A 207,870-nucleotide genomic window follows, 5' to 3' on the forward strand; every position below is an offset into this window, starting at 1 on the left:
ACCAACTGCTTGATCAACGAACCCAGATCATCACTCGACCCACGCGAATCACGCTGCAACGTCGACAACGTCTGCGCACCCATGTCGAACTTCATGTCGAACCCGCCTCCCCCGGTGAGGTCTGTCTGTCATGTCCGTACGGTCATGTCCGCACGGTCACGTCCGTACTGTCGCGTCTGTGCGTGTCACGACTGTACGCATCTCCATCTGTAGCAAGTCCCCGATTGCCGATGCAATCGCGAAGCGGCTGTAGTTACAGGGGTGGCACAAACGGACGGCCAAGTCACCGTGCATACCGGGGTATTGGGGACGAAAGGTCAGTGGGCGAGGGCCGCTGCGGTCGCGGTCGGGCCTTCGCGGCAGATCAGCAGGAGGGCCCGGTCGTCGTTGACGTCCTTGGCCACCGCCTCGATCAGGTGCCAGGCGGCGCCCTGGAAACCGCCGGCGACATAGCGGTCGGCCTCGCCGGTGAGGCGGTCGATGCCCTCGACGATGTCGCGGTCGGAGGTCTCCACCAGGCCGTCGGTGAACAGCATCAGGACGTCACCGGGGCGCAGGGATCCCTTGACGGGGTCGAACTGGGCGCCCTCGTACACGCCGAGCAGCGGGCCCTCGGCGGCCTTCTCCTCCCAGCGGCCGCTGCCCGCGCTGAGCTGGAGGCCCGGCGGATGGCCCGCGGAGTAGAGCTCGTAGTCGCCGGAGTCGAGGTCGAGGACGAGGTGGATGGAGGTCGCGAAACCCTCGTCCCAGTCCTGGCGGAGGAGGTAGCCGTTCGCCGCCGGGAGGAAGGCGTGCGGGGGCAGGGACCCGAGGAGGCCGCCGAAGGCGCCGGAGAGCAGGAGCGCGCGCGAGCCCGCGTCCATGCCCTTGCCGGAGACGTCCGTGAGGACGACCTCCATGGTGCGGCCGCCGTTGGTGCGGGCCGCGACGACGAAGTCACCTGAGAAGGACTGGCCGCCCGCCGGGCGCAGGGCCATCTCGCGGTGCCAGCCCGGTGGCAGCTTCGGCAGCTTGCTCTGCACGCGGATGCGCTCGCGCAGGTCGAACAGCATGGTGCCGCCGCGTCTCCAGGGCACGCCGACCCGGCTGCGGAACTGGGCGATGAGCAGTCCGAAGAAACCGCATGCGGCGACGACCAGGACCACGCCCGGGGTGACCCGGGAGGGGCCCTGCGTGTAGGGGCCGAGCTGGACGGACTCCACGATCAGGGCGGTGGCCGCCGCCGCGTACAGGCCCAGCAGGCTGGACGGGCGCAGCAGCAGGCCGCCGGCGACGATCGGCAGGACCAGGGCGGCCGGGGAGCACCACACCGAGTTGGCGAGGGTGGTGGCGGCGATCAGCGGGACGGTGAGCAGCAGAAAGGCCAGCGCGATCCAGTCGGAGCCGTCGCCGCGGAAGTAGTCGACGGCGCTTCGGCGCAGGCCGGTGCGGACCCGGTGCAGGAGATGCTTCAACCGGGCCGTCAACGTCTCGGCTTCCGCGCGCCGCTGTCGTCCTTCTGCCATTAGTTCGGGACCCTATCCATCCAACCCACCGCTTGGCACGGGAGGTCCCACTTGTCCCCCGTCCGAGGTTCAACTTCACAGTGAACTTCACGGAAAGCGCTCACGTGGCCCGGAGGGAGAAATTCCCTGGCTCGTCCCGCATTGGCCTGCTAGGCATGGATCCATGACGACTGGGGCGACGACGACCGGGCCGACGGGCCGCGCGACCTCTTCCGCGGCCGCCGCGGCCGAGCTGCGGGTGCTGCGACAGGACGACTGGGACAGGTGGTACGACACCCTGCTGCGCGCCTTCGGCGGGGTCCCGGAGTCGGCCGAGGAGCGCGAGATGTGGTCGCGGCTCCTCCCGTACGAGCGCTCGGTGGGGGCGTGGGACGGGGAGGAGCTGGTGGGTACGGCGGGGGCGTTCGGCTTCCGGCTGACCGTGCCGGGCGGGGCCTCGGTTCCGGCGGCGGGCGTGACGATGGTGGGGGTGAGCGCCACGCACCGGCGGCGCGGGGTGCTGACGTCCATGATGCGGCGGCAGTTGGACGACGTACGGACCTGGGGCGAGCCGCTGGCCGTCCTGACCGCGTCGGAGCCGGTGATCTACGGCCGGTTCGGCTACGCGGCGGCGTCCTTCGGCCTGCACGCCGAGATCGACACCAGCCGGGTACGGCTGTCCGTCCCGGCCGGCACGGACGGCGTACGGCTGCGGTACGTCGATCCGCGCGCCGGGCTGGACGTGTGCGAGGCGGTGTACGCGCGGACGGTGGCCCGGCGGCCGGGGACCCTGGCCCGGCGGCCGGGCTGGGAGCGGCTGGGGGTGCTGGAGGCGGAGGCCGCGCAGGACGGGGCGTCGCCCTTGCAGTGCGTGCTCGCCGAGCGGGACGGGGAGGTGACCGGGTACGCCCGCTACCGGGTGCGGCCCGAGTACACGGACGCCGGGCACAACGGGCAGGTACTGCTGCAGGACCTGGCGGGGCTCGACCCGGTGTCGGAGGCGGCGCTGTGGCGGTTCCTGTTCGGGATCGATCTGACGACCTCGGTGAAGGTGCGGGGGCGGCCGCTGGACGAGGCGTGGCAGTACCAGGTGTCCGACATCCGGCGGTGCGGGCTGAAGGTGCGGGACTCGCTGTACGTGCGGCTGGTGGACGTGGGCGCGGCGCTGGAGGCGCGGACGTACCAGGCGCCGGTGGATGTGGTGCTGGAGGTGGAGGACGTCTTCTGCCCGTGGAACGCGGGGCGTTGGCGGCTGTCCGGCGGTCCGAAGGGCGCGGTGTGCGAGCGTACGGCGGACGCGGCCGACCTGGCACTGTCGGTACGGGAGTTGGGGGCGGCGTACCTGGGCGGGGTGAGCCTGGCGGCGCTCGGTGCGGCCGGCCGGGTGGACGAGCTGCGGCAGGGTGCGCTGGCGGAGGCGGCCGTGGGCTTCGGGTCACCGGTGGCGCCCTGGCTGCCGCACGGCTTCTAGATCGTGGGCAAGCGTCAGTTCTTCTGGCAGGTGGGGCACCAGAAGAGGTTGCGGGCGGCGAGGCCGGCGGTGCGGATCTCGTCGCCGCACAGGTGGCAGGGCTGCCGGGTGCGGCGGTAGACGTACACCTCGCCGCCGTGGTCGTCGACGCGCGGCGGGCGGCCCATCGCCTCGGGCGTGTGTTCGGGGCGGACGGTGTCGATGCGGTTGTTGCGGACGCCTTCGCGCATGAGGGCGACGAGGTCGGCCCAGATCGCGTCCCACTCGGTGGGGGTGATGTCCCGGCCCGGGCGGTACGGGTCGATGTGGTGCCGGAAGAGGACCTCGGCGCGGTAGACGTTGCCGACGCCGGCGATGACCTTCTGGTCCATGAGGAGGGCGGCGATCGTCGTACGGCTGCGGGAGACGCGGGCGTAGGCGGCCCGGGGGTCGGCGTCGGCGCGCAGGGGGTCGGGGCCGAGCCGGGCGTGTATCGCCTGCTTCTCGGTGTCCGTGATGAGGGCGCAGGTCGTCGGGCCGCGCAGGTCGACGTAGGCGGTGCTGTGGGCCAGGCGGAGGCGGACGGTGTCCGTGGGCGGGGGCGCGGGGGCGTCTCCGAAGGCGACCTTGCCGAAGAGGCCGAGGTGGATGTGGACCCACTCGCCGTCGCGGAAGCCCAGGAAGAGGTGCTTGCCGTGGGCCTCGGTGCGGGTGAGTCCGGCGCCGTCCAGGAGTGCGGCGGCGTCGGAGAACTTGCCCTGGGGACTGGTGACACGGGGCGCCGTGCCGGAGAAGCGGTCGGCGTAGTCCAGCGCCAGCCGGTGGATCGTGTGCCCCTCTGGCACGGCTCCTGTTCCTTTCCAGCCCCCGCCGTCGGCCCCCGGCCGCGGCGGGAAACGGTGCCTCAGTCCTGCTGCGGGTGGTGCGCCGGGATCGCGGGGAGGTCGCCGGTCGTCTCGTAGTCGGCCAGCATGTCGATCCGCCGGATGTGGCGCTCGTCACCCGAGAACGGGGTGTTCAGGAAGGTCTCGACGAACTTCGTCGCCTCTTCCGTGGAGTGCATGCGGGCGCCGACGGCGACGACGTTGGCGTCGTTGTGCTGGCGGCCGAGGGATGCGGTCTCCTCGCTCCAGGCCAGGGCCGCACGGACGCCCTTCACCTTGTTCGCGGCGATCTGCTCACCGTTGCCGGAGCCGCCGATGACGACGCCGAGGGCGTCCTTGTCGGCGGCCGTCCGCTCGGCGGCGCGGAGGCAGAAGGGCGGGTAGTCGTCCTGGGCGTCGTAGATGTGGGGGCCGCAGTCGACCGGGTCGTGGCCCGCCGCCCTGAGCCATTCGACGAGGTGGTTCTTGAGTTCGAAGCCGGCATGGTCCGAGCCGAGATACACGCGCATGGGATGAGTGTGACATGTGGGTTGCGGGGTAGCAGCGCCGGGTGCGAGCGCCGAAAACACCCGGCGACACCATGGAAGCTCAGGAAAACCTCAAGTAACGATCCGGAATCAGAGGTTCACGAATCCGTTCGCCTCCGTTTCACTGGTCCGGCCTGTTACATGGCACCCCCAGCGGCGCAAAGGAAATCCATCCCCATGACTTCGCAGCCGACCCTTCCGAAGGCCGACCGCGGCCCCGGAGGCCCCGGAGATCCCGGTTCCGGCCTTCAGGCAGGGCTCAAGAACCGGCATCTGTCGATGATCGCCATCGGCGGCGTCATCGGCGCCGGACTGTTCGTCGGATCCAGCTCCGGCATCGCCACCGCCGGGCCCGGCATCCTCCTCTCGTACGCCCTCGTCGGCACGCTCGTGGTGCTGGTGATGCGGATGCTCGGGGAGATGTCCGCGGCCAACCCGACCTCCGGCTCGTTCTCCGCCCACGCCGACCGGGCGCTCGGCCGCTGGGCCGGCTTCTCCATCGGCTGGCTGTACTGGTTCTTCTGGGTCGTGGTGCTGGCCGTCGAGGCCACCGCCGGCGCCAAGATCCTCGAAGGGTGGATCCCCGCCGTACCGCAGTGGGGGTGGGCGCTCATCGTGATGGTGGTGCTGACCGCCACCAACCTGGTCTCCGTCGGCTCCTACGGCGAGTTCGAGTTCTGGTTCGCCGGGATCAAGGTCGTGGCGATCGGCGCGTTCATCGTCGTCGGCGGTCTCGCCGTGTTCGGCGTGCTGCCGGGCGTCGACAGCGACAAGGCGGGACTGGACAACCTCACCGGGCACGGCGGCTTCCTGCCCAACGGCCCCGGCGCCATCCTCACCGGCGTGCTGCTCGTCGTGTTCTCCTTCATGGGCAGCGAGATCGCGACTCTCGCGGCCGGTGAGTCCGAGGACCCGCAGCGGGCCGTGACCAAGTCCACCAACAGCATCATCTGGCGGATCGGCGTCTTCTACCTCGGCTCGATCTTCGTCGTCGTCACGCTGCTGCCCTGGGACGACAAGGCCATCGCCGACAAGGGCTCCTACGTCGCCGCCCTCGACTCCCTCGGCATCGCGCACGCCGGTCAGATCATGAACTTCATCGTGCTGACCTCGGTGCTGTCCTGTCTCAACTCCGGCCTCTACACGGCCTCCCGCATGGCGTTCTCGCTCGGTGCGCGGGGCGACGCGCCGAAGTCGTTCGCGCGGGTCAACGGCCGGGGCGTGCCGCGGACGGCGATCCTCGCCTCGGTGGTGTTCGGCTTCGTCGCCGTCTTCTTCAACTACCTGTCCCCGGACACGATCTTCCTCTTCCTCGTCAACTCCAGCGGCGCGGTGGCCCTGTTCGTGTGGCTGGTCATCTGCTTCTCGCAGCTGCGCATGCGCCGGATCATCCAGCGCGAGGCGCCGGAGAAGCTGGTCGTGCGGATGTGGCTGTACCCGTACCTGACCTGGGCGACGGCCGCGCTGATCGTGTTCGTGCTCGGCTACATGCTGACCGACACCGAGGGCGAGAGCAGCGGTCGTACGACCGTGCTGCTGTCGGTGCTGGTGGCCGCGGCGGTCGTCGCCATCGCCTTCGTGAAGGAGAAGGTGGCGAAGGACCGGGCGAGGGACGGCGCGCAGGACGGCGCGCAGGACGGGTCCGAGGCGCTCACAGCACGGTAAAGCTCTCCTTCACCTCGTCGTACGTCCTCAGGGCATCCGCCTCCACTTCCGGCTGGTACCAGGTGTTGATCTGGTACGACTTCCCCGCTTGGTCGAAGCCGAGCAGCCGGGCGTGCCAGCGGATGCCCTGAAGACTGAAGGCGTACTCCCAGACGACCGCCGGGCGGCCCCGGAACGTCGTCCTCTCCAGGCGGATCTTGCGGTAGTCGCGGCCCTGGTGGGCGTTCTGCTCGGAGGTCCGCCAGGTGTCCATCAGGTCGCCGCGGGCCAGGGAGGACTTGGCGACGAGTTCCTGGGTGCCGTCGGGGGCGGTGTAGTGCACCTCCGCGCCCGTCTTCACGTCCCGGCGCCAGCCGGTGGGCGTCGCCCAGGCGAAGCCCCCGGCCTCCTGGTGCGCGCCCGGCGGCAGGCTGGGCGGGCGGGACGTCCCCTCGACGGTGGGCGAGGGGCTGCCGCTGGCGGACGGGACCGAGGACCGCGACGGGGACGGCGTCGGCTTCGGCTTCGGCGTCGGCGAGGAGCCGCCGGCCGCCCGGCCACCGTCCTCGCCCGAGCCGGGGGCCACGGCCAGCACGACCGCGACGACGATCCCGACGGCGGCGGCACCGACACCGGCCACGATCCGGCCCCTCCGGCCCACCCGGCGGCGGGAGGGGACCGCGGGGCCGGGAAGTCCACCGCCCGGGGGGACGGCCGCGGGACGGGGCTGGAAGAGGGGAACCGGAGCCGGCCCCCGCTCGGTCGGCACCTGCGCCGGACCGAAGGAACCGGCCCCGGACCGAGCAGGGGAGCCACCGGAGCCACCGCCGGAGGCACCCGCCCCGTCGGCGGAGAACCCCGGCCCGTCGGCGGAGACACCCGGCCTGACACCAAGCCCTGGCCCGCCACCGGCGGCATCAGGCCCGCCGCCGGAGACACCCGCCCCGGCACCAGACACACCCGGCCCGCCGACGTGGGCCCCTGGGCCGCCGGAGGACGCACCAGGCCAGCCACCAGGGACACCCGCCCCGTCGGCGGAGACACCTGGCCCGCCGCCCGAGGCACCCGTACCGCCGGAGGAGACGTCCGACCCGGCACCCGGCTCCTCGGATGAAGGGGCCGGGCGGGTGAGGGGGATGCCGGGGTGGGTGGGGGTTCGCAGGGGGCGCGTCGGGAAGGCCACGGGGTGGAGGGCGGACTCCAGGTCGGACAGGGAGGCCCGGACCGCAGGTTCCTTCGCCAGGAGGCTCTGCAGGATCCCGGTCAACGGGCCCGCTCCGGCGGGGAGTCGGGGTTCTTCGTAGAGGACGGCGTGCAGGGTGGCCAGAGTGGTGTCGCGGGAGAAGGGGGAGTGGCCGGCGAGGGCCGCGCAGAGGGTCGCGCCGAGGGACCAGACGTCGGACGGCGGCCCCTGCGGGCGGCCGGAGATGCGCTCGGGGGCCATGTAGTCGGGCGAACCGACCAGCATGCCGACCATGGTCAGCGCCTTGGCGTCCTGGATCGCGGCGATCCCGAAGTCCGTGAGGACGACCCGCCCGCCGCGCTCCACCAGCACGTTCCCCGGCTTGATGTCCCGGTGCAGGACGCCCCCCGCGTGCACCTGCCGCAGCGCCTCCACCAGCGCGAGGCCGATCCTGGCCGTCTCGCCCGGCCCCAGCGGGCCCTCCTCGGCCACGACCTGTTCCAGGGAGCGGCCGGGCACCAGCTCCATGACGATCCACAGGCGTTCGCCCTCGTCGACGACGTCGTAGACGCGCACCACGTTGGGGTGGTCGATGCGGGCGGTGGCCCTGGCCTCGCGCAGGGTGCGTTCGCGGCGGGTGCGGCCGTCCTCGGGGCCGAGGCCGTCGATGCGCATCTCCTTCACCGCGACCTGCCGGTCGAGTATGTCGTCGGTGGCCCGCCACACCCGCCCCATTCCTCCCTGGCCGATACTCTCGACCAGCCGGTAGCGCCCCGTCACCAGCAGACCCGGAACACCGCCGCTCACTGAATTCCCCGGCAATTCACTGCACCCCCTCCAATTCCCGGCCCTACCAATTCATGCCGTACCAGCATAGTGCGGAGAAATCTTGTGGTACCTCTTCAAGTACTGCGAATTCAGGCGCAGCAAAGGGGGGCGAACATGAGTTCTCGTCATGCGGCGGCCATCGCCGGATCACTGGTCGCGGCATCTTTCTCGGCGGTGCTGCTCCTTTCCCTCCCGGCCGGTGCGGACGACACCGGGCCGGGGAGCGCCGAGGGAGGAAAGGTGGTGGAAGAGGCGCCGGCCGGGGTGAAGCTCACCACGCTGCTGCCGGAGAGGATCTCGGTCGACAACGCGTCGGAGAAAACGGCGATCACCGCCACGGTGAAGAACGAGGGGACGGAGGACAGCGGAAAGATCAGGACCCTGGTCGTCGGATTCGACGGCCTGACGGTGAAAAACGTCGAGGGGTGCACCGCCCTCGCGAAGAAGGACCTTCCGGAAGGTTCGAACAGCGGTTTCTCCTGCCCCATCGGCAATCTCGCGGCGGGGGCGTCGAAGTCCTACGCCGTCGACGCGACATTCGATCTGAGCAAGACCGGGAAGATCTGTCTGCCCGTCCAGACCGGGGACGGGAAGAAGACGTTCTGGCAGCAGGGCCCGGTGCCGTTCGGTACGGCGAACCCGTCGCCGAACGCCCCGGCCACCCCGCTGCTCCTCGGCACCGACAACTCGCCCGCCGCGCCCAGCGGCGACGAGCTGCCCCGGACGGGCGTCGGGCGGGACCTGCTGCCGCTCGGCGCGACCGGGGTGTCCCTGCTCGTGGCGGGGACGGCCGGGCTGTGGTGGGCCCGGCGGCGGCCGGAGAGCTGACCGGCGCGGAGCGTGCGGCCCGCCGCCGTCGTCGCCGCCGACGTGTCCGGTGCCGTGCGGTACGCGGCCGCCCGGGGCTGCCCTTACGGGTCCAGGCCACCGGACACGGGCTGCCCGGTGCGCCGGGGCCGCGGGGGCGGCGGTACGTGCTGTCGGTGCGGGTGGCGTACACCGGGGACGACGGGGACGCGCCGGTCGCGCCGGTCGCGCCCCTGCGGCGGCTCGGGCCGGTGCTCGCCGACTCGTTGCGGGAGATGCCGTACGCCGAGAACCACACCATCCGCAGCGATCCGGACTTCCCGCACGTCTGCTACGGAGAGGCCGCCGTGCTGAGCGGGCTGGACGCCGGGCGGGGCGGCCGGCTGCTCGGGCTCACCGGGCCGGACGCCGGGGCGATGTGCGTCGTGCAGGTCGGTCGCCTGGGCGGGTCGCCGGGGAGAGCCTCCGAACGCGGTGCCGTACCGCGAAGGGCGTCTTCCGGTGCGGCTGTTGACCGTGGGCGGGCCGGAGAGGGCGCGGGCGCTGCTCGCCCCGGCCTTCGAGGTGCTCGCCCCGCACACCCTCGGGCGGTCCGCCGGCTTCGCCTTCGGGGCCGGTGACCTGGCCGACGGGCTCTTCGACCCGGAGACGCGGAAGAGGCTCGCCGAGGTCAGGTCGCGGTACGACCCGGCGAGCCTCTTCCGGCACGACCAGGAGCGGTTCTAGCGGTCGGCGAACTTCCATGCGGTCGGCAGCAGGCCCATCGCCAGGGCCGCCTTGATCGCGTCGCCGATCAGGAACGGGGTGAGACCGACCGCGATCGCGGTGGAGAAGGGGAGGTCGGCCGCGTAGGCCAGGTACGGGACGCCGACGGCGTAGATGATCGCCTCGCCGATCAGCATCGCGCCCGCGGTGCGCCACACGCTGCGGTCCGCGCCGCGGCGGGCCAGGGCGCCCACGGCGGCGGACGCGAGGATCATGCCGAGGATGTAGCCGAAGGAGACGGAGACGCCGGAGGAGCCGCCGGCGAACCACGGCAGCCCGGCGAGGCCGGCCAGGGCGTACACGACGAGCGCGGACACGCCGCGCCGGACACCGAGGGACGTGCCGACCAGGAGCGCGGCGAAGGTCTGGCCGGTCACCGGGACCGGGGAGCCGGGAACCGGCACCGCGATCTGGGCGGCGAGACCGGTGAGCGCGGCGCCGCCGAGCACCAGCGCGACATCACGGACGCGGGACGCGGGCAGGAGGTCGGCCAGGACCTCTCCGGGGCGGGCGCTGGCGGCGGCGGTGCTCATGGGGACTCCGCGGTGAGAAGGGCGGTTGGGGACACCGCGACGCTATCCCAGCGCCGGTGAGCCCCCCACCGTCAGCGCTCGACAAAGAGGGTGACGGAAGGTTGGTGGGCTCCACACAAAGGATGCCGGTTACACCGGCCGGGGCGTGACAACGATCACTGAGGTGAAGAGGTTTCACTCACCTGGCATCACCTCGGCGGATTGTGAACTCTCACCAAAGGAATCCTAGCGCTCTGGTCGGATTCACCTTCCCTGCCCTACTCTTCCAGCCATGGTTGCCCAGGCCCGGAACTTCACGTCGCGTCGCTATGTCGACCTGCGACGCCAGGGCACGGCCACCTGTCGCCGCCCGGTCTGAGGCGCGGCTGTGACGCGCCTCGGCTTCCGAGACGTGTCGGCCCCGTTCCCGAGGACGGTCAACCATGCCCCGTACCGCGGCACCCCCTGTTCGCAAGTCCCCCGTCCCCCGCGTCGCCGACAGCGACCGGCGGCGCACCAGCGCCAGCGTGATCCTGCGGTCCGTGCTGGAGCACGGACCGGTCGCGCGCTCCACCATCGCCCGGCTGACCGGGCTGTCCCCGGCCGCCGTCACCGACCACTGCACCCGGCTCACCGCCCTCGGTCTGATCCGGGAGGCGGCCGCGCCCCGGCGCAGCAACGGGGCCGGCCGGCCGCACGTCCCCGTCGACCTGGACGACTCCCGGTTCGTGGTCGGCGGGGTGCACGTGGCCGTGCCGTACACGACGGTCGCCCTGCTCGATCTGCGCGGACGGGTCCTGGCGCGCCGGGAGTCGAAGCACCGCGGCACCGCACCGGGCGAGGTGCTGGCCCGGGCGGCCGACGGGCTGGCGGCGCTGCTCGCCGAGGCGGCGGGCAGCCGGCCGCTGGGCGTCGGGTTCGCCGCCGGGGGCTGGGTGGACCGGGACTCCGGGACCGTCGTCGAGCATCCGCTCCTCGGCTGGCGTGAGGTGCCGGTGCGCGAACTCCTCGAGGGGCGCACCGGGCTGCCGGTCCATGTGGACGGGCACGCGCGGGCGCTGGTCAACGCGGAGCGCCTGTTCGGGCGGGTGCGCGGCAGCCGCAGCGTGCTGCACCTGTTCGTGGGGAACGTGGTCGACGCGGCGTTCGCCACCCACGGCGAGGTGCACCACGGCCCCCGGTCCCAGGCGGGGGCGGTCGCGCATCTGCCGCTGGCCGGCGGCACCGAGCCGTGCGCCTGCGGGCGGATCGGCTGCCTCCAGGCCGAGTTGAGCGAGCGGACGCTGTGCCGGCGGGCCCGCGAGGCGGGGCTCATTGACGGGACGAACCCGATGCACGTGGTCGCCGCGGCGGACGCCGGGCATCCGGTGGCCGTCCGGCTGCTGCGGGAACGGGCCCGGATGACGGGACGGGCGGCGGGGCTGCTGCTCGACATCCTCAACCCCGAATCCGTCGTCGTCACCGAGGTGGGCGTGCTCCACCGGGAGGACTGCCTCACCGCGCTGCGCGACGAGGTCGGGGCGGAGCGGGCGGGGTGCGTCGTGCCGACCGGGTTCGCGGACTCCGTGCTGGCCGTGGCGGGCGGGGCGGTGGCCCTGGACGTGCTCTACCGGGATCCGCTCACCGCGTCGCCCCAGCGGAATTAATTCAGAAACTCCGAATGTTGACAGGCCCCGCACGAGAACAGGACCATCGTTCCATGAGCTGTCGCACTCTCTGTTGCTGACGCCCCGGTGCGCCGGGAGCGCGCCCTTCTCTCCGTCTTTTCAGACGCGGTCTCTCCACGCGTGAATTCCCTTTGACGGGCCCTGCCGGGCCCGGGATTCCGCCTGCATTCGTCACTGCTTTCCCCTGAGGGGTTCTCCCATGCCTTCGACCCATGACCGTCGGACGTTTCTCGCCTCGCTGCTCGGTGCCGCCGCCGGTGTCGCCGGTCTGAGCGGCTGCGCCGAGAGCAGCGCCGCCGCCGGTGGCAGGGGCGCCTCCACGGCTCCGCTCGCCACCGAGGTGCCCGCCGGCACCAGCCTGAAGATCGCCTCGTACCAGAACACCCAGCAGTTGCAGTTCAAGCTGGCGAAGCTGCCCAAGTTGCCTTTCACGGTGTCGAGCTGGGTGAACATCGGGGCCGGCCCCGATGTCATCAACGCCTTCCGGGCGAAATCCCTGGACCTCGCGAACAACGCCGGCATTCCGCCGATCCAGGCGCATTACCAGGGTTACGACGCGAAGATCGTCGCGATCAACGTCACCCGCAAACCGAACTATCTCTTCGCCACCAAGCCCGGCAGCGACATCCGCACGGTCGAGGGCTTCAAGGGCAGGAAGCTCGCCTTCTCGCAGGGCCAGGCGCAGGGTGTCGTCCTGCTGCGGGCGCTGAAGCAGGCCGGCCTGACGTACGACGACGTGAAGCTCGTCCCGCTGACCAGCAACCAGTTCCTCACCGCCCTGCAGTCCGGCCAGGTCGACATCGCCCCGCTCGCCAACAGCCAGGCCCCCGCCTATCTGCAGCAGTACGGGTCCAGGGGCGCCCGCGTCATCACCACCGACGTCGTCGACCTGCTGAACCTGCTGTGGGCGCCGGCGACCGTGCTGAACGACAAGGCGAAGGCGGCCGCGGTCGCCGCGTACATCCCGCAGTGGGCCAGGGGCCAGGTGTGGCAGTACGAGCACCCCGACGTCTGGAACGAGGAGTTCTACGTCAAGACGCAGAACCTGACCCTCGCCCAGGCCCGCGCGGTCTCCGAGCTCGCCAACAAGCCGCTGTACCCGCCGAGCTGGGACGAGGCCGTCGCCTGGGAGCAGGAGACCGCGGACCTGCTCGCGGAGGGCGGTTTCGTGAAGGAGTTCGACGTCTCCTCCCTCTTCGACCACCGCTTCGAGGCCATCGCCGCGCAGTCCGTGCCCGCCGAGTACCGGAGTTGATCCCGTCATGACCACCACCGTGCCGGTCACGGCCGCCCCCGTGGCCGTGGCCGCCGAGCAGCCGCGCAGGCGCCGTCGCAGCCTCGCGCCCGGCAAACGCGTCCCCGCCGCCCGTCTGGCCGGCCCCCTCGTCCTGCTCTCCCTGTGGGCGGCCGCCTCCGCCGCCGGCCGGCTCGACCCCGGCGCGGTCCCGGCGCCGTGGACGGTGCTGAGGACCGGCGTCCGCCTGTGGTCCGACGGGACCCTGCCCACCGACGTCCTCACCTCCCTCGAACGCGCCGGGTACGGCTTCGCGATCGGCCTGACCGCCGGCGTGGTGCTCGCCCTCGCGTCCGGGCTCAGCCGGGCCGGGGAGGCGCTGATCGACGGAACCGTGCAGCTCAACCGGGCGATCCCGGTCCTCGGTCTGATTCCGCTGTTCATCCTGTGGCTGGGCATAGGCGAGACCTTCAAGATCGCGATCATCGCCATCGTCGTCTACATCCCGATCTACCTGAACACGCATGCCGCGCTGTCCGGCATCGACCACCGGTTCGTCGAACTCGCCGAGGTGCAGGGCCTGTCGAGGGTCCGGTTCATCCGCCAGATCGTGATCCCCGGCGCGCTGCCCGGATTCTTCGTGGGACTCCGGCTCGGCGTCACAGGGTCCTGGCTCGGCCTGGTCGTCCTGGAGCAGATCAACGCCACCAGCGGCCTCGGCTACATGATGTTCCAGGCCCAGAACTACGGCCAGTCGGACGTCATCCTCGTCGGCCTCCTGATCTACGGCGTGTTCGGCCTGGTCTCCGACAGCGTGGTCCGTCTCATCGAACGGAGGGTGCTGTCGTGGCGCCGCACACTGAGCAACTGACCCGGCCCGCCGTGCGATTGCGCGGTCTGACCCGGTCCTTCGACGGGCGTACCGTCCTCGACGGCATCGACCTCGACATCCCCGCCGGACAGTTCGTCGCCCTGCTCGGGCACAGCGGCTCCGGCAAGTCCACCCTGCTGCGGGCGGTGGCGGGCCTGGACCACGAGGTCGCCGGGAGCGGCCGGCTGACCGCCCCGGAGCGGGTGTCGGTCGTCTTCCAGGACTCGCGGCTGCTGCCCTGGCGCCGGGTGCTGGACAACGTGCTCCTCGGGCTCGACGGCAGGCAGGCCGGGCGGCAGGGCCGCGAGGCCCTCGCCGAGGTCGGCCTGAAGGGCCGCGAGCGGGCCTGGCCCAGCGAGTTGTCCGGCGGCGAGGCGCAGCGCGCCGCGCTGGCCCGCTCACTGGTCCGGGATCCCGAACTCCTCCTGGCCGACGAGCCGTTCGGGGCGCTCGACGCGCTCACCCGGATCCGGATGCACGCCCTGCTGCGCGAGTTGTGGGAGCGCCACCGGCCCTCTGTGCTGCTCGTCACCCATGACGTGGACGAGGCGATCGTGCTCGCCGACCGGGTGCTCGTCCTCGAACACGGCCGGATCGGCCTCGATCTGACCGTCGACCGTGACGCGCGGGCGCGCGGGGAGTACCGCTCGCGGCTGCTGGCGGCGCTCGGGGTGACGGAGGACATGAGGTGACCGACTGCCGGGGGCTGCCCCCGGCCCTGCGCTGAGGCCCTGAACGGGCCTCGTCCTCACCCGCCGGACGGGCTGCATGCACCGACCGGCGCGCGAAAGCCCCCGCTCCTGCCCCACGCGAAGGACATTCATGACCCGGCGACTCCACCTCAACGCGTTCCTGATGAACACCGGCCACCACGAGGCGTCCTGGCGGCTCCCCGAGAGCGATCCCCACGCGCACGTCGAGCTGGACCACTACGTCCGGCTCGCCCGCACCGCCGAACGCGGTACCTTCGACTCCCTCTTCCTCGCCGACGCGCCCCAGCTGTGGGGCTCCATCGCCCAGCGCCCCGCCGGGGCCCTGGAGCCGCTCACCCTGCTCACCGCGCTGGCGACGGCGACCGAGCACATCGGTCTGATCGCCACCGCCTCCACGTCCTACAACTCCCCCTACAACCTGGCCCGCAGGTTCGCCTCGCTGGACATCATCAGCGGCGGCCGGGCGGGCTGGAACATCGTCACCACGGCCGGCGCGGAGGCCGCCCGCAACTTCGGGCTCGACGCGGAGCCCGCACACGCCGAGCGGTACGCCCGGGCCGCCGAGTTCCTCGACGTGGCGCTGAAGCTCTGGGACAGCTGGGAGGACGACGCGATCCTCGCCGACAAGGCGGGCGGCGTCTGGGGCGACGACGACAGGATCCATCCGCCCCGGCACCGGGGGACGTACTTCGGCGTGGAGGGCGCCCTCAACGTCCCCCGCGGCCCGCAGGGTTACCCGCTGCTGGTGCAGGCCGGGTCGTCGCAGGACGGCAGGGCGTTCGCGGCGCGGTACGCGGAGGCGGTGTTCACCGCGCAGCAGACGCTCGCCGACGCGCAGGCCTTCTACGCCGACCTCAAGTCCCGTACGGCGGCGGCGGGCCGCGACCCGGAGCACATCAAGGTGCTGCCCGGCATCGTCCCGGTGCTCGGCTCGACGGAGGCCGAGGCGCGGGCGAACGAGCGGGTGCTGGAGGACCACATCGTGCACCGGCACGGGGTCGTCCAGCTGGAGCGGCTGCTGCACCTGCCGGCCGGATCCCTGGAGCTGGACGCCGGGCTGCCGGCCGACCTGCCCTCCGAGGACGCCATCGAGGGCGCCAAGAGCCGCTACACCCTGGTGGTGGAGCTGGCCCGGCGCGAGCGGCTCACCGTGCGGCAGCTGATCGGGCGGCTGGGCGGCGGGCGCGGGCACCTCACCTTCGCGGGCACGCCGGAGCAGGTCGCCGACACGATCGAGACCTGGTTCACCCGGGGCGCCGCCGACGGCTTCAACATCATGCCGGCCGTCCTGCCCTCGGGCCTGGACGCCTTCGTCGACCACGTCGTCCCGGTCCTGCGCGCCCGCGGCCTGCTCAGGGACGCGTACGGCCCCCGCCGGACCCTGCGGGAGCGCTACGGCCTCCCGCGCCCCGCCAACCAGTACGTCACCGCCGGACCGCACGCACCCGCCCTCGTCTGAAAGGACCCGGTCATGACCATCGACATCCGCAAGGTCACCGCGCACATCGGCGCCCACGTGTCAGGCGTCGGTCTCTCCGAGCCGCTCGGCGAGGAGACCCGCTCCGCCCTGCGCGAGGCGCTGAACGTGCACAAGGCGCTGGTCTTCGACGGGGTGGACCTCGACGACGCGGGCCAGCAGGCCTTCGTCCGCCACTTCGGCGACATCACCACCGCCCACCCCACCGTGCCCTCCGTGGACGGCACCCCGAACGTGCTGCCCGTCGACAGCGAGCGCGGCCGGGCCGCCAACCACTGGCACACCGACGTGACCTTCGTCCTCAACCCGCCCCAGGCCACCAGCCTGCGCAGCCTGACGATCCCGCCGTACGGCGGCGAGACCCTGATCGCGAACTCCGCGGCCGCCTACCGCGACCTGCCCGAGCCGCTGCGCCGGCTGGCCGACACACTGTGGGCGGAGCACACCAACGACTACGACTACGCCGTGCCGGAGGAGGCGGTGGACGAGGAACAGGCCGCCGCCCGCGCCCAGTTCACCTCCATCAAGTACCGCACGGTCCACCCGGTGGTCCGCGTCCACCCTCTGACCGGTGAACGCGGCCTGTTCATCGGCGGGTTCGCGCAGCGGATCGTGGGGCTGTCGGTCGGCGAGTCCCGCAAGATCCTCGATCTGCTCCAGTCGTACGTGACCCGCCCGGAGAACATCCTGCGGCACCGCTGGTCGGAGAACCAGCTCGTCCTGTTCGACAACCGCATCACCCAGCACTACGCGGTCGACAACTACGACCACCTGCCGCGCCGGCTGCACCGGGTCACCGTCGCGGGTGACGTGCCGGTCGGTGTCGAGGGCAAGGAGAGCTACTCGATCGAGGGCGACGCGGCGCACTACACCTCCGTAGCGGCGTAGGCACGGTCGGTACCGGGTCCGTCCGGATCGTGGTCAGCCCCTCCGCGGGAACGGAGGGGCTGACCAGACTGTGGGCGTTTTTGCCCGTCTCACGCATTGGACGCACCACGCCCATGCCCAGCACCACCGTCAGGACTCCACAAGAGTCGGACGCCCCGCTCTCCCACGGTCTCAAGCAGCGCCATCTGTCGATGATCGCCCTCGGCGGCGTCATCGGCGCGGGTCTCTTCGTCGGTTCGGGTGCGGGGATCGCCGCGGCCGGTCCGTCGATCGTCCTCGCCTACACCCTCTCCGGTCTTCTCGTGATGCTGGTGATGCGGATGCTGGGCGAGATGTCGGCCGCGTATCCGTCGTCGGGTTCGTTCTCGGCGCACGCCGAGCGGGCGTTCGGCCCCTGGGCGGGCTTCACCGTCGGCTGGGCCTTCTGGGTGCTGCTGTGCACGGCCGTCGGCCTGGAGGGCATCGGTGCCGCGAAGATCGTCGCGGGCTGGCTGCCGGGCACGCCCGAGTGGGCCTGGGTCGCGCTGTTCCTGCTGGTGTTCTGCGGGACGAACCTGGCCGCCGTGAAGAACTTCGGCGAGTTCGAGTTCTGGTTCGCGGCGCTGAAGGTCGGCGCCATCACCCTGTTCCTGGTCCTGGGCGTGCTGGCGATCGCCGGGCTGCTGCCCGGGACGGACGCCCCGGGGACGTCGAACCTCGGCGACCTCCTCCCGAACGGTGGCGAGGGCCTGGTGGTCGGCCTGCTCGCCTCCGTCTTCGCGTACGGCGGCCTGGAGACGGTGACCATCGCCGCGGCCGAGTCGCAGGACCCGGTCCGGGGCGTGGCGGGCGCGGTCCGTACGGCGATGTGGCGCATCGCGCTGTTCTACGTCGGCTCGATGGCGGTCGTCGTCACTCTCGTTCCCTGGGACTCCACGGCGGTCGTCGAGAAAGGCCCGTACGTCGCCGCCCTCGACCATCTCGGCATCCCGGGCGCCGGCCAGGTGATGAGCGTGGTGGTGCTGGCCGCGTTGCTGAGCGCGATGAACGCCAACATCTACGGCGCCTCGCGCATCGCCCACTCGCTGGTGGAACGCGGCCACGGCCCGAAGGCGCTGGGCCGGGCGCCCGGCGGTGTCCCGCGCCCCGCGGTCCTCGCCTCCGGTGTCTTCGGGCTGGTCTGCGTGGTGCTGAGCCACTGGCGGCCGGACGATGTGTTCCCCTGGCTGCTGAACATGATCGGCGCGGTGATCCTGGTCGTCTGGATCTTCGTGGCCGTCTCCCAGCTGCGGCTGCGCCGCCGTCTGGAGCGGGAGGAGCCGCAGCGGCTCGCCGTGCGGATGTGGGCGTTCCCGGTGCTGACCTGGTGCGCGCTGGCGGGCATGGCGGCGGTGTTCGTCCTGATGGCCCGGGAGCCGGGCACCCGGGTGCAGCTGTACTCGTCGGGCGGGATGACGGCGTTCCTGGCCGTGGCCGGGTACGCGTGGCAGCGGCGGCGCGCCGCGGGCTGACGAGGCCTCCGCGGGTCTCGGTGCGGGCCCTCCGGCCGCGTTCCACGCCTGTTCAGGGCTTGCGGCCCACGCCGCCGTGCTGGCCGACCGGCGTCGGTCGGGTGCCCGGCTCCGGGCGCCACAGCGGGACGGAGACGACGCCCGGCTCGACCAGTTCCAGGCCCTCGAAATAGCCCTCGATCTCGTCGACGGGGCGCAGGAAGTACGGGACCGCGCCGGTCTCGTTGTAGGCGTCCTGAGCCTCTTCGTAGGCGGGGTCGGTGCCGCGGGAGCCCTCGTTGAGGGAGAGGTGGCTGCCGGAGGGGAGGCCGGCCAGGAGCGCGCGGACGAGGCCGCGGGCGCGCTCGTAGCCGTCGACGTGCCCGAGGATGCCGCTGAGGATCAGGGCGGTGGGGCGGGTGAGGTCGAGGGTCCTGGCCGCGGCCTCCAGGATGCGATCCGGTTCGTAGAGGCTGAGGTCCTCGTAGGCGGTGGCGCCCTCGGGGGTGGAGGTGAGCAGGGCGCGGGCGTGGGCGAGGACCAGGGGGTCGTTGTCGACGTAGACGACCCTCGACTCGGGAGCGTGTCGCTGGGCGACCTCGTGGGTGTTGTCGACCGTGGGAAGTCCGGTGCCGACGTCGAGGAACTGGCGGACGCCCGCCTCCTGGACCAGGTACCGGATGCTGCGGCCGAGGAAGGCGCGGCTGCTGCGGGCGATGGTGACGATGCCGGGGAAGACGGCGGTGTAGGCGTCGCCGGCCGCCTCGTCCACCGGGTAGTTGTCCTTGCCGCCGAGCCAGTGGTTCCAGATGCGGGCCGAGTGGGGCACCGTGGTGTCGATCTCCGTCATGCAGGCCATGGTGCCCCCGCGAGGGCGGCTCGCGGGGGTGTTCCCGTACGGGAGTCGTCACAGGTTGCTGAAGTCCGGGCCCTTGGTGCGGGTGCGCTTGATCTCGTAGAAGCCGGGGACCGAGGCGACCGCGAGGGTGCCGTCCCACAGGCGGGCGGCCTCCTCGCCCTGCGGGGCGGGGGTGACGACCGGGCCGAAGAAGGCGATCTGCTCGCCGTCGGGGCCGGGGACGGCGATGACCGGGGTGCCGACGTCCTGGCCGACCTTCTCGATGCCCTCCTTGTGGGAGGCGCGCAGCTGGGCGTCGAACTCGAAGTCCATCTGCTCGGCGTACTCGATCAGGGAGGCGGGCAGACCGGCGTCCTTCAGCGCGCCCGCGATGGCCTCGACGGTCGCGCCCTCGCCGTTGTTGTGGAAGCGGGTGCCGAGGGCGGTGTAGAGCGGGCCGAGGACGTCGGCGCCGTGCAGCTGCCAGGCGGCGGTGACCACGCGCACCGGCTGCCAGGCCTTCACCGCGAGCATCTCGCGGTACTCCTCGGGCAGCTCGTCGAGCTTGTTCTCGTTGAGGACGGCGAGGCTCATGATGTGCCAGCGCACCTCGATGTCACGGACCTTCTCGACTTCCAGGACCCACCGGGAGGTCATCCAGGCCCAGGGGCACAGCGGGTCGAACCAGAAGTCGACGGGGGTCTTCTCGGACATGTGTCTCCTCAAGAGATCTTCAAGAGAAAAGGCCTTTCCCCCGTCAACACCGTCGTCCGTGCGGCACATTCCCTGCTGCTCCGGGTCAGGGGCGCATGGCAGGATCGCTCCTGTCCAAGAACGTCTGGCCACTGACGAGGGAGTACCGCCCGTGCCCGGTGAGAACCTGTCCCGCGACGAGGCCCGGGAGCGGGCCGCCCTGCTGTCCGTCGACGGGTACGACGTGTCCCTCGACGTGCGGTCGGCGGTGGGCGACCGGGACGACGAGGACGGGTCGGGTCCGCGCACCTTCCGCTCCGTCACCACGATCCGCTTCCGCTGCAACGAGCCGGGCGCGTCGAGCTTCGCGGACCTGGTCGCGCCCGGCGTGACCTCGGTCTCCCTCAACGGCCGCGACCTGGACCCGGGGGAGGTCTTCGACGGCACCCGGATCCTGCTGGAGGACCTGGCCGCGGAGAACGAGCTGGTCGTCGACGCCCGGTGCGCCTACTCCCGCACCGGCGAGGGCCTGCACCGGTTCGTCGACCCGGAGGACGGCGAGGTCTACCTCTACACGCAGTACGAGCCGGCCGACTCGCGCCGGGTCTTCGCGAACTTCGAGCAGCCCGACCTCAAGGCGCCGTTCCGCTTCGAGGTGCGGGCGCCCGAGGAGTGGACGGTGTGGAGCAACGGCGCCGGCGAACGCACGGACGGGGTCTGGCGGTTCGCGGAGACGAAACCGATCTCGACGTACATCACCTGTGTGGTGGCCGGCCCCTACCACTACGTCACGGACTCCTACACCCGTGACCTCGGGGACGGCACGACCCTGGAGATCCCCCTGGGCGCCCTGTGCCGCAAGGGTCTGGCGCCCCACTTCGACGCCGAGGACGTCTTCCTGATCACCAAGCAGGGCCTGGACTTCTTCCACGACCACTTCGACTACCCGTACCCCTTCGGGAAGTACGACCAGGCGTTCGTGCCGGAGTACAACCTGGGGGCGATGGAGAACCCGGGGCTGGTGACCTTCCGGGAGGAGTACATCTTCCGGGGGAAGGTGACGCGGCTGTCGTACGAGAGCCGGGCGAACGTCATCCTGCACGAGATGGCGCACATGTGGTTCGGCGACCTGGTCACCATGGAGTGGTGGGACGACCTGTGGCTGAAGGAGTCCTTCGCGGACTTCATGGGCTCCTTCTCCCTGGTCGGCGCCACCCGCTTCACCGAGGGCTGGATCACCTTCGCCAACCGCCGCAAGGCCTGGGCGTACCGCGCCGACCAGCTCCCCTCCACCCACCCGGTCACCGCCGACATCCGCGACCTGCAGGACGCCAAGCTCAACTTCGACGGCATCACCTACGCCAAGGGCGCCAGCGTGCTCAAGCAGCTGGTGGCGTACGTCGGCCGGGACGCGTTCCTGGAGGGCGCCCGCCGCTACTTCAAGCGGCACGCGTACGGCAACACCCGGCTCGGTGACCTGCTGTCTGTCCTCGCGGAGACCAGCGGCCGGGACATGGCGGCGTGGGCGCGCTCCTGGCTGCAGACGGCGGGCGTGAACGCGCTGACGCCGCAGGTGCTGCTGGACGCGCAGGGCCGGATCGCCGAGCTGGCGGTGGTCCAGGAGGCGCCGGAGTCCCACCCGGAGCTGCGGCCGCACCGGGTGGCGATCGGCCTGTACCGCCGGGAGGAGGGCCGTCTGGTGCGGTACGCGCGCACCGAGGCGGACGTCGACGGCCCGCGCACGGTCGTGGCGGACCTGGCGGGCCGGGAGGCACCGGAGCTGGTCCTGGTCAACGACGAGGACCTGACGTACTGCAAGATCCGCTTCGACGAGACCTCGCTGGACACGCTGCGCTCGCACCTGGGCGACATCGCCGACCCGCTGGCCCGCGCCCTGTGCTGGTCGGCGCTGTGGAACCTCACCCGGGACGCGATGCTGCCGGCGCGGGACTTCATCGCTCTGGTGCTGCGGTTCGCGGGGCGGGAGTCGGACATCGGGGTGCTGCAGATGCTCCACGCGTGGGCGGAGTCGGCGCTGGTGCACTACGTGGCGCCGCCGCTGCGCGCGACCGGTGCGCGGCTGCTGGCGGAGGGCGCCGAGCGCGAGCTGTACGCCGCCGAGCCGGGCAGTGAGCACCAGCTGGCGTGGGCGCGGTTCTTCGCGCAGACGGCCGAGGACCAGGCGGGCTTCGAACTGCTGCAGGGTCTGCTGGACGGCACGTCGGTCGTCGAGGGGCTGGAGGTGGACCAGGAGCTGCGGTGGACGTTCCTGGAGCCGCTGGTCGCGCACGGGTACGCCGACGAGAAGGCGCTGGAGGCCGAGCTGGCCCGGGACGACACCGCCTCCGGCAGGCGTCATCAGGTCCGCTGTCTGGCCGCCCGCCCCTCGGCGGCGGTCAAGGCGCAGGCGTGGGCGCAGCTGGTGGAGTCCGAGGACCTCTCCAACGCCCTGGTGGAGGCGACCATCGCCGGCTTCAACCAGCCCTCGCAGCGGGAGCTGCTGGCGCCGTACGCGCAGAAGTACTTCGCCTCGATCGGGCGCGTGTGGTCCGAGCGGTCCATCCAGATCGCGATGACCATCGTGAAGGGCCTGTTCCCCTCCCTCCAGGACTCCCCTCAGACGCTGGTGGAGACGGACGTCTGGCTGGCCGCCCACGACTCGGCGCCGCCGGCGCTGCGCCGGCTGGTCCTGGAGGCGTGGGACGACCTGGCGCGGGGACTGCGCGGACAGGCGTGTGACGCGAGGGCCGAAGAACACCACTAGCTCTGGCCATGGATTCCGCCGACGGTGATCGTTACGGAATCCGGGCAATCGCCCCCGTAACCCCTGGCCCCGTCCGTCGGGACCAGGGGTTTTCGATGCCTACTCGGCATCCGAACACCCGTCCTTTAGGGCGAGCTTGTCCAGGTTTGCCGACAGGCGTGTAACAGCGGTTAAGGGACGGATCGAGTGCGGAATGCCCGTTGCATGAACCACAACCCGCCGCTCCCCCCGGCCTCCTCCCGCCCGCTGCGCCACCTGTCCCGCACCGGCCGGCACCGTGTCCTGACGGCGGCCCAGCTCCGCTCGCACGGCGTCTCCCCGGCCGAGACCACCGAGCAGTGCCGCCCCGGCGGCCCCTGGCAGCAGATCCTGCCGGGCGTGTTCCTGCTCCACCCGGGACCGCCGACCAGCGAGGAGCGGCTGCACGCGGTACTGCTGTACGCGGCCCGCGAGGTGCCGCCGGCGACCGGGGTGCCGGTCCAGCCGGACCCCGCCGCCGGCGACCGCCCGCACGGACCGGCGTACCAGGCGGCGATGATCACGGGCCTGGCCGCGCTCACCCTGCACGGGTTCACGGCCGCTCCCCCGCTCCCGTCCCTGGAGCGGATCGACGTCCTGGTCCCGCGGCTGCGCCGGCTGCGCTCGGCCGGCTGCGCCCACGTCATCCGCACGGCCGGCCTGCCGGCCCCCGTGCAGGCCACGGGAGTTCCGGTGGCGCCCGTCCCGCGGGCCCTGGCCGACGCGGTGGCGGGGCTGACGGACGCGGGAGCGGTACGGCGTCTGCTGTCGGAGGCGGTACGCGCGGGACACTGCGAACCGGCGGCCGTGGTGCGGGAGCTGAACGACGCGAAGCTGCTGAGCCGCCCGCACGTGGTGGACGCGGTGGACTCGCTGCTGGCCGAGGGCCGCTCGATCGCGGAGGCCCGTCTCTACCGGATGGTGAGCGAGTACGGCCTCCCCGACCCGGTCTGGAACGTGGACCTCAGGCTGCCGGGCGGACCGCACCTCGGCGGCCTGGACGCCTACTGGCCCGAGCAGGCGGTGGCGATCGAGCTGGACACCCGCGCGCCCCGCCGGGGCCACCGGCAGGACGACGACGCGACGTGGTCGGAGTACGCCCGCAAGCGTGAGCACCTGGAGCGGCTGGGCATCACCGTCGTGTACATCTCACCGAAGAAGCTGAGGGACGCGGCGGAACAGCAGGCGGCCGTGGTCCGCACGGCCCTGATGGCCTCGGGGGACCGCGACCCGGCCGCGTATGTCGCGGTCCTGCCCCGATAGTCGCGGACCGGGTGACGACGTGCGGGTCACCGCTCCTTTCGGGGCTTCGGGAGCACCAGCTCGGTGTTGCGGTCCTTCGGCTCGCCGCCGAGCCGCGCGCCGTCGGAGCGGGCGTTCGCCGACAGCTCCCGGTAGAGGGCGGCCAGGCCGGTCTGGGAGAGGTCGGTGAAGTCGGTGCGGTGGGGGGCGGCCGACTCGACGAGCGTGGTGTGCAGGGAGAGGGTGCCGTCCTTGTTGTCGACCAGCTCGATCACCCTCGCCAGCTGCGGGAACTCCACGTGGGAGGCCGTGGAGACCTCCCAGAAGGGGCCGCCGCCCGCCGAGCCCCGGTGCGGGGTGATGTCGTTGCGGTGGATGTGGCCGTTCACCCAGGCGACGACGTTGCGGTGGCGGCCGAGGAGAGCCGTGAGCTCGGCGCCGGTGTGCCGCCGCTCCCCGGGGCGGGCCGGGTCGGGGCGGGTGTTGGACATGCTCTCGCCGGTGTGGTGGCTGAAGACGATCGCGTACGCGTCCCGGTGGGCGCGCAGGGTCGCGTCCAGCCACTTCAGCTGGGCGGTGCCGATCGAGCCGTTGTAGTGGCCGCCGGGGTCGGTGGTGTCGAGGCTGATGCCGAGGACGTTCTCGGCCACGCGGAAGGTGTAGTACTGGGTGCCCTCGGCCAGGTTGCCGGCCGTGTAGCCGTGGCCGACCGGGCCCGCACCCCGGTGGGCCGGGTCCAGGTGGGCCCTGAGGTGGTCGGCGGGGGTGTAGGGGGCGCGGCGCTCGTCCGGGGTGACCGTGCGCAGGGCGCGGGTCCTGGACTTCAGCAGGTCGCGGATGACCGTGCCCCGGGGGTCCCGGTCCTGGCTGATGCTCCGCTGGAGCCTCGCGGCCTCGGCGGCGGTCAGTTCCATGAGCTTGCGGCCGCCCACCGCGAACTCGGCGAGCCAGGAGTCGCCGTGCGCGTAGCAGCCGAGCGGCATCGCGTCGTGGTTGCCGACGGTGGAGTACCAGGGAAGGGTCAGGCCGGGGCTGTTGACCTCGCGGATCGCGGCGTCGAGGAAGCCGTCCAGGTGGGGGAAGCCGCGCTGCTTGTAGGAGTCGCGGGTGGCGGAGTCGGGCTGCCAGTACAGGGGGATGCCGCTGTTCTGGACGCCCTCGTAGTGGCGCGGGTCGCCGGAGTTGGGGGTGATGCGGCCGCCGCTCATCACCGTCAGGTACCAGTCCAGCTCGGTGTGGGCGTTGTTGTCGGTGTTGTCGCCGGTGGTGACGACGAAGTCCAGCGGGGCGCCGGTGACGGGGGCGGCCCGCAGCGAGTTGACCCGTTCGATCAGCGAGACGGCGCCCTGCACGGTCAGCGCCTCGTGCGGCCGCCAGGAGATCTCGCTCGCGGCCCGCAGGTACTCCAGGCGCAGCGGGTGCTGACTGTCGATCAGGTGCAGGTCCGTCATCTGCACGAAGGCGGCGAGTGTCGTACGGCGGCCCGCACGCCCGGACTTGGGGGCGGCGAGGTCGCCGCGGACGACGCGCTGCCAGCCGGCGGCGCTGCCGAGGCGGCGGTAGCCGGAGCCGGCGCGCGGGGCGGCGACGGAGGCGAGGGTGGTGCCCCTGGTGTAGGGGGCGAGCGGGGCGGCGGAGGGCCCGGCCGCGGCGGCGGCCTCCCGGACCGGGGCCGGGGGCCGGCCGGACGCGGCCTGGCTGTCGGTGGGCCGCAGGGCGTAGCCGACGCCCGCGGAGGCGGAGACGGCCGCGGTGGCGGCGAGGACGGTACGACGGTCGACCCCCAGCGCGGAGGACATGACAGAGCGTGTGCGCGACATGGCGCGATCTCCCCGAGTGCGAACGCGTCGGCAGTGGACGCGGGCCGGCCGCAGCCGCGGACGTCCCGCTCGTACCGGATGCTCGACACCGGGCATGGCCTGCGCGTGAACGCCTCGGCAACGCGAAACGCCGATCGCCGTACGTGGATCACGGGCGCCCCCGGCCGACCCCGGCCGCTCCTCGCACGGCCGGGAACCGGTCACTCCGTGTTCATCCGACGGGGTGACCGGAGAGGCGAGCCGGGGACCGGCTAGCTCTCCGTGGGGACGAACGCCCTTCCGTCCACGGGCCGTTCGCGCCACAGGCGGAGTGCCACGTCGACCAGCCGCACCCGGGTGAGGCCGGGCACCGCGTCGAGGTCGTGCCAGGCGGCCATGTCGGTGGAGCCGTTCACCTCGTTGCGGAGTTCACCGCCGACGACCCGGCCCTCGTAGACGATGCGGAGGCCGTGGTGGTCGACGGGGCCGTGCAGGCCCTCGCGGCCGAAGACATGGCGGGAGGAGTCCAGCCCGAGCAGGCCCGTCACCTCGACGCGGTAGCCGGTCTCCTCGTCGAGTTCCCGCACGACCGTGTCCAGCGGGTCCTCGCCGTGTTCCATGCCGCCGCCGGGCAGCACCCATTCGAAGCCGCCGCCGTCCGCCGGTGAGCGGGCGAGCAGCACCTGGCCGTCACGGACGCAGACGGCGTAGGCCGCCACCCTCAACCTCTTGCGCACACAGGCACGTTAGCCCGCGAATCGTCCACAGCGGACGAAAATTTCTGACACAGGGTTCTCGTAGAGGGTTTTCCCCATACATCCATATCGATTCGGTCAACACTCCCCAAACAACCGCCCCTTGCGTAAAGCTTTGCGGTCGTCCGGGATCGCATTCCGGACGTTCGCGATCAGGCATGACCAGCCCGGTCGCCTGTTCCTTTACCTACAAGGGATGCCGATGACTTTCACCCCCCAGCGCGAACCGATATCGGGCGCCAGACGCGCGGTCCGCATCGCCGTGGCCGCCGGTCTGGTGGCCGCGCTGTCCGCGGCCGGACCGATTCCGATGGCGTTCTCCGCCGACGCCGGCCAGGCCCCCGCCGCCGACCCGGGCGTGAAGTCCGCCCACGACAAGCTCGGCTCCGACGACGCCGGCCTGCTCGCCGAGGCGAAGGCCGACGGCGACCGGACCGTGACGATGATGGTCGCCACCGCGCCGGGCAAGACCGAGCAGGTCGCCGAGCAGCTGGACGCGGTGAGCGGCGGGATCGTCGGCCGGACCTTCGACAAGGTCGGCTACGTCCGCGCCACCGTTCCCACCGCCAAGGCGGACGCCGCGATCTCCGCCGCCGCCAAGCTGTCCTCCGTGCACGGCATCGACCTGCGGCAGGACATCGCGCTGGACGACCCGACGCCGAGCGCGGACACCGCCAAGGACGCCGCGTCCCCGGCCACGGCGAAGACCTACACCGGTCCGGGCAGGAAGACCCCCGCCAAGAACCCGTACAACCCGTCCTTCGAGACGGGCGCCGTCGACTTCGTGAAGAAGAACCCGAAGGCGGACGGCCGCGGGGTCACCATCGGCATCCTCGACTCCGGTGTGGACCTGGCGCACCCGGCGCTGCAGAAGACCACCACCGGCGAGCGCAAGATCGTCGACTGGGTGACGGCCACCGACCCGGTCGCCGACGGTGACGCCACCTGGCGCCGGATGCTCACCTCGGTGAGCGGTCCGCAGTTCTCCGCGACCCCGGCCAGTACGGGCGTCGCCGAGACGTTCAACGCTCCGGCCGGCTCGTACACGTTCAACTACTTCTACGAGTCCATCACCGCCGGCGGCGACGAGAAGGGCGACGTCAACCGCGACGGCGACACCACGGACGCCTTCGGTGTGCTGTACGACGCGGCCACGGGCGCGGTGCGCGTCGACGCGAACGACAACCTCGACTTCACCGACGACGCGCCGATGAAGCCGTACAAGGACGGCTACCAGGTCGGCTACTTCGGGACGGACAACCCGGCGACCGACGTCGCCGAGCGCATCCCGTTCGTCGTCGAGACCCGCAAGGACGTCGTCTACAACGCGGACGGCGCGAAGGCCGACTACGTCAACATCGGCATCATCGAGTCCGAGCACGGCACCCACGTCGCCGGCATCACCGCCGCGAACAGCCTGTTCGGCGGAAAGATGAACGGCGCCGCGCCCGGCGCGAAGCTCGTCTCGTCGCGGGCCTGCACCTGGACCGGCGGCTGCACCAACGTCGCGCTCACCGAGGGCATGATCGACCTGGTCGTCAACCGCGGTGTCGACATCGTCAACATGTCGATCGGCGGTCTGCCGGGCCTGAACGACGGCAACAACGCGCGCGCCGAGCTGTACACCCGCCTCATCGACACCTACGGCGTCCAGCTCGTGATCTCCGCGGGCAACGAGGGCCCGGGCGCCAACACCATCGGCGACCCCGGTCTGGCCGACAAGGTGATCTCGGTCGGCGCGGCCATCTCCAAGGAGACCTGGGCGGCCAACTACGGCTCGCGGGTGACCAAGAAGTACGCGCTGCTGCCCTTCTCCTCGCGCGGCCCGCGTGAGGACGGCGGCTTCACGCCGACGCTCGTCGCGCCCGGCGCCGCCATCAACACCACCCAGACCTGGCTGCCGGGCGCCCCGGTCGCCGAGTCGGGCTACACGCTGCCGGCCGGCTACTCGATGCTGCAGGGCACGTCGATGTCCTCCCCGCAGGCCGCCGGCGCCTCGGCGCTGCTGATCTCGGCCGCCAAGCAGAAGCACGTCGCCCTCACCCCGGCGACCCTGCGCACGGCCCTGACCTCGACCGCGGACCACATCAAGGGCCTTCAGGCCTACGAAGAGGGCGCGGGCGCGATCAACATCGTGGACGCCTGGAAGTCCATCAGGAAGGGCGCCACCGCCCACGAGTACACCGTCAAGGCCCCGGTCGACACCGCGCTCGACCAAGCGCTGAAGACGCCGGGCTTCGGCACCGGCGTGTACGACCGTGAGGGCGGCCTCAAGGCGGGCCAGAAGAAGACGTACAAGGTCACGATCACCCGTACGTCCGGCGCCGACAGGGCGGTCCGCCACACGCTGCGCCTGGCGAACAACGCGGCCGGCACCTTCCGGATCCTCGGCTCCGACAAGGTGAAGCTGCCGCTGAACAAGCCGGTGACGGTGAAGATCCAGGCCGCGCCGAAGTCCGCCGGGCTCAAGAGCGCGATCCTCGAAGTGAACGACCCGAAGACCGAGGGCACCGACAAGCAGATCCTCAACACGGTCGTCGTCTCCACCCCGGTGCACTACGCGTTCCACGCGTCGAACACCGTGCAGCGCAACAGCTCGCAGCACTACTTCCTGACCGTGCCCGAGGGCGCCAAGGCGCTGGAGGTCGCGATCCGCGGGCTGAAGGACAAGAGCCAGACCCGGTTCATCTCGATCCACCCGTACGGTGTCGCGGTCGAGGACAGCGCCACCATCTACTGCTACAACAACTACCTCGACGGCAACGGCTGCAAGCCGGACGTCCGCTCCTACGCCGACCCGCAGCCGGGCGTCTGGGAGATCGAGGTCGAGTCGCGCCGCACCTCGCCGCTGCTCGACAACCCCTACAAGCTGGACGTCACCGTCTACGGCGCCGCGTTCGACCCGGCGACCGTGACCGTGCCCGAGGCGAAGGTCGGCACCCCGGCCGCCGCCTCCTGGAAGGTGACGAACAACTTCGCCGCCATCGACGGCAAGCTCGTCGGCGGCCCGCTCGGCTCGTCCAAGACGACCCGCCCGACCATCAAGAACGGCGAGGACCAGACCACCACGGTCGACGTCCCCGAGGGCGCCAAGTCGCTCGACGTGGCGATCGGCGACGTCTCCGACGCCTCCGCCGACCTGGACCTGGTGGTCCTGGACTCGGCCGGCAAGCAGGTCGGGATCTCCGCCGACGGCGACTCCGAGGAGGCGGTCTCCATCCCGTCGCCCGCCGCCGGCACCTACACGATCGTGGTCTCGGGCTACTCGGTCCCGGCCGGGACGACGGAGTACGACTACTTCGACGTGTTCTACGCGTCGTCGCTCGGCACCATCGCCGTCGACGAGTCGGCGCCGGTGAAGCTGGCCACGGGCGCCTCGGCGCAGGTCTCCGCGACCGTCACCGCCGCGGCCGCCGCGCCGGAGGGCCGGGCCTTCTTCGGCCAGGTCCAGCTGGTGAACGCCCGCGGCACCGTCACGGGATTCGGCAACGTGGCGATCGAGAAGGTCACCCCGTAACAACGTATGAGACGGGCGAGGGGCGGGTGTCCGGGGGGACACCCGCCCCTTCGTCATTCGCAGGACACGCCCGCCGTGTCCGGCAGGGCGCGGGCCAGCGCGTCCCGCTCGGCGGCGATGCCGGCCTCGCCGACCGCCCACACGTCCGGGGAGGACGACCCCTTCGGGAGGGCGACCAGGACGTGGTCGCCCTCGGCCACCAGCGGGTCCATGTCCCGCGCCAGCACGAAGCGGACGTCCCGCTGCGTCCTCTCCGGCTTGTACGCGCGGGTCACGCGCAGGGTGACGCGCTCCTCGTCCGTGCCGGGCACCGGGTCCACGGCCGTGACGTCGCCCTCGACGACCAGGCGGACGCAGGCGAGGTAGCCGGGATCGCCGAGCGGGCTGCCGGCGTCCTCCGCGCCCGACGCGGCCTTCGCCCCGCTGTCGGAGCTCGACTCGATGCCCGCCGCCCCCTGCCCGACCTGGACCACCACCCAGCCGGCTCCGAACACCAGGGCTCCGGCGGCGGCGGCACCCACCGCACGCAGCGCCAGGGGGCGCAGCCGGCGCCGGGACGGCCGCGGCGGCCGGGCGCGTGCCGGTGCGGGCTCCTCGACGGGCCGTGTGAGCGCCTCCGCGACCAGGCCCAGCTGCTCCCTCAGCAGCGCCACGTCGGCCGTCGCCGAGCGGTGGGCGGCGAGGAGGGCGGGGTCGGCGCGCATCTCCTCGGGCAGCGGGTCGCCGGTGATCGCGGCCATGAGGGGATCCATGCCGTCGTACCCCTCGGGCTTCTCGTGCCGCTCTGCGGGCATGTCACACCACCTCGTCCTCGTGCAGGCGGGCGCGCAGCGCCCGGACCGCGGTGTGCAGGCGGCTCTTGACCGTGCCCTCCGGGACGCCGAGCTCCTGGGCGATCGAGCGCACCGGCAGGTCGGCGAAGAAACGCAGGACGACGACCTGGCGCTGCGCGTCGGGCAGGTCGTCCAGGCCCTGCGCGACGGCCAGGGAGAGCACGCTGGTCTCCTCGCCGGAGGGGTGCTCGTGCTGGCGCAGGGAGGCCAGCCGCTCGCCGAGGCGTTCCTGGCGGCGCTTGGCGCGGTGCCAGTCCATGGCGAGGTTGGAGGCGACGACCGCCGCCCACGCGGAGACGTCCCGCGGGGCCTCGTACCCCTTCGCGGCCCGCTCCAGCAGCCGCAGGCGGACCTGCTGCACCCCGTCCGGCAGGTCCGCCTGCGGCACCCCGCCGAGCGCGAGCACCGCCCGCACCCGGCGTTCCTGCGCCGCGTCCAGGGGATCACCGTGCACGGTGCCGTCCCCCTGGCCGCGGCGGCTCGTTCTGCGCAGCAACAGCCACCCCTCCCCCAGCCGCGTTTCTCCTACGACGCGTGCGGGCGCGGAAACGTTCGGCGCGGCGGTGGGGAATCCCGGGAGATCCCGCAGAGGCGTACGTCACATCGCGCGGCGGGGCAGCACAGCTTGCGGCGCGCGGCCCCGGCGGGGGGAATTTCTCCAGTTCGGAGGGGTGTGGGAGGAATTTCCGCAACCGTCGGTCATCCTCGGGCGTCCCAGTCCTCGGGCATGCCGGGCAAAGAATTGGACAGGCGGGCCGGGGTCGGCCGCATGATGGAAAAGCCACGGCCAGGCAATGCGTACGCAACGAGACAGAGGGAGTCGCCGTGAGGGTCGGAATCGTCGGAGCCACCGGTCAGGTCGGCACGGTCATGCGCAGGATCCTCAAGGAGCGGGCTGCCTCTTCCCCTCTGGGCCCGGTCACGGAGCTGCGCCTGTTCGCCTCGGCCCGCTCGGCGGGGACGGTCCTGGACGGGGTCACGGTGGAGGACGCGGCCACGGCCGACTACACCGGCCTGGACATCGTCCTGTTCTCCGCGGGCGGCGCGACCTCGAAGGCGCTGGCCGAGAAGGTGGCCTCGCAGGGCGCGGTCGTGATCGACAACTCGTCCGCCTGGCGCAAGGACCCGGAGGTGCCCCTGGTGGTCTCCGAGGTGAACCCGCACGCGATCGCGAACCGCCCCAAGGGCATCATCGCCAACCCGAACTGCACGACGATGGCCGCGATGCCGGTCCTGAAGCCGCTGCACGAGGAGGCGGGCCTGGAGGCGCTGGTCGTCGCCACCTACCAGGCCGTGTCCGGCTCCGGCCTCGCGGGCGTGGCGGAGCTGCACGGCCAGGCGCAGAAGGTCGTCGCCGACGCGGACCGGCTGACCCACGACGGCGAGGCGGTCGACTACCCCGAGCCGCAGGTCTACCAGCGCCCCATCGCCTTCAACGTGGTCCCGCTCGCCGGCTCGATCGTCGACGACGGCCTGAACGAGACCGACGAGGAGCAGAAGCTCCGCAACGAGTCCCGCAAGATCCTGGAGATCCCCGGGCTGAAGGTCTCCGGCACCTGTGTGCGCGTCCCGGTCTTCTCCGGCCACTCCCTCCAGGTCAACGCCCGCTTCGCGCGTCCGCTGTCGGTGGAGCGCGCCACCGAGCTGCTGTCCGGCGCCGAGGGCGTGGTGCTCACCGACATCCCGACGCCCCTCCAGGCGGCCGGCAAGGACCCGTCGTACGTGGGCCGCATCCGTCGTGACGAGACGGTGGACAACGGCCTCGCGCTGTTCGTCTCCAACGACAACCTGCGCAAGGGCGCGGCGCTGAACGCGGTGCAGATCGCGGAGCTGGTGGCGGCGGAACTCGCCGCGAAGTAGGACGTCCGGCTGTTCAGGGGGCGGTCACCCGGTGGTGGCCGCCCCTTTCGCGCGTCGGGAACGTCGTCGCCCCGCACGCCCCTCACGTGGAAGGATGGCGCAACCCACCCATGACGAGGAGATGACCGCGTGCCTGGCACAAACCTGACTCGCGAAGAGGCTCAGCAGCGGGCGAAGCTGCTCACCGTTGACTCGTACGAGATCGATCTCGACCTCTCCGGCGCGCAGGAGGGCGGCACCTACCGGTCCGTGACCACGGTGCGCTTCGACGTCGCGGAGAACGGCGCGGAGTCCTTCATCGACCTGGTGGCCCCGGCCGTCCACGAGGTCACGCTCAACGGCGACCCGCTGGACGCGGCCGAGGTCTTCAAGGACTCGAGGATCGCGCTGCCGGGGCTGCTGGAGGGCCGTAACGTCCTCCGTGTCGTCGCCGACTGCGCCTACACCAACACCGGTGAGGGCCTGCACCGCTTCGTCGACCCGGTCGACGAGCAGGCGTACCTGTACACGCAGTTCGAGGTGCCGGACGCCCGGCGCGTCTTCGCCTCCTTCGAGCAGCCGGACCTCAAGGCGACCTTCCAGTTCACGGTGAAGGCGCCGACGGGCTGGACCGTCATCTCCAACTCCCCGACGCCCGAACCCGAGGGCGACGTCTGGGTGTTCGAGCCGACGCCGCGGATCTCCACCTACATCACCGCGCTCATCGTCGGGCCGTACCACTCCGTCCACAGCGTGTACGAGAAGGACGGCCGGTCGGTCCCGCTCGGCATCTACTGCCGGCCCTCCCTCGCCGAGTTCCTCGACTCGGACGCGATCTTCGAGGTGACGCGGCAGGGCTTCGACTGGTTCCAGGAGAAGTTCGACTACGCGTACCCGTTCCAGAAGTACGACCAGCTGTTCGTGCCGGAGTTCAACGCGGGCGCGATGGAGAACGCGGGCGCGGTCACCATCCGCGACCAGTACGTCTTCCGGTCCAAGGTGACCGACGCGGCGTACGAGCTGCGCGCCGAGACCATCCTGCACGAGCTGGCGCACATGTGGTTCGGCGACCTCGTCACCATGGAGTGGTGGAACGACCTGTGGCTGAACGAGTCGTTCGCCACCTACACCTCCATCGCCTGCCAGGCGTACCACCCGCAGTCCCGGTGGCCGCACTCCTGGACCACCTTCGCCAACTCCATGAAGACGTGGGCCTACCGGCAGGACCAGCTGCCGTCCACCCACCCGATCATGGCCGAGATCCGCGACCTGGACGACGTCCTCGTCAACTTCGACGGCATCACCTACGCCAAGGGCGCGTCCGTCCTGAAGCAGCTCGTCGCCTACGTCGGCATGGACGAGTTCTTCAAGGGCGTGCAGGCGTACTTCAAGGCGCACGCCTTCGGCAACACGCGCCTCTCCGACCTGCTCGGCGCCCTGGAGAAGACCTCCGGCCGTGATCTGAAGGCCTGGTCGAAGGCCTGGCTGGAGACCGCCGGCATCAACGTCCTGCGTCCCGAGATCGAGACGGACGCCGACGGGGTCGTCACCTCCTTCGCGATCCGCCAGGAGGCCCCGGCGCTCCCGGCGGGCGCGAAGGGTGAGCCCACCCTCCGTCCGCACCGCATCGCCATCGGCCTGTACGACCTCGACGCCGGGTCCGGCAAGCTGGTGCGCGCCGAGCGCGTCGAGCTGGACGTCGACGGCGAGCTGACCGCCGTACCGCAGCTGACCGGCACGCGCCGGCCGGCCGTGGTCCTGCTCAACGACGACGACCTGTCGTACGCGAAGGTCCGCCTCGACGAGCAGTCCCTCGCCTTCGTCACCGAGCACCTCGGCGACTTCGAGTCCTCGCTGCCCCGCGCCCTGTGCTGGGCGTCGGCCTGGGACATGACCCGGGACGCCGAACTGCCCACCCGCGACTACCTGTCCCTGGTGCTGTCCGGCATCGGCAAGGAGTCCGACATCGGCGTGGTCCAGTCGCTGCACCGTCAGGTCAAGCTCGCCATCGACCTGTACGCCGACCCCACCGCCCGCGAGGCCCTGCTCACCCGCTGGACCGACGCCACCCTGGCCCACCTGCGGGCGGCCGCCGCCGGCAGCGACCACCAGCTGGCGTGGGCGCGCGCGTTCGCGGCCACGGCCCGTACGCCGGAGCAGCTGGACCTCCTGGAGTCGCTGCTGGACGGTTCGCAGACGATCGAGGGCCTGGCCGTCGACACCGAGCTGCGCTGGGCGTTCGTGCAGCGCCTCGCGGCGGTCGGCCGGTTCGACGAGGCGGAGATCTCCGGCGAGTACGAGCGGGACAGGACGGCCGCCGGTGAGCGGCACGCGGCGACGGCCCGGGCCGCCCGTCCGACGCCGGAGGCCAAGGCGGAGGCCTGGGCGTCGGTCGTCGAGTCCGACAAGCTGCCCAACGCCGTCCAGGAGGCGGTCATCGGCGGTTTCGTCCAGACCGACCAGCGCGAGCTGCTCGCCCCGTACACGGAGAAGTACTTCGAGGTCGTCAAGGACGTCTGGGACTCCCGTTCGCACGAGATCGCCCAGCAGATCGCGGTCGGCCTCTACCCGACCGTCCAGGTCTCCCGGGAGACCCTGGACAGGACGGACGCCTGGCTGGCCGCCGCCGAGCCGAACGCGGCCCTGCGCCGCCTCGTCTCGGAGTCCCGCTCGGGCGTCGAGCGCGCGCTGAAGGCCCAGGCGGCCGACGCGCGGTAGTCGTTCGTGCGGTTGTCCTCACGGTGGCGTGGGCGCCCGGTGTCGCACCGGGCGCCCTCGCTCATGTCCCGGTGAGGTGGCTGCGCGCGCACGCGCGGAAGGCGGTCACCAGGCGGCTGCGGTCGCCGGCCCGGATGGCGAGGGCGACCTGGCTGGGCTCGACGCCGTGCAGCGGGACCGTGGTGAGGTCCGGGCGCAGATGGTGGCCGCGGATCCCGGCCGTGATGACGATGGCCCGGCCGTCGGCGACGACCTCCAGCTTGTCCTCCAGGGCCTGCACGAACGGGCCGCCGGGCGCCGGGCTGCCGTCCGGGCGGGGGTCGATGCGCCAGAAGGCGCTCCACTCCGGATCGGCTCCGGTCACCTGGGGCAGCGGTTCGCCGGCGATGTCGTCGACGGTGACGGACTCCTTGCCGGCCAGCCGGTGGTCGACCGGGACGACCACGACCCTGGGTTCCTCGTAGAGGACGGTCATGTCCAACTGGTCGCCGGCGAAGGGCAGTCGGACGACCACCGCGTCCACCGTGCGGTCGAGCAGGGCCGCGCGTGCCTCGGTCCAGTCCAGGTGCATGGTCCGTACGTCCGCGTCCGGGTGCAGACGCCGCAGTTCGCGCACCGCCGGGGTGACGATCAGCCCGCTGGAGAACCCGACGGTGATCCGGCCGGGCTCGGCCGCCGACCGGACCTGCGCGGCGGCCCGAGCGGCGGAGCGCAGCAGCGCCCGGGCCCCGGGCAGGAACACCTCGCCCGCCTCGGTGAGCCGGGTGCCCCGCGGAGTGCGGTCCAGGAGGCGGGCGCCCAGTTGCCGTTCGAGCCGGCGGATCTGCCGGCTCAGTGAGGGCTGGGTGATGTGCAGGGTCTCGGCGGCACGGCCGAAGTGGCGGTGCTCGGCGACGGCGGCGAAGTACCGGACCAGTCGGAGATCGAGGTCGGCCATGCCTCCAGCCTATCCACCTGCCGTGATGCCCGAAGCGTATCGCGCCATACCCAAGAGGCTTTGGACGCGCGGGACCGCTCCCTCCGAGGATGGAGTCACCGCCGCTCGCCTCCTCTTCGAAGGGCTTCGCCATGCGTGTTTTCGTCACCGGTGCCACCGGTTTCATCGGTTCCGCCGTCGTCCGTGACCTCCTCGACGCGGGTCACCAGGTCACCGGGCTCGCCCGTTCGGACAGGGCCGCGGCGGCGTTGGCGGCCGCCGGGGCCGGGGTGCACCGCGGGGACCTCTCCGACCTCGACAGTCTGCGTGAGGGGGCGGTCGCGGCCGACGGCGTCGCCCACCTCGCCTTCATCCACGACTTCTCGGACTTCTCCGCGGCGTGCGCGACCGACCTGCGGGCCGTGAGGGCGATCGGGGCGGCGCTGGAGGGCTCGGGGAAGCCCTTCGTGATCTCCTCGGGGACGGCCGGCCTCGCCCAGGGAACGGTCGGCACGGAGGAGGACACCGTGGATCCCTCGTCGTTCGGCGCGCTCCGGGCCCGGGCGGAGACCGCGGTCGTGGAGATGGCCGGGCGAGGGGTGCGGACCGCGTCCATCCGCTTCGCGCCGGCCGTGCACGGCCGGGGCGACCACCTCGGTTTCGTCCCGCGGTTCATCTCCCTCGCCCAGGAGAAGGGCTTCGCCGCCCACATCGGTGACGGCGCCAACCGGTGGCCCGCCGTGCACGTCTCGGACGCGGCCCGGCTGGTCCGGCTCGCGCTGGAGTCGGCACCGGCGGGCAGCCGTCTGCACGCCGTCGGCGAGGAGGGCGTACCGCTGCGCGACATCGCCGCCGCCATCGGCCGCCACCTCGGTCTGCCGGTCGCCCCGGTCGCCCAAGAGGACGCACCGGCGCACTTCGGCTGGTTCGCCATCGCCACCGCCCTCGACGTCCCGGCGTCGAACGCGCTGACGAGGAAGTGGCTCGGCTGGGAGCCGACGGGTCCGGGTCTGCTCGCGGACCTCGAAGAGGGGCACTACTTCAGGGCTACGGCCGGGAACCCGTGAGGAGCGACAGGCTCACCCTGACGCCGTCGGCCTCGGGCATGCCGAGCCCGGAGTAGAGGGCCAGCGCCCGCTCGTAGCACCGAACAGCCCGGGCGGTGTCGTCGAGGGCCCGGTGGGCGTCGCCGAGTCCACTGTGGGCGCGGGCCTGCTGGCCCGGGTTGCCGATGTCCTCGGCGATGGTGAGCGCGTCGGTGTGATGGGTGAGGGCGTCGGTGTGGCGGCCGCCGATGAGGTAGCGGTACAGGATGAGGGACAGCCGGATGGCGTGGGTGGGCCGGCCGTGGGTGGCGGTGTGCGTGGAAACCGCCGTCAGACACGGCCGTTCGGTGTTCAGCCAGGCGCGCGCGGCGTCCGGGTCGGACAGGTCGGGGGCGGGGGTGGCGGGCTCGGGCACGACGGGCCGCAGGTGGGCCTCGGCCGGGTGGAGGCGGTTCCGCATCAGCGCCACGACGACGTCGACTCCCGGCTGCGGAAGGCCGCGGCGGACGAGGACGCCCTGCGCGCACTCGGCCGCGACGAGATCCGCACGGCCCGCGCCGACGCGGACTGCCAGGTCGCAACGGGGGCTCTCCGAAGCCGTCCGGAACGTGCAACGGGCCGTCGAGAAGCGCCTGCTGACGGCAAGTGACAGAAGGACCGTGGCGAGCTGCGCGGCGGACAGACGCACGGCACTCGCCGCCACGGAGACATGAGCGGCAGCGTGCCGTACAGGGGCGGCACGCTGCGCACCTCAGCCGACGTGGGCGGCCAGGGCCGCCTCGACCGCGCTCGCGTCGGCCGTGCCGCAGGCCCAGGCCACGTATCCGTCGGGCCGCACCAGCAGGGCTGTACGACGGTCGCTCGCCCAGCGCTCCACGGCGAGCCGGTCCTTGCGGGCGGCGCCCCGCTCGTCGTCGTACGCGTCCGGGGTGATCAGGACGAAGCGGCCGCCGCGCAACGCCTCGTGGAGGCGGCCCCCGCCGGCCAGGGCGACGTCCGGGACCCGGGTGCCGGTGAGGCGGTGGGCGCCGCGGGGGGCCGGGTAGCGGTAGCCGATCCCGGTGAGTCGGCCGACCGCCCTGCGGCGGGCCGGGGCGGCGGTGCCGAGGAAGGCGGTGAGGGCGGCACGCAGGGCCAGGGTCCAGGGGCGCCTGGCCATGGCCAGGCGGACGATGCCGCCGCTGCTGCGCAGGACGGACCGGCCGACCGGGTGCCGTTCGGCCTGGTAGGTGTCGAGCAGCTCCGGGCGCGCGTGGCCGTGGATCACCTGGGCGAGCTTCCAGCTCAGGTTGGCCGCGTCCTGCAGACCGGTGTTCATGCCCTGGCCGCCGGCCGGGGTGTGCACGTGCGCGGCGTCGCCGGCCAGGAAGACGCGGCCGACGCGGTAGGCGGGCGCCTGGCGTTCGTCGCTGTGGAAGCGGGACATCCAGCGGGCGTCGTGCATCCCGAAGTCACGGCCGAGGGCGCGGCGGGTGACCTCCCTGACCTCGTCGAGGTCGAGGGGCTCGCTGTCGGGGACGTCACGGGCGCGGTTCCAGCCGATCACCCGGTAGTAGCCGTCTCCGAAGGGCGCGAGGAAGGCGAAGGCGTCCCCGACGGCGTTGACGGTGAGCAGGGTCTCGGGCTCCTCGGCGAGCCGGACGTCCGCGAGGACGACGGAGCGGATGACGGAGCGGCCGGGGAAGTCCAGTCCGAGGGCGTTCCGTACGGCGCTGCGCATGCCGTCGGTGCCCACGACGTAATCGGCGCGCAGCTCCTCCGCCTCTCCTGCGGGGGTACGGACGGTGACGGTCACGCCGTCCGCGTCCTGCTCGACGCCGGTCACCTCGGTCTCGTACCGGAACTCGGCCCCGGCCTCGGCCGCGCGCCGCCGCAGTGCCTTCTCCACCTCGTACTGCGGGATGACGAGGAGGTGGTTGAAACGGGAGGGGAGGGTGTCGAGGGCGACGGTGAGACGTCCGAAGAGACGGAGGCGGTCGAGGGGGCGGCCGGCTTCCTCGACCTCGTCGGCGAGGCCGCGGGCGTCGAACTGCTCGAGGGTGCGGGCGTGCAGGACGAAGGCGCGGGAGAGGTTGCCGAGGTCGGCGGAGCGCTTTTCGAGGAGGGTCACCGGGACGCCGGCGGTGGCGAGGTCGCCGGCGAGGAGGAGGCCGGTGGGGCCGGAGCCGACGACGATCACGTTGGGGGTGGTGCCAGTGGTGCCAGTGGTGCCGTTCATACGGGCCTCCTGGGGTGCCAACGGTCGTTGGCCAACACCGACTTGTCAACGCTTGTTGGTCAACGCTTGTTGGCAAACATAGGACTGCCACCTGAGGGTGTCAACGGTTGTTGGCAAACACTTGTTGACCCACGCCCATTGACTGACCCACCCCGCCGACCCACCCCCGTTGACCTACACCTGTTGGCCTACGTTTGTTTGCCAACGCCCGTTGGCCTACGATCGTGGGCATGAACGGCAGCGACATCAGCAAAGCGGATTCCGCTTCGGGCCCCGCCCGCCGGCGCTCCGACGCCACCCGCACCGCGATCCTCGATGCCGCCCGCGAACGCTTCGCCGCCGACGGCTACGAGCGGACGACCATCCGGGCCATCGCCAAGGACGCCGGCATCGACCCCTCCATGGTCATGCGCTACTACGGCAACAAGGAGGGCCTGTTCGCGGCGGCCGTCTCCGTCGATCTGCGGCTGCCCGACCTCACCGCGCTCCCCCGTGCGGACGTCGGCCACGCCCTCGTCACCCACTTCCTCACCCTGTGGGAGGAGAACGAGCAGCTCACCGCCCTGCTGCGGGTCGGCGCCACCCATCAGGCCGGCGCCGAGCGGATGCGGGGCGTCTTCCGCGACCAGCTGCTCCCGGTGGCCTCGGCGGTGTGCCCGGACCCCGAGCAGGTACCGGCCCGCGCGGCGCTCTGCGCGACCCAGCTGCTCGGCCTCGCCCTCACCCGCTACGTGCTGCGCCTCCCGCCGACGGTGGCGCTGCACCGCGAGGAGATCACGGCCTGGCTGGCGCCGACGGTCCAGCGCTACCTGACGGCGCCGCATCCGTAGGTCCACACGGAAACGACCGGGTCACGCGGACACTTCACGCGGTCACCGGGGCCGCCCGGAAACGACCGAGGGCGCCGTACTCGGCGACGGCGCCCTCAGAGGTCGTGGGTGGTCCGGCGGATCAGGCCTTGGCCTTCCCCGGCTTCACCACGCGGTGCTCGGTCTTGGACTTGTCGAGCACCATCACCAGGCCGGTGATGAGCGCGAACAGCGCGATCGGGAGCACGACGTAAAGGCCCAGCGTCTCGGCGACGCTCAGGCCGGTGCCGGGGTCGTCGCCGTCGTCGCGGGTCAGCGCGAGCGCGGGGGACGACATGAGCAGCATCATCAGCGTCGTACCGGCGGCCAGGGCGCCGGCGCGCAGGGCGTTCTTCTTGTCCACAGAGCAAACGTAGCGAACGCCCTGAAGGGCCGCGCGCCCGGGGTGCCGTACGAGCACGCCCTACCCCTCGGGAACCGCCGGGACCTCCCGCGGCTCCGGGGCCTTCGGCGCCTCCCGCAGGACGTCGATCAGCGCGTGCAGTCTCGGTGACGCCGCCAGTTCCTCCAGGGTCACGGGCCGCCCCTCCCCGTCGGCGATCGGCAGCCGCCAGTTCGGGTACTGGTCCCAGGTGCCCGGGAGGTTCTGGGGACGGCGGTCGCCGACCCCGTCCGGGAGCCAGACGCCGATCATGCGGGCGGGGGTGCGCACCAGGAACCGGTGGACCGCCTGGACCTGCGCCTCCTCCGAGGAACGGTCACCGCCGCCGCCCGTCCCGGCCAGCAGCCCCAGCCGGGTGAGCAGGTCCAGCCACTCCCCCGCGTCGGCGGCGGCCTCGGCGCGCTCCTCCTCCAGGGGGCGGGTCAGCAGACCGAGCCGGTCGCGCAGTTCGACGTGCTCGCCGGTCAGGCGGGCGGCCGTGGACGGCAGGTCGTGGGTGGTGGCGGTGGCGAGGCAGTCGGCGCGCCAGCGGTCCGGGGGCAGGGGGCGCCCGTCGCCGTCCCAGTCCCGTTCGAACCACAGGACGGACGTCCCGAGCACCCCACGCTCCCGCAGCGCCTCGCGCACCCCCGGCTCCACGGTGCCGAGGTCCTCCCCGATCACCACGGCACCGGCCCGGGACGCCTCCAGCACCAGGACGGCGAGCATGGCCTCGGCGTCGTACCGGACGTAGGTCCCCTCCGTGGGCGCCTCTCCCTGCGGCACCCACCAGAGCCGGAACAGCCCCATGACGTGGTCGATGCGCAGGGCGCCCGCCGAGCGGAAGAGGGCTGCGAGCACGCGCCGGTAGGGGGCGTAGCCGGACGCGGCCAGCCGGTCGGGGCGCCATGGCGGCAGCCCCCAGTCCTGACCGCGCGCGTTGAAGGCGTCCGGCGGGGCGCCCACCGACATCCCGGCGGCGAAGAAGTCCTGCTGCGCCCAGGCGTCGGCGCCTTCCGGATGCACGCCGACCGCGAGATCGTGGACGATCCCCACGGCCATGCCGGCCTCGCGCGCGGCGCGCTGGGCGGCGGTGAGCTGGGTGTCGGTGAGCCAGGCGAGGCGGGAGTGGAAGTCGACGCGGTGCATCAGCTCGCGCCGGGCACGGGCGGTCTCGGCGGAACGGGGGTCCCTGAGCCCCTCGGGCCACCGGTGCCACCGCGCCCCGTGCACCTCGGCGAGCGCGCACCAGGTGGCGTGGTCCTCCAGGGCCTGGCCGTGTTCGGCGAGGAAGTCGCAGTAGGCGGCGCGCCGTCCGGGGCCGAGCGGCACTCCGGCGACCAGTTCCAGGGCCTGCCGCTTGGCCTCCCACACGGCGTCCCGGTCGATCAGCTCCCCCTTCTCCAGCACGGCTTCCCGCAGCCGCGCCGCCCGCTCGGCCGGGGCGCGCAGCCGGTCGTCGTCGACGTACGCGTACTCGGGCACGTCCTCGACGCGCAGATGCACCGGGTCGGGGAAGCGGCGCGAGGACGGCCGGTACGGGGACGGATCGGTCGGCGCCCCCGGTACGGCCGCGTGCAACGGGTTGACCTGCACGAACCCGGCCCCGAGCACCCGCCCGGCCCAGTCGGCCAGCTCCCGGAGGTCACCGAGGTCCCCCATGCCCCAGGAGCGGCGGGAGAGCAGGGAGTACAGCTGGACGAGAAGTCCGTACGAGCGTCCCGGCGGCGCGGGCAGCCGGGGCGGGGCCACGACGAGGTGGACGCGGGTGGTACGGCCGTCGGGGGCGGTGGCCGTCAGCCGGTGGACCCCGTGCGGCAGTCGCTCCGCGGTGTCCCGGATCTCGCCCTGCTCGGTCTCGACGCGCAGCCGGGTGCCCTCGGGGAGGGCGGCGAGCGCCTCGCAGGGGCTGCCGCTCCACTGGACCACCGTCGGCGGCAGCAGCCGCTCGGCCAGCTCGCGCTCCCGGGCGTCGAGCGCGTCCCGGACGGCCCGCGGGCTGCCCGCGTCGACACCGAGCGCGGCGAGCGCGCGTGTGACGGCAGCGGGCGAGGCCGTGACCGTACGGTCCGGTGCGGGCTGGTAGGACACGGCGACGCCGTGCAGACCGGCGAGCCGGGCGAGCTCCTCGCCGAGGGGTGCGGTCATCTACGGCCTCGTGGAGTCGGAGTCCGCGGCGGCGAGCGGCGGCTCGCTGGTGAGGGGCTCGGCGTCGGGCAGCGGGGGCTCGCTGGTCAGCGGGACCTCGGCACGGGCGCCTTCGGCGCTGAAAGCGCACAGGTGGGGCTCTTCGAGCGGGTCGGCGGAGGGTTCCGCCGGGCGTTTGGAGTGGGCCGGTGCGATCACGGGGGCCTCCTTGTGGGGTGCGGTGCCGGTATCGCAGGCCTACCCAGCGGACGCGAGGACAGACGTCCCCGCCCCGTCCCACGCTGCCACACGCCCCGCGGAAGATCCCGGCACGCGCGCGGGCCGTTGCCCCGGCGGCGTGAACCGTCGGCGCGGAGCCGGTCGATAGAGGGGGTGTGAGACTGTTCCGCCCCATGAGGGGCCACGGGGAGAGTGACACGGACGCGGCGCTGCTGCGGGCCGTGGCCGACGGGGACGCGGGGGCCCTGGGCGCGCTGTACGACCGGCATGCCGGGTGGTTGTACGCCCGGCTGGTCCGGCGGTGCGCGGATGCCGAGGTGGCGCGGGAGGTGGTGCAGGACACCTTCGTGACCGTGTGGCGGTCGGCGGCCGGGCACCGGGGCGGGGAGGCCGGCGGATGGCTGTGGACCATCGCCGCGCGGCGGCTCGTCGACGCGCGGCGGGTGCGGGAGCGGGCCGGGAGGATCGAGACGGCTCCCCTCGACACCGTCGCCGGCTCCGTCACCGCCGAGGCGCCCTCCGCCGAGGAACGCGTACTGGCCGGGCTGGAGTACGGCGACGTCGGCACCGCCCTCGACCGGATCTCGCCGGAGCTGCGGGAGGTGCTGCGCGCGACCGTCGTCGACGGGCTCACCACCCGGGAGGCGGCCCGGCTGCTCGGCATACCCGAGGGCACGGTCAAGACCCGCGCGATGCGGGCCCGCGCCGAACTCCGTTGTGCGCTGGCCCAGTTGAGTCCGACCCCGACAGCCGCTCCGGCGGGAGGCCAGGCATGAGCACCGACCACTGGCATGTGAGCCACGACCTCGCCGCCCGGTACGCCGACGGCACGCTCCCGGAGGCCGACGCCTGGTCCCTGGAGAAGCATCTGGAGCGGTGCGGGGGGTGCGCGCGGCGCGTCTCGGCGGCGGTCGGGCAGGTGCCCGCGGCCGCCCTGGTCCTGGCGGAGGTGCGGGAGGCCGTACTCGGCGGGGCCGCGCTGGAGGACGCCGTACGCGGCGAGGCCGTGGCCCGCGGCATCGCGCTGGACAGCGCGGGGCTGCGGAGGGCCACCACACCGGAAGGCGCCACATCGGAAGGCGCCACGCCCGCAGGCACTGCTCCGGCAGGCGCCACACCGGCAGGCGCCTGGCCGAAGGGCGCCACCCTCAAGGACACCCTCCCGCACCACCCCGGACGGCGCGAAGCCGCGGTGCCGGCGAACGCCGTACCGGACGACGACGGCGTACGGCAGCAGGAGACCGTCGCGCCCCGCCCGCCCGTCGCCGTGCCGCCCGCCCCCCGTGCCCGCCTCTGGTCCTCGTTCATCGCCCGGGCGCTGTGGGCCGCCGGGCCCGCCGTGCGCGGTGCCTGGCTGCCCGCGGTGCTGCTGGTGGCGCTCGGGGCGCTCGGCCTGGCGTACGGGGCGGACGTCGAGGCCGCCCGGCCGCTGCTCCTCGTCCTCGCGCCGGTCGTGCCGGTCGCCGGGGTCGCCCTGTCCTACGGGCCGTACGCCGATCCCCTGCACGAGATCGCGGCGGCCACGCCCTCCGGCGGGCTGCGGCTGGTGCTGACGCGGACGGCCGCCGTCCTCGGGGTCAGCCTGCCGCTGCTCACGCTCACCGGTCTGCTGCTGCCGGCCTCCGGCGCCCCGGGGGCGGCCGCCTGGCTGCTGCCGGGTCTCGCGCTGACCCTGGCCTCGCTGGTTCTCGCCGGTTTCGTCGGCTGCCGCGCCGCCACGGCGGTGATCGGCGGGGGCTGGCTGGGTGCCGTCCTCGTCCCGGCGCTGACCGCCTCCGGCGGCCCCGCGCTCGCCGGGCTGGCCGAGCAGCTCGGCCGCTGTCTCGACGGCCCCGTGGCCCAGGGCGGCTGGGCGGCCGCGGCCGTGCTGAGCGCCGCGCTGCTGGCCGCCCGCCGTTCCGCCTACGACCACCTGCCGGCCCGGTGAACCGGATTTCGCGGCCGGCCCCGCAGTCCCCGCACGCACCACCTGGAGCAGACGTGAGCACGATACGCGTGAGCGGACTGCGCGTCCGCCACCGCAGGACGGTCGCCCTCGACGCCGTGGATCTGGGCCTCGGCCCCGGCGTGCACGGCCTGCTCGGCCCCAACGGCGCCGGGAAGACCTCCCTGATCCGGGTGCTGGCCACCGCGGCGCGGCCGGACGCCGGCCGGGTGGAGATCCTGGGCGAGGATGTCGGCGATGCCCGGCGGCGCGGCGCGGTCCGCGCCCGGCTCGGCTATCTGCCGCAGGAGTTCGGGCACTACCCGGGCTTCACCGTGCGCGAGTTCGTCGCGTACGTGGCGTGGCTGAAGGAGATGCCGGCCGCCGGGACCGCGGCCGCCGTGGAGCGGGCAGTCGAGCGGGTCGGTCTCGGGGACCGGATCGACGCGAAGGTGCGGACGCTGTCCGGCGGCATGGTCCGCCGGGTCGGCATCGCGCAGGCCCTCGTCAACGAGCCGGACGTCCTGCTCCTCGACGAGCCCACCGCGGGCCTCGATCCCGAGCAGCGCGTCGAGTTCCGCGCGCTGCTGCGCGAACTGGGCGCCCGGTCCACGGTCGTGGTCTCCACGCATCTGGTGGAGGACGTGGCGGCCGCCTGCACCGAGGTCACGCTCCTGGACGCGGGCCGGGTCGCCCACCGGGGCACTCCCGCGTCCCTGACCGCGCTGGGCGAGGGCGCGGACGCCGTGGGCGACAACCCGATCGAACGCGGATACACGGCGGCCCTGCGCGCCCATCGCGCCGGCCGCGACGGTCTGGAGGCGGCGCGATGACCCTCGTGGCGGAGCGAGAGACCGGGCGGCGCGCGCCCGGGCACCCCCTGCGTGCCGAGGCCGTCCGCGGCTTCGCGCCCTGGGCCGCAGTCGCCGGCTTCCTCGTCACGGCCGTGCCGCTGGGCGCCGGGGCCGAACGCTGGCAGGGCGGCTGGGCCGAGACCCGTACCGAGCTGCACAGTGTGCTGCTGATCCTGCTGCCGCTCGCGGCGGCCGCGGGCTGCCGGCAGGGCGGCCGGGAGCGGCGGCGGGGCACCGAGGAGCTGTGGGGGACGGCCGTGCGCGGCCCGCTCGCCCGGTTCCTGGCGTCCGCGCTGCCGGTGGCGCTGTGGGTGACGGCGGGGTATCTGCTGGCCGCGGCCGGGGCGATGCTCGCGACCTGGCCGTACGCCACGGGTGACCGGCCGTACCTGGACCTGCTGCCGGCGGACGCGGTGGTGCTCACGGCCGCCGCGGTGGCCGGTCAGGTCGTGGGGCGGCTGGTTCCCTGGCGGGTGGCGGCGCCGCTGGTCGCGGCGGGCGGGTATGCCGGCCTGGGCCTGTCCGGGCGGTCGGGGACCGGCGCCGGCCGCCGGCTGGACCCGGCGTTCCCGGTCGCCGAGGGCCTGGCGCCGGTGGGATGGCAGCCGGCGGCGATGACGGTGTGGGCGGTGGGCCTGACGGCGGCCGCGGTGCTGGCGTACGCGGCCCGGCGGCGGTGGACGGCGCTGGTGCCGCTGGTGGCGGCCGTGGCGGCGGGCGCGCTGCTGGTGGGGAGCGGGGACGGGCTGTGGCGGGAGAACCCGGCCGCCGGCCGTCAGGTGTGCGACACCTCGACCACGCCCCAGGTGTGTGTGAACGCCCGCTACGGCGAGCTGCTGCCGCAGGTCACGGCCGCGCTGTCGGGGGTCACCCGGCGGCTGGAGGGCGTACGGAACCTGCCGGCGCGGTTCGAGGACCACCGGGGCGAGCCGCGCGACGGCGAGGTCCAGCTGCCGATGCTGACCCCGATCGGCTGGTCGGTGGTGCGGGGGCGGCTGACCGATCCGGAGCAGTACGCGTGGGAGGCGGTGATGATGCTGGAGGGCCGGGGGGACTGCCGCGAGCTGGACCCGGACCTGCGCCTGGCGGACGACGCCGTGCAGCACTATCTGGCGCCGAGCCCCGCCGAGCGGACGTTCGACGAGCTGGACGCGAAGGGCGATCAGGAGCGGCGGCGCGAGCTCGCCCGGCGCAAGGCGGCCCGTGCCGCGCTGGCCGCGATGGGCGACGACGAGCGCCGGAGGTGGCTGTCGGCGTACTTCGCGTCGGTGGGCGACTGCGGCGCGGGCGAGGTGCCGGCCCTGTGAGCGGTGTGCTGCTGTACGCCCGGTCCAGGGCCGTGCCCGGCGCGCTCGCCGCTCTCGCCGGGACCGCCGTTCTCGCCGGGCTCGCCGTGGGGGCCGCCCGGACGGGCGCCGGAGCGGACCCGGACCGGCTGTCGGCGGTGGTGGCGCTGGCCCCGCTGCCGGCCGTCTCGGTGCTGGGCCTGAGCCTGTACGCGGCCTCCGACGAGCTGGACCGTACGGCCGTGCGTCCGTGGTGGCCGCGCCGGCTGGCGCACCTGCTCGGTCTGACGGCGGTGGCGGCGGCCCTGCTGGCGCTCGTCGTGCTCGGGGACGGGCTCGGCTTCGGCCCGTCGGCGATGCTCCGCAACGTCCTGGGCTGCACGGGGGTGACCGCCGCCGCGGCGGCGGTGGTGGGCGCACGGATGAGCTGGCTGCCGGGGTGCGGTTACGTGGGCGCGGTCTGTCTGGCGTCCACCGGGGTGCACGGGCGGGCGGTCACGGTGTGGGCCTGGCCGGTGCAGCCGGGGCAGGTGACGGCGGCGTGGGGGGCGGCCGCGGTCGCGTTCCTGCTGGGCACGGCCCTGTACGCCGTACGGGGTGCCCGCCCCGAAGGGCCCCGTGGCTGAACCGGACCGGCGCCGGTGCCACGGGGCACGAAGAAGCCCGGATCGTCAGGCGGAGATGCCGTCGATCCGGGCCAAGGCGTCGTCCGCGCCGTAGGGCTGCAGATAGGGCAGCCAGCGCGGGTCCCTGTGGCCCGTGCCGATGATGCGCCAGGCGAGGCCGGAGGGAGGGGCGGGTTTGTGGCGCAGCCGCCAGCCGATCTCGACGAGGTGCCGGTCGGCCTTGACGTGGTTGCAGCGACGGCAGGACGCGACGACGTTGTCCCAGACGTGCTTGCCCCCGCGGCTGCGCGGGATGACGTGGTCGACGCTGGTTGCGACGCCACCGCAGTACATGCACCGGCCCCCGTCCCGCGCGAAGAGCGCACGACGGGTGAGAGGAACGGGCCCCCGATAGGGAACCCGGACGAATCGCTTGAGCCGGACCACGCTGGGCGCGGGGACTGTGACGGTCGCGCTGTGCAGGAAGGCGCCTGACTCTTCCAGGGAGACGGCCTTGTTCTCCAGGACGAGGACGAGCGCGCGGCGGAGCGGTACGACGCCGAGCGGCTCGTACGACGCGTTGAGGACCAGGACATGCGGCACGGATGCCTCCTTGGGCGTCGGCGGCGCGTGGCTCGCGCCGGGACGAACTGCAGTCAGTCTCTCCTCTGGCCTGGTGGACGCGCCACCATGTCCCGGTAACGGGCTGGGAGTGTTTTCGACCACACCCTGATGCATCCCCCGGATCATGGCCTGTTCAAGCGCAGGTGAGCACCGTCTCTCCTTGCCGCATCGGGCGGACCCACACACAATGCCCCGTTAGTGTGGTGGTTCTGCCTGTCCGGTGACCGTTCCGTGACCTTGACGACCTTGACCATCGCACCGGAGGCGGACCGCTGCACCTGGAGGTACCTGCCGTGTCCCTGCCCGCCGTCCTCATGGCCGCCGGCTCCTCGCCGACGCCGACTCCCTCGGAGTCGCCGACCGTGGCGGTCCCCTCGCTCCAGGACGCCCAGGAGAGCGCCACGAACGCGGCCAGCTGGGTCGAGCAGAACTGGTCGACGTGGCTCGCGATCGGGCTGAGGGTCCTGCTGATCCTGGTGATCGCGGCCGTGCTGAGAAAGTTCGTGCTGCGGGCGATCAGCAAGCTCATCGACCGGATGACCCGGTCGGTCGAGTCGACCGAGGGCTCCACGCTGGGCGGTCTGCTGGTCAACGCCGAGCGGCGCCGACAGCGGTCGCAGGCGATCGGCTCGGTGCTGCGCTCGGTGGCGAGCTTCCTGATCCTGGGCACGGCGGCCCTGATGGCCCTGTCCGCCTTCGAGATCAACCTCGCCCCGCTGCTGGCCTCCGCCGGTGTCGCGGGCGTGGCCATCGGTTTCGGCGCGCGCAACCTGGTCACGGACTTCCTCTCCGGCGTCTTCATGATCCTGGAGGACCAGTACGGCGTCGGCGACCAGATCGACGCGGGTGTGGCCACCGGCGAGGTCATCGAGGTCGGGCTGCGCGTGACCAAGCTGCGCGGCGACAACGGTGAGATCTGGTACGTGCGCAACGGCGAGGTCAAGCGGATCGGCAACCTCTCCCAGGGCTGGGCCACGGCCGGTGTCGACGTCACGGTGAAGGCGTCCGAGGACCTCGACCGGCTGAAGGCGACGCTGGACGAGGTCGCCGAGAAGATGAGCAAGGAGGAGCCCTGGAACGAGCTCCTGTGGAGCCCGATCGAGGTGCTGGGCCTGGACAGCGTGCTGCTCGACTCGATGGTGGTGAGGGTCTCGGCGAAGACGATGCCGGGCAAGTCCCTGACCGTCGAACGCGAGCTGCGCTGGCGCATCAAGCGCGCCTTCGACGCGGCGGACATCCGCATCGTCGGCGGCGCCACGGCGCCCGCCGAGGAGGACACGGCCGACCCGACGGCGACGGTCGCGGCCCCGTCGGCCTTCGCCAACGCGGACTCGCCCCAGGCGGTGGCGGCGTCCCCGCTCACTCCGCAGCGGGCGGCGGCACCCGCGCCGAAGTAGCCGGGGGGGCGGCTCGCCCTCCCCGGGCACCTGTGAACGGCCGCCCCACATCCCCATGATCTTCACAGGTGCCCCACCCTTCCCCCGCGTCACACCACCCCATATCGTCGCTCTGATACCGGGCCCTTGTTCTGGAGCTCAACGCCCAGGGGCCCGGCTCGAATGTGGGGATACATGAGAAGACTCGCCATAGGCACCGCTCTGTCCGGCGCCCTGGCCCTGGGGGTCCTGACCGCACCCGCCGCCTCCGCGGACTCGCCGGATCTGACGTTCACCGGCGTCAAGGTCAACAACGGCAAGGCGATCGTCGTGGGCACCACGGCCAAGGTGAAGGTGCCGGTGACGTACACGCTGGCCCGTCCCGCCGACCTGACGATCGACTACAAGACGACCTTCGCGGGCGTCATGCTCTACCGCGGCTCCCTGGCCGAGCAGGACAACTCGATCGAGCCGGACACGGCGCCGGCCTGCACCACGACGGCCACCAGCGACACCCGGGTGATCGAGTCGTGCACCGAGACGCTGGTCATCGACCCGTGGGACCACCTCTACGAGGCCGCGGACGCCGGCACCTGGAAGACTGCGGGCTTCTACGGCCACGGGGCCACCGACCTCGACGACTCCGACGGCCACATCAGCTTCGAGTTCGGCTACGACATGTGGGCCGGCCCGGCGACCGCGAAGATCAAGCGCGCCGCCAGGCTGACCGTCAACGCCACGCCCGAGCCCGTCGTCAAGGGGCGGACGCTCACCGTCAAGGGCAAGCTCACCCGCGCCAACTGGGAGAGCGGCACGTACAGCGGTTACACGAACCAGAAGGTCACCCTGCAGTTCAGGGCCAAGGGCGCGACCGCCTACACCACGGTGAAGACGGTCACCTCCGGCACCGGCGGCGCCCTCTCCACCACCGTGAAGGCGAGTAAGGACGGTTACTACCGCTTCACCTTCGCCGGCACCTCCACCACCGCGGCCAGGACGGCCGCCGGTGACTACGTCGACGTGAAGTAGCCCCGCCGGGCCGCCCGGGCCCACGGCCCTCGCGCACCCCCGCACCGCCCCCGAGGTAACGACTGCGTTGCCTCGGGGGCGGTTTCCGTTTTCCCGCCTTGACGCCCGCTTCGCGACGGGCTTACCGTCCCTTCCAGCCGATAGGAAAGTTTCCTAACAGTGGCTGGAAGTGGACTCATCTCCCACGTCACTGGGAAGCTGTGCAGTTCAGAGAGGCAGGTGTCGACCCATGGCAGGAACCGCCGGTACGCCGGGCACCCCGCGCGTCCTGCGCGCCATGAACGACCGCGCCGCCCTCGACCTCCTGCTGGCGCACGGCCCCCTGTCCCGCACCCGCATCGGCAAGCTCACCGGCCTGTCCAAGCCGACCGCCTCCCAGCTCCTCGCCCGGCTGGAGGCGGCGGGCCTGGTCCTCGCCACCGGCACCACCGAGGGACGACCCGGCCCCAACGCCCAGCTGTACGAGGTCAACCCGACCGCCGCCCACGCCGCCGGACTGGACGTCACCCCCGAACGCGTCCTCGCCGCCGTCGCCGACGTCACCGGCCGGACCGTGGGCACGTACGAGGTGCCCGCACCCGCCAGGAAGACCCCGGGGGCCGTCGTACGACAGGTCACCGAGGCCCTCGACGGCGCGGTGAAGGCCGCGGGCCTCACCCGGGACGACGTGCGCCGGCTCGTCGTCGCCACCCCCGGCGCCTTCGACCCCACCACCGGCCGGCTGCGCTACGCCTCCCACCTGCCCGGCTGGCACTCGCCCACGCTGCTCGACGAACTCGCCGCAGCCCTGCCGATGCCCGTCGAGTACGAGAACGACGTCAACCTCGTCGCCGTCGCCGAACAACGGCTCGGCGCGGCGCAGGGGCACGACGACTTCGTCCTGCTGTGGAACGAGGGCGGTCTCGGCGCCGCCCTCGTCCTCGGCGGCCGACTGCACCGCGGCTGGACCGGCGGCGCGGGAGAGGTGGGTTTCCTGCCCGTCCCGGGAGCACCGCTGGTCCGGCAGGTGACCAAGGCCAACAGCGGCGGCTACCAGGAGCTGGCCGGCTCCCAGGCCATCCCCCGGCTCGCCCGGGAACTCGGCATGACCGGCATCCCGGACGGGCCCTACGCCGAGGTCGCCGCCGCCCTCGTGGAGCGCGCCGCGGCCGAGGACACGGTCCTGCACCGACTGCTGCTCCAGACGTACGCGACCCGGCTCGCGACCGGTCTCGCCTCGCTCGTCTCCGTCCTCGACCCCGAACTCGTCGTCCTCAGCGGCGCCTCCCTGACCGCCGGCGGCGAGGTGCTGCGCGCCCTCGTCCAGGCCGAACTGGAGGAGCTGGCCGCGTCCCGGCCGAAGCTGGTCGTGGGCGACGTCACCGAACGGCCCGTGCTGCGCGGCGCGCTGGAGAGCGCGCTGGCGGCCACCCGCGACGAGGTCTTCGACACCTCGCGCTAGACGCACCCCCGCGCGCCCCTCACCTCACCCCGCACAGCCCTTCACCTCACCCCGCCCTGTCCCCAGGAGGCCTCGCCATGTCCACACGTGTACCCGAAGTCGCCCGAAAGGCGGCCTTTGCCCTGACCGCATCGACCGCCCTGCTGCTGAGCACCACCGCCTGTACCGGTCAGGCGTCGTCCTCCGGCGCGAGCGACGACGCCTCCAAGGAGCAGACCATCACCTTCTGGCACGCCTGGAGCGCGCCGAACGAGGTCAAGGGCGTCAAGGCGCTGGTCGCCGGCTTCGAGAAGGCCCACCCCAACATCCACGTCCGCGTCGTCGGCAACATGACCGACGACAAGATCAACCAGGCGCTGCGGGCGGGCGGCAGCAAGGCGCCCGACGTGATCTCGTCCTTCACCACCAACAACGTCGGCAAGTTCTGCTCCTCGGGCGCCCTGGTCGACCTCGACCCGTTCTTCGAGAAGTCGGGCATCGACCCGGGCACCACCTTCCCGAAGGCGATGAACGAGTACACCCAGTACGACCTCGACCGCTGCGCCGTGCCGCTGCTCGGCGACGCCTACGGCCTCTACTACAACAAGACCGCGTTCGAGAAGGCCGGCATCACCAGCCCGCCGAAGACCTGGTCGGAGTTCGCGACCGACGCCAAGAAGCTGACCATCACCCAGGGCGACACGTACAAGCAGCTCGGCTTCATGCCGAACTACCACGGCTGGGAGACGACGACCGAGCACTACATGGGCCAGTTCTCGCCGACCTACTTCAACAAGTCCGGCAAGTCGACGATCGCCACCGACCCGGCCGTCGCCGACGCCCTCACGCTCCAGAAGAGGCTCGTCGACGAACTCGGCGGCTTCAAGAAGCTGGAGAGGTTCCGGGCCGGCCTCGGCGACGAGTGGGGTCCCAAGCACCCCTTCCACACCGGCCAGGTGGCCATGCAGCTGGACGGCGAGTGGCGCCTCGGGATGGCCCTGGACGCCAAGCCCGGCTTCGAGATCGGCGTCGCCCCGCTGCCCGTGCCCGACGACCAGGCCGGCCAGTACGGCAAGGGCTACATCACCGGCACCATCGCCGGCATCGCCGCCACCAGCAAGAAGCAGAACGCGGCCTGGGAGTTCGTCAGGTACATCACCACGGACACCGACGCGGTGGTCGGCTTCTCCAACGCCATCCACAACGTGCCCTCCACGCTGGCCGCCCTCAAGTCCCCCGACCTGAAGTACGACCCGCGCTTCAAGACCTTCCTCGACATCGCCGCGAACCCGAACTCGACCACCTCCCCGGCCTCGGTCAACGGCGGCGTCTACCTCACCACCATCCAGCAGCTCGGCTACGACTACGAGAGCGGCAGGCTCACCGACCTGCAGGCCGGCCTGAAGAAGGCCGCCGCGCAGATCGACACGGACATCGCGCAGGCGAAGTAGCCATGAGCGCGGTCACCTTGCGGGCGAAGCGCCGGAAGTCGGCGCTTCGGACCCTCGCCTTCCTCTCGCCCTGGCTGATCGGCTTCGCGGTCTTCTTCGCGTACCCGATGATCTCGACCGTCTACTTCTCGTTCATGCACTACGACGGCTTCAGGCCGCCGGCCTGGAGCGGGGCGAAGAACTGGACGTACGTCTTCGAGTCCTACCCGTTCTTCTGGCCCGCCCTGCGCAACACCCTCTGGCTGGTCGTGATCATGGTGACCCTGCGGGTCCTGTTCGGACTCGGCGTCGGGATGCTGATCACGAAGATCAAGACGGGTACCGGTGTCTTCCGCACCCTCTTCTACCTGCCCTACCTCGCCCCGCCGGTGGCGGCCACCATGGCCTTCGCCTTCCTCCTCAACCCCGGTACGGGCCCGGTCAACTCGATCCTGGAGAGGATCGGCATCCCGGCCCCGGGCTGGTTCAACGACCCGGACTGGTCCAAGCCGGCGCTGACCCTGCTGGCCCTGTGGGGCGTCGGCGACCTGATGGTCATCTTCATGGCCGCGCTCCTCGACGTACCGAAGGAGCAGTACGAGGCGGCCGAACTGGACGGGGCGTCGCCGTGGCAGCGGTTCCGGTACGTCACCCTGCCGAACATCTCGCCGATCATCATGTTCGCCGTCGTCACCGGCGTGATCGGGGCCATGCAGTACTACACCCAGCCCCTGGTCGCCGGAAAGGTCGCCTCGGGGGTGATCCAGGGCGCGGGCACCCTGTTCGAGCCCGGCTACCCCGAGCACTCGACCCTCACCCTCCCCCAACTCGTCTACAACCTCGGCTTCCAGCGCTTCGACTACGGCTCCGCGTGTGTCGTCGCCCTGGTGCTGTTCGCCCTGTCGATGGCGTTCACCGCGCTTCTGATGCGGCGCCGGGGCGGTCTCATGCAGGCAGGTGACTGACATGACTCACGTACTGGACCGGCCGGTGGAGGCGCGGACCCCCGCCTCGCCCGCCGGGCGCACCGCGCGCCGCAGGGCGCTCCTGGAATGGATCGCGGTCCACTCCCTCGGGGTGGCCGCGGCCCTCTTCTTCACCCTTCCCTTCGTGTTCGTGTTCCTGACCTCGCTGATGAGCGACTCCCAGGCGCTCAGCCGGGACCTGGTCCCGCACACCTGGGAATGGGCCAACTACCGCAAGGTCTTCGACACCCCCGGCTTCCTCACCTGGTGGAAGAACACGCTGCTCTACGCCGGACTGGGAACGGTGTTGACCGTCGTGTCCTCCGTCCCCGTGGCGTACGCCCTGGCCAAGTTCCGCTTCCGGGGCCGCAGTCTCACCCTCATGCTGGTGATCTCGATGATGATGCTGCCCCCGCAGGTGGTCGTCATCCCGATGTACCTGTTCTGGGCGAAGCAGCTGGACCTGTCGGGAACGCTGTGGCCGATGATCGTCCCGCTGGCGTTCGGCGACGCGTTCTCGATCTTCCTGCTGCGCCAGTTCCTGATGACCATCCCGAACGAGTACGTGGACGCGGCGAAGGTGGACGGCTGCGGTGACCTGCGCACCCTGCTGAAGGTCATCCTCCCGATGGCCAGGCCGGGCATCGCCGCCGTGGCGCTCTTCCAGTTCTTCAACGCCTGGAACGACTATTTCGGCCCGCAGATCTACGCCTCGGAGAACCCGGGCGCCTGGACGCTCTCCTACGGCCTGGAGTCCTTCAAGGGCGCCCACCACACCGACTGGAACCTCACCATGGCGGCCACCGTGCTGGTCATGGCCCCCGTGATCCTCGTGTTCTTCTTCGCGCAGAAGGCGTTCGTCGAAGGTGTCACCCTCACCGGAGTAAAGGGTTAACAAGCCATGAAACTCACCGTGGTCGGCGGCGGCTCGACCTACACGCCCGAACTCGTCGACGGGTTCGCCCGGCTGCGCGGCACCCTCCCGCTGGAGGAGCTGGTCCTGGTCGACCCGGCGGCCGAACGCCTGGAACTGGTGGGCGGGTTGGCGAGGCGCATCTTCGCCCGCCAGGGTCACCCCGGGCGCATCGTCACCACCTCCGACCTGGACCGGGCCGTCGACGGCGCCGACGCCGTGCTGCTCCAGCTCCGCGTCGGCGGCCAGGCGGCCCGCGAACAGGACGAGACCTGGCCCCTGGAGTGCGGCTGCGTCGGCCAGGAGACCACCGGCGCCGGCGGCCTGGCCAAGGCGCTGCGGACGGTCCCGGTGGTCCTGGACATCGCCGAACGGGTCCGCCGCGCGAATCCGGACGCCTGGATCGTCGACTTCACCAACCCGGTCGGCATCGTCACCCGCGCCCTGCTGCGGGAGGGCCACCGGGCGGTCGGCCTGTGCAATGTGGCGATCGGCCTGCAGCGCAGGTTCGCGGCGCTGCTGAACGTCTCCCCGCCGGAGGTCCACCTCGACCACGTCGGCCTCAACCACCTCACCTGGGAGACCGGCGTACGCCTGGGCGGCCCGGAGGGCGAGGACGTCCTGCCGGGGCTGCTGGCCGGCCACGGCGACGCCATCGCCGCCGACCTGCGCCTGCCCCGGCCCCTCCTCGACGGCCTGGGCGTGGTCCCGTCCTACTACCTGCGCTACTACTACGCCCACGACGAGGTCGTACGAGAACTGCGGGCGAAGCCTTCCAGGGCGGCGGAAGTGGCCGCCCTGGAACGGGAGCTGCTGGAGCTGTACGCCGACCCGGCGCTGGCGGAGAAGCCCGGGCTGCTGGCCAAGCGCGGCGGCGCGTACTACTCGGAGGCCGCGGTGGACCTGGCGGCGTCGCTGCTCACCGGGACGGGCAGCCCGTACCAGGTGGTGAACACCCACAACAACGGCACGCTCCCCTTCCTCCCGGACGACGCGGTGATCGAGGTCCAGGCGGCGGTGGGCTCCAAAGGCCCCTCCCCGCTCCCGGTGGCCCCCGTGAACCCGCTCTACGCGGGCCTGATGGCGAACGTGACGGCGTACGAGGCCCTGGCCCTGGACGCGGCCCTGCGCGGCGGCCGCGACCGGGTCTTCCAGGCCCTCCTCGCCCACCCCCTGATCGCACAGTACGAGTACGCCGAAGCCCTGACCGACCGTCTGATCGCACACAACCGGGAGCACCTCGCGTGGGCCTGACCGCAAGCGTCCTCGCCATCGACGCGGGCAACAGCAAGACCGACGTGGCGGTGGTGGCGGCCGACGGGGAGGTGCTCGCCACCGCCCGCGGCGGCGGCTTCCGGCCGCCCGCGGTGGGCGTCACGGCGGCCGTGGACACGCTCGCCGGCACCGTCGCGCGCGCGTACGGCTCCGCCGGTGTCACCTCGGTGACCCATGTCTCCGCCTGCCTCGCCAACGCCGACCTGCCGGTGGAGGAGGAGCAGCTGGCGGCCGCGCTGCACGCCCGCGCGTGGGGCACGACCGTGGAGGTCCGCAACGACACCTTCGCCATCCTCCGCGCCGGCGTGCCCGACCCCCGGGGCGTGGCCGTCGTCTGCGGCGCCGGCATCAACTGCGTCGGCATGCGCCCCGACGGCCGCACCGCCCGCTTCCCCGCCCTGGGCCGCCTCTCCGGCGACTGGGGCGGCGGCTGGGGGCTGGCCGAGGAGGCGCTGTGGCACGCGGCCCGGGCCGAGGACGGCAGGGGCGGCGACACGGCCCTGGCCCGCACGCTGCCGGCCCACTTCGGCCTGCCCGGCATGTACGCCCTGATCGAGGCACTGCACCTGGCCCGCATTCCGGACGCCCGCCGGCACGAACTCACGCCGGTCCTCTTCGCGACGGCGGCGGAGGGCGACACGGTGGCCCGCGGGATCGTCGACCGCCTGGCGGAGGAGGTGGTGACGATGGCGGCGGTGGCCCTGACCCGGCTGGAGCTGCTGGAGGAGGAGACGCCGGTGCTGCTGGGGGGAGGTGTCCTGACGGCGGGTCACGGCCGGCTGGACGACGGGGTGCGGGAACGGCTGGCGGCACGGGCGCCGAAGGCGGTGGCGCGGGTGGTGCGCGCCCGCCCCGTGCTGGGGGCGGCGCTCCTCGGCCTGGACCGGCTGGAGGCGGGCGCCGCGGCACAGGAAAGGGTGCGCGCGCATTTCGACGCGGAGTAGGCGCCCCCCGGCCGCGGCCCCCACCCCCGGCGAAGGAACCGAACACACACCCGCAGCGTATTGATGAGCAGGGGTGACTGCGATCTGATCAAGATCCAGGGAAGCCGGTTCGCATTGTCACTCCCGCCAGCGATACTTGCGGCGAGGCATGACCATGGGGGAGGTCAACAACGTGGCAGAACCGGCAACACTCACTCCACCGCCGACCCGTCGTACGGCCTTCGCCGAGGGCGTCGACAAGGCGCGCGCCGCCGCGACCACGGAACCGGGCCGGCTGCGTGTCATCGGCGCCCTCCTCGCCCTCCTCGTGGTCGCCTTCGGGGCGGTCACCGCCTGGCAGACGGCCGACCGCGAGGCGGCGGCCGACGACGTGCTGCACAAGAGCCAGCCGCTCAGCGCCGCCGCGGCCGACATCTACCGCTCCCTCGCGGACGCCAACACGGCGGCGTCCAGCGGCTTCCTGGCGGGCGGGCAGGAGACGCCCGCCTCCCGGCAGCGCTACGAGGACGACATCGACAAGGCCGCCGCCAACCTCGTCACCGCCGCCAACAACTCCGACCCGGGCTCCCCCTCCGCCGCGGCGATCACCAAACTGAACAAGCTGCTCCCGGAGTACAAGGGCCTGGTCGAGCGCGCGCGCACCTACAACCGCCAGGGCTTCCCGGTCGGCGGCGCCTACCTGCGGTACGCGAACCAGAAGATGCAGGACGACATGCTCCCGGCGGCGGAGGACCTCTACCAGAAGGAGAACCAGCGCCTGGAGGACGACTACGCCGACGCCACCCCCTACCCCTGGGCGGCGATCGCGCTGGGCGTCCTCGCGCTGGCCGGTCTGGCCTGGGCCCAGCACCGCAACTACCGCCGGACGAACCGGGTCCTGAACCACGGTCTGGTCGCGGCCACGGCGACCGCCACCGTCGTGCTGCTGTGGCTCGTCATCGGCCACAGCGTGGCCCGCGCCGCCCTGAACGACTCCTACGACCACGGCGTGCGCTCGCTGAACGTGCTGCACGACGCGCGGATCGCCTCCCTCAAGGCGCGCGGCAACGAGAACCTCACGCTGGTGGCGCGCGGCGCGGAGACGGTGAAGGTCGGCAGCGGCACGGACGCGACGACCCTCGACAAGTACGACCACGACTTCACCGACGACATGGACGACCTCGGCAGCGGGCTCGCCCTGGCGGCCCGGTACGCCGACGACCAGGCCGGCGAGAAGCCGGTGACCTCCGCCGAGGGCAACATGGCGGTGTGGAAGAAGCGCCACACCGCGGCCCGCGCCGAGGACGACAACGGCAACTACGAGCAGGCGCTGGCCCTGGTGATCGGTGACAAGGGCGCGACCGCCGAATGCTTCGACAGCGTCGACAAGAACCTGGACCTCGCTCTCCAGCACGAACGGGCCGAGTTCCAGCAGGCGGCCGGCAACGGTCTGGACGCGATGACCGGGCTCTCGGTCGGCGCCGCCGTCCTCGCCGTACTGGGCGCGGCGGGCGCGGTCCTCGGCATCGGCCGCAGGCTGTCGGAGTACCGGTGAGAGGGGGCGTGACGATGCGTGCGCGACGTGTGCGGGACGGTCTGAAGGGCTGGGGCGGCGTCGGGGCGATGGCGGTCGTCTGCGCCCTCGCGCTGGCCTTCGTGCTGCTGCTGCCGCTGACCCAGCGCCAGGGCGACGGCTCCACGGGGCTGGGCGGCCCGCGGGTCGCCGCGGGCACCCAGGCGGCCGACGACGACTGCACGGACCCGGAGAAGCAGACGCTGTCGCCGTCGGGCGCGGACGGACCGGCCATCGCCGCGATCAAGGCCCGGCAGGGCGAGAAGCGCAAGCTGATCGTCGGCGTCGACCAGAACAGCTACCGCTGGGGCTACCGCGACCCCAACAACAGCAGCGCCCAGCTGGAGGGCTTCGACATCGACCTGGTCCACCGGATCGCCCAGGACATCCTCGGCGACCCGGAGGCGGTCCAGTTCAAGGCCATCCCGACCAACCAGCGCATCCCGGCCCTCCAGGAGGGCCGGGTGGACATGGTCGTGCGCACGATGACCATCACGTGCAGCCGTCTGAAGGAAGTCGCTTTCTCCGCGCCCTACTTCAAGACCGGCCAGCAGGTCCTCGCCCCCAAGTCGTCACCGGTCAAGGGCTACGACGACACCCTGGCGGACAAGAAGGTCTGCACGGCGGCCAGTTCCACGGCCAACGGGCAGCTGACCAAGGACCGCGACGCGGGCGTGATCCCCGGGAGCGTCGACCTCGGCACCGTCGTCCCCAACCAACTGGACTGCCTGGTACGGCTGCAGCTCGGCGAGGTCGACGCGGTGGTCACCGACGGCGCGCTCGCGGCGAGCCAGGCGGCCCAGGATCCGACCCTGGCGCTCAAGGGCGACCCGTTCACGACCGAGTACTACGGCGTGGCGATGAACGTGAAGGCGGACGACCTGGTACGCCGGGTCAATCAGATTCTCGTGGACTACCGCGCGAGCGGCTGGCAGACGTCGTACGACCGCTGGCTGTCGGCCACACTGGGGAGGGACGCGGCGACGTCGCGGCCGCCCTCGCCGCAGTACCTGCGCAAGAGCTGACGGGCCACCGGGGCGGGCAGCGAACGGACGAACGACACAGCAGCGGAGAGGTGATCGATGGGCGTCACGGGACCGCCCGGGCCGGTGATGGACCGGGACGAGGTCGACCGTGCGCTGGCGCGGCTCGGCGCGGAGCACGAGGCGATCGAGACCTCGCTCCTCGCCCTGCAGGACCACGCGGGCCGCCGGCTCCTCGAGGGCGCCGAGCTCACCGGCGTCACCAAGGAGCGCTGGGCGGCCGCGGAGGCGTCGATCACGCTGCTGTGGGCCTACTTCGACGCGTACACGGACGCGTTGCGCTCCGCGCGGGAGATCCGCTCGCGCCGCCGCTGGTCCAGCCGCGAGGACCTGGTGGAGCTGACGGAACTGCTGCGCGGCGAGTCCGTCACGGTCGCCGGCTCGGCCACCGCCACGGCGAACGCGCCCACGCTGCACGGCACGGGCAAGCTCAGCCAGAGCTTCTCCCTCGCCACCCTCGTCGACCGGATGAACGAGCTGTACGCCTCGTCGCTGGACATGGTCGTCGCCGCCGACGCGGTGTGGTCGGCGCTGCCCGCGCGGATCGATTTACTGGCCGCCGAGCTCCAGCGCACCCGCCGGCTCGCGCACTCCGTGGGCGTACGCCCGGGCGAGCACCCGGCGGGTGACGACCTGGAGCGCATCACGGGCACGCTGACCCGGCTGCGCGAGGAGGTGGTGTCGGACCCGCTGGCGTACTGGGTGCCCGCGCAGGGCAGTTCGGCGCCCGGCGGCGGCCGCCCGGACACCACGGTGTACGACCGCGAGGCCCGCGCGCTGGAGGACGTACGGCGGGAGATCGACGCCGTGCTGACGGTCCGTCAGGACGCCGAGCAGCGGCTGGTGAAGCTGCGGGACGTCCTCAGCCGCGCCGACCGCACGCTCGCCGAGGCGCGCACCGCGCGCGGTGAGGTGCTCGCCAAGATCGCCGCGACGGAGGTGCCGGTGGTCAGCGGCCCGCCGACCGTGCTGCAGGAGCAGCTGGCGACGGCCGCCGAGTACCGCAGACACGGGCAGTGGCACCGGCTGTCCCCGCTCCTGGAGTCCCTGGAGCGGAAGGCGGAGGACGAACTGCTGCGCGCCCGGGAGTCGTTGACCGCGGTCACCGCGCCGCTGGCGGTCCGCGCGGAGCTGCGCGGCCGGCTCGACGCGTACAAGGCGAAGGTCGCCCGGCACGGCCTCGCCGAGGACCCGTTCCTCATCGAGCGCTACGACGCGGCGCGCCGCATGCTGTGGAGCGCGCCCTGCGATCTGCGCGTCGCCGAACAGGCGGTGCTGCGCTACCAGCAGGCGGCCGCCGAACTGCTGTCCGCCCCGCGCGTGCCGGACCAGGGCGGGCCCGAGGACCACAGGGGGGAGCGGTAGCCATGAGTCAGGCAGGGCAGACATGTCAGCGGCCGGGCTGCGAGGGGTCGTACGAGGACGTGGGCGGCGGCGAGCTGTACTGCGACACGTGCGGCCTCGCCCCGGTCGTCTCCGCCGGAGGTCCCCCCGCCGGGGGAGGCCCGGTCGGCTCGTCCCCGACCGGGGTGACCCGCGGCAGCTCCAGCACCCCGGCCGGCTCGTCCCGTACGTCGTCGCAGTCGTCGAAGTCGCGCCGCTCGGTCTCGGGACGGCTCTCGCGCTCCCTGTCGGGCAGGTCGACGGGCCGTTCGGTGTCGGTGCGCAGCTCCGGCTCGTCGGCCGGTTCCTCCGGGCGGGCCCGGCTGGGCGTGGGCCTGGTGTCCGTGCCGCAGGTGCCGCGCCCCGACCCGCGCGCGATGGTGCTGGAGAACCCCGAGGTGCCCGAGCGCAAGCGGTTCTGCTCGCGCTCCGACTGCGGCGCGCCGGTGGGCCGCGCGCGCGGGGACCGGCCGGGGCGCACGGAGGGCTTCTGCACCAAGTGCGGCCACCCGTACTCCTTCGTCCCGAAGCTGAAGTCCGGCGACGTCGTGCACGGCCAGTACGAGGTCGCGGGCTGTCTGGCGCACGGCGGTCTGGGCTGGATCTACCTGGCGGTGGACCGCGCGGTCTCGGACCGCTGGGTGGTGCTGAAGGGCCTTCTCGACACCGGTGACCAGGACGCCATGGCCGCGGCCATCTCGGAGCGGCGCTTCCTCGCCGAGATCGAGCACGCCAACATCGTGCGGATCTACAACTTCGTCGAGCACCTCGACCAGCGGACCGGCTCGCTCGACGGCTACATCGTCATGGAGTACGTGGGCGGAAAGTCCCTCAAGGAGATCGCCAACGCCCGCCGCACCTCCGACGGCAAGCGGGACCCGCTCCCGGTGGAACAGGCCTGTGCCTACGGCATCGAGGCGCTCGAGGCGCTCGGCCACCTGCACAGCCGCAACCTGCTGTACTGCGACTTCAAGGTCGACAACGCGATCCAGACCGAGGACCAGCTCAAGCTGATCGACATGGGCGCGGTGCGCAGGATGGACGACGAGGAGTCGGCCATCTACGGCACGGTCGGCTACCAGGCGCCGGAGGTCGCGGAGACCGGCCCCTCGGTGGCGTCCGACCTGTACACGGTCGGCCGCACCCTGGCGGTCCTGACCTTCGACTTCCAGGGCTACACGACCGTCTTCGCCGACTCGCTCCCCGACCCGGACACCATCGACGTCTTCCGCCGGTACGAGTCCTTCTACCGGCTGCTGGTCCGTGCCACCGACCCCGACCCCGCCCGCCGGTTCGGCTCCGCCCAGGAGATGGCCGAGCAGCTCACGGGCGTGCTGCGGGAGGTCGTCTCGCTGCAGAGCGGCCGGGCCCGGCCCGCCCTGTCGACGCTGTTCGGACCCGAGGTGAAGGTCACCGACACCGAGCTGTTCCCGAAGCTGGACGGGGAGGTGTCACGGCTGGGCGCACGGGACGTCAGGACCCGTCGGGGGAAAGGGGTTTCCCCCGTCGCGGCGGCGTCCGGCGCCGCCACCGCGCAGGCCGCCACCGCCCGCGGTCTGGTGAGGACCGTCCCCGCGTCCCCCGCCGGCCTCGCGCTGCCCGTCCCGCACGTCGACCCCACCGACCCCAACGCGGGCTTCCTCGCCGGCCTGATGACCTCCGCGCCGTCCGAGCTGATCACGGCCCTCGCGGCCGCGCCGGCGCCGTCCGTGGAGACCCGGCTGCGGCAGGTCCGCGCGTGGCTGGAGAACGGCGACCACCAGGCCGCCCTGCAGTCCCTGGAGAAGCTGGAGGACGAACGGCCCGACGACTGGCGGGTCGTCTGGTACCGAGGCGTGGCCTCCCTGGTCACCGGCGACCACGAGGGCGCCGCGCTCGCCTTCGACGCGATCTACGACGCCTTCCCGGGCGAACCCGCGCCCAAGCTGGCGCTCGGCCTGTGCGCCGAGGTGCTGGGCCAGTTGGACAACGCGGCGGAGTACTACCGCCTCGTCTGGTCGACCGACCCGAGCTATGTGAGCGCCGCGTTCGGCCTCGCGCGCGTGCAGCTCGCGGCCGGGGACCGCCGCAGTGCCGTACGGACGCTGGAATCTGTGCCGGAGTCGTCCATCCACTACACGGCCGCCCGCGTGGCGGCGGTGCGGGCCCGGCTGCGGCAGCGGACCGCGGCCGCCGCCGACGTACCCTTCCAGGAGGACCTCACCGCGGCGGCGGCGCAGGTCGAGGCGCTGGACGCGTACGGGCTCGACCCCACGCGGCGGGAGCAGTTGTCCGCGGAAGTCCTCGGCTGCGCGCTGGACTGGATACTCTCCGGTGGCCAGGGTGCCGGCCCGGACGCCCGGCGGGCGCTGCTCGGCAGCCAACTCGACGAACGGGGGCTCCGGTTCGGCCTGGAGCGCTCGTACCGCACGCTGGCCCGGCTGGCGACCGGCGGTGAGGAGAGGATCGACCTGGTGGAACGTGCCAATCGTTACCGCCCCCGGACGTGGGTGTAGTTGATGTCCCAGATGCCCCGGCAGGCCGCCCTGCCGACGTGTCCGAGCTGCGCGGAGCCGCTCGACGCGGGTGACCGTTTCTGCGGCGCGTGCGGATACGACCTGTCGGTCGTACCGCCCCGCCCGCAGGACCACCCGACCCTCACGATGAACGGCGCGGCCGTGCCGGCTCCCCCGGAGGCGCTCGCCGGCTGGGCCACGCCCCCGGCCCCGCCCGCCGCCGGCGCCCCGGCCCCGCCTCAGGCCGCCGGTCCCGCCGGCTCCGTGCCCTCCCCCGGTTCTCCCGCCTCCCCCGCCTCCGGGGTGCGGTTCGACCGGCCCGCCGAGCCCGAGGAGTATCCGTTGCAGGCACCGGATCCGCGGGTCGCCGCCGAGGCCGTCACGGTGAGCGGGCCGGCCAAGGTCTGTGTGGCCTGCCGGGCCGGACGGGTCGACGACGACGGGTACTGCGAGAACTGCGGCCACGCCCAGCCGCGCGAACGCGACCACATGGAGCTGGAGTCGGGCCCCGTGGCCGCCGTCAGCGACCGCGGCCTGCGGCACCACCGCAACGAGGACGCCTTCGGCCTCGGCCACACCACGCTGCCCGACGGCTCTCCCGCGCTCGTCGCGGTCGTCTGCGACGGCGTCTCCTCGGCGACCCGCCCCGACGACGCCTCCATGGCCGCCTCCCGGGCGGCGAGCGAGTCGCTGCTGGCGGCCCTCCCCCAGGGCGCCCACCCGCAGCAGGCGATGCACGAGGCGATCGTCGCCGCCTCGCACGCGGTCAACGCGCTGGCCGACGAGCCCGCCACGGCCCGCGAGCACGCCCCGCACCAGAACTCCCCGGCCTGCACCCTCGTCGGCGCGGTGGTCACCTCGGGTCTGCTGGTCGTCGGCTGGGTCGGCGACAGCCGCGTCTACTGGGTGCCGGCCGACCGCGGCGCACCCCCGGCCCGGCTCACCGAGGACGACTCCTGGGCCGCCCAGATGGTGGCCGCCGGCCTGATGAGCGAGGCGGAGGCCTACGCCGACGAACGCGCCCACGCGATCACCGGCTGGCTCGGCGCGGACGCCTACGAACTGGAGCCGCACACCGCTTCCTTCAAGCCGGACCGTCCGGGTGTGGTGGTGGTGTGCACCGACGGCCTGTGGAACTACGCCGAGGCGGCCGAGGAGATGGCCGAGGTCGTCCCCCTCGACGCCGCCGTACGGCCCCTGCACTGCGCCCAGGTCCTCGTCGGTCATGCCCTGGACGGCGGGGGCCACGACAACGTAACAGTGGCCGTCGTACCGTTCCCCGCACCCCCGCAGGGGGCAGGAAACGCCTGAGGGCGCACACGGGGAAACCATGGGTGACACGCCCACGGGCCGGAGGGGACCGGTCCGTACCCAGCGAGGGGGATTCGATCAGGCATGGCCAATTTCTCGAAGTCGAACGTGCCGCAGTTCTCGGTGGACGTCTACCAGAACGAGTACCTGCCGGAGGACGGCCGCGAGGTCAACGCGATCGTCACGGTGACCGCGACCGGCGGCGGCACCGTCGGCGGCGCGGTCGCCGCACCGCACCTGTACGCGCCCGGCCGGAGCCCGTCCGCGGCCGTGGCGATCATGGTGGACTGCTCCGGTTCGATGGACTACCCGCCGGCCAAGATGCGCAACGCCCGTGACGCCACGGCCGCCGCCATCGACACCCTGCGCGACGGAGTGCACTTCGCGGTGATCGGCGGCACGCACGTGGCCAAGGAGGTCTACCCGGGCGGCGGACGCCTCGCGGTCGCCGACCCCACCACCCGGGAGCAGGCCAAGCAGGCCCTGCGCCGGCTGAGCGCGGGCGGCGGCACCGCGATCGGCACCTGGCTGCGGCTGGCCGACCGTCTGCTGTCCTCCGCCGAGGTCGCCATCCGGCACGGCATCCTGCTCACCGACGGCCGCAACGAGCACGAGTCGGCGACCGACCTCAAGGCCGCCCTCGACGACTGCGCGGGCCGTTTCACCTGTGACGCCCGCGGTGTGGGCACCGACTGGGAAGTGAAAGAAGTCACAGGGATCGCCACCGCCCTGCTCGGCACGGCCGACATCGTCGCCGACCCGTCCGGTCTCGCCGCCGACTTCACGCAGATGATGGAGACGGCGATGGGCAAGGAGGTCGCGGACGTCGCGCTGCGGATGTGGACGCCGGTGGGCACCACCATCAAGTTCGTCAAGCAGGTCGCGCCGACCGTCGTGGAACTGACCGACCGCCGCACCGAGGCGGGTCCGCGCGCGGGCGACTACCCCACCGGTTCCTGGGGCGACGAGTCCCGCGACTACCACGTGTGCGTCGAGGTCCCGGCCGCGCACGTGGGCCAGGAGATGCTGGCCGCACGGGTCTCCCTGGTCGTTCCGCAGCCGGACGGTACGGTCCACAACCTCGGCGCACAGGGTCTCGTACGGGCCGTGTGGACCGACGACATGGCCGCCTCGACGTCGATCAACCCGCAGGTCGCGCACTACACGGGACAGGCCGAACTGGCACAGGTCATCCAGCAGGGCCTGGACCTGCGCAAAGCGGGAGACATGGACGGAGCCACGGCCAAACTGGGCCGTGCCGTACAGCTCGCGAGCGTCTCGGGAAATGCCGATACTGCGAAACTGCTTGCGAAGGTGGTGGACGTGGTCGATGCCCCGACAGGTACTGTGCGACTGAAGGCGAAGGTCGCCGAGGCGGACGAGATGACCCTCGAGACCCGGTCCACAAAGACTGTTCGTGTAAAGAAGTGACGTAACCACTAGGTCACCGAAGGAGAGGGGGACGCGCCGACATGCCGACCTGCCCGAACGGACACCAGTCGGGTTCCGACGACTGGTGCGAGGTCTGCGGTCACCGCATGGCCGGTGCCGTACCCCCGCCCCCGCCGCCTCCGCCCACGGCCGGCGGCTACGGCTTCCCGCCCCCGCAGCCGACTCAGCCCGGCCCGCCCGGAGGTCAGCCCGCGGGCCAGCCGGGTGGCCGGCCCGGTGGGCGGACGCACCTGTCCGGTGCACCGGGCCACGAGCCGGAGCTCTGCCCGCAGTGCCGTACGCCCCGCGAGGGCGGCGCGCCCTTCTGCGAGGAGTGCCGGTGGAACTTCCTGACCAACACCGCGACCTCGTACACCCCGGCCGCCCCGCGCCCGCCGGCCCCCGGCCCGGGCGGACCCGGCGGCGCGGGCGGCCCGGGCGGTCCCGGGGCGCGCTTCCCGGCACCGCCCCCGTCGTTCGGCGGCGGTGACTCCTTCGAGTACCAGGGCTCCCGCCCGTCGCAGGTGAACCGTCCCGCCGAACCGATCCCGCCCGGCCCGCCCTTCGGCAGCGAGCCGCAGGGTCCCTCGGGACCGGGGGGTCCGGGCGCGTTCGGGCGCGAGCCCGGCGGTCAGGGCGGCCCCGGCGGCCCGGGTTCTTTCGGGCGTGAGCCCGGCGGTCAGGGCGGCGGCCCCGGCGCGTTCGGGCGCGAGCCCGGCGGTCAAGGCGGCGGCCCCGGCGCGTTCGGGCGCGAGCCCGGCGGTCAGGGCGGCCCCGGCGGCCCGGGTTCCTTCGGGCGTGAGCCCGGCGGTCAGGGCGGCGGCGCGTTCGGGCGCGAGCCCGGCGGTCAAGGCGGCGGCCCCGGCGCCTACGGGCGCGAGCCCGGCGGTCAAGGCGGCGGCCCCGGTGCCTACGGGCGCGAGCCTTCCGGTCCTCCGAACCCTCCCGGTCCTCCCGGTGGTGCCTTCGGGCGGGAGCCCTCCGGCCCCGGTGGCGGTGGCCGGCCCTCCGCCGACCCCTTCGGGCGCGAGCCGTCGGGTCCGTCCGCGGACCCCTTCCGGCGTGAGCCCACCGGCCCCGGTGGCCCCTCCGGGGGGCCGGGCGGTCCCTCCGGCTTCGGCGCCGACCCCTCCCGTCCCGTCCCGCCGCCGCCCGGCCAGGGTGGTCCGGGCGGTCCTGGTGGACCCGGTGGTCCCGGTGGTCCCGGGATACCGCAGGCCTTCCAGCCGCCCGGTCCGTCCGGTCCGTCCGGTCCCTCCGGCTACCCGCAGGAGACGGGGCGGCCGCAGCCCGGCGCCGGGCCGTTCGGCGGTGCCGACGACGACTGGGTGATCTCCCCGCCGTCGCACCACGGTCAGGGCCAGGGCCCCGGTGGCCCCGGCTCCGCCCCCCAGGGCGGCGGCTACGGCTACCCGCAGCCCGGCTCCACGCAGGCGCCGCCCCCGTCCGGCCCGGCGTTCCCGCAGCAGCCGGCCACCTGGACGGCGACGATCGGACCGGACCGCGCGTACTTCATGGCCATGATGCAGCGCTCGGGTCCCGAGGCCGCGGGGCTCAACCTGCCCGCGTACTCGCCCGAGCAGCAGCGCACGCTCACCGGCAACCAGGTCACCATCGGCCGCCGCCGGCACTCCACCGGCGAGACCCCCGACATAGACCTGTCGGTGCCGCCGGAGGACCCGGGCGTCTCGCACCAGCACGCGGTCCTGGTCCAGCAGCCGGACGGCACCTGGGCGGTCGTCGACCAGAACTCGACGAACGGCACGACGGTCAACGGCGGGGAGGAGCCGATCCAGCCGTACGTCCCGGTGCCGCTGCAGGACGGCGACCGGGTCCACGTGGGCGCCTGGACGACGATCACGATCCGCCGGGGCTGACCTGCCCGGAGGTGTCCGGGGACGGGGGGTCACGGCTCGACGAGCCGCGCCCCCGTCGAACCCGGCAGGGGCCAGGCGTACGGGCCCTCCGGTTCGTCCAGCCACGCCCACGCGTGCTCCGCGCCGACCGTGACGCCGTAGCGCCGCCGGTCCGGCATGCCCTCGCGCTCCCACAGGGCGTACGCCTCCTGGGGGTCGAGGGTGCCCCGGGTGAGGTCCAGCAGGAAACGGAACAGATCGCTCTCCCTGGCCCGGCGCGGAACCCCGCCGAGCGCGACCGGCTCGGATGCGGGCCGGCCCTGCCCGCGCAGGGGGACGAAGTAGGCGGGGGTGTGCAGGAAATGCCCCTCGGCGTGCTCCCGGTCCCGTACCGTCAGCGCGACCAGGCCCGTGGCCAGCGGGGTCAGGACGATCGCGCCCGGCCTGCACTGGGCGATCCAGGCGCGCGGCACCGACGCCAGCCGGCAGGTCGCGACGATCCGGTCGAAGGGCGCCCGCTCCGGCACCCCGCGCGCCCCGTCCCCGGTGACGACGGCCGGGTGGTAGCCGGCAGCGTCGAGGTGCCGCCGCGCGGACTCGGTGATCTCCGGGTCCAGGTCGACGGTCGTGACGTGGTCGTCGCCGAGCCGGTACGACAGCAGCGCCGCGTTGTAGCCGGTCCCGGCCCCGATCTCCAGCACCCGGTCGCCGTCCTCGACCCGCAGCTCGGCCAGCATCAGCGCCATCAGCGAGGGCTGGCTGCTGGAGGAGAGCAGCTCGCCGTCGCGCAGCCGGGTGGCCAGCGGGGTGTCCTCGTAGGCGCCGCGCACCCACCGCTCGCGGGTGCGCGGGTCGGGACTCTCGCCCCAGCGCCGTTCGCATCCGCCGACGCCGCTGACGTAGTAGTACGGCACGAAGAGGTGGCGCGGGACCGTCGCGAAGGCCTGTTGCCAGCGCGGGTCGGCGGCGAAGGCACCGCTCGCCGCGACGGCGCGCACCATCGCGGCCCGCGCCGTGGCGGCGAGGTCCTCGAGGCCGTGGTCGAGGGCGTGCGCGCTCATGCCTCCACTGTGCGGCCGAACCCGCGCCGGGGCGAACCTGGTGGTCCCGGGGCCGGCGTCCTCGTGGTCCTAAGCCCTCAGTCCTCGGTCTCCCCGTCTGAGACCATGGGGTGGTGAAAGAGATTCGGCGCGGCACGCTTCAGGAGCAGACCTTCTACGAGCAGGTCGGTGGGGAGGAGACCTTCCGCCGGCTGGTCCACCGTTTCTATGAGGGAGTCGCCGAGGACCCGGTCCTGCGGCCCATGTATCCCGAGGAGGACCTGGGCCCGGCCGAGGAGCGCCTCGCGCTGTTCCTCATGCAGTACTGGGGCGGCCCGACGACCTACAGCGACAACCGCGGCCACCCGCGGCTGCGCATGCGGCACGCGCCCTTCGTGGTCGACCGGGCCGCGCACGACGCCTGGCTGAAGCACATGCGGGACGCGGTGGACGGGCTCGGGCTCTCCGAGGAGCACGAGGAGACCCTGTGGAACTACCTGACGTACGCGGCGGCGTCGATGGTGAACGCCCCGGAGTGAGTCCAGGACGTCCTTCGGGGTGACCGCGTCAGGGTTTGCCGCCGGCGGACTCTCACGGGGTGCTGCCGGCCGACGTCCAGCAGGTGCGGTGGCGTCGGCGCAGGACGCTCAGGGATGCCGGGGGCGGACGCTGAGGGACGGCGTCCCGAGCCCCGCCCCCGCCCGGCGTACGGCGATCGACCCGTACGGCGTGCGCAGCCGCAGCCACGCACCGGACGAGAGCAGCGCGAGATCCGCCCCGGCGCCCGCGGCCCGCAGGAAGCCCAGCGACTGGGCCGCGTGGACGGCCCGTACGGGAAGCCCGGTGTCCGCGACCGTCCGGGACCAGATCTCCCGACCGATCCGGTCGAGTTCGGCCCGCTGACGGCTCTCGGCCGGCAACGCCTCGCTGCGGCGCCGGAACTCGCCGACGGCCGCGGCGACCGTCGCGCGCAGCGCGTCCGGCTCCGGCAGTCCCTCCTGCGGACGCCAGCCGCCGCGCGGCGGCAGCACACCGGCCCACGGCGGCCCGGTCACCGCCCCCGGCACGGCGGCCGTCGCCCCGGCCTCGTCCACACCCTCCAGCAGCTCGCCGGCGGACACGGTGACGTCCAGGGTGGCCTCGAGTCCGTCCTCGTACGGCTTGGCCAGCCGCACGGCGCGGATCGCGAGGACCTCGAAGGAGGGCGGCCGGCCGAAGACGGCGAGTGCGGTCCCGGCCGCCTGCAGCCTGACCGCGGCTCCACGGTCGTAGTGGAGCAGCCGGGAGAGGAAGGCCGCGAGGTCCGCCGCCTCCCCCTCGTCGGCGAGGTGGAGCACCGTCATGCGGCGACGGCCTCCTCGGCGTCGTCCCGGTACTCCTCCAGGAACTCACGCTCCTCGGCGGTGAGCCGGCGCGGGCGCTGCGCCTCGAAGTCGAACGGCACGATGACCGTCGACGCGGTGACGTAGACGTGGTCGCCGTCCTTCACCTCGTAGGTGATGGTGAAGGACGCCGCCCTTATCTGCGTGACCCACAGCTCGATGTCCACGGGCGAGTGCCGGTGGACGAGCTGGCGCTTGTAGTCGATCTCGTGGCGCGCCACCACGGACCCCTGCTTGAAGTCCTTCTCCGGGCGGAACAGGAAGTCGATACGGGCTTCCTCCAGGTAGCGGAGGAACACCACGTTGTTGACGTGGCCGTAGGCGTCCATGTCCGCCCAGCGCAGCGGGCAGCGGTAGATGTGCCGCAAGATCGATCAGCCCCGGGTCAGCTTCTTGTAGGTGGCACGGTGCGGACGCGCCGCGTCCGGGCCCAGCCGCTCGATCTTGTTCTTCTCGTAGGACTCGAAGTTGCCCTCGAACCAGAACCACTTGGAGTCACCCTCGTAGGCGAGGATGTGCGTGGCGACCCGGTCCAGGAACCACCGGTCGTGGGAGACCACCACGGCGCACCCGGGGAACTCCAGCAGCGCGTTCTCCAGGCTGGAGAGCGTCTCCACGTCCAGGTCGTTGGTCGGCTCGTCGAGGAGCAGCAGGTTGCCGCCCTGCTTGAGCGTGAGCGCGAGGTTCAGACGGTTGCGCTCACCGCCGGAGAGCACACCGGCCGGCTTCTGCTGGTCGGGACCCTTGAAGCCGAAGGCCGAGACGTACGCCCGGCTCGGCATCTCGACCTGACCGACGTTGATGTAGTCGAGCTCGTCGGAGACGACCGCCCAGAGGGTCTTCTTCGGGTCGATGTTCTCGCGGCTCTGGTCGACGTACGAGATCTTGACGGTGTCGCCGACCTTGATGTCGCCGGAGTCCGGGGTCTCCAGACCCTGGATCATCTTGAACAGGGTCGTCTTGCCGGCGCCGTTCGGCCCGATGACCCCGACGATGCCGTTGCGCGGCAGGGTGAAGCTGAGATCGTCGATGAGGACCTTCTCGCCGAAGGCCTTGTTGAGCTTGCTGACCTCGACGACGACGTTGCCGAGACGCGGGCCCGGGGGAATCTGGATCTCCTCGAAGTCCAGCTTCCGCATCTTCTCGGCCTCGGCGGCCATCTCCTCGTAGCGGGCGAGGCGGGCCTTGGACTTGGCCTGACGCCCCTTGGCGTTGGACCGCACCCACTCGAGCTCTTCCTTGAGCCGCTTCTGCCGCTTGGCGTCCTTCTGGCCCTCGACCTTGAGCCGGGTGGCCTTGGTCTCCAGGTACGTGGAGTAGTTGCCCTCGTACGGGTAGGCGCGCCCGCGGTCGAGCTCGAGGATCCACTCGGCGACGTTGTCGAGGAAGTACCGGTCGTGGGTGATGGCCACGACGGTGCCCGCGTACTTGGCGAGGTGCTGCTCCAGCCAGTTCACCGACTCGGCGTCGAGGTGGTTGGTGGGCTCGTCGAGGAGCAGCAGGTCGGGGGCCTCCAGCAGCAGCTTGCAGAGCGCGACGCGGCGCTTCTCACCACCGGAGAGGTTGACCACGGGCCAGTCGCCGGGCGGGCACCCGAGCGCGTCCATGGCCTGCTCGAGCTGCGCGTCCAGGTCCCACGCGTTGGCGTGGTCGAGGTCCTCCTGCAGCTTGCCCATCTCGTCGAGCAGCGCGTCGCTGTAATCGGTGGCCATCAGCTCGGCGATCTCGTTGAACCGGTCGAGCTTGCCCTTGATCTCGGCGACACCCTCCTGGACGTTCTCCAGGACGGTCTTCTCCTCGTTGAGCGTGGGCTCCTGCATGAGGATGCCGACGCTGTAGCCGGGCGAGAGGAACGCGTCGCCGTTCGACGGCTGCTCGATCCCCGCCATGATCTTCAGAACGGTCGACTTACCGGCACCGTTCGGGCCGACCACACCGATCTTCGCGCCGGGCAGGAAGTTCAGCGAGACGTCGTCAAGGATCACCTTGTCGCCGTGTGCCTTGCGCGTCTTGCGCATGGTGTAGATGTACTCAGCCAAGAGAAACCGTCCGGCAGCTTGAAATCTGGCAGTGGGCAGATACACCCCATCTTGCCGGACGGCTACCCCTGGGGGGAAACCCGTTCAGTCGGGGGGCTGTGACCTGGGGGTTCGGGGTTGACGACTGGAAGCGATCTGTCACTGTCGGTCGCTGTCGAGTGACCTCGGGCAACCTCGCACGGCCCGGAGACAGCCCAGAGTTGACCGCGGCCCCTTCGATCGGCTGACCGGGCACCTCCAGAGCAGGCCCGCTTGCGCCTCGGCCGACGAAAGCCAGCCATGACGCCGGGCACGCAGCACGGCGGGGCGCGCATATGCCTCGCCGCATCCCCACCGGCCCCAGCCACGGCTGCCTAATGTGTTCCTTCGAGCAGGCCGACAGCCGCGGCACCCTCACTGCCGGCCATCTCAAGCGAGCCATTCGCTCAGCACAGCCACAACTGACCATCGGCAGCCGTGACCTGCGGCCGTCTAACGGATCAACGCTGCTGCCTGTGCCGGCGTCCCGGCCGGGGCGAGCAACCCGGTCGACTATTTCTTCAATCCATGGCGACGGTGCCGCCTAGACCGGCCAGGCGCAGTGCCAGGTTCTGGGGCGAATCGATCAGTTTGTGGCGGCCCTTGGTGGATTCCAGCGCGGCCACGACAGGGCTCGATAGGAACGCGATCAGCTCGTCCACCTCCTGCCGAGAAGGGCGGGGGGTGAACTCCTTCCGCAAGGCGTAGATGATGTTCTCGACACTGATGTACCCATCGTCGACGGGGTCGTCGTCCACGGCTTCCTGGAAGGCCACATCGATGATCCTGCGCATCAGCAGCGAGCGCCGCTCCAGCGCCTGGTATCGCTCGGTCAGGTCGTCGCTGAACGTGTCGACGCGGGAGAAGACGTCCCGCAGTTCGGTGAGGGGCATCGGGTTTCGCGAGTGGTGGTCGAGCAGAGTGGCAAGGTCCTCGATGCGCAGCAGGATGACCTCGTTCTCCGCAGCCCAGTTCTTGAGCCGTGGAGCGAATTCCGGCCCCACGACGACTACGTGATCGGCTTTGTGCTTGCGCTTGTGGTCACGCAGTGCGTCGAACTTGACGCTGGACTCGGCGACCTGCCCGTTCCCTGAGCTTTTCGCGTCCACGATGATCCGGTATCGATCCTTCGCGGCCAGTTGCGCGATACACAGGACGTCCGTGCGGCCCGCGCCACCGAGGTGCTCGGCCTTGAACCCGAGGAAGGCGAAGGCGCGACCAACGGCCTCCTCGAACTCCCGGCTGTCCGTCCCGACATTGCCGTACTGCCGCAGCTGGGCGATGACCGTCTCGGACGCTGGAGTACGGGGCGCGTCCACATGTTCTGAGGGATCGGTCTTTTCTGGGACTGCTTCGACTGGCAGCTGAAGAGTCAGTCTCTTCGCGAAACTCCGTCCAGCCGCGGTGACACGGAACCGCTGCCAGTCCACTCGCTCAACCAGACCCGCCTCCTGGAGGAATGCGAGCCTGAGACGGACCTCTCCGTTCGAGGCCTGGGTGTAGCCGTACGTCTCCTTCGCCACGGCTACCAGCATCGAGGTGGTCGCGGGCTTGTCCAAATGGCGCAGGATTTCACCGAAGAACAGATACCGCATATGCAGATGGGCGGCGAGCAGTCTCTCGTTCCCCTCGTCAACGACTTGGTGCGCGTCCTCGCTCGGTGCGAAGCGGTTGAACGACGTCTGCTCGACGAGTCCGGTGTGCCGTAGGGCGTGCATCATCGTGGTAAAGGACCTCTTGCTGATGCCGAACTCGCTGGCGCACAGCTCGCTGAACTCTTCAAGGCCCGTGCCGTCGCCCAGCAGGGCGACTAGCCTGCGCAGGGCGGCGGTCGCCGTCAGAGTCGAGTCCCCGTCGCGGCTGTCGGAAGCATTGCCCCGAGGAATGTACCCAATCAGAGCACGGCGATTCCTCAGGTCGACCTGCTCCAACTGCCCGGAATCGCCAAAGAATGCCAGCTGCCCTTCCTCGCCACCGTCCGGCTCGGCAGCCTCTTCCTCTTCTCCGCGGGCGCTCTCAGGCGGACAGAGCGGGAGGACTTCCAGCAAAGCGTCTCCCAGTTCGGTCCTGACGACCCGCTGGCCCCACAGCTCGATCATCCCCAGACTCCTGAGCCACCCCGTACGGTCTCGCACGGGTGACAGGCTTGTCCAGTTCAGCCCGTATGCCTCTGTCGCCACCTTCAGCAAATCCGCATGCTTTGTCTGGTCCCCGATCGCCAGTAGGAGCTCGCCGAAGAACTTCACCTGGGCATGCAGGTGAGCGGCCAGGAAGGAGTCGTCCTTGCTCTCCAGCCATTGCGCTGCGTAGGCGCTCGGCTGCCACCGGGCTTCGTCGGTCCGCTCGGCGAGGCCTGGAGCGGAGAGCACGCGCCGGCACAAGTCCTCGCAGCGGGCACTGACGTGCTTCCCCTCTGGCGTCCGCCACTCCAGTGATTCCGCGCCTTCGCAGGGCAGTTGAGCGAGCACCTGTCGGAGTAGATCCGCCTGAGCCTCCGTGCCCCCCTGGATGTAGCCGAGCGAGTTACTCCGGTCGCGCCACGGCCTGGCGGGTACGGGCTGGCGGTTGTGCATCTGATCCCCCTTCACTGCGGTACTCGCATCTCTCCGCCTGAGAGTAGAGGGATCCACCGACAACGACGGCAAGCATCTCGGAACGGATCATTGAGGTGTACAACTCAGTCGACGGTGACTTATTCGAGTACGTGACAGGCGTCTTGCCCCGTCACGTTGAGGTGGCTGGCAGATGAGCACCGCTTTAGGAGTTCGCTCCGTCGGCCACCCCTGAAGCTTTGACGACCTTGTCCGCCTTGCGTGTTCGGTCGCTCAAGACTGCTTGTGTACGCCATCGTTGAGGTCAGCTGGTGATGTCAGGTTGAATGGCGCGATGGAACGCGTTGAGGCAGAGCTGTTCACGGACGGTGGGAACAACGCTGTGGTGCGCCTGCCACCCCGTCGGTTCCCCGGCGTCTTGATCCAGGGTGACTCTCTCTCCATCATCCGCAGCGACGTTGCCGAAGTCGTTGAAGCCTGCGCCCGGGGCGACCTCGCCGAGGCACGGGAAACGGCCGGCCTTCTGCTGGCCGACCTTGATGAGCTGCTGGCGCGGTACAACGCCGCGCTGGATGCCCACAAAGTCCCACGGCCGTACTGATCGCAAGGCTCTGGTCTTTGAAAGCTGGATCGCTGCCTTGTAAGGGCGGACGTGATCGTCGGCATGTTCACCAGGGTCACTACGACTGTGGCGGCAGCCCCAGTGAGCGGCGCATCTCGACTGCGGTGGGCGCGAGAATTGCTGCTGTGAACGAACAGTGAGGGCCGTCAGCAGGCGGACGGCCTCACGCATGATCGAGGTCAGGGCCAGTTTTGGCGTGCCCATATCACGTAGTCGACAAGGCCTGGGCCGCCGGCCGCGTAGTTGACCATTTCTCCATCCGCACTGTCCGATGACTGAACCGCAATGATGCGGGGATTGTCCGCGCCGAAGAAGGCGAACATCGGGCCGCCGGAATTACCGGGCGTTACGTCGCCGTAATGGTGGCATTCTATGCCTCCATTGATGTCACTATAGGCGGCGTTGATACTTATGCCACTCTCGAAGCTGGCCCCCAGGAACCACATGTTTCCGGGGTAACCCATGTTCATCCACCACCGCTGACCGTTCCAAGCAGGGGTGTAGTGTCCCAGTCCGAAGTAACCCAGTGGGCCCCCGAGCGGCTCGTACAGTCGGCAAACAGCCCGGTCGTAGGCCGCTGTCGCGCCGCCCGCCAAGTCTGGGTCGAAGCCACGTACATCCGAGACGTAGGATTGAACGCCAGCGCCATGGAGCGACTTGCCGTTGTAGTACGCAGGCACGAAACGCATCCACCAATTGCCTGCTGAAACGTCACCCCATGGCACCACATGGCCGGCCGTGAGGAGAACGCGGTCGCCGACGAGTGCCCCTGAGCCTGCCATTCCCGCGCTCGTGAAGATTTTACCCACGCAGCCCCAGGGCCAGCTTGTCTCGTTTAGTTCCTGCCGGTTGTCGGGACCGATGACCCATCTCGGCTGGAGTGCACCCCCGTCCAGCGGTTTGATCGGTTTCCTTCTGCGGCTCGGAAGAACGCGCGGCACATAGAATAGGTCGAGCCACTCGGGTCGATAGGGTGCCGCATCAGCGTCGTGATCGGTCCCGGACATCAGCTCTCCCGGAAAGCCGCGGATCGCCGTTCTGCCAGGCAAGGCAACGTCGCCGACGCTCCCAGTCGGCACATCGACACGCCACAAACCATCCACGCGAGAGATCTCCGGCTCTGGGGGGCCATCACCATCGGTGAAGACATGGATGCGCTGGCGGCTGGCGAGCTCAGCCACCCCGGCTGGCCGTTCCCCGGTTCCTAGGCTGGGCCGCAAACTGCGTAAGTTCCCATGGCGTTAGGGGCCGCGCGCCGTTCCTGGCGTAGCGCAGGGGCGCCATCGTCTGCTTTTGAGTAGTCATCAATTGTCTCCGGGGTGACTGGATGGCGATCAGGCTTGGCTGCTTGTTGTGCCACGAAGCAACTGGTAGACGCAGCCCGGGAGTCTGCGTGAACCGTACGGAAGGGGTGCCGTATGCCGTCTCCAGCAGAGCCCTGGCAATCACGGCGTACTTTGTTCCTCCTTCCATGCAACCACTGCTCAGCCGGAGTCGCATCCGTCGCGGGTCGCTTTCTCTGTTTCTCGGCTTGACAGCGGAGGCAGGTGACCAAGACGGCAAGAGGGGCTCTGCACACCGCAGGGAACCGGGCGCTGCAGAGTTCGGACGACAGACCCTGGAGGCATCACGGCGCGCGGCGATACAGGCTGACCCATCGACACATTCGGCAACTAGATGGGCCGTGACTGCTATCCCCCCGATCCTACATATGCGTCCATAGGGACGCTGGAGTTGCTTTGGCGCCAGTGATCGCGGCCCCGTAAGCTTCCGGCGCGTCGGGCAGTCCGTGGACCTGTTGTCGGTTGTCGGTTGTCGGTTGTCGGTTGTCGAGCAGAGATACCGGGCTGTGCTTGCGGTCCTGGCGGGTGCGACGGTGCGGAGGTCGCCGCTCAGTGGGCGTGTCCAGGCAGACGGTCAGCGGGTGGAAGTCCCGAATGACCGGGGCGGTTGACCCGGGGTTTCGGTGCCGCGATCTCAGTTGTCTCGCGGTGATGACGAGCTGAACGTCCCGGTCGCTTCGAGGTCGCCGTGCCCGGCGCGCGATCGGTTCGGTCAGCGGTCCAGGATGAGGCGGGAGAGGGTCCATTCGAGTACGGGGCGGTTGATGCCGGGCTGCACCAGCTCCACCAAGGTGGCAGCGGAGGTGATCACGCGCAGGTCGTCGGCACGGGCGAGGGCGAGCCAGGCGGTGACCGTCCGGTCGCGCAGCACGGCCTTGGCCAGTCCTTCGCTGTCGAGCACGAGCGTGCCGCCCGGGGCGGCGGGCGAGCGCGTCACGCCGCGTTCGCCCCGTCACCGGTCTGCTGTGCGCGCGCCTGGTGCAGCTGATCGCGCAGGGCCTGCACCTCTTCCTCGGTCACGGGGCCGTGCTCGGCCTCCGCGACCTGGATGAGCTCGTTGAGGTTGTCGCGCTCGATCTGCCGGGCGACGGCGGCCGCCGCGTAGGCGGACAGCCCGGAGGGTCCACTGCGGGCGCGAGCGGCTTCGGCGATGTCCCGGGGCATCGTGATCGAGTACTTCTGGGTGGGCTCGCTCATGCCCCTTGTGCCACCGCGGATGCCACCGCCGCTGGAGTGCCGAGGGCCGTCCCTCAGCCCCGCGTCCGGTTCTCCTTCCGTCCCGCCAGGAGGAGGGCCGCTCCGCCGATCACCACCAGGCCGATGGCTGTGCCGGCGATGAGCGGGGTGGTGCTGGAGGAGCCCGTTTCGGCGAGGTTGGTGTCGGTGGCGGTGGTGCCGCCGACGGTGGCCGGGCTCGGTTCGCTGAGGGTCTGGGTGGTCAGGCCGGAGATCTCCGCGGTCTGGGTCTTGCAGTCGAGGACACCGGTGAAGCGGCTCTCGGTCCCCTGCGGGCCGCTGATCGTGAAGTCGTAGGGCTGGTCCTCCTGGAGCGGGATCGTCACCGTCCGGGACGTGCCCGCCGGGATGGCGTGCTCGGCGCCCAGCAGTTCGAAGGTGAAGGCCTCGTCGCCCTGGTTGGCCACGGTGATGTCCACGCCGCTCCTGGCGCAGTTCTTCGCCGCGGACAGCGCCGGTACGGCTCCCTGCTTCGCCCAGGTCGCGCTCGCCGTCGCCGACACCGTCGACTCGCTGGAGCCGGCCAGGATCTGGGTCTGGCTGCGGCTCTCGGAGGTGAGGGCGCGGCCGACGGGGACGGTGGTGGAGGCCGTGACCGTCAGTTCGGCGGAGCCGGCCTCGGCGTCGGCGGGGACGTCGAAGAACAGCTGGGTGCCGTCCTGCGCGGAGGTGACCGGCCGGCCGTCCTTGCCGACGATCCGCACCCCGCTGATGTCCGCGTCCATGGGCGGCGTCACCGTCACCGCGCTCGCGTCGGTGTGCACCGTCACCGGTCCGACCGGTTCGCCCGGGTGCCCGGAGACGGCCGGCGCGTCGAGGGTCAGGGACGCCTCCGGCTCGGCGGTGTCACGGGCGGCCTTCTGGAGGTAGTCCGCGAGCTGTTCGGCCTGCGGGTCGACGGCGTCGACGTCCGCGTCGTCCGAGTAGCGCCAGATGGCCACCTGGGTGCCGGCCGCCGCGTCCTGTTCGGTGAGTCCGCCGTCGATGCCGGCCTTCCCCGCCAGCGAGGCGAGGTCGTTGACCTGGGGGTAGGAGTTCTGCAGGATCCAGCGGATCCTGCCCGCGTCGTCGTTGGCGCCCAGCGAGGTGCCGCTCCACGGAGTCTCGTGGTACTTGGCGCCGCCCTGGGTGGGGTTGTGCAGGTCGACGCAGTAGGTCTGCAGGGTGCCGCCGCCCTCGACGGACATCTCGAACAGGCCCGCCGAGACCTCCTGGTCCCCGCTGTCGTCGTGGATCACGGCGGCGCCGTACGTCTTGAGGCCGCCTATGGTCGCGGTGGCTCCGCCCTGGGTCTGCGTGGTCCCGTCGGCGACGGCCGTGCCCGCGGAGGCGATCACACCGGCGGCGGCGAGTCCGGACACCAGCGTCGCCACGGCGAGCCGGGCGGTGCCCGGCCGGCGCGCGAACGGCGCGGAGAACGAAGAAATCAACGCAATTCCCCTTCGAGCAGGACCCGTTGACGTGGGGGGTACGGTCCCACCAGCCGAATCAGAAGCCCCGTGAGCCACGTGGAGGCATCCTAGAGAGGCCCGCGCACCCCGTTTCGCGGTGATGTCGTCGGATGGACGATCCGACTCGTAATCGTTATCGCCAAGATCGTCCGAGGGCGGCGCGGGATCGGGGCTTATCGACAAATCCACCGCGCGAGAGGGGATTTACCCGCCGATAAGCCGTTGTCCGGTCAGCTCTGGGCACTGTGTGACATCACGTCACCGCCACCGGCTCACGTCGTGGCCGGTCCTCCGGCGCGCCGGCGTCCATCGCCGGCGCGGGTGTCTCCCACTGGGGTTCCGGCTGCCCGGTCGCGCCGGCGGCGGCTGCCGGTTCCGGCCGGCCCGAGCGGCGGAAGGCCGACGTACCGCGCGCGATGTCGTGACCGATCGCCACGGCGTCGATGTCGGCCGACGTCCAGCCCTGCTGCCCCTCGCGCGTCTCCGTGCGCACCTTCAGCCTGCCCTGCACGATCACCGGATCCCCCACGCTCAGCGAGGCGACCGTGTTCGTGGCGAGCTGGCGGTTGGCCCACACCGTGAAGAAGTTGGTGTGCCCGTCGGTCCAGGCGCTCTTCTCCCGGTCCCAGTAGCGCGCGGTCACCGCCAGCCGGAACCTCGCCGACGGCCCCGCCGCCAGTTCCCGGTAGACCGGCTGCGTCGCCACGTTGCCGACCGCGCACACCATCGTCTCGTTCATGCTCGAACCCCTCCCGTTCGTACGGCTGCGTCTGCCACGGCGACCGCGTCCGTCGCGATCGCCGTGGAGCCAGACTGCCTCCGCCGGGCCGGGCCCGCCGAGCCCTGTGGATCACCACCGGCCTGTGGACAACTCCGCCACCCGGACGGGTGAGCCAGGGGATCCACGCCGGTCAGCGCACCCCCGCCCCCACCACCTTCCCGTACTGCTCCCGCACCTCCCGGTACCGCAGCAGTTCCGCCGCCAGGGGATCCAGGACCCGGGCCCGGCCGCACCCGGCGGCCGCCTCCCGCAGCCGCCGTTCCGCGTCCTGCCCGTACCGCCGGGCCGGCCCGCGTGCCGCCATCCGGCAACTCCCCTCCACGAGCGGCCCGCCGATGATCCCGGCCACCATCAGCAGCACCGGAACGCCCAGGTTCGGCGCCATGACCCCGGCGATCTGCCCCACCAGCCACAGCCCGCCGACGATCTGAAGGAGCGTCATGGCCGCCTGCGCCATCACGGCCACCGGCCACCATCCCGGCCGCGGCGGACGCCCCGTCGGCAGCGCGGCCCGGGCGGCCAGCTCGTCCAGCGCCTCGGGCAGCCCCTGGGAACCGCGTACGGCAGCCTCCCGCACCGCCTGCGCCCAGGGCGCGGGCAGCCCGGCCGAGGCCCGTTCGGACACGGTCCGCACCGCCTGTTCGACGCGCTGCCGTGCCGTGGCCTCCTCGTCGGCCTGGGTGCGGACCGGAAGCCGGCCCGTGGGCGAGTCGCCGCTGTCCTGGCACCACCGCCACAGCCGCAGCCAGGGCGTCCCGCAGGCGCGGTTGGCGTTGCGCAGCCAGGCGCGTTCGGCGGCCTCGCCCGCCGCGGTGGCGCCCACCGCGTCCGCGAGCCGGTCGGCGAACTCGTCCCGCGCCTCCTCGCTGAGCCCGGTGCGCCGCCCGGTGACGTAGACGGGCCGCAGCCGGCCCGCGGCGGCGTCCACGTCGGCCGAGACCCGGCGCCCGGCCGCTCCCCGCTCCGCGACGAACTGGCCCAGCAGTTCGCGCAGTTCACCGACGCCGTCCCCGGTGAGCGCGGACATCGCGAGCACGGTGGCACCCGGTTCGCCGTACTCGCCGAGCGCGATGCCGTCCTCGTCGAGCAGTCGGCGCAGATCGTCGAGGACGAGTTCCGCGGCCTCGCCGGGCAGCCGGTCGACCTGGTTGAGGACGACGAACATCACCTCGGCGTGGCCCGCGAGGGGCCGCAGATAGCGCTCGTGGAGGACGGCGTCGGCGTACTTCTCCGGGTCGACGACCCAGACGACGGCGTCGACGAGCTTGAGGATGCGGTCGACCTGTTCGCGGTGCTGGACGGCCGCGGAGTCGTGGTCGGGCAGGTCGATCAGGACGAGTCCGCGCAGCTGCGCCTCCGCCTCCGGGCTCTGCACCGGCCGCCTGCGCAGCCGGCCCGGGATGCCGAGGCGGTCGATGAGGCTCGCGGCGCCGTCGCTCCAGGTGCACGCGATGGGCGCGGCGGTGGTGGGCCGCCGGACGCCGGTCTCCGAGATGGGGACCCCGGCGAGCGTGTTGAACAGCTGGGACTTGCCGCTGCCCGTGGCGCCCGCGATGGCGACGACGGTGTGCTGGCCGGAGAGCTTGCGCCGGGCCGTCGCCTCGTCGAGGACCTGGCCGGCCTCCGCGAGCGTCCTGCTGTCGAGGCGGGTACGGGAGAGACCCACGAGTTCGCGCAGCGAGTCGAGCCGGGAGCGCAGCCGGCCGTCGTAGAGGGGCGGGGCCGCGGACGGTGCGGCGGCGGCCCTGCTCTCCGCCACGGCGGCCTGCTCGGCGGCGGACGGCTGAGCGGCGGACCCCTCGTTCACCCGGCGCGCGATGAGTCCGTCGTCCCAGACACCGGGCGGGTCCGCGGGGGCGTCGGCGCGGGCGTCGGCGGGAGATTCCGGACGGGCTTGCGCGCGTGGTTCGCCACGGGGTTCCGCACGGCCCGTGGTGTCCTCACCGCCGCGGTCGCTCACGCGCGCGTGGCCGGCCGGGCCGTCGCCGACGGGCTGTCCCTGCGCCTGCGCCCGGTCCGTGGTCTTCGGGGGCGTCGGCTCTGCCGACGGGTCTCCGCCGGACGTGTCCTGGGCGGCCCGGCCGCCGTCCTCGCGACGCGTGTTGTCAGTGTGGCCCGAGTGGTCCGAGTGGTCCGTGTGGTCCTCGTCAGTGACGGCGGTCACCGGTCACCTCTCCTTCTGCAGTACGGACAGCGCGGCGATGAGTTCGGCCTGGGGTTCGGCGTGGACGTCGAGTCCGTCGAGGGGGGCGAGGCGACGCTCGCGTTCGGCGTGCAGGACGCGGTCCAGGTGCTCGGTGAGCAGCCGTCCGCCGCGGTCGCGCAGCCGCAGCGCGCCGTGCGCGCCGAGCCGTTCGGCGAGGCCCTCGCCCGCGGTGCGGGCGCGGCGGCCGCCCAGCAGGACCGTGGCGACGAGGGCGGCGACCGTCTCGGGTTCGGGCGCGGTCCCGCGTTCCAGGGCGCGCACCTCGTCCTCCGCGTACTCCTCCAGCTCGCGCCGCCACCGCCGTACGGCCAGCCCGATGCGGTGTTCGGCGTTCTCCGGCGAGGAGTCGGTGTCCGTCAGGGCCGGGGCGGCGGAGGCCGGTTCGCGGCGCCAGGCCTCGTCGACGCGTTCGTCGGCGGCGGTGACGGCGCACAGCAGCAGGGCGCCCAGACTCTCCATCAGGGCGTCCAGGAGTTCGCCGGCGGTGCAGTCCAGCGGGAAGGCCCGCCAGCGCTTGAGCGCGTCCCCGGCGAGCACGGCGCCGTTCTGCAGCCGGCCCCGCACGCGCGCGTACTCACTGTCGTACGCCTTCTCCACCGCGGAGGTGAGCCGCAGGGCGGCCGCGTACTGCGCGGCGGCGGCACCGGCGAGTTCGGGCATCCGGGACTTGAGGGAGTCGAGGACGCCGTGGGCGGTGCGGGCCAGCACGTGGTGGCGGGCGGCGGGGTCCTGGGCGTGATGGACGAGCCAGGTCCGCAGCGGGGCCACGGCGGTCGCCGGGAGCAGTCCACCGCCCCAGGCGGACTCGGGCAGTTCGGGCACGGTGAAGCGGGGTACGTCGCCGAGGCCCGCCTTGGTGAGGAGGGCGCCGTACTGCCGGGACACCTCGGCGACGACCTGGTGGGGCACGCGGTCCAGGACGGTGACGAGGGTGGCGTTGTACTCCTTGGCGGTGCGCAGCAGATGCCAGGGCACGGCGTCGGCGTAGCGGGCGGCCGTGGTGACCATCACCCAGATGTCGGCGGCGCAGATCAGTTCGGCGGCGAGGACGCGGTTGTCGGCGATGAGGGAGTCGATGTCGGGCGCGTCGAGGAGCGCGAGGCCGGGCGGGAGGGTCTCGGCGGTCTCGATGCGCAGTACGCGCCGGCTGTCCCCGCCGGGCGGCAGGAGGTCGTCCGCCGAATCCTGCTGGGGTACCCACATGCGGGTGAGGCCGGGCAGGACCCGCATACCGCTGAACCAGTGATGGTCCTCCGGATGGCAGACCAGCACCGGGGTCCGGGTCGTCGGCCGCAGCACGCCCGCCTCGCTGACGCGCCGCCCCACGAGGGAGTTGACGAGCGTCGACTTGCCCGAGCCGGTGGAGCCGCCGATGACGGCCAGAAGCGGCGCTTCGGGCTGTCTGAGCCGGGGCACCAGGTAGTCGTCCAGTTGGGCGAGCAGTTCGTCGCGGTTGGCACGCGCGCGTGGCGCCCCCGCCACGGGCAGCGGAAAGCGTGCGGCGGCGACACGGTCGCGCAGGGCGGAGAGTGCGTCGAGCAGCTGAGGCCGTACGTCCAAGGTCACCACATGCGAAGAATGCCCAATTTCAGGGGATTTATGAAGCATATGGGCATGTCTGCGCGCCGACAGGACACAAGGGGCGGAGGGGACGACTGGGACACAGGCACAGCCCAGGCATAACGAGTGCACAACACCCGGGGTCCGAGACGCCAAAAGCGATGCACGATTCGCACCTGCCTGCGATTATCAGGACCGCTTCACCGAACCTCCACATTGAGCCACGGAGGCGAAGCAACCAGGACAAGGAACCGGGAGCCCTATCCTTGTCCCCGGCAACGTCACGGATCAGCCCACACCCGGGCAGCACGTACGAGGCCACCACACCGGCCCCCGTAGCTCAGTGGATAGAGCAGGCGCCTTCTAAGCGCTTGGCCGCAGGTTCGAGTCCTGCCGGGGGCGCAAGTCTCCGCCCTCCCTATGGGAGGGCATTTTGCTGCTCAGAGGCGATTGAGCGGGCTCGACAGCGGGGCCGCACGGGAGCGGCGGAGCCCCCTCGTGGAGCCATACTCGCCATGCGGGAAAGCATCCCGTGGGGGACCGAGCAGAAGAGGCGGCAATCCCATGAGCAGCGGCAGCAAGGGGCTGGAGAAGGTCGAAGTGCGGCTGAAGTGGGACCCGAGCCCCTTGGGCCGGCCGCCCCATCATCTCGACATCATCGCCGCGACCTATTCGGCGGACGCCCCCTACGGGCAGCCGGTGTACATCGTCCATTTCGACAGCCGCTCGCCGGACGGCACCATCAACATGAGCCGGCACAGCCAGACCGGGCAGGGCTTCGGCTACGTCGAGGCGATGACCCTGGAACTCGACCGCCTCGCGCCCTCCTTCGCACGGGTGGTCGTGGGGGTGGCCATCCATCAGAACACCGGGCCCAAGTTCTTCGGGGACCTGTCGAACGCCGGAGTCCTGGTCGTCGACGGATACACGGAACTGATGAAGGACGACTTCGCGCAGATCGCCGGATCCACCGCCGGGACGGTCGCGGAGTTCGCCAAGGACACCTCGGGAACGTGGGAGTTCCACGAGATGGTCCGGGGGTTCGACAGCGAACCGGCGGTCTTCAGCGCGGAGATGGGTTCCGTCCCGCGGCTCTGAGCGCGCGACAGCACGAGGGACCGAGGGGTTCCCGTCGCCCTCCGGCAGCCTCCACCAGCACCCGTCGGGCGCATGTGAGACCGGTCGTCGTCCCGCCGGGACGGTGGGGCGGGCCGGTCGGCGAGGACGCGATGATCCTCCTGCCCGTCGTCCGGGCCGGCCTGCTGCTGTTCCCGGCGGGACTCATCACCGCTTCGCAGCCCGGTGACCGGTTCCGCCGGCGCCGCGCTCCCCCGATCCGGCGGCCAGGGCCTCGGCGAACGGTCCTGACGCGCGGAGTGGGCCCCGGCCCGTCGTCGCGCCCGGCTTCGCCGAGGTGATGGGCGGCGCCTTCGACGCCGAGGACGCCCCCGGCGGCGGCCTCACCATGGCGCTCACCCCGAGGCCGGCTCCCGGCCCGCCGGCGGACCCCGATCGCGCGGATCCGCACGCCGACCGGCTACGACCCCGAGCTCCCCGGCGAGCGGTCCACCTCCGGACCGCCCCCTGAAAGCCGGCTGCCGAACCGGCCTCCCAGGCCCTCGCGGCCCCTTGGCCGATCCCCGCCCCTCGACCCGATGCGTGATGAACTCGCGAAGAATTGACGGGAGTTGTGAAAGGTGGCAAGAATTCGCCTCACTTCGCTGTGCCTGAAGTGAGCGAAGTGACCCGAGTGACGGCAGCGGCGCCGCCCAAGGGCGCCGGCGCACGTGCCGTCCACACTCGGCCACCCCCCACCCACTCGACTCCCCAGAGGCAAACTTGTCGCGTTCGCAACGCACCAGAACGCTGGCTGCGCTCGCCGCAACCGCTTTCACCGCTGCCGCCCTGCCCGTACTCGGAGCAACCGCGGCGAGCGCCACGACGAGCGCGGGCTGCCAGTCCGCGACCGTCCAGTACCGCATCGTCGACACCGACGGAAACCCCGTGGGCGCCGACTGGACCTCACAGGGCGGGTTCCACCTCTGGGACACCGCCCCCGGCGCCGTAGAGGTACGCCTGGCCCCCGGCCAGAAGATCGGCGACGGCTGCACGTACCCGGTCTCCCTGGCCGAATACACCACCGAGGGCTCCAGCTGGTACACCTCGGGCCACCAGACACTCGTCGACAAGGCCACGGTCCACCTGACCGCCGCGGACGTCGCCGACGCGAACGACACCGGGCGGTCCTGGCAGAAACTGACCGTGAAGACGCCCGACTGCTACGGGCAGATAGACCTCTACGGCGACGACGTCATCTACGACGGCAAGTCCGAGGACGGACACGGACCCGCCCCGTACGAGCCCGACGGCGTCATCACGCCGTACCACCTCATCGCCGCGTGGAACGGCGGCGACAAGCCCTGCACCCCCGAGGAGCCCGGCACGCCCGCCCCGACTCCCTCCGAGTCCACGCCGACCACCCCCAGCACCCCGACCGGCCCGGCCGACAGCACGCCTCCCGGCGAGGAGACGACTCCGCCCGCCACCCCCGAGCCGTCCTCCAGCACCCCGACCACGACCTCGGACGTGCCTCCGCTGGAGTCCACACCGCCCGCCACGCCGAAGCCCTCGCCCAGCGGCAGCACGCCGCCACTGGCGGAGACCGGTTCCAGCGCGCCCGTCGGCCTGATCGCCGGTGGCGCGGCCCTGGCGGTCGCCATCGGGGCCGGGGCGGTCTACGCCACCACCCGCACGCGTCGCTCCTGACGCGGAGGGGGACGGGGCGCCGCCACCCGCGGCGCCCCGCCGTCCGCCGGCCGTCAGGACGGGCCTCGCACGGGGCGACCGTCCCGGTCGGCGGACGGAACACCGCCGGGACGACCACGGTGGACGTACCGGGTACGACGCAGCCCGTCGCGATGCCCATGGGGGCCTCGGTCAGGGCGCCTTACGGCGCCGACCGGGCTTCCCGGCTCACCCTCGCGGGCTCCTGGCCGCCGCGTGAACGAGGCCTTCTTCACGTCGTACGGCCGTACGACGACACCGCCCCGGACCGGTCACGCTCCGCGATCCGTACGCCCGTCACGCCCGCCCCCGTCACCGCGACCGCCGCCGGATGGACGCCGTCGACCACCAGGTCCGCCAGGTGCGGGACAGGCCGCGCGGCCGGTCGGTCCGACTCGTCCGGCCAGGCCAGCACGGCCGGCGGGGCGTCGGGAGCCGACACCTCCAGCCCGCGCAGCGGCATGCGGAGGCCGACCCCGAACGCCTTCAGGACCGCTTCCTTCCGCGTCCAGATCCGCAGGAAGGCGCGCTCCCGCTCGGCGGGGGGAAGGGAGTCGAGGGCGGCCGACTCACGGGCGGAGAGCGCGACGCGGGCGGCGGAACCGACGTCCAGGGCGGCGGCGGCCTCCTCGACGTCCAGGCCCACCTCCGCGCCCCGGCAGACGGCCACGCCGATGAGCGCACCGCTGTGGGTGACGGAGAAGTCGTACGCCGCGGACCGGCCCGGCGGATCCAGCCGGACCTTGCCGTGCGGGCCGCCGCAGCGTGGACACACGCGCCGCAGCGGGACGGCGGCGGGAGACAGCCCGAGCAACTCGCCCAGGAGCAGACGGCTCAGGGCGCAGCCGACGAGAAAACGACCCCGGCCGGCGGGGTCGGCGATGGCGTCGTGGCGGGCGCGTTCCACGGGGTCGAGCAGCGGCAGCAGACCGTCGTGGGCGTCGCCCAGGCGCGCCCACGAGACCTCCACCGGCACCGGACCGGCCCACGCGGCCGACAAGGCAACGGCTAGTGCACCGCGCGCAGCATGCGCGTCACGTTGATCTTCGTCGGCGAGAGGCCGAGTTCCACGCTCTGCATCATCCGCTCGCCGTTCAGCCGGCCGTAGGCGAGCAGGTCGACGTTGGCCAGGCTGAATTCGGGCCAGGTGTGAATGCTCAGATGCGAGGCGGAAAGCAGCAGAATGGCGGTGACGGCACCATTCGGGAAAACATGCGACGCCTCACCGAGTACCGTGGCGTTTCCCTTTTCGGCGGCCGTGCGCAGCACCTGGAGCAGGCGCTCCTCGTCGGTCAGGATGCTGTGGTCGCTCACCCACACGTCTACGGCATAAGAGCACAGATCGTCGACGTTTATACCCTCGGTGGCGAGGTTGGCGGAGTTGGTCATGGGGAACCGGGGGAGGCGAACCGCCGCCCCCGTCTCCTTTCGGATAGATCTGCGCTGGTCCGCGCGGCTGAATGAGGAAGGTCGCGAGGCCGGTGACTGGCTCTCGGTGGGGTCAAGCCTAGCATCCGGGGCGCTCAGGGGCTCGCGAGCACAACGCGTCAAGGGGGCGGGAAGGCCGGGGGCGCATTCGGACGGAAAACCGTCCGGGAAATCCCGTGGAATTCACTCGATCGACGACCCGGAGGGAGGATGAAAAACGCTTTCCCTCGAAAGACCGCCGGAACGCCTCCAGAATTCCCTTTTCCGATTCGCATTCCGGGCCGTCGCACCGTGTCCGATCGGCGCGCCTACCAGCCCGTATACTCGATACCCCCGGAATCCATCAGCTTCCCTGGAGCAGCATTGTGACGAACACGCGTCGGCACCCGCGGAGTACCACCGCCGATCAACTGCTCACGGAAGTCGCGGACGCCGTCCGGCTCCAGGAGGGTCCGCCCGGAGTGCGGTCCGTGCTGCGCTCCCTGCGCCGCCTGGCTCCCGCCTCCACGAAGGACCTCAGCCGCGCCACCGGCCTGCCGGTCCCGATCGTGGCCGCGCTGGGGAACGAACTGCGCCGCCGGGGCCTGGTCACCAAGGAGCGCCCGTCCCGGCTGACCGAGGCCGGCCAGGACCTCGTCGCGCAGCTCGGCATGGACCTCACCCTCGACGCCACCTGCCGCACCTGCGACGGCCGTGAGCTCGTGATCCCCGAGGTGCTGGACGAGGCCGTACGCCGGCTGCGGGCGCTCATGGAGTCGGGTCCCGCCGCCGACATGGCGATCGACCAGTCGCACTGCACGGCCGAGACCAAGGTGCGCCGGGTGCTCGCGCTGCTGACGGCGGGCGCGCTGCCGGGCGGCTCCCTGCTGCTCATCGGCGACGACGACCTCGTGTCGCTGGCCGTGGCCGTCGTGGGGGACGTGCTGGGCGGGCCCCTCGTCGAGCGGGTGACCGTGGTCGACATCTCCGCCGAGATCCTCGACCACATCCAGAAGACGGCGGCCGGACTCGGCACCCGCGTCGAGACCGTGCGGCACGATCTGCGCCAGCCGCTGCCCGCACAGCTGCACGGACAGCACGACGTGGCCATGACCGACCCGCCGTACACCGCCGAGGGCGCGCGGCTCTTCCTCTCCCGTGCGGTGGAGGGCCTGCGGCCCGGCCCCGCGCACAGCGTCTTCTTCTCCTTCGGCGGCAAGAGCCCGGACGAGATGCTGGAGGTCCAGCGCGAGATCATGGCCCTCGGCCTGGTCACCAACGGCTACATCCGCAACTTCAACGAGTACGAGGGCAGCGGCATCCTCGGCGGTGTCGGCTTCTTCCAGCACCTCCTCACCACCAGCTCCACCGCCTCCCGCCAGGGCGAGTACGGCGGTCCCCTGTACACGGGCGACAAGCGGACCCGGCAGCGCGAGTACACGTGCGTGGCGTGCGACACGCAGGTCCGCGTCGGCCCCGGCGCCCGGTGGGCCTCCGTCGCCGCCCTGCGCGCCGAGGGCTGCCCGAGCTGCGGAAAGGGCCCCTTCCGGCCGGGCCGCCTGGTCGCGGCCGAGGAATCACCGGCAGCGGCCGCGGGCCCCGCTCCGGCTCCGGCACCCGCTCGGGAAACAGCTCCCGCTCCGGCTCCGGCACCCGCTCGGGAAACAGCTCCGGCCCCCGCGCCACAGCCCGTACAGCCCGCCTCCGCCCCGGCCCCCGCCGGCCGGACCGTCGGCTGGCGCCCCCCGGCCCCCGAGGACCGCGCCGCCCTCGAGAAGCGGGCACACCCCTATGTCACCCGGCAGGCCGACGAGCGTGACCTCCCGGCCATCGGCGCGTTCGAGGCCGAGATCGCCCGGGTCTCCTTCGGCGAGGACGCCATCGACGACCCCGCCCGCTGGGCGTCCCGGCTGGGGCGCGCCATGGAGAAGTCGAAGGAGGGCATGATCGTCGCCCACCGCCCGGGCGAGGAGCCCGTCGGCTGGTGCTGGGTGAGCATCAACCAGAACGCGATGACCGGCGACCGCTACGCCAACTTCCGCTCCCTGGCGGTCTCGCCGGTGGACAACCGCAGCGACGTGGCCGAACTCCTCCTCACCGCGGGGCTGGAGTTCTGCCTGGCCAACGGCATCACCGAGGTCACCGGCCGGGTGCACGTCGGCAACGTTCCGATGCGTACGGTCTACCGCAAGTTCGGCTTCGACCCCACCAGTCTGGCGATGAAGCTGTTCCTGCCCCGGGGGGACCGATGACCGACATCGACCCCGCGGGCGTCAAGTGCGTCGTCTGGGACCTCGACGGCACCCTGTGGGACGACATCGCCGTCGAGTCCGCCACCGACGAACTGCCCACCCCGCGCCCCGAGATGCTGGCCGCGATCGACGCGCTGGCGGCCCGCGGCGTGCTCAGCAGCATCGCGAGCCGCAGCGCGCCCGCGGTGCTCGACCGGCTCACCGGCGGCCGCCCGGAGGTGCGCGAGCGGTTCCTCGCCCCGCAGGTGTCCTGGCAGGACAAGAGCGAGTCGCTGCGCAGGATCGCCAAGGAACTCGGCATCGCCGTGGAGGCCCTGGTCCTGGTCGACGACTCGCCCTACGAACGCGCCGAGGTCGAGGCCCTGCTGCCCGGGGTCCGCACCCTCGCCCCCACGGACGTTCCCGCGCTGCTGGCGGCCTTCGAGGGCCGGGAGGTCACCCCCGAGTCCCGTGAACGGGTGCACCGCTACCGCACCGAGGAGACCCGCCGGGCCGAGAGCGAACGCTTCCAGGGGACCCGCGAGGAGTTCCTGCGCTGGTGCGCCATGCGGCTCACGGTCGGCGCGGCCACCCCCGACGAGACCCCCCGCGCCCTGGAGCTCGCCGCCCGCACGCACCGCCTGAACTCCTCCGGCCTCACCCCGGACCGGCTGCGCGAGCTGACCGCCTCGGACGGGCACGAGCTGTTCACCGCGCGGATGACCGACCGGTTCGGCGCGTACGGCGTCATCGGCGCCGCCCTCGTCGACCGCACCGCCCCCGGCGCCTGGTCCGTCCCGCTGCTCGCCCTCTCCTGCCGGGTCGCCGGCCGGGGCGCGGCGGCCGCCTTCCTGTTCTGGCTGATGGAACGGGCCCGGCAGGCCGGCGCCGAGGAGTTCCGGGTGACCCTGCGTCCGACGGACGCCAACCTGGAGATGCGCATCCTGCTGCGCCAGGCGGGTCTGCGCCGTGCGGACGACACCCCCGGCGCCGCTCCCGACGCGGCCCTCCTCGCCCGGTCGCTGCACGGCGACCTCCCGAAGGCACCCCCGTATCTGCACGTATCCGACCGAGAGGACGCCGAGGCGTGACGGACACCCAGGACCGCACCGCCGTGGAGCGGGAACTGCGCTCGATGATCGCCGAGGCCGCCCGCCTGGACCCGGACCTGGTGCAGGCACTCCCCGCCGACACCGAGCTGTTCGGTCCGCGGATCGCCCTCACCTCGCTGGCCGGCGTGACCCTGCTGGGCGCGGTCGACGCCCGGTTCGGCGTGGACGTCGCGGCGCTGGACCTGAGCCTGGACAGTCTGCAGTCCATCGCCACGCTCGCCGACTTCGTGGCGACCCACCGGACGCCCTAGGTCGGGCCCGGGCACCCATCCGTACGTCTCTCCTGTTGAAAAAGAGTGATCCGGAGGCGAGTGCCGTGACCCGCCCCGGGTGGCCGCGTTGAACGGGGAGTGCGACGGCGCGTCCTGCCGCCGCACGAACCGAATCACTTAAGGAGAACGTGATGTCTCGCATCGCGAAGGTGGCCGCCGTTGCCCTCGGCACCGGCGCCGTGGTGGTCAGCGGGGCCGGCCTGGCCATGGCGGACGCGGGTGCGCAGGGTGCGGCCGTTCACTCGCCGGGTTTCCTGTCGGGCAACCTCATCCAGGCCCCGATCCACGTGCCGATCAACTTCTGCGGCAACACGATCAACGGCGGCGGTCTGCTGAACCCGGCCTTCGGCAACACCTGCGCCAACGTCGACCACCACGACAAGGGTGGCGACAAGCACAGCCACCACGGCTACGACAAGCACGGCGGTGCCAAGGGCTACGGCGGCTGACAGCGGTCGGTACGTCCCACCCGTACACCCCGGTCGTACCCCTGGTACGGACCACCGGAGAGCCCCGGCACCTCGAGCGCCGGGGCTCTCCCCGTGTGCACCACCCCGCGGACGGCGGTCAGGCGTACCGGTAGATCCGGGACACGTCCTCCAGCTGGTCCGGTGTCACGTCCCAGGGGGGCAGTTTCTCGTGGCGGGCGACGACCCGGCGGTGCTGCCGGCTCTGCGGACCGGGGGGTTGGGCGGGCTGGTAGCGGTGGTTGCGGTGACGGGCCTGCCAGCGGGTCCACACCAGGTCGATGAAGGCGTGGTGCAGCCAGAAGACGGGGTCGTTCACCGAGGCGCCGCCCAGCATCTCCCCGCCCACCCACCGGTGGACCCGGTTGTGGTTGCGCCAGGCGGAGCTGCCCCGGCCGGTCCCCCAGCCCTCCAGCTTGTTGCGGAAGCCCTCGGTGACCGTCGAGTCCCAGGGCGCGGTGTCGTAGACCGGGTCCCGCAGGGCCCACTCCAGTTCCGTCCTGGTGGGCAGCTCGATGGGGTTGGCGGCCCGGCCGAGGTCGCGGGTGAGGAACTCGCCGTCCGTGATGTTCTCGTTGAGCGTCCAGTTGCCGGTGGCGTAGGCGAACGGCCCGGTGGTCACCTGGCGGTCGGAGCGCCGTCCGTTGCCGCCGAGGAGGTCCTTGGTCCAGGGCGCCGAGCTCGTGCCGCGGCTGCGCGTCCAGTCCCAGTACGGCACGGTCACCGAGGAGTCGACCCGGCGCAGCGCCTTCTCCAGCTCCAGCAGGAACTGCCGGTGCCAGGCCAGGAAGGAGGGCGCCATGTGGGCCGTGCGCAGTCCGCCCTCGCCGTCGGAGACGTAGAAGTCGATGTGCAGCCGTACGAACTCGTCGTACTCTCCGCGCCGTTTGATCTCCAGCATCGCCTTCACGAACCGCCTTCGCTCACCGGCGGTCAGCGTGCTGACGTCCTTACGCGTATAGACCATGCCGTCCTCCCAGGTCGTGCGCGTGGCCACCGTGGGCCGGGGAGCCCTGGCGCAGGCTCTCCCCCGGCCCGAGCTCGTCCACGGCGGCGCGGGCGGCCTCCAGCGGGGTGCGGTACGAGCGGTAGTGGTCGACCATGCTCAGCCAGGTGCCGTCGGCCCGGCGCATCAGGTGCAGCGGGCGCCCGTCGACCGTGACCTCCCACTCGGCGCCGCCGAGGACCGAGCGGCCGGCCGGGGCGGGGAAGCCCTGGATGCGCCGGCCGCGGTACACCTCGTCGAATCCGGTGCCCGCCGAGTCGTCCAGCGGGTCCGGCGGCCAGGAGGCGGCGACGACCGGGACCAGCGCGAGGCCGGCGACGACGCCGAGCAGCCCGCGCAGGGCCTCCCGTCGAGTGCCGGCTCTCGCGGATCCCGAGTGCCGTGCGGATACGGGTACTCCGTTCACATGGGCCACCATGGTGTGCTCCTCGTACGAGTGCGGTTCGTCCGTAGCGGTAACCGCCCTGCGGCCCGCCGGGTCACCACGAAGCACACGGACGGGCCCGGACAAGAGGTCCGGGCCCGTCGGGGAGAAGCGGCGTCAGCCGGTCCAGAAGTCCCACCAGCGCGTCAGGACCAGCATGCCCACGATGCCGAGGTGCAGCAGGGGCGGTACCCAGGTGAACTCCGCGAAGAACATGCGCGGGCCGGCCGGGGCGGGCAGGAATCCGTGGCGTACGTCGAAGGAGACGACGTACCAGAACAGCACGATCGTGGCGATCCAGGCCAGACAGCACCACAGGCACAGCGCGTTGATCCGGTACAGGGACTCGAACTGCAGCCAGGACACGAACCCGACGCCGAAGAGGCAGCCGGCGGTGAACGTGAGCCAGTACCAGCGGGGGAGGGCGGCGCCGGCCAGCAGGCTCATGCCGACGCAGACGACGATGCCGTAGGCCACCAGACCCAGCATCGGGTTGGGGAACCCGAACACCGAGGCCTGGTCGCTCTTCATGACGCTGCCGCAGGACACCACCGGGTTCAGGCTGCAGCCCGGGGTGAAGCCCGGGTCCTCCAGCAGCTTGACCTTGTCGAGGGTGATGACCCAGGAGGCCAGCAGCCCGGCCGCGCCGGTGAGGACGAGCAGCAGGGCGAAGGCGCGGCTGCCGCCCGCCGCCGTCACGGGGCCCGGGCCGGCCGCCCTCGGCACGGGCGTCAGCCGCGCAGGCTGCGGGCGGGCAGGACGACGTGCGCCGCCGCGGTGAGGGTCTCCTCGGCGCCCGCGAACGCGGCCAGCGCCTCGGGCTCGACGGCCTTGCCGGGGACGGCCTCGGGCCAGGCGCGGGTGGTGAAGACGAGGTAGGCGAAGCCGCGGCTCTCCACGGCCGCGAGCCACTCGGGCGGCGGCACGCACTGGGCGTTGAGGCTCGGCATGTTCAGGACGGCCGCGCCGGCCGTGACGAGCAGGGTGACCGGCAGGCTGGGCCGTTCGGTGCCGTCCACGAGATCGCCGCCGACGGGCAGGCCGTTGTCGGTGAGCAGGCGCTCGATCGCGGCGGCGGTCGTCTCGGCGCCGCCGTCGGGAGCGTCGCCGAGGGAGTAGGCGAGCAGGTAGGGCATGTCGCTGCCGTCGGGGGCCTCGCCGCTCCACGGCATCACGACGAGGGTGCCCAGGTCGGCCACGCTGAAGGGGCGGGTTGTGCTTGGGGTTGAGGTCACCGCGCGACCCTATCGGCGCCCCGGCGGGCGGCCGGGCGCGTTCTCACCCGACCGGGGGACGCCCGCGGGGCGCTCCACACGAACGAGGGAACCGCTTCCCGACAGCGCCGGGGGCCGGTTCCGTCGGCTCGGAACCGGCCCTCCGGAAGGCGCGCGTCAGCCGTGCAGGGGCAGCCCGCCGAGGAGCGGGTTGTGCTGGTTGAGCGCGTCGGCGGCACCCTGGACGGTGTGGAGCGCGGAGTCCTTGTTCTGGGTGTCGAGCGCGTGCGACTGCTGCTGCAGCGGCATCACGTCCCGCGCGGTGATGCCCTCCTTGGTGAGCGTGTTCACCGCGCCGTTGAGGCTGGTGGGGGTGAGGTCCGCGGTGTCGTAGGCGAACGCGGGCGCTGCGACTCCGGCGAGGGCGACGGACCCGGCGACGACGGCGGCGGCCTTCAGGGACTTCATCGGGTTCCTTTCCAGGGGAATGGTGACGCCGTGTACAACGATCCCCGTCGGAAGCGGAAACCCCGTGCGCGGAAAGTTTCCGCAGCCCGGCGGGAAGGCCGGCCGCGGGCAGGCCCGCACCGGGGCGCGGAACCGGGAAGACCGAACGCCGACGGCCCGTCAGGGGGTGGGGAGCAGGTTTCCGGCCGGCAGGGCCGGCGCGGCGGCCGGAAGCTGCGGCACGGCCGCCGACTGCGACGGGGCGGCGGCCTGCTGCGGGGGCGCGGCGGCCGCGAGCGACGGGACCGAAGCCGGCTGCGAGGACACGGCAGCCGGGGACGACGGGACCGAGGTGGGCTGCGAGGGCGCGGTGGCCGGGAGCGACGATGCGGTGGCCGGGGCTTCGGTGGTCGTCGTCGGCCGGCCGGAGGCGCTCGGCAGCGGCAGACCGGAGGCGGTCAGGGTGGCCAGGAGCAGGCCGACCGCGGCGGTCACGACACCCGTGGCGGCCGAGGCGGTGTCGTCGGGGCTTGCACCGGAGGTGGCGGCCTCGAGGAGCTTGGTCACCGCGGCCCGCAGCGCGGTGAGGGCGTCGGCCACCGGGTCGGGGGCGTCGGCCCGCCGTTCCGTGCCGCCGTCGCCCTTCACCGGTCCCGCGGGCAGCGACGGGGCCGTCGCCGTGCTCGCCCCGGTGTGCCGGGCGACGGCCGACTCGACGGCGGCGCCGAGCCGGTTCGCCTGTTCGGCCGTGAGGCGGCCGTTCTCGGCCTCGAGGACGGTGTCGAGCAGATCGGCGACCGGTGTGAAGACGGTCCCCATCTCCCCCATCCCCCTGACCTGGGCGCGCAGCGCGTCCGCGCCGGGAACGGGCGCACGGGAGGTCGTGGCGGTGCGTTCACGGGCCGTGTCGACCGCGACGGCGGCGGGAGCGGCGAGAGCGAGGACGAGGCCGGAGCTGAGAACGGTGGCAGCGATACGCCGTACGGGCAGGCAACGCATGGGGTTCCTTTCGATGTGCGTCAAGTCCTGAGTCCACCCTGAAAGGAGTACTCACGCTCCGCAATCAGTGGTCACTTTCCGTGACCCATTCGAGGAACCCGCACCCTGCACCCGTACGGAACGGGCCGGCCGGGCAAGCCGAACGGCCGCGCTCCTGGCGGAAGGGCGGCCGTGCGACGAGGACGTGGCGTGACGTCAGCTGTTGACGCAGGTGTTGCCGAAAGCGGGGCTCAGCAGACCACCGGCGTCGAAGGTGTTGCCGCAGACATTGAGCGGCACGTGCACGGGGACCTGGACGACGTTGCCCGACAGCACACCCGGGGAGTGCTCGGCGATCCCGCTTGCGCCGCTGTCGGCGACGGCGATGCCGGAGGCGCCGGCGACGGCCGCGGCGGCAACGGAGGTCAGGACCAGGCCCTTCGCGATACGCGACATGGAGAGGTGCTCCTTGGGGTTTTGACACAAACACCCGGGCGGGGATGCCCGGCGCTCTGTCAACGCGCCGCGCGGCCGGGGGTTGTGCCGCCAAAGGGGTGAACTGATTCGCTCGCGCGATCGACCGCGCCCCTGGCGGGCTCCCGGCGGCCTCCGTACCCGGCGACCCGGTCTGTCCATCTGACGATCCGTTGAAATCCGTGATCAGCGGGCCGGGGCGGCTCCGGCGGCGCGTGTCCCGGCGCACTCCGCCGCCCCCGGGCGGCGGCGACGAGATGTTCGATCTCGGCGCGGGTTTGCGGCGCGGCGGTGACCAGCCGAGGTTCCGTCTCGTTCCCCACCGGGACGCGGCGTGGGCCGGGGCGCTCCTCGTCGCCGCCGGCACCCGGACGAAGCAGCCGGCGCGTTCCCGCCCGTCCCGAGCGCCACCGTGAGCAAGGAAACCGCGCGATGCACCAGCCAGAACCCGACGTCGGAACCCGGGTCCTGCATCTCACCCAGCCCGTGGAAGGCGGTGTCGCCCGAGTCGTCACCGACCTGGCGCGGGCCCAGCTCGCGGCCGGCCTGCACGTCACGGTGGCCTGCCCGGACAGCGCCCTCGCCGGGGAACTGCGCGCCCTGGGCGCGGACGTACGGCGGTGGGAGGCGACCCGGTCCCCGGGACCTTCGCTCCCGGGCGAGGTCCGGCGGCTCGCACGCCTGATCGACGAGACACACCCCGCACTGGTGCACGCCCACAGCGCCAAGGCGGGGCTGGCCGGGCGGCTCGCGGTGCGCGGGCGGATCCCGACGGTGTTCCAGCCGCACGCCTGGTCGTTCGAGGCGGTCGGCGGGGCCACCGCCGCCCTCGCCCTCAGGTGGGAGCGGTTCGCGGCGCGCTGGGCCGCACGGCTGGTGTGCGTGAGCGAGGCGGAACGGGCGACCGGAACGGGCGCCGGGATCCGTGGCCCGTGGAGCGTCGTCCCCAACGGCGTCGACACCGGGCGCTTCCGTCCCGCCCCCGCCGTCGCCGCGCGCAAGGCCCTGCTCCCGGATCTCGACCCGGCCGCACCGCTGGTGGTGTGCGTGGGGCGGCTGTGCCGGCAGAAGGGCCAGGACGTGCTGCTCGACGCGTGGGCGGACGTCGTACGGAAGGTGCCCGGGGCGCGGCTGGTCCTGGTCGGGGACGGGCCGGACCGGGAGCGGCTGCGCGCCGCGGCGCCAGGGTCTGTGCTGTTCGCGGGGGCCGCCGACGACACCGTCCCCTGGTACCGGGCCGCCGACCTGGTGGTGCTGCCCTCGCGCTGGGAGGGCATGGCGCTCGCCCCGCTGGAGGCGCTGGCCTGCGGGCGGCCGGTGGTGACGACCGAGGTGGACGGCGCCCGGGAGAGCCTGCCCGAGGCGCTCGCGCCCCGCTGTCTGGTGCCCGCCGGCGACCCCTCGGCGCTGGCCGGGGCCGTCGCCGGTCTGCTGGCCGACGCGCCGCTGCGGGCCTCGCTCGGGGCGCAGGGGCGCCGTTACGTCCTGTCCACGCACGACGTGCGGCGTACGGCCGCGGCGGTCGCGGACGTGTACCGCGAACTGCTCCGCGAGGTGCCCGCGCCACGCGTCGTGCCCACCGAGTCCAGGGAGTCCATCCACCCGTGACTGCGGAAAGCACTGCGGAAAGCACCGTCACCTCCCCCGGCGCGCAGCCCGGTTACCCGCCCCTGTCGGTCATCACCCGGCGGGAGAGCGGTGGCACGGGCTTCCGGTTCCCCGCCCGCCGTCCCCCGGCCCGGCCGCCCGAGCCGCCGCTGCTGCTGCTCGCCGACGGCCTCGCCGCGCTGGCCGGCGCGGCGGCGCTGCTCGCGGTGGGCCACCATCCTGCACTGGTGCCCGTGCTGGCGGCGGTGACGTCGGCGGTGCGTCCCCGGGGGCGCCGGGCGGTGACGGGTGTGCTGGACGAACTGCCCTCCGTCTGCGGCCGGATCGCGGTGGCCTGGCTGGCGCTCGGCGCGCTCGCCGCGGCCTGGCAACCGGCGCACGCGTTGCCGGCGCGCACCCTTCTGGCCGGCTTCGCCGCGCAGACCCTGGCCGCCTGCGCCGGACGCGCGCTGGTCCATCTGCGTCGCCGCCGGGAGCTGACCCGCCGTCCGCGCGCCGCGCTCGTCATCGGGCCCGCCGCGACCGCCCAGCGGGTGGCCGCCGCCGTCCTGCGCCATCCGCGCTGCGGGGTGCGGCCGGTGGGTGTGGTCGCCGAACGGCCCGACGGCACCGACGGGCTGCCCGTGCTGACCACGGGCCAGGAGGTGCAGCGGGCCCTCATCCAGAACGGCGTCCAGGACGTCCTGTGCGTCCACCCCGCCGTCCGCTCCCGGCAGAGCCCGCTGCTGCGGGCGCTCGCCGCCTCGGGCTGCACGGTGTGGGAGGTCGACGCCGACTCGCCCTCGTACGCGAGCCGGGAGCAGCTCGCCGGGTTCGCCTGCCGGCGTCTGGACGTGGGGCTCGGACATCGGGAGAGCCACGGCAAACGGCTCCTCGACGTCGCCGTCTCCGGGACGCTGCTGCTGCTGATCAGCCCGCTGCTGCTGGTGTTCGCGGCCGTGCTGCGGCTCACCGGGGGGCCGGGGATCGTCTTCCGGCAGGAGCGCATCGGCAAGGACGGGCGGCCTTTCACGCTGCTGAAGTTCCGCACCCACCGCCCGGTCGACGAGCACGAGTCCGCGACCCGCTGGAGCGTGGCCGGCGAGGTGCGGATGAACCCCTTCTGCCGTTTCCTGCGCAGGAGTTCGCTGGACGAGCTGCTCCAGCTGTGGAACGTGCTCAGGGGCGACATGAGCCTGGTCGGGCCGCGTCCCGAACGCCCCTTCTTCGTCGGTCAGTTCAGCCAGACCTATCCCGGCTACGCGGCCCGCCACCGGATGCGGGCCGGCATCACCGGGCTCGCCCAGGTCCACGGGCTGCGCGGGGACACCTCGATCGAGGACCGGGCCCGCTTCGACAACGCGTACATCGACAACTGGTCGCTGTGGCAGGACGTGTGCATCCTGCTGCGCACGGCGGCGGCCCTCGTGCGACCGACCGGGAGCTGAACCGACCGATGACCCCGCCCCTGGCCCTGCCGCTGCCCCGCGCCCGGACCCTGTCGCCCGTGCTGCCGGTGGCCGCCGTGGTGGCGCTGCTCGCCCTGCCCGTCTCCCCCGGCGGCGAGGGCGGTGCCGGACCGGCCGACGCGCTCTCCGCGCTGGTCGTCCTGTTCTGCGCGGTCCGGCTGCTGCGGCAGCGGCGGCGTCCGCTGTCCCGGAAGGCCGCGGTGGTCCTGGGGCTGCCGGTCGCCGGGCTGGCGCTCGCGGCGGCGGGGGCGTCCTCGCCGGGGGAGGCACTGACCGGGCTGGGCCGCTATGTCCAGGTGTTCGTGCTGGTCCCGGCCGCCGTGCTGCTGCTCGTCCGGAACCGCTCCGACCTGCGGATCCTGGCCTGGTCGTGCGTCGGGCTGGCGGGCTGGCAGGGCGCGGTCGGCGTCCACCAGTACGTCACCGGGACGGGCGCCTCCTACCAGGGCGAGATGATCCGCGCGGTCGGCACCTTCGGGCCGCAGGACGTGATGGGCATGGCCACGGTCGTGTCCTTCGGTCTGGTCTGCGCGGTGGGGCTGGCCCTCGGCCGAGCCCCGGGGCGGCAGCGGACGGCCGCCGCCGTCGCCGCCCTCGCCCTCCTCGTGCCGCTCGCCCTGTCCTTCAGCCGAGGCGCCTGGATCGCGACCGCGGTGACCTGCTCGGCGCAGCTCGTCCTGGCCGGGCCACGGCGGGCCCTCAAGGCGGGCGCGGTGGCGGGCGCGGCCGGGGTGGTCCTGGTCGGCGGCCTCGGTGTCGGCTCGGCGATGCTCCAGGAGCGGATCAGCAGCATCACGCAGGTCACGGACGCTCCCGACCAGTCGGTCACCGACCGGTACACGATGTGGGCGGCCGCGGTCGGCATGTGGCGCGAACAGCCCCTGACGGGCGTCGGGCTGAAGGGGTTCCCCGAGCACCGCGACGCGCACGCCTCCCTCGCGCTGTCCTCCGGCAGCGACACCGACGGCGCGGGTTCCGGCTTCGTCCGGCAGCCACTGCTGTCCCCGCACAACATGTATCTGCTGGTCCTGAGCGAGCAGGGGCTGTTCGGGCTGCTCGCCCTCGCGGGGAGCTGGCTGGCGCTGCTGGTGTGCGGGCTGCGGGGCCTCTTGCGGGTCCGCGGGTCCGGCGCCGGGCTCGACTGCGCGCTCGTCGCCTGCGGGCTGCTTCTCTGGCAGCTCACCGACTTCCTGTACGCCGACATCGGCGGCCCCTCGACCGTGCTGACCGCCGTCGTCCTCGGTGCGGCGGCCTGGTGGGCACTGGTCGGCGGGGAGGCGGCCGGGCGGGCCGGACAAGGCGAGCGGGCCGGGCAAGGAGGGCGAGCTGGGCAAGGCGAGCGGGCCGGGCAAGGAGGGCGAGCCGGGCAGGGCGGGCGAGCCGCCGGAGCGGCCCAGGAGGCCGGACAGGGCGGGCGGCCCGGTCAGGGCGGCCAGGCCGCCGGAGCAGCCCAAGAAGCCGGACAGGGCGGGCGGCCCGGACAGGGCGGCCAAGCCGCCGGAGCAGCCCAAGAGGCCGGACAGGGCGGGCGAGCCGCCAGAGCGGCCCAAGAGGCCGGGCAGGTCCAGGAGGCCGGGGAGGACCAGGAGGCCGGGGAGGACCAGGAGGCCGGGGAGGTCCGGCAGGCCGGGGAGGTCCGGCAGGCCGGGGAGGTCCGGCAGGGCGGGGAGGTCCGCTCGCGATGAGGCGGACGCCTTTCCGGACACATCGGCGGACCCCGCGCGGCGACGGCGGCGGGGTGGTGGTGCCGCCGGCGCGGTCGGCCGGTCGGGCCGAGGAGGCGCCCGGCGGCGATGAGCCCGCCGAACTCCCCCCGGCCTCCCGGGGTTTCCTCGCCAGGGCAGCCCTCGTCACCGCCGCGCTCTCCGTCGCCGGGTCCCTGCTCGGGCTGGTCCGTGACCAGGCGCTGGCCCGGCTGTTCGGGGCGGGCAGCGACACGGACGCCTTCCTCGTCGCGTGGACCGTGCCGGAGTTCGCGGCCACGCTCCTCATCGAGGACGGGCTGGCGTTCGCGCTGATCCCGGCGTTCAGCATGGCGCTGGCCCGCCGTGCCCGGGGCGCCCCCGGCGATCCGGTCCGCGCCCTGGTCGCCGGGACGCTGCCGCGCCTGGCGCTGGCGTTCGCCGCGATCGGCGCCCTGCTCGCCGCCATCGCCCCCCAGCTGGTCGGGGTCCTCGCCCCCGGTCTGCCCGATCCGGCGCTCGCCGTCGACTGCACCCGGCTCACCGCGACCTGTGTGGTGAGCTTCGGGCTCGCCGGGTACTGCAGCGCCGCCCTGCGCGCGCACCGGCGGTTCGTGGCGCCCGCGGCGATCTACGTGGCGTACAACGTCGGCATCGTCACCGGGATGTTCGCGCTCGGCGGGCTGTGGGGGGTGCGGTCGGCGGCGGCGGGGGTGGCGGTCGGCGGCTGCCTGATGGTCGTCGTACAACTCCCCTCGTTGCTGAGGCAGTTGCGCAGGCGCACGCCGGACGGGGAGGCGGCCGGGGAAGAGGCGCGGCCGCTCGACACCGCCCTCCTGGTGACCGTGCTGCTGTTCGCGCTGTGCCGGCAGTCGCAGGTGCTCGTCGAGCGGTTCCTGGCCTCGAACCTGCCCGCCGGGGCGATCTCGCACCTCAACTACGCGCAGAAGGTCGCGCAGATGCCGATGATCCTGTCGGTGATGGTCTGCACGGTCACCTTCCCGGTGGTCGCGCGGGCGCTCGCCGACGGGGACACCGAGCGGGCCCGCAGCCGGGTGGAGCGGGACCTGTCGCTGGCCGCCTGCATCGTGCTGCTCGGCACGGCGGCCGTGCTGGCCTGCGCCCCGCAGATCATCGAACTCCTCTTCCAGCGGGGCGCGTTCACCGCCGAGGACACGGCGGCGACGGCCGGTGTGATGCGGGTGTACGCGCTGGGGCTGCTGGGCCAGACCCTGACGGGCGTCCTCGTCCGCTCCTACTTCTCGGCGGGCCGAGGCCGCTGGTACCCGGTGGGCGCGATGGCCGCCGGGATCGTGGTGACGTCCTGCCTCGGCGCGCTGACCGTCGGCCCCTGGGGCGTGTACGGGATCGCCGCCGCCAACGCGGCCGGAATCACCGTCACCGCGCTGGCCCTGCTGGCCGGGACGGGCCCCCGCAGCGTCCCGCTGCACACCCTGGGCGTGCTGCTCGAACTCGGCCGGCCCGGGTGGGCGGCCCTGGCGGCCACCCTGGCCGGGCTCCTCGTCGTCGGCCAGTTCGGCGGCGCCCTCGCCGGGCTCGTCGCCGGCGGGCTCACCGTGACCGCCGTCTTCGCCCTGCTGGGCTGGGCCCTGGACGTCCAGGGCGTCACCCGCGCACTCCGTTCCCTACGTTCCGCGACCCGAAGGCTCTCCCATGGCCGCTCCTGACACCAGCAGACGCAGCTTTGTCCCCTGGGTGGCGATGTACCACTCCGTGGCCGACTGCACCGACGACCCGTACCGTGTCACGGTCACGCCCGAGCGGCTGGACCGGCAGCTGGCCTGGCTGACCCGCCGGGGCCTCAGGGGCGTCTCCATGGCCGAACTGCTCGCCGCGCCCGCCCCCCGGGGTCTCGTCGGCCTCACCTTCGACGACGGGTACGCCGACTTCCTCACCCACGCCCTCCCCGTGCTGCGCCGCCACCGCTGCACGGCCACCCTGTTCGTGCTGCCCGGCCGGCTCGGCGGCGACAACGCCTGGGACCCGCTCGGCCCGCGCAAGCCGCTGCTCACCGCCGACGGCATCCGGCAGGCCGCCGCCGAGGGCGTCGAGATCGGCTCGCACGGCCTCACCCACGTCGACCTCACCCGCGCCGACGACCGCGCCCTGCGGGCGGAGACCGCCGGCAGCCGCGCCGCCCTCGCCGAGCTGCTGGGCCCCGCGCCCGCCGGCTTCTGCTACCCCTACGGGACGGTCGACCGGCGGGCCGTGGACGCCGTACGGAACGCCGGATACACGTACGCCTGCGCGATCGACCCCGGCCCGCTGACCGGCCCGCACGCCTTCCCCCGGGTGCACGTCGGCCAGAACGACACCTCCGCCCGGATGTTCCTCAAGTACCGGCTGCACCCGCTGCGCCGCCGTCCCGTCGGGGTGGCGCGGTGAAGGTCCTGCACATCATCACGGGGCTCGGCGTGGGCGGCGCCGAGCAGCAGCTGCGGCTGCTGCTGCGGCATCTGCCGGTCACCTGCGACGTCGTGACCCTGACGAACGCGGGCGCGGTGGCCGACGGGCTGAGGGCCGACGGCGTCCGGGTCGTCGACCTCGGCATGCGCGGCAACCGCGACCCGGCCGCGCTCCCCCGCCTGGTGCGGATCATCCGCGCCGGCGGCTACGACCTCGTCCACACCCACCTCTACCGCGCCTGCGTCTACGGCCGCCCCGCCGCACGCCTCGCCGGGATCCGGGCGATCGTGGCCACCGAACACTCCCTGGGCGGTACGCAGGTGGAGGGCCGCCGGCTGTCCGCCGGGGTCCGCGCGCTCTACCTGGCCAGTGAGCGTCTGGGCCGCGCCACGGTCGCCGTCTCCCCCGCCGTCGCCGACCGGCTGCGGGCCTGGGGCGTCCCGGCGCCCCGGATCGAGGTCGTGCCCAACGGCATCGATCCGGACCGCTTCCGCTTCGACCCGGCCGCCCGTCTGCGCACCCGGCGGCAGCTCGGTCTCCCGGACGACGCGTACGTCATCGGCGGCGTCGGCCGCCTCACCGCCGGCAAGCGCTTCGACGTGGTCGTACGTGCCCTCGCCGGACTCCCCGCCGACTGCCGCCTGTTGCTGGTCGGGGGCGGCCCCGAGGAGGAGGCGCTGCGGCGCACCGCACGGGAGGCGGGGGTCGCGGACCGCGTGCTCCTCACCGGCGAACGCCCCTGCGCGGGCGACGGCACCCCCGGACCCGACCTGCCGTCCCTCGCCTGCGCGATGGACGTGCTCGCCTCCCCCTCGCCCGAGGAGACCTTCGGTCTGGCGGTGGTGGAGGCGCTGGCCTGCGGACTGCCCGTCCTCTACGCGTCCTGCCCCGCGCTCGAGGGCATCCCCGCGCCCGGCGCCCGCCGGGTGACCGGCGGCACCGACGCGTTCGTCCGCGCGCTCACCGAGGCCCGCGCCGCACCCCCCGGCCCGCGCGGCACGCCCGACGCGGCCCGCCGTTACGACATCGCCCGCAGCGCCGACCGGCTCATGGACGTGTACGCGGCGGTCGTCTCCGGGCGCCCCCTGCCGTCCGCCGTTCCTCCCGTCGCTTCCGCCGCCCCGTCCGCTTCCCCGACATCCCAGGGAGTCACGTCCCCATGACCGAGCACCCCCGCCGTCCCGCCGCCCTGCGCCGCGTCAGGTCGCTCCCGCCCTGGTCCCTGCTGGCCGCCGGTGCCGTCGCGGGCGGCCTCCTCGGCGGTGCGTACGGCGCCCTCCAGCCGCCCGTGTACACGGCCACCGCCTATGTCGTCGCCGTCCCCACCGAGAAGTCCGACCCGGCGTCCGCGCTGGGCTTCGCACAGGCCTACGGGCGGGTCGCGACGCAGCTCGCGGTGCTCGGGGACGCCCAGGGGGCGGCGGGGGTGCCGGTGCGCACGCTCCAGCGCAGTGTGCGCACCGCGACCTCGCCGGACGCCCCGATGGTCTCCATCACGGCCACCGCCCCGAGCGCCGGCCTGGCCGCCGACATGGCCAACGCGGTCTCCCTGTCCCTGACCGAGCACGCCCGGAGCAGCCGGAAGACCACCAACGTCGAACTCCAGCAGTTCGCCCGCGCGGTGCGGCCCACCGACCCGTCCTCGGCCTCCCCGGCGCTGACCGGTCTGGTCGGGGCGAGCGCGGGCGGGCTGCTCGGGGGCCTGGTGCTGCTGGTGCGGCCGAGGCGGGAGCGGGAGACGCCGGCCGCCACCGCCGCCGTACCGGGTCAGGCCCCCGCCGCGGACCTCCATGGAGCACTGTGAAACCGCCGTACACCACGGAACTCGTCACCGACGAGCAGGCCTTCGCCGGCCTCGCCCCCGCCTGGGACCGCCTCTACCGGCGGTGCGCCACGGCCACCCCGTTCCAGACCCACGCCTGGCTGCACTCGTGGTGGCTGTCCTACGGCAGACGCGGCCGGCTGCGGCTGCTCGTGGTCCGCGACGGCACCGAACTGGTCGCGGTCGCCCCGCTCACGGCCGTCCGCCGGCCGGTGCCCGCGCTGGTCCCGCTCGGCGGTGCGATCTCCGACTACGGTGACGTCCTCGTCGACGACGGACACGCCGAGCGGGCCGTCGCCGCGCTCACCGAGGGGCTCGCGGCGGCCGCCCGCACCGCGCTGATCGACTTCCGCGAGGTGCGGCCGGGCGGCGCGGTCGAGCAGGTCTACGAACGCTGGGGCGGGCCCCGGCGCCGGGTGGGCGACTCGGTGTGCCTGGAACTGCCGGCCGTGCCCATGGACGAGCTGGTCGCCCGGCTCCCCTCGGCGAAGGCCCAGCGGGTGCGCGCCAAGCTGCGCAAGCTGACCGCGCTGGGGGTGGAGCGGCAGGCCGTACGGCCCGACGAGGTGGACGGGGCGCTGCGCCGGCTCCTGGAGCTGCACCGGCTGCAGTGGCAGGGCCGCAAGGTGACGGGCGAGCACCTGCGGCCGCGCTTCGGCGAGCACCTGGTGCGCTCGGTCGGGCCGATGGTGCGCTCCGGGAACGCGGTGGTCACCGAGTTCCGGCTGGACGACGACGTGGTGGCCGTCGACCTGACCCTTCTGTCGCACCGGCTGGCGGGCGGCTACCTCTACGGCGCCCATCCGCGGTTGCGGGAGCGCAAGGCGGACGTGGCGGTGATGCTGCTCGACGCGTGCGCCGAGCACACCCGGGGCGGCGGGCGGGCCGCGCTGAGCCTGCTGCGCGGCAACGAGCCGTACAAGCACCACTGGCGGCCCGAACCGGTCGTCAACCAGCGGCTGTTGCTGGCCCGCCGGCGCACCGCCCCGCTGCTGTCGGCGGTCGTCTGTGACGTGGCGGCGCGGCGGCGGGGCAAGGAGCTGCTGCTGCGCCGGGAGCAGCGGAAGGAGCGTCACGATGGCGGCGGGACCTGACGCGGTCCCACCGCCCGTGCGCCGGGGCTCACCGGTGGCGCGGCCACCGGTCGAGGCCCGGGCACGGCCCGCCGCCGAGCCGGCTCCCGGACCGGCCGCCGAGGCCGGGCGGCGAGCAGTCCGCAGGAACCCGCGGGGTCGTGGGCGTGCCGGGCGTGGCGGGTGTCGTCACGGGTGCCGTGGAGCCGGCCGGCGGCACGGCGGGCACCGGGATCGCCGGCGGGATCCGGTCGTCCGTACGGCCGTACAGGAGCGAGCGGTAGACCTCGGACGCCCGCGGGTTCTCCCGGCACTGCCACACGCCGTGCGGGCAGTAGTCGGTCAGCGTGTTGTAGAGGGGCTTGTGCTCGTCCATCCACGCGAGCATGCGCCGCATGTACTCCGTGTTGTCGCCGTTGCGGAAGAGCCCCCACTCGGGATACGAGACGGGCTTGCCGTGGGCCCGGGCGAAGTCGACGTGCTCCCTGAGCCCGAGGGGCTCGGTCACCTGTTCGTCGAAGGACAGGCCGGTCGGCTGGTCGTAGGAGTCCATGCCGATGATGTCGACCGTGTCGTCCCCGGGATAGCACTCCGTCCACGGAACGGCGTCCATGCCCCGGGTCGGCGTGAAGTCGAACCGGAACCTCTGCCCGGGCACCGCGCGCATGGCGGTGACGATCCGGTTCCAGTACGTCTTCCAGGCCTGCGGATCGGGTCCGCAGCGGTGGGTGTACGTGGTGCCGTTCATCTCCCAGCCGAGCACGATCACCGTGTCCGGCACCCCCAGCGCGACCAGTCGCCCGGCGAGGGCGCGGAAATGGTGGTCGTACTCCCCGGCAGCGCCCCGCTGGAGCAGATGGCGCACCTCGGCGTCGGAGACGCCCTCCTCGTTGCGCTCCAGCATGGGCACGTTGAGGACGAGCATCCGGTCGTCCTTCTCCCGCCGCCAGTCCGCCCACACGTCGAGGAAGCCGGGCGCGCCCTCGATGTTCCGCCACTGGTCACCCGGCAGGTAGGTGTGCCCGACCCGCAGCTCGGCCCCACCCAGCCAGTCGCTGAACCGGGCCATCCGGGCCACGCCCAGGGCGCCGTAGTCGAGGTAGGCGCCGAACGCGGGGGTGGACGTGTCGCGGGGCGTGGAGGCGGGGGCGGCGGCCGGTGCGGGAGTCACGGCGGCGGGGGTCGTGGACGCGGGGGTGGCGAGAGCGGGGGTGGGGACGGGGGCGGTGGAGACGGAGGTCGTGGGAGCGGGGCTCGAAGGCGCGGGCGTCTCGGGAGCGGGGGCCGAGGGCGCGAGCGCGGGGGTGGAGGCCGGGGCGGCCGGCTGGGCGGACGCCTCACCGGATGTCCCGCCGGCTGTGTGGGCGGGCGTCGTGCCGGACGCCGGGGCGGGCATCGCGCTCGGGGCGTGCGTGGGCAGGGCGCCGGGTGTCCACGCCGGCGTCGCACTCGGCACCGGCACGGGCGAGGCCACGGCGGGTCCCGGTCCGGACGCCAGTACCGCCGACACCGCGGCCGCCGCCGTGGCGACGGCGAGGGCCGGCCGCCGGGTGCGGACCCGTCGCTGCTGTGGGGCCATGCCTGCTCCTCTTTCACTCTCACGGTGTCACGGGGATGCGGACGCATTACTGACACGTAGTCATATGAGAGGCACACAGAACCTGACGCCGCCACCGGCGTTACGGCTTTCGGGTCGCCCCGCTCGTCCGCGCCGGTGACCCGGCAGAAGAAGCACTGGGAGAGAAGAGAGATGCCCGAGTCACAGCTCGACACCCGTGTCCCCGCCGTACTGCTGCGGATCGACCGGAACCCCTTCCACCACGGCACGCTGGGAGCCGTGCGCTCGCTCGGCCGCGCCGGAATCGACGTGCACGTGGTCGCCGACGTGACGGGGAGCCCCGTCGGCCGGTCCCGTTTCGTAGGTCAGTTGCATCCCCCGCCGCCGCCCGGCGCCGCGCCCGCCGACATCGCCGCCGTCCTGCTCGGGGTGGCCGCCCGGATCGAACGGCCCGCCGTGCTGATCCCGATGGACGACGCGGGCGCGGTCGCGGTGGGCCGGCTGCGTGAGGAGCTGGCGCCCGCCTATCTGCTGCCCGAGCAGCCCGGCGAGGTACCCGGACGGGTCGCCGACAAGGCCGAACTGGCCGGGCTGTGCGCGGCGGCGGACGTGCCGTATCCGCGGACGGTGATCCCCGACAGCGCCGCGCAGGCCGCCTCCGTCGCCCGCCGGCTCGGACTGCCGCTGGTGGCGAAGTGGAGCAGGCCCTGGCTGCTGCCGGCCGGCACCGGACTGCGCAGCACGGTCCTCGTGCGCTCCGCCCGCGCCGCGCGCGAGCTGTTCCTGCGCGGCGAGGAGGCCGGCAGCCCGCTGCTGCTCCAGGCGTTCCTGCCGCCGGGTCCCGGCCGCGACTGGTTCTTCCACGGGTACGCCGACCGCTCCGGCGCCCTGCGCGGCGGCGGCCCGGGCCGCAAGCTGTGCGCCTGGCCGCGCGGCGCGGGGCTGACGGCGGTGGGCGAGTGGACCGAGAACCCGCGGGTCCGCGCGCACGCCGAACGGCTCACGGAGCTCCTCGGCTACCGGGGCATCCTCGATCTCGACTTCCGTCGCTGCGGCGGCACCGGCGCCTACCACCTGCTCGACTTCAACCCGCGTCCCGGCGCCCAGTTCCGGCTCTTCGCCGACGCCGCGGGCCTGGACGTCGTACGGGCGCAGCACCTGGACCTGACCCACCGTCCGCTGCCGGCCGAAGCGCCTTTGCCCGGACGGACGTTCGTGGTCGAGAACTACGCGCCGCTCGCCGCGCTGCGCCCGGCGCCGCAGGGCCGTGAACTGGCCTGGTACGCGAGTGACGATCCCGCCCCCGGACGTGCGATGCGGCGCCTGTGGTGCGCTCATGTCACCCGGCACCTGCGGGACCGGCTGCCCCGGCCGGCCTTACCGGCCCCCCGGCCGGGCGGTGCGGTTCCCCGGGTGCCCGCGCCCTCGCCGGTGCCCGCGGCGGAGCAGACCGACGACGAGAGGGCGGGCAGCCGCTGAGGCGCGGTCCGCGCGGGTGCCGGACGTGAGCGCGTCCGGCACCCGGCGCGATCAGCGTCGGGGCGCGGTCCGGCCCCGGCGGTACAGGATGACGCCACCCGCGATCAGCACGGCGCTGACGCCCGAGGCGGCCAGCATGGCCTCACTGCCGGTGTGGGACAGCTGCGGCGGCTCGTGCGGCGGGGCGGTGTGCGGCGGATGGGTGTGCGGGGGGTGGGTGTAGGGGGGTGGGGTCGTGTGCGGAGGCTCGGTGTGGGGCGGTTTGGTGTGGGGCGGCTTGGTGTGCGGGGGCTTGGTGTGCGGGGGCTTCGTGGTGGGGGGTGGGGTCGTGTGCGGGGGCTTGGTGTGCGGCGGGTGCGTGCCGTGGCTGGAGTCGTCGTCCCCGTGGCCGTTGCCGTTGCCGTAGCCGCTGCCGTTGCCGTAACCGGAGCCCTCGTGGCCGTGGCCGCCGTAACCGGGTTCCTTGGTGCCATGGTCCCCGTGACCGGGTTCCTTGTCGCCGTGGTCCCCGTACCCGGAGCCCTTGTCGCCGTGCTCCTCGGGTCCCTTGGCGCCGTAACCGGGTTCCTTGTCGCCGCGGTCCCCGTACCCGGAGCCCTTGTCGCCGTGGTCCCCGTGGTCGGAGTCCTCGTCGTCGTGGCCGCCGTAACCGGGTTCCTCGTCTCCGTGGCCGCCGTAGCCGGCGTCCTCGTCACCGTACGGCCACGTGCCGTAGGGGCCGGTCGTCTCCTTGTCCGTGGGAGTCGCGCCGGTGGTGGTCGACACCACCTCGGGCGAAGCCGTGGCCGTCCCGGTGTCGTGCGAGTTCGCCAGGGCGGCGCCCCCGCACAGATACAGGAGGCCGGTCGCGGCTGCGGCCGCGACCATTCCCTTGCTCAGGGTCTGTCGCAATCTCGTTGTCTTCCTGCTTGGAGAAGTGGGAAAAGCCGGCCCCGGAACGCGTTGAAGCTGTCCCAGGGCCGGCCTCGGCCCAGCCGTGCGGCTGGAGTGACGTGTCGTCAGTCGTTGACGCAGATGTTGCCGAAGGCCGGGGACAGGAATCCGGACCCGAACGTGTTGCCGCACACGTTCAGCTGGAAGTGAAGAGGATTCTGGATCACGTTCCCGGAAAGGAAGCCCGGCGAACCGATGGCGACGCCATGCGCCTCCGCGTCGGCGAAGGCCGGTGAGGCGGCACCTCCCAGGGCAAGAACCAGACCCGCGACGACGGCAGCGCTCTTCTTCATGAATTGTCCCTTCTCTGCGGCCATGCCTCGTTGACGGTCGGAACCGAGCGAGCGCTATCGGATCGGCTCGCACCATGACCAGCAGGCTGCACACGAGAGATTGACGGCATGGAATGCGGCGAACGCCCGCCGCCGGGTTATTCACTCGAATGTCTTCATACTATTGACACGTATTGCCCACACAGGAAAAGCACTTCACCTGAACAGCGGAAAATGTACCAATGGGCCATCGGAGTGAAGCGGAGCAACCAAACGACTCGGAGAGATGTTGGTCAGAACGCTCCGGTGGACGGGGTTTCACACGAAAGGGACTTACACGTGATCAAGAAGGTACTGGCCACCGCCGCGGTCGCCGCTTCCATCCTCGGCGTCTCCGCCGCCGCGGCGGCCCCGGCCCTCGCCATCGGCAACGACAGTGGCACCACCTCCGCCAGCGGCAACGGCGCCAGCCAGTCGTTCGGCAACTCGGCCACCTTCGGCAACATGAGCCCGCAGATGGCGCTCATCCAGGGTTCGCTGAACAAGCCGTGCATCGGCCTGCCTCTCAAGCTCAACAACGCTGTGGCCCCGGGCCCCGCCCCGCTGCTCCAGGACACCCCGATCCTGTCGTCGTCGCAGAACCAGCAGTGTGTCGAGAACTCCACCCAGGCCAAGGGCGACGACCCGCTGTCGCACATCCTGGACGACATCTCGCTCTTCACGGGCAACGGCGCGGGCAACCACTGAGCCACGCCTCCTCTCGCCGAACAGCGGGCCGCCGGTCACCGGCGGCCCGCTGTTCGGCATGCGAGTGAGGGGCGCGTGACCGCGGCGCCCCATGCGCTGCTCCAAACGGAGCAAAGGGCGCAACCTCCGCCCGCCCCGGCGCGTTGACGATCACGCAGCTCCTCCCCCGGAGTCCGCTTTTTCGAAGGGAAAGAACATGAAGAAGCTGTGGGCAACCGCGGCTGTCGCCGCGTCCCTGGCCGGTCTCGCGATCGCCTCCGCCCCCCAGGCCCTGGCCCTCGGCGACGACAGCGGCACCACCTCCGCCAGCGGCAACGGTGCCTCGCAGGAGTTCGGCAACTCGGCCACGTTCGGCGACATGAGCCCGCAGCTCTCGCTGGTCCAGGGTTCGCTGAACAAGCCCTGCATCGGCCTGCCGGCCAAGCTCAACACCGCCACTGCCCCGGGCCCCGCCCCGCTGCTCCAGGACACCCCGATCCTGTCCTCGTCGCAGAACCAGCAGTGTGTCGAGAACTCCACCCAGGCCAAGGGCGACGACCCGCTGTCGCACATCCTGGACGACATCGCGCTGCTCTCGGCCAACGGCGCGCAGAACGGCTGAGCCGCCGCCTCTGACAGTCCGCGAACGGCGGGTCACCGGAATCCCGGTGACCCGCCGTTCGCGTGTGTCACGCGCGGTAGAGGTCCTCGATCTCCTGCGCGTACCGGGCCGTCACCGCGTGCCGTTTCACCTTCAGGGACGGTGTGAGCAGTCCGTTGGCCTCGCTGAACTCGCCGTCGACCAGGGCGAAGGCCCGGATCGACTCGGCGCGCGAGACGGCCTCGTTGGCGTAGTCGACGGCCTTCTGCACGTCGGCGCGCATCCGCGGGTCGCGGGCGAGCTCGGACAGCGGGGTGTCGGCGGGCAGCCCGCGCACGGACAGCCAGTGGGCGACAGCGTCGGGTTCCAGGGTGATCAGGGCGGCGACGAAGGGACGCCTGTCGCCGACGACCAGGCACTGGCCGACCGGGGCGCGGCTGCGCAGCCGGTCCTCCAGGACGGCCGGGGAGACGTTCTTGCCGCCGGAGGTGATCAGCAGGTCCTTCTTGCGGCCGGTGATGGTGAGGTAGCCGTCCTCGTCGAGGGCGCCGAGGTCACCGGTGGCGAACCAGCCGTCGGTGAGGACCTCGGCCGTGGCGGCCGGATTGTTCCAGTAGGAGTGGAAGACGGCCCCGCCCTTGATCAGCACCTCCCCGTCGTCGGCGATGCGGACGGCGGTGCCGGGGACGGGCCGGCCGACCGTGCCGGGCCGGGGTTCGAGAGGCGGGACGAGGGTGGCGGCGGCGGTGGTCTCGGTGAGGCCGTAGCCCTCGTAGACGACGATGCCGGCGGCGTGGAAGAAGAGGTTGAGGGTGCGGTCGAGCGGAGAGCCGCCGCTGATGGCATAGCGCATACGGCCGCCCAGTTCCTTGCGGATACGGCGGTAGACCAGCAGGTCGTACAGGGCCCAGGCGGCGTAGAGGCCGGGGCCTGGGCCCTTGCCCCGGCCGAGGAACTTCTCCAGGTACGCCTCCGCGAAGCGCACGCCGACGCGTTCGGCGCGGTCGAAGGAGGCGCCGCGGCCGATCTTCTCGGCGGTGGCGCGGCCGGTGTCGTGGATGCGCTCGAAGAGGTAGGGGACGCCGACCAGGAAGGTGGGCCGGAACTCCCTGAGCGCGGGCCGCAGTTCGTCGGGCTTGACGCTCGGGAAGTGGCCGGTCTCGATGCGGGCCGTCAGACAGGCGATCTGCAGGGTACGGCCCATGATGTGGGCGAGCGGCAGGAAGAGGAGGGTGGAGGCGGTCTCGCCGGTCACCTCCTTGAAGATCGGGTACAGCAGTTCGAGGAGGTTGCCGGCCTCGGCGTGCAGGTTGGCGTGGGTGAGCACGCAGCCCTTGGGGCGGCCGGTGGTGCCGGAGGTGTAGCAGATGGTGGCGGTGGTGTCGGGGGTGAGGGCCTCGCGGCGCTTGGTCACCTCCTCGTCGGGGAGGTCCCGGCCGTGGGCGGTGAGCTCGGTGACGGCGTCGGCGTCGAGTTCGAGGATCCGCGGGGGCAGCGGGTGGTGGGCCGTGCCGGCCCTCGCCGTGGCCGCGTTCTCGGCGTTCTCGACGACGACGAGGCCGGCGCCCGAGTCCCGGACGATCCAGTCGACCTGGTCGGCGGAGGAGGTGGCGTAGACCGGGACGGTCTGGCCGCCCGCCGCCCAGACGGCGAAGTCCAGCAGGGTCCACTCGTAGCGGGTGCGGGACATCACCGCGACCCGGCCGCCCGGTTCGAGCCCGTGGGCGATCAGGCCCTTGGCGGTGGCGGTGACCTCGGCGGCGAACGCGGCGGCGGTGACCGGGTGCCAGCCGTCGGCCCGTCTGCGGCGCAGGACCACCGCGTCTGGGGCCTCGGCCGCATTGGTGAAGGGAAGGTCGGCGATGCTGCCGGTGGCGGGCGGCTCCACCAGGGGCGCGGTCCGTGCCTCGCGTACGGTGCCGGAGGCGTCCCTGACGAGCTCGACCCGGGTGCGGGCGGCCAGGTGGGTGCGCTGCTTCGCCCGTTTCAGATCCTTGCGTACGCCCATGACGGCTCCCGGTCGCGGTGCGGCTGGCAGGTGCTGGGCAGTCAACTTACTCGCAAGTAAGAAAAATTCAACCGCTGTGTCCGGGCGACGCGGACCGGGGCGGGCGGGACTCAGCCGCTCGCCGGGGCCGGCTCCTCGCCGCCCTCCGCGGAGCCCGCCCGCACTGCCTGGTCGATGGCCGCCGCGAGCTCACGGACGTCCTTGTCCTGCGTCCGGTCCGCCAGGGAGTGGGCCCGCTCGGACAGTTCGGCCGGGGACGGGGCGCCCGGCAGCGGGGTCTCCGCGCGGCGCAGGACATCCGCGAAGTAGGCGGCCGTCGCCGTGACCTGGAAACGGACCGGTGCGTCGGTGAGGCCGTCGTGCAGGGCCCCGGTCTCCAGCCGGCCGGAGGTCTCGTGCGGGGTGCGCGTGTCAGGGTCGAGCCAGCGGACGGTGGCGGTGGCGAGCGGGCCCCGGACACCGGGCCGGGTGCGGACGGCGTACAGGGCGGTGACGGTGTGGCCGGGGCCGACCTCGCCGCCGTCGACGCGGTCGTCGCGGAAGTCGTCGTCGGCGACCGCGCGGTCGTCGTAGCCGACGAGGCGGAAGTCGGCGACCGTCTCGGGGTCGAAGGCGACCTGGGCCTTGGCGTCGCGGGCGGTCAGCTCGATGTTCCTCGGGAGCTGCGCGCAGAAGACCTCGCGGGCGTCCTGCTCGGTCGACACGTAGGTGGTGTGGCCGTCGCCCTTGTCGGCGAGGCGTTCCATCAGGGCGTCGCCGTAGTCGCTGCCGACGCCGACGCCGAACAGGGTGATGCCGTGTTCGCGGCGGGCGGTGCCGATGCGTTCCAGGATCGCGTCGGCGTCCGTCTCACCGGTGTTGGCGAGGGCGTCGGAGACCAGGACGACCCGGTTGGTGGCGCCCTCGCGCAGGCCGTCGACGGCGGTGGCGTAGCCGGTCTCGACGCCGGCTCCGAGGTTGGTGGAGTCGGTCGGCTCCAGGCTGTCGACGGCGTCGTGGACACGGCCGCGGTGGCCGCCGAGGCGGGTCATCGGCAGGACGGTCTCGGCCTCGTCGCTGAAGGTGACGACGGCGACGGAGTCGTCGTCGCGGAGGCGGTCGGTCATCGTGGCGAGGGAGTGCCGGGCGAGGTCCAGCCGGCCCGGTTCGCCCATCGAGCCGGAGACGTCGATGACGAAGGTGAGGGCGGCGGGCGGGCGTTCGGACTCCTCGGTGGCGCTGCGCGTGGCGAGGCCGACGCGGACCAGGGACCAGTCCTCGGCGCCGGTGCGGGCGCCGTCGACGGTGACCGAGAAGCCGTCGCCGTCGGGGCGTTCGTAGTCCTGGCGGAAGCTGTTGACGAACTCCTCGGGGCGGATCGTCGAGGGGTCGGGCAGCGCGCCGTCGGCGAGGGTGCGGCGGGCGTAGCCGTAGGAGGCGGTGTCGACGTCGAGGGCGAAGGTGGAGAGGTGGTCCGGGGCCACCGCCTTGCCGTCCTCGTCCGTGCGGGGCGCGCTCGGGGCGGGGAAGGCCTCGCTGCGGCGGGCCGCGCCGTCCGTGGCGTCGCCGCCGGAGGAGTCACCCGCGCCGCAGCCGGTGAGGAGGAGTGCGGTGACCGTCGCGCAGGCGAGCAGTGCTGGTGTCGATCGGGTCTTCATGTGCCGGGCCCCCTGTGTCCGTCGATGTATGTGACGGTGACGGGACAGGGGGCCGGAACGTGCGGCACGGGGGGTTGCGGATGGGTCTCGAACAGGCCACGAGGGCTGGTCGTCGAGACCGGAGGGTGATCCTCCGCCGGCCTACGACACCACGTCCTTGCGGGCGAACCCCCGGAAGGCCAGGGCGAACAGCACGAGGGCGTACGTCACGGAGACCGCCGTGCCCTGGAGCATGCCGGACCACTCCGGGGTGGGCTGGACGGCGTCGGCCCAGGCGAACTGCCAGTGCGCGGGCAGGAAGTCGCGCCAGTCGCCGAGGGCGGTGACGGCGTCCAGGACGTTGCCGACGATGGTCAGGCCGACCGCGCCGCCCACCGCGCCGAGGGGCGCGTCGGTCCTCGTCGACAGCCAGAACGCGAGTCCGGCGGTGACCAGTTGGGAGACGAAGACGTACCCGACGACGATCACCAGCCGCTGTGCCGCCGTCCCCGAGTCGAGCGAGCCGCCGGTGGGGAGCTCCAGCGGCCCCCAGCCGTAGGCGGCGGTGCCGACGGCGAGGGCGACGACCGGCAGCAGGACCATCGCGGCCAGGCTGAGGCCGAGGCCGACGACGAGCTTGGACCACAGGAGCCGGGCCCGGGGCACGGGTGCCGCGAGGAGGTAGCGCAGGGAGGACCAGCCGGCCTCCGAGGCCACCGTGTCCCCGCAGAACAGGGCCACGGGGATGACCAGCAGGAAGCCCGCCGAGACGAACAGGTTGACCGCGGCGAAGTTGGCGCCCGAGGCGGTCGCCGTGTCCATCAGGGTCAGCTGGTCGTTGCGGCCGCCCGGCTCGCCGCCGATGGCGAAGGCGACGAGCAGGACGAACGGCAGGGCGGCGAGGATGCCGCCCATGACGAGCGTGCGGCGGCGCTTGAGCTGGCGGACCAGTTCGACGCGCAGGGGCAGGGTGCGGCCTGCCTGGTAGCCGGAGGCGACCTCGGTGAGCGTGCTCATGCGGAACCTCCGATCAGGGTGAGGAAGGCGTCCTCCAGGCGACGGTGCGGGCCGACGGACTGCACGGGCACGTCGAGCCGTACGAGGTCGGCGACCAGGCGCCGGGCGGTGCCGTCCGGGTCGAGCCGTACGAGCAGGCCTCCGTCGGTGCGTACGGCGGAGGCGACGCCGGGCAGCGCGGCCACCTTCTCCACGACCGGCTCCTCCACGGGTGCGGCGGTGCCGACCAGGAGGGTGTCGCCGGAGCCGACGATCTCGCCGACCGGACCGGCCTGGACCAGTTGTCCCCGGTCCATGACCACGAGGTGGGTGCAGGACTGCTCGACCTCCGCCAGCAGGTGGCTGGAGACGATCACCGTGCGCCCGGCCGCCGCGTACCGGATCATCACCTCGCGCATCTCACGGATCTGCGGCGGGTCGAGACCGTTGGTCGGCTCGTCGAGGATCAGCAGGTCGGGCAGGCCGAGCATGGCCTGGGCGATGGCGAGGCGCTGGCGCATGCCCTGGGAGTAGGTGCGCACCGCGCGGGCGAGGGCGTCGCCGAGGCCGGCGATCTCCAGGGCCTCGTCCAGGTGGGCGTCCTCGGCCGGGCGGCCGGTGGCCTGCCAGTACAGCTCCAGGTTCTCCCGGCCGGTGAGGTGCGGCAGGAAGCCCGCGCCCTCGACGAAGGCGCCGACCCGGGAGAGGACGGGGGCACCCGGGCGGATGGCGTGGCCGAAGACGCGGATCTCGCCGTCGTCGGGCTTGATGAGGCCCATCAGCATGCGCAGGGTGGTCGTCTTGCCGGCCCCGTTGGGACCGAGGAGACCGAGCACCTGGCCCTTGTCCACGCGGAAGGAGAGGTCGCGGACGCTGTAGCGGTCGCCGCCCGCGTACTTCTTGCTCAGGCCGCTGATCTGGAGCGGGACCTCGGCCAGCTCCGGGTCGGGGGCGGGGGTGACGGTAGGGCGGCGGCCGGTCAGGAGCAGCGCCAGGGCGAGACCCGCGCCGGCGAGGGGCAGCCACCAGACCCAGGACGGGAGGGGGGCGGCCGCGGTCGTCACGGCGGGTGCGGTGGGCACCTTCAGGTCGCTCTTCAGGGAGACCGTGTACGTCGCGGGCGCCACCGGGGAGGCGTAGCCGAGGTCGGTGGAGGCGAGGACCAGGCGCAGCCGGTGGCCGTCCTCGATGTCGTGGTCGATCGCCGGGAGGGTGATCGTGACGTCCTTGCCGCTCCCGGCGCCCTCGACGCGGACCGGCGAGACCAGCTGGGAGGGCAGCTGTTGGCTGCCGCCGGGCCCGACGTCGTACACCTTGGCGAAGAGCACGGCGTCGTCGCTCGTGGACTTCACGTGGACGGTGACGGTGGGGGATCCGGTGATCCGCAGGTCGCCGGTGACCGGCGCCGACTGGAAGGCCGCGTACTGGCCGGGGAAGTCGAGCGAGACGCCGACGCCGAACGCCGAGAGCCGGCCGAGGCTGGAGCCGCCCAGGCCGGGCAGGGCGGAGAGGGCGGGCGGGCTGGCTCCGGCGGGGTTGTCGAAGCTCTGCTCGCGGCCGGTCAGCTTGACCGTCCTGCGGTCGTTCGCCAGGCCGGCGTAGGAGTCCGCGCTCGCGCCGCGCAGCGGGACCGTGCCGTCGGTGGAGTCGACGCCTCCGGTGCGGGTGACGCGGAAGGCCGGGCCGGTGTCGACGCCCTTGTCGTCCTTGAGGTAGCGGTCGAACCAGGCGGTCACCCGGGCCTGCACACGGCTGGTCTCCAGGTTGCCGCCGTCGTGGCCGCCCGCGATCCAGTCGACGTCCACGGGCGCGCCGTTGGCGCGGATCGCCTTCGCCGCCGCGTCGGCCTGGGCGAGGGTGAAGAGGGAGTCGGCCTGGCCCTGCACGAGCAGGGTGGGCACCTTGATGCGGTCGGCGACGGCGGACGGCGAGCGCTCCTCGAGGAGCTCACGGGCGGCGGCGTCCGGGGTGCCGGACTCGGCGACCCGGTTGTACATCGCGCACAGCGCGGGCTCGAACTTGTCGCAGCCGCCGGCGGTGTTGAAGAAGATGCCGGTCCACAGCTTCTTGAACACGCCGTCGGGGAACAGGGCGTCCGCGAGGTTCCAGTAGGTGATCGAGGGGGCGATGGCGTCGACGCGGTCGTCGTACCCGGCGGCGAGCAGGGAGATCGCGCCGCCGTAGGAGCCGCCGGCCACACCGACGCGCGGGTCGCCCTTCTTGTCCAGCTGGACCAGGGGCTGCCGGGCGAGCCAGTCGATCAGCCGCGAGACGTCGGCGACCTCGCCCTCGGGATCGTTCAGGCCGATCCTGCCGGTGGACTTGCCGAAGCCGCGCGCCGACCAGGTCAGGACCGCGTACCCGTCGCGGGCGAGGTCCTCGGCCTGCTGCCGCAGATCGTCCTTGGTGCCGCCGAAGCCGTGGCCGAGGAGGACGGCGGGGCGGCGGCCGGCGTCGGCGGAGGTGTAGTAGGAGGTGTCGAGCCGTACTCCGTCGACGTCCATGACCCGGTCGGCGCGGCGCACGGTCCGCGTGTCGTCGGAGGAGGCCGCGGCCGCCCACGTACCGGCACCGGCGAGTACGACGACGGCGGCCGCCGCGGAGACGATCCGCCGCGGCCGCCGCGGTCCTCGCAGACCGGGCAGTCGAAGATCCATGCTTCAACGGTACGGGGTCGACCTGTCGGGGAGTTGTCGACCGAAGACCGAACTCCACGCCCTCCCAGGGACGTACGTGACCCCACATGCGTACACCAGCCGCGGTACACACCCGCTCTTCCGTCCCACACGTCCCGGTCATGCGCAGTCCGGAAGTCCTTCTGGTGGAGAATTTCCCTCCCTGCCATACTGTCCGGCACTGAGCACCTGCCGATGAAGGCGGAGACCGACTCGATGACAGGTGGCACCCCCATACCTGGGTCCGGGCATCTGGACGACAGCCAGCGCCGCGTACACCGAAGTCCGGTTCTCTTCACCACACCGGTCGTTCTGCTCGCCGTACTGACCGTTATGGCGATCTGGGAAACGATCAGGGGGAATATCACGGCGCCTGCCAGGGACCATTGGCCGTGGCGACTCGCGCTCCTCGACCAGGAGGCTCTGTCGAGCCTGCTCGCGGTCTCCCTCGGCTTCGTGTTCGCCCGCGCCCAGTTCGCCCGGGCGGTACGGCCGATCATCGGCTGGAACGGCTATGTCAGCAGCGACCTGCCGGCCATGAACGGCAGGTTCGTGTGGGTCGTGGCAATCCGGAACGGCGGAATGCACAGCGGCACCCTGGAGAGCCTCGAATACCATGTGCAGCCCAAAGGCGAAATGACCCCCGCCGCGGACATTCAATGGCAGGGATATGAAGCCACCGTCACCGAACTCGAAGCACTGGGCCTACGCCTCGGGAAGGATTTCGATCTCAACGCTCTCGGCGCCGGGACGCCGATCGGTGTCACCACCGACCGCGACGGGCTGTACGCCGTCCGCCTTTCCGTACCGGCGCTCTCCCTGCTCGACAACTTATACATCCGCATACGAGTGACCGATGCCGTAGGAGACACCCATGAGCGAATCCTCCACTGCCTCCGGGCAGCCGAGGTCGAAATCCGCAGCGCCGTCGCCGCCGCAGAAGGTTCATGACGAGGTGCCCTCCCCGCCCGGACACGGCGGCCCGAGGCGGGCGCTGCTCACGGCGGCGAGCGGGCCGGGAAGCGGAACGGAGGCCGGGGATGGCGAAGGGCGCTGGGTCGTCACCTTCAATTCCTGCATCTGAGGACCGCGGCACTGCTCCTGCCACCCAGTCCCTGCGCCAGTTCGTGGTCAAGGTGCACAGCCGTTGCGATCTCGCGTGCGACCACTGCTACATCTACGAGCACGCCGACAGCAGCTGGCGCGGCCGGCCGTCGGTCATTCCCTTACCCGTGGTCGTACGGACCGCCGAGAGGATCGCCGAGCACGCCGCTGCACACGAGCTGGACACCGTCCACGTCGTCCTGCACGGAGGCGAACCGCTGTTGGCCGGACCCGCGCGGTTGCGCGCCATCGCGGAGGAGTTCCGTTCCGCGCTGTCCGGCCACTGCCGGCTCGACCTGCGCCTCCAGACGAACGCCGTACGCCTCGACGAGCGTTTCTGCGAGCTCTTCCTGGAACACGACATCAAGGTCGGTGTATCCCTGGACGGCGACCGGTCGGCGCACGACCGCCACCGGCGGTTCCGGGACGGCCGCGGCAGCCACCACCACGTCCTGCGGGGGGTGCGGCTGCTCAACGAACCGCGCCACCGGCATCTCTTCGCGGGACTGCTGTGCACCGTGGACACGCGGAACGACCCGCTGCAGGTCTATTCGGCCCTACTGGCGGCGGCCCCTCCCCGGGTGGACTTCCTGCTCCCGCACGCCACCTGGGACCAGCCGCCCGCTCGTCACGACGGCCGGCCGACCCCCTATGCCGACTGGCTGATCGCGATCGCCGACGAATGGTTCGCGACCGGCCGCCCGGTGCCGGTGCGGCTCTTCGAATCCATCCTCAGTCTGCTCGCGGGCGGCCCGAGTTTCGTGGAGTCCACGGGTACGACCTCCGTCGATCACGTGGTGATCGAGACGGACGGCACCATCGAACAGGCGGACTCCCTCAAGACGGCCTACGAAGGTGCGCCGCAGACGGGGATGGACGTCTTCTCGCACAGCCTCGACGACGTCTCCGACCATCCCGGTCTCCGGGAACGCAGACGGGGACTCTCGGACCTGTGCGCCACGTGCCGATCGTGCCCGTTGGTTCAGGTCTGCGGCGGCGGACTCTACGCCCACCGCTTCCGCTCCGGCCACGGCTTCGACAATCCGTCGGTCTACTGCCGCGACCTGACCGAACTGATCACCCACTTCCAGCAGCGATTCCGGGACTGACGCGGGAGAGGTCATCATGCGGAAGCTCGACAGTCCTCCGTACCGGCCGGCCGTCGACGAGGCGACGCTCACCGAGGAGTTCCGGGCCCTCGGGGTCGGTCCCGGCGGAGTCGTCATCACGCATGCCTCGCTGCGCAGCCTGGGCCCGGTGCGGGGCGACAGCCGGACGGTGGTGCGAGCGCTCCGTGCCGCGCTGGGGCCCGAAGGCACGCTCGTGGTGCCCACCTTCACCCCGGAGAACTCCGACACGTCCCCCGTCTACCGGCGGCGCGTCCGAGGACTGACCCCCGAGCAGGTGGCGGAGCTCCGGGACCGAATGCCCGCATTCGACCGCCGGCGCACCCCGGCCCTGTCGACCGGACGGCTCGCCGAGGAGGTGCGCACGCATCCCGAGGCGTTGCGCAGCGATCATCCGCAGACGTCGTTCGCGGCTGTCGGTCCGCTGGCCCGGAAGATCGTCTCCGGCCATTCACCGCGGTGCCACCTCGGCGAGCACTCGCCCCTGGCCCGGCTGTACGACGAGGGGGCCCGGGTACTGCTCCTGGGGGTGGGGTTCGCCTCCTGCACCGCGTTCCACCTGGCCGAGTACCGGGTGCCGGAGCAGCCGACACAGGAGTACCACTGCGTGATCCGGGTCGGCGGCAGGCGGACCTGGTGGAGCTACACGGACGTGGCGCTGGACGACGGCGACTTCACGGAGCTCGGCATGTCCTTCGAGCGCAGCGGGGCCTCTGTCAGGACCGGCCCCGCGGGGCGGACCACGGCCCGGGTGTTCGGCATCCGGGAGGCCGTCGACCACGCCGTGACGTGGCTGCCCTCCCGCCGCCCGGGCCGCGGCACGTGACTCAGACCCGCGCGTCCTCCGGGAGGGTCACCAGCCAGCGGGTGTCGGGGCGGGGGCGGAGGTAGAGGGCCCAGTAGAGGGTGGCGGCGGCGGTGATGCCGCCGGTCCACAGGAGGTAGCCCGTCTCCTGCTGGGTGAGGATGTAGCCGAGGACGACGATCAGCAGGACCGGTACGACGGGCCACAGGGGCATGCGCCAGGCCGGGATGTGCCGGTGGTGGCCGCGGCGGGAGAGCAGGGCGGCCACCGCGACGAGCAGGTACATGCCGGTGACGGAGACGCCGGTGACGCCGTAGAGGGTGTCCAGGTTCACGAAGCAGAGCGCGGCGCCGGGGACGCCGACGGCGAGGGTGGCGACCCAGGGGGAGCCGAAGCGGCCGAGCTTGGCGAAGACGTTGTTGACGGGCTCGGGCCAGGCCTTGTCGCGGGCGGAGGCGAACAGGACGCGGGAGTTCTGGATGACCATCACGATGCCGGCGTTGATGATCGCGAGGGCGACACAGAGGCTGACGAAGGTGCCGACGGCGGAGTCGGACCAGGCGGTGACCATGGAGCCGATGTCGCCGCCGGTGAGTTCGGCGAGGTCGGAGGCGCCGAAGGTGATGGCGACGACCGGGACCAGGATGATCACCGAGGAGATGGCGAGGGTGGCGAGGACCGTGCGGGCGACGTTGCGGCGCGGGTGCTCCAGCTCCTCGGAGAGGTAGACGGCGGTCGAGAAGCCCTGGGTGACGAAGAGGGCGATGGCGAGGCCGGAGACGACCAGCACGGCGGTGACGGTGTCGGTGCCCCCGTCGGCGCCCGCGACCTGCATCGAGACCAGACTGCCGGGGCCGCGGTGGCCGTGGGCGAAGCCCAGGACCGCGACGACCGCGGCGGCGATGACCTCCAGGACCAGGAAGACGCCGGTGATCCAGGCGTTGGCGCGCAGGTCGAGCAGGCCGGCCAGGGTGGCGAGCAGCATGACGCCGGCGCCCGCGAGGGAGGGGTCGAGGTGGACGATCGGAGCGAGGTAGTCGGCCGTGCCCATCGCGATCACCGGCGGGACGATCATGACGACGAGGAGGGACAGGACGAAGACCAGCCAGCCGGCGAGGCGTCCGGCCATCGTCGACACCATGGCGTACTCGCCGCCCGCGCTGGGGATGAGGGTGCCCAGCTCCGAGTAGCAGAACGCCACGGCGATACAGAGCAGCGAGCCGATCGCGATCGTGAGGGCGGTCGCGGTGCCGAGCGAGCCGAACAGGTCCGGGACGACGACGAAGAGGGTGGAGGCGGGGGTCACGCAGGACAGCGTGAGGAGGGTGCCGCCGACGACTCCGATGGAGCGCTTGAGCTTCTGGGGACTGTCGGGCGCCTGAGGGAGGGCGGTCTCGACAGGGCGGAGCGTGTCGGTCATGCGGCGGTTCCGATCGACTCGTGCGGCGGGGTGAGGGGCGGGAGCGCTATCGCCTCCGGCGGCTTCGGTCGTACGTGCTTCGTCCGCTCCCGGCGGCTGCATGGAATCCCGACGGAAACCGCTGCGTCAATAGGTGTTTGCCTACGGAATCCGTAGATCAAAGAGGGCTGGACGCGCGTTTACGGCACTCCGGCTAAGCCTGTCAGCCTTGGCGGGCCATACGGGAACCGCACCCCGGGCGGCAAAAAAACGTCAGGCCGTCCGGAATCCGGACGGCCTGACGCCTGGTGGGTGGGGCTCAGTGGTTGCGCGGGAAGCCCAGGTCCACGCCCGCGGGGGCGTCGGCCGGGTCGGGCCAGCGGGTGGTCACGACCTTGCCGCGGGTGTAGAAGTGCGTGCCGTCGTTGCCGTAGATGTGGTGGTCGCCGAAGAGGGAGTCCTTCCAGCCGCCGAAGCTGTGGTAGCCGACGGGGACCGGGATCGGGACGTTCACGCCGACCATGCCGGCCTCGATCTCCAGCTGGAAGCGGCGGGCGGCGCCGCCGTCCCGGGTGAAGATCGCGGTGCCGTTGCCGAACGGCGAGCCGTTGATCAGCGCCACGCCCTCTTCGTAGGTGTCGACGCGCAGCACGCACAGCACCGGGCCGAAGATCTCGTCCTGGTAGGCCTTCGCCGTCGTGGGCACCTTGTCCAGCAGCGAGATGCCGATCCAGTGGCCGTCCTCGAAGCCGTCCACCGTGAAGCCGGTGCCGTCCAGCACCACCTCGGCGCCCTCGGAGGCCGCGTTCGTGACGTAGGAGGCGACCTTGTCGCGGTGCACCTTCGTGATCAGCGGGCCCATCTCGGAGGCCGGGTCGTTGCCGGGGCCGATCTTGATCTTCTCGGCGCGCTCGCGGATCTTCTCCACCAGCTCGTCGCCGATCGCGCCCACCGCCACGACCGCGGAGATCGCCATGCAGCGCTCTCCGGCCGAGCCGTAGGCGGCGGAGACGGCCGCGTCGGCGGCCGCGTCCAGGTCCGCGTCCGGCAGGACCAGCATGTGGTTCTTGGCGCCGCCCAGGGCCTGGACGCGCTTGTGGTTGGCGGAGGCCGTGGTGTGGATGTAGCGGGCGATCGGGGTCGAGCCGACGAAGGAGACGGCCTTGACGTCCGGGTGCTCCAGGAGCCGGTCGACGGCCACCTTGTCGCCGTGGACGACGTTGAAGACGCCGTCCGGGAGACCTGCCTCGGCCAGCAGCTCGGCGATCTTGATGGACGCCGACGGGTCCTTCTCGCTCGGCTTCAGCACGAACGTGTTGCCGCACGCGATGGCCATCGGGAACATCCACATCGGGACCATCGCCGGGAAGTTGAACGGCGTGATGCCCGCGACGACCCCGAGCGGCTGGCGGATGGACGACACGTCCACCCGGCTCGCGACCTGCGTCGACAGCTCGCCCTTCAGCTGCACGCTGATCCCGCAGGCCAGGTCCACGATCTCCAGACCGCGGGCCACCTCGCCCAGCGCGTCGCTGTGCACCTTGCCGTGCTCGGCGGTGATCAGCTCCGCGATCGCGTCACGGTTGGCGTCCAGCAGCGCGCGGAAGCGGAAGAGGATCTCCGTGCGCTTGGCCAGCGAGGACTGGCCCCAGGTGACATAGGCGTCCTTGGCGGCCGCCACCGCCGCGTCGACCTCGTCGACGGAGGCGAACGCGACCTTGGTGGTGACCGCGCCGGTCGCCGGGTCGGTGACCGGCCCGTACGTACCCGACGCGCCTTCGACGGTCTTGCCGCCGATCCAGTGGTTGACGATCTTCGTCATGACCGAGTACTCCTTCACAGATGGCGGCGTCGGGTGGAGACGTGCCGTTCGTACAGCTCTCGTGCCTTCACCGCGGACGCTCGGGTCGCGGTCTCGGCCACAGGTACATCCCACCAGGCCTGCGCCGGCGGCGGGCCCGACACAGTGTCGGCCGTTTCGGTCTCGACGTAGACACAAGTGGGAGTGTCGGCGGCGCGCGCCTCGGCGAGGGCCTCGCGCAACTCGCGGACGGTCTTCGCGCGCAGCACGCGCATGCCCAGGCTCGCCACGTTGGCGGCCAGGTCGACGGGGAGCGGCGCGCCCGTGAAGGTGCCGTCCTCCGAGGTGAAGCGGTACGCGGTGCCGAACCGCTCACCGCCGACGGACTCCGAGAGCCCGCCGATCGAGGCGTAGCCGTGGTTCTGCACGAGCAGGATCTTGATCGCGATCCCCTCCTGCACGGCCGTCACGATCTCCGTCGGCATCATCAGATACGTGCCGTCGCCGACCAGCGCCCAGACGTTCCGCTCGGGCGCGGCCAACTTCACCCCGATGGCCGCCGGGATCTCGTACCCCATGCAGGAGTAGCCGTACTCCAGGTGGTACTGGTCCTTCGAGCGTGCCCGCCACAGCTTGTGCAGATCGCCGGGGAGCGAACCGGCCGCGTTGATGATCACGTCCGATTCGTCGGCCAGGGCGTCGAGGGCGCCGAGCACCTGCGGCTGCGTCGGGCGCACGTCGGGCTCCTCGGCCTCGTAGCAGGCGTCGACGCGCTGCTCCCAGCGCTCCTTGTCCTCGCTGTACTCGCTGACGTACGCGTCCGCGACCCGGTGGCCGTGTGTGCGCAGGGCCGCCGTCAGCTCCGCCAGGCCGATGCTGGCGTCCGCGATCAGCGGCTGTCCGGCGAGCTTGTGGCCGTCGTAGGAGGCGATGTTGAGGTTGAGGAAGCGGACGCCCTCGCCCTGGAACAGGGTGCCCGAGGCCGTGGTGAAGTCGGTGTAGCGGGTGCCGACGCCGATGATCAGGTCCGCGGTGCGGGCCAGTTCGTCGGCGGTCGCGGTGCCGGTGTGTCCGATGCCGCCCACGTCCTGGGGGTGGTCGTGGCGCAGGGAGCCCTTGCCGGCCTGGGTGGAGGCGACCGGGATGCCGGTGGTCCGGACGAACTCGGCGAGGGCCTCCTCGGCGCGGCTGTGGTGGACACCGCCGCCCGCGATGAGGAGGGGCCGCTTCGCCGAGCGGATCGTGCGGACGGCCTCGGCCAGCTCGGTCGGATCGGCGCCCGGACGTCGTACGACCCAGGTGCGCTCGGCGAAGAACTCCTCGGGCCAGTCGTAGGCCTCGGCCTGGACGTCCTGGGGCATCGCGAGGGTGACGGCGCCGGTCTCCACCGGGTCGGTGAGGACCCGCATGGCCTGGAGGGCCGCCGGGATCAGGGCCTCCGGCCGTGTGACACGGTCGAAGTACTTCGACACCGGGCGCAGTGAGTCGTTGACCGACACATCGCCCGCGTACGGGACTTCGAGCTGCTGGAGCACCGGGTCGGCGACGCGGGTGGCGAAGATGTCGCCGGGCAGCAGCAGGACCGGGAGGTGGTTGACGGTGGCCAGGGCGGCGCCGGTGACCAGGTTGGTCGCGCCGGGGCCGATGGACGTCGTCACCGCGTGGGTGGAGAGCCGGTTGGACTGGCGGGCGTAGCCGACCGCGGCGTGCACCATCGACTGCTCGTTGCGGCCCTGGTGGAACGGCATGTCGTCGCCGTACTCGATCAGCGCCTGGCCGAGGCCGGCGACGTTGCCGTGGCCGAAGATGCCCCAGGTCGCGCCGATCAGCCGCTGCCGTACGCCGTCGCGCTCGGTGTACTGGGCGGCGAGGAAGCGCACCAGCGCCTGCGCCACCGTCAGCCTCGTCGTCGAGGTCATCGGTAACCCCCTGTGCTTTCTACGTGGGCCGGGTGGAAGCAGATCCGCCACTCCCGCGTCGCGCCGGGGCCGGCCATGACGTTCAGGTAGTACATGGCGTGGCCGGGCTGGGCGACCGACGGGCCGTGCCAGCCGTCGGGGACGAGGACGGCGTCGCCGGAGCGGACCTCGGCGAGGACGTCGGAGCCGCCCTCACGCGAGGGGGACACGCGCTGGTATCCGAAGCCGTTCGGTCCGTCGATCTCGAAGTAGTAGATCTCCTCGAGCTCGGCCTCCTCGCCCGGCCGGTGCTCGTCGTGCTTGTGCGGCGGGTACGAGGACCAGTTGCCGCCGGGGGTGATCACCTCGACGGCGATCAGCTTGTCGCAGTCGAAGGCGTCGGCGGAGGCGAAGTTGCGCACCAGACGGGCGCAGGTGCCGCTGCCGCGTTCCTCGACGGGGACCTCCGGCGCGGGGCCGTAGCGGGCGGGGAGTCGTCGCTCGCACTTCGCTCCTGCCAGGGCGAAGCGGCCTCCCGCGCCGGAGGCGATCGTGACCCGGGCGTCGCGGGGAACGTACGCGAAGTCGGAAACCGACGCGAACACGCTTTCCCTGCCCAGGAGTTGGAACTCTTTTCCATCTGTTTGCACGGTACATCCGCCTTCGAGCGGAAGCACGATCCACTCGCTCTCACCGGTGGTGAGGGTGTGGGTGCCGCCCGGCTCGAGCTCGACGATCCGCAGGCTGCTGTAGGTCCAGCCGGCCCGCTTCGGGTCGATGTCGAGCACATGGTCCGCGTCGGCGGTCGTACCGCGCGCGAGGTACAGGTCGTTGTTCATGCGGCCCTCACAGCAGTCCTACGGCGGTGTCCACGGCGCCGGCGACGTCCCCGTCCGCCGGGTACAGCAGCGATCGGCCGACCACCAGGCCCCGGACGGTGGGCAGTTGCAGCGCCCCGCGCCACTTCTCGTACGCCCCGTCCTGGTCGTCGCCGACCTCGCCGCCGAGCAGCACGGCCGGGAGGGTGGAGGTCCCCATGACCTCGGCCATGTCGTCGGGGTTGTCGGTGACCGGGACCTTCAGCCAGGTGTAGGCGGAGGTGCCGCCCAGGCCGGAGGCGATGGCGATCGACCGGGTGACGGCCTCGGCGGAGAGGTCGTTGCGCACCTTGCCCTCGGGGGTGCGCCGGCTGATGAACGGCTCGACGAACAGGGGCAGTCCGCGGGCCGCCATGTCGTCGATCGCGCGGGCCGTGGACTCCATGGTGGTGAGGGAGCCCGGGTCGTCGTAGTCGATCCGCAGGAGCAGCTTGCCCGCGTCGAAGTTCAGGCGCTCGATGTCCTCGGGGCGGTGGCCGGTGAAGCGGTCGTCCAGTTCGAAGACGGCGCCCTGGAGGCCCCCGCGGTTCAGGGAACCCATGACGACCTTGCCGTCGAGGGCGCCGAGGAGGAGCAGGTCGTCCAGGATGTCGGCGGTCGCGAGGACCCCGTCCACGCCGGGCCGGGACAGCGCGAGCACGAGACGTTCGAGCAGGTCGGCGCGGTTGGCCATGGCCAGCTTGCGGTCTCCGACGCCGAGCGCGCCCCGGGCGGGGTGGTCGGCGGCGACGATCATCAGCTTGCCGTTGTCGCCCAGCAGCGGTCTGCGGGGACGGCGGGCGGCGGCCTCGGCGATCGCCTCGGGGTGCTGCGTGCGCAGCCGGACGAGTTCGGGGATGTCGACGGTCACAGGACGGCTCCCGCCTCGATCGCCGCCGCCACTTCGTCCGCCGTCGGCATCGCGGAGGAGCACTCCAGGCGGGAGGCGACGATCGCGCCCGCGGCGTTGGCGTGGCGCATGGTCTTCTCCAGGTCCCAGCCGGCGAGCAGGCCGTGGCAGAGGGAGCCGCCGAAGGCGTCGCCGGCGCCGAGCCCGTTGAGGACGTTCACCGGCAGCGGCGGGACCTCGGCGGACTCACCCCCGCTGTGGACGGCGAGGACACCCTTGGGTCCCTGCTTGACGACGGCGAGCTCGACGCCGGCGTCCAGCAGCGCCTGGGCGGCGGCCCGCGGTTCGCGCACCCCGGTGGCGACCTCCACCTCGTCGAGGTTGCCGACGGCGACGGTGGTGTGCTTCAGGGCCTCGGTGTAGAAGGGGCGGGCCGCGTCCGGGTCGCTCCAGAACATCGGCCGCCAGTCGAGGTCGAAGACGGTGGTGCCGGCCTTGGCGCGGTGGGCGAGGGCGGCGAGGGTCGCCGTACGGCTCGGCTCCTCGCTCAGACCGGTGCCGGTGACCCAGAAGATACGGGTCTCGCGGATGGCGTCGAGGTCCAGCTCGTGGGCGTCGATCTCCAGGTCGGGCGCCTTGGGCCTGCGGTAGAAGTAGAGCGGGAAGTCGTCCGGCGGGAAGACCTCGCAGAAGGTGACCGGGGTCGGCAGTCCGGGGACCGGGGTGACCCAGCGGTCGTCGACGCCGAAGCCGCGCAGCGCCTCGTGCAGATAGGTGCCGAAGGGGTCGTCACCGGTGCGGGTGATCACCGCGGTGGACCGGCCGAGACGGGCCGCGGCCACCGCGACGTTCGTCGCCGAGCCGCCCAGGAACTTCCCGAAGGACGTGACCTGCGGGAGCGGCACACCCGTCTGCAGCGGATAGAGGTCCACCCCGATCCGCCCCATGGTGATCAGGTCGTACGCCATCGAGTTCCCTTCAGTGTCGGCTCCGGCCCGTGCGGCTCGGCCCCGTCCCGGTGTGCGCCACCGGTCGGCGGCCGGCCGGCGGCTGTCCCCGTGTCGGCTCTCCACGGCTTTGTAGTCCCGTCCGCGCCACCCTGTCAATAGTTTGTCCAGACATTCGGACCAGCCCTTGACACCCCTCCGGGGAGCCCCCACGCTGGCGCCCATGACGTCGTTGTCACCTCAGTCCTCACTTTCCCGCATCCGGATCGGATCGGCCCCCGACAGCTGGGGCGTCTGGTTCCCGGACGACCCCGCCCAGGTCCCCTGGAAGCGCTTCCTCGACGAGGTCGCGCAGTCCGGCTACGAGTGGATCGAGCTGGGCCCCTACGGCTATCTGCCGACCGACCCGGCCGTGCTCACCGAGGAAACGGCGAAGCGCGGCCTGAAGGTGTCGGCCGGCACGGTGTTCACCGGGCTGCACCACGGCGAGGCCGTCTGGGACAAGACCTGGGCGCACGTCGCCGACAACGCGGTGCTGGCCCAGGCGATGGGCGCCCGGCACCTGGTCGTCATCCCGTCCTTCTGGCGGGACGACAAGACCGGCGAGGTGCTGGAGCCGGACACGCTCACGCCCGAGCAGTGGCGCAACCTCACCTCGCTGACCGAGCGGCTCGGCAAGGAGGTGCGGGAGCGGTACGGGCTGCGGATCGTCGTCCACCCGCACGCCGACACGCACATCGACAGCGAGGAGAACGTCACCCGGTTCCTCGACGGCACCGACTCCGACCTCGTCTCGCTGTGCCTGGACACCGGGCACTACGCGTACTGCGGCGGCGACAGCGTCAAGCTGATCGAGACCTACGGTGAGCGGATCGGGTATCTGCACCTCAAGCAGGTGGACCCGGAGATCCTCGCCGACGTGCGGGCCAAGGGGACGCCGTTCGGGCCGGCCGTGGCGCAGGGCGTCATGTGCGAGCCGCCCGCGGGGGTGCCCGCGCTGGGGCCCGTGCTGGAGGCCGCCGGGAAGCTGGACGTGGACCTGTTCGCGATCGTCGAGCAGGACATGTACCCCTGCGAGCCGGACAAGCCGCTGCCCATCGCCCAGCGGACACGGGCGTTCCTGAGGTCCTGCGGGGCGTAGGCCGTACACCGCCCGCCGCACGCCGCCCGGCGGTGGAGGCGGGACGGTCACAAACGGAGGCGGGCCGGCCGCAGACGGAGGCGGGACGGTCACAAACGGAGGCGGGACGGTCGCGACGGAGGCGGGACGGTCGCGCCCCTTAACGGCGCCGCCGTGCCGTAGCACCATGGGGGCCCATGACGGCGAACGCGGTACGCACCCGGTCCGGGCGGGGCCCCGGGGGATCCTGGGAGTTCGCCACCGCGGCCGCCCATCCCCGGCTGCGGCCGGGGGTGATCGGCTATCGCGGGATCCGGCTCGCCATGACACGGCCCCGGCGACGGCTGGAGACACCCATCGGGGCCGCGACGCTGCTGCTGGGATTCGACCAGCCGGTCCGCATCACCCGGGCGGGCCGGGCACCGGACACCCTCGTGTCCGTGTACTGCGGGCCCACCACCACGCCGGCCGTCGGGGAGCACGGCGGACGGGTCTCGGGCATCGAGGTGCTGCTCGCACCCTGGGCCGCGTTCACCCTGTTCGGTACGCCCCAGCACGAACTCGTCAACCGCACCGTCGACCCCGACGACCTCCCGCACACGCTGGCCACGCCCCTGCGTGAACTCGCCGCCGCGCTGGCCGCGCTGCCGGGCTGGGCGGAGCGGTTCGGGCTGCTCGACGAGGTGTTCACCCGGTGGCGGGAGGCCGGTACGCCGAGTTCGGAGCGGGTGGTGCGGGCCTGGTCGCTGCTGGTGCGGACGGACGGCGCGATACCGGTGCCCCGGCTGGCCGAGGAGGTCGGCTGGAGCGTGCGGCACCTGGAGAACCGTTTCCGTGAGCAGATCGGGCTCGGCCCGAAGGCGGCGGCCCGCGTCCTGCGGCTGCAGCGCGCCCGCCGGCTCCTGACGGCGGGCCGGGGCGCGGCGGAGACCGCGGCTCTCTGCGGCTTCTACGACCAGGCCCATCTCAGCGGTGAGTTCAAGGCGATGACGGGCTGTACGCCGATGGAGTTCACGCGGGCCAGGAGGCTTCCGGTGCCGGTGTCACCGGCGATGGACCGGATGACGGGGGAAGCCACGAGTCTGGTGCTGCCGGCCCGGCCGCACGACCGGTCGGGGCCGGGTGCGCATTTTTCCAAGACCCGACGCGTCGGCTGAATACAGGCTGAAGTCCTGCCAGTTGATCCGGTTGCTCCGGGGGACGGCGGGGATCGGGGCCGGGCCGGGCCTGTCGCAGCGGGCCCGGCCCGCCCTGCCGACACCTCCGGCGGCGCCTGTCAACAGGCCCGCCGCGGATCCCGCGTATTCGTTTGCGTCACTTCTGTCACAAACACCCGCTTCCTGTCACACATGTCGCGGGTACGCGGGTTTCCCGTCACACGCACTCGACAGCCGCTTGCGCTGGGTCACTCCACGTCGTTCACCGGACACAGGCTGGTGATCGCCAGCGCAGCGCCGGGCTCCCCCGGGCGGCCTCCCGGCCGCCGCCCCCGCGCGCAGGGAGGTGCGACTCATGACCGACCGAAGGCTGTGGTCCTACAAGGAGATCGCGGCGCACATCAAGGTGCAGCCGGACACCGTGCGGTCCTACCGCAAGCACGGACTGCTGCCCGCACCGGACCACGTCGAGGGCGGCAAGCCCTACTGGTACGCCGACACCGTCCGCACCTGGGTCGCCTCCCGGCCGGGCAACCGGGGACGCAGACCCGTCTGATCCCCCCGGCCGGGACCACTCCGCTGTGCCCGCCGCGCGGCGGGCGCAGTGCCGTCCGCGCGGAGGCCGGCGCTCAGGCCCACGGCTCGATGACGGTGACCCCGGCTCCCGGGGCCGTCCCCAGCGCCGCCAGCGCCTCCGGTACGGAGTCCAGTGCGATCGTCGAGGTCACGAGCAGGTCGGGACGCAGAACGCCGGCCCGGACCGCCTCCAGCATCCGCGGGTAGGTGTGCGCGGCCATGCCGTGGCTGCCGAGGATCTCCAGCTCCAGCGCGATGGCGCGGGCCAGCGGGACGGGGGTCGTGCCGTCCGCCGAGGGCAGCAGACCGACCTGGATGTGGCGGCCGCGGCGGCGCAGGCCGTTGACCGAGGCGGCGCAGGTGGCGGGCGAGCCGAGGGCGTCCAGCGAGAGGTGGGCGCCGCCGCCGGTGAGCTCGCGGACCGCCTCCGCCGTGTCCGGTACGCCCCTCGCGTCCACACACTCCGCCGCGCCGAACGCCCGCGCGAGGTCCAGGGCCCGCGGCGACACGTCCACCGCCACCACCCGGGCCCCGCTCGCCGCCGCGATCATCACCGCGGACAGGCCGACGCCGCCGCAGCCGTGCACCGCCACCCACTCCCCCGCCGCGACCCGGCCCTGCTGCACGACCGCCCGGAACGCGGTGGCGAACCGGCAGCCCAGGGAGGCGGCGGTGGCGCCGGACAGGCCGTCCGGGATCGCGACCAGGTTCACGTCGGCGTGGTCCAGGGCCACGTACTGGGCGAAGGAGCCCCAGTGCGTGAAGCCGGGCTGGGTCTGCCGCTCGCACACCTGGTGGTCGCCGGCCGCGCAGGACGGGCAGTTCCCGCAGGCGCACACGAAGGGGACGGTGACCCGGTCGCCGGGACGCCACCTGGTGACCCGGTCGCCGACCTCCTCGACGGTTCCGGCGAGTTCATGGCCGGGGACGTGCGGGAGGGCGATGTCGGGGTCGTGCCCCATCCAGCCGTGCCAGTCGCTCCGGCAGAGGCCGGTGGCCTCCACGCGGACGACCACTCCCCCGGGGGCCGGCCGGGGGTCGGGCAGCTCGCGTACCTCAGCGGGTGCGCTGAACCGCTCGAAGACCACCGCTCGCATCCGTGCTCTCCTCACCGTCTCCGTCCGCCGGTTCATCGTGGCCGGTCGGGTCCACGGGGCGGAGCCGCATACTGTCACGTCCCGCGTCCGAGGGGGGTTCCTCGCCCCCCTCGCTCAGTCCGAACCGCTCGTGAAGGCGCCGCAGGGGCGCCGGCGCCCACCAGGTGGCCCGGCCCGTGAGGCGCATGATCGCCGGGACCAGCAGGCTGCGGACCACCATCGCGTCCATCAGCACCGCCAGGGCGATGCCCAGGCCCAGCATCTTGGTGTTGGTGACCCGCGAGGTGCCTATCGCGACCATCACCACGGCCAGGATGACCGCAGCCGCCGTGATCAGCCCGCCCGTGCGCCGCAGGCCGAGGCGGACCGCGCGCTCGTGGTCGCCGGTGCGGTCGTACTCCTCCTTGATGCGGGAGAGCAGGAACACGCCGTAGTCCATGGAGAGACCGAAGGCCACGCAGAACATCAGGACCGGGAGGGTGGTCTCTATGGAGCCGGTGCCGGTGAAGCCGAGCGGGCCGGAGAGGTGGCCGTCCTGGAAGACCCAGACCACCGCGCCGAACATCGCCGTCAGGCTGAGCGCGTTGAGCAGCACCGCCTGGAACGGGATGAGCACGCTGCCGGTGAGGAGGAAGACCAGGAGGAGGGTGACGACGGCGACGAAGGCCCCGGCCCAGGGCAGCTGGGCGCCTATGGCGTGCTTGGAGTCGACCAGGACGGCCGCCGTGCCGGTGACCTTGGTGTCGAAGGGGGCCTTCAGGGCGCGCAGGTCCGCGACCAGGTCCTGTGCCGCTTCGTCGACGGCCTCGCCCCTGGGCTGCACGGTGAAGTACGCGGTGTCGCCGTGCACCAGCGGGCCGTCGACCCGGGCCACCTCGGGGAGCGCCGCGATCCGTTCCTTGTAGGCGGCGTACCGCGCCTCGGTCGCGCCGCCCTCGGCGAGGACCTCCAGGCCGCCGCCCGGGCTGCCCGGGAAGCCGTCCCTGATGTGCTGCTGCACCACGTGGGACTCGGCGGAGGACGGCAGCTGACGGTCGTCCGCCGTGCCGAACTTCACGCCCGTGAAGGGCAGGCCGAGCAGGACGAGCACGGCGGTCGTCCCCAGGGCGAAGAAGGGGGCCCGGCGCATGACCAGGTCCGCCGTGCGGGCCCAGCCCTTTCCGCCCTCCGCCGAGGTCGCGCCCTCGGCCGTGCGGCCGTCCGCGCCCGCGGATCCGGAGTCCTTCGGCCTTCCGCGGAACGCCCGGCGCAGATCGAGGGAGTTGACCCGCTCGCCGAGCAGGACGAGTGCCGCCGGGAGCAGGACCAGGGCGGCCCCCGCGGCCAGCAGGACCACCGCCATGCCGGCGTAGGCGAAGGAGCGCAGGAAGTACTGGGGGAAGACGAGCATCGCCGCCAGGGACACGGCGACCGTGAGAGCGGAGAACAGGACCGTGCGCCCGGCCGTGCGCAGGGTGGTGCCGATCGCGGTGCGCGGCGCGGCGCCGGTGGCCAGTTCCTCGCGGAAGCGGCGGACGATGAACAGTGCGTAGTCGATCGCGAGCCCGAGTCCGAGGGCCGTGGTCAGGTTCATCGCGAAGATGGAGACGTCGGTGAACGCGGCGAGGCCGCTGAGGATCGCGTTCGTGCCCAGGATCGCGACGATGCCGATGCCGAGCGGCAGCAGGGCGGCGATCGCGCTGCCGAAGACCATCACCAGCAGCACCAGCGTGATCGGCAGGGCGATCATCTCGGCGCGGGTCAGGTCCTCCTGGATGGTCTTCTGCATTTCGTGCCGCACCGCGACGATGCCGCCGACCCTGACCTTCACCGGGCCGTGCTCGCCCCGGTAGGAGGGGGCGATGCGGTCGAGGGTCTCCCCCATGGTCTTCTCGTCGCCGGTGATGCGGGCCGCGATCAGCGCCTCGTGTCCGTCCTCGGCGCGCAGGGCGGGAGCCTGCGAGGCGTCCGCCCGCCAGTACGAGCCGACGCCCACGATCCCCTTCTCGGCGGCGAGGCGGGCGGTCAGCCGGTCGGCCTCGGCCCTGACCGCCGGGTCGTCCACCGAGGCACCGCCCGCGTCGACGAGCAGCAGCAGATTGGGCTGGGAGCCGGGGAACTCGCGCTCCAGCGCCTTGGTCGCGTAGGTGGACTGCGCGGCCGGGTCCTCCCAGCCGCCGCTGCCCAGCCGGTCGGCGACACCGCTGCCGGCCAGCACCGCGAGCAGGGTGAGCACCAGGGCCGCGAGCAGGGTCAGCCTGGGCCGGGCGGTCACGAACCGGGTCCACCCGCCGGGACGGGGTGGGCTGTTGACTTCGGTCATGGTGCGGTGTCCCCTTCACCCTGCAAGCAGTCGTGAAAACCGTAAAATGGCGAACACGAGATAGCGCTCGCGTTTCTGGGTCCAGAATGCGAGCGACCTCTCGCGTTTGTCAACCGCGTTCGAAGAGCTGGGGATGACGCGTGCCCGAGAACCAGGAGAAGGAGCAGCCGCGCCGCCGTCAGGCGCGCGGCGAGCGGCGTATCGCACAGCTGCTGGAGGCCGCGGCCACCGTCTTCACCACCAGCGGCTACACCGCCGCGAGCACCAACGCCATCGCCCGTGAGGCCGGCGTCTCACCGGGCACGCTCTACCAGTTCTTCCCGAACAAGGAAGCGATCGCCATCGAGCTGGGCGACCGGCTCATGCACCGGATGCGCGAGACCTACGGCGAGGCGCTCGCCCCGGTGGACCCGGAGACCTCGCTGGAGGAGGCGGTCGGCGCGGCCGTCGACCGCTTCATCGCCTTCAACTGCGACCATCCGGTGTTCTTCGCCCTGATGCACGGCTCCGACGTGCCGGGCCGCTTCACCGAGGACCACGAGGCGCTGCACGCGACGCTGGTCTCCCGCATCGAGGGCCTGCTCTCCTCGTTCCTGCCCGACGCACCCCCCGCCGACCTCACGCGCACCGCGCACATGTGCCTGGGCCTGTACAAGGCGGGCCTGGAGCTGATCCTGGCCCACGAGGGCGCCGAGCGCGCCGCCTACGTCGAGGAGCTGAAGAGCGTCCTGATCCGCTATCTGCAGCCACTGGTCGGCGACCGCCTGGGCAGGAGCCCCGCGGCCACCGCGACGTCGTAAGCACCCTTCGGCCCGGCGGCCGGCACCACGTCGAGGCACCCCTCGGCCGCTCGGTCCCCCGCGCGGCGGCGGGCTCCTCCGGACGAGCGTCCCGGACTGCGATACGGGACGTATCTACATAAGGTGCCCGTAAATCTGCCGGGCGCATCGGCCTGTCCGAGCAGCCCTTGACGACGAGGGGATCCGCCGTGACCCACTCCCCGCCGCCCGGCGCGCCCCGGGCCCGTATCCCCGGCCCGCAGCAGCCCCCTCCGTCGTCCCCGCGGACACCGGCCGGACTGTGGAAGCGCTGCCTGGTCGGCGGACTGCTGCTGTGGGCGCTCACCGCGCTGGTCACGTACGCCACGGAGAGCACCGCCCCGCTGCCGACCCTGATCCTGCTCGGCGGCTTCCTCGTGCCGGTCTCCTTCGTGCTGTGGGCGTACGAGCGGCACGGCCGCGACCTCGGCGTGGGGGTGATCCTGAGCTGCTTCCTGGCCGGCGGCACGCTGGGCGTGCTCGGCGCGTCGGCGATGGAGTACCACCTGCTGCGCCCGTCCCTGTGGATGTTCGTCGGGGCCGCACTCGTCGCCGAGGCGGCGAAGCTCGGCGCGCTGATGTTCGTGCTGCGCCGGCAGACCCGGCTGCGGGGACTGCGGACCGGAGTGGTGCTGGGCGCGGCGGTCGGTTTCGGCTTCGCGGCGCCGGAGAGCGCCGCGTACGCCTTCGACGCGGCCGTCTCGACGGACGGCGTCGGCCTCAGGGCGCTGGTGGAGACCGAGATCCTGCGCGGGGTGCTCGCCCCCTTCGGGCACGGTCTGTGGACGGCGGTCGCGGGCGGCGTCCTGCTCGAGTACCGCCGCCCCGGCGGGCGCTTCCCGTTCGCCGCGCCCGTCGCCGGCACCTGTGCCGGCGTCGCGCTGCTGCACGCCCTGGGGGATTCCACCCACGGGATCGCGCTCTGGCTGACGGCCCGGCTGACCGCCGCCGGCCCGGCCGGGCGGCTGTTCGCCGAGGGGTACCTGCCGCGGGCGGCCGGCGAGCGGCAGCACCTGTTCGCGTTGTTCTCGGCCGGCGGGCTGGTCCTCGTGACCCTGGCCGGGGCGGCCTGGGTGCGCTCGCTGGCACGCCAGGACCCTGCTTGGAGAAATACCCCCTAGGGGTATAGTCTGGGGTTACGGGGAGACCTCTCTGGTCCCCGTCGGCCCCATCCGTCTCCAGGAGGAGAACGACATGACCGCCCAGATCGACACCACGGACTCCGTCACCACCGTCTACACGGTGAGCGGCATGAGCTGCGGCCACTGCGAGGGCGCCGTCTCCGGCGAGATCTCCGGCCTCCCCGGCGTCACCTCGGTCAAGGCGGTCGCCGCCACCGGCGAGGTCACCGTCGTCTCCGCCGCTCCCCTCGACGACGAGGCCGTCCGTGCCGCCGTCGACGAGGCCGGCTTCGAGCTGACCGGCCGGGCCTGACCCGCCCGTCACCACGGCCATGACGAGCAGCACCGCCACCGACGCGCCGATAGCCGCCCCGACCTCCGAGGTCGAACTGCTCATCGGCGGAATGACCTGCGCCTCCTGCGCCTCCCGTGTGGAGAAGAAACTCAACCGCATGGACGGCGTCACCGCGACGGTCAACTACGCGACGGAGAAGGCGAAGATCAGCTACCCGGCGGGGACCGAGGTCGCCGACCTGATCGCGACGGTCGTGAAGACGGGATACACGGCCGAGGAACCCGTCCACGAGGAGCCCGGCCGCGAGGAGCCCGGGGCGGCGGCCGAGAGCGACCCCGAGCTCTCGGCCCTCCGCCACCGGCTCCTCGTCACCGTCCTGCTCTCCGCGCCGGTCGTCCTGCTCGCGATGGTGCCCTCCCTGCAGTTCGACTCCTGGCAATGGCTCTCGCTGACGCTCGCCGCGCCCGTCGTCGTCTGGGGCGGAGCCCCCTTCCACCGGGCCGCCTGGACGAACCTGCGGCACGGCAGCGCCACCATGGACACGCTCGTCTCGGTCGGCACGCTGGCCGCGTTCGGCTGGTCGCTGTGGGCGCTGTTCCTCGGTGACGCGGGCATGCCCGGGATGCGGCACCCCTTCGAGTTGACCGTCTCCCGCACGGACGGCGCCTCCACCATCTACCTGGAGGTCGCCGCCGGTGTCACCGCCTTCATCCTGCTGGGCCGCTATCTGGAGGCCCGCTCCAAGCGGAGCGCGGGGGCGGCGCTGCGGGCGCTGATGGAACTGGGCGCCAAGGACGTCGCCGTGCTGCGCGACGGACGGGAGACCCGGATCCCGGCCGACCGGCTGGCGGTCGGGGACCGGTTCGTCGTCCGCCCCGGAGAGAAGATCGCCACCGACGGCACAGTCGTCGAGGGCCTGTCCGCGGTCGACGCGTCCATGCTCACCGGCGAGTCCGTCCCGGTGGACGTCGGACCGGGCGACACCGTCAGCGGCGCGACCGTCAACGCCGGCGGGCGGCTCGTCGTCGAGGCCACCCGGGTCGGCGCCGACACCCGGCTGGCGCGCATGGCGCGGCTCGTCGAGGACGCGCAGAACGGCAAGGCCGAGGTGCAGCGGCTCGCCGACCGGATCGCCGGGGTGTTCGTGCCCGTCGTCCTGCTGATCGCGGCGGCCACCTTCGGCGGCTGGCTCGGCGCCACCGGGGACACCGTCGCCGCGTTCACCGCGGCCGTCGCCGTGCTGATCATCGCCTGCCCGTGCGCGCTGGGTCTCGCCACGCCGACGGCCCTCCTGGTCGGCACGGGCCGCGGCGCCCAGCTCGGCATCCTCATCAAGGGGCCCGAGGTCCTGGAGTCCACCCGCCGCGTCGACACCGTCGTCCTCGACAAGACGGGCACGGTCACCACCGGCCGGATGACCCTGCAGGACGTGTACGTCGCCGACGGCACGGACGAGGCGGAGCTGCTGCGGCTCGCGGGCGCCCTGGAGCACGCCTCCGAGCATCCGGTGGCGCGTGCGGTGGCCGCGGGCGCGCAGGAACGGACCGGGGAACTGCCGGCGGCCGAGCACTTCGAGAACGTGCCCGGGCAGGGCGTGCGGGGGCGCGTGGAGGGGCGCGAGGTGGCCGTCGGGCGGCTCTTCGCCGACCTGCCTCCCGAGCTGGCCCGCGCCAGGGACAAGGCCGAGCGGGACGGTCGTACGGCTGTCGTCGTCGGGTGGGACGGCACGGCGCGCGGGGTGCTCGCGGTCGCCGACGCGGTCAAGGAGACCAGCGCCGAGGCCGTGCGGGAGCTGCGCGCCCTGGGACTCACGCCGGTGCTGCTGACCGGGGACAACCGGGCGGTCGCCGAGGCGGTGGCGGCGGCGGTCGGGATCGACGAGGTGATCGCCGAGGTGATGCCCGAGGACAAGGTCGAGGTCGTACGGCGGCTGCAGGGCGAGGGGCGGGTCGTCGCCATGGTCGGGGACGGCGTGAACGACGCGGCCGCACTCGCCACGGCCGACCTGGGGCTGGCCATGGGCACCGGGACGGACGCGGCGATCGAGGCGAGCGATCTGACGCTGGTGCGCGGGGATCTGCGGGTGGCCGCGGACGCCATCCGGCTGTCCCGGCGGACCCTGTCCACGATCAAGGGCAATCTGGTGTGGGCCTTCGGATACAACGTGGCCGCGCTGCCGCTGGCCGCCGCCGGGCTCCTCAACCCGATGATCGCGGGGGCGACGATGGCCTTCTCGTCGGTGTTCGTCGTGACGAACAGTCTCAGGTTGCGCACCTTTGACTGAGACCCCCTGGAGTCCTGCGCGAGCCTCACATAAGCTCTTCACAAGGCTCGCGCATCATCCTTACGCTGGGGCCTCGATCGCTGTATCCGGGCTCTTGCGCATCTAACGGACATATGCAAGAGACACAGATCACAGTGATGTGAAGGTAACCACCGAAGGGGTTCGAAGGTCTAAGTTGACGGTGTCGGAAAGCGTCTTGGGGGGCGCGGACCGGCATCTGGGGAATGTCTTGGGGGACTTCCTCAGAGATGCGTTGCCGGGGCACGTACACCGGGAAGCTTTGAGCGGCCCTCCCTGCGTGCGCGTCCCGGCAGATCGCACACAGCGGTAGTACGGCGAGTTCTGCTCGTTCTGCTCAACCGCCCGCACGACAACCGCATATCGACACAGCGAATTCAGGCGCTGTCCTCACAGACGCCCGGCCGGATCCCGTGGGGGGAATCCGCACCGGGACATGGGAAGGCGCCCTGGTCGTCGGCCCGTGGGGGGACTGACGTCAGGGCGCCTTCCGCTTTTCGCCCGACCTCTCAGGCCGGCTCGACGCAGCCGGCCAAGGGGCGCGGGGAACGGTGCGACCAGCCACAACGGACCGGCACCCGTCACCCGGCGCCCCACCGGCAGGTGTCAGCGCTCCTCGACCGGAACGAAGTCGCGCTGGACCACGCCCGTGTAGATCTGGCGCGGGCGGCCGATGCGGGAGCCCGGCTCCTTGATCATCTCGTGCCACTGGGCGATCCAGCCCGGGAGGCGGCCGAGGGCGAACAGGACCGTGAACATCTCGGTCGGGAAGCCCATGGCCCGGTAGATCAGGCCGGTGTAGAAGTCCACGTTCGGGTAGAGGTTGCGCGAGACGAAGTAGTCGTCGGAGAGCGCGTGCTCCTCCAGCTTCAGGGCGATGTCCAGCAGCTCGTCGGACTTGCCGAGGGCCGAGAGGACGTCGTGCGCCGCCGCCTTGATGATCTTGGCGCGGGGGTCGAAGGACTTGTACACCCGGTGGCCGAAGCCCATCAGGCGGACGCCGTCCTCCTTGTTCTTCACCTTGCGGATGAAGGAGTCCACGTCGCCGCCGTTGGCCTGGATGCCCTCGAGCATCTCCAGGACGGACTGGTTGGCGCCGCCGTGCAGCGGGCCCCACAGGGCGTTGATGCCGGCCGAGATCGAGGCGAACATGTTCGCCTGGGAGGAGCCGACGAGGCGGACCGTGGACGTCGAACAGTTCTGCTCGTGGTCCGCGTGCAGGATGAGCAGCTTGTCGAGCGCGGAGACGACGACCGGGTCGAGGTCGTACTCCTGGGCGGGGACCGAGAAGGTCATGCGCAGGAAGTTCTCGACGTAGCCGAGGTCGTTGCGCGGGTAGACGAACGGGTGGCCGATCGACTTCTTGTACGCGTACGCGGCGATCGTCGGGAGCTTGGCGAGCAGCCGGATCGTGGAGAGGTTGCGCTGCTTCTCGTCGAACGGGTTGTGGCTGTCCTGGTAGAAGGTGGACAGCGCCGAGACCACCGACGACAGCATGGCCATCGGGTGGGCGTCGCGCGGGAAGCCCTTGTAGAAGTTCTTGACGTCCTCGTGCAGCAGGGTGTGCTGCGTGATGTCGTTCTTGAAGACGCTCAGCTCGTCGACCGTCGGCAGCTCGCCGTTGATCAGCAGGTAGGCGACCTCGAGGAAGGTCGACCGCTCCGCGAGCTGCTCGATCGGGTAGCCGCGGTACCGGAGGATGCCCTGCTCGCCGTCAAGGTAGGTGATGGCGGATTTATAGGCGGCGGTGTTGCCGTAGCCGCTGTCCAGGGTCACCAGACCGGTCTGGGCGCGGAGCTTCCCGATGTCGAAGCCCTTGTCGCCGACGGTGCTGTCGATCACCGGGTAGGTGTACTCGCCGTCGCCGTACCGCAGTACTACAGAGTTGTCGCTCACGTCATCCCTCACCGACGTTGTGCCTCTTCTTCGAGGTTGCCCTGACTGTCTCTACCATCCCCCATTTGGCGCAGGAGAGTGCACTCGGGGTCGACCATTGGGCTTATCGGCGGCACTCAGTGCCGCCAACTTGCTCATCCTGCCGCCTTCATCACGGTTGGGGAAGTGCTCTGTGACCTTCGTGACTCATTTGATCGATCATTTTTTACGACCCGGTCGGGAACGGGGCGGTCAGCGGCCCGCGAGCCGGAAGTCCAGAGCCGTGCAGCGGCGGCCGGCCGAGACCGTGCGCACCGCCTGACCGATCGCCTTCCGCGAGCCGACGAGGACGACCAACTGCTTGGCGCGGGTGACGGCCGTATACAAAAGGTTCCGCTGGAGCATCATCCATGCTCCCGTGGTGACGGGGATCACCACGGCGGGATATTCACTTCCCTGTGAACGGTGGATGGTCACCGCGTAGGCGTGCGCCAGTTCGTCCAGTTCGTCGAACTCGTACGGCACCTCCTCGTCCTCGTCCGTCAGTACCGTGAGGCGCTGGTCCACCGGATCGAGCGAGGTGACCACGCCCACGGTGCCGTTGAAGACACCGTTCTTCCCCTTCTCGTAATTGTTGCGGATCTGGGTGACCTTGTCGCCGACGCGGAAGACCCGGCCGCCGAACCGCTTCTCGGGCAGGTCGGGGCGGCCCGGGGTGATGGCCTGCTGGAGCAGCCCGTTGAGCGTGCCGGCCCCGGCCGGGCCGCGGTGCATGGGGGCGAGCACCTGGACGTCGCGGCGCGGGTCGAGGCCGAAGCGGGCGGGGACGCGGCGGGCCGCCACGTCCACGGTGAGCCGGCCGGCCTCCTCCGTGTCGTCCTCGACGAAGAGGAAGAAGTCCTTCATGCCGTCGGTGACGGGATGCTGTCCGGCGTTGATCCGGTGCGCGTTCGTCACCACGCCGGACTGCTGGGCCTGGCGGAACACGCGCGTGAGGCGGACGGCGGGGACCGGGCCGCCGTCGGCGAGCAGATCGCGCAGCACCTCGCCCGCGCCGACGCTGGGGAGCTGGTCGACGTCCCCGACGAAGAGCAGGTGGGCGCCCGGCGGTACGGCCTTCACCAGCTTGTTGGCGAGGAGCAGGTCCAGCATCGAGGCCTCGTCGACGACCACCAGGTCGGCGTCCAGCGGGCGGTCCCGGTCGTAGGCCGCGTCGCCGCCGGGCTTGAGCTCCAGCAGCCGGTGGACCGTGGAGGCCTCGGCCCCGGTCAGCTCGGCCAGGCGCTTGGCGGCGCGGCCCGTGGGAGCGGCCAGCACCACCTTGGCCTTCTTGGCGCGGGCCAGCTCCACGATCGAGCGCACCGTGAAGGACTTGCCGCAGCCGGGGCCGCCGGTGAGGACGGCGACCTTCTCGGTGAGCGCGAGCCGGACGGCGGCCTCCTGCTCGGGGGCGAGGTCGGCGCCGGTGCGCTGCCGGAGCCAGCCCAGCGCCTTGTCCCAGGCCACCTCGCGGAAGCCCGGCATCCGGTCCTCCTCGGTGCGCAACAGCCGCAACACCTGTGCGGAGAGGGACAGTTCGGCGCGGTGGAAGGGGACGAGGTAGACGGCCGTCACGGGGTCCCCGCCGTCCGGGCCGGGGACCTTCTCCCGTACGACGCCCGGGTCCTCGCCCTCCTGCGGGGGCGCCGCGAGTTCGGCGAGGCACTCGATGACCAGGCCCGTGTCGACCTGCAGCAGCTTCACCGCGTCGGCGATCAGCCGCTCCTCGGGCAGATAGCAGTGGCCCTGGTCGGTGGACTGGGACAGCGCGTACTGCAGGCCCGCCTTGACGCGCTCCGGGCTGTCGTGCGGGATGCCGACGGACCGGGCGATCCGGTCGGCGGTGAGGAAGCCGATGCCCCAGACGTCGGCGGCCAGCCGGTAGGGCTGGTTCTTCACGACGGAGATGGAGGCGTCGCCGTACTTCTTGTAGATGCGCACGGCGATGGAGGTGGACACCTCGACGGTCTGGAGGAAGAGCATGACCTCCTTGATCGCCTTCTGCTCCTCCCAGGCGTCGGCGATCTTCTTCGTGCGCTTCGGGCCGAGCCCGGGCACCTCGACAAGGCGCTTCGGCTCCTCCTCGATGATCCTCAGGGTGTCGACGCCGAAGTGCTGGGTGATGCGGTCGGCGAAGACCGGGCCGATGCCCTTGACCAGGCCGGATCCCAGGTAGCGGCGGATGCCCTGGACCGTGGCGGGCAGTACCGTCGTGTAGTTCTCGACGGTGAACTGCTTGCCGTACTGGGGGTGGGAACCCCAACGGCCCTCCATGCGCAGCGACTCGCCGACCTGGGCGCCGAGGAGCGCGCCGACGACCGTCAGCAGGTCTGCGGCGCCTCTGCCGGTGTCGACGCGGGCGACCGTGTAGCCGTTCTCCTCGTTCGCGTATGTGATGCGCTCGAGCACGCCTTCCAGGGTGGCAAGTCGCCGCTCTCCCGCCTGGGAGGCCCCCGCCTGATCGGTCATGATCCGACGGTACCGCCCGGCACCGACAGAGCCGCCCGGCCGGCCCGGTCGGTCCTGCCGGCGCCGGAGGGTCCGGTGCCGGAATTCCGGGTCAGTTCTCCGTGACCGTCACACAGGTGCCGACCACATAGCCGGTGACGCCGCTCCTCGTGACCTTCACCCAGCGCTTGCTGACGATGTCGCACTTCTCGTACGAGGAGGTGCCGTAGTACATCGTGCAGGACGCCGACGCGCTCTGGCCCCTGTTGAGCTGGGCGAGAGCGGTGCCGCCGGTGCTCGTCGTGGAACGGATCACCACGGTTTCCAGGGCCTTCGCCGTACAGCCGGCCGCGGCCGCCGGAGTGGCGACGACGAACGAGGTCCCCACGAGGGCGGCGGCCCCCAGGACCGCACCGAGAATCCGATCTGCGCGCATGACGCCTTCTCCCCTGTTTGCTTGGCGCGGGCATGCCACCCGCACGGTCAGAGGCAGCCTAGATCGCTTCCCCCCGCGGTTCATCACGATCCGGTTTCGGCCACTCCGGAGTCTTGATTCACCCCCGTGTAATCGATTCCAATCCTTCCTGGCGCGTGGATGTAATCGATTCCACGCCCTTCATGAACCGAATCCACGAGGAGGTGGAACGGCGATGGCGAGCATCAAGGACGTCGCTGCCGAGGCGGGCGTCTCCGTCGCCACGGTGTCACGCGTCCTGAACGACCATCCGTCGGTCAGCGAGGACGCACGCACCCGCGTGCTGGCGGCCGTCGAGACGCTGGGCTACCGCCCGAACGCCGTCGCCCGGTCGCTGCGCACCGACCAGACCCGCACCCTCGGCCTGGTCATCAGCGACGTCATGAACCCGTACTTCACCGAGCTGGCCCGCTCCGTGGAGGAGGAGGCCCGCGCACTCGGCTACAGCGTGATCATCGGCAACGCCGACGAACGGCCCGACCTCCAGGACCACCACGTACGGACCCTGCTGGACCGCCGCATCGACGGCCTGCTCGTCTCCCCCACCGACGGCGGCTCACCGCTGATGCTCGACGCCGCGCGCGCGGGCACGCCCATGGTGTTCGTCGACCGGTGGATCCCGGGTGTCGACGTGCCGGTGGTGCGCGCCGACGGGCGGGCGGCGATCCGGGACCTCGTCGCGCATCTGCACGGGCTGGGGCACCGCAGGCTCGCCATCATCGCGGGCCCGGCCGCCACCACCACCGGCAGCGAGCGCGTCGAGGCCTTCCGGGCCGCCATGGCCGAGTACGGCCTTCCCCTGCCCGACGCCTACATCGGCCAGGGCGACTTCCAGGCCGAGAGCGGACTCCGGGTCACCGACGGCTTCCTCGGCCTGCCCGAGCCGCCCGAGGTCGTCTTCGCCGCCGACAACCTGATGGCGCTCGGCGCGCTGGACGCCGTACGCGCGCGTGGCCTGCGCGTGCCCGACGACATCGCGCTGGCCGCGTTCGACGACATCCGCTGGTTCGTCCACACCGATCCGCCGATCACCGCGATCGCCCAGCCCACGGGCGAACTGGGCCGGGCCGCCGTACGGGCCCTGGTCGACCGCATCGAGGGACGGCCCCCGCAGTCCGTCACCCTCGCCGCCCGTCTCGTCGTACGCCGGTCCTGCGGCGAGTCGCCGGCGTCCTCGCAGTCACCCGCAACGAACAGGAGCCAGACGTGAGCAACGCGGACGAGTTGCTGCGCATCGAAGGCATACGCAAGACCTTCCCCGGGGTGGTCGCGCTCGACGGCGTCGACTTCGACCTGCGCCGGGGCGAGGTGCATGTGCTGCTCGGTGAGAACGGCGCGGGCAAGAGCACCCTCATCAAGATGCTCTCCGGCGCCTACCGCCCCGACGCCGGGCGGATCCTGGCCGGCGGCGAGGAGGTGCGCATCCACGGCGCACAGGACTCCGAGCGCCTCGGGATCGCCACCATCTACCAGGAGTTCAACCTCGTCCCCGATCTGACGGTCGCCGAGAACATCTTCCTCGGGCGGCAGCCACGCCGCTTCGGGATGATCGACCGCAGGAGGATGGAGGCCGACGCGGCCGTCCTGCTGGAGCGGGTCGGGGTGAACGTGTCGCCCCGCGCGCGCGTGCGTGAACTCGGCATCGCGCGCCTGCAGATGGTCGAGATCGCCAAGGCGCTGAGCCTGGACGCGCGTGTGCTGATCATGGACGAGCCGACCGCCGTGCTGACCTCCGAGGAGGTCGACAGGCTCTTCGCCATCGTGCGCAGGCTGCGCGAGGACGGAGTGGGGATCGTCTTCATCACGCACCACCTGGAGGAGATCGCCGCCCTCGGCGACCGGGTCACGGTCATCCGTGACGGCAGGTCGGTGGGCCAGGTCCCCGCTTCCACGCCCGAGGACGAGCTCGTACGCCTCATGGTGGGCCGTTCCATCGAGCAGCAGTACCCGCGCGAGCGCGCCGCCAGGGGCGCCGCCCTGCTGTCCGTCGAGGGGCTCACCCGCGACGGCGTCTTCCACGACGTCAGCTTCGAGGTGCACGCCGGTGAGGTCGTCGGTGTCGCCGGGCTCGTCGGCGCCGGTCGTACGGAGGTCGTACGGGCCGTCTTCGGGGCGGACCCCTACGACAGGGGGGCCGTGAAGGTCTGCGGCGCGTCCGTCCCCGGGTCCGACGTCAGCGCCGCGATGACCGCGGGCATCGGCCTGGTACCCGAGGACCGCAAGGGTCAGGGGCTGGTGCTCGACCAGTCGGTCGAGGAGAACCTCGGCCTGGTGACCATGCGGGCCGCGACCCGCGGCGGACTGGTGGACCTGAAGGGCCGGCGCGAGGCGGCCGCCCGGATCGCCGGGCAGCTCGGGGTGCGGATGGCCGGACTCCACCAGCACGTGCGCACGTTGTCCGGCGGCAACCAGCAGAAGGTCGTCATCGGCAAGTGGCTGCTCGCCGACACCAAGGTGCTGATCCTCGACGAGCCCACGCGCGGCATCGACGTCGGCGCCAAGGTCGAGATCTACCAGCTCGTCAACGAGCTGACGGCCGCCGGAGCCGCCGTCCTGATGATCTCCAGCGACCTTCCCGAGGTGCTCGGCATGAGCGACCGGGTGCTGGTGATGGCACAGGGCCGGATCGCCGGTGAACTCCCGGCGGAGGAAGCCACCCAGGACGCGGTGATGGCCCTCGCCGTCAGCACTCCCACCACCCCCACCACCCCTACGACCACTGAAGTGGAGGCCGGCCGTGGCCGCTGACACGCTCAAGAGCACCACGGGCGCCGGTGGCGCCGCGGCGGTCCGCCGTCTGCTCCTCGACAACGGCGCGCTCACCGCGCTGATCGTCCTCGTCGTCGCCATGTCGGCGCTGTCGGGCGACTTCCTGACCACGGACAACCTCCTGAACGTGGGTGTCCAGGCGGCCGTGACCGCCATCCTCGCCTTCGGCGTGACCTTCGTGATCGTCTCGGCGGGCATCGACCTGTCGGTCGGTTCCGTCGCCGCGCTGTCGGCCACCGTGCTGGCGTGGAGCGCCACCCAGCACGGCGTACCGGTCGCCCTGGCCGTGGTCCTAGCCGTCGGCACCGGCATCGCCGCCGGGCTGGTGAACGGTTTCCTCATCGCCTACGGCAAGCTGCCGCCGTTCATCGCGACGCTCGCGATGCTGTCGGTGGCCCGCGGTCTGTCGCTGGTGATCTCCGAGGGCTCCCCGATCGCCTTCCCCGGTTCCGTCTCGCACCTCGGGGACACGCTCGGCGGCTGGCTGCCGGTGCCGGTGCTGGTCATGGTCGTCATGGGGCTCGTCGCGGCGTTCGTGCTCGGCCGGACGTACATCGGCCGCTCGATGTACGCCATCGGCGGCAACGAGGAAGCGGCCCGGCTGTCCGGGCTGCGGGTGAAGAAGCAGAAGCTCGCGATCTACGCCCTGTCCGGTGTGTTCGCGGCCGCCGCCGGCGTCGTGCTCGCCGCCCGGCTGTCCTCCGCGCAGCCGCAGGCCGCCGACGGCTACGAGCTGGACGCGATCGCCGCGGTCGTCATCGGCGGCGCCTCCCTCGCGGGCGGCACGGGCAAGGCCTCGGGCACCCTCGTCGGCGCGCTGATCCTGGCGGTGCTGCGCAACGGACTGAACCTGCTCAACGTCTCCGCCTTCTGGCAGCAGGTCGTCATCGGTGTCGTCATCGCGCTGGCGGTGCTCCTGGACACGGTCCGCCGCAAGGCCGGGGCGACCCCGGCGGCGGCCGGTGCCGGGCTCGGCGGGGGCAGGGGCCGGCAGGCGGCGACGTACGGTCTCGCGGCCGTGGTGACGGTGGCGATCGTCGGCGCGACCTCCTTCCTGCACGGCGGCGGCTCCCCGGCGGCCGACCCGAAGGTCGGCCTCGCCCTGTCCACCCTCAACAACCCGTTCTTCGTGCAGATCCAGGCCGGTGCCAGGGCCGAGGCGAAGAAGCTGGGCGTGGACCTGACGGTCACGGACGCGCAGAACGACGCCTCGCAGCAGGCCAACCAGCTGCAGAACTTCACCAGTTCGGGCTTCGACTCGATCATCGTCAACCCGGTCGACTCGGACGCGGCCGGCAACTCCGTCAAGGCCGCCGGCAAGGCGAAGATCCCGGTCATCGCGGTGGACCGGGGCGTCAACAAGGCCACCGTGGACGCGCTGGTCGCCTCCGACAACGTGGCCGGCGGTGAGCTGGCCGCGAAGACGGTCGCCGAGAAGCTGGGCGGCACCGGCAAGATCGTGATCCTGCAGGGTCAGGCCGGCACCTCCGCCGCCCGGGAGCGGGCGGAAGGTTTCGCCAAGGGACTCAAGGCCTACCCCGGGATCCAGGTGCTGGCCCAGCAGCCCGCCGACTTCGACCGCACCAAGGGCCTCGACGTGATGTCGAACCTGCTCCAGGCCCATCCGGACGTCCAGGGCGTCATCGCTGCCAACGACGAGATGGCGCTCGGCGCGATCAAGGCGCTGGGTGCCAAGGCCGGCAGGTCCGTCCAGGTCGTCGGCTTCGACGGTACCCCCGACGGCCTCTCGGCCGTTGAACAGGGCACGCTGTACGCGTCCGTGGCGCAGCAGCCGTCCGAGCTGGGCAGGATCGCCGTGGACAACGCGCTCAGGGCGCTGCAGGGCAAGAAGGTCGAGGAGACGGTGAAGGTGCCGGTGAAGGTGGTCACGAAGGAGAACGTGGCCGGGTTCAGCGGCTGACATCGGCGCGAGAGCGGGCGGTCACCCCGGCGGGGCCTCACTGCGGTGGGGACCCCGCCCGGTGGGGACCGCCCCGTCTCACGTCACATATCAGGGGAGTTCTCTCATGTACGACTACGACCTCCTGGTCGTAGGGTCGGCCAACGCCGACCTGGTGATCGGCGTCGAGCGCAGGCCCGCGGCCGGCGAGACGGTCCTCGGTTCCGACCTGGCCGTCCACCCCGGCGGCAAGGGCGCGAACCAGGTCGTCGCGGCCGCCCGTCTCGGCGCCCGTACGGCCCTGCTGGCCCGGGTCGGCGACGACGCGTACGGCCGGCTGCTGCTCGACTCGCAGCGGGCGGCCGGGGTCGACACGGTGGGCGTGCTGGTGGGCGGGGCGCCGACGGGGGTCGCGCTGATCACCGTGGACCCGTCGGGCGACAACAGCATCGTGGTGTCACCGGGCGCGAACGGGCGGCTGACACCGGAGGACGTACGGGCGGCCGCCTGCCTCTTCCAGACCTCCCGGGTGGTGTCGGCGCAGCTGGAGATCCCGCTGGAGACGGTCGTGGCGGTGGCGGCGAGCCTGGCGCCGGACTGCCGTTTCGTACTGAACCCCTCCCCGCCGCGCCCGCTGCCCGCCGTGCTGCTCGCGGCCTGCGACCCGCTGATCGTCAACGAGCACGAGGCCCGGGTGCTGCTGGGCGAGGCCTACGACCCGGCGTCCGGGCCCGAGGACTGGGCGCGGATCCTGCTCGCGAAGGGGCCGCGGTCGGTGGTGGTGACGCTGGGCGCGGAGGGCGCGCTGGTGGCGTCGGGGGAGGGCGTGGAACGGGTCGCGTCGGTGCGGGTGGACGCCGTCGACACGACGGGCGCGGGTGACTCCTTCACGGCGGCGCTGGCATGGAAGCTGGGCACGGGCGCGTCGCTCGCGGAGGCGGCCGCGTACGCGGCGCGGGTCGGCGCGGTGGCGGTGACCCGGCGGGGCGCCCAGGAGTCGTTCCCGACGGCGGAGGAGGTCGAGGCGCTGCACCGGGCCGGCGGGGAAAGCGCACCGGGCGGCGCGGCCGGAGTGCCCCTGCGAGGCGAGGCCCTGTGAAGAAGGCCGGGATCCTCAACCGTCATCTCTGCGGGGCGCTGGCCGAACTGGGGCACGGGGACGGGGTGCTGGTGTGCGACGCCGGCATGCCGATCCCGCACGGGCCGCGGGTGGTCGACCTCGCGTTCAGGGCGGGGGTGCCGTCGTTCGCGGAGGTGGTGGAGGGCCTGCTGGAGGAACTGGTCGTGGAGGGCGCCACGGCGGCCTCGGAGGTACGGGAAGCGAATCCCGGGGCGGCGCGGCTGCTGGCGGGCCACTTCAGCGAGCTCGTCTACGTCTCCCACGAGCGGCTGAAGGAACTGTCGGCGGGGGCACGGCTGGTGGTCCGGACGGGAGAGGCGCGCCCGTACGCGAACGTGCTGCTCCGCTGCGGCGTGTTCTTCTGACCGCTCACCCGTCGGCATACTTCGAGGGGCCCGGTCCGTCGACCAGGCCCCTCGGCTCACCCCCTCCGCCATCAGAACCCCCGTGATCCCCCCAGATCCCCCTCCAGAAGTCCTGACGCCATGTGAGACACGCGGGGGGTGGGGAGGGTTGCACGGGGTCTGAAGATTTTTCCGGGCGACGGCGGGCGGTCTCCTCCTAGGCGGAGGGTGCGGCTGCCTCGGTCTGGGGGGCGGGCGGCAGGGGGTCGGAGACGAACCACCCCCGCTGTGGAACGGCGTACACCCACCCTTCGTCGGCCAGCAGGCCAAGCCCCCGCCGCACGGTCGTCCGCGCGATCCCGAAACGCTGCACGAGCTGAGCCTCACTCGGCAGCATCCGTCCGGGCTGCCAGTCGCCGCCGAATCTGCGCGCGCAGGATCTCGGCGAGCTGCCGGTACGGGGTCAGTGGCGCTCCATGGTCGATCTCAGCATCAGGGTTCATGGAGTCGACGCTAACTCGCCGCCTTCGTAACGGCGTTGCACTCGGCGCTCGAGGAGTGCGTCGGCATCATGGCGGCGGACGGGGAGCGGTGACATAGAGGGCCCACCGACCGCCGGGCTCCGGAGGTGTCACGGCGGTCAGGGCCCCTCAGACATTTAAGTGTGACTGTATGAGTTACGGTCCACATATTCCATTGCCATGGAGAATGGGACGACAGTAGAGGGGAAAATACTGGACTCCGAACAGGAGGTTCGCCATGTCCTCTCCACCGCCGATTGACGCGCGCAAAGCACTGGATTTCCTCAGATCCAGTGGTCTGGTCGATCTCAGCATGCCCCTGGAGCGTGTCGTCGGTCAGGTCAGCCAGCTGGACGATGTCGCAGGCTACGTACTGGCCTGGGAACGCTACGTCCTGGTCGTCGCCAGCGACGTAGCCGACGTCGCAGCGCCCGCAGACGCCTGACCTGCTGAACAAGGTGACTGCCGGGAGGAACACGGTGGAAAAAGGAGAACCCGGCGTCCGGTCATCTCGAAGGCGCGCGGTGGAGGACCGGGCTGTTGCCTGGCTCGCTGCGCGCCGGGCCATGCTGGACCCACGCAACGCCCAGCCGGGAACGGTACTGTTCACCCGCAAAGCTCTGATCGAGACGGCCTTTTTGGTGGGGTTGCGTGCCCGCCTCGACGGCACACCTCTTTCCGGTGACTATGCGGACGTTCTTGAACAGGTTCAGGACGTCGCGCGGCAACCCTCTTACCGAGAAATGGTCGCGCGGGACGAAAAGGCCCTCCTGCTGTATGCGGGGACGTACGCCGCACTGCGGCTCTGCGGCCGTGAGGACCTGGAATTCCGGCACCTCATCCAGCAGGCCACGAGCGGCGGGTACGCGGCGGCATTCGAGCGGGTTCCCTATCGGCAACTGGATCTGCTGCACACCCTGTACCTGTGCGGGATCGAACGCGATCTGTCCGCCTTGGACACGGTTCTGCCGTTCAGCATTCTGTGCCGGCGTCCGAATGTCCTCAAACTGGCCGACCGTGACATCTACGCCATCACTCACACGCTGTTCTACGTCACGGACTTCGGCATGCGTGAGCCTGTATGGCCCCGCGGCTACAACCCTGGCGAGGCCGTCGAACTCCTCGAAGCACTCCTCGCCCTGGCCGAGGCACATGCGAACGCCGACTTGGTCGGGGAGCTGTTGTGCTGCCTGTACTGCCTCGGCATCACCGAATCGCAAGCGGCACACCGGGCCTGGGAGTTCCTGGAATCCGTCCAGGAGGACAACGGGCGCGTGAACGGGCCCGAGGGGATCCTCCACCCCGGACTGGACAGTGACGACGACGACTTCCGCCACTGGGCAGAGGGATACCACACCACCGTCGTCGCCGCCCTGGCCGGCCTTCTCGGGCGAAGCCCCCGACGCCTCGACAGGCCTCGCCCTGACCTGCCGCCTGCGGATGTCTCCCTGACGGTGCCCCTCAGGCGCGCTGTTCTGTGGCTGTGCGACGAAAGCATGAGGAAGGACCCACGCCTGGGGCTGGCCGGAATCACGGCCGCCGCTGTCGGGGCCGCAGCGATCCGCGAACACCACGTCGTCCGGCCTGCGCTCGAGCACTACGCAGCGAGCGTCACCGACTGGCCCCCTGCCTTCTGGCAGGAACAGGGCATGGAAGTCGCGGGAGAGTTCGCCTTGGCCCTCCGCGCGGCGGGAGTCGGCTGTCCCTCCCTGGAACACTTCCTCAAAGCCACAGCCGACGTGGTCAGCTCACTCGACAGAATCCCAGCCGATGTCTCGGACAATGTGCACCGGCTGATCAGCCTCGGCTTCCTCAGCCCGTCGGCTGCCGCCGTCCCTCGTCGGACCGTGCCGCACGAACGACACGGCTACCCGCTCCAGGCCGCTGTCTCCCTGTGCGAAGCGAGAAAGACCTACCACCTCGGCCAGATCGCAGCCACCATCCGCAGCCTTGCCCGAGACGGATGGGGTCGTCACCGCATCACCCGGGACGCCGTCTCCTTCCTCATCGCCCAGCAGCACACGACAGGGGCGTTCGGATACCCCGCCTGCGACGACCGGACGACACGCGACCAAGCCCGGTACGCCTGGAGCCGAAGCGCAGTAACAGCCCTCGCCGCCGCCGCAGATCCTCCAGCCCTGCATCGGTGAGTGCTGCCTCAGAGCGATGCCCCGGTCGCCTCCGCGCTGTGCCGTCGATCCGGCGCAGGGGCACGGTCGCGCCGCGAGCCGCTGAGGAACTGTCCCGGTCCCCGGCCCTGACCTTCACCGGCTCTGCTCGAGTCGGTGAAGGCCGTCAAGGACGGAGAACCGGGCTTCCCCCAGCAGTCCTGAGGTAGGCGCCGAGGGTCTGGAGGGCGTTCCATGCCTTCGGGTCGGTGCCGTCTCCGAGGGGATAGTGGAGGGCCGGGGACGCTGGTGAGCCGAGTGGGCGCGGCTGTGTGGCGAGGGGTGGGCTGCCCGCGCGGGGAAGGCCGATCCTTTTCACATCGCGTGATCCCAGGGTGAACGAGACCGGGATGGGCGGGCCCTCCACGTGCGGCGGCAGGGTCAGGTCGGCGCGGGCCGCGCGGACGGTGGTGAGCATCGTCGACAGGCCGTGTTCCGTGACAAGGGTGGCGGCGAGGGATTCCAGGGCGTCGAGAGGGACGTCCTGAGGTCGCTCGTAGCCGAGGGTGAGGTTGACCTCCTCGGCGACGCCGGCCGTCGTACGGGCGACGCGCTGCGTGGCGATGGCCGGGCGGTCGGGGGCGCCCACGGCGACGAGCTGGGTGGGGGCGGGGGCCCGGTCCCGGGCGAGGTCGGTCAACTGGTGCGGCGACCAGGGCAGATTGACCGGCTCGGCCGTGCCCCAGCCGACGGGCGGGGAGCCGGTGAGGTGCCGCCACGCCGCCTCCAGCGCACGGCCGAGAACAAGCCGCTCGTCGGGCACGTGCACCGTGCGGAACGCGAGGGTGAGCTGCCGGTGTTCGGTGGGAGCGGCTTCCGCGGTGAAGGCGTCGGCGAGGGTGCCGTCGATCGGCGCGAACGTACCGTCCCGCCAGCCAAGTCGCGCCCCGGACAGCCCGTCGTAGTAGCCGCCCTGCGGATCCTGCACGACCCAGCGATTGGGCGCCCCACCGAGTGCGGTGCGCAGGGGGAGGGTGAGGCATACGTGTGGGGGCGGCCAGGCCCTTCCACGCCTCGCCCGCCGCGTCCGAGCCGTCCGCGCCGAACAGGGTGCCGACGCCGTGGACCGTGGCCATGACGCCGTCGGTCCAGAAGCCGTCCCAGACCTGGCCGGCCTGGTGGGTCAGCCAGTCCCAGCCCTCGTACTCCCGCTCGGCCGGGGCACCCCACGGCGTCTCCGGCGCGTGATCGAGGTCGTCGGCGCGGTAGCCGTACATGTGGTCGCCGTGCGAGCCGTCGTCGACGGTGATCTTCGAGCCGCCGACCAGCGCTGTGATCTTGTTGTGGCAGGTCCGCTCGGCGGCCTGGAAGGCGGCGACCGTGTGGTTGACGTCCCGCCAGAGTTCGTTGTTGCGGTCGACCTTGTCCTGATCCTTGCGCCAGTCGTCGTCCCCCGACAGCGACTGCACGAACGCCGTCGCGTCCGCCTTGAGTGTCGCCAGCCTCTCCACCAGCGGCTGGACCTCGGCGCTGTAGTCCGACAGCGCCGACGCGACCTTCTCCAGGTCGTCGGCGAAGCCGTCCGCCTTCGTCTTCACCGGCAGGGTGGAGGAGAGCAGTTCGGCCGCGTCAGGTGTGCGGTAGACGGCGGAGAGGTTCTGGAACGTGGTGTGGACGTTCGCGCCGGACGCCCGGAACTGGGCCGCGTTCGCGGTCAGCAACATCACGTCCGTGTCCAGGGTGGACAGGTCGCCGAATAGTGGGCCGTGGCCTCCGCGGCGCCGTTCAGTGACTTCGACGTGCGCTCGGCGATGTACACCAGGTCATGCGTCCACTGGTCGAGGAACTCCGCCAGAGCCGCGCCCACCAGCCCGGCCGTGCTGCTGTACGGCCCGTACTGGCTGGTGATCGTCCCCGCCGCAGAGGCCGCCTCCTCCAGGTTCCCCTGCATCGCCTGGCCCGTGTCCGACAGTGACTTCGCCGCCGTGCCGGTGTTCCGCAGAACTCCGCGCACTCCGGCGACGTCTATGTCCCAGCCCGTCACCCTGCTCCCCCCATACGCAGTACGTCGAACGTATTATCGCATGAGCAGTTGCAAAGCGACGGGACGTCAGACGGCCGCCGGATGATTTTCGACATCCGGCGGCCGTCCGTGTGTTCGCCCGGTTGCCGGGTCAGAGAACGTGCTGGACGAACCTCTCCGCCGTCTCCGCCAGTACCTCGCGGCCGTCCCGGGCCCACAGCCCGTCGTTGAACAGCTCGACCTCGATGGAGCCGGTGTAGCCGGCTGCCTCCACGTACCCCAGCCACTCGCGCATGTCGATCGCGCCGTCGCCGATCTGCCCGCGGCCGTTGAGGACGCCCTCGGGCAACGGGGTGGTCCAGTCGGCCAGTTGGAAGGTGTGGATGCGGCCGGAGGCACCCGCGCGGGCGATCTGGGCGGGGGCCTGGTCGTCCCACCAGATGTGGTACGTGTCGACCGTGACGCCCACCTGGTGGGCCGGGAAGCGTTCCGCGAGGTCCAGGGCCTGGGTGAGGGTGGAGACCACGCAGCGGTCCGAGGCGTACATGGGGTGGAGGGGTTCGATGGCCAGCTTCACTCCGTGGTCCTCGGCGTAGGGGCCGAGGACCGACAGCGCGTCGGCGATGCGTTCACGGGCGCCGTGGAGGTCCTTCGAGCCGGACGGGAGGCCACCCGAGACCAGGACCAGCACCTCGGTGCCGAGGATCGCCGCCTCCTCGACCGCCCGGCGGTTGTCGTCCAGGGCCTTGGTGCGTTCGGCCGGGTCGATCGCCGTGAAGAAGCCGCCCCGGCACAGGGTCGTCACCGTCAGGCCCGCATCGCGGACCAGCTTGGCGGTCGCCTCGAGGCCGTACGTCTGTACCGGCTCTCGCCACAGGCCCACGTTCGTGACGCCCAAGTCGTCGCACGCGGCGACCAGTTCGGGCATCGACAGCTGCTTCACCGTCATCTGGTTGAGGGAGAAGCGGGACAGGGAGCCGGTCACTGGGTCACTCCGTACAGGGCGAGGAGGGTCTTCATCCGTTCCTCGGCCAGCTTCGGGTCGGGGAACAGGCCCAGGCCGTCGGCGAGTTCGTAGGCGCGGGCGAAGTGCGGGAGGGAACGGGCCGACTGCAGACCGCCGACCATCGTGAAGTGCGCCTGGTGGCCGGCCAGCCAGGCCAGGAAGACCACGCCCGTCTTGTAGAAGCGGGTGGGGGTCTGGAAGAGGTGGCGGGAGAGCTCGACCGTGGGGTCCAGCAATTCCCTGAAGCCGGCCGTGTTCCCCGTGTCCAGGACGCGGACCGCCTCCGCCGCCAGCGGGCCCAGCGGGTCGAAGATGCCGAGGAGGGCGTGACTGAAGCCCTGCGCGTCGCCCGCGATCAGCTCGGGGTAGTTGAAGTCGTCGCCCGTGTAGCAGCGCACGCCCTGCGGGAGCCTGCGGCGGATGTCGATCTCCCGCCCGGCGTCCAGCAGGGAGACCTTGATGCCGTCGACCTTGTCGGGGTGCGCGGCGATGACCTCCAGGAAGGTGTCCGTCGCCGCGTCCAGGTCGGACGAGCCCCAGTAGCCCTCCAGCGCCGGGTCGAACATCGGGCCCAGCCAGTGCAGGATCACCGGGTCGGCGGCCTGGCGCAGGAGATGGCCGTAGACCTCCAGGTAGTCCTCCGGGCCGGAGGCGGCCGCGGCCAGGGCACGGGAGGCCATCAGGATCGCCTGGGAGCCGGAGGCCTCGACGAGCGCGAGCTGCTCCTCGTACGCCGCCCGGACCTCCGCGAGGGAGGCCGGGCCGGTGAGCTGGTCGGTGCCGACGCCGCAGGCGATACGGCCGCCCACCGCCTTCGCCTCCGCCGCCGACCTGCGGATCAGCTCGGCCGCGCCCGCCCAGTCCAGGCCCATGCCGCGCTGGGCGGTGTCCATCGCCTCGGCGACACCGAGCCCGTGCGACCACAGATGGCGGCGGAAGGCGAGGGTGGCGTCCCAGTCGACCGCGGCGGGCGCATCGGGGGTGGTGTCCGCGAAGGGGTCGGCGACGACGTGCGCCGCCGAGAAGACCGTGCGGGAGGTGAAGGGGGCTCCGGTGGTGACGGTGAGGGGGTCCGTACGGGGTTCGTACGTCCTCAGGCCGCCGTTCGCGTCGGGCAGTCGGACGGTCACAGCGCGATCTCCGGGACGTCGAGGCGGCGGCCCTCGGCCGAGGACTTCAGGCCCAGCTCGGCGAGCTGGACGCCACGGGCGCCGGCGAGGAGGTCCCAGTGGTACGGGGCGTCGGCGTAGACGTGCTTGAGGAACAGCTCCCACTGGGCCTTGAAGCCGTTGTCGAAGTCGCCGTTGTCCGGGACCTCCTGCCACTGGTCGCGGAAGACCTCGGTGGCGGGGATGTCCGGGTTCCAGACGGGCTTGGGGGTGGCCGAGCGGTGCTGGACGCGGCAGTTGCGCAGGCCCGCGACGGCCGAGCCCTCCGTGCCGTCGACCTGGAACTCCACCAGTTCGTCGCGGTTGACGCGGACGGCCCAGGAGGAGTTGATCTGGGCGATGGCGCCGCCCTCGAGCTCGAAGATGCCGTACGCGGCGTCGTCGGCGGTGGCGTCGTAGGGCTTGCCGTTCTCGTCCCAGCGCTGCGCGATGTGGGTGGTGGCGATGGCCTGGACGGACTTCACCCGGCCGAACAACTCGTGGAGCACGTACTCCCAGTGCGGGAACATGTCGACGACGATGCCGCCGCCGTCCTCGGCGCGGTAGTTCCACGACGGGCGCTGGGCGGCCTGCCAGTCGCCCTCGAAGACCCAGTAGCCGAACTCGCCGCGGACGGACAGGATCCGGCCGAAGAAGCCGCCGTCGATCAGCCGCTTCAGCTTGAGCAGGCCGGGGAGGAAGAGCTTGTCCTGGACGACGCCGTGCTTGACGCCGGCCGCGCCCGCGAGCTTCGCCAGCTCCAGGGCGCCCTCCAGGCCGGTGGCCGTCGGCTTCTCCGTGTAGATGTGCTTGCCGGCCGCGATCGCCTTCTTGATCGCCTCCTCGCGGGCCGAGGTGACCTGGGCGTCGAAGTAGATGTCGACCGTGGGGTCGGCGAGGACGGCGTCGACGTCCGTGGAGACGTGCTCCAGGCCGTGCTGTTCGGCAAGCGTCTTCAGCACGCGCTCGCGGCGGCCGACGAGGATCGGTTCCGGCCACAGCACGGTGCCGTCGCCGAGGTCGAGGCCGCCCTGCTCGCGCAGGGCGAGGATGGAGCGGACGAGGTGCTGGCGGTAGCCCATGCGCCCGGTCACGCCGTTCATGGCGATTCGCACCGTCTTGCGGGTCACGTCGGTCCCTTCGTAGGCGTTGTACGCGGTTGTGCGCGCCGCGTACGCCTCTTCCTGATCAGCGTTACAGCAAGCGCTTTCTATCCAAGGAGAAGCTAGCCTCTGACCAGTGGTCCGGACAAGACCGTGTCCATCCCGAGTTGTTCGAGGGGGCGAACAGAGGGGGCCTGTGGCCTTAGGGTCTGCTCGACATGCCCGGACCGGTCCGCTCGGCGAACCCGGAACCGTGACCGCGGCCGGCCTGTCTACGTGGACGTATGAGGACGTACGACGAGATGCGCGACCGGAGGACGACGAGATGACGGTGACCCTGGCGGACGTGGCGGCCCGCGCGCAGGTCTCGCCCGCGACGGTGTCGCGCGTGCTGAACGGGAACTACCCCGTCGCCGCCTCCACCCGGGAACGGGTGCTGCGGGCGGTGGACGAGCTGGACTATGTGCTGAACGGACCCGCCAGCGCCCTGGCGGCGGCGACTTCCGACCTGGTGGGCATCCTGGTCAACGACATCGCCGACCCCTTCTTCGGGATCATGGCGAGCGCGATCCAGTCGGAGATCGGGGGGCCGGGCGGACGGGCCGGGGGCGAGCGGCTGGCGGTGGTCTGCAACACCGGGGGCTCGCCGGAGCGCGAGCTGACCTACCTCACCCTGCTGCAGCGGCAGCGGGCCGCGGCCGTGGTGCTGACCGGCGGGGCCATGGAGAACGAGCCGCACGCGGCGGCGGTGGCGGCGAAGCTGCGCAGGCTCGGCGAGGCGGGGACGCGGATCGTGCTGTGCGGGCGGCCGCCGGCGCCGGACACCTCGGCGATCGCGCTCACCTTCGACAACCGCGGGGGCGGGCGGGAGCTGACCGAGCACCTGATCGGGCTCGGGCACCGGCGGCTGGGGTACATCGCCGGTCCCGAGGAGCGGACGACGACCCGGCACCGGCTGGAGGGGCACCGGGCGGCGCTGGCGGCGGCGGGGATCGAGGAGGATCCCCGGTGGACCGTGCACGGGCGCTACGACCGGCGGGCGGGGTACGAGGCGACGCTGGAGTTGCTGCGCCGGGACCCGACGCTGACGGCCGTCGTCGCCGCGAACGACTCCGTCGCGCTCGGCGCGTGCGCGGCGCTGCGGGACTCCGGGCTGCGGATCCCGGAGGACGTGTCCGTCGCGGGCTTCGACGACCTGCCGTTCAGCATCGACGCGGTGCCTTCGCTGACGACGGTGAGGCTGCCGCTGGCGGAGGCGGGTGCGCGGGCGGGGCGTATCGCGATGGGGCGTGAGGAGCCGCCGCCGGGTGGGATCGCGACGGTGCGGGGGGAGCTGATGGTGCGGGGGTCTTCGGGGGTGCCGCGGGGGTAGGGCGCCGTCCTTCCGACGCGCCCCGCGTGGGGACCGGCCCTGGGGACTTGCAGCCCCCGGACCCCCGGTTCGGCCCTGAACGGGCCTCGTCCTCAAACGCCGGACGGGCTGATTGACGGCGGCCGGTGCCGGGGCGGGCTGCCCGTCGTCGAGCGCCGGACGGGCTGGATTGCGGCGGGTCGGGCCGGGAGGGGCTGCCCCCTCCGGGCGGGTGGGAGCTCGACGACGGCACGCGCCCCGTCGTCGAGCGCCGGACGGGCGGAATCGCGGCGGCCGGAGCAGGGAGGGGCCAGCTCCCATGGGCCATTGAGGGGGGCCGGTGTCGGGGGAGGGACCGTCGGGGCCTGGCTGGAAATCGCTGGGCGGTGCTCAGATGTGGCCTGATCGGGCGTGTACGGGTGACAGTAGTGACTATGAAGCTCGCCTTCTCCACCCTCGGTGTTCCCGGGCTGCCGCTCTCCGACGTGCTGCGGCTCGCGTCCTCTCACGGCTTCCACGGTGTGGAGCTGCGCGCCCATCCGGAGGAGCCGGTTCATCCCGGTCTGGGGGCCGACGAACGGGCCGACGCCGCCGCCGCGTTCAAGGCGGCGGGCATCGAGGTCCTGGGCGTCGCGGGGTACACGCGCATGGCCGCGCCGGGGGACGACGAGCCCGTGATCGAGGAGGTCCGGGAGCTCGTCGGTCTCGCCCGTGACCTCGGGGCGCCCTTCGTCCGGGTCTTCCCCGGCGGGGTCGACGGCCAGACCCCCGCCGAGGCCGACGCCGTGGCCGCGCGCAGGCTCGGCACCGCCGCCGAGTACGCCGCCGACCTCGGCGTACGCATCCTGCTGGAGACCCACGACTCCCATCGCACCGGCGCCGACGCCATCCGGGTCCTCGGCCTGGTCGGGCACCGTCAGGTGGGCGCCCTGTGGGACGTGATGCACACCTGGCTGGGCGGCGAGCAGCCGCAGGAGACGTACGCGGCGCTGTCGCCGTATCTCGGATACGTGCAGGTCAAGGACATCGCCTCGGCCGAGGACACCACCCCGCTGGCCCTGGGCGCCGGAGTGCTGCCGCTCGCGGACTGCGTGGAGGTGCTGTCGCGCCACGGCTGGGACGGGTGGCTGTGCTGGGAGTACGAGAAGCGGTGGTACGCCGACGCCGAGCCACTGGAGGGCCTGCTCGGCCCCGGGCGGGAGCACCTCGGCCGGCTGCTCAACGACTCGGCCTGAGCGGTCCGTCAGGTCTGCGTCAGGTCTGCGGCCGGGGCGCGAACCTCGTGTCCGGGTGCAGGCACCACTCCAGTACGGCGGGCCAGGAGCCGTAGCCGGCGTCCAGGTCGAGGTGGGCCGCGCCGGGGAGGAGTTCGGCGGTGAGGCCCAGCGGGTCGCCGTAGGCCCGCTGGGCGCCCTCGGGGAGGTACGGGTCGTCGTCGCCGGCGACGAGCCGGGTGGGGGTGGGGAGCCGGAGCCCGTCGAGCGGCGGCGGCCCGAACTCCGCGACCTCCGGGTGCCGTGCGAGGACGGTGCCGGAGGGCGGGGACACCAGCAGCACCCGGCCGGCCTCCGCCACCCCGGGCACCTCCCGGGCCACGGCGTGCAGCCAGAGGACCGCGGAGAGGCTGTGGGCGAGGACGACCCGCTCCCGGCCGCCGTCGAACGCGGCGAGATGCCGCTCCAGTTCGCTCAGCCAGACCTCCAGGGAGGGGTCGTCGGGGTCGGGCAGCTGAGGGTAGGTGACGGGGTGGCCGAGCGCGGTGAGGCGGTCGGCGAGCCAGTGCTGCCAGTGGGCCTCGGGGCGGTGGTTCTGCCAGCCGTGCAGGATGAGGAAGGAGGGTGAGGTCGGCATGGCCCGATGATTTCCGACCACGACTCACCAGGTCCAGTTAATCTTCTGTGGTGGAACCGTTAAGCGCCGCCTTCACCATCGATCTGCGCCGCCTCACCGTCCTGCGCGAGCTCCAGCGCCGGGGCAGCCTCGCGCGGACCGCCCAGGCCCTGCACCTCACCCCTTCCGCCGTCTCCCAGCAGCTCGCCGCCCTCGCCCGCGAGCTGGGCGTCCCGCTCACCGAACGCGACGGAAGAGGCGTACGGCTCACCGGCCAGGCCCGGGTCCTGCTCGCGCACGCCGACGTCATCGCCGCCCAGTTGGAGCGGGCCCGCGCCGACCTCGCGGCGTACACGGAGGGCGGCCGGGGCACGGTGACCGTCGGCTGCTTCTCCAGCGGCATCCTGGGCCTGCTGCCGGCCACGCTGCGGGCGTTGCGCGAGCGGCTGCCGCGGCTGCGGGTGGACGTCGTGGAGGCAGAGCCGCCGGACCTGTTCACCGCGCTGGACGGCGGGCAGGTGGACGTGGCCGTCGCCGTGGACTTCGCCGCCGCTCCCCCGCACACCGACCGCCGCTACACCCGCGAGAACCTCCTCACCGACGTACTGGACGTCGCCCTCCCGCCCGGCCATCCCCTCGCGGACCGCGCCGCGGTGCCGTTGCGGGAACTGGCCGCGGAGCCCTGGATCGTGGGCGGCGCGATGAGCTGCTGCGGGGCGGTGACCCGCTCGGTCTGCGCGGCGGCCGGCTTCACCCCCGACATCCGGCACGACATCGGCGACTGGGCGGCGCTGGCCGCGCTGGTCGAGGCGGGGGCGGGAGTCGCCCTCGTCCCGCGCCTGGTGCGCCCGCTGCACGTCCACCGCGCGCTGGCGCTGCGCCCCGCCGAGGGCGAGCCGCCGTCGCGGAACGTCTTCGTCGCCGTAAGGGCGGGGGCGGAGGGGGATCCGGTGCTGGGGGCGGTGCGGGAGGAGCTGCGGGCCGCCGCGGCCGCGCTCGTACCCGCGTGACGGCCTCCCGCGAGCGCGGCGGCCCAGGCCCGCCCGTGAGGGCGGTCTCCAGCCCGGCCGACGGCTCGGGTCTGCGCAGGTCTCCTCCGGCCTGCGCAGGTCCGCGCCGCGTCCGGTTCCGTACGTCTTCGTGGTACGTCTTCGTGGCACGTCCTCGTCGTCGCCCCGGCCGCCTGTCACGCGGCCTTAGCCGGCAGGTGTGACGCGGCCGTGTCCGGCAGGTGTCACACGGTCGTGCCCGGCGGGTGTCACGCGGTCGTGCCCGGCAGGTGTCACACGGTCGTGCCCGGCAGGTGTCGGGCCACCCGCTGCTCCAGCCGTTCCCGCCGCTCCGGCCACTCGGCCGCCGTGATCGCGAACATCGCGGAGTCGCGCAGCCGGCCCTCCTCCCCCGGTGCCCGTGAAATGGACCAGTTGCGCAGCACGCCCTCGAAGCGGGCGCCCACCCGCGCGATGGCCGCGCGGGAGCGGCTGTTGCGGGCGTCGGTCTTCAGGTCCACCCGCGACACGGCCCAGGTCTCGAAGGCCTGCCGGAAGAGGAGCAGTTTGGCCTCGGGGTTCACGCCCGTGCCCTGGGCGGAGGCGGCCAGCCAGGTGAAGCCGACCTCGACGGCGTCCAGCCGGCCGTCGGCCCGCCAGCTGCGCGGCTCGCAGTAGCCGGTGACGCCGACCGCCCGTCCGGTGGCCGGGGACACCTGGGCGTAGGCCGTGACCAGACCGGACGCCGCTCCGGCGAGCTTGTCGTCGATGTAGCCGCCGATCTCGTCGGCCGCCGGGACCTGGGTGTAGCCGTACGTCTCCCGGTCCTCCTCCGCCGCCACCGCCAGGTCTGCGGCGTGCCGGTGCTCCAGCGGCTCCAGACGCACCAGCGCGCCCTCGAGAACCGCCCCCTCCGGAATCGAGCTCACCCGATCAGACTCCTCCGCAGCTCGGCGAACGCCTCGTGGAAACCGGGGAAAGTCTTGCGTACGCAGCCGGGGTCGTCGAACGAGATTCCGGGGGTGCGCAGGCCGGTCACCGCGAAGGACATGACGATGCGGTGGTCGCCGTGGGTCCTGATCTCCGCGCCCCTTGGGGTGCCGGGGCGGATCTCGATCCAGTCCTCGCCCGTCGCCACGTCCACGCCCAGCCGGCGGAGGTTCTCGGCGCAGGCCTCCAGGCGGTCGCACTCCTTCACCCGGGTGTTCGCGACGTCCTCGATGCGCACCGGCCCCGAGGCGAAGGGCGCGATCGCGGCGAGGGTCGGCATGGTGTCGGAGATGTCCCGCATGTTGACGGTGACGCCGTGCAGTTCGCCGGTGCCCTTCACCGTCGTACGGTCCACGCCGACGTCCACCAGCGCGCCCATCCGCCGCAGGACCTCAACGAAACCGAGGTCGCCCTGGAGCGCCCCCTCGCCGAGACCGGGCACGGTGACCTCGCCGCCGGTGAGCGCGGCGGCCGCGAAGAAGTAGCTGGAGGTGGAGGCGTCGGGTTCGATCGCGTACGTGGTGGCGCGGTAGCCGCCCGGCGGGACGACGAACGTGTCGCCCTCCCGGCCGACCTCCACCCCGAACGCCCGCATCATCGCGAGGGTGATCTCCACGTACGGCACCGAGACCAGGTCCGTGACGGTGATGCGCAGGCCGGTGCGGGTGAGCGGGCCGAGCATCAGCAGGGCCGTCAGGTACTGGGAGGACTGGCCGGCGTCCAGCACCACCTCGCCGCCCTCCACGCCCGCCGCGGTCACGGTCAGCGGGTGGTGGCCCTCCGCCTCCTCGTGCCGCAGGTCCACGCCGAGGTCGCGCAGGGCGCGGGTGAGCGGGAGCAGGGGGCGGCGGCGCATCTGGGGCGAGGCGTCGAAGCGGTAGGTGCCGTGGCCGGCGGCGGCGAGGGTGGGCAGGAAGCGGGCGGTCGTCGCGCCGTCCCGGCAGTACACGTCGGCCTCGGCGACGGCGGGTCCCTGCGGGCGGCCGTCGACCTGCCAGCTGTCCGGGGTACGGCCGACGCGGTACCCGAGCCGGGTCAGCCCCTCGGCGAAGCCCTCCGTGTCGTCCGAACGCAGGGGCCGCTGCAGGGTGGTGACACCGTCGGCGGCCGCCGCGAGGAAGAGGGCACGGGCGGTGATGGACTTGGAACCGGGAATGTCGACGAGGGCCATGCGCTCATGATCCCGCGCGCGCCCCCTCGGGTGTGGGCAAGTCCACGAGATGGACGAGGACTGATCGTCGGGCGCGGGAGACGGATCGATGGGCGCGGGAGACGGATCGGCGGGCAGGAGGAGAACGATCGGCGAGCAGGAGGAGACCGATCGGCGCGCGCCTGGAAGAGGCGGCGGGCGGGCCGGAAGGACCGGCGGGCACCCAGGACTGATCGGTCGACAGGAGGAGACCGATCGGCGGGTGCCGGGACGGGTCAACGAGCGGGACCTCGAAGGCCTCGGCGGCCTCACCGTGGTCGACAGGAGGAGACGGATCGGTGCGCGCCCGTGGCGAATCAGCCTGCACCGGGAGACGGACGGGGCGGCGGAGGCCGAGGACGGATCGGCCGGTACGCGGCAAGGACCGGCGCGGGCCTGGGACGCATCCGCCGGCGCCGGGGCACGGGGTGGCGGGCGCCGAGGACGCGTCAGCCGACACAGGGAGACCGGCGCGCCGAGGACCGATCAGCCGGCGCCCAGGAGGGCCGGCAGGCGCCAGAGACTGATCAGCCGGCGCCAGAGGACGGGGTGGCCACGGGAGCCGAGGGCGAGTCAGCGGGCGCGCGGGAGGGACCGGCGGGCGCCGAGGACGCGCCGGCCGGCGTGGCGGGTGTGCCGGTCGGGGGCGGGGACGGGTGTGTGCCTCGTGCCGGGGACAGGGAGGTCAGGGCGACGCCGCCGACCAGGAGGGCCGCGGCGCACCAGCGCAGGGCGCTGACCGGCTCGCCGAGGAAGAGGGCCGCCGACGACATGCCGAAGACGGGGACCAGGAGGGAGAAGGGCGCGACCGTGGAGGCGGGGTGGCGGCGCAGCAGCCAGCCCCATGCCCCGAAGCCGAAGACCGTCGTGACCCAGGCGACGTAGACGACCGTGCCGGCGCCCTGCCGGTCCAGGGCGCGCAGGGCCTCGTAGTCCCTGGCCGCGCCCTCCGTCAGCAGGGACAGGCCCAGCAGGGGCAGGACCGGGACCGTGCTCACCCAGACCATGAAGTTCAGCGGGTCCGGCGGGGACGCCTTGCGGGTGAGGACGTTCGACGCGCCCCAGCAGGCCGCCGCCGCGACGCACAGGGCGAAGGCGCCGAGCGGGCCCGACGAGCCCTCGTCCACCGCCGCGACCCCGATCCCGGCGAGGGCGGTCAGCATGCCCAGCGCCCGTACGCGGGACGGGCGTTCGCCGAGGACGGCGAAGGCGATGACCGCCGTGAACACCGCCTGGATCTGCAGGACCAGGGACGCCAGTCCGGCGGGCATGCCCGCGTCCATCCCGACGAAGAGCAGCCCGAACTTCGCCACCCCCAGCACCAGGCCCACCGCCACGATCCACTTCCACGCCACCTTGGGACGGCCCACGAGGAAGACCGCGGGCACGGCCGCCACCAGGAAGCGCAGGGCCGAGAAGAGCAGGGGCGGGAAATGACCGAGGCCGATCTCGATGACGGTGAAGTTCACGCCCCAGACGGCGGCGACGAGGACGGCGAGGGCGAGATGAGCGGGGCGCATGCGTCGAGGATCACCTGCGCCGACCGTGAAGCACCAGCGATGATTGCTGCACGGTCGGATGTAGCAGAGCTAAGCATTGACCATGCCGTGTCCCAGCGAGGGAGGATTCCCGTGCTCGATCTGCAACGCCTGCGCGCCCTGCACGCCGTCTCCGTGCACGGCTCCGTCGGCGCCGCCGCCACCGCGCTCGGCTACACGCCCTCCGCGGTGTCGCAGCAGATCGCCAAGCTGGAGCGGGAGACCAGGACCGTCCTGCTGGAGCGGGCCGGGCGGGGCGTACGGCTCACCGCGGAGGCGCTCCGGCTCGTCGACACCGCACAGGAACTGCTCGCCCTCGTGGAGCGGGCGGAGACCGAGCTGGAGGAGCGACGCGGGGTGCCGGCGGGGCGGCTGACGGTGGCCGCGTTCGCCTCGGCGGCGCGGGGTCTCATGCCCGGCGTGCTGGCCGACCTCGCCCGGCAGCACCCGGCCCTCGACACCCGGCTCTCCGAGATCGACCCGCATCTGTCCATCGATCTGGTGGCCAAGGGCGCGTTCGACATGGCCGTCGTGCACGACTGGGACATCGCGCCGCTGCCCGTGCCGCCGGGGGTCGAGCAGGCGGCGATCGGGGACGACCGGTGCACGCTGCTCGTCCCGGAGGGGCATCCCTTCGCCGGGCGGCCGTCGGTGCGGCGCGAGGATCTCGGTGGTGAGCGCTGGGTGTGCCAGCCGCCGGGACGGGTCTGCCACGAATGGCTCGTACGGACCCTGCGCGCGGCCGGTCAGGAGCCGGACATCATCCACCAGGCCGACGAGAACCCGACCCTGGTCGCCCTGGTCGCCGCCGGGCTGGGCATCTGCCTCGTCCCCCGCCTCGGCCGCGGTCCGCTGCCCGAGGGCGTGGTCGAGGTGACGCTCGACCCGACCCCGGTACGGCGGCTGTACGCCCTGTGGCGCGCGGGTGCCGCCGGGCGCCCCTCGATCACCGAGACCGTGCGGGTGCTGCGGGAGCAGTGGGACAGGGTGTCGTCCACCCACTGACCGGCCGGAGACCGGCAGCCCACCGAGCACCGAGGACGGGCCGTCCACCGACCGGCCCGGGCCCGGGGACCGGCCGACCCGGAACCGCCCGCCCACAGACCGGCCCGGGACCGGCCGCTCACTCCCCCGCCCGGCCCGGGACCGGGCGGCTCCCCGCTCCCGGCAACCCGGCAATCCTCTAATAGTAGTCATGGACATAATATCCATGTACCGTACCGTGCATGCCTACGACACCCGTGCTCGGCTCGTCCCTCCACCACGAGGAGGTCGGCGTGGAAGCCGGTGAGGAAGCCGGCGCGACGGCCTTCGTGTTCCTTCACGGCAACCCCTCCTCCTCGCACACCTGGCGTCATGTCCTCCCCGGCATCGGCGCGGGCCGCCTCCTCGCGCCCGACCTCATCGGCATGGGGCGCTCCGGCAAGCCCGACCTCGCCTACACCTTCGACGACCACGCCCGTCACCTGGACGCCTGGTGCGACGCGCTCGGCCTGGACCGGGTGGTGCTGGTCGGTCACGACTGGGGCGGTGCCCTGGCCTGCGACTGGGCAGCCCGGCACCCGGAGCGGGTACGCGGCCTCGCGTTCTTCGAGTCCATCGTCAAGCCGCTGGCCTGGGAGGAGCTGACTCCCCAGGCCCGGGCGCGCTCGGAGGCGATCCGGTCGGAGGCGGGCGAGGCGATGCTCGACGAGAACCTCTTCGTACGGCAGGCCTACACCGGCGGTGTCCTCACCCCGGCCTCCGACGCCGACCTGGCGGCCTACCTCGCGCCGTACCCGACCCGGGAGAGCCGCCGCCCGCTGCTGTCCTGGGCCCGGCAGATGCCGCTCGGGGGCGAACCGGCCGCACTGGTCGCCCGTATCGAGGCGTACGACGCCTGGCTCGCGAAGAGCGAGGACGTACCCAAGCTGCTGCTGACCTTCGAGGGCTCGCCCACCCTGCTGATCGGGCCGGAGACGGCGGACTGGTGTGCCACGCACATCGCCTCGCTGGAGACGGTGCCGTGCGGGTCCGCCGGACACCACGCGACGGAGGACCGGCCGGCCGAGATCGCGGCGGCGATCTCCGCGTGGGCCGACCGGCACGGCCTGCGCCGCACCGGGTGACCGCCGGGGCCGCCGGGAGCAACGGGGTGACCACCGGGGGCCGCCGGGAGCAACCGGGAACAGCCGGGTGACCGCCGGGGCCGCCGGGAACAACCGGGACCAGCCGGGAGCAACCGACCGGGAGCAGCCGCGGTGACCACCGGGAGCAGCTGCGAGAACACCGGGAGCAGCCGGGTGACCACCGGGAGCAGCCGGGTGACCACCGGGAGCAGCCGGGTGACCACCGGGAGCAGCCGGGTGACCACCGGGAGCAGCCGGCTGACCACCGGGGGGCCGCCGGGAGCAGCCGGGAGCAGCCGAGGGACCGTCCCGCGGGCGCATCCGTGCCCCTCGTGTCCCGGCTTCCGGAAATCCGTGCGCCCGGGGAACCCGTATCCCTCCCCGCCCGTCCAACCCGCGAGCCGCCGGACGAGTCACCTCGGTGCGGTGTCGGCCCTCGCCGCTGGCTGCGATCGCCGACCCACCCTCTCCGCCGCACCGCGGCCGGCGGTCCTGCCGTCATCGGCGCGCCCCCCTCCAATGCGCCGATGACGGCCCCCTCGCGGGTAGCGTGCGCCACGGACCCCTCCGGCGGCGGATCCCCCGGTCAGCGGACCCTTTCCGTCATCGGACCCTCCGTCACCGGCCCCCTCCGGAAGGAGCGCGCATGCCCTCCCGACGTACCGTCCTCGCCGCCGGCGCGGGCGTCACCGCGGCCCTCGCCGTCGGCGGTGCGGCCCACGGGGACGACACCCGCCCGGCCGCCCTCCTCTCCCGGATGACCCTGGAGGAGAAGGCCGGCCAGCTCTTCGTCGCGCGGGTGTACGGCCATTCGGCGACCGCGCCCGACCAGGCCGACGTCGACGCCAACCTGAAGGAGCTGGGTGTCCGCACGGCCGCCGAGCTGATCGCCCGTCACCGGCCGGGCGGCGTCATCTACTTCGCCTGGGCCCACAACACACGCGACCCGCGCCAGATCGCGGAGCTCTCCGACGGCATCCAGCGCGCCTCCCTGGAGCAGCCGCGCGGTCTGCCGGTGCTGATCTCCACCGACCAGGAACACGGCGTCGTCTGCCGGATCGGCAGGCCGGCCACCCTGTTCCCCGGCGCGATGGCCCTCGGCGCCGGCGGATCGGGGCGGGACGCCCGCACCCTCGGCCGGATCGCGGGCCGAGAACTGCGCGCGACGGGTGTCCGTCAGAACTACTCCCCCGTGGCCGACGTGAACGTGAACCCGGCCAACCCGGTGATCGGCGTGCGCTCGTTCGGCGCCGACCCCGAGGCCGTGGCGGCCCTGGTCGCCGAGGAGATCAGGGGCTACCAGGCCGCCGGGGTCGCGGCCACCGCCAAGCACTTCCCCGGGCACGGCGACACGGCGGTCGACAGCCACACCGGCTTCCCGGTGATCACCCACACCCGCGCGGAGTGGGAACGGCTGGACGCGGCCCCCTTCCGGGCGGCGATCGCGGCAGGGGTGGACTCGATCATGACCGGGCACCTCCTGGTCCCCGCCCTCGACGCCTCCGGCGACCCGGCCACCCTCTCCCGCCCCATCCTCACCGGCATCCTGCGCGACGGCCTCGGCTACGACGGGGTCGTGGTCACCGACGCGCTCGGCATGGCGGGGGTGCGCACCAAGTACGGCGACGAGCGGGTGCCGGTGCTCGCGCTGAAGGCGGGGGTGGACCAGCTCCTCGACCCGCCCGACCTCGCGGTGGCCCGGAACGCGGTCCTGAGGGCCGTACGGGACGGTGAACTCACCGAGGAGCGGCTCGACACGTCGGTGCTGCGGATCCTGCGGCTGAAGGAGAAGCTGGGGCTGCTCGCCGAGCCGTACACCGACTCCTCCGCCGTGGGCCGCGTGGTCGGCCGGCCCGAACATCTCGCCGAGGCGGAACGGATCGCCGAACGGACCACGACCCTGCTGGTCGACGAGGGCCCGCTGCTCCCCCTCTCCCCCCACGCCCACCGCCGGCTCCTCGTCGTGGGCGCCGACCCGGCCTCCCCCTCCGGCACCACCGGACCGCCCACCGGCGTCCTGGCCGCCGCCCTCAGCGGGCTCGGCTTCAGCGCGGTTGCCCTGCCCACGGGCACGGACCCGTCGGCCGAGACGATCGCCCGGGCGGTGGCGGCGGCGGGCGAGGCCGACGCCGTCGTGGTGACGACCTGCAACGTCACCGCCGCGAGCGCGCAGCGCACGCTGGTGGACCGGCTGACGGCGACCGGCCGCCCGGTGGTGGCGGTGGCCGTCCGCAACCCGTACGACGTGGCCCATCTGCCGTCCGTACGGGCCTGCCTGGCGACCTACTCCTGGTCCGACCCCGAACTGCGGGCCGCCGCCCGGGTGATCGCCGGGACGGTACGGCCGCAGGGGCGGCTCCCGGTGCCGGTCCAGCGGGCGGACGACCCGGCGCGCGTGCTGTATCCCGTCGGCCACGGCCTGACGTACTGAAGCGGACCCCTTACCCCCGCGGCGCCGGTCCGGGCTTAGGGGGCCGTACGACCGGGTGTGCGCTGCGCGTCCGACGCCGGACGGGCCGGCCGCTGCCGGCCGGCATCCTGAGGGCAGTCCAGTCGGCGGAGAGCGCCGCCCCGCCGCCCCGCCCCGCCCGCCGTGTCCGGTTTCGGCCGAAGGTTCCCCGGTCGCCGCCTCTCACGCGGACGGCCCTCTCCAGCATGCGGCATATGCCTGCGCCGAGAAGGCTGGTGCGTGGCTCTGGAGAGCCGGTACGGGAGGCGGACGGGACATGGTGACACCTCTGGCACGGATTCCGCTGGACGGCGGAGGCTGCATCCTGGTCGAACAGCAGGCCGCCGGATGGGACGGGCCGGTGAAGGCCGGACGCGTCGGCGACGCCGTGCGCGATCTGCCCGGCACCCTGGAAGGGGCCCTGGAGCCGGTCACGGAGGCCGTACGCGTCGCCCTCGACGCGCTGCGCAAGGCCCGGCCCGACCACATCGCCGTCGAGTTCGGGGTGGACCTCGCGTTCGAGGCCGGGGCGGTGATCACCAAGAGCGAAGCCGGCTGCCACCTGCGGGTGACCGTGGCCTGGGAAAGCGACGGTACCCGGTGAGCGGCGAGGAACAGCAGGCCGGCGACGGCTTCGGGGCGGATCTGCTCACCGCCGTGGCCCGGATCCACCGGCCGGACGGAGTGGTCGCCGGGACGGGGTTCCTGGTGGCCGACGGCACGGTCGTCACCTGCGCGCACGTCGTCGAGGCGGCCGGGAGCGGGCCCGGGGCGGAGATCCTGCTGACCTTTCCCCATGTGGACGGCGCGGAACGCCTGGAGGGACACGTCCCCACCGAGCTGTGGCGGGCCGCCGAGTCCGAGGACGTGGCCTTCATCCGCCTGGCGGCCACACCGACCGGGGCCCGGACGCTGTCACTGGGCTCCGCGGAGGGCTGCCGGGGCCACCAGGTGCGCTCGTTCGGGTTCCCCGCGCAGGCCCCGCCCGAGGGGCACTTCGGCTTCGGTGTGAGCGGCGACCTGCTGCCCGGCGCGGACGGCAGGTGCACTCATCTGCAGCTGACCGACGCCAACGACCTCACCACCGGCTTCAGCGGCGGTCCCGTCCTCGACGAGATCACCGGCCTGGTCGTCGGCATGCTCACGGAGATCGCCGCGCCCGACACGTTCGAACGGGGAACGGGCATCGCCTACGTGACTCCGACACAGGTGCTCCGGGACATCCAGCCGAAGCTGGCGGAGCGGGACGTGTGCCCGTACCGCGGCCTGGAGCCGTTCACCGCGGAACACGCGCGTTGGTTCGAGGGCCGCCAGGACGCCGTGCGACAGGTCCTGGCGAACCTCGCCCGGCAGCGGCGGCTCACGCTGCTGCTCGGACCGTCGGGCTCGGGCAAGTCGTCACTCATCCAGGCGGGTGTGCTGCGGGCCCTGGCGGAGGGACGGCTGCCGGGCAGCGACCGCTGGCTGCCCGTGCTCGCCCGCCCGCGGCAGGACATGCTCGCCGAGATCGAACGGGCCGGGCTGCCCGGGGCTGCCGACGAAGGCATCACGGCGGCGGTCAACCGCCTGCTGGCCGCCGAGCCCGCCCACGACCGGGTGCTGCTGGTCATCGACCAGTTCGAGGAACTCCTCGTCCAGCGGGCCGACGGCCGGCTGCGGGAGTTCCTTGCCGTCATCGACGAGGTCACCTCGGCCGCCGACGCCTACACCAAGATCACCGTCATCCTGATCATGCGGGACGACTTCTACCCCCAGCTCGCCGCTCTGGCCCCCAGGCTGCTGGAGACCGCGATGCCGGGGCTCCTCAACGTGCCCGGCACACTGGGCCGGCAGGACCTGCACGACATCATCGTGCTGCCCGCCCGGGACGTGGGGCTCCACTTCCAGCCGGGGCTGCCCGAGCAGATCATCAGCGACGTCCTGGAGACCACCCCCGGAGCGTCCCTCACCGGCGAGGCGCCCGTCACCGTCCTGCCGCTGCTGGAGATGACGCTCAGCCAGCTGTGGCACCGGCGCAGGGACGGCTACCTGACCCACGAGGCCTACCGGCGCATCGGCGGGGTCAGCGGAAGCGTCACCACGTGGTGCGAGAACGCCCTGAGCGAACTGTCCCCCCGTCAACAGGCCATCGCCCAGCGGGCCCTGACCTCCCTGGTGCACCCGGCCGACCCCAGTCACAACATCTCGGCCGTCCGCACCCAGGTACCGCTGGACGAGCTTCGGGACCTGGCGTCCGACCCCGGCGGTTCGGCCGACGACGACCTCGCGGCCGTCGACACGGTCATCGCCTCCCTCGCCCGCCACCGCATCATCACCACCCAGACCCTGCACGGACCGCGCGACCCCGAAGACTCACCCGGCGAGCCGGTGGCCGAGCTGATCCACGAGGCGCTCATCCGCGACTGGGGCGCGCTGCGCGAGTGGGTCGACCAGGACCACCGCTTCCAGGAATGGCTCAGCCACACACACGAACGGCGGGCCCGCTGGGTTGCCGCGGACAAGGACCCCGGCGACCTCCTCGGCGGAACCGCCCTCGCGGAGGGGCTGGAGTGGTCCCGCCGACGTCACCTGCCCTCCGACATCTCGGAGTTCCTGAACGCCAGCCGGCAACGACAGCGGGCGTCGATCCGGCGGAGCAGGCGGCTGAGCGCCGTGCTCGGGGGACTGCTGGTGCTGGCGCTGGTGGCGGCGGCGGGCGCGATCTGGCAGTGGCGGTCGGTGAACGAGGCTCGGCGGGCGGCGGTCTCGCGGCAGTTGGCGGCGCAGTCGAACGAGATCAGCGGCACGAACACCGACCTCGCGTCGCTGCTGGCGATCCAGGCCTATCGCAGCAGCCATACGGCCGAGGCCGTGGAGGATCTGCGCACCACCGCCGCCCTCCTGCCGATGCACCGTCGTCTGTCGGGGCACGCGAGTGATGTGTACCGCGTGGCGTTCAGCCCGGACGGCCGCACGCTCGCGAGTGCCGGTGCGGACAAGACCGTACGGCTGTGGGACGTCTCCACGGGCGACCCCGGTCCGATTCTGCGAGGGCACACCGGCGAGGTGTGGTCCGTGGCGTTCAGCCCCGACGGCCGCACGCTCGCCAGCGCGAGTACCGACCGGACCGTACGGCTGTGGGACGCCCGCACCGGCAAGCCACGGCGCACGCTCGAAGGGCACACCGACCAGGTGAACGCCGTGGTCTTCAGCCCGGACGGGCGCACGATCGCCAGCGCGAGCAACGACGACACGGCACGGTTGTGGGACGCGCGCACCGGAAAGCCCGGCCCGGTCCTCAAGGAGCACACGGACGACGTGAACGCGGTGGCCTTCAGCCCCGACGGCCGCACCTTCGTCACCGCGAGCACCGACAAGACGGCGATCCTGTGGGACGCCGACACCGACAAGCCGCGTACCGTCCTCAAGAAGCACACCGCCGACGTGGTCGCGGTGGCCTTCAGCCGCGACAGCCGTACCCTCGCCACCGTGGGCTTCGACTACGTCACCCAGCTGTGGGACGTGGCCGGCGGCAGACCTCGCGTCGCCCTCAGCGGCTACACCGAACAAGTGGTGGGAGTCGCCTTCAGCCCTGACAACCACACGCTGGTCACCGTCGGCCTCGAACGGCCGGTACGGCTGTGGGACGTGGCCACCGGGACGCCCCGGGACGCCCTCACCGGCTCCACCGACGCCGTCTTCGCGGTGGCCTTCAGCCCCGACGGCCGCATCCTCGCCACCGCCGGACGGGACAAGGTCGTCCGTCTGTGGGACGCGAACGTCGCCCGCTCCCGGAGGATTCTCGCCGGGCACACGGGCGAGGTGACCGGCGTGGCGTACAGTCCCGACGGCCGGACGGTCGCCACCGCCGGCGCCGACAGGACGGCCCGCCTGTGGGACGCGAAGACCGGCAAGACCCGCACCGCCCTCAAGGGACACACAGCCGATGTCGTGGCGGTGGCGTTCAGTCCCGACGGCCGTACCGTCGCCACGACCAGTGCCGACAGGACGGCCCGCCTGTGGGACGCGAAGACCGGCAAGACCCGCACCACTCTCCGAGGACACACCGATGTGGTGGTCGGGACGGCGTTCAGTCCCGACGGCCGCCTCGTCGCCACGACCGGCGTGGACGGGACGGCCCGTCTGTGGGACGCGAAGACCGGCACCCACCGCCGTACCCTCAAGGGGCACGGCGACGCGGTGTTCGGCGTGGCCTTCAGCCCCGACGGCCGCACCGTCGCCACCAGCAGCGCCGACAAGACGGCCCGCCTGTGGGACACGAGGACCGGCACGTCACGCGCCGTCCTCGAAGGACATATCGACGAGGTGAACGCGGTGGCCTTCAGCCCCGACGGCCGCACCGTCGCCACCGCGAGCGACGACAAGACGGTGTGGCTGTGGGACGTGGGCACCGGCACGCCACGCGTCACTCTCAGAGGGCACACCGCCGAGGTGTTCGGCGTGGCCTTCAGCCCCGACGGCCGCGTCCTCGCCACCGGCAGCGGCGACAACACGGCCCGCCTGTGGGACGCGGACACCGGCAAGACCCGCAAGCCCCTGATCGGGCACGCCGACTTCGTGAACACGGTGGCCTTCAGCCCCGACGGCCGCACCGTCGCCACCGCGAGCGACGACAAGACGGTGCGGCTGTGGGGCACGGAAGCTCTGGACACACCCTCCGAGGCCATCGACAGGATCTGCCGGGTGGTCCACCGCGACCTCACCCCCCAGGAGCGCGCCGCCTACCTGCCCGACGAGTCGGTCTCCTCGGTCTGCCCGTCCGGCTGACCTCACGGCCGCAGCGCGGGCTCCCGCTCCACGTCCCGGACGTCCAGCTTCGTGTCGAACGCGGCCAGTGGCTTCGCCCGGGCCACGGCGGTGGACGAGACGCCCGCCCACTCCAGGATCCGGGCCGTGGCCAGGGCCTTCTCGTCGGCGGTCAGGCCGGCGACGTTCGCGCCGTGGTTGAGGCCCGGGGCCGTGAAGACGTAGGAATCCTCGGCCCCCTTGCCGAGGCGGAAGCGTTCCGCGCCCCACGGGTCGTTCTGGCCGTAGACGAAGAGCATGTGGTGGGCGTGGTGCTTCACCCAGGTGTCGACGTCGCGCATGGCCCGGGGCTGGAAGCGCATCGAGATGTCGCGCGGGACGAAGTTGCGCGGGGGCTGGTAGCCGTAGCGGATGTACTTCTTCTCGATGTGCGGGAAGTGGATGGTGGGCGCGCCGAGTTGGGTGCCCGCCTGGTAGTAGTACGGCGTGTAGGGCTCCAGGCCCTGGTCCGTGTAGAACGAGAAGCCGGAGATCGTGTCGACCGACGTCCAGATCTCGTCGTCGGTGGCCGTGGCCGCGTTCGCCGGGATCGTGTCGCAGTCCGAGAGCAGGCTGTACTGCCAGAAGCCCCAGACGTAGTCCAGGACGACCGCCTCGTACGCCCGGTCGAGGCCGCCGATCGTGGTGAACGTGTAGCCGTTCTCCGCCGCGTAGGCCTCGTACTTCTTCTCCAGCGGCTCGCGGCGCACCAGCGCCTCGCGCTGCACCGCGTTCAGCCGGTCGCGGCACTCCTTGGTCCCGACGGAGGCGAAGAAGCGGTCGTAGGCCGAGTCCTCGTCGTTGACGACGTCGTTGGGGGCGACGTACGCCACCACGCCGTCCATGTCCCTGGGGTAGAAGCGTTCGTAGTACGTCGCCGTCATGCCGCCCTTGGAACCGCCCGTGGAGATCCAGTTGCCGGCGTAGATCTTCTTCAGCGCCGTGAAGATGCGGTGCTGGTCGCTCGCCGCCTGCCAGATGTCCAGCTTGGACCAGTCGGCCGGGGCGGGGCGGGACGGGGTGAAGTAGCGGTACTCCATGGAGACCTGGTTGCCGTCGACGATCTGGGTCGGCTCACGGCGGCTGGGGGTCGTGGAGACGTTGTAGCCGCCGGTGTAGAAGACCGTGGGGCGGCTGACGTCCTTGTGCAGCACGGTGATGCGCTGCTGGAAGGTGCCCGCGGACGGATGCCGGTGGTCCACCGGCTGTGTGTAGTTCAGGACGAAGTAGCGGTAGCCCGGATACGGCTTCTCCTGGACCAGGCTCATGCCCGGTACGGAGAGGAGTCGGTCCTTGATGTCCGTGGGCTCCGGTTCGGCGGCGGTGGCCGCACCCGCCGTACTCAGCGTGCCTATGAGCACGGTGAGCGCCAGCAGCCATCTGAGCGCTTTGCGCATGCGCGTGCACCCTTCCCTGTGAGACAGATGTGCACCGGAAGTTATCCGGGTCAACACCCGTCGCACCAGAGGGGGTTGGCGAAGACACGCGCCCGGCGGGGCTCAGTAGCGGGCCCAGCTCCAGCTGCCCTCGCCCCGGCCGACCGAGCCCTTCACCCGTACAGGGCGGTGTCCGGTGTGCACGCGCACCGTCTCGGACCGTCGGCTGTGCTTCCTCGTCTTGCGCACGGCGACATGGCCGCGCACCTGAAGGCTGACCGAGATCTTCCGCTCGGTGCCGGGGTTCCGCTGGACGGTGTAGGCGCAGAGCCAGTCGCCGCTGCGGTAGACCAGCACGGAACCGGTGGGGAACGACAGGGTCCGCACCTTGCGGCCCGCGCAGGGCGCGGACGCGGCCTGCGCGGCGCCCGGTGCCGCGAGCGCGAGCACCCCGGCGGCGGTCAGGACCGCCAGGACGACCGCCAGCCTTCGCCGCAGCGCACCCGGCACACCCCGCGCGTCTTTCCCCACGGTCCCCGACCCCTCCCGCATGTGCCGTACGTGACCGTACGCGATTCCGTACTGATGTACGGACGCACGACATAGGTCGGATGGTTGCGCGGCCGTCACCGCGACGCGCCGACCGGCTCCTCCGGCTCGGCCGCCCCGACGAAGGTCCGCCACAGGCGGGCGTAGCGTCCGCCGAGCGCGAGCAGCTCGTCGTGCGTGCCGTCCTCCACGACCCTCCCGTGGTCCATGACCACGACGCGGTCCGCGCGGGCCGCCGTGGTGAGGCGGTGGGCGACGACGAGGGTGGTGCGGCGACCCGCGAGTCGGTCGGTGGCCTGGTTGACCTGGGCCTCCGTCGCGAGGTCCAGGGCCGCCGTCGCCTCGTCGAGGAGCAGGATGTCGGGGTCGACCAGCTCCGCCCGGGCCAGGGCGATCAGCTGGCGCTGGCCGGCGGAGAGGTTGCGGCCGCGCTCGGCCACCTCGTGGAGGTAGCCGCCGTCGAGGGTCGCGATCATCTCGTGGGCGCCGACCGCCCGCGCCGCCGCCTCGACCTCGGCGTCCGTGGCGTCCGGGCGGCCGTAGGCGATCGCGTCGCGGACGGTGCCGGGGAACAGGTACGCCTCCTGCGGGACCACGCCCAGCCGGTGGCGGTAGGAGGTGAGGTCCAGGGAGCGCAGGTCCGTGCCGTCGACCGTGACCCGGCCCGCCGTCGGGTCGTAGAACCGGGCCACCAGCTTGACCAGCGTGGACTTGCCGGCGCCGGTCTCGCCGACGAACGCGACCGTCTGGCCGGCGGGGACGCGCAGGTCGATCCCGCTGAGCGCCTCCTCCTCCTCGCCGTACGCGAAGTGCACGTCCTCGAAGGCGATCTCGCCGCGCAGGGAGAGGACTTCGAGGGGTTCGTCGGCCGCCTTCGTGGACGTCGGCTCACGGAGCAGCTCCTGGATGCGGCCCAGCGACACCGTCGCCTGCTGGTAGCCGTCGAAGACCTGGGAGAGCTGCTGGACCGGGGCGAAGAACAGGTCGATGTAGAGGAGGTACGCGACCAGCGCGCCGGTCGTGAGGGTGGCCTCGTCCACCCGTCCCGCGCCCGCGACCAGCACGGCCGCCGCCGCCACCGACGACAGCAGCTGCACGAAGGGGAAGTAGACCGAGATCAGCCACTGGCCCCGGATCCGCGCCTGGCGGTAGCTGTCGCTGCGCTCCGCGAAGCGTGCCCCGCCGTCCCGCTCGCGCCGGAAGGCCTGCACGATCCGCAGCCCGGACACGGACTCCTGGAGGTCCGCGTTGACCACCGACACCCGTTCACGGGCCAGTTCGTACGCCTTCACGCTCGCCCGGCGGAAGAAGTAGGTGGCGACGATCAGAGGCGGGAGCGTCGCGAAGACGACCAGCGCCAGCTGGACGTCGATCACCAGCAGCGCGGCCATGATGCCGAAGAAGGTGACGAGGGAGACGAAGGCCGTGACCAGGCCGGTCTGCAGGAAGGTCGACAGCGCGTCGACGTCCGTGGTCATCCTCGTCATGATCCGGCCGGTCAGCTCCCGCTCGTAGTAGTCGAGCCCGAGGCGCTGGAGCTGGGCGAAGATCTTCAGACGGAGGGAGTAGAGGACGCGTTCGCCGGTGCGGCCGGTCATCCGGGTCTCGCCCGTCTGGGCCGCCCACTGGACGGCGACGGCGAGCAGGGCGAGCAGCGAGGCCGTCCAGACGGCGCCCAGTGCCAGACGGCTGACGCCGTCGTCGATGCCGTGCCGGATCATGATCGGCAGGAACAGGCTCATGCCGGCGTCCACGGCGACCAGGCCGAGGCTGATCAGCAGCGGGGTGCGGAAGCCGCGCAGCAGCCGGCGCAGGCCGTACGACTCCTCGGGGGTGACCGCGCGGACCTCGTCCACGTCGGGGATGTCGGTGGCCGGCGGCAGCGCCTCCACCTGGGCGAGGAGCTCGGGCGTGGCCGGCATGCCCGCCAGCGCGGTGTCCTTCGGCTCACGGTCGCCGGTCCACAGCCGGGGGGTGACCCCGCGCTCGGCGTCGAACTCGGCGTCCAGCTCGTCGCGTACGGAGGTGTCCTCGGCGGCGGCCGCCGGCTGGGCGTGGCCGGGCGAGACGCCGCCCAGCTCGTCCGGGTCGGTCAGCAGCCTGCGGTACAGCGCCGAGCGCTCCTGGAGCTCCTCGTGGGTGCCGAGGTCGGCGAGGCGGCCGGCGTCCAGGACGGCGATGCGGTCGGCGAGGTTGAGGGTGGAGCGGCGGTGGGCGATCAGCAGGGTCGTCCGGCCCTCCATGACCTGCCTGAGCGCCTCGTGGATCTCGTGCTCGACGGCCGCGTCCACGGCCGAGGTGGCGTCGTCGAGGACCAGCAGGCGGGGGTCGGTGAGGATCGCGCGGGCGAGGGCGACGCGCTGGCGCTGGCCGCCGGAGAGGGTCAGACCGTGCTCGCCGACCTTCGTGGCGTATCCCTCGGGCAGCTCGGCGACGAAACGGTCGGCCTGGGCGGCGCGGGCGGCGGCCTCGATCTGCTCGTCGGTCGCGTCGGGACGGCCGTACGCGATGTTGGCGCGGATCGTGTCGGAGAAGAGGAAGGAGTCCTCGGGGACCAGGCCGATCGCGGCCCGCAGCGAGTCGAGGGTGAGCTCGCGGACGTCGTGGCCGCCGATGAGGACGGCGCCGCGGGTGACGTCGTAGAAGCGCGGGAGGAGCAGGGAGACCGTGGACTTGCCGGAGCCGGAGGAGCCGACGACGGCGAGGGTCTCGCCGGGGCGGATCTCGAAGCTCAGCCCGTCCAGGACGGGGCGGTCGGCGTCGTAGCCGAAGGAGACGTCGTCGAACTCGACGGTGGCGGGGGCGTCGGCGGGGAGTTCCTTGGTGCCGTCGGTCATCGACGGCTCGGTGTCGATCAGCTCCAGGACGCGTTCGGTGCCGGCGCGGGCCTGCTGGCCGACCGTGAGGACCACGGCGAGCATCCGGACCGGGCCGACGAGCTGGGCGAGGTAGGTGGAGAAGGCGACGAAGGTGCCGAGCGTGATGTGGCCGCCCACGGCGAGCCAGCCGCCCAGCGCCAGCATGGCGACCTGGCCGAGAGCGGGGACGGCCTGGAGGGCGGGGGTGTACCTCGCGTTCATCCGGATGGTGCGCAGCCGTCCGGCGAAGAGCCGGCGGCCGACCTCCCTGAGCTTCCCGGTCTCCTGGTCCTCCTGTCCGAAGCCCTTCACCACGCGTACGCCGCTGACCGCGCCGTCGACCACGCCCGCGACGGCCGCCGCCTGGGCCTGGGCGTACCAGGTGGCGGGGTGGAGCCTGCTGCGGCTGCGCCTGGCGATCCACCACAGGGCGGGGGCGACCGCGAGGGCGACCAGGGTGAGCGGCAGGGACAGCCACGCCATCACGACGAGGGAGATCACGAAGAGGGCGAGGTTCCCGATGGTCATCGGGAGCATGAACAGCAGGCCCTGGATCAGCTGGAGGTCGCTGGTGGCGCGGCCGACGACCTGGCCGGTGGACAGCTCGTCCTGGCGGCGGCCGTCGAGGCGGGTGATCGTCCCGAACATCTCCGTGCGCAGGTCGTGCTGGACGTCGAGGGCGAGACGGCCGCCGTAGTAGCGGCGGACGTAGGTGGAGGCGTAGACGAGGACGGCGGCGCCGATCAGGGCGCCCGCCCAGGGGGCCATGTCCCGGGTGTGGGCGCCGATGACGTCGTCGATGATCACCTTGGTGACCAGCGGGACCAGCGCCATCACGGCCATGCCGGCGAGGGAGGAGCCGAGGGCCAGGACGGCGTCCCTGGGGTACCGCCAGGCGTACCCCGCCAGTCGCCGCGCCCATCCCCGTTTCTCGCCCACGCCGGTGCCCTCCGATTTTCGGCCTGCTCTACCGGAAGGCACCAACACCCACGGAAGCGGATTTCATCCCTCCGCAACATTTCGGGGGCGTGGGATCAGACACGCACCCGCAGGTGGTAGAAGCGCGTGGTCTGCACGGCGTTCTGGTTGTCGTCGCTGACCAGCAGCACCTTCAGGCGGCCCGGGCGGTGGCCCGTGACCACCATGCCCTCGATGTTGTCGAGCAGGGGGTTGGGCTGGGGCTGCTTCGCGGTCGCTCCCAGGGACGGGCAGGCCGCGATGTCGGTGAGGAGCGTCTTCCTGACCAGGCGTACACCGTCCTGGCCGGTGAGGTTCTCGACGCCGGTGGTGTCCGTCGCGTGCCGCGCGTCGGCCAGGTAGAGGCGGACCGTGTTGCCGGCGCCGGAGGTGAAGCCGCGCTCCAGGACCAGCAGACGGCCGTCGGGGAGGGCCTGGACCTCCGGGACGCCGAGGCCGCTGTCGGTGCGGTAGGCGTACTGGGCCGCGAGGCGGAAGCGGCCGCCCCCGGTCCGGGTCCAGGTCTGGAAGCGGACGATGCCCGCGCTGTCCCCGGAGAGGGCGTACTCCATCGACGCGAGGAGGGTGCGGCCGCCGGGCAGGAGGGTCAGGCCCTCGAAGGTCTGGTTGGCGGTGGCGCGTCCGGCGGGGGCCACGAGGAGCGGGGAGGGGACCGGGAGGCGGTCGAGGATCCGGCCGTCGGCGCTGTAGCGGCGGACGGACGGCTCGGCCTCGGAGGTGACGAGACGGGTGCCGTCCCGGTCGATGACGAGGCCCTCGCTGTCGAGCGCGGCGCCGCCGTCGTCGGCGAGCGGCACGACCGACCGCGGCGCGAGGGTCGCCGGGTCGAGGCCGAAGAGGGAGGAGCGGTCGGAGAGGGCCGCGAGGGAGCCGTCCCGGTCCACGGCGAGGGCGGAGAAGTTGCCGACGAAGGTGCCGTCGAAGGCCGTCTTGTCGAGGACGTCGGAGAAACCGTCGATCGAGACGGCCGGGGAACAGGCGTGGTTCACCCGGGTGTCCGCGTGCGCGGGACCGGCGGCGGTCAGGGAAGCGGCCGCCGCCAGGCCGGCGGTGAAGGTGGCGAGTACGGTTCGCAGGCGCATGGTGTCACCGTAGGGCGGACCGGTGACCTCCGGTGGGACGGCTCGTGAAGACCGTCCCGCACGGATGCGCTCAGGAGGCCGCGAGATCCCTGTGGATGACCTTGGCGACGCCCTGGATGGTCGTGATGCCGTAGCTCATCGTGCTGTTGCCGTGGGTCAGGACGGTGATCATGTAGTCGTGGCCGCCGCCCTTGAAGGTGCCGACGCTGTGCACGCGCCAGCCGTTGGTGGCACGCGACAGCCAGCCGTTCTTGACGTGCCAGGAGACGTCGGCGGGCCGGCCGTACGGGGTGCCCCAGCGCTGCGAGGAGATGACCTGACCCATCAGCTTGCGGATGTAGTAGCGCGAGTCGTCGGTGAGGACCGTGTTGTGCGCCGTGAGCAGCTTGAGCAGCTTCTGCTCGTCGGTCACCGTGATCTGGGTCAGGCCCCAGTAGCCGTTGGCGCCCGGCGTGGTCTGGGTCATCCTGGCCGCCGCCAGGAAGCCCTTGATCTTCGTCATGCCGAGCTGCCGCCACAGGGTGGAGGTGGAGGCGTTGTCCGACTGGGTGATCATCTTGGTGGCGAGCGACTTCTCGGTGCTGGTGAGCGCTCGGTTCGTCTTCTGCGCGTCCCACAGCAGCGCGGCGAGCACGGTCACCTTGACGACACTGGCCGAGTCGTAGGCGGTGGAGGCGCGCAGGGTGCAGGTGGTGTTGGTGCTGCGGTCGTAGAGGCCGACCGCGATCGTGCCCTTGCGGTTGGCGAGGGCGGCGGTGATGTCCGTCTTCAACTTGGCGGCGAGGCCGGTCGTGTTCGACGTACAGCTGACGGTGGGGGTGGTGGCGGCGGCGGGTGCGGCCGCGGCCACGCCGGTTATGAGGACTCCGGTGCCGAGTGCCGTGGCGACCAGTCCCCTCCTGCGTCTGGAGGTCCGGTGAGTCATGCCACGTTGACTCACACGTGCGACCGATAGTTGTACGCACGTTCCGCGGATCACGTCCGTACGCCCCGGCGCGGCGGGCACGCATGAGGCATGCCGGCCGGAACGCCCAACGGACATGTCCGGCCGGGCAGTTGCGCGCCACCCGATGGGTGCCGCACCACCTCGCCACGGCCGAAGGGCAGGCGTCCGCAGGAGACGGGTTCCTCGGGGGGGGGCGGGCACGGGGACCGCGTTCTCACCCGCCTCTCACCCAGTCACAGGCTGCCCCCAGGCTGAGCACAGCGCTCACCCATCCGCCGTATGCACGGTGCACTGGTGACATCTGCCACCGATCCACTCCCCACGCCCCCGCCCGCGTCCCCCGACCGGACGCCGCCCGCCGTCCCCGAGACGGCCCCGGCCGCGCCGCCGCCGGACGGGGCGCCTCGCTGGTCGCTGCCCGCGCTGATCGCGATCATGATCCTGGCGGCGGTGCTCTACGGCTGGAACCTCTCCTCCGGCAGCCTCAACAGCTTCTACAGCGCCGCGGTCTACAGCGGTACGCAGAGCTGGAAGGCGTGGCTCTTCGGCTCGCTCGACGCCGGCAACTTCATCACCGTCGACAAGCCGCCGTTCGCGCTCATGATCATGGGCCTGTCGTGCCGGATCCTCGGCTTCGGCACCTGGCAGATGATGGCGCCGCAGATCGCGGCGGCGCTGGGCACGATCTGGATCCTGCACTCCTGCGTGAAGCGGGTGTTCGGGCATGCGGCGGCCGCGGTCGCGGCGCTCGTGCTCGCGCTGACGCCGATCACGGTCGCCATCAACCGCGACAACAACCCGGACACCGTCCTCGTCCTGCTGATGGTGGCCGGCGCGGCTCTCGCCCTGCGCGCCACCCGTGACGACCGGCTGCTGCCGCTCATCGGCTCCGCGGTGTGCTTCGGGCTCGCCTTCAACACCAAGATGCTCCAGGGGTACATCGCCCTGCCGGCCGTCTTCGCCGTGTACGTGTACGCGTCCCGGCTCGGCTGGCGGAAGAAGGCCGTGAACCTGGCGCTGGCCGCCGTGGCGCTGGCCGTCTCCAGCTTCTGGTGGGCGACGGCCGTGTCGCTGGTGCCCGCCGCGGACCGCCCCTACATCGGCGGTTCGACCGACGGCAGCGCCTGGGACCTGATCATGGGCTACAACGGCCTCGGCCGGGTCCTCGGCGGCGAGGGCAACGGCGGGGGCGGTGGCGGCGGGGGCGGCACGTTCGCCGGGACCGCGGGCATCGGCCGGATGTTCAACGACGTCCTCGGCGGCCAGATCTCCTGGCTGATCCCCTTCGCGGGCATCGCGCTCGTGGCCGGGCTGGTGCGGTGCGGGCGCGCCCCGCGCACCGACCTCACCCGCGCCGCGCTGATCCTGTGGGGCGGCTGGACGGTGCTGCACTACCTGACCTTCGCCCTGGCCGAGGGCACCATGCACCCGTACTACACGACCGCGCTCGCCCCGGGCGTCGCGGCGCTGTGCGGTGGCGGCGGCGTCCTGCTGTGGCGCGCCTTCCGCGGCGGCGACGCCCGCTGGTCCTGGGTGCTGCCCGCGGGGCTCGCGGTCACCGGCGTCTGGGCGATCGTGCTGCTGCGCCGGGCCACCGGCTGGAACACCTGGCTGTGGCCGGCCGTCGGCGTGGTCATGGTCCTGGCGGTCGCGGGCCTGTTCGTGTTCCGGTCCGCGGGCTCCGGCACGAGGGTCCGGCTGCTCGGGGTGTCCGTGGCCGCGGCGGTCGTGGCGGCCCTCGCGGGTCCGACGGCGTACGCCGCCTCCCCCGCCTTCGGTTCCTCCGCCGGCGGCGGCATGGGCGGCACCAACCCCACCGCCGGCCCGTCCACCGGGAGCGGCATGGGCGGTCCCGGCGGGGGCCGGGGCGGCTTCGGCGGCGAGGGGGGTCCCGGCGGCCAGATGCCGGGCGGCACCCAGCAGGGCGGCCAGGCCGGCGGCGAGTTCCCCGGCGGCGGCAACGGCGGACTCCCGCAGGGCGGCGGAGCTCCGAGCGGCGCGCCGGACGGCCGACAAGGCGGCGTGAACGGGGAGTTCCCGGGCGGCGGCACGCAGGGCGGCGGCGAGGACGGCACGGCCCCGGGCGGCGGGACCGGCGGCGCACCCGGCGGGAACGGCGGTGGCCCCGGTGGAGGCATGGGCGGCGGCGCCGACAGCGAGCTGGTCTCGTACCTGGAGAAGCACCAGGACGGCGCCACGTGGCTGATCGCCGTGTCCAACTCGCAGAGCGCGGGCCAACTGATCCTCAGCACCGGCGAGCCCGTCATCTCCATGTGGGGTTTCACCGGCTCCGACCAGGCGATGACGCTCGCCAGGCTCAAGGAGCTGGTGAAGAAGGGCGAGTTGCACTACATCCAGCTCGGCGGCGGCGGTATGGGCGGCAACAGCAGCCTGAACCAGGAGATCACCGCGTGGGTGCAGAAGAACGGGACGGCGGTGAAGGAGAGCGAGTACAGCTCCGCGTCGGGCTCGTCCTCGGAGTCGGACGCCTCGTCCCAGTCCACCGGCTCCACCGTCTACCGTCTGGACCCGTCCGACGTGAGCTGACCGGTAGAGCCCCCACGGCCCCCGACTCTCCTGTCGGGGGCCGTTCCGGTATGTCAACTCGCGTAGACACGGGGCGATTTGCCGGGTCCCTTCATCTGATCGACATGTCAGATTCATTGCCATGACCGCATGTGCATGTCACTCTCCCGATTGCCGCCTTCAATCAACCCGCGTAGATCGGACACCCCACATGCTGGCGACACGCATCCGCCGATGGAAGCCGGTGGCGCTTGCCACCGCTGCCGTCCTGGCCGGCCTCACCGCGCCCGCGCTCACGGCGACGCCCGCCGCGGCGACCACGACGGCGTACGACTCGACGTACTACAAGAACGCGGTCGGCAAGACGGGTACGAGTCTGAAGTCGTCCCTCCACACGATCATCAGCGCCAACGTCACGAAGATCTCGTACTCCGCGGTCTGGAACGCCCTGAAGGTCACCGACCAGGACCCGAACAACAGCAGCAACGTGATCCTGCTGTACAGCGGCGTCTCGCGCAGCAAGTCCCTCAACGGCGGCGACGTCGGCGACTGGAACCGCGAGCACGTGTGGGCCAAGTCCCACGGCGACTTCGGCGAGGTCACCGGTCCCGGCACGGACCTGCACCATCTGCGCCCCGCGGACGTACAGGTCAACAGCATCCGCGGCAACCTGGACTTCGACAACGGCGGCAGCACGGTCACGGGCGGCGGCGGCAGCCTCGTCGACTCCGACTCCTTCGAGCCGCGCGACGCGGACAAGGGCGACGTGGCCCGCATGATCCTCTACATGGCGGTCCGCTACGAAGGCGACGACGGCTTCGCCGACCTGGAGCCCAACGAGAAGGTCAACAACGGCAGCAACCCGTACATGGGCAAGCTCTCCGTCCTCAAGCAGTGGAACGACGAGGACCCGCCGAGCGCCTTCGAGGAGAAGCGCAACCAGGTCATCTACGACACCTACCAGCACAACCGCAACCCGTTCATCGACCACCCCGAGTGGGTCGAGGCCATCTGGTAGGACGCGGTACCGCATACCCCACGACAGGGCCCTCCCGGAGTGTTTCCGGGAGGGCCCTGTGGCATGGGCGTCGTGGTGGATCATGGTCATGATGATCGCCAGGGCCGGCGTCGGAGCGGGGAGGACGAACCAGTGGGCTACTGCCTGGAGATGAGCACCGGTGACATGCGCAGCGTGATCCGGCTGCTCACGGCGGTGGAGCGGACGCAGGAGCAGGAGCGGATGTTCGCCATCGTGCGCGAGCGGTGCGAGAAGACCGACGCACGGCTGCGGGAGGAGGGCATCGGCCTGGCGGTGCCGGTGGTCCGGGCGCTGGAGGAACTGGTCGAGGGCGCCCCGCCCAGCGTGGAGCTGTGCCCCTCGTACACGTACGCCTTCCACGAGGCCGTGGCCCCCTACTTCTCCGACCCCACGGACCTCGGGGTGTGGCGCCGGCCGTCCTGGTTCTTCGCGCTGGACAGTGAACTCGCCCGGCACGGCGTCCCGTCGGACGTCCGGCCGGTGACCTACCTCTTCAGCGGTCCGCCGCTGCGGCTGCCGCACCCCGGCGACGCGCTGCCGCAGATCGGCGTGCTGCCGGCCCAGCGGGCGGGTGCGCTGGCGGCGGCCTACGAGGCGGTGCTGAACCGGCTGGACCGCGAATTCACCGAGACCGCGGGGAGGTTCGCCGAGCTGATGCGGTACGAGGCGCAGGAGTGGGAGGCGGCACGGCAGCTGGGGCGCACGGACGACACGATCTTCTTCTGGTTCGGCTGACCGCGGCCCGGCTCCGAGCAGGGCCGTTTCCTATGGAACGACTAGTTACCTCACACCGGTGACGTGGATCTTCCGGCCGGGCATGTCGGACGCCCCGGCCGCAAGCATGAGGACCGCACCCGGCGGCTCCGCCGGGTCGATCGCGCCTTCCCTTCCCGGAGATCCTGATGAAGCTTCGTGCCTGGTCCTTCGCCGCCGCCCTCGCCCTGACCGCCCTCGCGCTGCCCGCCGAGAGCGCCACCGCCGCCGCGGCCCCCTCCTGCAGCGACGGCTCGGTCTGTTTCTACAGCGGTGAGAACTTCAGCGGCAGCAGCTGGGAGTGGACCTCCCGCAGCGGCTACCGCGACATGCCGCCGTATCTCCACGACCACGTGGGCTCCTTCGTCGCCTCGACCCGCGCCTGTTTCGTGAACTGGGGTCCGGTCGAGAAGCGGGACGTCTTCAACGGCGACTGGCGCTCCCGCTACCTCGGCGACTTCGGCGGGCGGATCGACGGCGTGGGCGCGGGCGGCTGCTGACCCTGTCGCCCGCCGCTCCTCGGCTCACCGTGCCCACGCCACCGCGCGAGGCCCGCGCGGCCCGGCAACCCCACTCCGGGGAACCGGCGTCGGCATCCCGGTCGAGCGGCCCGGCGTCACACAGGGCGGTGACGGCGAGGCGTACGGCGGACTCGACGTCGTCGGCGGTGGCCGGGGCCTCGGACATGCCGGGACCCGGTCGACGGCCGTCCCCGGCCGGCACGGGAATTCACGGCTCGTAGCGGGCCCTGCGGGCGAGGGCGCAAAAGCCCAGGCCGCCGAAGAGGGCGGCGGAGGCGGGGTTGTTCACGTTGACGTCGAGGAAGACCTCGGGCTCTCCGGCGGCCCGCATGCGGGCCAGGGCGGCGAGGGCGAGGGCGAGGGCGCGGCCGAGGCCGCGGTGGCGCCAGGCCGGCACCGTGCCCACCTGGATGAGGAAGTCCCGCGCGCAGGTGACGAAGCCGGCCGCCGAGCCGTCGGCCGAGCGGGCCAGGAGGGAGTACCCGGGGCGGAAGTCGTCGTCCCCGGCCGTCCACTCGGTCCACCGGGCCTCGGACCAGCCGGGGAAACCGGGGCGGTCGGCGAACGACGCGTGGTAGGCGGCGAAGAAGTCCGCCCTGTTCCGGGCGTCCCACTCCTCGACGGCGACCCCGGCCGGAAGGACCGCCCCGGGGAGGGCCCCTCCCAGGTCGCGGCGCATGACATCCTCCGCGAACGTGCGGCGCAGGCCCCGCGCGGTGAACAGGGCGTGGGCCTCGGGGGTCAGCGACTCCGTCTCCACCCGGAGGCCGCCGGCCCGCCGCAGGCCCGTCTCCAGCAGCCGGTCCAGCAGCGCGCCGCCGAGCCCCCGGCCCCGCCGGGACGGGTCGACCTGGCCGGTCACCACGGTCCCCCGCGCCTCGCGGACGGAGCCCGACGCGACCAGCGCACCGTCGCGGAGGACACCGACGGCCACGACGCCCTCACCCGCGTACCGGCTCCCGAGGAAGCCGGGTGACGCGGTGACCGGCAGCCCGCCGTCCACGGCCGCGCACCGCACGGCGAGGTCCACGACGGCCGGTAGGTCCGCGCCCGAGAGTTCAGCCCATTCCACGCCCTCAGGATGCCTCAGCCGAGGTGCGTGGGCGCGAACATCCGCAACAGCGCCGGCAGGACGAGCACCGAAGGGCCCGGGGACGCCAGGGACTTCGACAGGTCCGCCGCCAGGGTCTCCGGGGACGTCAGGGTTCCCGGCACGCCGAACGACTCCGCGAGGGCCACGTAGTCCGGGCGGGTCAGTTCCGTCGCCGTGGTCGCGCCGAAGGAGTCCGTCATGTACTCCCGGAGGATGCCGTAACCGCCGTCGTCGACGATGAGCCAGGTGACCGGGAGGCCGTACTGCCTGGCCGTCGCGAGTTCGGCGATCGAGTAGAGGGCGCCGCCGTCGCCGGAGACCGCGAGGACCGGGCGGGCCGGGTCCGCGACGGCCGCGCCGAGGGCGGCCGGGAAGGCGTAGCCGAGGCCGCCGGCGCCCTGGGCGGAGTGCATGGTGTTGGCGGACTCGGGGTCGAAGGCCGACCAGGCCCAGTAGGAGAGGATCGTCATGTCCCAGAAGGACGGGGAGTCCGACGGGAGCGCCTGGCGGACCGACGCCAGCAGGCCCTGTTCCAGGGTGAGGTCCTGTGCGGCCAGGCGTTCCGACACGCGCGACAGCAGCGTGCGCACGCGGGACGCGGCCTGCGGGTCCTCACGGGGGGTCACCGTCTCCAGCAGGGCCTGGAGGGCCAGGCGGGCGTCCGCGTGGATGCCCAGGGCCGGGTGGTTGGACTCGAGTTTGCCGAGGTCGGCCTCGATCTGGACGACCCGGCCGCGCGGCGCGAAGGTGTGGTAGTTCGAGGAGAGTTCACCGAGGCCCGAACCGATCACCAGCAGGACGTCCGCGTCCTCCAGGAACTCGGTCGTGTGGCGGTCCTCCAGCCAGGACTGCAACGACAGCTCGTGCTCCCAGGGGAACGCGCCCTTGCCGCCGAAGGTGGTGACGACGGGGGCCTTCAGTTTCTCGGCCAGCTGCCTCAGCTTGCCCGACGCGTCCGCCCGTACGACTCCCCCGCCCGCGATGATCGCCGGGCGGGCCGCCCGGGAGAGCAGGTCGGCGGCCACGGCGGTCAGTTCGGGGCGGGGCGGCAGCTCGTCGGGGAAGGCGTCGACGCCCGTCACCACCGGGATCGCCGTCTCCGCCAGGAGGACGTCCTGCGGGATCTCCACCCACACCGGTCCGTGCGGGGCGGTCAGCGCCGACTTCCAGGCCTCCGCGATCGCCGAGGGGATCTGGGACTGGGTGCGGACGGTGTGGACCGACTTCACCACGCCCCTGAAGGAGGCCGACTGGTCGGGCAGTTCGTGCAGATAGCCGTGCCGGCCGCCGCCCAGGCCCGCCGTCGGGACCTGGCTGCCGATCGCCAGGACGGGGGCGGAGGCCGACGCCGCCTCCTGGAGGGCCGCCAGCGACGTCAGCGCGCCGGGGCCCGTCGACAGCAACAGGGGGGCGGCCTCCCCGGTGATCCGGCCGTAGGCGTCCGCCGCGAAGCCCGCGTTGTTCTCCACCCGCAGGCCGATGTACCGCAGGGAGGAGCGGCGCAGCGCGTCGAACATGCCCAGCGCGTGCTGGCCGGGCAGGCCGAAGACCGTGGTCGCGCCGAGCGCGGCCAGGGTCTCCACGACCAGGTCTCCGCCGATCCGGCCGGGAGGAGGGCCGAGCGCGGCCTTGGTCTGCGCGGCCGTCGGGCGGAGCACCAGGTCGTGGTCGTGGGTCACTTCGAGCGGGCCTCGGCAATCTGACGGGACATGATCGTGGTCAGTTCGTACGCGGTGTGCGACGCGGCCACCGATGTGATCTCCGCGTGATCGTACGCGGGGGCCACCTCGACGACGTCCGCCGAGACCAGGTTGCACGACGCCAGGCCGCGCAGGATCTCGAGGAGCTCGCGGGAGGTCATGCCGCCGGCCTCGGGCGTGCCGGTGCCGGGGGCGTGCGCGGGGTCCAGGCAGTCGATGTCGATGGAGATGTACAGGGGGCGGTCGCCGATGCGCTGGCGCAGCTGGTCGGCGACCTCGTCGGCGCCGCGCCGGTAGATGTCCGCCGACGTGACGATGCCGAAGCCCATCTTCTCGTCGTCGGTGAGGTCCTGCTTGCCGTACAGGGGGCCGCGCGTGCCGACGTGGGAGAGGGCCTCCGTGTCGAGGATGCCCTCCTCCACCGCCCGGCGGAACGGGGTCCCGTGCGTGTACTCGGCGCCGAAGTAGGTGTCCCAGGTGTCGAGGTGGGCGTCGAAGTGGAGGAGGGCGACGGGGCCGTGCTTCTTCGCCACGGACCTCAGCAGGGGCAGCGCGATGGTGTGGTCGCCGCCCAGGGTCATCAGACGGGCACCGGTGCCGAGCAGGTCGTCCGCGGCGGCCTCGACGGTCTCGACCGCCTCGTTGATGTTGAACGGGTTCACGGCGATGTCGCCGGCGTCCGCGACCTGCGCGAGGGCGAAGGGGGACGCGTCCTGGGCCGGGTTGTACGGGCGCAGCAGCCGGGAGGCCTCACGGATCGCGTTGCCGCCGAAGCGGGCGCCGGGCCGGTAGGAGACGCCCGAGTCGAACGGCACGCCCACGACGGCGACGTCCGCGCGGCCCACCTCGTCGAGGCGGGGCAGGCGGGCGAAGGTGGCGGGGCCGGCGTACCGGGGTATGCGGGAGGAGTCGACGGGGCCGCGGGGCGTCTCGTTGCCGCTCATGGTCCAATGCCTTCTTTCCTACGCTTCGTCGCGTATGCACTGCTTCCGGTTCGACCCTACCGGGGAGCCGGGACGGGGGGACGGACACGACCTTAGGTGGCCGGACGGCGACTGCGAAGTGTACGTTTCATCCATTGACCGGCTGTCGAGTGGAGGGTGTGCACATGACGCCGTCAGGGCAGCCCGCCGTTCCGCTCACCCCGCCGGTCCCGCTCGCCGCGCTGCTGGCCCGCGAGGAGCTGGCGCTGCGGCAGATCGCCGGGCCCGCCGACGCGGGGACGGTCCTGCACGGGGCGCACACCTCGGAGATGGCCGATCCCTACCCGTATCTGCTGGGCGGTGAGCTGCTGCTGACGGCCGGGGTGCACATTCCGCGGGCGGCGGGGGCGGGGACCTCCTTCGACGACTACGTCGCGCGGATCGTGGCGGCGGGCGGTGCCGCGCTCGGGTTCGGGGTGGCGCCGGTGCACGACACCGTGCCGAGCGCGCTGGTCGCGGCCTGTGAGGCGTACGGGCTGCCGCTGATCGAGGTGCCGCCGCAGACGACCTTCGCGACGGTGGCCCGCGCGGTCTGGCAGCTGATGGAGCGGGCCCGCACGGCCGAGCTGCGCCGGGTGACGGAGGCCCAGCAGAGCCTCGCCTCCGCCGCCGCCCGCCCGGACCCGGTCCGGTCCGTCCTGCGCCGACTGGCCCACCGCCTCGGCGGCCGCGCGGTGCTGTACGCCCCGGACGGCACAGAGATCGCCACGGCGGGACCACCCCACCCGACTCCGAAGCCCGGCCCCGACCAGCCCCGACCGACCCCGGCACCCCCGCCCGGCGAGCCCCACCCGACCCCGGCCCCCCGGCCCGACCAGGCCCACGAGACCCCAGCACCCCTGGTAGCCCCAGCCAGCGCAGCATCCGAAGCCCGCCAGACCCCGGCACCCCCGCCCGCCCGGCACCAGCCGACCCCGGCCCCCCGGCCCGACCAGACCCACCGGACCCCGGCAGCCGCAGCCGTCGGCCGCCGCCCGGACCCGGTGGCCCGAGCCGCCGGTCTCCGGCCGGTGACGGCACCGGCCGGTCCCTCGGACGGCGGGGCTGGTCCGGCGTCCGAGGGGCCGCTCGGCGACCCGCTCGCCCGGCTTGCCCGGGTTCTCGTGGGGCGGGGTTCCGCGTCCGCCAGTGACGTCGACCCCTCCGGGACCCACCTCGCCGCCTACGCGCTCGGGGCCGGCCGGGGTTTCGTGCTCGGGGTGGCGACACCACGGCGCGAGCCCGGTGACCACACCATCGCGTCCGTCGCCGCCGTCCTCCTCTCCCTCCTCACCGGCGAGCACCAGAGCGGCTCGGACGCGGCCCGCTCCTGCGCGCTCGTCCGCCTGCTGCTGGGCAGTCCGCCGGAGGAGGTGGCCCCGCTGCTGGGGGACGAGCGGTGGATCGTCGTGCACGCGCGGCCCGAGTCGGCCGCCCCCGACCCCGTCGCCGCCTCCGCGCTCGGCGCCGCCCTCGGGTCGCCGCTGGTCGACCTCGCCCCGGATGTCGTACGGGTGCTCGTGCCGGCCGAGCGGGAGCCCGGGCCGCAGCCGGGCTGGACCCTGGGGGTCAGCGCCGTGGCCGAACCCGGGCAGTGGCCCGTCGCCGACGCCCAGGCGGCCCGCGCCCTGGCCCGCGCCCGGGCGACCCGCGCGGCCCTCGTCCGGCACGGCGGCCCGGCGGGCCTCGCCGACCTGCTGCCGCCCGACGCGGCCGCGGAGCACGCCCGTACGCTCCTCGCGCCCGTCGCCGCCACCCCCGCCCTCACCGAGACCCTGCGCACCTGGCTGTCGCTGCACGGCAGTTGGGACCGGACGGCGGTCGCGCTGGCCGTGCACCGCAACACCGTGCGGCAGCGGATCGCGCGGTGCGCGGCGCTGCTGGGGACGGATCTGGACGACCCGGACGTCCGGATGGAACTGTGGTTCGCGCTGCGCGTGACCGACCAGTGACGCACGTCCCAGCGCCCGGAACCGCGGCGACGGGCACCGGCCGCTGCCCCACAATGGAGACCATGCCGATACCCGGGACCCCCAGCCGCGCCGAACTCGTCGATCACCTCGTCAGGACCCGTATCGCGGGTCAGGTCGCGACCCCGCGCGAGAACAACCTCTCCCACTACCGCCAGCTCGCCAACGGCGTCCGCAACTACTGGCTGGGCCTGGAACTCGGCGACCGCTGGACCGACGAGCAGGACGTGCTCGCGGTGATGGCGGAACGGGTGGGCGTCAACGACGATCCGGAGTACCGGTACGGCCAGGACACCATCGATCCCGAGCTGACCGTCGACGGCCTGGACCGGCTCGCGGCGCGGCTGCGCAAGGCCGCCGAGGGGCGTCAGCGGGTGCTGCTGGCCACCGGTCACCCGGGCGGTCTGCTCGACGTGCACCGCTCCACCGCCGCCGCATTGCGCACGGCCGGCTGCGAGATCGTCGTGATCCCCGACGGTCTGCAGACCGACGAGGGATACGTGTGGCAGGTCGCGGACGTGGCGGTGCTCGAGCACGGCGCCACGCTGTGGCACACGCACTCGGGCGAGCCGATGAAGGCCATCCTCACGGCGCTGGAGCGCGCGGGCCGGCCGCTGCCCGACCTCGTCGTCGCCGACCACGGGTGGGCGGGTTACGCGGGGCAGCACGGCATCGACTCCGTCGGGTACGCCGACTGCAACGACCCGGCGCTGTTCATCGCGGAGGCGGAGGGGACCGTGCAGGTGGCGGTCCCGCTCGACGACCACGTCGTCACCCCGCGCCACTACGACCCGGTGATCGCGTACCTGCTGGCGGCGGCCGGTCTGGAGTAGGTCCCGCGCCTCCGCGTCCCTCAGTCCTCGCGGGGGACGCGGACCACACCCTCCTGGATGACCGAGACCGCGAGCCGTCCGTCCCGCGTGTAGATGCGGGCCTGGCCGAGGCCGCGCCCGCCGGACGCGGACGGCGACTCCTGGTCGTACAGCAGCCACTCGTCGGCGCGGAACGGGCGGTGGAACCACATCGCGTGGTCCAGCGAGGCCCCGACCACGTCACCGACCGCCCAGCCGCCGCGCCCGTGCGCGAGGAGGATCGAGTCGAGGAGCGTCATGTCGGAGACGTACGTGGCGAGGACGACGTGCAGCAGCGGTTCGTCGACGGCGCCGTCCAGTTTGCCGTTGGTGCGGAACCAGACCTGGCTGTGCGGTTCGCGGGGCTCGCCGAACCTGCCGTACGGCGGGTCGTCGACATACCGCAGGTCGATCGCCTCGCGGGCCTCCAGGAACCGCTCGACGACCCTGGGGTCGAGGTGGTCGTAGCCGCGCAGGCGTTCCTGCCCGGTGGGGACCGTCTCCGGGTCGGGGGCGGGCGGCATGGGGGCCTGGTGGTCGAGGCCGTCCTCGTACGTCTGGAAGGACGCCGACAGCGCGAAGATCGGCCGGCCGTGCTGGACGGCGACCGCGCGGCGGGTGGTGAAGGAGCGGCCGTCGCGGATCCGCTCGACGTTGTAGACGATGGGGGCGCCCGGGTCGCCCATGCGCAGGAAGTACGCGTGCAGGGAGTGGGCGTGCCGGTCGGCGGGGACCGTACGCCCGGCGGCGACCAGCGCCTGCGCCGCCACCTGTCCCCCGAAGACGCGGGGGACGACGGCGGAGCGGGACTGGCCGCGGAAGATGTTCTCCTCGATCTGCTCGAGGTCGAGCAGATCGAGGAGATCCTGAAGTGCCTGGCTCATGGCGTCTAGTTGTACCGGCCAGTAATTGCCGGGACCTTACAGACCCATGTCCTTGGCGATGATCGTCTTCATGATCTCGCTGGTGCCGCCGTAGATCCGGTTGACGCGGTTGTCCGCGTACAGGCGGGCGATCGGGTACTCGTTCATGAAGCCGTAGCCGCCGTGCAGCTGGAGGCAGCGGTCGATGACGCGGTGGGCGACCTCGGTGCAGAACAGCTTGGCGCTGGCGGCCTCGGCGGGGGTCAGCTCGCCGGCGTCGAGGGCCTCCAGGGCGCGGTCGGCGACTGCCTCGGCCGCGTCGACCTCGGCCTGGCAGGCGGCCAGCTCGAACTTGGTGTTCTGGAAGTGGGCGACCGGCTTGCCGAAGACGGTGCGCTCCTGCACGTACTGCTTGGCGAACCGGACGGCGGCCTTGGCCTGCGCGTAGGCACCGAAGGCGATGCCCCAGCGCTCGGAGGCGAGGTTGTGGCCGAGGTAGTAGAAGCCCTTGTTCTCCTCGCCGAGAAGGTCCTCGACGGGCACCTTGACGTCGACGAACGCCAGCTCGGCGGTGTCGGAGGTGCGCAGGCCCAGCTTGTCCAGCTTGCGGCCGATGGAGTAGCCCTCGGACTTGGTGTCCACGGCGAACAGGGAGATGCCGTGGCGGCGGTCCTCGGCGGTGGGCGCGGCGGTGCGGGCGCAGACGATGACGCGGTCGGCGTGGACGCCGCCGGTGATGAAGGTCTTGGAGCCGTTGAGGACGTAGTGCGTGCCGTCCTCGCTCAGCTTGGCCGTGGTCTTCATGCCCGCGAGGTCGGAGCCGGTGCCCGGCTCGGTCATCGCGAGGGCCCACATCTCCTCGGCGGAGACGAACTTCGGCAGGAACCGCTTCTTCTGCTCGTCGGTGGCGAGCATCTTGATGTACGGCAGGCCGAGCAGCACATGCACGCCGGAGCCGCCGAAGTGGACGCCCGCGCGGGCCGTCTCCTCGTACATCACGGCCTCGAACTTGTACGAGTCGATGCCGGCACCGCCGTACTCCTCCGGCACGGTGATGCCGAAGAGGCCCAGCTCGGCCAGCTTGTAGTAGAAGTCGCGCGGCGCCTGGCCGGCGGCGAACCACTCGTCGTACACGGGGACGACCTCGGCCTCGATGAAGGCCCGGAGGGTCTCCCGGAACGCCTCGTGATCCTCGTTGAACACCGTACGGCGCACCGCCGCCACCTCCACCTGGCTCAAAGGGTCCATGTCTAAGCGCTTGCTCAGATCATTACCGTACCGGTGGGTAGCGAGAGGCGTCCAGAGGCTCCGGGCGGCAGCGGCCGTAACGCTCGTCACGCCCGGGCGGCCTGGCCCTGCGCCCCGGCGGCCGCGAAGGCCCCCCTCGCCATCCGGTGCAGCAGCGCCGCGGTGGCCGCGCGGCCCGGGAGGGAGCCCGGGCGGGCCAGGTGCGGGGTGGAGTTCAGCAGTCCGAAGACCGAGTGGACCGCCGAACGGGCCGCCGGTTCGGTGAGGGAGGGGTAGATCTCCCGGACCACCTCCACCCACAGCTCGACGTACTGCCGCTGGAGCTGGCGGACCAGCTTGCGGTCGCTGTCGCGCAGGCGGTCCAGCTCGCGGTCGTGCAGGGTGATCAGGGGGCGGTCGTCGATCGCGAAGTCGATGTGCCCCTCGATGAGCGAGTCGAGGACCACCTCCGCCGGACCCCCGTCGGCCTCCGCCAGGCGGCGCTTCGCGCCGGTCAGGAGCTGGCCGCTGATCCCCACCAGCAGCTCGGCGAGCATCGCGTCCTTGCCCGGGAAGTGGCGGTACAGGCCCGGGCCGCTGATACCGACCGCGGCCCCTATCTCGTCGACTCCGACGCCGTGGAAACCGCGCTCGGCGAACAGCCGCGCGGCCTCCTTGAGGATCTGCTCGCGGCGGGTGGGGGCGTCGGTTCTGGTGGCCATGACGGCAATTCTAGACAGGGAGGTTAGCGGTCGTTAACCTGTGAGAAATGGTTAACGCTCATTAACAGGCGATCACTGGGTGAGGGGAACCGCAGGATGGAACAGGCACCGGAGCTGACGAGCGCGGCCGATCCCGCGTCGGCGGCCTGGCGGGCCAACGAGGAGGCGCACCGCGCCCTCGTGGAGGAACTGCGCGGCAAGCTGGCCGCCGCCCGGCTGGGAGGCGGGGAGAAGGCGCGGGCGCGGCACACCGCGCGCGGGAAGCTGCTGCCCCGGGACCGGGTGGACGGTCTCCTCGACCCCGGCTCGCCCTTCCTGGAGCTCGCGCCCCTGGCCGCCGACGGGATGTACGAGGGACAGGCGCCGGCCGCCGGGGTCATCGCCGGGATCGGCCGGGTCGCCGGACGCGAGTGCGTGATCGTCGCCAACGACGCCACCGTCAAGGGCGGGACGTACTACCCGATGACGGTGAAGAAGCATCTGCGGGCGCAGGAGGTGGCCCTGGAGAACCGCCTGCCCTGTCTGTACCTGGTCGACTCCGGCGGCGCGTTCCTGCCCATGCAGGACGAGGTGTTCCCGGACCGCGAGCACTTCGGGCGGATCTTCTACAACCAGGCCCGGATGTCCGCGGCCCGCATCCCGCAGATCGCGGCCGTCCTCGGCTCGTGCACGGCCGGCGGGGCGTACGTCCCGGCCATGAGCGACGAGGCCGTCATCGTCCGCGGCCAGGGCACGATCTTCCTCGGCGGTCCCCCGCTGGTGAAGGCCGCCACCGGTGAGGTCGTCACCGCGGAGGAGCTGGGCGGCGGGGAGGTGCACTCCCGGGTCTCCGGCGTCACCGACCACCTCGCCGAGGACGACGCGCACGCCCTGCGGATCGTGCGGACCATCGCCGCCACGCTCCCCGCGCGCGGGCCCCTCCCCTGGGAGGTCGCGCCCGTCGTGGAACCCAAGGTCGACCCCTACGGGCTGTACGGCGCCGTCCCGGTCGACTCCCGTACCCCCTACGACGTACGGGAGATCATCGCGCGCGTGACCGACGGCTCCCGGTTCGCCGAGTTCAAGGCCGAGTTCGGGCAGACCCTGGTCACCGGCTTCGCCCGGATCCACGGTCACCCGGTCGGGATCGTCGCCAACAACGGCATCCTGTTCTCCGAGTCCGCCCAGAAGGGCGCCCACTTCGTCGAGCTGTGCGACCAGCGCGGGATCCCGCTGGTGTTCCTGCAGAACATCTCCGGGTTCATGGTGGGCCGGGACTACGAGGCCGGCGGCATCGCCAAGCACGGCGCCAAGATGGTCACCGCCGTCGCCTGTACGCGGGTCCCGAAACTGACCGTCGTCGTCGGCGGGTCGTACGGCGCCGGGAACTACTCCATGTGCGGCCGGGCCTACTCGCCCCGCTTCCTGTGGATGTGGCCGAGCGCCAAGATCTCCGTGATGGGCGGCGAGCAGGCCGCCTCCGTCCTCGCCACGGTCAAGCGCGACCAGCTGGAGGCCCGGGGCGAGGAGTGGCCCGTGGCCGAGGAAGAGGCCTTCAAGGACCCCATCCGGGCGCAGTACGAGCGTCAGGGCAACGCCTACTACGCGACCGCCCGGCTGTGGGACGACGGGGTCATCGACCCGCTGGAGACCCGCCAGGTGCTGGGCCTCGCGCTGACCGCCTGTGCCAACGCGCCGCTGGGCGACCCCCAGTTCGGCGTCTTCCGGATGTGAGGGGCTTGCCGACGATGTTCGACACCGTGCTCGTGGCCAACCGGGGCGAGATCGCCGTCCGCGTCATCCGCACCCTGCGCTCCCTGGGTGTGCGCTCGGTCGCCGTCTTCTCCGACGCCGACGCGGACGCCCGGCACGTCCGGGAGGCCGACACCGCCGTACGGATCGGTCCGGCGCCCGCCGCCGAGAGCTATCTGTCGGCGGAGCGGCTGCTGGAGGCCGCCGCCCGGACCGGCGCCCGGGCCGTCCACCCGGGATACGGCTTCCTGGCGGAGAACGCCGCCTTCGCGCGCGCGTGCGCCGACGCGGGGCTGGTGTTCATCGGGCCGCCCGCCGACGCCATCGCGCTCATGGGCGACAAGATCCGGGCCAAGGAGACCGTGCGGGCCGCCGGGGTGCCGGTGGTGCCCGGTTCGAGCGGCAGCGGTCTGACGGACGCGCAGCTCGCCGCCGCCGCCCAGGAGATCGGCGTACCCGTGCTGCTGAAACCGTCGGCCGGCGGAGGCGGCAAGGGCATGCGGCTGGTGCGGGACGCGGACCGGCTGGCCGACGAGATCGCCGCCGCCCGCCGCGAGGCCCGCGCCTCCTTCGGCGACGACACGCTCCTGGTCGAGCGGTGGGTCGACCGCCCCCGGCACATCGAGATCCAGGTCCTGGCCGACGGCCACGGCAACGTCGTCCATCTGGGCGAGCGCGAGTGCTCCCTGCAGCGCCGGCACCAGAAGGTGGTCGAGGAGGCTCCGAGCGTGCTGCTCGACGAGGAGACGCGCGCGGCCATGGGCGAGGCGGCCGTGCAGGCGGCGCGCTCCTGCGGGTACCGGGGCGCGGGCACCGTGGAGTTCATCGTCCCGGGCGGCGACCCCTCGTCGTACTACTTCATGGAGATGAACACCCGGCTGCAGGTGGAGCACCCGGTCACCGAACTCGTCACCGGGCTCGACCTGGTGGAGTGGCAGCTGCGGGTGGCGGCGGGCGAGGCCCTGTCCTTCGGGCAGCGGGACGTGCGCCTCACCGGGCACGCGGTCGAGGCGCGCATCTGCGCGGAGGACCCCTCGCGCGGGTTCCTGCCGTCCGGCGGGACCGTCGTCGCACTGCGCGAGCCGCAGGGCGACGGCGTGCGCACCGACTCCGGGCTCAGCGAGGGCACCGAGGTCGGCAGCCTGTACGACCCGATGCTGTCCAAGGTGATCGCGTACGGGCCGGACCGCGCGACGGCGCTCAGGAAGCTGCGGGCCGCCCTCGCCGGGACGGTCACGCTGGGCGTGCCGACCAACGCCGGGTTCCTGCGGCGGCTCCTCGCCCATCCGGCGGTCGTGGCGGGCGAGCTGGACACGGGCCTGGTCGAGCGGGAGGTGGACACGCTCGTCGTGGACGACGTGCCCGCGGAGGTCTACGCGGCGGCGGCTCTGCTGCGTCAGGCCTCCCTCGCGCCCGCCGAAGGCCCGGGCTGGACCGACCCGTTCGCGGCCCGTGACGGCTGGCGCCTGGGCGGCGAGCGGGCGTGGACCCCGCACCACCTCCGGGTGCCGGGCCACGAACCGGTCACCGTACGCGTGCGGCGCACGCCGGACGGCGCGACGGAGCTGCTGCTTCCCGGGGCGGAGCGGCCCCTCCGGGGGGCCGGGGGTCCGGCGCCGCGGCCCGGTGCCGGGGACCGGTTCAGCTTCCGGCTCGACGGTGTCTGCCACACCTTCGCCGCCCTGCCGGACGGCACCTGGCTGGGCCGGGACGGCGACGCGTGGCACGTCCGCGACCACGACCCGGTGGCCGCCTCGCTGACCGGCGCCGCGCACTCCGGCGCCGACTCGCTCACCGCGCCCATGCCCGGGACGGTGACGGTCGTGAAGGTCGCCGTCGGCGATGAGGTGACGGCCGGTCAGAGCCTGCTGGTGGTGGAGGCGATGAAGATGGAGCACGTCATCTCCGCCCCGCACGCCGGCACGGTCGCCGAGCTGGACGTGACACCGGGGACGACGGTCGCCATGGACCAGGTGCTGGCCGTCATCACCCCGGCGCAGACATCGGCGGAGGAGGACCGGTGACACTTCCCATGGTCGTACCGGCCCCGGACCTGCCCGCCCGGGTCAGGATCCACGAGGTGGGCCCGCGCGACGGACTGCAGAACGAGAAGACGGCCGTGCCGACGCAGGTCAAGGCGGAGTTCGTGCGCCGCCTGGCCGCCGCGGGCCTCACCACCGTCGAGGCCACCAGCTTCGTGCACCCGAAGTGGGTGCCCCAGCTCGCCGACGCGGAGCAGTTGTTCCCGCTGGTGAGCGATCTGGACGTGGCGCTGCCGGTCCTGGTGCCGAACGAGCGCGGGCTGGACCGGGCCCTGGCGCTGGGAGCGCGGCGCGTCGCCGTCTTCGCGAGCGCCACCGAGTCCTTCGCCAAGGCCAACCTCAACCGCACGGTCGACGAGGCGCTGGCGATGTTCGAGCCGGTGGTGTCCCGGGCGAAGGCGGAGGGCGCGCACGTGCGCGGATACCTCTCCATGTGCTTCGGCGACCCGTGGGAGGGCGCGGTCCCCCTCCCCCAGGTCGTCCGGGTCTGCCGCGCCCTGCTCGACCTGGGCTGCGACGAGCTGAGCCTCGGCGACACCATCGGCGTCGCGACGCCGGGTCACGTCCTGGAGCTGCTCGCCGCGCTCAACGAACAGCGGGTGCCCACCTCCGTCCTGGGTGTGCACTTCCACGACACCTACGGACAGGCGCTCGCCAACACCCTGGCCGCGCTCCAGCACGGCGTCACCACCGTCGACGCCTCCGCGGGCGGCCTCGGCGGCTGCCCGTACGCGAAGTCCGCCACCGGAAACCTCGCCACCGAAGACCTCGTGTGGATGCTGCAGGGCCTCGGCATCGACACCGGGGTCGACCTCGGCCGTCTCGTCGCCACGAGCGAGTGGATGGCCGGGCAACTGGGCCGACCCAGCCCCTCCCGCACCGTCCGAGCCCTGTCCCACAAGGAGCAGTGACCCGACATGGACCACCGTCTCTCCCCCGAGCTGGAAGAACTCCGCCGTACGGTCGCGGAGTTCGCCCACGACGTCGTCGCGCCGAAGATCGGCGACTTCTACGAGCGGCACGAGTTCCCGTACGAGATCGTCCGCGAGATGGGCCGCATGGGCCTGTTCGGACTGCCGTTCCCGGAGGAGTACGGCGGCATGGGCGGCGACTACCTGGCACTGGGCATCGCCCTGGAGGAGCTCGCGCGCGTCGACTCGTCCGTGGCGATCACCCTGGAGGCCGGCGTCTCGCTGGGCGCCATGCCGATCCATCTGTTCGGCACCGACGCGCAGAAGCGGGAGTGGCTGCCCCGGCTGTGCTCCGGCGAGATCCTGGGCGCCTTCGGTCTGACCGAGCCCGACGGCGGGTCGGACGCGGGGGCGACGCGCACGACGGCCCGCCTCGACCCGGACACCGGCGAATGGGTGATCAACGGCACCAAGTGCTTCATCACCAACTCGGGCACGGACATCACGGGCCTGGTGACGGTCACGGCGGTCACCGGCCGCAAGCCGGACGGCAGACCGCTGATCTCCGCGATCATCGTCCCGTCCGGCACGCCGGGCTTCACGGTCGCGCAGCCCTACTCGAAGGTCGGCTGGAACGCCTCCGACACCCGGGAACTGTCCTTCACCGACGTGCGGGTGCCGGCGGCGAACCTGCTGGGCGAGGAGGGGCGCGGGTACGCGCAGTTCCTGCGGATCCTCGACGAGGGCCGGATCGCGATCGCCGCGCTGGCGACCGGGCTGGCGCAGGGGTGCGTGGACGAGTCGGTGAAGTACGCGCGGGAGCGGCATGCCTTCGGGCGTCCGATCGGCGCCAACCAGGCCATCCAGTTCAAGATCGCCGACATGGAGATGAAGGCCCACACGGCCCGGCTGGCCTGGCGTGACGCCGCCTCCCGGCTGGTGACGGGCGAGCCCTTCAAGAAGGAGGCGGCTCTGGCCAAGCTCTACTCGTCCACGATCGCCGTCGACAACGCCCGCGACGCCACCCAGGTGCACGGCGGCTACGGCTTCATGAACGAGTATCCGGTGGCCCGTATGTGGCGCGACTCCAAGATCCTGGAGATCGGCGAGGGCACGAGCGAGGTCCAGCGGATGCTGATCGCCCGGGAGCTGGGCCTGGCCGGCTGACCGGAGCAAGCGGCTGATTCACCCCGTCAACTTGCCTGCGTGTCAGGCAAGTTGACGGTAGGGGTGCGGTCATGGACAGCGCACAGGTGGCGGATCACGGCGCCCCGCCCCCTGGACAGGATCTGAGGTTAGGCTAACCTATCTTCGAATTGTCCGGCGGTGATCCGCACGTTCGAAAGCAGCCACTCTCATGCCCAACGCCAGCGCCAACCACCTCACCCGCCGCGGCGTTCTCGCCGCCGGTGGCGCCCTCGGCCTCGGTGCCGTGCTCGCGGCCTGCGGGGACGACGACGCGAAAAGCAGTGGCTCGGAGTCGTCGGCGAACACCTCCGCCAAGTCCGGCCCCTGGACCTTCAAGGACGACCGCGGCACCACCGTGAAGCTCGACAGGATCCCGGCGGACATCGTCGCGTTCACCGGTGTCGCCGCCGCCCTCTACGACTACGGCATCCAGGTCAAGGGCGTCTTCGGCCCGACCACGACCGCCGACGGCAAGGCCGACGTCCAGGCCGGCGACATGGACGTCTCCAAGGTCGAGGTCCTGGGCAACGTCTGGGACGAGTTCAACGTCGAGAAGTACGCGGCCCTCGCGCCCGACGTCCTCATCTCCACGATGTTCGACGACGCCGGCACCCTCTGGTACGTCCCCGAGGCGTCCAAGGACAAGATCGCCAAGCTCGCCCCGAGCGTCGGCATATCCGTCTACGACCGTCAGCTCACCGCTCCGCTGGAGCGCCTGTGGGAGCTGGCCGAGTCCCTGGGCGCGGACATGACCACTGCCAAGGTCACCGACGCGAAGAAGCGGTTCGAGGCCGCCGCGACCCGGCTGCGCGCCGCCGCCAAGGCCAAGCCCGACATCAAGGTCATGGCGGGTTCCGCCAGCGCGGAGCTGTTCTACGTCTCCGGCAGCAACCTCTCCATCGACCTGGAGTACTTCAAGGCCCTCGGCGTGAACTTCGTCGAGCCTCCGGAGAGTGCGAAGAAGGAGGGTGGCGGCTGGTACGAGTCGCTGTCCTGGGAGAACGTCGACAAGTACGCGGCGGACATCATCATGATGGACGACCGGTCCTCGGCGCTTCAGCCTTCGGCGATCACCGAGGCGACCTGGAAGAAGCTGCCCGCGGTCAAGGCGGGGCAGGTCATCGCCCGGTCGCCGGAACCCATCCTTTCGTACGACAAGTGTGTGCCGTTGCTCGAGACTCTCGCCGAGGCTCTCGAGAAGGCGAAGAAGGTCAGCTGAAACAGGGTGGCTCGGGTCGTGGGTGAGCCGCGGCCGTCGGCGGCCGGTCGCACCCACGTGGCGGGGGGGGGGGGTGGGGGGGCCGCGCGGGGGCGCGGCCGGGGTGGGGGGGGGCCTTTTTCACCAGAACCGCGGCCCGGCGGGAACGGCGGGGCGGGGCCTGCGTCCCGCGCGGCCCACCCCCACCAGCAGGCCGT

Annotated in this window: 171 protein-coding genes, 1 tRNA gene and 2 pseudogenes; 96 read left to right on the plus strand and 78 right to left on the minus strand. The window is 72.4% G+C overall.

Annotation, left to right across the window (positions count from 1 at the left end):
* Positions 1 to 317: 317 nt before the first annotated feature.
* Positions 318 to 1,505, minus strand: coding sequence for a PP2C family protein-serine/threonine phosphatase (locus tag ACFY30_RS30965; protein WP_390848447.1), 1,188 nt, complete (start codon positions 1,503 to 1,505; stop codon positions 318 to 320).
* 163 nt (positions 1,506 to 1,668) lie between these two features.
* Here ACFY30_RS30965 and ACFY30_RS30970 point away from each other — a divergent pair, with 163 nt between their 5' ends.
* Positions 1,669 to 2,955 carry a GNAT family N-acetyltransferase gene (locus tag ACFY30_RS30970; RefSeq protein WP_390848448.1) on the plus strand — a complete coding sequence of 429 codons (1,287 nt, stop codon included), beginning with the start codon at positions 1,669 to 1,671 and terminating at the stop codon, positions 2,953 to 2,955.
* Positions 2,956 to 2,969: 14 nt separating this feature from the next.
* Here ACFY30_RS30970 and ACFY30_RS30975 read toward each other — a convergent pair whose 3' ends face one another.
* Entirely contained in the window at positions 2,970 to 3,779 is an 810-nt protein-coding gene (locus ACFY30_RS30975; RefSeq protein ID WP_390848449.1) for an Fpg/Nei family DNA glycosylase, read from the minus strand.
* A 59-nt stretch (positions 3,780 to 3,838) separates the two neighbouring features.
* Positions 3,839 to 4,327 (minus strand): ribose-5-phosphate isomerase, encoded by a 489-nt coding sequence (locus tag ACFY30_RS30980; RefSeq protein WP_390848450.1) that lies wholly within the window; start codon positions 4,325 to 4,327, stop codon positions 3,839 to 3,841.
* Positions 4,328 to 4,522: 195 nt separating this feature from the next.
* Between ACFY30_RS30980 and ACFY30_RS30985 the strand changes: the two genes are divergently transcribed.
* Positions 4,523 to 6,010 (plus strand): amino acid permease, encoded by a 1,488-nt coding sequence (locus ACFY30_RS30985; RefSeq protein WP_390848451.1) that lies wholly within the window; start codon positions 4,523 to 4,525, stop codon positions 6,008 to 6,010.
* Here the strand turns inward: ACFY30_RS30985 and ACFY30_RS30990 are convergent.
* A complete protein-coding gene (locus ACFY30_RS30990) occupies positions 5,997 to 7,979 on the minus strand; it encodes a serine/threonine-protein kinase (RefSeq protein WP_390848452.1) in 1,983 nt (660 codons plus the stop codon). The two genes, ACFY30_RS30985 and ACFY30_RS30990, sit on opposite strands and share 14 nt — an antisense overlap.
* Positions 7,980 to 8,114: 135 nt before the next feature.
* On the opposite strand from ACFY30_RS30990, the gene ACFY30_RS30995 reads away from it, so the two are divergent.
* Together ACFY30_RS30995 and ACFY30_RS31000 are read left to right on the plus strand one after the other, a co-directional pair.
* Positions 8,115 to 8,828, plus strand: a complete 714-nt coding sequence (locus ACFY30_RS30995) for a hypothetical protein (RefSeq protein WP_390848453.1) — start codon at positions 8,115 to 8,117, stop codon at positions 8,826 to 8,828.
* A gap of 480 nt (positions 8,829 to 9,308) precedes the next feature.
* Positions 9,309 to 9,533, plus strand: a complete 225-nt coding sequence (locus tag ACFY30_RS31000) for a BBE domain-containing protein (protein WP_390848454.1) — start codon at positions 9,309 to 9,311, stop codon at positions 9,531 to 9,533.
* On the opposite strand, the gene ACFY30_RS31005 is transcribed toward ACFY30_RS31000, so the two are convergent.
* Positions 9,530 to 10,105, minus strand: a complete 576-nt coding sequence (locus ACFY30_RS31005; protein ID WP_390848455.1) for a biotin transporter BioY — start codon at positions 10,103 to 10,105, stop codon at positions 9,530 to 9,532. The genes ACFY30_RS31000 and ACFY30_RS31005 overlap by 4 nt on opposite strands.
* A gap of 422 nt (positions 10,106 to 10,527) precedes the next feature.
* Between ACFY30_RS31005 and ACFY30_RS31010 the strand changes: the two genes are divergently transcribed.
* The 7 genes from ACFY30_RS31010 to ACFY30_RS31040 all read left to right on the plus strand — a co-directional run bounded on the left by ACFY30_RS31010 (position 10,528) and on the right by ACFY30_RS31040 (position 18,424).
* A complete protein-coding gene (locus ACFY30_RS31010; protein WP_390848456.1) occupies positions 10,528 to 11,730 on the plus strand; it encodes an ROK family protein in 1,203 nt (400 codons plus the stop codon).
* 220 nt (positions 11,731 to 11,950) lie between these two features.
* On the plus strand, positions 11,951 to 13,006 hold the full coding sequence (locus ACFY30_RS31015; protein WP_390848457.1) for an ABC transporter substrate-binding protein: 1,056 nt from the start codon (positions 11,951 to 11,953) through the stop codon (positions 13,004 to 13,006).
* 7 nt (positions 13,007 to 13,013) lie between these two features.
* A complete protein-coding gene (locus tag ACFY30_RS31020) occupies positions 13,014 to 13,856 on the plus strand; it encodes an ABC transporter permease (protein WP_390848458.1) in 843 nt (280 codons plus the stop codon).
* Entirely contained in the window at positions 13,832 to 14,548 is a 717-nt protein-coding gene (locus ACFY30_RS31025) for an ABC transporter ATP-binding protein (RefSeq protein ID WP_390848459.1), read from the plus strand. Before ACFY30_RS31020 ends, ACFY30_RS31025 begins: the two co-directional genes overlap by 25 nt.
* A gap of 130 nt (positions 14,549 to 14,678) precedes the next feature.
* Positions 14,679 to 16,028: an LLM class flavin-dependent oxidoreductase gene (locus ACFY30_RS31030; RefSeq protein WP_390848460.1), complete on the plus strand. Its 1,350-nt coding sequence runs from the start codon at positions 14,679 to 14,681 to the stop codon at positions 16,026 to 16,028.
* Positions 16,029 to 16,040: 12 nt separating this feature from the next.
* Complete coding sequence (locus tag ACFY30_RS31035; protein WP_390848461.1) at positions 16,041 to 16,934, plus strand: TauD/TfdA dioxygenase family protein; 894 nt, start codon at positions 16,041 to 16,043, stop codon at positions 16,932 to 16,934.
* Positions 16,935 to 17,047: 113 nt separating this feature from the next.
* The gene (locus ACFY30_RS31040) at positions 17,048 to 18,424 is read left to right on the plus strand and encodes an amino acid permease (protein WP_390848462.1); all 1,377 of its coding nucleotides are present in this window, start codon (positions 17,048 to 17,050) and stop codon (positions 18,422 to 18,424) included.
* Positions 18,425 to 18,476: 52 nt separating this feature from the next.
* On the opposite strand, the gene ACFY30_RS31045 is transcribed toward ACFY30_RS31040, so the two are convergent.
* On the minus strand, positions 18,477 to 19,253 hold the full coding sequence (locus tag ACFY30_RS31045; protein WP_390848463.1) for an SAM-dependent methyltransferase: 777 nt from the start codon (positions 19,251 to 19,253) through the stop codon (positions 18,477 to 18,479).
* Between the two features lie 57 nt (positions 19,254 to 19,310).
* Positions 19,311 to 19,955, minus strand: coding sequence for a DsbA family protein (locus ACFY30_RS31050; RefSeq protein ID WP_390848464.1), 645 nt, complete (start codon positions 19,953 to 19,955; stop codon positions 19,311 to 19,313).
* Positions 19,956 to 20,106: 151 nt separating this feature from the next.
* Between ACFY30_RS31050 and pepN (ACFY30_RS31055) the strand changes: the two genes are divergently transcribed.
* Both pepN (ACFY30_RS31055) and ACFY30_RS31060 read left to right on the plus strand, forming a co-directional pair.
* On the plus strand, positions 20,107 to 22,698 hold the full coding sequence (gene pepN, locus ACFY30_RS31055) for an aminopeptidase N (protein WP_390848465.1): 2,592 nt from the start codon (positions 20,107 to 20,109) through the stop codon (positions 22,696 to 22,698).
* A gap of 204 nt (positions 22,699 to 22,902) precedes the next feature.
* Positions 22,903 to 23,979: a hypothetical protein gene (locus ACFY30_RS31060; protein WP_390848466.1), complete on the plus strand. Its 1,077-nt coding sequence runs from the start codon at positions 22,903 to 22,905 to the stop codon at positions 23,977 to 23,979.
* Positions 23,980 to 24,005: 26 nt separating this feature from the next.
* Here ACFY30_RS31060 and ACFY30_RS31065 read toward each other — a convergent pair whose 3' ends face one another.
* Together ACFY30_RS31065 and ACFY30_RS31070 are read right to left on the minus strand one after the other, a co-directional pair.
* Positions 24,006 to 25,778, minus strand: coding sequence for a TIGR03767 family metallophosphoesterase (locus tag ACFY30_RS31065; RefSeq protein ID WP_390848467.1), 1,773 nt, complete (start codon positions 25,776 to 25,778; stop codon positions 24,006 to 24,008).
* Positions 25,779 to 26,029: 251 nt separating this feature from the next.
* The gene (locus ACFY30_RS31070) at positions 26,030 to 26,494 is read right to left on the minus strand and encodes an NUDIX hydrolase (protein WP_390848468.1); all 465 of its coding nucleotides are present in this window, start codon (positions 26,492 to 26,494) and stop codon (positions 26,030 to 26,032) included.
* A 220-nt stretch (positions 26,495 to 26,714) separates the two neighbouring features.
* On the opposite strand from ACFY30_RS31070, the gene ACFY30_RS31075 reads away from it, so the two are divergent.
* Complete coding sequence (locus ACFY30_RS31075) at positions 26,715 to 30,029, plus strand: S8 family serine peptidase (RefSeq protein ID WP_390848469.1); 3,315 nt, start codon at positions 26,715 to 26,717, stop codon at positions 30,027 to 30,029.
* 53 nt (positions 30,030 to 30,082) lie between these two features.
* Here the strand turns inward: ACFY30_RS31075 and ACFY30_RS31080 are convergent, their stop codons facing one another.
* Both ACFY30_RS31080 and ACFY30_RS31085 read right to left on the minus strand, forming a co-directional pair.
* Positions 30,083 to 30,823: a hypothetical protein gene (locus tag ACFY30_RS31080; RefSeq protein ID WP_390848470.1), complete on the minus strand. Its 741-nt coding sequence runs from the start codon at positions 30,821 to 30,823 to the stop codon at positions 30,083 to 30,085.
* 1 nt (position 30,824) lies between these two features.
* Positions 30,825 to 31,358, minus strand: a complete 534-nt coding sequence (locus ACFY30_RS31085) for a sigma-70 family RNA polymerase sigma factor (protein WP_390848471.1) — start codon at positions 31,356 to 31,358, stop codon at positions 30,825 to 30,827.
* Positions 31,359 to 31,687: 329 nt separating this feature from the next.
* Here ACFY30_RS31085 and ACFY30_RS31090 point away from each other — a divergent pair, with 329 nt between their 5' ends.
* Together ACFY30_RS31090 and pepN (ACFY30_RS31095) are read left to right on the plus strand one after the other, a co-directional pair.
* Complete coding sequence (locus tag ACFY30_RS31090; protein ID WP_390848472.1) at positions 31,688 to 32,722, plus strand: aspartate-semialdehyde dehydrogenase; 1,035 nt, start codon at positions 31,688 to 31,690, stop codon at positions 32,720 to 32,722.
* A gap of 129 nt (positions 32,723 to 32,851) precedes the next feature.
* Positions 32,852 to 35,419: an aminopeptidase N gene (gene pepN / locus ACFY30_RS31095; RefSeq protein ID WP_390848473.1), complete on the plus strand. Its 2,568-nt coding sequence runs from the start codon at positions 32,852 to 32,854 to the stop codon at positions 35,417 to 35,419.
* Between the two features lie 61 nt (positions 35,420 to 35,480).
* On the opposite strand, the gene ACFY30_RS31100 is transcribed toward pepN (ACFY30_RS31095), so the two are convergent.
* Positions 35,481 to 36,356: a LysR family transcriptional regulator gene (locus ACFY30_RS31100; RefSeq protein WP_390848474.1), complete on the minus strand. Its 876-nt coding sequence runs from the start codon at positions 36,354 to 36,356 to the stop codon at positions 35,481 to 35,483.
* A 131-nt stretch (positions 36,357 to 36,487) separates the two neighbouring features.
* Between ACFY30_RS31100 and ACFY30_RS31105 the strand changes: the two genes are divergently transcribed.
* Complete coding sequence (locus tag ACFY30_RS31105) at positions 36,488 to 37,402, plus strand: SDR family oxidoreductase (protein WP_390848475.1); 915 nt, start codon at positions 36,488 to 36,490, stop codon at positions 37,400 to 37,402.
* On the opposite strand, the gene ACFY30_RS31110 is transcribed toward ACFY30_RS31105, so the two are convergent.
* Positions 37,383 to 38,084 carry a tetratricopeptide repeat protein gene (locus tag ACFY30_RS31110; protein ID WP_390848476.1) on the minus strand — a complete coding sequence of 234 codons (702 nt, stop codon included), beginning with the start codon at positions 38,082 to 38,084 and terminating at the stop codon, positions 37,383 to 37,385. The genes ACFY30_RS31105 and ACFY30_RS31110 overlap by 20 nt on opposite strands.
* A gap of 48 nt (positions 38,085 to 38,132) precedes the next feature.
* Positions 38,133 to 39,599, minus strand: a complete 1,467-nt coding sequence (locus ACFY30_RS31115; RefSeq protein WP_390848477.1) for an FAD-dependent oxidoreductase — start codon at positions 39,597 to 39,599, stop codon at positions 38,133 to 38,135.
* Between the two features lie 230 nt (positions 39,600 to 39,829).
* On the opposite strand from ACFY30_RS31115, the gene ACFY30_RS31120 reads away from it, so the two are divergent.
* The gene (locus ACFY30_RS31120) at positions 39,830 to 40,429 is read left to right on the plus strand and encodes a TetR family transcriptional regulator (protein ID WP_390848478.1); all 600 of its coding nucleotides are present in this window, start codon (positions 39,830 to 39,832) and stop codon (positions 40,427 to 40,429) included.
* A 121-nt stretch (positions 40,430 to 40,550) separates the two neighbouring features.
* Here the strand turns inward: ACFY30_RS31120 and ACFY30_RS31125 are convergent, their stop codons facing one another.
* Genes ACFY30_RS31125 through ACFY30_RS31135 form a run of 3 tightly spaced genes read right to left on the minus strand, consistent with a single transcriptional unit; the run spans position 40,551 to position 43,175 of the window.
* Positions 40,551 to 40,811 (minus strand): hypothetical protein, encoded by a 261-nt coding sequence (locus ACFY30_RS31125; RefSeq protein ID WP_390659944.1) that lies wholly within the window; start codon positions 40,809 to 40,811, stop codon positions 40,551 to 40,553.
* A gap of 60 nt (positions 40,812 to 40,871) precedes the next feature.
* Positions 40,872 to 42,977: a 4-alpha-glucanotransferase gene (malQ, locus tag ACFY30_RS31130; RefSeq protein ID WP_390848479.1), complete on the minus strand. Its 2,106-nt coding sequence runs from the start codon at positions 42,975 to 42,977 to the stop codon at positions 40,872 to 40,874.
* Positions 42,978 to 43,175 carry a hypothetical protein gene (locus ACFY30_RS31135; protein WP_390659946.1) on the minus strand — a complete coding sequence of 66 codons (198 nt, stop codon included), beginning with the start codon at positions 43,173 to 43,175 and terminating at the stop codon, positions 42,978 to 42,980.
* Between the two features lie 194 nt (positions 43,176 to 43,369).
* Between ACFY30_RS31135 and ACFY30_RS31140 the strand changes: the two genes are divergently transcribed.
* The 5 genes from ACFY30_RS31140 to ACFY30_RS31160 are packed head-to-tail and all read left to right on the plus strand — an operon-like array spanning position 43,370 to position 47,886.
* Complete coding sequence (locus ACFY30_RS31140) at positions 43,370 to 43,972, plus strand: RNA polymerase sigma factor (RefSeq protein WP_390848480.1); 603 nt, start codon at positions 43,370 to 43,372, stop codon at positions 43,970 to 43,972.
* A complete protein-coding gene (locus ACFY30_RS31145) occupies positions 43,969 to 45,123 on the plus strand; it encodes a zf-HC2 domain-containing protein (protein WP_390848481.1) in 1,155 nt (384 codons plus the stop codon). Before ACFY30_RS31140 ends, ACFY30_RS31145 begins: the two co-directional genes overlap by 4 nt.
* Before the next feature lie 53 nt (positions 45,124 to 45,176).
* Positions 45,177 to 45,953 carry an ABC transporter ATP-binding protein gene (locus ACFY30_RS31150; RefSeq protein ID WP_390848482.1) on the plus strand — a complete coding sequence of 259 codons (777 nt, stop codon included), beginning with the start codon at positions 45,177 to 45,179 and terminating at the stop codon, positions 45,951 to 45,953.
* Positions 45,950 to 47,281, plus strand: coding sequence for a hypothetical protein (locus ACFY30_RS31155; RefSeq protein WP_390848483.1), 1,332 nt, complete (start codon positions 45,950 to 45,952; stop codon positions 47,279 to 47,281). The genes ACFY30_RS31150 and ACFY30_RS31155 overlap by 4 nt, the downstream gene beginning before the upstream one ends.
* Positions 47,278 to 47,886 (plus strand): hypothetical protein, encoded by a 609-nt coding sequence (locus ACFY30_RS31160; RefSeq protein WP_390848484.1) that lies wholly within the window; start codon positions 47,278 to 47,280, stop codon positions 47,884 to 47,886. The genes ACFY30_RS31155 and ACFY30_RS31160 overlap by 4 nt, the downstream gene beginning before the upstream one ends.
* A gap of 45 nt (positions 47,887 to 47,931) precedes the next feature.
* Here ACFY30_RS31160 and ACFY30_RS31165 read toward each other — a convergent pair whose 3' ends face one another.
* Complete coding sequence (locus tag ACFY30_RS31165) at positions 47,932 to 48,468, minus strand: HNH endonuclease (RefSeq protein WP_390848485.1); 537 nt, start codon at positions 48,466 to 48,468, stop codon at positions 47,932 to 47,934.
* Positions 48,469 to 48,803: 335 nt separating this feature from the next.
* Between ACFY30_RS31165 and ACFY30_RS31170 the strand changes: the two genes are divergently transcribed.
* The 15 genes from ACFY30_RS31170 (at position 48,804) to ACFY30_RS31240 (ending at position 68,933) form a co-directional block, all read left to right on the plus strand.
* Complete coding sequence (locus tag ACFY30_RS31170; RefSeq protein ID WP_390848604.1) at positions 48,804 to 49,886, plus strand: mechanosensitive ion channel family protein; 1,083 nt, start codon at positions 48,804 to 48,806, stop codon at positions 49,884 to 49,886.
* 174 nt (positions 49,887 to 50,060) lie between these two features.
* A complete protein-coding gene (locus ACFY30_RS31175; RefSeq protein ID WP_390848486.1) occupies positions 50,061 to 50,894 on the plus strand; it encodes a hypothetical protein in 834 nt (277 codons plus the stop codon).
* A 229-nt stretch (positions 50,895 to 51,123) separates the two neighbouring features.
* Positions 51,124 to 52,335 carry an ROK family transcriptional regulator gene (locus tag ACFY30_RS31180; RefSeq protein ID WP_390848487.1) on the plus strand — a complete coding sequence of 404 codons (1,212 nt, stop codon included), beginning with the start codon at positions 51,124 to 51,126 and terminating at the stop codon, positions 52,333 to 52,335.
* A gap of 77 nt (positions 52,336 to 52,412) precedes the next feature.
* Entirely contained in the window at positions 52,413 to 53,765 is a 1,353-nt protein-coding gene (locus ACFY30_RS31185; protein ID WP_390848488.1) for an ABC transporter substrate-binding protein, read from the plus strand.
* Positions 53,766 to 53,767: 2 nt separating this feature from the next.
* The gene (locus ACFY30_RS31190; protein WP_390848489.1) at positions 53,768 to 54,709 is read left to right on the plus strand and encodes a carbohydrate ABC transporter permease; all 942 of its coding nucleotides are present in this window, start codon (positions 53,768 to 53,770) and stop codon (positions 54,707 to 54,709) included.
* Between the two features lies 1 nt (position 54,710).
* Positions 54,711 to 55,604, plus strand: coding sequence for a carbohydrate ABC transporter permease (locus ACFY30_RS31195; RefSeq protein ID WP_390848490.1), 894 nt, complete (start codon positions 54,711 to 54,713; stop codon positions 55,602 to 55,604).
* A 6-nt stretch (positions 55,605 to 55,610) separates the two neighbouring features.
* A complete protein-coding gene (locus ACFY30_RS31200) occupies positions 55,611 to 56,876 on the plus strand; it encodes a 6-phospho-beta-glucosidase (RefSeq protein WP_390848491.1) in 1,266 nt (421 codons plus the stop codon).
* Complete coding sequence (locus ACFY30_RS31205; RefSeq protein WP_390848492.1) at positions 56,867 to 57,841, plus strand: N-acetylglucosamine kinase; 975 nt, start codon at positions 56,867 to 56,869, stop codon at positions 57,839 to 57,841. Before ACFY30_RS31200 ends, ACFY30_RS31205 begins: the two co-directional genes overlap by 10 nt.
* A 172-nt stretch (positions 57,842 to 58,013) precedes the next feature.
* The gene (locus tag ACFY30_RS31210) at positions 58,014 to 59,375 is read left to right on the plus strand and encodes a hypothetical protein (RefSeq protein WP_390848493.1); all 1,362 of its coding nucleotides are present in this window, start codon (positions 58,014 to 58,016) and stop codon (positions 59,373 to 59,375) included.
* A gap of 14 nt (positions 59,376 to 59,389) precedes the next feature.
* Entirely contained in the window at positions 59,390 to 60,418 is a 1,029-nt protein-coding gene (locus ACFY30_RS31215; protein ID WP_390848494.1) for a glutamate ABC transporter substrate-binding protein, read from the plus strand.
* A 57-nt stretch (positions 60,419 to 60,475) separates the two neighbouring features.
* A complete protein-coding gene (locus ACFY30_RS31220) occupies positions 60,476 to 61,801 on the plus strand; it encodes a hypothetical protein (protein WP_390848495.1) in 1,326 nt (441 codons plus the stop codon).
* Positions 61,802 to 61,803: 2 nt separating this feature from the next.
* Positions 61,804 to 64,314 carry a tetratricopeptide repeat protein gene (locus ACFY30_RS31225; RefSeq protein WP_390848496.1) on the plus strand — a complete coding sequence of 837 codons (2,511 nt, stop codon included), beginning with the start codon at positions 61,804 to 61,806 and terminating at the stop codon, positions 64,312 to 64,314.
* Between the two features lie 3 nt (positions 64,315 to 64,317).
* The gene (locus tag ACFY30_RS31230; RefSeq protein ID WP_390848497.1) at positions 64,318 to 65,625 is read left to right on the plus strand and encodes a PP2C family serine/threonine-protein phosphatase; all 1,308 of its coding nucleotides are present in this window, start codon (positions 64,318 to 64,320) and stop codon (positions 65,623 to 65,625) included.
* An 84-nt stretch (positions 65,626 to 65,709) separates the two neighbouring features.
* A complete protein-coding gene (locus ACFY30_RS31235; protein WP_390848498.1) occupies positions 65,710 to 67,056 on the plus strand; it encodes a VWA domain-containing protein in 1,347 nt (448 codons plus the stop codon).
* 41 nt (positions 67,057 to 67,097) lie between these two features.
* Positions 67,098 to 68,933, plus strand: a complete 1,836-nt coding sequence (locus tag ACFY30_RS31240; protein ID WP_390848499.1) for an FHA domain-containing protein — start codon at positions 67,098 to 67,100, stop codon at positions 68,931 to 68,933.
* A 29-nt stretch (positions 68,934 to 68,962) separates the two neighbouring features.
* Here the strand turns inward: ACFY30_RS31240 and ACFY30_RS31245 are convergent, their stop codons facing one another.
* Positions 68,963 to 69,973, minus strand: a complete 1,011-nt coding sequence (locus tag ACFY30_RS31245) for a methyltransferase domain-containing protein (RefSeq protein WP_390848500.1) — start codon at positions 69,971 to 69,973, stop codon at positions 68,963 to 68,965.
* A gap of 113 nt (positions 69,974 to 70,086) precedes the next feature.
* Between ACFY30_RS31245 and ACFY30_RS31250 the strand changes: the two genes are divergently transcribed.
* Positions 70,087 to 70,491 (plus strand): globin, encoded by a 405-nt coding sequence (locus ACFY30_RS31250; protein WP_390848501.1) that lies wholly within the window; start codon positions 70,087 to 70,089, stop codon positions 70,489 to 70,491.
* A 108-nt stretch (positions 70,492 to 70,599) separates the two neighbouring features.
* Here ACFY30_RS31250 and ACFY30_RS31255 read toward each other — a convergent pair whose 3' ends face one another.
* The 4 genes from ACFY30_RS31255 to ACFY30_RS31270 all read right to left on the minus strand — a co-directional run bounded on the left by ACFY30_RS31255 (position 70,600) and on the right by ACFY30_RS31270 (position 75,964).
* The gene (locus ACFY30_RS31255) at positions 70,600 to 71,295 is read right to left on the minus strand and encodes a hypothetical protein (RefSeq protein WP_390848502.1); all 696 of its coding nucleotides are present in this window, start codon (positions 71,293 to 71,295) and stop codon (positions 70,600 to 70,602) included.
* Positions 71,292 to 71,702 carry an acyl-CoA thioesterase gene (locus tag ACFY30_RS31260; protein ID WP_390659969.1) on the minus strand — a complete coding sequence of 137 codons (411 nt, stop codon included), beginning with the start codon at positions 71,700 to 71,702 and terminating at the stop codon, positions 71,292 to 71,294. Before ACFY30_RS31260 ends, ACFY30_RS31255 begins: the two co-directional genes overlap by 4 nt.
* Before the next feature lie 6 nt (positions 71,703 to 71,708).
* Positions 71,709 to 73,373: an energy-dependent translational throttle protein EttA gene (gene ettA / locus ACFY30_RS31265; protein WP_390659970.1), complete on the minus strand. Its 1,665-nt coding sequence runs from the start codon at positions 73,371 to 73,373 to the stop codon at positions 71,709 to 71,711.
* Positions 73,374 to 73,912: 539 nt separating this feature from the next.
* Positions 73,913 to 75,964 carry a restriction endonuclease gene (locus tag ACFY30_RS31270; protein WP_390848503.1) on the minus strand — a complete coding sequence of 684 codons (2,052 nt, stop codon included), beginning with the start codon at positions 75,962 to 75,964 and terminating at the stop codon, positions 73,913 to 73,915.
* A 313-nt stretch (positions 75,965 to 76,277) separates the two neighbouring features.
* On the opposite strand from ACFY30_RS31270, the gene ACFY30_RS31275 reads away from it, so the two are divergent.
* A complete protein-coding gene (locus ACFY30_RS31275) occupies positions 76,278 to 76,544 on the plus strand; it encodes a DUF6959 family protein (protein ID WP_390848504.1) in 267 nt (88 codons plus the stop codon).
* Positions 76,545 to 76,744: 200 nt separating this feature from the next.
* Here the strand turns inward: ACFY30_RS31275 and ACFY30_RS31280 are convergent, their stop codons facing one another.
* The 7 genes and pseudogenes from ACFY30_RS31280 to ACFY30_RS31310 form a co-directional block, all read right to left on the minus strand.
* Positions 76,745 to 77,746, minus strand: a complete 1,002-nt coding sequence (locus tag ACFY30_RS31280) for a trypsin-like serine peptidase (RefSeq protein WP_390848505.1) — start codon at positions 77,744 to 77,746, stop codon at positions 76,745 to 76,747.
* Positions 77,747 to 78,597: 851 nt separating this feature from the next.
* Positions 78,598 to 78,845: pseudogene (locus tag ACFY30_RS31285) on the minus strand (DNA-binding protein); the annotation flags it as partial.
* Positions 78,842 to 79,105, minus strand: coding sequence for a CopG family transcriptional regulator (locus ACFY30_RS31290; RefSeq protein WP_390848506.1), 264 nt, complete (start codon positions 79,103 to 79,105; stop codon positions 78,842 to 78,844). The pseudogene ACFY30_RS31285 and the gene ACFY30_RS31290, both read right to left, overlap by 4 nt.
* A 53-nt stretch (positions 79,106 to 79,158) precedes the next feature.
* Positions 79,159 to 80,574, minus strand: a complete 1,416-nt coding sequence (locus ACFY30_RS31295; RefSeq protein WP_390848507.1) for a Cys-Gln thioester bond-forming surface protein — start codon at positions 80,572 to 80,574, stop codon at positions 79,159 to 79,161.
* A gap of 274 nt (positions 80,575 to 80,848) precedes the next feature.
* Entirely contained in the window at positions 80,849 to 81,334 is a 486-nt protein-coding gene (locus ACFY30_RS31300; protein WP_390848508.1) for a single-stranded DNA-binding protein, read from the minus strand.
* Between the two features lie 172 nt (positions 81,335 to 81,506).
* The gene (locus tag ACFY30_RS31305) at positions 81,507 to 83,540 is read right to left on the minus strand and encodes a GTPase (protein ID WP_390848509.1); all 2,034 of its coding nucleotides are present in this window, start codon (positions 83,538 to 83,540) and stop codon (positions 81,507 to 81,509) included.
* Positions 83,541 to 83,543: 3 nt separating this feature from the next.
* Positions 83,544 to 85,151 carry a dynamin family protein gene (locus ACFY30_RS31310; RefSeq protein ID WP_390848510.1) on the minus strand — a complete coding sequence of 536 codons (1,608 nt, stop codon included), beginning with the start codon at positions 85,149 to 85,151 and terminating at the stop codon, positions 83,544 to 83,546.
* A 320-nt stretch (positions 85,152 to 85,471) separates the two neighbouring features.
* On the opposite strand from ACFY30_RS31310, the gene ACFY30_RS31315 reads away from it, so the two are divergent.
* The 3 genes from ACFY30_RS31315 (at position 85,472) to ACFY30_RS31325 (ending at position 87,908) form a co-directional block, all read left to right on the plus strand.
* Positions 85,472 to 85,544 (plus strand) — tRNA-Arg (locus ACFY30_RS31315).
* Between the two features lie 162 nt (positions 85,545 to 85,706).
* Complete coding sequence (locus tag ACFY30_RS31320) at positions 85,707 to 86,240, plus strand: TerD family protein (RefSeq protein ID WP_390848511.1); 534 nt, start codon at positions 85,707 to 85,709, stop codon at positions 86,238 to 86,240.
* Between the two features lie 741 nt (positions 86,241 to 86,981).
* On the plus strand, positions 86,982 to 87,908 hold the full coding sequence (locus ACFY30_RS31325) for a hypothetical protein (protein WP_390848512.1): 927 nt from the start codon (positions 86,982 to 86,984) through the stop codon (positions 87,906 to 87,908).
* 250 nt (positions 87,909 to 88,158) lie between these two features.
* On the opposite strand, the gene ACFY30_RS31330 is transcribed toward ACFY30_RS31325, so the two are convergent.
* Together ACFY30_RS31330 and ACFY30_RS31335 are read right to left on the minus strand one after the other, a co-directional pair.
* Positions 88,159 to 88,926, minus strand: a complete 768-nt coding sequence (locus tag ACFY30_RS31330; RefSeq protein WP_390848513.1) for a 4'-phosphopantetheinyl transferase family protein — start codon at positions 88,924 to 88,926, stop codon at positions 88,159 to 88,161.
* 8 nt (positions 88,927 to 88,934) lie between these two features.
* Positions 88,935 to 89,315, minus strand: a complete 381-nt coding sequence (locus ACFY30_RS31335; RefSeq protein ID WP_133911411.1) for an S-adenosylmethionine decarboxylase family protein — start codon at positions 89,313 to 89,315, stop codon at positions 88,935 to 88,937.
* A 404-nt stretch (positions 89,316 to 89,719) separates the two neighbouring features.
* On the opposite strand from ACFY30_RS31335, the gene ACFY30_RS31340 reads away from it, so the two are divergent.
* The 4 genes from ACFY30_RS31340 to ACFY30_RS31355 all read left to right on the plus strand — a co-directional run bounded on the left by ACFY30_RS31340 (position 89,720) and on the right by ACFY30_RS31355 (position 93,397).
* Positions 89,720 to 91,585 carry a GNAT family N-acetyltransferase gene (locus ACFY30_RS31340; protein WP_390848514.1) on the plus strand — a complete coding sequence of 622 codons (1,866 nt, stop codon included), beginning with the start codon at positions 89,720 to 89,722 and terminating at the stop codon, positions 91,583 to 91,585.
* A complete protein-coding gene (locus tag ACFY30_RS31345) occupies positions 91,582 to 92,655 on the plus strand; it encodes an HAD-IIIC family phosphatase (protein WP_390848515.1) in 1,074 nt (357 codons plus the stop codon). The genes ACFY30_RS31340 and ACFY30_RS31345 overlap by 4 nt, the downstream gene beginning before the upstream one ends.
* Positions 92,652 to 92,927, plus strand: a complete 276-nt coding sequence (locus tag ACFY30_RS31350; protein WP_390848516.1) for an acyl carrier protein — start codon at positions 92,652 to 92,654, stop codon at positions 92,925 to 92,927. The genes ACFY30_RS31345 and ACFY30_RS31350 overlap by 4 nt, the downstream gene beginning before the upstream one ends.
* Positions 92,928 to 93,079: 152 nt before the next feature.
* Entirely contained in the window at positions 93,080 to 93,397 is a 318-nt protein-coding gene (locus tag ACFY30_RS31355) for a chaplin (RefSeq protein WP_390848517.1), read from the plus strand.
* 118 nt (positions 93,398 to 93,515) lie between these two features.
* Here the strand turns inward: ACFY30_RS31355 and ACFY30_RS31360 are convergent, their stop codons facing one another.
* The 7 genes from ACFY30_RS31360 to ACFY30_RS31390 all read right to left on the minus strand — a co-directional run bounded on the left by ACFY30_RS31360 (position 93,516) and on the right by ACFY30_RS31390 (position 97,940).
* Positions 93,516 to 94,382, minus strand: a complete 867-nt coding sequence (locus tag ACFY30_RS31360; RefSeq protein ID WP_390848518.1) for a tyrosinase family protein — start codon at positions 94,380 to 94,382, stop codon at positions 93,516 to 93,518.
* The gene (locus tag ACFY30_RS31365; RefSeq protein ID WP_390848519.1) at positions 94,366 to 94,839 is read right to left on the minus strand and encodes a tyrosinase cofactor; all 474 of its coding nucleotides are present in this window, start codon (positions 94,837 to 94,839) and stop codon (positions 94,366 to 94,368) included. The genes ACFY30_RS31360 and ACFY30_RS31365 overlap by 17 nt, the downstream gene beginning before the upstream one ends.
* A 123-nt stretch (positions 94,840 to 94,962) precedes the next feature.
* On the minus strand, positions 94,963 to 95,571 hold the full coding sequence (locus ACFY30_RS31370) for a vitamin K epoxide reductase family protein (RefSeq protein ID WP_390848520.1): 609 nt from the start codon (positions 95,569 to 95,571) through the stop codon (positions 94,963 to 94,965).
* A gap of 5 nt (positions 95,572 to 95,576) precedes the next feature.
* Positions 95,577 to 96,080, minus strand: coding sequence for a DUF5949 family protein (locus ACFY30_RS31375; protein ID WP_390659999.1), 504 nt, complete (start codon positions 96,078 to 96,080; stop codon positions 95,577 to 95,579).
* Between the two features lie 156 nt (positions 96,081 to 96,236).
* On the minus strand, positions 96,237 to 96,527 hold the full coding sequence (locus tag ACFY30_RS31380) for a hypothetical protein (protein ID WP_390660000.1): 291 nt from the start codon (positions 96,525 to 96,527) through the stop codon (positions 96,237 to 96,239).
* Between the two features lie 159 nt (positions 96,528 to 96,686).
* Positions 96,687 to 97,505, minus strand: coding sequence for a hypothetical protein (locus tag ACFY30_RS31385; RefSeq protein ID WP_390848521.1), 819 nt, complete (start codon positions 97,503 to 97,505; stop codon positions 96,687 to 96,689).
* 195 nt (positions 97,506 to 97,700) lie between these two features.
* Positions 97,701 to 97,940: a chaplin gene (locus ACFY30_RS31390; RefSeq protein WP_390660002.1), complete on the minus strand. Its 240-nt coding sequence runs from the start codon at positions 97,938 to 97,940 to the stop codon at positions 97,701 to 97,703.
* Between the two features lie 450 nt (positions 97,941 to 98,390).
* Here ACFY30_RS31390 and ACFY30_RS31395 point away from each other — a divergent pair, with 450 nt between their 5' ends.
* The 8 genes and pseudogenes from ACFY30_RS31395 (at position 98,391) to ACFY30_RS31430 (ending at position 108,039) form a co-directional block, all read left to right on the plus strand.
* Positions 98,391 to 99,566 carry a glycosyltransferase gene (locus ACFY30_RS31395; RefSeq protein WP_390848522.1) on the plus strand — a complete coding sequence of 392 codons (1,176 nt, stop codon included), beginning with the start codon at positions 98,391 to 98,393 and terminating at the stop codon, positions 99,564 to 99,566.
* Positions 99,563 to 100,993: an exopolysaccharide biosynthesis polyprenyl glycosylphosphotransferase gene (locus ACFY30_RS31400; RefSeq protein ID WP_390848523.1), complete on the plus strand. Its 1,431-nt coding sequence runs from the start codon at positions 99,563 to 99,565 to the stop codon at positions 100,991 to 100,993. Before ACFY30_RS31395 ends, ACFY30_RS31400 begins: the two co-directional genes overlap by 4 nt.
* 8 nt (positions 100,994 to 101,001) lie before the next feature.
* Positions 101,002 to 102,303 (plus strand): annotated as a pseudogene (locus tag ACFY30_RS31405) (O-antigen ligase family protein); the annotation flags it as partial.
* 392 nt (positions 102,304 to 102,695) lie between these two features.
* Positions 102,696 to 104,384 carry a murein biosynthesis integral membrane protein MurJ gene (gene murJ, locus ACFY30_RS31410; RefSeq protein ID WP_390848524.1) on the plus strand — a complete coding sequence of 563 codons (1,689 nt, stop codon included), beginning with the start codon at positions 102,696 to 102,698 and terminating at the stop codon, positions 104,382 to 104,384.
* Entirely contained in the window at positions 104,371 to 105,102 is a 732-nt protein-coding gene (locus tag ACFY30_RS31415) for a polysaccharide deacetylase family protein (protein WP_390848525.1), read from the plus strand. Before murJ ends, ACFY30_RS31415 begins: the two co-directional genes overlap by 14 nt.
* The gene (locus tag ACFY30_RS31420; RefSeq protein WP_390848526.1) at positions 105,099 to 106,286 is read left to right on the plus strand and encodes a glycosyltransferase; all 1,188 of its coding nucleotides are present in this window, start codon (positions 105,099 to 105,101) and stop codon (positions 106,284 to 106,286) included. The genes ACFY30_RS31415 and ACFY30_RS31420 overlap by 4 nt, the downstream gene beginning before the upstream one ends.
* A complete protein-coding gene (locus ACFY30_RS31425; protein WP_390848527.1) occupies positions 106,283 to 106,927 on the plus strand; it encodes a lipopolysaccharide biosynthesis protein in 645 nt (214 codons plus the stop codon). Before ACFY30_RS31420 ends, ACFY30_RS31425 begins: the two co-directional genes overlap by 4 nt.
* The gene (locus tag ACFY30_RS31430) at positions 106,924 to 108,039 is read left to right on the plus strand and encodes a GNAT family N-acetyltransferase (protein WP_390848528.1); all 1,116 of its coding nucleotides are present in this window, start codon (positions 106,924 to 106,926) and stop codon (positions 108,037 to 108,039) included. The genes ACFY30_RS31425 and ACFY30_RS31430 overlap by 4 nt, the downstream gene beginning before the upstream one ends.
* Before the next feature lie 28 nt (positions 108,040 to 108,067).
* Here the strand turns inward: ACFY30_RS31430 and ACFY30_RS31435 are convergent, their stop codons facing one another.
* Positions 108,068 to 109,597, minus strand: a complete 1,530-nt coding sequence (locus tag ACFY30_RS31435) for a glycosyl hydrolase (RefSeq protein WP_390848529.1) — start codon at positions 109,595 to 109,597, stop codon at positions 108,068 to 108,070.
* A 171-nt stretch (positions 109,598 to 109,768) separates the two neighbouring features.
* On the opposite strand from ACFY30_RS31435, the gene ACFY30_RS31440 reads away from it, so the two are divergent.
* Positions 109,769 to 111,055, plus strand: coding sequence for an ATP-grasp domain-containing protein (locus tag ACFY30_RS31440; RefSeq protein ID WP_390848530.1), 1,287 nt, complete (start codon positions 109,769 to 109,771; stop codon positions 111,053 to 111,055).
* A gap of 51 nt (positions 111,056 to 111,106) precedes the next feature.
* Here ACFY30_RS31440 and ACFY30_RS31445 read toward each other — a convergent pair whose 3' ends face one another.
* Positions 111,107 to 111,946, minus strand: coding sequence for a hypothetical protein (locus ACFY30_RS31445; protein WP_390848531.1), 840 nt, complete (start codon positions 111,944 to 111,946; stop codon positions 111,107 to 111,109).
* 107 nt (positions 111,947 to 112,053) lie between these two features.
* Positions 112,054 to 112,305: a chaplin gene (locus tag ACFY30_RS31450; protein WP_390848532.1), complete on the minus strand. Its 252-nt coding sequence runs from the start codon at positions 112,303 to 112,305 to the stop codon at positions 112,054 to 112,056.
* 294 nt (positions 112,306 to 112,599) lie between these two features.
* On the opposite strand from ACFY30_RS31450, the gene ACFY30_RS31455 reads away from it, so the two are divergent.
* Together ACFY30_RS31455 and ACFY30_RS31460 are read left to right on the plus strand one after the other, a co-directional pair.
* Positions 112,600 to 113,007 carry a rodlin gene (locus tag ACFY30_RS31455; protein ID WP_390848533.1) on the plus strand — a complete coding sequence of 136 codons (408 nt, stop codon included), beginning with the start codon at positions 112,600 to 112,602 and terminating at the stop codon, positions 113,005 to 113,007.
* Positions 113,008 to 113,203: 196 nt separating this feature from the next.
* Complete coding sequence (locus ACFY30_RS31460) at positions 113,204 to 113,608, plus strand: rodlin (protein WP_390848534.1); 405 nt, start codon at positions 113,204 to 113,206, stop codon at positions 113,606 to 113,608.
* Positions 113,609 to 113,675: 67 nt separating this feature from the next.
* Here the strand turns inward: ACFY30_RS31460 and ACFY30_RS31465 are convergent, their stop codons facing one another.
* The 4 genes from ACFY30_RS31465 to ACFY30_RS31480 form a co-directional block, all read right to left on the minus strand.
* Positions 113,676 to 115,595: an AMP-dependent synthetase/ligase gene (locus tag ACFY30_RS31465; protein WP_390848535.1), complete on the minus strand. Its 1,920-nt coding sequence runs from the start codon at positions 115,593 to 115,595 to the stop codon at positions 113,676 to 113,678.
* 110 nt (positions 115,596 to 115,705) lie between these two features.
* The gene (locus ACFY30_RS31470) at positions 115,706 to 117,232 is read right to left on the minus strand and encodes a von Willebrand factor type A domain-containing protein (protein WP_390848536.1); all 1,527 of its coding nucleotides are present in this window, start codon (positions 117,230 to 117,232) and stop codon (positions 115,706 to 115,708) included.
* Positions 117,233 to 117,373: 141 nt separating this feature from the next.
* Entirely contained in the window at positions 117,374 to 118,228 is an 855-nt protein-coding gene (locus ACFY30_RS31475; protein ID WP_390848537.1) for an ABC transporter permease, read from the minus strand.
* Complete coding sequence (locus tag ACFY30_RS31480; protein ID WP_390848538.1) at positions 118,225 to 120,864, minus strand: alpha/beta fold hydrolase; 2,640 nt, start codon at positions 120,862 to 120,864, stop codon at positions 118,225 to 118,227. Before ACFY30_RS31480 ends, ACFY30_RS31475 begins: the two co-directional genes overlap by 4 nt.
* Before the next feature lie 213 nt (positions 120,865 to 121,077).
* Between ACFY30_RS31480 and ACFY30_RS31485 the strand changes: the two genes are divergently transcribed.
* The 3 genes from ACFY30_RS31485 to ACFY30_RS31495 all read left to right on the plus strand — a co-directional run bounded on the left by ACFY30_RS31485 (position 121,078) and on the right by ACFY30_RS31495 (position 123,939).
* Complete coding sequence (locus ACFY30_RS31485; RefSeq protein WP_390848539.1) at positions 121,078 to 121,833, plus strand: hypothetical protein; 756 nt, start codon at positions 121,078 to 121,080, stop codon at positions 121,831 to 121,833.
* 89 nt (positions 121,834 to 121,922) lie between these two features.
* Complete coding sequence (locus tag ACFY30_RS31490) at positions 121,923 to 123,095, plus strand: FxsB family cyclophane-forming radical SAM/SPASM peptide maturase (protein WP_390848540.1); 1,173 nt, start codon at positions 121,923 to 121,925, stop codon at positions 123,093 to 123,095.
* Positions 123,096 to 123,111: 16 nt separating this feature from the next.
* Positions 123,112 to 123,939: an aminoglycoside N(3)-acetyltransferase gene (locus ACFY30_RS31495; protein WP_390848541.1), complete on the plus strand. Its 828-nt coding sequence runs from the start codon at positions 123,112 to 123,114 to the stop codon at positions 123,937 to 123,939.
* Between the two features lies 1 nt (position 123,940).
* Here ACFY30_RS31495 and ACFY30_RS31500 read toward each other — a convergent pair whose 3' ends face one another.
* The 6 genes from ACFY30_RS31500 to iolC all read right to left on the minus strand — a co-directional run bounded on the left by ACFY30_RS31500 (position 123,941) and on the right by iolC (position 131,691).
* Positions 123,941 to 125,338, minus strand: coding sequence for an APC family permease (locus ACFY30_RS31500; protein ID WP_390848542.1), 1,398 nt, complete (start codon positions 125,336 to 125,338; stop codon positions 123,941 to 123,943).
* 298 nt (positions 125,339 to 125,636) lie between these two features.
* Entirely contained in the window at positions 125,637 to 127,139 is a 1,503-nt protein-coding gene (gene mmsA / locus ACFY30_RS31505; RefSeq protein WP_390848543.1) for a CoA-acylating methylmalonate-semialdehyde dehydrogenase, read from the minus strand.
* A gap of 14 nt (positions 127,140 to 127,153) precedes the next feature.
* Positions 127,154 to 129,037, minus strand: a complete 1,884-nt coding sequence (iolD, locus tag ACFY30_RS31510; RefSeq protein WP_390848544.1) for a 3D-(3,5/4)-trihydroxycyclohexane-1,2-dione acylhydrolase (decyclizing) — start codon at positions 129,035 to 129,037, stop codon at positions 127,154 to 127,156.
* Entirely contained in the window at positions 129,034 to 129,855 is an 822-nt protein-coding gene (gene iolB / locus ACFY30_RS31515; protein WP_390848545.1) for a 5-deoxy-glucuronate isomerase, read from the minus strand. The genes iolD and iolB overlap by 4 nt, the downstream gene beginning before the upstream one ends.
* A gap of 7 nt (positions 129,856 to 129,862) precedes the next feature.
* On the minus strand, positions 129,863 to 130,744 hold the full coding sequence (locus tag ACFY30_RS31520) for a deoxyribose-phosphate aldolase (protein ID WP_390848546.1): 882 nt from the start codon (positions 130,742 to 130,744) through the stop codon (positions 129,863 to 129,865).
* On the minus strand, positions 130,741 to 131,691 hold the full coding sequence (iolC, locus tag ACFY30_RS31525) for a 5-dehydro-2-deoxygluconokinase (protein ID WP_390848547.1): 951 nt from the start codon (positions 131,689 to 131,691) through the stop codon (positions 130,741 to 130,743). The genes ACFY30_RS31520 and iolC overlap by 4 nt, the downstream gene beginning before the upstream one ends.
* A 202-nt stretch (positions 131,692 to 131,893) precedes the next feature.
* On the opposite strand from iolC, the gene ACFY30_RS31530 reads away from it, so the two are divergent.
* From ACFY30_RS31530 to ACFY30_RS31540, 3 genes are all read left to right on the plus strand, one after another.
* On the plus strand, positions 131,894 to 132,811 hold the full coding sequence (locus tag ACFY30_RS31530; protein WP_390848548.1) for a sugar phosphate isomerase/epimerase family protein: 918 nt from the start codon (positions 131,894 to 131,896) through the stop codon (positions 132,809 to 132,811).
* A gap of 302 nt (positions 132,812 to 133,113) precedes the next feature.
* Positions 133,114 to 133,947: a helix-turn-helix domain-containing protein gene (locus ACFY30_RS31535; RefSeq protein WP_390848605.1), complete on the plus strand. Its 834-nt coding sequence runs from the start codon at positions 133,114 to 133,116 to the stop codon at positions 133,945 to 133,947.
* A gap of 355 nt (positions 133,948 to 134,302) precedes the next feature.
* Positions 134,303 to 134,503: a helix-turn-helix transcriptional regulator gene (locus ACFY30_RS31540; protein ID WP_390848549.1), complete on the plus strand. Its 201-nt coding sequence runs from the start codon at positions 134,303 to 134,305 to the stop codon at positions 134,501 to 134,503.
* A gap of 73 nt (positions 134,504 to 134,576) precedes the next feature.
* On the opposite strand, the gene ACFY30_RS31545 is transcribed toward ACFY30_RS31540, so the two are convergent.
* The gene (locus tag ACFY30_RS31545) at positions 134,577 to 135,620 is read right to left on the minus strand and encodes a zinc-dependent alcohol dehydrogenase family protein (RefSeq protein ID WP_390848550.1); all 1,044 of its coding nucleotides are present in this window, start codon (positions 135,618 to 135,620) and stop codon (positions 134,577 to 134,579) included.
* Entirely contained in the window at positions 135,580 to 137,922 is a 2,343-nt protein-coding gene (locus tag ACFY30_RS31550; RefSeq protein WP_390848551.1) for an MMPL family transporter, read from the minus strand. Before ACFY30_RS31550 ends, ACFY30_RS31545 begins: the two co-directional genes overlap by 41 nt.
* Positions 137,923 to 138,062: 140 nt before the next feature.
* Here ACFY30_RS31550 and ACFY30_RS31555 point away from each other — a divergent pair, with 140 nt between their 5' ends.
* The 4 genes from ACFY30_RS31555 to ACFY30_RS31570 all read left to right on the plus strand — a co-directional run bounded on the left by ACFY30_RS31555 (position 138,063) and on the right by ACFY30_RS31570 (position 142,440).
* A complete protein-coding gene (locus ACFY30_RS31555) occupies positions 138,063 to 138,722 on the plus strand; it encodes a TetR/AcrR family transcriptional regulator (protein ID WP_390848552.1) in 660 nt (219 codons plus the stop codon).
* A gap of 188 nt (positions 138,723 to 138,910) precedes the next feature.
* The gene (locus ACFY30_RS31560; protein ID WP_390848553.1) at positions 138,911 to 139,861 is read left to right on the plus strand and encodes a PrsW family intramembrane metalloprotease; all 951 of its coding nucleotides are present in this window, start codon (positions 138,911 to 138,913) and stop codon (positions 139,859 to 139,861) included.
* A 73-nt stretch (positions 139,862 to 139,934) separates the two neighbouring features.
* Positions 139,935 to 140,174 (plus strand): heavy-metal-associated domain-containing protein, encoded by a 240-nt coding sequence (locus ACFY30_RS31565; RefSeq protein ID WP_390848554.1) that lies wholly within the window; start codon positions 139,935 to 139,937, stop codon positions 140,172 to 140,174.
* 19 nt (positions 140,175 to 140,193) lie between these two features.
* The gene (locus ACFY30_RS31570) at positions 140,194 to 142,440 is read left to right on the plus strand and encodes a heavy metal translocating P-type ATPase (RefSeq protein ID WP_390848555.1); all 2,247 of its coding nucleotides are present in this window, start codon (positions 140,194 to 140,196) and stop codon (positions 142,438 to 142,440) included.
* Positions 142,441 to 143,064: 624 nt separating this feature from the next.
* Here ACFY30_RS31570 and ACFY30_RS31575 read toward each other — a convergent pair.
* From ACFY30_RS31575 to ACFY30_RS31585, 3 genes are all read right to left on the minus strand, one after another.
* Positions 143,065 to 144,354 carry a citrate synthase gene (locus ACFY30_RS31575; protein ID WP_390848556.1) on the minus strand — a complete coding sequence of 430 codons (1,290 nt, stop codon included), beginning with the start codon at positions 144,352 to 144,354 and terminating at the stop codon, positions 143,065 to 143,067.
* Between the two features lie 231 nt (positions 144,355 to 144,585).
* Complete coding sequence (locus tag ACFY30_RS31580) at positions 144,586 to 146,841, minus strand: ATP-dependent RecD-like DNA helicase (RefSeq protein ID WP_390848557.1); 2,256 nt, start codon at positions 146,839 to 146,841, stop codon at positions 144,586 to 144,588.
* Positions 146,842 to 146,932: 91 nt separating this feature from the next.
* Complete coding sequence (locus tag ACFY30_RS31585) at positions 146,933 to 147,256, minus strand: hypothetical protein (protein ID WP_390848558.1); 324 nt, start codon at positions 147,254 to 147,256, stop codon at positions 146,933 to 146,935.
* Positions 147,257 to 147,470: 214 nt separating this feature from the next.
* Here ACFY30_RS31585 and ACFY30_RS31590 point away from each other — a divergent pair, with 214 nt between their 5' ends.
* The 5 genes from ACFY30_RS31590 (at position 147,471) to rbsD (ending at position 153,449) form a co-directional block, all read left to right on the plus strand.
* On the plus strand, positions 147,471 to 148,505 hold the full coding sequence (locus tag ACFY30_RS31590; protein ID WP_390848559.1) for a LacI family DNA-binding transcriptional regulator: 1,035 nt from the start codon (positions 147,471 to 147,473) through the stop codon (positions 148,503 to 148,505).
* The gene (locus ACFY30_RS31595) at positions 148,502 to 150,043 is read left to right on the plus strand and encodes a sugar ABC transporter ATP-binding protein (protein ID WP_390848560.1); all 1,542 of its coding nucleotides are present in this window, start codon (positions 148,502 to 148,504) and stop codon (positions 150,041 to 150,043) included. Before ACFY30_RS31590 ends, ACFY30_RS31595 begins: the two co-directional genes overlap by 4 nt.
* Entirely contained in the window at positions 150,033 to 151,985 is a 1,953-nt protein-coding gene (locus tag ACFY30_RS31600) for a substrate-binding domain-containing protein (RefSeq protein WP_390848561.1), read from the plus strand. The genes ACFY30_RS31595 and ACFY30_RS31600 overlap by 11 nt, the downstream gene beginning before the upstream one ends.
* Before the next feature lie 106 nt (positions 151,986 to 152,091).
* The gene (locus tag ACFY30_RS31605; protein ID WP_390848562.1) at positions 152,092 to 153,063 is read left to right on the plus strand and encodes a ribokinase; all 972 of its coding nucleotides are present in this window, start codon (positions 152,092 to 152,094) and stop codon (positions 153,061 to 153,063) included.
* Complete coding sequence (gene rbsD / locus ACFY30_RS31610) at positions 153,060 to 153,449, plus strand: D-ribose pyranase (RefSeq protein WP_390848563.1); 390 nt, start codon at positions 153,060 to 153,062, stop codon at positions 153,447 to 153,449. Before ACFY30_RS31605 ends, rbsD begins: the two co-directional genes overlap by 4 nt.
* Positions 153,450 to 153,645: 196 nt before the next feature.
* On the opposite strand, the gene ACFY30_RS31615 is transcribed toward rbsD, so the two are convergent.
* On the minus strand, positions 153,646 to 153,825 hold the full coding sequence (locus ACFY30_RS31615) for a winged helix-turn-helix domain-containing protein (RefSeq protein ID WP_390848564.1): 180 nt from the start codon (positions 153,823 to 153,825) through the stop codon (positions 153,646 to 153,648).
* Between the two features lie 362 nt (positions 153,826 to 154,187).
* Between ACFY30_RS31615 and ACFY30_RS31620 the strand changes: the two genes are divergently transcribed.
* Both ACFY30_RS31620 and ACFY30_RS31625 read left to right on the plus strand, forming a co-directional pair.
* Positions 154,188 to 154,394, plus strand: a complete 207-nt coding sequence (locus tag ACFY30_RS31620) for a hypothetical protein (protein WP_390848565.1) — start codon at positions 154,188 to 154,190, stop codon at positions 154,392 to 154,394.
* Between the two features lie 79 nt (positions 154,395 to 154,473).
* A complete protein-coding gene (locus ACFY30_RS31625) occupies positions 154,474 to 156,099 on the plus strand; it encodes a DUF6895 family protein (protein WP_390848566.1) in 1,626 nt (541 codons plus the stop codon).
* A gap of 145 nt (positions 156,100 to 156,244) precedes the next feature.
* Here ACFY30_RS31625 and ACFY30_RS31630 read toward each other — a convergent pair whose 3' ends face one another.
* Positions 156,245 to 157,084: a DUF6177 family protein gene (locus tag ACFY30_RS31630; RefSeq protein ID WP_390848606.1), complete on the minus strand. Its 840-nt coding sequence runs from the start codon at positions 157,082 to 157,084 to the stop codon at positions 156,245 to 156,247.
* A 20-nt stretch (positions 157,085 to 157,104) separates the two neighbouring features.
* On the opposite strand from ACFY30_RS31630, the gene ACFY30_RS31635 reads away from it, so the two are divergent.
* Both ACFY30_RS31635 and ACFY30_RS31640 read left to right on the plus strand, forming a co-directional pair.
* Entirely contained in the window at positions 157,105 to 157,305 is a 201-nt protein-coding gene (locus ACFY30_RS31635; protein WP_390848567.1) for a hypothetical protein, read from the plus strand.
* Positions 157,302 to 157,817, plus strand: coding sequence for a hypothetical protein (locus ACFY30_RS31640; RefSeq protein ID WP_390848568.1), 516 nt, complete (start codon positions 157,302 to 157,304; stop codon positions 157,815 to 157,817). Before ACFY30_RS31635 ends, ACFY30_RS31640 begins: the two co-directional genes overlap by 4 nt.
* On the opposite strand, the gene ACFY30_RS31645 is transcribed toward ACFY30_RS31640, so the two are convergent.
* The 4 genes from ACFY30_RS31645 to ACFY30_RS31660 form a co-directional block, all read right to left on the minus strand.
* A complete protein-coding gene (locus tag ACFY30_RS31645) occupies positions 157,781 to 158,101 on the minus strand; it encodes a DUF6507 family protein (RefSeq protein WP_390848569.1) in 321 nt (106 codons plus the stop codon). The genes ACFY30_RS31640 and ACFY30_RS31645 overlap by 37 nt on opposite strands.
* A 130-nt stretch (positions 158,102 to 158,231) precedes the next feature.
* Positions 158,232 to 159,029: a sugar phosphate isomerase/epimerase family protein gene (locus tag ACFY30_RS31650; protein ID WP_390848607.1), complete on the minus strand. Its 798-nt coding sequence runs from the start codon at positions 159,027 to 159,029 to the stop codon at positions 158,232 to 158,234.
* Between the two features lie 32 nt (positions 159,030 to 159,061).
* Entirely contained in the window at positions 159,062 to 160,216 is a 1,155-nt protein-coding gene (locus ACFY30_RS31655) for a dihydrodipicolinate synthase family protein (protein ID WP_390848570.1), read from the minus strand.
* A complete protein-coding gene (locus tag ACFY30_RS31660) occupies positions 160,213 to 161,364 on the minus strand; it encodes a Gfo/Idh/MocA family protein (RefSeq protein ID WP_390848571.1) in 1,152 nt (383 codons plus the stop codon). Before ACFY30_RS31660 ends, ACFY30_RS31655 begins: the two co-directional genes overlap by 4 nt.
* 298 nt (positions 161,365 to 161,662) lie before the next feature.
* Between ACFY30_RS31660 and ACFY30_RS31665 the strand changes: the two genes are divergently transcribed.
* Both ACFY30_RS31665 and ACFY30_RS31670 read left to right on the plus strand, forming a co-directional pair.
* On the plus strand, positions 161,663 to 162,709 hold the full coding sequence (locus ACFY30_RS31665; protein ID WP_390848572.1) for a LacI family DNA-binding transcriptional regulator: 1,047 nt from the start codon (positions 161,663 to 161,665) through the stop codon (positions 162,707 to 162,709).
* A gap of 413 nt (positions 162,710 to 163,122) precedes the next feature.
* Complete coding sequence (locus ACFY30_RS31670; RefSeq protein ID WP_390848573.1) at positions 163,123 to 163,923, plus strand: sugar phosphate isomerase/epimerase family protein; 801 nt, start codon at positions 163,123 to 163,125, stop codon at positions 163,921 to 163,923.
* A 19-nt stretch (positions 163,924 to 163,942) separates the two neighbouring features.
* Here ACFY30_RS31670 and ACFY30_RS31675 read toward each other — a convergent pair whose 3' ends face one another.
* Complete coding sequence (locus tag ACFY30_RS31675) at positions 163,943 to 164,539, minus strand: RBBP9/YdeN family alpha/beta hydrolase (RefSeq protein ID WP_390848574.1); 597 nt, start codon at positions 164,537 to 164,539, stop codon at positions 163,943 to 163,945.
* Positions 164,540 to 164,589: 50 nt separating this feature from the next.
* Between ACFY30_RS31675 and ACFY30_RS31680 the strand changes: the two genes are divergently transcribed.
* A complete protein-coding gene (locus ACFY30_RS31680) occupies positions 164,590 to 165,528 on the plus strand; it encodes a LysR family transcriptional regulator (protein ID WP_390848575.1) in 939 nt (312 codons plus the stop codon).
* 272 nt (positions 165,529 to 165,800) lie between these two features.
* On the opposite strand, the gene ACFY30_RS31685 is transcribed toward ACFY30_RS31680, so the two are convergent.
* From ACFY30_RS31685 to ACFY30_RS31695, 3 genes are all read right to left on the minus strand, one after another.
* Positions 165,801 to 166,436: a GNAT family N-acetyltransferase gene (locus tag ACFY30_RS31685; protein WP_390848576.1), complete on the minus strand. Its 636-nt coding sequence runs from the start codon at positions 166,434 to 166,436 to the stop codon at positions 165,801 to 165,803.
* A complete protein-coding gene (aroA, locus tag ACFY30_RS31690; RefSeq protein ID WP_390848577.1) occupies positions 166,433 to 167,668 on the minus strand; it encodes a 3-phosphoshikimate 1-carboxyvinyltransferase in 1,236 nt (411 codons plus the stop codon). Before aroA ends, ACFY30_RS31685 begins: the two co-directional genes overlap by 4 nt.
* A gap of 545 nt (positions 167,669 to 168,213) precedes the next feature.
* On the minus strand, positions 168,214 to 169,206 hold the full coding sequence (locus ACFY30_RS31695) for an EamA family transporter (RefSeq protein WP_390848578.1): 993 nt from the start codon (positions 169,204 to 169,206) through the stop codon (positions 168,214 to 168,216).
* Positions 169,207 to 169,317: 111 nt separating this feature from the next.
* Here ACFY30_RS31695 and ACFY30_RS31700 point away from each other — a divergent pair, with 111 nt between their 5' ends.
* The 5 genes from ACFY30_RS31700 (at position 169,318) to ACFY30_RS31720 (ending at position 178,548) form a co-directional block, all read left to right on the plus strand.
* Entirely contained in the window at positions 169,318 to 170,229 is a 912-nt protein-coding gene (locus ACFY30_RS31700; RefSeq protein ID WP_390848579.1) for a LysR family transcriptional regulator, read from the plus strand.
* Positions 170,230 to 170,450: 221 nt separating this feature from the next.
* Entirely contained in the window at positions 170,451 to 171,332 is an 882-nt protein-coding gene (locus tag ACFY30_RS31705; RefSeq protein ID WP_390848580.1) for a haloalkane dehalogenase, read from the plus strand.
* 646 nt (positions 171,333 to 171,978) lie between these two features.
* Complete coding sequence (locus tag ACFY30_RS31710; protein ID WP_390848581.1) at positions 171,979 to 173,763, plus strand: glycoside hydrolase family 3 protein; 1,785 nt, start codon at positions 171,979 to 171,981, stop codon at positions 173,761 to 173,763.
* A 295-nt stretch (positions 173,764 to 174,058) separates the two neighbouring features.
* Positions 174,059 to 174,385 (plus strand): CU044_2847 family protein, encoded by a 327-nt coding sequence (locus tag ACFY30_RS31715; RefSeq protein WP_390848582.1) that lies wholly within the window; start codon positions 174,059 to 174,061, stop codon positions 174,383 to 174,385.
* Positions 174,382 to 178,548, plus strand: a complete 4,167-nt coding sequence (locus tag ACFY30_RS31720; RefSeq protein ID WP_390848583.1) for a trypsin-like peptidase domain-containing protein — start codon at positions 174,382 to 174,384, stop codon at positions 178,546 to 178,548. Before ACFY30_RS31715 ends, ACFY30_RS31720 begins: the two co-directional genes overlap by 4 nt.
* A gap of 2 nt (positions 178,549 to 178,550) precedes the next feature.
* Here ACFY30_RS31720 and ACFY30_RS31725 read toward each other — a convergent pair whose 3' ends face one another.
* The 5 genes from ACFY30_RS31725 to ACFY30_RS31745 form a co-directional block, all read right to left on the minus strand.
* Positions 178,551 to 179,963: a S28 family serine protease gene (locus ACFY30_RS31725; protein WP_390848584.1), complete on the minus strand. Its 1,413-nt coding sequence runs from the start codon at positions 179,961 to 179,963 to the stop codon at positions 178,551 to 178,553.
* A 102-nt stretch (positions 179,964 to 180,065) separates the two neighbouring features.
* Complete coding sequence (locus ACFY30_RS31730) at positions 180,066 to 180,473, minus strand: hypothetical protein (RefSeq protein ID WP_390848585.1); 408 nt, start codon at positions 180,471 to 180,473, stop codon at positions 180,066 to 180,068.
* Between the two features lie 95 nt (positions 180,474 to 180,568).
* The gene (locus tag ACFY30_RS31735) at positions 180,569 to 184,288 is read right to left on the minus strand and encodes an ABC transporter ATP-binding protein (RefSeq protein ID WP_390848586.1); all 3,720 of its coding nucleotides are present in this window, start codon (positions 184,286 to 184,288) and stop codon (positions 180,569 to 180,571) included.
* A gap of 95 nt (positions 184,289 to 184,383) precedes the next feature.
* On the minus strand, positions 184,384 to 185,409 hold the full coding sequence (locus tag ACFY30_RS31740; RefSeq protein ID WP_390848587.1) for an esterase-like activity of phytase family protein: 1,026 nt from the start codon (positions 185,407 to 185,409) through the stop codon (positions 184,384 to 184,386).
* A 70-nt stretch (positions 185,410 to 185,479) separates the two neighbouring features.
* Entirely contained in the window at positions 185,480 to 186,334 is an 855-nt protein-coding gene (locus ACFY30_RS31745; RefSeq protein WP_390848588.1) for a serine hydrolase, read from the minus strand.
* 315 nt (positions 186,335 to 186,649) lie between these two features.
* On the opposite strand from ACFY30_RS31745, the gene ACFY30_RS31750 reads away from it, so the two are divergent.
* From ACFY30_RS31750 to ACFY30_RS31765, 4 genes are all read left to right on the plus strand, one after another.
* A complete protein-coding gene (locus tag ACFY30_RS31750; RefSeq protein WP_390848589.1) occupies positions 186,650 to 188,902 on the plus strand; it encodes a glycosyltransferase family 39 protein in 2,253 nt (750 codons plus the stop codon).
* Positions 188,903 to 189,092: 190 nt separating this feature from the next.
* A complete protein-coding gene (locus tag ACFY30_RS31755; RefSeq protein ID WP_390848590.1) occupies positions 189,093 to 189,899 on the plus strand; it encodes an endonuclease I family protein in 807 nt (268 codons plus the stop codon).
* Between the two features lie 150 nt (positions 189,900 to 190,049).
* On the plus strand, positions 190,050 to 190,655 hold the full coding sequence (locus tag ACFY30_RS31760) for a hypothetical protein (RefSeq protein ID WP_390848591.1): 606 nt from the start codon (positions 190,050 to 190,052) through the stop codon (positions 190,653 to 190,655).
* A gap of 167 nt (positions 190,656 to 190,822) precedes the next feature.
* On the plus strand, positions 190,823 to 191,173 hold the full coding sequence (locus ACFY30_RS31765) for a peptidase inhibitor family I36 protein (RefSeq protein ID WP_390848592.1): 351 nt from the start codon (positions 190,823 to 190,825) through the stop codon (positions 191,171 to 191,173).
* Positions 191,174 to 191,402: 229 nt separating this feature from the next.
* Here ACFY30_RS31765 and ACFY30_RS31770 read toward each other — a convergent pair whose 3' ends face one another.
* Genes ACFY30_RS31770 through speB form a run of 3 tightly spaced genes read right to left on the minus strand, consistent with a single transcriptional unit; the run spans position 191,403 to position 194,931 of the window.
* Positions 191,403 to 192,266, minus strand: coding sequence for a GNAT family N-acetyltransferase (locus ACFY30_RS31770; RefSeq protein ID WP_390848593.1), 864 nt, complete (start codon positions 192,264 to 192,266; stop codon positions 191,403 to 191,405).
* Positions 192,267 to 192,280: 14 nt separating this feature from the next.
* Positions 192,281 to 193,966 carry a thiamine pyrophosphate-binding protein gene (locus ACFY30_RS31775; protein ID WP_390848594.1) on the minus strand — a complete coding sequence of 562 codons (1,686 nt, stop codon included), beginning with the start codon at positions 193,964 to 193,966 and terminating at the stop codon, positions 192,281 to 192,283.
* A complete protein-coding gene (speB, locus tag ACFY30_RS31780) occupies positions 193,963 to 194,931 on the minus strand; it encodes an agmatinase (RefSeq protein ID WP_390660074.1) in 969 nt (322 codons plus the stop codon). The genes ACFY30_RS31775 and speB overlap by 4 nt, the downstream gene beginning before the upstream one ends.
* Positions 194,932 to 195,095: 164 nt before the next feature.
* On the opposite strand from speB, the gene ACFY30_RS31785 reads away from it, so the two are divergent.
* The gene (locus ACFY30_RS31785; protein ID WP_390848595.1) at positions 195,096 to 196,901 is read left to right on the plus strand and encodes a helix-turn-helix domain-containing protein; all 1,806 of its coding nucleotides are present in this window, start codon (positions 195,096 to 195,098) and stop codon (positions 196,899 to 196,901) included.
* Positions 196,902 to 196,963: 62 nt separating this feature from the next.
* Positions 196,964 to 197,752 carry a phosphatase gene (locus ACFY30_RS31790; protein ID WP_390848596.1) on the plus strand — a complete coding sequence of 263 codons (789 nt, stop codon included), beginning with the start codon at positions 196,964 to 196,966 and terminating at the stop codon, positions 197,750 to 197,752.
* 20 nt (positions 197,753 to 197,772) lie between these two features.
* Here the strand turns inward: ACFY30_RS31790 and ACFY30_RS31795 are convergent, their stop codons facing one another.
* From ACFY30_RS31795 to ACFY30_RS31805, 3 genes are all read right to left on the minus strand, one after another.
* Positions 197,773 to 198,654 (minus strand): acyl-CoA thioesterase, encoded by an 882-nt coding sequence (locus ACFY30_RS31795; protein ID WP_390848597.1) that lies wholly within the window; start codon positions 198,652 to 198,654, stop codon positions 197,773 to 197,775.
* Positions 198,655 to 198,690: 36 nt separating this feature from the next.
* Complete coding sequence (locus ACFY30_RS31800) at positions 198,691 to 199,848, minus strand: acyl-CoA dehydrogenase family protein (RefSeq protein WP_390660276.1); 1,158 nt, start codon at positions 199,846 to 199,848, stop codon at positions 198,691 to 198,693.
* A gap of 119 nt (positions 199,849 to 199,967) precedes the next feature.
* Positions 199,968 to 200,582, minus strand: coding sequence for a TetR/AcrR family transcriptional regulator (locus ACFY30_RS31805; RefSeq protein WP_390848598.1), 615 nt, complete (start codon positions 200,580 to 200,582; stop codon positions 199,968 to 199,970).
* A gap of 96 nt (positions 200,583 to 200,678) precedes the next feature.
* Here ACFY30_RS31805 and ACFY30_RS31810 point away from each other — a divergent pair, with 96 nt between their 5' ends.
* From ACFY30_RS31810 to ACFY30_RS31830, 5 genes are all read left to right on the plus strand, one after another.
* A complete protein-coding gene (locus tag ACFY30_RS31810) occupies positions 200,679 to 202,295 on the plus strand; it encodes a carboxyl transferase domain-containing protein (protein WP_390848599.1) in 1,617 nt (538 codons plus the stop codon).
* Positions 202,296 to 202,309: 14 nt separating this feature from the next.
* Positions 202,310 to 204,337 carry an acetyl/propionyl/methylcrotonyl-CoA carboxylase subunit alpha gene (locus tag ACFY30_RS31815; RefSeq protein ID WP_390848600.1) on the plus strand — a complete coding sequence of 676 codons (2,028 nt, stop codon included), beginning with the start codon at positions 202,310 to 202,312 and terminating at the stop codon, positions 204,335 to 204,337.
* Positions 204,334 to 205,266: a hydroxymethylglutaryl-CoA lyase gene (locus ACFY30_RS31820; RefSeq protein ID WP_390848601.1), complete on the plus strand. Its 933-nt coding sequence runs from the start codon at positions 204,334 to 204,336 to the stop codon at positions 205,264 to 205,266. Before ACFY30_RS31815 ends, ACFY30_RS31820 begins: the two co-directional genes overlap by 4 nt.
* Positions 205,267 to 205,272: 6 nt before the next feature.
* The gene (locus ACFY30_RS31825) at positions 205,273 to 206,433 is read left to right on the plus strand and encodes an acyl-CoA dehydrogenase family protein (protein WP_390848602.1); all 1,161 of its coding nucleotides are present in this window, start codon (positions 205,273 to 205,275) and stop codon (positions 206,431 to 206,433) included.
* 190 nt (positions 206,434 to 206,623) lie between these two features.
* A complete protein-coding gene (locus ACFY30_RS31830) occupies positions 206,624 to 207,673 on the plus strand; it encodes an ABC transporter substrate-binding protein (RefSeq protein ID WP_390848603.1) in 1,050 nt (349 codons plus the stop codon).
* Positions 207,674 to 207,870 lie beyond the last annotated feature (197 nt).

The organism is Streptomyces sp. NPDC000345, assembly GCF_042898825.1.
GTDB lineage: Bacteria > Actinomycetota > Actinomycetes > Streptomycetales > Streptomycetaceae > Streptomyces.

What these genes read in the sequence shown, in the direction of transcription:
- ACFY30_RS30965 (WP_390848447.1), bottom strand. Translation starts at nt 1,505, where the DNA reads ATGGCAGAAGGACGACAGCGGCGCGCGGAAGCCGAGACGTTGACGGCC.
- ACFY30_RS30970 (WP_390848448.1), top strand. Translation starts at nt 1,669, where the DNA reads ATGACGACTGGGGCGACGACGACCGGGCCGACGGGCCGCGCGACCTCT.
- ACFY30_RS30980 (WP_390848450.1), bottom strand. Translation starts at nt 4,327, where the DNA reads ATGCGCGTGTATCTCGGCTCGGACCATGCCGGCTTCGAACTCAAGAAC.
- ACFY30_RS30985 (WP_390848451.1), top strand. Translation starts at nt 4,523, where the DNA reads ATGACTTCGCAGCCGACCCTTCCGAAGGCCGACCGCGGCCCCGGAGGC.
- ACFY30_RS30995 (WP_390848453.1), top strand. Translation starts at nt 8,115, where the DNA reads ATGAGTTCTCGTCATGCGGCGGCCATCGCCGGATCACTGGTCGCGGCA.
- ACFY30_RS31005 (WP_390848455.1), bottom strand. Translation starts at nt 10,105, where the DNA reads ATGAGCACCGCCGCCGCCAGCGCCCGCCCCGGAGAGGTCCTGGCCGAC.
- ACFY30_RS31010 (WP_390848456.1), top strand. Translation starts at nt 10,528, where the DNA reads ATGCCCCGTACCGCGGCACCCCCTGTTCGCAAGTCCCCCGTCCCCCGC.
- ACFY30_RS31015 (WP_390848457.1), top strand. Translation starts at nt 11,951, where the DNA reads ATGCCTTCGACCCATGACCGTCGGACGTTTCTCGCCTCGCTGCTCGGT.
- ACFY30_RS31020 (WP_390848458.1), top strand. Translation starts at nt 13,014, where the DNA reads ATGACCACCACCGTGCCGGTCACGGCCGCCCCCGTGGCCGTGGCCGCC.
- ACFY30_RS31030 (WP_390848460.1), top strand. Translation starts at nt 14,679, where the DNA reads ATGACCCGGCGACTCCACCTCAACGCGTTCCTGATGAACACCGGCCAC.
- ACFY30_RS31035 (WP_390848461.1), top strand. Translation starts at nt 16,041, where the DNA reads ATGACCATCGACATCCGCAAGGTCACCGCGCACATCGGCGCCCACGTG.
- ACFY30_RS31040 (WP_390848462.1), top strand. Translation starts at nt 17,048, where the DNA reads ATGCCCAGCACCACCGTCAGGACTCCACAAGAGTCGGACGCCCCGCTC.
- ACFY30_RS31045 (WP_390848463.1), bottom strand. Translation starts at nt 19,253, where the DNA reads ATGACGGAGATCGACACCACGGTGCCCCACTCGGCCCGCATCTGGAAC.
- ACFY30_RS31050 (WP_390848464.1), bottom strand. Translation starts at nt 19,955, where the DNA reads ATGTCCGAGAAGACCCCCGTCGACTTCTGGTTCGACCCGCTGTGCCCC.
- ACFY30_RS31060 (WP_390848466.1), top strand. Translation starts at nt 22,903, where the DNA reads ATGAACCACAACCCGCCGCTCCCCCCGGCCTCCTCCCGCCCGCTGCGC.
- ACFY30_RS31065 (WP_390848467.1), bottom strand. Translation starts at nt 25,778, where the DNA reads ATGTCGCGCACACGCTCTGTCATGTCCTCCGCGCTGGGGGTCGACCGT.
- ACFY30_RS31075 (WP_390848469.1), top strand. Translation starts at nt 26,715, where the DNA reads ATGACTTTCACCCCCCAGCGCGAACCGATATCGGGCGCCAGACGCGCG.
- ACFY30_RS31080 (WP_390848470.1), bottom strand. Translation starts at nt 30,823, where the DNA reads ATGCCCGCAGAGCGGCACGAGAAGCCCGAGGGGTACGACGGCATGGAT.
- ACFY30_RS31100 (WP_390848474.1), bottom strand. Translation starts at nt 36,356, where the DNA reads ATGGCCGACCTCGATCTCCGACTGGTCCGGTACTTCGCCGCCGTCGCC.
- ACFY30_RS31105 (WP_390848475.1), top strand. Translation starts at nt 36,488, where the DNA reads ATGCGTGTTTTCGTCACCGGTGCCACCGGTTTCATCGGTTCCGCCGTC.
- ACFY30_RS31115 (WP_390848477.1), bottom strand. Translation starts at nt 39,599, where the DNA reads ATGAACGGCACCACTGGCACCACTGGCACCACCCCCAACGTGATCGTC.
- ACFY30_RS31120 (WP_390848478.1), top strand. Translation starts at nt 39,830, where the DNA reads ATGAACGGCAGCGACATCAGCAAAGCGGATTCCGCTTCGGGCCCCGCC.
- malQ (WP_390848479.1), bottom strand. Translation starts at nt 42,977, where the DNA reads ATGACCGCACCCCTCGGCGAGGAGCTCGCCCGGCTCGCCGGTCTGCAC.
- ACFY30_RS31140 (WP_390848480.1), top strand. Translation starts at nt 43,370, where the DNA reads ATGAGGGGCCACGGGGAGAGTGACACGGACGCGGCGCTGCTGCGGGCC.
- ACFY30_RS31145 (WP_390848481.1), top strand. Translation starts at nt 43,969, where the DNA reads ATGAGCACCGACCACTGGCATGTGAGCCACGACCTCGCCGCCCGGTAC.
- ACFY30_RS31155 (WP_390848483.1), top strand. Translation starts at nt 45,950, where the DNA reads ATGACCCTCGTGGCGGAGCGAGAGACCGGGCGGCGCGCGCCCGGGCAC.
- ACFY30_RS31170 (WP_390848604.1), top strand. Translation starts at nt 48,804, where the DNA reads ATGGCCGCCGGCTCCTCGCCGACGCCGACTCCCTCGGAGTCGCCGACC.
- ACFY30_RS31175 (WP_390848486.1), top strand. Translation starts at nt 50,061, where the DNA reads ATGAGAAGACTCGCCATAGGCACCGCTCTGTCCGGCGCCCTGGCCCTG.
- ACFY30_RS31180 (WP_390848487.1), top strand. Translation starts at nt 51,124, where the DNA reads ATGGCAGGAACCGCCGGTACGCCGGGCACCCCGCGCGTCCTGCGCGCC.
- ACFY30_RS31185 (WP_390848488.1), top strand. Translation starts at nt 52,413, where the DNA reads ATGTCCACACGTGTACCCGAAGTCGCCCGAAAGGCGGCCTTTGCCCTG.
- ACFY30_RS31190 (WP_390848489.1), top strand. Translation starts at nt 53,768, where the DNA reads ATGAGCGCGGTCACCTTGCGGGCGAAGCGCCGGAAGTCGGCGCTTCGG.
- ACFY30_RS31195 (WP_390848490.1), top strand. Translation starts at nt 54,711, where the DNA reads ATGACTCACGTACTGGACCGGCCGGTGGAGGCGCGGACCCCCGCCTCG.
- ACFY30_RS31200 (WP_390848491.1), top strand. Translation starts at nt 55,611, where the DNA reads ATGAAACTCACCGTGGTCGGCGGCGGCTCGACCTACACGCCCGAACTC.
- ACFY30_RS31215 (WP_390848494.1), top strand. Translation starts at nt 59,390, where the DNA reads ATGCGTGCGCGACGTGTGCGGGACGGTCTGAAGGGCTGGGGCGGCGTC.
- ACFY30_RS31220 (WP_390848495.1), top strand. Translation starts at nt 60,476, where the DNA reads ATGGGCGTCACGGGACCGCCCGGGCCGGTGATGGACCGGGACGAGGTC.
- ACFY30_RS31225 (WP_390848496.1), top strand. Translation starts at nt 61,804, where the DNA reads ATGAGTCAGGCAGGGCAGACATGTCAGCGGCCGGGCTGCGAGGGGTCG.
- ACFY30_RS31230 (WP_390848497.1), top strand. Translation starts at nt 64,318, where the DNA reads ATGTCCCAGATGCCCCGGCAGGCCGCCCTGCCGACGTGTCCGAGCTGC.
- ACFY30_RS31235 (WP_390848498.1), top strand. Translation starts at nt 65,710, where the DNA reads ATGGCCAATTTCTCGAAGTCGAACGTGCCGCAGTTCTCGGTGGACGTC.
- ACFY30_RS31240 (WP_390848499.1), top strand. Translation starts at nt 67,098, where the DNA reads ATGCCGACCTGCCCGAACGGACACCAGTCGGGTTCCGACGACTGGTGC.
- ACFY30_RS31245 (WP_390848500.1), bottom strand. Translation starts at nt 69,973, where the DNA reads ATGAGCGCGCACGCCCTCGACCACGGCCTCGAGGACCTCGCCGCCACG.
- ACFY30_RS31255 (WP_390848502.1), bottom strand. Translation starts at nt 71,295, where the DNA reads ATGACGGTGCTCCACCTCGCCGACGAGGGGGAGGCGGCGGACCTCGCG.
- ACFY30_RS31270 (WP_390848503.1), bottom strand. Translation starts at nt 75,964, where the DNA reads ATGCACAACCGCCAGCCCGTACCCGCCAGGCCGTGGCGCGACCGGAGT.
- ACFY30_RS31275 (WP_390848504.1), top strand. Translation starts at nt 76,278, where the DNA reads ATGGAACGCGTTGAGGCAGAGCTGTTCACGGACGGTGGGAACAACGCT.
- ACFY30_RS31290 (WP_390848506.1), bottom strand. Translation starts at nt 79,105, where the DNA reads ATGAGCGAGCCCACCCAGAAGTACTCGATCACGATGCCCCGGGACATC.
- ACFY30_RS31300 (WP_390848508.1), bottom strand. Translation starts at nt 81,334, where the DNA reads ATGAACGAGACGATGGTGTGCGCGGTCGGCAACGTGGCGACGCAGCCG.
- ACFY30_RS31320 (WP_390848511.1), top strand. Translation starts at nt 85,707, where the DNA reads ATGAGCAGCGGCAGCAAGGGGCTGGAGAAGGTCGAAGTGCGGCTGAAG.
- ACFY30_RS31335 (WP_133911411.1), bottom strand. Translation starts at nt 89,315, where the DNA reads ATGACCAACTCCGCCAACCTCGCCACCGAGGGTATAAACGTCGACGAT.
- ACFY30_RS31345 (WP_390848515.1), top strand. Translation starts at nt 91,582, where the DNA reads ATGACCGACATCGACCCCGCGGGCGTCAAGTGCGTCGTCTGGGACCTC.
- ACFY30_RS31355 (WP_390848517.1), top strand. Translation starts at nt 93,080, where the DNA reads ATGTCTCGCATCGCGAAGGTGGCCGCCGTTGCCCTCGGCACCGGCGCC.
- ACFY30_RS31360 (WP_390848518.1), bottom strand. Translation starts at nt 94,382, where the DNA reads ATGGTCTATACGCGTAAGGACGTCAGCACGCTGACCGCCGGTGAGCGA.
- ACFY30_RS31365 (WP_390848519.1), bottom strand. Translation starts at nt 94,839, where the DNA reads ATGGTGGCCCATGTGAACGGAGTACCCGTATCCGCACGGCACTCGGGA.
- ACFY30_RS31380 (WP_390660000.1), bottom strand. Translation starts at nt 96,527, where the DNA reads ATGAAGTCCCTGAAGGCCGCCGCCGTCGTCGCCGGGTCCGTCGCCCTC.
- ACFY30_RS31385 (WP_390848521.1), bottom strand. Translation starts at nt 97,505, where the DNA reads ATGCGTTGCCTGCCCGTACGGCGTATCGCTGCCACCGTTCTCAGCTCC.
- ACFY30_RS31390 (WP_390660002.1), bottom strand. Translation starts at nt 97,940, where the DNA reads ATGTCGCGTATCGCGAAGGGCCTGGTCCTGACCTCCGTTGCCGCCGCG.
- ACFY30_RS31395 (WP_390848522.1), top strand. Translation starts at nt 98,391, where the DNA reads ATGCACCAGCCAGAACCCGACGTCGGAACCCGGGTCCTGCATCTCACC.
- murJ (WP_390848524.1), top strand. Translation starts at nt 102,696, where the DNA reads ATGAGGCGGACGCCTTTCCGGACACATCGGCGGACCCCGCGCGGCGAC.
- ACFY30_RS31415 (WP_390848525.1), top strand. Translation starts at nt 104,371, where the DNA reads ATGGCCGCTCCTGACACCAGCAGACGCAGCTTTGTCCCCTGGGTGGCG.
- ACFY30_RS31425 (WP_390848527.1), top strand. Translation starts at nt 106,283, where the DNA reads ATGACCGAGCACCCCCGCCGTCCCGCCGCCCTGCGCCGCGTCAGGTCG.
- ACFY30_RS31435 (WP_390848529.1), bottom strand. Translation starts at nt 109,597, where the DNA reads ATGGCCCCACAGCAGCGACGGGTCCGCACCCGGCGGCCGGCCCTCGCC.
- ACFY30_RS31440 (WP_390848530.1), top strand. Translation starts at nt 109,769, where the DNA reads ATGCCCGAGTCACAGCTCGACACCCGTGTCCCCGCCGTACTGCTGCGG.
- ACFY30_RS31450 (WP_390848532.1), bottom strand. Translation starts at nt 112,305, where the DNA reads ATGGCCGCAGAGAAGGGACAATTCATGAAGAAGAGCGCTGCCGTCGTC.
- ACFY30_RS31460 (WP_390848534.1), top strand. Translation starts at nt 113,204, where the DNA reads ATGAAGAAGCTGTGGGCAACCGCGGCTGTCGCCGCGTCCCTGGCCGGT.
- ACFY30_RS31465 (WP_390848535.1), bottom strand. Translation starts at nt 115,595, where the DNA reads ATGGGCGTACGCAAGGATCTGAAACGGGCGAAGCAGCGCACCCACCTG.
- ACFY30_RS31470 (WP_390848536.1), bottom strand. Translation starts at nt 117,232, where the DNA reads ATGAAGACCCGATCGACACCAGCACTGCTCGCCTGCGCGACGGTCACC.
- ACFY30_RS31475 (WP_390848537.1), bottom strand. Translation starts at nt 118,228, where the DNA reads ATGAGCACGCTCACCGAGGTCGCCTCCGGCTACCAGGCAGGCCGCACC.
- ACFY30_RS31480 (WP_390848538.1), bottom strand. Translation starts at nt 120,864, where the DNA reads ATGGATCTTCGACTGCCCGGTCTGCGAGGACCGCGGCGGCCGCGGCGG.
- ACFY30_RS31485 (WP_390848539.1), top strand. Translation starts at nt 121,078, where the DNA reads ATGAAGGCGGAGACCGACTCGATGACAGGTGGCACCCCCATACCTGGG.
- ACFY30_RS31490 (WP_390848540.1), top strand. Translation starts at nt 121,923, where the DNA reads ATGGCGAAGGGCGCTGGGTCGTCACCTTCAATTCCTGCATCTGAGGAC.
- ACFY30_RS31495 (WP_390848541.1), top strand. Translation starts at nt 123,112, where the DNA reads ATGCGGAAGCTCGACAGTCCTCCGTACCGGCCGGCCGTCGACGAGGCG.
- ACFY30_RS31500 (WP_390848542.1), bottom strand. Translation starts at nt 125,338, where the DNA reads ATGACCGACACGCTCCGCCCTGTCGAGACCGCCCTCCCTCAGGCGCCC.
- mmsA (WP_390848543.1), bottom strand. Translation starts at nt 127,139, where the DNA reads ATGACGAAGATCGTCAACCACTGGATCGGCGGCAAGACCGTCGAAGGC.
- iolD (WP_390848544.1), bottom strand. Translation starts at nt 129,037, where the DNA reads ATGACCTCGACGACGAGGCTGACGGTGGCGCAGGCGCTGGTGCGCTTC.
- iolB (WP_390848545.1), bottom strand. Translation starts at nt 129,855, where the DNA reads ATGAACAACGACCTGTACCTCGCGCGCGGTACGACCGCCGACGCGGAC.
- iolC (WP_390848547.1), bottom strand. Translation starts at nt 131,691, where the DNA reads ATGGCGTACGACCTGATCACCATGGGGCGGATCGGGGTGGACCTCTAT.
- ACFY30_RS31530 (WP_390848548.1), top strand. Translation starts at nt 131,894, where the DNA reads ATGACGTCGTTGTCACCTCAGTCCTCACTTTCCCGCATCCGGATCGGA.
- ACFY30_RS31535 (WP_390848605.1), top strand. Translation starts at nt 133,114, where the DNA reads ATGACACGGCCCCGGCGACGGCTGGAGACACCCATCGGGGCCGCGACG.
- ACFY30_RS31540 (WP_390848549.1), top strand. Translation starts at nt 134,303, where the DNA reads ATGACCGACCGAAGGCTGTGGTCCTACAAGGAGATCGCGGCGCACATC.
- ACFY30_RS31545 (WP_390848550.1), bottom strand. Translation starts at nt 135,620, where the DNA reads ATGCGAGCGGTGGTCTTCGAGCGGTTCAGCGCACCCGCTGAGGTACGC.
- ACFY30_RS31550 (WP_390848551.1), bottom strand. Translation starts at nt 137,922, where the DNA reads ATGACCGAAGTCAACAGCCCACCCCGTCCCGGCGGGTGGACCCGGTTC.
- ACFY30_RS31565 (WP_390848554.1), top strand. Translation starts at nt 139,935, where the DNA reads ATGACCGCCCAGATCGACACCACGGACTCCGTCACCACCGTCTACACG.
- ACFY30_RS31570 (WP_390848555.1), top strand. Translation starts at nt 140,194, where the DNA reads ATGACGAGCAGCACCGCCACCGACGCGCCGATAGCCGCCCCGACCTCC.
- ACFY30_RS31580 (WP_390848557.1), bottom strand. Translation starts at nt 146,841, where the DNA reads ATGACCGATCAGGCGGGGGCCTCCCAGGCGGGAGAGCGGCGACTTGCC.
- ACFY30_RS31585 (WP_390848558.1), bottom strand. Translation starts at nt 147,256, where the DNA reads ATGCGCGCAGATCGGATTCTCGGTGCGGTCCTGGGGGCCGCCGCCCTC.
- ACFY30_RS31590 (WP_390848559.1), top strand. Translation starts at nt 147,471, where the DNA reads ATGGCGAGCATCAAGGACGTCGCTGCCGAGGCGGGCGTCTCCGTCGCC.
- ACFY30_RS31605 (WP_390848562.1), top strand. Translation starts at nt 152,092, where the DNA reads ATGTACGACTACGACCTCCTGGTCGTAGGGTCGGCCAACGCCGACCTG.
- ACFY30_RS31615 (WP_390848564.1), bottom strand. Translation starts at nt 153,825, where the DNA reads ATGCTGCCGAGTGAGGCTCAGCTCGTGCAGCGTTTCGGGATCGCGCGG.
- ACFY30_RS31620 (WP_390848565.1), top strand. Translation starts at nt 154,188, where the DNA reads ATGTCCTCTCCACCGCCGATTGACGCGCGCAAAGCACTGGATTTCCTC.
- ACFY30_RS31650 (WP_390848607.1), bottom strand. Translation starts at nt 159,029, where the DNA reads ATGACGGTGAAGCAGCTGTCGATGCCCGAACTGGTCGCCGCGTGCGAC.
- ACFY30_RS31665 (WP_390848572.1), top strand. Translation starts at nt 161,663, where the DNA reads ATGACGGTGACCCTGGCGGACGTGGCGGCCCGCGCGCAGGTCTCGCCC.
- ACFY30_RS31670 (WP_390848573.1), top strand. Translation starts at nt 163,123, where the DNA reads ATGAAGCTCGCCTTCTCCACCCTCGGTGTTCCCGGGCTGCCGCTCTCC.
- ACFY30_RS31675 (WP_390848574.1), bottom strand. Translation starts at nt 164,539, where the DNA reads ATGCCGACCTCACCCTCCTTCCTCATCCTGCACGGCTGGCAGAACCAC.
- aroA (WP_390848577.1), bottom strand. Translation starts at nt 167,668, where the DNA reads ATGGCCCTCGTCGACATTCCCGGTTCCAAGTCCATCACCGCCCGTGCC.
- ACFY30_RS31695 (WP_390848578.1), bottom strand. Translation starts at nt 169,206, where the DNA reads ATGCGCCCCGCTCATCTCGCCCTCGCCGTCCTCGTCGCCGCCGTCTGG.
- ACFY30_RS31705 (WP_390848580.1), top strand. Translation starts at nt 170,451, where the DNA reads ATGCCTACGACACCCGTGCTCGGCTCGTCCCTCCACCACGAGGAGGTC.
- ACFY30_RS31710 (WP_390848581.1), top strand. Translation starts at nt 171,979, where the DNA reads ATGCCCTCCCGACGTACCGTCCTCGCCGCCGGCGCGGGCGTCACCGCG.
- ACFY30_RS31715 (WP_390848582.1), top strand. Translation starts at nt 174,059, where the DNA reads ATGGTGACACCTCTGGCACGGATTCCGCTGGACGGCGGAGGCTGCATC.
- ACFY30_RS31725 (WP_390848584.1), bottom strand. Translation starts at nt 179,963, where the DNA reads ATGCGCAAAGCGCTCAGATGGCTGCTGGCGCTCACCGTGCTCATAGGC.
- ACFY30_RS31740 (WP_390848587.1), bottom strand. Translation starts at nt 185,409, where the DNA reads ATGCGCCTGCGAACCGTACTCGCCACCTTCACCGCCGGCCTGGCGGCG.
- ACFY30_RS31745 (WP_390848588.1), bottom strand. Translation starts at nt 186,334, where the DNA reads ATGACTCACCGGACCTCCAGACGCAGGAGGGGACTGGTCGCCACGGCA.
- ACFY30_RS31755 (WP_390848590.1), top strand. Translation starts at nt 189,093, where the DNA reads ATGCTGGCGACACGCATCCGCCGATGGAAGCCGGTGGCGCTTGCCACC.
- ACFY30_RS31760 (WP_390848591.1), top strand. Translation starts at nt 190,050, where the DNA reads ATGAGCACCGGTGACATGCGCAGCGTGATCCGGCTGCTCACGGCGGTG.
- ACFY30_RS31765 (WP_390848592.1), top strand. Translation starts at nt 190,823, where the DNA reads ATGAAGCTTCGTGCCTGGTCCTTCGCCGCCGCCCTCGCCCTGACCGCC.
- speB (WP_390660074.1), bottom strand. Translation starts at nt 194,931, where the DNA reads ATGAGCGGCAACGAGACGCCCCGCGGCCCCGTCGACTCCTCCCGCATA.
- ACFY30_RS31785 (WP_390848595.1), top strand. Translation starts at nt 195,096, where the DNA reads ATGACGCCGTCAGGGCAGCCCGCCGTTCCGCTCACCCCGCCGGTCCCG.
- ACFY30_RS31790 (WP_390848596.1), top strand. Translation starts at nt 196,964, where the DNA reads ATGCCGATACCCGGGACCCCCAGCCGCGCCGAACTCGTCGATCACCTC.
- ACFY30_RS31795 (WP_390848597.1), bottom strand. Translation starts at nt 198,654, where the DNA reads ATGAGCCAGGCACTTCAGGATCTCCTCGATCTGCTCGACCTCGAGCAG.
- ACFY30_RS31805 (WP_390848598.1), bottom strand. Translation starts at nt 200,582, where the DNA reads ATGGCCACCAGAACCGACGCCCCCACCCGCCGCGAGCAGATCCTCAAG.
- ACFY30_RS31810 (WP_390848599.1), top strand. Translation starts at nt 200,679, where the DNA reads ATGGAACAGGCACCGGAGCTGACGAGCGCGGCCGATCCCGCGTCGGCG.
- ACFY30_RS31815 (WP_390848600.1), top strand. Translation starts at nt 202,310, where the DNA reads ATGTTCGACACCGTGCTCGTGGCCAACCGGGGCGAGATCGCCGTCCGC.
- ACFY30_RS31825 (WP_390848602.1), top strand. Translation starts at nt 205,273, where the DNA reads ATGGACCACCGTCTCTCCCCCGAGCTGGAAGAACTCCGCCGTACGGTC.
- ACFY30_RS31830 (WP_390848603.1), top strand. Translation starts at nt 206,624, where the DNA reads ATGCCCAACGCCAGCGCCAACCACCTCACCCGCCGCGGCGTTCTCGCC.